The organism is Chryseobacterium sp. AC405b (genome assembly GCF_979258685.1).
Genome location: NZ_OZ409877.1, coordinates 2,132,968 through 2,363,653 on the forward strand (window position 1 = coordinate 2,132,968; position 230,686 = coordinate 2,363,653).

Below are 230,686 nucleotides of genomic sequence, written 5' to 3' on the forward strand. Positions count from 1 at the left end.
GCAAAATTAGTAAAAGGTACAGGAACAGCATTGCCTGAATTTAAAACTATTGTTACTCAGGTCGGAGTAAGTCAAAATACTTTATTCAATACGCCGGGTGTATCTTGGGCGAGTGATGAGTTTTTTGTAAATACAAGCCAGTCTCAGCTTAATTTGGACGCAAATGCTTTACTTCCAAATCCTGATTCAAAATTGATCGTTACGCTTTACATTGACGGTGAGGTTGCAAAATCTGATACCGCTACAGGAGCAGGAACCCAAGATGCATCTATTGATTACAGCTTCTTAGAGCTTTAATTAATTAAAAAATATCATAAAAAAAACCGCTAAATCAGCGGTTTTTTTGTTGTTATATATAAATATTAAATTGCTTTCACAATAAAATAATTCTTCTTTCCTTTTTGAAGCAGTAAGAATTTCCCGTCAATCAAATCATTTTCGTTGGCAGTATAAATTTCATTTATTTTTTCTTTGTTTACTGAGATTGCATTTCCTTTCAACTCTCTCGTTGCTTCACTTTTAGACTTTAGAAATCCTGATTTTTCAGAAAGCAAATCAATGATATTGATTCCTAAGACATCGCTTTTTGCAATTTCTTTTTGTGGAACACCTTCGAAAATTTCTAAAAATATTTCCTCATCAAGACTTACCAAATCTTCTGCTGTAGATTTGCCGAAAAGAATTTCAGATGCCTTTAAAGCTCTTTCATATTCTTCTCTTCCATGCACCCAAACGGTAACTTCTTCAGCCAGTTTCTTTTGAAGTTTTCTTTCATGTGGAGCGGTTTGATGCTCTTCAATCAACGAATCAATTTCTTCTTTTTCTAAGAACGTATAGAATTTGATAAATCTTTCGGCATCAGAATCTGTAGCATTCAGCCAAAATTGATAAAATTTATAAGGTGAAGTTTTCTTTTTATCAAGCCAGTAATTTTCTCCACTTTCAGATTTTCCAAACTTGGATCCGTCAGCTTTTGTAATCAAAGGAACCGTCAGCGCAAATGCTTCTCCCTGTGCTTTTCTACGAATCAATTCTGTTCCTGTAGTGATATTTCCCCACTGGTCAGAACCTCCCATCTGAAGTTTTACGCCATTATTTTGGTACAAATGTAAAAAATCATATCCCTGAATTAATTGGTAAGTAAACTCTGTAAAGCTCATTCCGTCAACACCAGCTTCTCCGGAAAGTCTTTTCTTCACAGAATCTTTCGCCATCATGTAGTTGACTGTGATATTTTTTCCAACATTTTTAGCAAAATCAAGGAACGAAATTTTCTTCATCCAGTCGTAATTGTTCACCAATTCTGCTTTGTTGGTTTCCTGTCCTTCAAAATTTAAAAATCTTGAAAGCTGGTTTTTCAGGCAATCTACATAATGTAAAAGTGTTTCTTCATCAAGAAGATTTCTCTCGGCAGACTTTCCCGAAGGATCACCAATCATTCCCGTTGCACCTCCCACCAAAGCAATTGGCTTATGACCATGTTGCTGAAAGTGAGCCAAAATTTTTATCTGAATAAGACTTCCGATATGCAAAGAATCTGCAGTAGGATCGAACCCGATATAGGCAGTTGTCATCTCCTTATTCAGTTGTTCGTCGGTTCCGGGCATCATGTCAGAAAAAAGACCTCGCCATTTCAGTTCTTCAATAAAAGAATTCATTATTTTTTGTTTAAAATTTAATGTGCAAAGATAAGTAAAAGGTGAAATAAACAGACTGTTCTGCAACTAAGTTTAAATCTCTAAAATTCAATTTCTTTTAATTTTTTAATTTTTTAATTCTTTAATCTTTAATTTTAATAAATTTGTTAGTAATGAAAGACGAACAATTATTTTCACTGATTCAAAAAGCAAAAGAGAAAGATCAAAAAGCACAGACCAAACTCATCAATGTTTTTTGGGTGGATGTTTTTTCTTTTGTGATGAAAAAAGTTCGGGATGAAAACGATGCAGATGAAATAACGGTCAATGTTTTTTCAAAAGTTTTGTCGAAATTGGATATGTATGATCCTCATTTTCAGTTTAAAACCTGGGTTCTGACGATTGCGCAAAATACAATGATTGATTTCTGGAGAAGAAAGTCCAGAGAAACGCAAGATCCAACCGAAAATCTGGATGAAGTAAAAAATCATTACGCCAAATCTCCTGAAGAACTGATGATCTCTGATGAAGAACAAAAGAAAATCATCAAAACAATCGAGTCCTTAGATGTTAATTATCAGGATATTATTAAGCTAAGATTTTTCGAGGAAAAAAGTATTAAAGAAATTGCGGAAGAGCTTGGAATCTCCGTCGCCAACACGAAAGTTCGTGTAATGCGTGCTAAAAAAGTCTTGGCAGAATTGCTGAAAAATAATGAGTTTGAAGATAATTAAGCTTCACTCACTGAAAAGTAAAGCTCAATTAATTCTTGAGATTTAATAAGCAATCTCCATTTTTACTTTCTTCCCTTTTAATTTTTCAGTGCTTAGTTTTTTAAGCAGATCTTTTACTTTGCTTCTTGAAACTGCAACGTAAGAAGTGGTATCTTTAACTTCAATCAGACCTAAATCTTCTTTTTCTAATTCACCTTTTTTTATTAAATATCCTACGATATCCACTTTATTTACTTTATCTTTTTTTCCGGCACTGATGTAAACGGTCTGAAATGGTGAATTGGCGGGAACTTTAGAGAATTCTTTTACAGATTCTTCAGGAGTATCTTTTTTGATGAACGGAAACTTTTCATCAGCGGTCATCACCAAATACGCAAAGCCTTTGGCATTCATTCTTGCTGTACGACCATTTCTGTGAATAAAAGCGTCTTCAGTGCTTGGTAGTTGATAATGAACTATAGATTCCACCTCTGGGATGTCTAAACCACGCGCAGCCAAATCAGTCGTAATTAATACTCTCGCCGTATCATTTCTGAATTTCAGAAGAGCGCGTTCTCTTTCGTCCTGCTCCATACCACCGTGGAATGTTTCTCTGGCAATTCCTTTATCCAGAAGCAAATCTGCAATACGGTCAACGGTTTCTCTGTGATTACAGAAAATCAACGTTCTTTTGTTTCCGATTTTACAAATTAAGTGAAATAATGTGTCGAGTTTTTCTTCAGAAATCGTCATTACTTTTCTTAGCTGAATATCAGGTTTATTTTCTCCCAGCTTTAAGAAATCGACTGTTTTTTCATCTTTCAGACCAGTAAATTTCGGAATTTCATCCATAGAAGTTGCTGAAGTCAGGATTCTCTGAAAAAGGTTGTACATATTTTCGATAATATATTCCATATCATCATGAAAACCTAATTCTAAAGCCTTATCAAATTCATCCAGCACAAGATTTTTAATCGTTTTTACATCGAGATTTTTATTTCTCATGTGATAGGCGATTCTTCCCGGAGTTCCGATCAATACAGCAGGAGCTTCCTTGAGATTGTTCAATTCAATCTTTTTATCGTGACCGCCGTAGCAAACTGTTACCTTAAAATCTGTTCCCATCGATTTGAAAACCTGCTCGATCTGCAAAGCTAATTCTCTCGCCGGAACCAAGATTAAAGCCTGAATTCCCGTAGATTCTTTTTTCAAATTTCTTAGAACGGGAAAAAGAAAAGCAAGCGTTTTTCCTGATCCTGTAGGCGAAAGCAAAACAACATCTGTATTGTTTTCCGTAGTTTTGTATGTAGATTTCTGCATCTGATTCATATCCTGAATCTGCAGTTTTTTATAAATAGATTCTAATTCCATTTTGCAAAGGTAAGGGAAAAGAATTTTTGCAGAAATTTTTAAATTAATTTAAAGAACTTTACATCAAAATTTTTTAAAGATTTAATCTAAAAATAATAATTAAAACTTTCCAACCCAAAATGACTCCAGAAAAAAGAAAACTCATGACCGACAGTTTCAACCGTTCAGAAACTTTAAAATTCTACAACGCCGAACTTTTGGAAGTTGAAACCGATTTTGTATCCATCAAAATTCCAAAAATGGAAATGATGACCCGAACCGCAGGAATGTTCAACGGAGCCATGATCGCTTCACTTGTCGATGTTTCATCAGGTTATGCTGCTGTGAGTCATTATGAGGAAGATTGTTATGTTGTTACCGTTGAGCTAAAGGTGAATTACCTTCGTCCGGCAATCGGTGATGCTTTGGTTTCAAAAGCTTATGTTATTAAAGGCGGTAGTAAAATCAGTGTTATCAGAACAGAAATATATACCGTGAAAGAAGATTCTTCTTCGGAAAGTCATGTAGCAACGTCTCTTGTTACGATGATGAAAATTAAATAAATTTTTATTCATTACTATTTCTTTTGCATTGGAATAAGTTTTGTTTCTTTAGCAACATAAAAATCAAATACTATGAACTTAATATTTCGTTTGCTGATCACTGCGATTGTAGCATTTTTACTTACCAAACTTTTACCGGGAGTACATTTTGACGGATTTTCCACAGCGATCATTTTCGCTATCGTTTTAGGACTTTTAAATTTAATCGTTAAACCAGTTTTAAGTCTTTTCGGTCTTCCTTTAACCATAATTACTTTGGGCTTCTTTGCTTTAGTAATCAATGCCCTGATTATTCTCATTGCTGATTATTTTATCGACAGTATGGTGGTTGACGGTTTTTGGTGGGCATTTTTATTCAGTATTTTGCTCTCAGTAATCACTTCATTGGCTAATTCGATGATCTCAGACGGAGATTAAATATAAAACAAATAATATATTACAATCGCCAGTTTTAAGCTGGCGATTTTTTATTTGTGGTGTCTGCAAAAAAAATATTGATAGAATTTATAGTTTCAACTCAAAACTAAACTGTTATTTTTTTAGTTCAATTTTATTTAAAATATTAACTTTGGCAACCTTGGATTAATATAAATATATGAAATGAATTTATTCAATTTATATATTTAAAATAAAAAAAATATGAAACTAAAATACAGTCTGCTCGCTTTGGCAGCTCCGTTTATAATGAATGCACAACAATTGATGACGCCTGAAATTCTTTGGACTTTAAAAAAAGTAGGAGTACAGGCAGTTTCTCCCGACCAGTCTTCGTTAATTTATAAAGTTGGACAAGTTGATTTAAAAACTGAAAAAACAAAAAACGATAATTATTTCCTGAATGTTATCAATAAGCAATCTTCAAAAATTGATTTAGGCAAAAAAGCATTGATTCAGTGGGATAAAAACGGATTGTATGCTCAGGAAGGCGATAAAATTTTTGTTTCAAAAGACAGCGGTAAAATCTGGACAGAATTTTACACCATTGGCGAAGTTGATAACATTGTGATTTCTCCTGACGGTAAAAAAATTGCTTTCAGCAAGCAGGTGTTGGTAGAAAAACTAATGGCCAAAGATAAATATGCGGATACTCCGAAAACTACAGCTCAGGTTTACACAGATTTGAATCACAGACATTGGGATTATTTCAACGATGGAAAATATAACCATGTTTTTGTAGTCAATACTTCGGATAGTGTAGATGCTGCAAAAGATCTTTTGGAAGGTAAAACTTGGGATTCTCCGCAACGACCTTTCGGTGGAGCTGAAGATTTCATCTGGAGTCCAGATTCTTCTCAGCTTTTATATGTTACAAAACCTAAAAGCGGCGCAGCATATGCAACAAGTACCAACACAGATATTTTTGCCTATGATGTAGTTTCAGGGTCGGTTAAAAATTTAACTGAAACCAATAAAGGATACGATGTTAACCCAAAATTCAGTCCGGACGGAAAATCTTTGCTTTGGCAAAGTATGGAAAGAGATGGTTTCGAGGCTGATAAAAACGACATCAAATTGATGGATTGGAAATCCGGGAAAACTTCAAATCTTACAAAAGCTTGGGACGAAAGTGTTTCCGGTGATGTTTTCTGGAGTGGAGATTCAAAAGCAATTTATTTCACAGCAGCTTTCAGAGGAACAAAACAGTTGTTTTCTTTAGATACAAAATCTTCAAAAGTTCAGCAAATTACAAAAGGTGATTTTGATATTAATGAAATTTTTGCAGACCAAAAAAGTTCTCTTTTGGTTTCACAAACTGATATCAATCACGCATCAGAAATATTCTCTGTAAATCTTAAAAATGGTGAATTAATGCCGGTTACAGAAGCTAATAAAGACATGTACTCTAAATTAGCTCAGGGAAAATCTGAACTGAAAATGGTAAAAACCACAGACGGAAAAGAAATGGGAGTGTGGTTTCATTATCCACCCAACTTTGATCCGAATAAAAAATATCCAACTCTTGTTTATTGCCAAGGGGGTCCACAATCTGCATTAACTCAATTTTTCAGCACAAGATGGAATTTTGCTTTAATGGCTGCCAACGGGTACATCGTAGTGGCACCAAACCGCCGTGGAATGCCTGGTTGGGGAACAAAATGGAACGAGGAAATTTCAAAAGATTGGGGCGGACAACCTATAAGAGATTATTTGGCAGCTACAGATTTCGCCAAAACTTTACCTTATGTTGATGGCGGTAGAGTAGCGGCTGTCGGAGCAAGTTACGGTGGTTACAGCGTTTTCATGTTAGCAGGAATTCACAACAACAGATTCAAAACCTTTATCGCTCATGACGGATTGTTTGATATGAAATCTTGGTATCTGACTACGGAAGAACTTTGGTTTGCCAACTGGGATTTGGGTTCTCCCTGGGAAAAACCTCTACCCAAAGCCTATACAGAATTCAACCCTAGTAATTTTGTTGACAAATGGAATAAACCCATCATGATTTTCCAAGGTGGAATAGATTATAGAGTAGGTTACGAGCAAGGGCAGGAAGCTTTCCAGGCTGCAAAATTGAAAGGTTTGAAATCTAAATTCGTTTATTTCCCGAATGAAAATCACTGGGTTCTTCATCCACAAAACGGACTGGTTTGGCAAAGAGAATTTTTCGATTGGCTGAAAGAGACTTTGTAATTAAAGCCGCGCAAAAATTCCCCTCCAAAGGAGGGGTGGATAAATTTTCAAAGAAAATTTAGACGGGTGGTTTTAAGATAAATAATTAAACTGTATTTTAATCTTCAAAAAAATATAGTAGGAGCGGGCTTTAGCCCGCTTTTTGTTTTCAAAGAAAAAGGCTTTAGCCAAAATTTATATCTTTGAATCATGCAAAACCGCATCTCTTCTTTTTCGCCAATTATTGATACCCATTCTAAAATATTAATTTTAGGATCAATTCCTGGAGTAAAATCTTTGGAAAAACAACAATATTACGGCCATCCGCAGAATAAGTTTTGGAGAATTATTTTTGAATTATTCCACGAAGAATTTACAGAGGATTATCTTAAACGAATTGAGGTGTTAAAAAAAAATCATATTGCACTTTGGGATGTCATCGATTCCTGCGAAAGAAAAGGAAGTTTAGATTCTGAGATTAAAAACGAAGAAGCCAATCTAATTCCAGAACTTTTGGAAGAATACCCAAATATTCAGGCAATATTCTGCAACGGTGGAAAAGCATTTAAAAATCTGCAGAAAATTTTAGGGAAAAATTTTAGAATTCCAATTTATTTGTTGCCATCAACAAGTCCGCTTCACACAATTTCTTTTGAAAAAAAATTAGAAGATTGGAAAAAAGTTTTAGAATGTATTTAAAATTTAGTATTTCATTGGAAAAAGATATATTTGTGGTTCACAAATAATTTATAATGAAGAAAAATTTATTACTGCTATTTTGTTTTATTTCAATGATTACTTTTTCTCAGGAGTATCATTTTGATTACTTTATAAGAAAAAATTCTACACGTATTAAACCCGATAAACAACAGTGGATTAGCGAATCATTTTATAACTCTGTTAATCAGGAGAGTTTATTTCTCAGAACTCAAAATGATAAAATTATAGCATCAATTTATGATGAGAAAAATAACATAAGACATGTATTTAAAGTAAATAAATTGAAAGAGAAAATCACCTTTGTTTACAAGCATTCTAATCAATATTCTAAACAACAAAATAATAAGGATTATGATAAAGAAAATGTTATCAAAGTAGAAAAAATAGATTCGTTAAAATATAACTTTACAGTTTTCAGAAATTCAAAATTAAAAAAGAAGAAAATATCAGGAATTGTAATTTTAGAAAAATCTGAATTTAATTATGTGAATTTTAGTGCTGATTACAGCAGACAAGATGAAATTAATAAAAAAATAAAATCATTTCTAAATCCTAAAATCAATTACATCATAAGTAATCAACAAACAAAATATCATTCATCTGGCTACACTTTTGAGGAATATATTCAAAAAATTCAAAAAACAGATTTAACAATTATAGTACCTGAAAAGATTGTTCTAAAAGAATTTGATTATTGGTCTGAATTTGATGATTAAATTAAATAGTAAAAGCAAGGAAAATTTTCCTTGCTTTTTGATTTATAATAAATTAATCTATTTCGTAACCACGTAAATCTCCTCATATGGCTGTATTAACACCCATCCGTTCCCGGAAAACTTCATCTGAAATTCTTCTCCACTTCCTCTTCCCATCAGACTTTTAAAAGAAACATTGGTTTTCAGTTCCGGACTTAGATTTCCAGACCATGCAACCGTTGCGTTCGGATCTGTAAACACGGGTGCATCAGGAGTAACCATTAAAGTCAAAGGTTCACCGTGAGTGGTGATGGCAATATGACCTGTTCCGGAAAGTTTAACCTGAAATAATCCTCCAGACATCATTCCGGCAATGCTTTTCAGCATAGTGATATCACTTTTTACACTTTGTTCGTGAGCTAAGACATCATTTCCGTTAACGAAAAGGGTTTCGTTGTTTAAATATAGAATTCTCACCTTTTTCCCAGAGTCGGCAACATATAATTTGCCTGTACCTTCAGCTTTCATAAGCTTTGACCCTTCTCCGCTGAGAGCTTTTTTCAATAAATTTCCGAGTCCGCCGGAAAGCATTCCCTGTCTTTCAAAATTGACATTTCCTACATAACCCACCATGCTTCCTGTTTTCGTCCAGACTGCCTGATTGTTGAGGTTGATTTCTAAAAGTGCAGGTTTTTCCAGCTCAAAATAATCTCTTTCAAGTGGATTTTCTTTGGTTTCTTTTACGAATTCTTCTAAAGAATATTTGCTCATTGGTTTTAAATTTAATCTTACTAAAATACTGTTTTTTATCCTAATAATTTCATTAAATAAAAAAATGTCATGCTTTAAAATCCCTGTCAGTACCGATTGTGAAATAAAGACTTGACAAAGGGGTGTCGAATGTCGTATATTTGCATTCCGAAAATTACTTCCGTAATTTTCGTGTAATTTTTAAACCGTAATTTAAAAAATGAAGACATCCGATTTTAATTTTGATCTCCCTGAAGAATTATTGGCTGAGCACCCGTCTGAACACAGAGACGAGTCTAGGTTGATGGTTCTTGACAGAAAAACTCAAACAATAGAACATAAAACATTTAAAGACGTTGTAGATTATTTTGATGAGAAAGATTTATTCATCTTCAACAATACTAAAGTTTTCCCGGCACGTCTTTACGGAAATAAAGAAAAAACAGGAGCTAAAATTGAAGTTTTCTTGTTGAGAGAGCTTGATAAAGAAACCAGAGTTTGGGATGTGTTGGTAGATCCGGCTAGAAAAATCAGAATTGGGAATAAATTATTCTTCACCGAAGACGAATCTTTGGTTGCTGAAGTTATTGATAATACAACTTCAAGAGGTAGAACTTTAAGATTTTTATTTGACGGTTCTTATGAAGAATTTCGTAAAAAATTGAATGAATTGGGCGAAACCCCTCTTCCAAAGTATATTAAAAGAGAGGTTGAGCCGGAAGATGCCGAAAGATATCAGACGATTTATGCTAAAGTAGAAGGAGCTGTAGCAGCACCAACTGCGGGTCTGCATTTCTCAAGACATTTGATGAAGAGGTTGGAAATCAAAGGAATTGATTTCGCTGAGGTTACGCTTCACGTTGGTTTGGGAACTTTTAACCCGATCGAAGTAGAAGATCTTTCTAAGCACAAAATGGAGTCTGAAGAAATCATCATCGATGAAAAAAATGCCGAAATCATTAACAAAGCTGTTCAGGAAAACAGAAGAGTTTGTGCTGTAGGAACAACTACCATGAGAGCGATTGAAACTTCAGTTTCTTCAAACAGAAAAATTTCAGCGTTTAATGGCTGGACAAATAAATTTATTTATCCACCTCACGATTTCGGGGTTGCCAACACAATGATTACCAATTTCCATACACCAAAATCTACGCTCATGATGATGATTGCAGCGTTTGCCGGAAAAGATTTTTTAATGCAGGCGTATGAAGAAGCTGTAAGAGAAAAGTATAAATTCTATTCTTACGGTGACGCAATGCTGATCCTTTAATAAGTTTAAAGTTGTTGGTTGTTAGTGGATAGTTTTTGGATTATTTACTGACAACTATCAACAATAAACTATCAACTCACTACATGAAAGACATCCGTACATTATCACTCGATCAGCTTAAAGACTATTTTGGGACTTTGGGGAAAAACCGTTTCGTGCGAAACAGGTTTACGATTGGCTGTGGAGCAAAAATCTGCATTCGATTGAGGAAATGACGAATCTTTCAAAACAGCTCAGAGACAAAATTTCTGAAGAATATATCATTAATTCTGTTTCTGTAGACCAGCTTCAAAAAAGCACCGACGGAACCATTAAAAATGGTGTGAAACTTCACGATGGTTTAATGGTAGAATCTGTTTTAATTCCGACAGAAACCAGAACCACGGCTTGTGTTTCTTCACAGGTTGGATGCTCATTAAACTGCGAATTCTGCGCAACTGCAAGGCTGAAAAGAATGAGAAATCTTGAAGTTGCTGAAATTGTAGATCAGGTTGCTTTAATTGACAGTCAAAGCAGAACGTATTTCAACAGGCCGCTTACCAATATTGTTTTTATGGGAATGGGTGAGCCGATGATGAATTACAAAAATGTGGTGGAAGCCATCAGAAAAATTACCCAGCCGGAAGGTTTGGGAATGTCTCCAAGAAGAATTACCGTTTCAACATCAGGGATTCCAAAGATGATTAAAATGTTGGCAGATGATGAATTACGTGTGAAACTGGCTTTATCATTACATTCAGCGATTGAGTCTAAGCGTAATGAAATTATGCCGTTTTCAGATAAATTTCCATTAACGGATATTATGGAATCTCTACAATACTGGTATAAAAAAACAGGTTCTGTAGTCACTTTTGAATATTGCGTGTGGAAAGGCATCAATGATGGCGATGAAGATATTAAAGCTTTAATTAAATTCTGTAGACAAATCCCTTCTAAAGTTAATTTGATTCAATACAATCCGATTGGTGACGGAAAATATGACCAATGCAATAAAAAAGCGGAAGAAAATTATGTTCGTCAGCTTGAAAACGCAGGAATTACCGTTATGATCAGAAAGAGCCGTGGTGGCGATATTGATGCTGCTTGCGGGCAATTGGCAAATAAAAATGCCGAATAATGATTCTTTTCTTTACGATTATTTATTTCTCAAGTATATTTTTTCTAGTAATTTCTCTTTTTTATCTTGTATACAATAAATTCAATAAAAAAGGTTCGTTTAAAGGCTTAGTTTTCTTTATATTTTCCATATTATCAATGTTTATATCAACACATCAACTATCCAAATTAATAATAGAAGAAATCAAATCAGATGTTATTGCTAATAAAATTGTACTTGAAAAAAATAGCTTTTTAAAAAATAAGGACTTACTTGCGTCAGAAATTTCTTCTCAAAAACATCATTTTCTGACAATGATATAGATGTGAAATAACATCGTCAAAAGATTATTTTATCTTAAAACAAAATCGAAGAAACAGAAAATTGTATATCTTCTATACAAAGTATTATTTCAGTAGGATTAATGCGATAGGTTATATAAATGATTAATTGTTGTAACAAATCAATTCATACCAAAATCCGTAGTTTTGCTGTATGAAAAAGGCTTTTATATTATTTGTTATTCTTGCATTCCAGACTGCTTTTTCTCAAAATGCAGAAATTTTCAAGCTTAAAAAGTATAGCATTGCAATTCTCAACGATTCCATTCAGGAAAATTCTGGACTGAATTATTTTGATAGAAAACTATACACCTTCAACGACAGCGGTAATCCTGCAGAATTATATGAGATTGATAAAATTTCAGGAAAAATTCTTAAAGTTTTAAAAACAAATGCTGAAAATAAAGATTGGGAAGCTTTAACCAATGATGGTGAGAATTTCTACATTGGAGATTTTGGTAACAATACAGGAACAAGAAAAGATTTAAAAATCTATAAAATTCCTTTTCAGAATGGTAAATTGGATAATGATTTAATGAAAACTATTTCATTTTACTATCCTGAACAAAATGATTTCACTCCAAAAAATAGTAATACTGATTTCGATCTAGAATCGATGGTTTATTTAAACGGAAAAATCCACATTTTCACCAAAGAATGGGCTTCGAAATCGACCACTCATTATACATTAGATCCTGAAAATTTTGAAAATCAGGCAGCACAAAAAATAGAATCGTATAAAACTGGTTTTATGATCAGTGATGCTTATTACTTTGAAAAAAAGCTTTACGTTGTAGGATATACGAAGAAAACAGAAGTCTTTTTAGATGTATTTAACGAAACTGAATCAGGAATATTTTTCAAAGAAAAATCAAAACATCTTTATTTAGGAAGCGCTTTGTCACTGGGGCAAATCGAAGGAATTGCTGTTGACGAAAAAGGAATTTATACTTCTGGAGAAAAATTTCATTCTCCAATTAACAAAACAAGCCCATTTTTATATTTCATTCCTAAAGAAAAACTCAAACTTTAAATTCTGCTGAAACACTTATGATGCAGCTTTTTGATGTATCTGGATGCAATTACGCACTGTTTCATCTGACCTCTAAAAAAAATTAGAAATAAACAGATGAAAAAAATTATCTTTGTGAGAATTAATAAATACTCATCCATCATTCTCAGATAGTGACTAATATTGTAGAAGAAATCAAGCAACCGATCAATGAGGAAATGAAACTTTTCGAGCAAAAGTTTTACGAATCTATGCAAAGTAAAGTCGCTTTACTCGATAAAGTTACCCGTTTTATTGTTACCACAAAAGGAAAACAAATGCGTCCGATGTTTGTATTTCTGTGTGCAAAATTAGTTGGTGAAGTCAATGAAAAAACTTATCGTGGTGCATCAATGATTGAGCTCATTCACACAGCAACACTTGTACATGATGATGTGGTTGATGAGAGCTTTAAAAGACGTAATTTTTTCTCTATTAATGCTTTATGGAAAAATAAAATCGCTGTTTTAGTTGGAGATTTCCTGTTGTCAAAAGCTGTTTTACTTTCTACAGACCATAAAGACTACGATTTACTTTCCGTGATTTCAAGAACCATCAGAGAAATGTCTGAAGGGGAACTTCTCCAATTGGAAAAAGCCAGAAAACTCGATATTACCGAAGATGTTTATTACGAAATTATCCGTCAGAAAACAGCAACTTTAATTGCTGCCTGTTGTGAAATTGGTGCTTTGTCAAACAATGCCGATGAAACATTAGCAAAAAAAATGATGCAGTTTGGGACATATACAGGAATGGCTTTTCAAATTAAAGACGACTTATTTGACTATTTAAGTTCAAACTTTATCGGAAAACCTGTCGGAATCGATATTAAAGAGCAGAAAATGACTTTGCCTTTAATCCATACTTTGAAAATTGCGAACGAAACCAATAGAAAATATTATTTCAACACGATAAAGCGTTATAACAATGACCAAAAGCGTGTAAAAGAATTGATTGCTTTTGTAAAAAGTTCCGGAGGTTTAGATTATGCAATTACAAAAATGAAAGACTTTCAACAAAAAGCAAAAGATATTCTAAACGAATTTCCTGATTCTGAAGTTCGAAGATCTTTACACAGCATGTTGGATTACGTTATCGAAAGAAAATTTTAAAAAAATGGAGGACATTTATTGCCCTCCGTTTTTAATTTTTATATTTTTTGTATCGTTACATTGGTCACATTTCCATTTCCTGTTGTGCCGGTTTCCGTTGATAAAATAATACAAGGATCATCCGCGGTGGCAGTAAAGCGAATCTGATAACCTGCTGTAGGGATTACCAGTAAGGTGGTATAGCTCATCAGCTCACCAATTCTTGAAGATGCTGTTAATACAGGAGGTGTGGCTCCTGCATAATGGCTGCCCCTTCCTAAATAGTTACCGTCTGGTACAGGTCTTATTCCCAGAAGTAACTGAGATCCGGAAGAAATATTACCAAAACTCGATTGCAGGGTAATCAGATAGTTTCCAGGCTGATTGAATGTTAAAACACCTGAAGAAGTGTTATAGGAATAAAATGGGGAGGTGGCTAATGGTGAAGCAAACAAAAGGGTGACAATCGAACCTGCAGTTGAAATACTTTGTTCAGCAGCTAAACGTGCATGGAATAATGAATAAGCCGTAAAGTCAATAGTTTTTAATACTCCGGTGGCATCTGCAACAACCACCTTGTCAGTGCCTCCAATTCCGACATTTGAATTGATGTCTCGGAGACGTACGTTTCCTGAACTGATATCTAATTTTTCTGTCGGAGTTATTGTTCCTATACCAAGATTTCCGGCTGAAGTTACGACTGCATCATTGAGCTGTTGAGCAGCAGTTGGCACGCCTGTTTCTGCATTGTCTTTAGCTCCGTCTACATGTAAAATTGTACGTGGATTGCTTGTATTAATACCAACTTGTGCTGGATGGGTGCTTCCAATTAATAGGAATACGATTAAAATAATTTGCTTTTTCATTTGTGTGTGTAAAATTTTTCACAAAAATAGCTATTTTTTCGAAAAAAAATATTATTAATAATGTTTTTTTATCCTACAGCTGGCTATTTAAATAATATCATTTAAAATTGATATACTATATAGAATAGCGGTAATATAAATTGTGGAATTAAATGAAATTCACAACTATGTAATAAAACTAATGTTGGAACCGTATTGCTTTTGATAGATTTGGGAAAACCATTATTTAATTTATTGAAATTTCAAATTAAGTAATTCTTACAGTTACAATTATAACAGCTAGAACAATACAAAATAAAGCGGTTAAAAATAAATAATCCGCAATAACCTCATATTTGTTTCCTAAACTTTCTTTCTTTGATCTTATCGACATAAAAGAAAATAAACTGCTGCACGCAAAAAATACGCATGTAATCCCTGCAAACTCGTCTAAAAATGTATGATGACTCGTTTTAGTGATTTTTAATGAGGTGATGATGATCATAGAAAATCCCAAAAGATTAGATGCTGCATTAAGGATATGAGTTGATTTTTTTTCCATTTATAGAGTTTTGTTCAAAGTAAATACATTTTTTTTCATTATCAAATTTTTAAAAAACATTCTTGAAAATTAAAATTAATATAAAAATTGTATATTAGCAAAATACTCATTAATAATAAATATTTAATATTTGGCTATGCAGACAACCTATATTGAAACTCAACAAATTTCCTTTCAAGACTTTAAAAACCAGATACTTGAAGATTATAAATTAGGAAGAATCTCCCGTGAAATGTCATATTTAGGCAGAAGAGAAGTACTTACCGGAAAGGCTAAATTTGGAATTTTTGGGGACGGAAAAGAGCTGCCGCAATTGGCAATGGCAAAAGTTTTCAAAAATGGAGATTTCCGTTCGGGATATTACAGAGATCAAACGTTTGCCTTGGCTGCAGACGCATTGACCATTGAGAGTTTCTTTGCTCAATTGTATGCAGATACGAGTGTTGAAAGAGAGCCTGCATCAGCGGGAAGACAGATGAACGGTCACTTTGCGACAAGAAGTTTGAATGAAGACGGAAGCTGGAAAGATTTAACTTCTCAAAAGAATATTTCTTCCGATATTTCTCCTACTGCAGGACAAATGCCAAGATTGTTGGGATTAGCGCAAGCATCAAAAATATATAAATCAGTACAATTTGAAGGTTCTGAAAAATTCTCAAAAGAGGGTAACGAAATCGCGTTCGGAACAATCGGAGACGCATCTACAGCAGAAGGTCATTTTTGGGAAACTTTGAATGCAGCTTGTGCTCTTCAGGTTCCGATGATTGTATCAATTTGGGATGACGGTTATGGGATTTCTGTTCCTACGATGAAACAGAGAGCAAAAGCCGATATTGCTGAAATGTTAAGTGGTTTCCAAAGAAAAAGAAGGCGAAAATCAAGGCTGCGAGATTATTCAGGTGAAAGCTTGGGATTATCCAGCTTTGTTGGATGCTTATGCTAAAGCAGAGCATTTTGCAAGAACGGAATCTGTTCCTGTTGTGGTTCACGTCATTGAAGTGACTCAACCTCAAGGTCACTCAACTTCGGGATCTCACGAAAGATACAAAAATGAAGACCGTCTGTCTTGGGAAGCAGATTTTGACGGATTGGTAAAATTCAGAGAATGGATTTTAAATTATTCAATCGAAATTGAAGGAAATGAAGAAATCATTGCAACCGTTGAAGAACTAGATGCCATCGATGAAGAAGCAAAGAAAAATGTAAAAAACGGACAGAAAGCTGCCTGGGAAAATTACCAAAAAACAATTACCGAATTAGCATTCTCAGTTTTACCTTTGGTAGAAAACCTGAAAGAAAAACATTCCGAAATTGAAGTGTATGTTAATCAATATAATAAATTGGTTTCGAAAGCAAAGAAAGATGTCTTTCATTTGATCAGAAAATCTTTGTTGGCAACAAGAGGAACCAATTCTACGGAAAGAACTCAGCTGATGGATAAATACAACGAAGTTTTTGAAGTTGAAAAAGACAATTATTCTTCTCATTTGTATTCTCAGTCTCAGTGGAAAGCTGAAAACGTAAAAGAAATTAAGCCGGTTTATACTGAAACTTCTGAAGATGTGGACGGAAGAGTAGTGGTAAGGAATAATTTTGATAAAATATTTGAAAAATATCCTCAAACTTTAGTCTTTGGTGAAGATGCCGGAAATATCGGTGATGTCAACCAAGGTCTTGAAGGAATGCAGGAAAAGTACGGTGAACTTCGTGTTGCCGACACCGGGATTCGTGAGGCTACTATTTTAGGTCAGGGAATCGGTATGGCAATGAGAGGTTTGAGACCGATTGCTGAAATTCAGTATTTAGATTATATCTTGTATTGTTTACAGGGAATGAGCGATGATTTGGCAACAGTTCAGTATAGAACAAAAGGCGGTCAGAAAGCTCCTGTAATCATCAGAACGAGAGGTCACAGACTGGAAGGAGTTTGGCATTCTGGTTCACCAATGGCGGGAATTCTCAATCTTTCTAAAGGAATTATGGTTTTAGTTCCGAGAAACTTAACGAAAGCTGCCGGATTCTACAATACCATGCTTCAAAGTGATGATCCTTCAATCATTGTTGAATGTTTGAACGGATACAGATTAAAAGAAAAACAACCGGATAATTTGGGCGAATTCACTGTTCCTGTAGGGAAAATTGAAGTCACAAAAGAAGGTAAAGATGTTACTTTGGTCACTTACGGTTCGACTTGGAGAATTGTGATGGAAGCAGCAGAAGAACTAGAAAAATTAGGAATTTCTGCAGAAGTTATTGATGTTCAGTCATTGATTCCTTTTGATTTAACGCATGAAATTGCTGAATCTGTGAAAAGAACCAACAGATTGGTCGTAATCGATGAAGATGTAGAAGGCGGAACGTCAGCATTTATTCTTCAGCAGATTTTAGAAAAGCAAAAAGCTTTCAGATTCTTAGATTCTGATCCTTTAACGATTGCTGCAAATGATCACCGCCCTGCGTATGCAAGTGATGGAGATTATTTCAGTAAGCCATCTTCAGATGATATGGTTGAGAGAATTTATGCTTTGTTTAATGAAGCAAATCCTCAGCAATATCCTGCGATATTTTAATTGGGAATTTAGATTTTATAACCGCTTTCTTTTTGGAAGCGGTTTTTTTTTTGACTAATATTTACATCTAACAAGAATAATAAATCCCTCTCATCTCAATTTTTTAAACTAAATTCAAATAAAGTTTACAATGTTTACAACCTTTCTCAAGTTTCCTGCATCTATAAGAGTATAAAGCCTGACTATGGAAAAAGAATTACTGTTAGAATGCCAACGGAACGACCGCAACGCCCAACGGAAGGTTTACGAAAAAATGGCGGGCAAGCTGTACACAGTCTGCAAACGCTATCTTAAAAATGATGAAGACATTGAAGAAGTATTGGCTGATACTTTCTACAAAATTTTCACAAAGCTGAACCAGCTGCAAAATCACGATATTTTCGAAGCCTGGGCAAGAAAAATTGCAGTCAATGAGTGTTTGCAGAAACTGAGAAGTATGAAAGCGCTCGATGTGTCTTTAGATGAAGAGTTTGTGGAATCTACAGGCTCTCCAACGGATAGTATTTCTTTTGAGAAAGATATTCTAAAGCTGCTCAATTTTCTTCCGGAAGGCTGCCGAGCGATTTTCAATCTGTTTGCCATTGAAGGTTATCCGCACAAAGAGATTGCTACAATGCTTTCGATCAGCGAAGGCACTTCAAAATCACAGCTCAATTTCGCTCGGAAAAAACTTCAGGAACTCTTGGTCAATCACAACATTTAAACTTTTACAAAATGGAAAACAATCACGATATAGATAAAAAATTCAATGAAGCTTCTCAATCTTTGGAAGAACCTGCGACTTTTCCTGGTTTCGACAAAGTTTGGACAAAAGTGGAGGAAAAATTAGATAAAAAAGAAGATAAGAAAAAAGTTGTTCCAATCTGGTTTCCCTATGGAATTGCTGCCAGTTTGATTATTGGTTTGGGTGCGTTTTACTTTATCAATAAAAAAGAAGTTGCAGATATTTCAAAACCTCAGATTGTTCAAAATACGGTTTCGCCAAAAGTGAATAATATTCAGAAGATTGACAGTACTGTGAAATCTAATATTGAGAAAGAAATTGATGAGATAAAAGAGTATCAAAACCAAAAAAAGTTAGCTTACGAACATGCTGAAGTTTTCAACAATATCGACATTAAAACAAATTTTTTTCTAAAAGAAAAATCAATACTCAGCAGAAATGAAAATAATACTGTAAGTCCGATTGATATAAGTAAAACATTTCCACAAGTACATATAGATAGTAGTTTTAAAGAAAAAAATATTGAGGAAGTAGTTGTCTTAGGATATAGTAAAACTCAATTAAGACATAAGGGAAGTTCAACAATAGTGAATGCTCAACAATTAGAAAATCGTCCGAGTCAAGGTTTTTTAAATTCATTACAAGGCGAGGTTGCTGGTTTAGCAGTAAATACTATTTCTGGAACTCCAAGATCAGCGAAGATTGATTATAATAATATTAGAAATGAGCATAAACAAAATAACAATATATCAAGGACTTTAATTGGTACAACTTTAGGTTTCAATATGGAGACTGGCGAAGGAGCTCCCGGTTCCTCAACGCCCATTATTATCAGAGGAAATAGTAGTTTAAATGGAAGTGATCAGCCATTATATATTGTAAATGGTATGATTCAAAGTGTAGATGTGATCCAGAAAATAGATCCTAATTCTATTGAGAGTGTTAACGTTTTAAAAGAATCATCATTAACTGCCATATACGGAAACCGTGCTTTAAATGGAGTAATTATCATTAAAACCAAAAAACTTTCACGTAAAGAAAGAAAAGCTCTTGAGAAAATTCAAAAAGTTCAGGACAGTATTAATAACTCTAAGCAAATTCAGCAAAATAACACAGAAGAATATGATGCTTTTGTAGAAAATCGTTTTGAATTAACTAAAAATCAGTCGGTTTCTACTTTTTCGATTGATGTTGATAATGCGGCATATTCCAACATCCGGAGAATGATTAGTAACGGAGAAAGAGTGAATAAAAACGCAGTAAGAATTGAAGAAATGATCAATTATTTCAAATATAATTACCCACAACCTACAAACGGACAACCATTCTCTATTAATACAGAATACAACGACGCACCATGGAATACGAAACATAAATTATTAAAAATAGGTTTGCAGGGAAAAAATATTCCGATGGATAAGTTGCCGAGTTCAAACTTTGTTTTTTTGATTGATGTGTCCGGTTCTATGAATGAACCGAATAAATTACCATTATTAAAATCTTCTTTTAAAGTTCTTTTAGATCAGCTAAGACCGCAAGATAAAGTTGGTATTGTAGTCTATGCAGGAAGTGCAGGAATGATTTTGCCACCCACATCAGCGAGAGAAAAAGATAAAATTCTTAATGCTTTGGAAAACCTTCAGGCGGGTGGAAGCACAGCGGGCGGAGCAGGAATTGAGCTGGCTTACAAATTGGCTCAGGAAAACTTCATCAAAGGAGGAAACAATCGTGTGATTATCGCAACAGACGGAGATTTTAATGTAGGAACATCTTCTACAGGAGATTTGGGAACTCTAATTGAAGAGAAAAGAAAATCTGGAGTTTTTCTTACTTGTTTAGGATTCGGAATGGGAAATTTTAAAGATAATCGAATGGAAACTTTGGCAGATAAAGGCAACGGAAATTACGCTTACATAGACAATATGCAGGAAGCTAATAAATTTCTCGGAAAAGAGTTTGCAGGAAGTATGTATGCGATTGCGAAGGATGTGAAAATTCAGATTGAGTTTAACCCGGAATTTGTAAAATCATACAGATTAATAGGCTATGAAAATAGAAAACTGAAAAATGAAGATTTTACCAACGATAAAATAGATGCCGGCGAATTGGGAAGTGGTCATACAGTTACCGCTCTGTACGAAGTCATTCCGAATGATGTGAAGTCTGAGTTTTTACCAAAAGAAAATAATTTGAAATATACTAAAAACACAAGTGATGAAAATTTTAATGATGAACTGGCAACCGTGAAATTCAGATATAAAAAACCTGACGGTGATACGAGTTCGGAGATTATTCAGATTGTTAAAAATTCTAATGAAAGCATCTCTTCAGCGAGTGAAGATTTTAATTTTGCCTCTTCTGTTGCATGGTTTGGTTTGGTTTTAAGAAATTCAGATTTAATTAAAAATAAAAATCTTACTGAGATTGAAAAGCTTTCTAAAAAAGGAAAAGGAAATGATAATGAAGGTTACAGGTCTGAATTTGTAAGACTGGTTGAAAGCTACAAAGCAATTCAAAAATAGAGTTCAACAGACATTCTAAAGAATGTCTGTTTTTATTTAAAAATAAACTTTCAAATATTATTGAAAATTCAAAAACTATTATTATATTTGTAATAGAAATTTAAATCAAATATAATGAAACTCTCAGAAGCTAAAGAAAAATACATTCAGACCTGGGGAACATTTGCGACGAGTTGGGGAATTAATCGTACCATGGCGCAAGTTCATGCTTTGCTTCTGGCAAACGGAAAACCACTCTCCACAGATGAGGTTATGGAACTGCTTGAGATCTCAAGAGGGAATGCCAATATGAATCTTCGAGCATTGATGGACTGGGGAATTGTAAAAAAAGAGTTTATCAAAGGTGACCGAAAAGAATATTTCACTGCAGAAAAAGATGTCTGGTTTTTGTTTAAGCAAATTACAAAAGAGCGAAGAAAAAGAGAAATTGAACCTGTTGTTTCTTTTCTGGAAGAATTAAAAAACATAGAAGACAATGATTCTGCAGAAGCTAAAGAATTTATAAAATTGATGGATGATTTTAGCAACGTCACGAGCAAAATTAATAATATTATGGATCTCGCCATAAAAAGTGACGATCACTGGCTGGTTGGAAAAATAACCAACTTATTAAAGTAGAAAGGTGTAAAAACCTTTTTTATTTAAAATCAACTTTCAATAATTACTGAAAATATAGTAATAAAAATATTTAATCAACAAATAAAAATATAATCATGAAACTGAAAATTTTAATTACAGAATTGGCTTTTCAAATTTTATTGACCATCGGAAGCATTATTTATCTTATTAATGATTACTTCCAAAAAGACCAAATAAATGAAATTTTCCTTGCTTTATTTTTTGTAGGAATTGCAAATTTATTAGGTTTCATTATCAGAGTATCTCTTACTGCTAGCAAGTTCCATAAATATTATTTTTTTGGGGTTATTTCATTTTTTCTTTTACTTTATTTCTTGACCCAGTTTAAAGCTGGAATGTTCTTTACGTTATATTTTATGCAGATCGGAGGTATACTTTTCAATTTGTATTATTTAATCTACGGATTTTTTACAATCAGAAATTATCAGATGAGATAAATATAGGGTTTAAAACCTTTTTTATTTCAAATTAACTTTCAATAATTACTGAAAATATTATAATTATGAAAAACTTAATCATTCATTTAATCCTCATTTTTTATTTCGGAGGAAAAACGAAAAGAGTAAACTTTTAAAATTAATTGCCATGAAAAAAATTATCGTTATAGACTTCAATATCCAAACTGTAATTGTAGCCTTATTCTTTATTGCTCTTTTACTTGATTTATTGTTTCAAAAAGGAATTTGCCTCATATTCTACTTTCTATTGGCTTTAAATCATGTAATAAGTTCAAACATAAGATTTTTTTCGAAAAGCTATTCAAAACGGCTGTTGTTTAAAATTTACTATATAATTAGTATGATTTATCTGTTAAGTTTTGCTTCGCTATTATTGGCCAGAAATTCTAAATTCTCAAATGAGTTTCTTAGTGAAGTATGGTCACTAATATTATATTTTGGTTTGTTAGGAACACCTTTCCTTGCAATATGCTATTATTTAATTTGTAGCAGTGACTATGAAAAATTTAGAGAATTAGAATCAAAAAATCATGAAAAAGCTTAAAAACCACACCCTCATCTACGACAACCAATGTCCTATGTGCAACATTTACTCAAAAGGTTTCATACAATCCGGAATGCTGGATGAAAACGGAAGAGAAGCCTTTACTGATTTGAGTTTTAGAAATAAAAATCTGATTGATTTCAACCGATCCAAAAACGAAATCGCCTTAGTTGATCACAATCAAAACAGAGTTGTTTATGGCATCGACAGTTTGCTTTTAATCATAGGGAATTCATTTCCGATTTTAGATAAAATTGCCCGGATAAAGCCGCTCTATTGGTTTTTCAAAAAGCTGTATTCCTTCGTATCTTACAACCGAAAACAGATTATTCCGTCAGAAAATGATGATGCAAAACAATCTTGCGTTCCAGATCTTAATCTAAAATACAGATTGGTTTATATGGGTTTCGTAGTGATTTTTTCAGGATATGTTTTAAGTTTATTTTCAACGAAATTAGATTTAGGTCTGAACCAAAATTTTACCAGAGAATTGATGATTTGTTTAGGTCAGATTCTATGGCAGACGATTTTTTTAAGAACATATTTAAAAGATAAAATCTGGGATTATCTTGGCAATATGATGACGGTATCATTGCTCGGAACTATACTTTTGATACCTGCCTTATTTTTAAATCTAAATTCAATTTCGTCAGTAATGTATTTTGGAATTGTTGTTTTCATCATGTTTTTAGAGCATTTACGAAGATGCAGAATTTTAAAATTAAATCTCCTTCCTACAATTTCCTGGATGATTTTCAGAACAGTGGTACTTATCACATTAATATTTTTGTATGTCTAGAATTTATTTAGAAACTTTCATTAAAGCCGATATTGACAACGTTTTCGACTTAGCAAGAGACATTGATCTTCACCAGAAATCAACTTTTAAAACCGGAGAAAAAGCAATTGCAGGAAGAATTTCTGGGTTGATTGAAAAGGATGAAACGGTAACATGGCGAGCCAAACATTTGGGATTTTATCAGACACATACTTCAAAAATCATCAGCATGGAAAAACCATTTCAATTCACTGATATAATGATAAAAGGTACTTTTAAATCCTTAAAACATCAACATATTTTTAAGCAGGAAGGCGAAGATACAATCATGACAGATATTTTTGAATTTGAATCACCATTCGGAATGATCGGAAAACTTTTCAATACAATATTTCTTGAAAACTACATGAAAAATTTCTTGTTAGAAAGAAATGCAATTATTAAAGAATTCGCTGAACGAGATGATCTAATCCATTAGAAATAAAAATTAGAAATAACATCTGGATATTTTAAAATATTAAACTTAATTTAACCCAAAAATCATGAAAATAATCATCGCAGCCGGAACAGGTTTTCTTGGTGAAAATCTCAAAAATTACTTTACAGAAAAAGGAAACGAAGTTTATATTCTCACAAGAAATCCGAAACGTAAAAACGAAATTCTCTGGGATGCAAAAACATTAGGCGACTGGAGAAATCTCCTGGAAAAATCTGATGTTTTAATTAATCTCACAGGAAAATCTGTAGATTGTCGATATACCGAAAAAAACAAACATGAAATTTATACTTCAAGAATTGAAAGTACAAAAGTTCTTCAGCAAGCCATTGATCAATGTGATAATAAACCCAAAATCTGGTTGAATGCAAGTTCTGCAACCATTTATACTCATTCAGAAACCTATTTGAATACAGAAGAAAACGGAATGACAGGCGACGATTTTTCTATGAATATTTGCAAAAGCTGGGAACAGGAATTTTTTAAAACTGATAATGAAAATGTGAGAAAAGTTGCGTTAAGAACTTCTATTGTTTTAGGAAATAATGGCGGAGCTTTTACGAAACTAAAAATGATTACCAAATTAGGTTTGGGCGGAAAACAGGGAAGAGGAGAACAAAAGGTAAGCTGGATTCATATTGACGATTTTTGCAGAGCGGTAGAGTTTATTATCGAAAATGAAAATATCTCAGGCGAAATTAATGTAACTGCTCCAAACCCTTTATCAAACGAAGAATTCATGAGAAAATTAAGAAAAGAAATGAAAGTTCCTTTTGGATTAAATGCTCCGGTTTGGCAACTAGAAGTGGCATCAATTTTCTTAAAAACAGAAACTGAACTGTTGTTGAAAAGCAGAAACGTATATCCTGAAAAATTGATAAAAAACGGGTTTCATTTTTCTTATCCTACAATTGAAGTTACTTTTACGAATTTAATTTAAAGGATAAAGTCACAGTTATTAGAAAAATAAGTTATCAATAGATTTTAAAGATTTTTTTTGTAATGATCTTACAATGTGGTACGAAATATGTAATATTAGTAATAAATAGGAATGAATGGGTTTCATTCTCAAAATTTAAATATTATGAAAAAGTTATTTATATCAACAGTTTTATTAGTCGGATTGTCATTCAGTGCTTACGGTCAAAAACGTCCGCCCGCTCCGCCACATCCTTCAAAAACCCAATTAGCAAACAGTAAAGCAAGTGAATTGGATAAACGATACAGATCAGAAAAGAGATTGATTATGAACCATCCCGTTGCAACCAAAAAGATGAAGAATGAGCAGTTAAAAGCTTTAAATCTAAGGTATCAGAATGAAAAAAGACTTTTGAGAAGTACAAGATAATGAGATCAATTATTATTTAAATACTCAAAAATGTAAAGAGAATGCAAATGCGTTCTCTTTTTTAGGTTTAAGAATAAATCAAAAACTTTTAAAGCGTTGCCACATCCATTGTTTGAAACGCAAAACATCCAATATTTTTCCGTAAATTCGCATAAAAATTTTAAGCTAATGAATTACGATATTATTGTCATCGGAAGTGGTCCTGGTGGATATGTTACAGCAATCAGAGCAGCACAGTTGGGTTTTAAAACTGCAATTATCGAGAAAGAAAATTTGGGGGGGATCTGCCTGAATTGGGGATGTATTCCAACGAAAGCTTTGTTGAAGTCTGCTCAGGTTTTTCATTATATCAATCATGCTGAAGATTATGGTTTAAACAAAGTGGAGGCTAGTTTTGAGTTTCCAAACGTAATCCAGAGAAGCCGCGGAGTAGCGTCTAAAATGAGCAAAGGAATTGAGTTTTTGATGAAAAAGAACAAGATCGATGTTATTTTAGGAACTGCAAAAGTGCAAAAAGATAAAAAAGTTTCTGTAACAGATAAAGATGGGAAAATAACTGAATATTCAGGAGCAAACATCATCATTGCTACAGGAGCCCGTTCAAGAGAATTGCCCAACCTTCCACAAGACGGTAAAAAAGTAATAGGATACAGACAGGCATTGTCTCTTCCTGAGCAGCCAAAATCTATGATTGTTGTAGGTTCTGGTGCGATAGGAGTTGAGTTTGCCGATTTTTATAACACAATGGGTACGAAAGTTACCGTTGTAGAATTTATGCCAAACATCGTTCCTGTAGAAGATGAAGAAATCTCAAAACACTTAGAGAAATCTTTGAAAAAAACAGGAATTGAGATCATGACCAATGCTTCTGTAGAAAGTGTTGATACAAGCGGAGAAGGTGTGAAAGCTAAAGTAAAAACTGCAAAAGGAGAAATTACTCTTGAAGCTGATATTTTATTGTCTGCAGTTGGTATTGCTGCAAACATCGAAAACATTGGTCTTGAAGAAGTGGGAATCCAGACAGATAAAGGCAGAGTTTTAGTGAACGAATGGTACGAAACTTCGGTTCCCGGTTATTACGCAATCGGTGATATCATCCCGACTCAGGCTTTGGCACACGTTGCTTCAGCAGAAGGGATTACTTGTGTAGAAAAAATCAAAGGACTGCATGTTGAAAAGATTGATTATGGCAATATTCCGGGATGTACTTATTGTCACCCTGAAGTTGCTTCTGTTGGTCTTACAGAAAAGCAGGCAAAAGAAAAAGGTTACGAAATCAAAGTAGGTAAATTCCCTCTTTCTGCAAGTGGTAAAGCGACTGCAAACGGAAACACAGACGGTTTTGTAAAAGTAATTTTTGATGCTAAATATGGCGAATGGCTAGGTTGTCACATGATTGGTGAAGGTGTTACAGATATGGTTGCTGAAGCTGTTGTTGCAAGAAAACTTGAAACTACAGGTCACGAAATCATCAAATCTATTCACCCGCATCCAACGGTTTCTGAAGCAATTATGGAAGCCGCTGCTGCTGCTTACGGCGAAGTAATTCATATTTAATTTGATAGATCCAATTTTAAATAATAAAAAACCACAGATTTTTTTCTGTGGTTTTTTTGTGAAGATATTCATTTTAAATTTGATAATTATTTAGGAATATATAAGATTTACCACCTATTTTTTAGTTCACAAAAACGTCTGTAAACTCAAAACTTTTACCGTTAAATAATCCTTTGTCGCTCAATTTTAATTCCGGAATAACCAATAACGCCATAAAAGATAAGCTCATGTAAGGCGCTCTCAGTTTACTACCGAGTTCTTTTGCCCGTCTGTCTAGTTTAATGTAGGATGCGGCAACTTCTTCAGCAGGAAGATGGGTCATAATTCCGGCAATGGGCAATTCTAAAACCAGTTCTTCAGTTTCTGTGGCTAAAGAAATCCCACCTTTTGCTTTGATGATTGCATTGACGGCTTTACAAATATCATCATCGTTTGTTCCAACAACAACGATATTGTGGCAATCATGGGTAACACAAGATGCGATGGCTCCATTTTTTAAACCAAAGTTTTTAATAAAAGCAATGGAAACAGGAGCGTCATGATACCGGTTGATGACTGCGATTTTCAGGATATCTTCTTCGATATCAGATTCTGCAAACCCATTGATCTTTACTGTATCTGTCTGAATTTCATGAGTGATGAGTTGACCGTCCAGAGTTTCTATTACCCGAATTTTTTCGCCTTCACTCTTCATTTTAAAATCAGAAGGCTTTTTAAAATGGCAATGGAAATTATTAACAATCGGAGCATCAACAGATTGAATGAATGATTCTCCGTTTTCTGCTACCAATTCGCCATTAATGTATGTTTTTAAAATATTGAAATCTTCAGTGTTATCAATTTCAATCAAATCTGCATTATCACCAATCTGCAACAAACCAATGGGTAAATTATAATGCTTGATAACGTTGAAAGATGCTGCACGAAGTACGTTATATAAATCATGACCTGCTTTCAATGCACGTTTTACATGGTCATTAATATGTGATTCAATCAAGTTGTCGGGATGTTTGTCGTCACAGCAAAACATGATCTGATCAGGAAAATCTTTTAATAATGGAATGAGCGTATCAAAATTTTTAGCAGCGCTTCCTTCCCTGATCATTATTTTGATGCCATGTTGTAGTTTTTCAAGAGCTTCATCATAACCAAAACATTCATGGTCTGTAGTTATTCCCGCATCGAAATAAGTTTTCATATTTTCACCCATCAATCCCGGAGCATGGCCGTCAATGGGTTTGTTGTGCTTTTTAGCATGATCTAGTTTTTTTAAAACTTCCTCATCATTATAAATAACACCCGGAAAATTCATCATTTCTGCTAAGTAAACAATTTCTTTTCTGCCTAATAATTCATCAATATCATCAGAATCAATTACAGCTCCTGCAGTTTCGAATTGAGTTGCAGGAACACATGACGGAGCACCAAAATAGAAATGAAAAGGTACTTTCTGTGCATTGTTGATCATATAATCTACACCGGAGATGCCTAAAACATTAGCGATCTCGTGAGGATCAGAAATTGTTCCTACAGTTCCGTGTTTTACAGCGATGCGTGCAAATTCTGAAGGAACAAGCATACTGCTTTCTATGTGTACATGAGCATCGATAAACCCAGGTAAAATGTATGTATGTAATTTCTCTTCAATTCTTTTTATCAGAGTGATTTTCCTGTTTACAATAGATATTTCTGCGGGATAAATTTCTCTTGAAATAATATCTATTAAATTTGCTTTTACTGTAAATTGCATGTGCTATCTATTTAAAATAAAAAATCCTAATCAGAAAATTAGGAATTATAATTGAATTTCATTAAAAATTATTAATTTTTGACAACCTGCGCATCCTGTCTTACCAAGGTTTCACCATTTTCGCCGATTACGACTAATGTATAAGGTGCTTTTTTTGAGGAATTGGTTAAATAGTTTCTCCACACCTGATAAAGAGTTCCGTTGTTATTAAATTCAAAATAGTAGTTTCCTCCGGTTCCATCTGGGATCAATTCACCATCCGCAACAATCATACTTGGTTTTGCAGTGATTTTTGTATTGGCTCCCCAAGATTGATACAGGTAATTTCCGTTAGGTTGTTTGTCAATTCTTATTTTAAACTTTTTGGTTTTAATAATAACCGTCTTTGGTACTTTTTCCTGAGGTTGCTTGTCTTTATTAATGGTGATTTTTTCTGCAGAATAAAAACTATTTTCATTCACATGGGCAAAAGATAAAATAGGTAGTAAATAGGCACCAAGTATAATTTTTTTAATCATTTTTTTTCAGTTTAAATTAATTATCTTAAGAGGATCAAATTTAGAGCCAATTAAGAAATAGTTTCAGACTGGGTATAACTCGCAAAAGCCTCTTCCAAACTATCAAATTTTCCTTTGAATTCTTCAATTGCACAATCCTGTAAAATATTTCCTTTATGTATTAATATCACTCTTGAACACAATGCTTCAACCTCTTGCATGATGTGTGTGGAAAGTAAAACCGTCTTTTCTTTACCGATCTCTTTTACTACGTTTCTGATCTCAATAATCTGATTGGGATCCAAACCATTGGTTGGTTCGTCTAAAATCAATAAATCCGGTTGGTGAATAATTGCCTGAGCTAAACCCACTCTCTGTTTGTAACCTTTAGAAAGCTGACCGATTTTCTTAGATTTTTCCGGGGTTATTCCTACCAATTCTATTACTTCATCTACTCTGGTTTCAGAAATTTTGTGAATATTTGCCACAAACTGAAGATATTCTTTTACATACATTTCTAAGTACAAAGGATTGTTTTCAGGTAAAAAACCTATATTTTTTTTAGCCTCAATCTCATGTTCGGAAATGTTTTTTCCATTAAAAATAATTTCACCTTCATCTATTTTCAAAGCACCGACAATAGATTTCATCAAGGTAGATTTTCCGGCTCCGTTGGGTCCGAGAAGACCGATGATTTCGTTTTTTTCGATCGAAATATTAATATTGTTGAGCGCAGTTTGATCGGCAAACTTTTTAGTTAAATTGATTACTTGAAGAGACATAATTTTAGAATAATCTTTGTACAAAAATAAAAATAAAAAAACTCATTCACAGAGAATGAGTTGGATATTATTAAAAAATAAATGTTATTTTCTGGATTTCTTTTTCTTTGCTGGAGTAGATGCAGGTGTTGCAACAGCAGGTTTTTCTTCTACATAAGTCTGGGTATTTGATACATTAGAAGCAGTATTCACCTTATTGGGTAAGGGTTTTTTGTATAAAGCAGCTTTTGTAGTGCCAATTCCGAAAATTTTATCAATCTGTTTTTTGTTTAAAAACTGAGATTTACCAGTGTATTTTTTATTTTTATTGATAAACTGAATAAACTGTACTGTCGGCTGACCATAGTTTTTTTCGTAATGAAGTTCTATAATGTCATTAGGAAGCTCCAGAGTGACGTTTCCCGTCGGTTCATCGATAAAACCGTCAGTAACCAATTTGTAAAGTTCATAAACATCTCCGTTCATATCCAAAAATGAAAATGATCTGAATGTATTCAGGTTACTTGTATTGATGTCCTGATAATTGATGGTGAATTTGTTTTCTTTTTTGTATAAGCCTACAGAATTTTCTTTACCGATTTCCACTAAGGTCTGATTTTTAAGCACCTTAATTTGCGAAAAAGCAGTAACGCCAAATATGCAGGCAAATAATAGAATAAATTTTCTCATATGATGTCCTTTTAAATTGTTGTGATATGGTTATGCTAAATTATAGATTCTCCCATAAACAACAATTTTTTTCGTGTACAAAAATAATCTTTTTTTTTAACTTCGATTTTTAAAGTATAAGATTTAAGTAAATTTAATTTTCAATGACAAAAGAAAAAACCACCTGTAAAAAAGCGGTTTTATTGAAGTTTTACCTCGATAGTTCTATACTCAAATCATTTATTGGAAGATATACATCATATTTTGAAGGTGTTAAGTGCTATTTAATATGAATATCGATGGTGGTGCTGATAATTTTCAAATGCATTATAACCTTCCGCCAATTATACAAAGTACTCAGATTTTGGATAAGCTGTCAAAGGATTATATAAGGAATGATTATTGTAAAAATGTTTTTAAATATTCGATACTTGTAGTCCAGACGATACTTTTATAACGATCATTTGCAAGATCAGTGTGCTGTGTTGTAAACATTGAATACATATACTGTCCCTGCTGGAATTTTGCGTACAATTCATTTTCACCTGCCGGATTATCTTCTCTTTGTTTTTTGATATATTGTGCGAAATTTTCTAATGTTCCCATCTGATGTAATTGAAATTCTTGTCCGGTTATGTTTTTTACATCATCAGAAATCATATTCGGGCTTATCTGAAAACTGGCAATCTGCATATTTCTAGGTGTGGTATCATCCAACGCAGCTTCTGCCGTGAAAGATGCTGTATTATCCATTGTTGTAAAATCTAATTTCCAATCTGCCTTATCTCCCCAATACCCAATACTTTTATCCTTCAGGTTAAGCATGGGTGTGTTATATTTTAAAATATCTGCGAAACATCCATTAAAAATAGATGTAGCCTGGATAGGGGATTGGTCTATATATTTTTTAAAAGTTCTTCTTAGATCAAAATTTCTGTTTTCGCCTTCCGGTAAGTCATTGTAATCAGTACAAAAATCAGACGGGATAAATCTGGGTACACCAGCTTTGATGGCTCCGTCTAGTATTTTTTTTTGCAGATCAATAATGACGTCTCCCAATCCCGCAACTGCTGAAACAACGCATTCGACATTTTTACATTCTGCAGAGATGGCATCAATGTCATTTAGATCAATGATCTTAACTTCAACACCCAGTTCTTCAAGAACTTCTATTTTATCTGTATCCGTTGATTCTCGAACAATTGCTTTGACGGATGCGCCTCGCTGAAGTAATTCTCTACAAATTCTGTTTCCTAAATTGCCTGTTGCACCTGCAACTAAAATTTTCTTTTTCATAAGTATATATTTTACGATGCTAAAAAAGGTAATACTATGTCGAGCACTTCCTGTGGTTTTTCTTCAAATAAATAATGTCCGCTGTCCATAATCCCAACGACTTTTAGATCAGAAGCAACAAAAGGAAGTCCATAATTCATATAATTGTAGCTGATGTAACTTCCGATTCCTAAAACAGGCATAGCCAGTTTCTGATATTGCTTGGCGTGCTCTATATCCTGATGAAAAGTCTGGTACCACGCATTGGATGCTCTGATGCTATCTTTATCGTTGTAAGCTGCTGCGTAGACAGCTCTTTCGAGGCTGGTCATTTTATCTGCATCAATCATCACATATTCAAAAAGCCAATCCTGCAGGAGGTGGAATCGACCTTCCAGCAATTGTTCCGGCAAACCCTTAACCTGATTGAATCCCATCCACCATGCGTAAGGCATATCCGCATTCATTTTTTCATTAAAAGTGCCTTGTGCCGGTATGAGTGGCATTTGATACAGTCCTTCACTTGGATGCGAACCATCGAGAACGATCAGTTTTTCTGTAGCTTCGGGGAAGTTAAATGCAAAACTCATTGCGACCATTCCACCGATGTCGTGTCCCATTAAACTCACTTTCTCAAAACCTAAGTGCTTCACCAACTGACGAATATCGGTAGCCATTGTCTTTTTATCATATCCTGATTCGGGTTTTCCTGATGTTCCCATGCCTCTGAGATCAACAATAATAACCCGGTATTCTTTAGCCAACTCCATTGCTACGGGTTGTAATGAATACCAGGTTTGTGGCCAACCAGGGAGACAGATTAAGGGTTTTCCTTTGCCGCCTTCTGCATAGTGTAGTTGGATACCATTTACGGTAATGTATTTGTTTTCGAAGCCCGGAAGATTCTTAATCAATTCATCATCCGAATAGTGGTCTGCTGTAAGATTTGAAATTACGTTCATGTCGGTTTTATTTGTTGACACAAAGATAGATGGTCTTTTTGCGGGCAAAACTACCATCTGGTAGTAAATGCTTTATCGGATATTTTTTCTTATTCTGCTCAGAGCATTAGGTGTGATGCCTAATACACTGGCTAATTGCTTTACAGGAATTTTTTGTAGGATCTCCGGTGTATTGATAAATTCCAGATACCTTTCTTCAGCAGTAAGTGTCTGAAAATTTAAGATCTGATCAATCATCCGTACCGTGGTTTCTTCCCATATTTTCCTGCCGAACTCATGCCATACAGGGATGTGGCCGTACAGAAAATCCATATCTTTTTTAGCGATGACGATAAGGTCTGTGTCTTCTATTGCAATAATATTGAACCTTGTTGGTTTCTGCGGATTGAGGCTTGAAATTTCTGTAAAAAATTCATTTTTAAAAACGACCCAGGTTGTATTTTCACTGGTTACTCCCTCATAAAAAAATCGTAAACCACCGGAAACAATAAAAAAATACTGACTGGCAATCTGTCCTTTTTTAAGGACGAGTGTTCCTTTTGGAACTGATTTTTTTCTGCATCTTGAAAGCACAATATTCAACTCACTTTCATCAATGCTGATGGTTTGTCTGATAAATTTGACGAAGTTTTCCATTCTGTTGGCAGTGTTGTTTTTTTATTTTAAAAGATGTTTATAATATAACAGCTTAAAAATCTTTACCTATTTAAGGCGCATAAAAGTACGAAGTAAAATCATGCAACTCATCTTTAACCCTTTAATTGTTCTGTCAAAACAATTTAATAACAATCTGTTCTTCTTAAAGATGATTTTCACGGGTTTTTAAAATCTGTTGATTATTCATCACTTATCTCTATCAGTAATGTTTTAATTGTCAATATGTATCCCTATTTTACCGTAAAAGTCTTTATCGCCAACTCTTGTTTCCAGTAAGCTGTGGGCTTTACCAATTTCCTCTAAAGGGAATACTTTATTTACAACAGGCTTTAGTTTTTTGTTTTCCACCAATTTGGTCAATTCGTCCATTTTATTTCTATTCTGTCGTGTAAAAACAAAATGATAGGTTGCATTTTTACCCCATGCTTCAATGAGATTCTGAGGTTTTTCAATATCCACCAATGTAACGACCTGTCCCATCTGACTGAGTATTTTACCGCTGTCAGAAAGTGTATTGCCTCCCAAAGTATCAATGATAACATCCACACCTTTGTTATCTGTTAACTGCATGATAGTATCCAGATAATTTTCATTTTCATAGTCAATTACGTAATCGGCACCCAATTCAGTTAGAAATTGATGATGTACCTTTCGGGCAGTAGTAAATACCGTTGCACCCATCGCTTTAGCAATTTGTATGGTAGGAATTCCTACACCTCCGGCGCCACCGTGAATCAAGATAGTCTGGTTAATTTTTAGTTGTGCTCTTGTAACCAGCATTTCCCAGGCTGTACCTGCTGCCAAAGGGAGTGTCGCTGCTTCAAGATGGCTGATGTTTTTAGGTTTAAGCCCCATAATTGATTCATTGGCGACATGATACTGCGCATAACTTCCTTGTCCCTTAAAAATCTCGGGAGTATAATAAACCTCGTCACCGACTTTAAAATTTTCGACTCCGGAACCTATTTCCACGATCACTCCGGAAACATCATGACCTGTAATAACCGGTAATGTCAGTTCATTTTTATAATCTCCTCGACGCACCTGAAAATCCAGCGGATTCACAGAACTTGCCATAACTCTGACTAACACTTCCTTAGAGCCTGGTTGTGGCATTGGAATTTCCACAATTTCGAATTTCTCTACAGAACCGAATTCTTTTAACATTGCTGCTTTCATAATAAGTTTAGTTAATTAGGTAAATACCTAAATATTAATATAAATTTTTTTATAATTGATCTTTTATCAGAATTGCGAAATCCTGAATTGTTTTTTCATTTCTTTTATAATAGGTCCATTGTCCTTTTCTTGTGGCAATCACAATATTAGCACCTGACATAGTTTTTAAATGTTCAGATACGGTCGGTATTGCCATACCTGCCTTTTTGGCGATATCAGAGACGCAAACTCCTAATTCAGCTGTTTCCTCACCCAATTCTTCTGCCGGAAAATGTGCATAAGGATCATTGAGCCATTTAAGAATATTTAAACGGGTCTCATTGGATAATGATTTTATAACTTCTAATAATTCCATGAAACAAATTTAGGAAATTTCCTAAATACCTACAAGTTTTTCTGATAATTTTTTTTCATATTTTTTTGGAGCTTATTGCCTTTGATGATTACTCCTTGGTTTGAAGTATATACATTGTATTGTAAAGATGTGCATCGGGTGGAGGTATTTCCTAGTGTATGACACAAAAAAGGAAATATTGGAATCAGATTTACAGAATTATAATTCGATTTTTAGCCTTATGTAAGAGCACATAGATGATGGTTGATCATTATTTTGAATAGATTAAAAACAAAATCAAAAAACGATTGTTGAACAGCGATAAAAAGACTTTTGCTATCTTTGTTTAATATATGATTACCCAAGAAACTATGTCTTATAAAAGCTTTGATCCAGATTTGATCCTCCGAGCATTAACGTCATCTCCGTCACCGACTGCCATTTATTCTGGTGAAGATATGATTATACAGTTTGCAAATCAGGGCATGTTGGCTCTATGGGGCAAAAACTCATCTGTCATAGGTAAACCATTAATGGAGGCAATTCCGGAACTTGAAGGGCAACCATTTTTAGAGTTATTACAAGAGGTTTGGCGTACCGGTAAAACTTATTCGGTACAGGAGGCTCCTGCAAAACTAATAAAAAACGGTGAGGAAGTGCTGGATTATTTTGACTACGAATATAAAGCACTTACAGACCATAATAATGAAACTTGGTGTATCGTCAATACTGCACTTGAGGTAACTTCTCGTCGTGAATTTTTACAACAAATACATCAGAAAGAAGAAAGAGAGCATGCACTCAATGAGGAGATGGCTGCCACACTTGAAGAGCTGACCTCAACTAACGAAGAGCTTAACAATTATATAAAACAGCTTGCCCAAAGCAGGGAATATATACGGACGATCATTGAGCAGGCCCCGGTTGGAATAGCCATGCTGAAAGGACCTGAACATATCATTGAAATTGCAAACCCGGCCATTCTTACCATATGGGGACGCACAGAATCGGAAGTAATTGGCTACCCGCATGCTGACGCCCGCCCGGAATTACAGGGTCAGCCTGTCAATAGTTGGCTTAAAGAAGTTTACCGAAGCGGAAAACCTCAAATCAACAGCGAGTTTGTGGTTAAATTGCGACATAAAGATGGATTGAGAGAAGCGATAGTAAACTCTATATATCAACCGATTTTTTCCGAAAGCGGCGATATTGAGGGAGTTCTTATCATTCTTGAAGAAATTACACAACAGGTTTTGGAGCGACGCAAGAATGAAGATGATCAGCAAATGTTGGCACTTGCCATAGATGCTGGCGAACTTGCTACATTTTATTATCAACCTGAAACGAACCTCTTTTCAGGAAATAATCTGCTTAAAACCTGGTTTGGCCTCTCTTCAGAACAAAATTTGGACCTTTCTCTTGCATTAGAGATCATCTTGCCTGAAGACCGTGACCGCGTTATTACAGCTATCACTAAAGCACTTGACAAAGATTCTGATGGCCATTATTTTATAGAATATACGATCCAAAATAAAGTAGATAAAAAATTAAGGCTGATACAGGCCAATGGCAGGGCTTTTCACGATAATGAAGGCAATCCGATAAGCCTCAACGGTACCCTCAGAGATATTACAGAACAAAAAAAAGAGGAAGAAAGAAAAGATGATTTCATGGGAATGGTTAGTCATGAGCTTAAGACTCCACTCACATCCATTAAAGGATATATTCAGATTTTACAGCGAATGGAAGTCAATAGAGAAAACGCAATGCAGCAAAGTATACTTGAAAAATCATTGAAGCAGACTGATTATATGAATAATATGATCAATGGTTTTCTTAACGTATCAAGACTTGATTCCGGGCAATTGCACATTGAAAAAACGAGCTTTGATTTACAATTATTGTTCTCCGATATTGAGGACGAAATACTTACCACAAACCATACCCACAAATTTATTTTTAAATCATCTGAGCCAACTATAATATATGCTGACCGTGAAAAGATATCGCAAGTACTACACAACCTGATAGGAAATGCGATCAAGTATTCACCTTTCGAAACGGTTATCACAGTTGAATATTTAACAATAAATGATAACAGTTTAAAAATGAATGTTCTGGATCAAGGAATAGGAATATCTGTAGATGATCAGCAGCGAATATTTGAGCGCTATTATCGAGTAAAAGATATTAACAGTAAATCGATAGCGGGATTTGGGATCGGACTTTATCTTTGTAAAGAAATTATTGAACTTCATAACGGTAGTATTCAGGTACAAAGCTCAAAAAATGAAGGGACTATGTTCTCCGTTATTTTACCCATTGACGGCAAAAAGATTCACTGGTCTGAATGATAAAATTTGTCTAAAGATTTGTTATTTTAAATCTCATATCATCTTTGCCTTCCAAAATCAAGACTATATTTTTGGTAAGGTCTTCTGCCTTTTTCAACAAATTGTTTCAGGAATTTCTGAATCATAAAACTAGAAAATTGTATATCTGCAGTTTTCCATAATTCTGTGGGATCTAGATTCATCGGTCAAAATTCATTCTGTAATCAATCAATGTAAATTCCTGAATATCATATCTCTGACTTATTTAAAGCAAAAAATTGAAATCAAATCATACTCGGACTGAAAAATAATTCAATACATCAGGAAACGAGAAGTAACTTTTTATAAAATAATAAGAAATATGTAAAAAGATACCACATCATCTCATTTTATTGATAATGAATCAAAAATCGACTCGGAGTGGTTTATTATTTGAAGCTTTACAGCAACTTTAATTGTTGAATTGTAAAAATGTAAGATTATGCTGATAAGTGAAGAGCCTTTACCTGGTTGTGGTGGATTACTATTTAATATCTTGATTTTAAAAAAATAACAAATGACTGAAAAGCAATTAAAAATCAGGCAACAGGCATTTGCACTAACACTCTGCACGATTGTATTCGTTATGGTGTACAAACTATCCACTTGGTATGCCTCTTCATTAGATCATGTGCCCTCATACACTTTTGACTTCGAGAGGTCGATCCCATTCGTTCCGTTGTCGATCATTCCGTATATGGTAAGCGGGCTTTTTTTCTGCATGGTATTTTTTTCCTGTAAAGACAAACATCAATTAAAAATATTGACATGGAGAATGCTTTTTGTCATCATTACAGCAGGAATATTTTTCGTGGCAGTTCCTTTACGATTTTCATTAACAAAGCCTGAAGTGTTCAACAGTATTTTAAAGCTGCCTTTCTCGTTTTTAAAAGCATTCGATTCTCCTTTTAATCAATCTCCATCTTTGCATATTGCTTTTGCATTTGTATTCTGGTCGGTGTTTAAAGATCTTTCAAAGTGGCGGTTTTTCTTAATGATCATGCTGATTCTTGTGGGAATTTCAACATTAACCACTTATCAACACCATTTTATTGATATTTTAGCCGGAGCCATTCTCGCGCATCTAAGCTTTATAATCATTCCGTATCATAAAAAAGATGTTAAATACCGAAATTTCCGATTGGCAAATTATTATTTTTTATCATCATGGGTTTTCATTTCAGCTGCCTTATTTTTGAACCAATACATTGGTGCTGAGGGATTGATAATGTTCTTACCTGCAATAATAACAATGATTATCGGCTATGATCACCAAAAATATAATAGAATTTTACCTCTGTTTATTTTAACAGTAAAACAAGACATTCGTGAATCCAGGAAAAATTAATGTAAGATATATTCTGATCGAAGTGATTCACCAAAATTACAAAACAGGTATGTCATAGTATGATTGATCTGGGTAAGACAAAAGCGTATAAATAACAGATCCGAAAAGACCTTTATGTTATCAGTATTATTAATTTGACATTATTTTCTTTTTGAACTCCTCAAATTCTACAGATGGTAAACCAATAGCTTTCCTGTTTGCATTGATCTTCTTTTTATCATTTTTTTCTTCTATTGGAATAATTACATGATATTCTATGGGTTTGTTATTGATCTCATTTCTCCGATCTTCCAACATCGCATAATTAAAAGGATCGCACGTTCCGTTTCTGATTAATTCGGGAAGCTTCTTTTTAAAATAATCATAATCTCCATTGTATGCCATGTGGTTAAAAATCAGGGGTAAGAATATTTCCGAATGTGGTTTTCCTTGCAGACTATATCCGCCAACTACCTTTTCATTGGGAAAGCCGACTGTTTCGATGATTTCTCTTAATCTTTTGCTGTGCTGCCAATCAGTTTTTCTTATACTGTCATAGTCTGTTGTATTTCTTACCTCCTGGTCTCTCAGTGTCATCTTTCCCAGTTCATTTCTCAATGGAATGTTGATTTTGCTGACATTTTTCTCAACGATCTTTTCAACTTCTGCTTTGTCAATATGAAACTCTTCTAAAAGTTTGGCAACACTTTTATCTCCTAAAACAGCTTCTACGCTGTATGCTTGTTCGTTCAGATAATCTTCAACATCAGTTCTTTCCACTTTTACCACTTTACTCTTAGAGATCAAATAATCTCTCGATACATTTACAAACCAACCTTTTACATGTTTATATCTCTTAAGCAAAGGGTCTAAAATTCTGTAAGTTTCATCATAGTTTTTTGTAATAAATAAACTGTCAGCTTTGTAAATCTCGGAGTAATACGATATATAATTTAACTCATCCTGGTTACTGCTTTTTTGAGAAAAGCCTGTATCTCTTGATGGCTGAGAATCTGTTGACCTGCTTCCACAATTGATAATTACCAGTAAAGTAAGAAAAGTAGCAGCAAAAGATGTTTTGAAAAAATTCATAATTGTTAAATTTGGTAACTTAAATTATTAATATCGTTTTTGAAATTTAGCTTTATTTTGGCTAACATGCCGAGATTATAACAAAATATTGAATAGAATAGTGTTGTTGAACTTATTCAAATGCACTTCAGCCAAGTTTATTTACATCGGGTATTATTATTATTCAATTGGCTTAACAATACAGTTGGTGCATATCCGAAATGTTTTTTAAAAGCATGCGAAAAGTGAGAGAGATTTTCAAAGCCTGATTCGTAACAAACATCGATGGGTTTCTTTTTCTTTTCTACAAGCTGATAATGTGCCAATTCCAAACGTTTTTGAGTAAGCCACCTTTGCGGCGTTGTATTAAAAGCTTTCTTAAAATCACGTTTAAATGTAGTAAGACTTCTTCCTGTAAGGTAGCTGAATTTTTCTAAAGCCATATTAAACATAAAATTTTTTTCCATAAAATCAGCCAGGTCAATTTTGTTTGGTTCTTCGAAGTTTGCCAGAACATGGTCTATTTCTTTATCAATACTACGAAGTATAGTGACAGCTTCAGTAATTTTCAAAGAGGCTAATTTTTCCGGTAATTCATTCATTTCAAAATATGGCACCAATGATGCTAAACAGCTTTCCAGTAATGGGTGACTATTAAATGAATAAATTTTCTGCGATCTTGATGGTGTTGGTTTTATATTTAAAGTTGCGTAAAAATTTCTTAACCTATCCATGGAAAGGTGCATTACAACAGTCTTGTGGGGTTGCCCGTCTTTTGGATAATTAATAATCGTGGCAAGTTGGTTTCTTGGTATCAGAAATATATCTCCTTTGCTGAAAAAATAAGTTGCATCTGCCTGCACTATTTTTGTTTCTCCTGAAATGAACCAAATGAGCATATGATGGTCGAACATAATATCCGACTTGAAGAATTTATCTTCGTAACAGCTGAGTTTGATGTCTTCTGTGATGTATTTTGCCTGATATTCCATTACTTTGATTTTTAGGGAATTTAATGGTTATTTTATCTTTACATTGCTATCATGAAAATAGCACATATTTAATTACTAATTTAATATTTTATATTGACTGCCCGCCAGTAATGACGGCAACTCTATTTTTTAAATTTTTCACATTGTTTATGTTGATCAGATTATATTAAATCTTATCCCTGTCATTTCTTCACTCAGATTCCATAAACGTTTGGCATTGGTTTCATCTACCGAATATCGTTTTACACCTGCTGACATTTCATTATCGAAAGCCAGTCCGGCAACTTCTGCATCTTCGCAATATATCCCTCCGATATTGTTGAGTAAAGGGCTTGTGGCACACCAAACTGTTGTAGCAGCACCTTGAGGAATAGTTTTTAAAGAATCCGCAATTTCCGGCAAAAGATTGCCTTCAGCATCGCAGAAACCCATTTTCTGAAATAATTCTAAAGAAGCCTCTCTGCCTAATTCTGTCCCTGCGATGGAACCTGGATGCAGAGAATAGGCACGAATATTATAACTTTTGGCACGGTTATCCAGCTCCAATGCAAATAAATTGCTGGCAGTTTTAGATTGCCCATAAGCATACAAAGTTTCGTATTCCCAATGCACGAAATTTGGATCTTCGAAATTGAAAGGAGCAAATTGATGTCCCTGAGACGAAACGTTAATCACTCTCGATCCATTAGCTTGTTTAAGTGCAGGCCAAAGCTTTGCGGTTAACTGAAAATGAGCCAGATAATTAGTAGCCAGTTGAGATTCTATACCTCTGCTATCTTTACGAAGAGGAACCCACATAATCCCTGCATTGTTGATGAGCATATGAAGAGGCCGGCCAGATTCTAAAAACCTTTTACTAAATTGATCTATAGAATCATGATCCATCAAATCCATTGTTTCAATTTCTACATTGGCAATGCCGTTAAGATTTCGTTTAGCTTTTTCTACATCTCTTGCAGGTACAATGACCGTAGCTCCGGCAGCTGCCAATGTTTTGGTGGTCTCAAGACCAATGCCGGAATTTCCTCCTGTAACAATTGCAATTTTTCCGGTAAGATCAATTCCTTTAATTACATCTGTAGTTGTTGATTTTGCGTTAAAGCCAGAACCGACTGGTTTTTGTAATGCCCCTTGATCATTGTTTTGTTCCATTTTCTGTAAAATTTTATTTGTTTGTTTAATAGAACAAAAATAGTATGGATATTTTGAGTTGATTTTGTTTAAACGTCCGAATATACTTTGTTTAAAAGGCTGTCCTGACATAATCGTTAAAATCAATGTCTTGTAATGAAATGAAATTTGATTCAAGATATGGTAATCATCATTTATTAATGTGCACCTAGGCTGTTAATTTAATTTTATATCGCTAATCACTTTTTATTTTGTCTGGCTTTCTACAAAAGATAATTCAACCGAATTCCAATTCGGTGGATGTTCTATGTGATTTTTTTAATTATTTGTTTTGTTCATCCGACATATCTATCATTACATTTTTCTTATTTACGTGAATCACTTATACACCAGTTCAAAGTTTAATATTTCCTCAAAGGCAACGGATTTTCTATAGCAAATCTATTCCGTTGTCTGGTGAAAAAAATCTTTTTAGGTATCCGTAATCGGAGATTACAAACCCTCCGAAAAATATCTCAGAATTACATCAATGTTCTTTCTTATTCTCATAGTATAAATCATCCCATCTAATAATAGATAAGTTTATTATATGACGATTAGGTAAAAGAATTGAAAAGTCCAAAATTTCTCTCAATCTGCAATTGACAGAATAAGGTTTTTTAAATGTAAGTGCGGGAAAACAGGTCTCCGCCGTACTCGTAGAAAGAAAAATGAAAATTCAGAGTGTTGTCAATATTAAGATTCTGTAACTTAAGGTCAAAAAAATTATGTATGATTTAAAAAAAATCAGTTATACCCATAGATTTCATGTTACCTTCATATTAATTATTTAAAAAAAATTAACATTTTTTATAATTCTTTAAGTTTTTGTTATGATATCTTGTTTTTTTTTATATTTTTGACAGACCAAACAACAAAACTAAAACCTAATATGAAACCACAGATTTTCTTTCTCACTTAATAGTGATTCACTCGGCACTTTTCATACACTTGAAAATTGCGTATTCGAATTTTTTATTCATTCTCTCACATAATTCAACTCATTATGTTAAAATATTTATGCCTTAAGACGGCAGCACTGCTGGTATTCTTATATTCAGCCAGCATATATTCTCAACTGATTGGATCAGACGTACAGATCTGGGAAAAATCAACACCAACGCCTCGTGAAATTGCCAATTCCAAAGATGAAAATCTGCTTAATTTCCATCCTGGAATTAAAAACAGATTGGTGAAAAAATACATCAAGCACAGTAAAACTAAAAGCCATACTCTGAGTATTGTGCATACCTTCAAAGACGATGAAAAAATATGGGAGAATGAGGATAAAAAGATTTCATTGAGCAATAATCTTTATGAAAAAAAAGAGACCGATAAGAGCGTGAAAATCCGCAGAAGGCCCAGTATTTTTTCTTTCATCGGGAATGCTGAAAAACCTGATGGGAAATCTGACAGTATCAAAATTAAATTCGAAGATCGCAATCTCTATGAGATGATTTTTATTCCAAGGAAAGCGAAGAAAATGGATCTTAATAAAATCCATTCTTATCTCTCAATCAAGTATGGTATTTCTCTGGAGAAAGGGAAATACTACGGCAGTGACGAAAAAGTTATCTGGGATCCTGAAAAGCATAAAGACTTTAAGCACAGACCTACAGGATTGGGAAGAGATGACGGTAATGAGCTGTATCAAAAGCAGTCCTGCAATGTTGAAGATCAGTTTTTAACGATTGGTAAAACTGATATTAAAAAAATGAATGCAGAAAATACGAGTATTTTTGATCATAATAATTTTGTGATCTGGTCTGATGACAACAAATCAATGACAATGAAGGCGGATGGAAATTTTAATGTTCTCCAAAGAAATTGGAAAATTAATTTTATAGGTCCGACCATTCCAAAATCAGATTATAAGGTAAGAATAGACAAAAAAACGATAAATCCAGATTTGCAACCGGTTGTTTATTGGATGTTTATCAAAAATTCAGCAGGCGAAATTACTAAAATACAGGGAGTTGACAACGACAATTATGTTGACTTCAGCAAGGTAGATTTTTATAAAGAAAAAGAAGGTGAAATCCTCAGTTATTTTACATTTGCAACTAGTCCATTACGAGATGTAAAGGATAATAATCAAAATGATTCCGGCACATCTTCAATTAACGAAAATCAAGTTTCTTTAGATTTAAATCAAATCGTTTTATATCCTAATCCCGTTAAAAAAGAGCAAAACTTTACCATAAAATTTCCTGAAATGGAAAACCTGTCGATTGGCATTTATGATGGTGGAGGCAGATTGGTTAGATTGGAAAAAATAGACCATCGTTCCAGATCATACAGCAGTTCTTTAAACATTCAAAGTTCATATCTGATCACGATAACGCAGAACGGAAAAGTAATCAAGACCTTCAAATTAATAGTTGACTAAAAACCAAATCATGAAAATAAAATCACTTAAACTTCCTTTTAGAAAGAAGTCGGCTCTGCTGGTATACTTTTTTACAACGATGTTTATCTTCGCAAGTTTTACGAAAGAAGACAGATATAAAGTCAGAGAATGGAAAAAAGATCTGATGGGCAAGTTATCTGATAAAAAAGATCTTACCCCTACTGAGTCAAATTTGAATTTAGATGAAATTCTATCTGATCAGTATCATAAAAAGACCTTAAATACTATTTTAAGGAAATCTGAAATTGATACCCCCTCTGAAGGTTTAAATTTAAATCAGTTTTCTGATCAGGAGTATAATTTTGAAGAAAAAACTTCTGAGATACTGAATTCCTATTCAGCTAAAGAGAAAGAAGGAACAGTCGGCGTGTTTTCAGACGAGGAGGAGGACAGGGCTTCAGATAACTTTTTTACCATTGATATTCCTGTTTTGAATAAAGAAGATTCTAAAGCTTATTTAGAATATGATTTGTTTGGTTTATCCTCACATCAGTCCGTGCCGAGATCCATTAATCACAACCTGGTTATGGGCGGTGAGATTATTGTACCTCAGGCTGTATGGAGTCATCAGAGAGAAGAACTAAGTTCTGAAACCGTAAAAAGCGGTATCAATACAATTTTGTTTACGTCACCCTCTGCCGGAGTTAAATACAAGGTGAAAAACATGAAGATTGTTTTTGAAAAGAGTAGAAATTCATCTAAAAACTTAATTGTTAATTCTGCTCTTTCAGGAGATCAATTATATGTAAAAGGTTTCAGTAAATTATCGACAGTTATTCATGTTAACGGTAGTAATGTTGACATTAAAAACGGTGAGTTTGAGAAAATTATTCAATTGTCTGAAAAAGATAAACTAACCGGAAATTTTTCGGTTACAGCTAATGGAATCGCTCAGTCATACAAAATTCCTGCAGACACAAAATCCTTTAAAGTTTCAAATAATAATTATTTCAGTTCAAGGGGCGTCATAATATCCAATGACAAAGAATTTGATATTCAATACGAAGATTTAAATTTGAAAATAGAAAAAGAGACCTCTGAGTCTGCATATGTTGAGGTTTTAAAACTAAGAGAAAAAGATATCCCTTGTACTTCGAGCGGTCTTAAAAATGTTACACTGAATAAATCAGGATATCGTTTTTCTGTAGTATCTGGAAAACTGAATAAAAAAGTTAAAATCACCATTCCTTACGATGAAAAAAGACTGGGATTAATTTCACCAAAAGAAATTAAGGTTTTTTCGTTTGATTATAACAAAAAGCAATGGATCGTTGCGGGGGCTTCGGTTGTTGATCAGAAAAATAAAACATTGACATTTGAAGGTAACGGTGATGGTGATTATATTAATGGGATTATTTCAGTGCCCGAATCACCGCAGCTGAATGCTGCACAATCAACAGGAATAAGTGGTTTGAAAGCGGGTAATCCTGTTGCTGGCGTATCAATGATTGCTGCTCCGTCCGCTAATCAGAAAGGGGATGCAAAGGTTTCGCATCCATTGGTAATACCTGCAGGAAGAAAAGGGATGCAGCCAAACTTAGCAATTGGATACAGCAGCAACGGCGGAAATGGCTGGTTGGGTGAAGGATGGGATGTTAGTGGGTTATCAGCCATCACTATAGACACGAGATGGGGGAGTCCTAAATTTGATCAACAGGATGAAACTGAATTATATTCTTTAGACGGGGAAATGTTGGTGTATGATGGCAACTATTTGCCCCACCGACATAATGACATCAGTGAAACAAGCACAGTTTTTACCACTAACAAGCAGAAAAGAAACGAGCTTATTCAGAATAATAAAAAAACCTTTTTTATACGAAGAAACCACGATTTCACAAAGATTGAGCGTTACGGGGTCAATACAAAAGAATATAGATGGATTGTTACATCAACCAATGGCACCAAAACCTATTACGGTGGTGATGAAAATTCTGTAAATACTGATTTTGTGATAAAAGACGCTTCACAAAATATTTTACAGTGGGGAATTTTAAAGGTGGTAGATGTCCATGGGAATAATATCAAATATGAATACGATAATGTCATAATTAATAATCAAACCGGTGACAATGAGAACCTGAATAATGGAGTCTACTTTCATGTAAAGAAGATTTTGTACACAGGAAAAGATGGAAGTGATGGTAATTATTCTGTAAATTTTGAACGAGATAACACAATAGCAAGACCTGATATTAGCATCAACGCAAAATTGGGAAGAAAAATAATAGAACCTTATCGACTGAATAATATTGTAATAAAATTTGATGACGAAATTATTAGAAGATATAATCTTATATATGGTGTAGGGGAGTTTTATAAAACTGTATTGCAGGATATTATTGAGTATGACGGTCAGGATGAATTTACCAATCAGCACAGATTTGAATACTATAATGATCTGAAAGAAAATTCTGATTCACCAACCGTAAATTTTGGTAATGATGTAGCAATTGACGGAGGTGGTGGAAGCGATGCATTTCCTATTCTGCCTAATTTTCTTAAACCATCAAAAATTTCGGCAAATAATAATTTTGAATGGGGGGTTAGCGGAAGGGTTCCCGGAGTGGGACTTGACTTTCTGATACCGAACCCTACGAACGGTTATGGTCATATAATGGCATCTTTCAATATCGGTCATTCTGAAGCTGAAGCTAAGAAAGCCCAGGAATTGATGGATTTTGACGGTGACGGAATACCTGATTTAATATTCAGAAGACCAAGCAGCGGGCTTTATGTGCGTCCTGGTAGCTTTAGCAGTGGTGATATTACATTTGGCTCAGAACGAAAAATTCAGCATCTAAACAGTAATTTTTCCTTTACAAAAACTAAAACCAATAATATAGGTTATGATGCCGGAATTAAAGTTTTCAACATAGGTTTTAATTTTGCCCAGATATGGTCTACCAGCAAAAGCGATACATCTGCATTTATCCTAGATTCCAATTCGGATGGGATCATGGATGTTGTTAAAGATGGTCAGGTTTTATTCGGAAGAATGAATCATATTACAGGAAACGTTGAGATGACCCAATATAGCGATTCCACTGAAAATATGGTTATTGTAGCTGATGCTCTTACGCAGCATACATCGCCCTTGGAAGGTTCATGGCAGGATGTTGTAAAAAATGATGTTATTAAAGTCTGGATTGCTCCTCGCGATGGTTTCATAGAATTTGATGATACTTTGAGCATTGAGAATATGACTAATGCAAAAGCTGTTTACTCCGTCGAGATATTAAACCCTTCTGATCCTTTAACAAATGTTAGAATTTATTTGAAAACGCTTACAGAAGGAATGGTCTCCCAGATCATTAACATTAAGAAATACAATGATCATTTTGCGGCTATTTCAGCGTTAATGCCTATTAATTTAAATAATCACTTAGCTGTCAATGATGCTTCATTATTGAAAGTAAAAGCTGGGGATAAAGTATTTGTACGCCTGCATAAAGATGAAAATAACAGTTACAGGGTTTTTTCTAATCCTAAGATTACTTATGTCAATACTGATATACCTGCAGCGATTATACCTTATTATAATCAGGAAGGATTTAATATGAATAACGGTCACTATTCAGAAAATTTTCTACTGAATAACAGATATAAACCTTTTCAAATCTCGGCTCCAGGAACCTTAAAAATCACAGTACCAAGTGTGGATTTTCCAAAATCTACGGATAATATTACTTTTAAAATCGTTAAGGTAAATGTCACTACCGATACTGAAACAGAACTTTATAGTCAAACATATCCACCAAGCAACAGTGCGTTTCAGACAATCGCTTTACCCTCAAATATTTCAGGAGTAACAGATCTGACATTCACGGCAAATGATGTACCGTCAGCTATTCGATTTGTAGTTGAAAGTGATTCACATATTTCTTTCAGAGACAGCAACTGGAACAGAATATATGTAGATCATTTTCCTTCAGCCGGTGCTTCTCAGTCAAGCTTCGTAGCAGCAGAATATCCGTCTTTTTATATCACGGAACTTAATAAACAGGTACAGATTAATGAACATTTAACAGGTACTCCTCCGGCGGGAACTCAACACTATAACGTTGAACTTAATAAAAGTCTGTTTGCTAATGCCGGACTAACTAAAGGTAGCTTCTATTATATCATAAAGAAGGATGGACAGGTTCTTGGTAAGAGGAGAATTATAAACCCTATCAATTCGGGAAATCTAGTTGAACTTAATATGGAAACCAATCAGCTTGTGTACGGGGTAAATCCTATCAATTTCTACACAGGTGATCTTTCCACGGCTACGTCAAATGACGGAAGAATTAATATACAGGTTTACTGTAAGTCAGAATCGGATTATAATTTTTATAAAGAGTACAGCAATTTATATCAAAATAAGCCTTTTAATATCTATCAGGGATCTTCAAATAGTGTATTGGTTGCCGTTAACCATACTTCCATAAATTCTTCATCACTTGAAAATGTAAGCCAGTTTTACCGTAATTGGGGGCAGTTTCTTTATAATGAGTTTGCAGATGTAAAACCGGCCAGCAATTCTGATGGTTTTATATTGAATCCGGATACTCCAGCTGATGAATATGGAAGGCTTATCAATGTAGGTTCACTTGCAGGAATCAATAATCAGACAAACTTAAGTTTTCCTGTTTGTGATAATTTATCTACACCTCAGGCAACAGCGGAATGTATAGCACAACAGCTTAATAATTCAGGGTTTTACCAAAATCCTACCAATTTCACCCCTAAACCAATTCAGCCGCTGAACACAGAAATTACAAGCAGAAGGATTACTTTGCCGTCTGGTGGACAGGGCCGACGATTTGTGGAAAAATGGATAGGTATCGGACCAGAGCAGTTTGCCATGAATGATTCTTTTAAAGATGATGAGTCAGTTACAGGATTTTTTAATCCACAAACCGCTAACCCGGAACCTCCGGATAGTTTTATTGTACAAGGAAATGTTGATACCAAGATGTTTGGTATCAGTAAAAAATATTATAGTAAATCAAGAACCAACACTTTAAGTGGCAGCCTTTTCGGTTTTGGTCTGCAGAACGCAAACTCGGTATTGGCAGGTGATGGCAGCCTCACTTTGCAGGATTTTATGGATATGAACGGAGACGGTTATCCTGATGCGGTTTACAAAGACGCTATGCAATTGTCAAATTCTACAGGTGGGCATGGTTCTATCAGAAGCCCCTTTGTGAATGCTTATATTTCAAGTACCAACAGCTATTCAAACACCCTTTCACCTACCTATTCGCCTGAAAAATCCATACAGACAGGGGCTGTTGCCAGAAACGGTGAAGTTCGCAGCACACCTTCAACAAGCTGGTATACTCCAAGCGTGGGTATGGGGAGCGGAATTGATACTTCATCTCCATGGTCAGGACAGGTATCTGCAAATTATGATTCAAGAGATACAGGTGAGTCGTATTGGCTGGATATTAATGGCGATGGTATGGCAGACCGAATCACAGGCGGCGGTACTTCTTCAATGAAATATTATATAAATCTTGGGAACGGATTAGACGGAGGTTATGCTTATAAAAACTCAGAAACGTATTCATCCGGACCTGTCGGTTCAGTCGGATTGGGTTATGCTTTCGACTTAGGTGGGATTTCTTCTCTTCCTGTAAGTGTTAGTGCGTCTGCATCTTATGCATTAGGCTCTTCTAAAACAACATTTGAAGACATTAACGGAGATGGCATGATTGACATACTAATTGTAGGAAATAATCAGACTCAGGTGAAATACAATTTAGGGAATAAATTTTCTGACCCCGTGACATTAGCCAAAACAGGTTCTGGTGTAGATTACAATAATGAAGCAAAAACATACAGAGGTGGAATATCTGTAGGTGGAGGATATTATTATACAGTGCCAATTGTTTGGTGGCCATTCTTTCCAATACCTTTAATATATCTTAAAGTGGGTGGACAAGCTTCAGCCCATGTTGGATTATCAATTGCCGAAGTTGATAAAACTTTCAAGGATATGAATGGAGACGGATACGCAGATTTGGTTATTTCAAACAATGATGGGTTTACGGTTAACTACTCAAAGATCGGACGAACGAACAAGCTGAAGAGTGTTACCCGAAATGCAGGTGTAAATCAAGATCTCCACCCTCTCAATATCGTCTTTCTTGACTATACCTTTAATAAACCTACTTATAATGATCCTCATGGAAGGCTGGTATTAAGTGAGGTTAAAATGATAAATCCTGATGCTCTATCAGGAAATCATTTGGTTTCAACACCGGGTAAAGACATGGTTACAAGATTTAAATATGAAAATTCTCGATATGATCGTAGAGAAAGGGATTATTTTGGTTTTCAAATAGTTACTTCAGAGGAGATGAACGGAAATTCTGTTTTCAGATCAACTGTAGAGACGTTTTACAATAATAATTATTTTCTTCACGGCCTTCTTATTAGAAGTACTCTGTTAGCTGGTGGAACAAATGTTTTATCCCAGACAACAAACGCCTATACACTGCATAAATTTAGTAATAACAATACTCTGATCAATTTATCGGCAGTTCCCGAAACTTTTGACACTGGTGGAACAGAGGGAAGGAAAATGGCAATAGTTTTATTAAAAAATACCATAAATGATAGATATGAGAGTGGCGGAAGTGTAACTATTAATACGACGAACACCTACAATACTAAGGGGCAGATTGAAAAATTTGAGTACAATAGTCCATCAACTTCTTACAATTCGCGGATCACTTATCATGACTTGAACAATAATATATTAAATATTCCTAAAGAAATAAAAGTTCATAATGGCACTTCCACCGCCAATACCTTAAGAAGTAGAGCAACTGATGTAGATAGCAATACCGGAAATATAACCTCTATTTATGTGGATCTCAATCCTTCAGAGATTGCAGTGACGACATTCAAGTACGATTCATTTGGTAATATTGTACAGGTTACTTATCCTCCTAATGAGAACTTTCAAAATTATCGTCTTTCTTATGATTATGATGGTTTAAATAAGTATGTTGTTAGGACTAAAGACAGCTTTGATGTGGAGTCTTCTGCAGAGTATGATCCTAGGTTCGACGCTGTAACTGAAGCTACAGATACGTCAGGCAATAAGATCAAGTATACATACGATCCTAAAGGTAGAATTATTTCAATCTTAGCACCATATGAAGACGGAGTTAATCCGTATACCGTCCGTTATGAATACTTTTTCCTGAATCCACCATCTTCAACCGGTTTCGGAGCTGCATATGGAGCCCTGACACAGAACTATGATCCGCAAGACCCTAATAATCCAATCGAAACGATTTCATTTTCGGATGGTCTTGGAAGAAGTGTCCAGTCGAAAAAAGATATTGATGTTGGCGGTGTTGAAAAAATGTCAGTTTCTGGAATGGTAGTATATGATAGTCAGGGTAGGGCAATTAAAAATTATCACCCGACACAGGAGATTAAAGATTATTCTGTGCCGAATTACGGTAACCGTCAGATTAACCTAAATTTGTCACCTTATTTTACAACTTCCGCTTACGATGTTTTAGACAGAGCTACGCAACAGACTGATGAAGATAGTCATGTGACAAATCTATCCTACACTATTGATAATGGTAATTTTAAAATTACTGCAATTCAAATGCAAAACATGAGTACTCAACTTAAATCTGAGACATTTAAGAATGCTGAAGGCAAAGTAGCCAAAACCATTAACTTTTTAGGTGGCCAACCATTACAAACGTCCTTTGATTATAGTTTCCTAGGTCAACTTGAAACGGTAACAGATCCTCAGGGAATAAAAACCTATTACGACTATGATTTAGCAGGCAGAAGGGTTTTTGTAAATCATCCGGACCATGGAATTTCTACCTACAAGTATGATCCTTCAAGCAATCTGATTCAGCATCATACTGAAAACCTACAGAATAATCCGAATCAGCCTTTTATAAAATATAATTATGATTACAATAGAATTCTTGAAGTAATATTACCGGACTTACCAAACGGTACAAATCCTTCCAATGTTCAGTATGAGTACGCTGTAAATGGATCTGGTAATAATACAGGGAGAGTAATTTACAAAAGGGACAATTCAGGTATAACAAGATATGAATATGGAAAAATCGGAGAAATTGTACAGGAAGACAGAACTGTTTTTGGCTACAATATTCCAACAATGAACTTTATTACTAGATATAGTTACGATAGTTGGAACCGTATACGACGTCTTATCTATCCTGATGGGGAGACTTTGGATTACGAATACAATCTAGCTGGAAATTTAAGAAGAATTGTCAATGGCCAAAGTTATGAATATGTAAAAAATATTGTATACGATGATTATGAGCAACGCACGCTTATAGAATATGGAAATAATGCAAAGTCTGAGTATACCTATTTGCCGAGCAGTCGCAATTTAGCCAATCATATTTTGAAAGATGATTCCAATAATCAATTGTTAAATAACAACTATGCTTATGATTATGTAAAAAATATTATAAACCAGACAAACACTGCTGGGTATTCTCCCAACGATATGGGTGGTAATTATTTTCAGGAGTATGAGTATGATCAGCTTAATCGATTGACAAATACAAACGGGAATTTTAGTGGAAATAATAATTCTTCATATGCTACAAAAAGTGCCAGTAATGGGTTGTCTGTAAGCTATAATGAGGCTGGAGGAATTCTTATAAAGCAACAGGATCATGTGCAAAACGGTACTCTAAATATGCAAAATACGTACAATAACGAATACCACTATTTACCGGGTACTCATAAAGTGGAGTATATTGAGGATACAGTATATGGTAACGGAAATGAATATTTTGGATATGACAGTAACGGCAATCTGATATATCATAATGCACCTATTGGTAATATTCAGTTGTTTTGGGATGAGATGGATAGATTAAAAGCGTATAATTCAGATATGGGTGCTTATCAGTATTACACCTATGATGATAAAGGGGAAAGAATTATTAAATATAATCTTCAAAATTCAGCTCAGTTGTATCAGAATGGAAGTCTGGTAGATTTTAATCTTGCATTTAATGATTTTAAAGTTTATCCTAATCCTTACGTAGTTATCAACTCCAGCAATATCTATACTAAGCATTATTATGCAGGATCGCAAAGAGTAGCCAGCAGATTTTTAGAAGGTGCAGAAAAATTTAGGGTAGAATCGCGTACTTCTAAAAAAGAGGATAAAAATGAAAAAGTAGATACGGAAAGTGATTTTATGACTTATCTGAAAAAAGCAGGTTTGGATGCAGAAAAAGTGGAAACTGAATTTGCTAAAGGTCCGGGAGCTCAACCTGATATTTACTATTACCACGGTGACCATTTAGGTTCTGCCACATATGTCACCAATTCACATGCAGAAACAACTCAATTTTACCTAAATTTACCTTTCGGGGAAACTATGGCAGAACAGATGACAGGTGTTTATGACAATCCATATAAATTCAATGCCAAGGAACTTGATAGTGAAACGGGACTGTACTATTATGGAGCGAGATATTATAACCCTAAGTTGAGCATATGGTATGGTGTTGATCCGATGGGAGAAAATATGCCGAGTTGGTCGCCGTACACTTATACACTAAATAATCCAGTACGTTTTACCGATCCAACAGGTAAATGTGTTCCTGGAACACCAGGTTGCCCGGGTAAAGATAAGCCCGAAAAAAAGGGAACAAAAGAAAAAGGAGATTGTGAAAGCTGTAAAGTTATCAATTTTTATACGAGTGGAGATGTTTTAAGTTTTGTAGAAGATCAGGTTTATGAGGCAAAATATAAAGGCGTAACTAAAAAACAATATGATGAATTAAGAAGGCGGTTTACTACAGATCCGGGATTAATTAATGATAATGGTTTAGCAGATTATGAGTTAATAGATCGTGATGGTAGCGGTGGCGTTTCAATAAATGATCATGTTGACATTGAAATAACTGGTGATAATGGTTCAGTCGTTGTTCAAGATGTAGGTGCTAATGATTCTGGATTTTATGCGAAATTTGCTACATTAGAGGGACACCCCGATGCAGGTTATATAAATTTCGGAGCTTTTTATGACGAAAAATCTCAAACGCTGACATATCGCATTAATAATACCACAAGAGCTAACTCAGGTTTAATTGTAGGTTCATTGGCGTCAAGATATTTTCAAAAAAGACAATGGAGACAGGTTTTATCTAATGTTTCAGATATAATAAATCATTCTCCCTCCAGTGCAACCCAGACCTTTAATAGATCTGACCCTGGACAAACACAAGATATAACAAAGGAGGTTATTAAAAATAGAGATAATAATAAAACCGGAGGAGGAGGATGGTAAACTATTTTAATTGTATTTTTTTAATTATTTTTATAATACTCAATGTATGTTTGCCCTTTTTTATCTCGTTTCTAATACTCGGTAAAAAAGGAGCATGGTATAAATATTTTATTTCTGTTTCGATTTTGTATTATTTAACAGGAATAATATTTATCTCGGTCATTGATTATTTTGAAAATATAGGAAATGAATTTAACTCAATATTTGTCTGTGAATACTGTGATAAAAAGTATGATTTAGGAACTTGGGTCGCTGTATATCAATTTAGTCTACTTTACTATTTTTTAATTCCCCTGATGATAGGAATTATATTTTGGATAATTAAGTATTTTATTGAAAAAAGTAAAAAGTAAGGCTCTTCCTAATACTAAAATTAATAGGGTTATGTATCAACTTAGTAATATGCAATTTTAAAAATCACCACAGATTGATTATCAAAATTCATTAAAATAAAATATAAAACTAAGAGCAGGATAATCCTATTGATTAATGTCGGAGAAATTTATATCGTAAATGACTAAGGGATCATTAAGAATAATAAACCAATAACGTTACCTTTTAAGAGGATTGCTGATCTGTCTAAGATGCAATAGAACTCTCACTAGTGGTACTAAGGGTAGAAGCAAGCATTACTGCTATTACCATTGCACAACTTCATGTTGTTTTACATAATTCTGAAATTTATAATCTTTTATCTAAGAATTATCAAAAATTAGTATTGGTGCTGAGGATAATGAAGATTATTTTAAAGCAAAATTTCTCAATAGTTCAAATGGTCTGAATGATGAACGAAAGATTCTTCAAAATAAACTTGATGCTATTGAAGCTAGAATCGACAAAGCTAGAGATTTATATTTAGAAGATAGATTAGATGAAGACGATTTTCAGAGAAGTTAATAGGAAAAACAAGGTTGAACTTGACGAGCTTATATTCAAACTCAATGCACTTAAAGAAACCAAGAAAGATAATAACGTTGAACATAAGCAGGGAGAGGCTTTACGAGCTGTTACCAATATTTCAGAAAGATACAAAACTGCAGATTCATTAGACAAAAGAGCTATAATTGGTTTGATATATCCTGAAAAGTTAACCTTCAACGGAGAATATTTTCAAACCACTAAAATCAACAGTTTTGCAGAGAATATCTTCCTGATTAAGAAGGAAATAGGAAAACAAAAAAACCGACAAAGAAGTGAAAAAACTTCAAATGTCGGTCTTGTGACCTCGACAGGATTCAAACCTGTAACCTTCTGAGCCGTAATCAGATGCGCTATTCAGTTGCGCCACGAGGCCTTATTTAAAGGTTTGCAAATATAAGACTTTTTTGCTTTCTTTGAAAGATGAAATTGAAATTTTTAATTTTTATAACCTTGTTACTGCTAAACTCCTGTAAACAAGAGCAAAAAATATCGCAATCTGGTCTCATTTCTTTATCTTCCAATTTAAGATATCAGGTACATGACGGAAATGTGCATATAAAATCAGGAAAGTTCGAGTATGATTTTAAAGAGAGTCAGTTACCTTTCAAAAGAGTTATTTTATTAAATGCGAGCTTATTAGGATATATTTCAGAAATTGAAGCAGAAAATAGGATCATTGGAGTTTCTAGTCCTGAATATATTTATTCTCAAAAAATTAATGATTTGATAACACAAGGACGGATACATAATGCTGGAAACGATCAGAAATATGATGTCGAAAAAATTATTTCTCTGAAACCTGATGCAATTTTCACCAATTACATTGCAAGTTTTGATAACACCTACCAGCTTTTAAAAAATAACGGAATTCAGGTGATTTTTTTAGATGAATATATGGAACAGAAGCCATTAGAAAAATCTGCATATCTCAAACTTTTCGGAAAACTTTTCGGAAAAGAAAAACTTGCAGAACAAAAATATGCTGAGATTGAAAAAAATTATATTGGGTTAAAAAAATTAGCTTTACAATCCAGGTCAAAACCAAAAGTTTTAGCCAATGAAATGTATGGTGATGTATGGTATTTGCCTGGTGGAAAAACCTTTACTGCCCATTATATTGCAGACGCCAATGCTGATTACATTTTAAAAGATAATAACGAAGAAAAGGCAGTAACCATGAGCTTCGAAGAAGTTTTTGCAAAATCTAAACAAACTCAATACTGGGTAAATGCCGGAAACCATCTTTCAAAACAGGAGTTATTGAATATCAATCCGTTTTACAGCAAAATTGAGGTTTTTAATAAAGGTAAAATTTACGGAGTTAGTGGCAAAGAAAAGCAACAGTCTAATGATATTTTTGAAAGTGGAGTTGTACGTGCCGATCTTATTCTTAAAGATTACATAAAAATCTTTCATCCGGAGCTTTTGCCCGAATATCAGTTGACTTACATGAAAGAATTGCAATAGCTCGCAGGAATTTTTTATTTTTGCAGCAGTATTTAAGCTTATGTGGAAAAAAATAAAGCAGTTCATTTTTATCGTTCTTGTCTTGAACGTTGTATTTATCATTTGGGGTCGATTTTTTAATCCGCCTGTTACCATTACTCAAATTGGTGGACTTTTCAAATATGGAAAGCTTAATCGTGATTATATTTCCTATGATGAAATGGGGAATAATGTAAAAAAAGCAGTAATTGCCTCTGAAGATCAAAAATTTTTTAATCATAACGGTTTCGATTACACTGCGATTGAAAAAGCAATGAAAAATAATGAAAAAGGTAAAAAACTGAGAGGAGGAAGTACAATTTCTCAACAGACCGCTAAAAATATTTTCCTTTGGCAGGGCAGAAGCTGGATAAGAAAAGGTCTGGAAGCAATTTATACTTTCATTATTGAAAAAGTCTGGAGCAAAGACATTATTCTCGAAAGATATCTGAATTCTATTGAGATGGGACAGGGTGTTTTTGGCGTTGAAGCTGCTTCCCAATATTATTTTGGGAAATCTTCAAAAGACCTTTCTGCATCAGATGCAGCTTGGATTGCCGCAGTTTTACCTAATCCGAAAAAATATGATCCTAAAAATCCTTCAGCCTATTTGCGAAAGAAACACAATTGGATCATGAGACAGATGAGAAATGTAAGTTTGAAATAGTATCTTTGTACTAATGAAATTTCTCAGTTCTAGTACAAAAAATTTTGAATCTGTTCTTAAAAAATATTTTTCTTTTAAGAACGAAACCCTTTCGCTGGAACCTCTTGCTGAGTTTCTGGAAAGCATAAAGAAAGCTGATTTTACAGACGTTCTGAATTGTTTAAAGGCAAATCCTAATTTAGCTGAGAATTTCAAACATTATATTCACAACATTTTTGCGGGCAGACCATTCAATTTATCGTTAACTGAAGCGAATATTTTGTCGGAGAATGCCTTTTTTCCCGAGCTGAAGAAACGGATTCTTAATAAAGTTTTACCTCCCGTAGAAAACGAGAAAACGGTTTGGTACATGGTAGACAATATCAGTTTCAGACCAAAAAAAGACCTCGAATATCTGCACAATCTTCCTGAAAATGAAATGAATGAGTTTTTTCATTTGTTGGGAATTTCAGATTTTATTCAAAAACGAAAAGTTAAAAGGGAACTTATTTTCTCGATGAATATTCTCTCGTGGCGCGTTACCGGAATGGCATTAGATGTTGAAGTTGTGAGGATGGCTCCCGAATACAGAAACTTTGACAATCCATTTTTAGCTTTACAAAAGGAGCTAGAAACTTTAGCGGAAGAGTTTAAAATCAATCCTGATATTCAGTTAAATTCAAAAGACAGCAGGTACAAACAAATAAAAATTTATACCGAGCAATGCCATGATTTTGTAAATATTGCTTTTAAAAATTCATCAAAATACGGTATTTCAGGAAAAATCAATCAGGCACTTTTGAAAATCCGCCAGCAGACGCAGAGGATTTTTGAGATCGTACAATTATTGGTCATTGATACTGATGATGATGTAATTGTAAAGTCTAAACAATTGATGTTGAATGTTTTGAGCTACAAATCTCACAAAAACAATATTTCAGAACTCTTCAACGACAGTACGAGGATGATTTCTCATTTAATCACCAATCACACTGCCGAAACAGGAAGCCATTACATCACATCGAGCCGGAAACAGTACATGAAAATGTTCTACAAAGCGAGCGGTGGCGGTATCATAGTTGGTGCTTTATGTATTCTGAAAATGTTGTACGGTTTTATGCCCGGAAGCGACTTTTACCATGCGTTTTTGTACTCGCTAAATTACGCAATGGGATTTGTGATGATTTATCTGATGGGTTTTACTTTAGCTACAAAACAGCCTGCAATGACGGCCGCAACAATGACTAAGGTGCTGTATGAACAGGAAAATACCCAAAGAAACAATACTGAATTTGCAGATTTAGTTTCCAAATTATTCAGAAGTCAGTTTATTGCGTTTGTTGGGAATGTGTTGCTTGCTTTTCCGGTTGCTTTGGCGATTATTTATGGTTTAGATGTATTTTTCTCACAGAATCTGGCGGTCGAAAAATCTGAAAAATTACTGAGAGATTTAGATCCTTTTAATTCTAAAGCGATTCTCCATGCGAGTATTGCAGGTTTTTATCTTTTTATTTCGGGGATTATTTCAGGGAATATCGGTAACAATTCCGTATTCTTTCAGATTCCGGATCGGATTGCCAAAAACCAGTCGATCAAAAGGTTCTTAGGAGCAAAATTCGCAAAAAGCCTTTCAGAATATTATGCTAAAAACTGGGCCGGAATAATTTCAAATTTTTGGTTTGGTGTTTTTCTTGGCGCTACAGCTCCGATCGGCTTATTTTTCGGTTTAGATCTGGATATTCGTCACATTACGTTCGCTGCAGGAAATTTTGCTCTTGGATTGTACGGAAAAGATTTTAGTGTAGATTCTTACACGTTCTGGATTTCGCTGCTCACTGTTTTCATTATCGGATTTTTCAACTTTGCGGTGAGCTTTAGCTTGTCGATGTTTTTGGCATTCAGATCTAGAAAATTAAATTTTGGTGAAGTAAGTGAGATTTACAGAGAGATTTTCAGATACTTTTTAAAAAATCCGCTCAAATTTTTTATTCCGTTGCGATCTAGTTTTGATTTTAAAGCGAATGATTTAGTGAAAAAAACATCGATTACAAAATCTGAACATCCGTAAATTTTTCTTCCCCGAATTTATCCTGAAACTTTTTGAGGTAAAAACTTTTTCTCATTTTAAAATCATTTTTCAAAAGCGGAGAATCTATTTTTATAATAATTGTTTTATCTTCAATATTTACACTTTCAATTTCATTAAATAAACTTTCATCCAGATATTCTTCAAGAAAATCTTTAATTTCAAAAGCCAATAATTTATCTTCAAAACCATAAATTCTGGCAAATGATTTTACCAGTTCAGAGGATTGAAATTCGCGTTTTTTATTTCTTTTCATTACTTACTTCTGTATACTGAGTTTTTATGCCCAATTTATTAAAAAAACCTTCCAACGTACCATAAATACTTTGGCAGTAAATGTCTTCTTGAAATAATTTTTTAGGTTTTGACTCAAATCCTTCACATTGAAAACAAATTTCAAAGTAAGAAAAAATTTGATCATTTTCATCATAGAAAAGAATAGCATTTCTGGGAAAGTAACATCCACGTGAACTTATTATTCCAGTTGAATACTTGTCGCATTCATTGAAAATAATATTCGAAAGCTCTTTAATTTCTACTAAGTTTAAACTTTTTTGTTGCTGAATCCCATTTAAATTTTCTACAGATAAAATGTCAGATAATTTAGTTATGGTTTTTCTGTTCTTATGATTTTTCATTGCAATTGTGTCATCAATTGCGATAGGTGAATAAATTGGTTCTTTCTCAAAGTCTAAATTATAGGAGATGACCTTAACTTTTGAAGTTTTATTAAATGGAAAATTTTTTATCCGATTGTTAAAAGTTTCGGGCTTAAAATCTCTATTGATAAAACTATTGGAGATTCCTGGCGGAGGTGGTGCTTTCTTCTTTTGCCCAAAAGAAACTAATGAACAAATAATTAAAAAAAGTGTAAATATTTTTTTCATAATTCTGTGAAAATATGTGATATCTGTGAGAGATTAAATCTCAAAGATTATACTTTCTTCATTGATCTTCTTCACCACACTTTCTGTACGTTCTCTGTGCGTATCAGTAATGAAAATCTGTCCGAAATTTTCCTGATTAACGAGTTTGATCAATTGTGCAACACGAGTGTCATCCAGCTTGTCAAAAATATCATCTAAAAGAAGAATCGGAGTTTTTCCGGTAAGTTCCTTTATCAAACTCATTTGAGCGAGCTTTAACGAAATTAAAAAGGATTTCTGCTGTCCCTGCGAACCTATTTTTTTGATAAGCACAGAATCCATTTCAAAAAGCAAATCATCTTTGTGAATACCTTTTGAAGTATAAGTGAGCATCCTGTCTTTATCTATATTTTGATCTAAAAGTTCCTGAAAGATTTTATCAGGCTGAGTAATGTCAAAACCTTCCAGTAAATGTGATTCGTAAATCACCGAAACCGTTTCTTTTCCGCCCGAAATAATCTGATAAAAATTCTGAACAATGGGATTGAGTTTGGCTACAAATTCTTTTCTTTTCTCAAAAATTTTAGTTCCGGATTTCGTGATCGGGTCATCATAAATTTCTAAAGAATCTCTGTCCCAAACCCTGTTTTTTGCAAAATATTTCAATAAAGCATTTCGTTGCTGAATGGTTTTCTGATACTGGATTAAATCAAAAAGATATCCAGAATCGGTCTGTGAAATCATTGAATCTAAAAACTTTCTTCGACTTTCCCCAGAGTCTGAAATCAAATTAGAATCATACGGAGAAATCATCACGCTTGGCAAATAACCGATATGATCTGCCATTCTATCGTAGCTTTTATCATTTTTTTTAATGATCTTTTTTGCGTCTTTCGGTTGAGAGATTTTGATGCTGTCTTCACTGTCATCATTCTGAATTTCAGCATCAATCGTGAAGAAATCCTCATCTTTTTTGATGTTGTTGGTATCTGTATTTCCTAAGAAACTTTTACCAACAGAAAGATAATGCAAAGCATCAAGAATATTGGTTTTCCCGGCACCGTTATTTCCCACAAAACAGTTGATTTGTGGCGAAAACTCAAACTTTTTTTCAGAATGGTTTTTAAAATTGTATAGGGTAAGTTTGTTGATGATCATAATCCTAAAATAGTCTTTAATTTTTCAGGATTTTGGCTATTATCCCATAATGCAGCAATATAAATAATGTTTGATTTTCTTTTATACACTAAACTATAATTACCTAAAAATATGTTTCTAAAATCGGTGTTTTTTATTTTTTTGTCAATTTCGGGTTGTTGTTTAAGAAGGTTGGTGTATTCTTTAATTTCAAATTTTAATTTTTTACTATAATTAAAACTCTTGTTTCTGGCATTATAATGTTCAAAAATTAACTTCCTCTGTTTTTGTGCGATTTCTGTCCAGGCAATTTTTATTTCATCCATTCTTCATCTAGTTTATCTAATTCTTCTTCAGAAATAACACGCCCATATTGTATGTCTTCTTCAGCAACTTGAAGCATTTTTATCTGGGCATCGGAAAATTCAATTTCTTTTTCTTCAATCTGAGTTGAAGAAAAAATTTTATCAATGGCTTCTAAGAAAACTTCATTTTTAGATGAAAGAATTTTTTCTATCAAACGATTTCTAAGCAATTGTAAATTTTCCATAAGAAGATATTTTCAGTAAAGATAAAAATTTCATTTCGAAAAATAATTGAGAAGCCACAAAAACAATAAGGGTAATCCAGAACAAGATTCTACCCAAAAAGAATAATATGAATCGCTGTTGGAATCTTTAGAAAAATAAATCAGAACAAAAGTAAAGACGGAGGTGATGAAAAAGCTAAGTGAAAACTGAATATTTAAATAAAAAATAGATAAAATTGTTGAAATAAAAACCAAAGTATAGGCAAGATATTTCGTTTTTTGAATTCCAATCAATTTTGGAAATGTTTGAACAGCATCACTTTTCATATCCCGGATGTCGAACGGTAAAACTAAAGCCGTAATGAAAAAAAGCTGATTAAAAATATAGGAATATCAAATTCAGGTAAAGTCAGCCAGCAATTGACTAATGCCCAAACCAAACCCACATAAAAGACTTTCAATAAAGGGATTTTCCGGATGTAGTTTTCCAGGAAAAAACTGTTATATAATAATCCTAAAATCACAATCACAAACCATTTTATCAACCGTATTTCATTATGGTTAAAAATTATCAAAGCAGCCGAAACAATTCCTGTTATGATATTAAAAATGAAAATTTTATAAAAATATTGGGTATTCTGATATTTTGTGTACAGATATCCGCTGAAATAGGTGATGAATATCAAAAGTGCAGACGGATAACGGAATGTATTTTGCTCAAGCATGAAAAATACAGCGAAAAAAGTTCCCATCAAAGAGACAAAAATTTGGCTGTCTATGATAGATTTTTTCAGTACTTTTAAGCAATTCATTTAGTAAAAATAACATTTATGCAAAGATATTCCAAGATTTTGTTTCTTATCCTTATGCTGCTGAATTTTTCAATGGTTTTTTCGCAAAACTATTACGATCAGCAATGGAAAAAAGTACAGGAAAATGCAAATACGGGAACTTTTAAATCTAATCTGCCCATCATTTTAGACATACAAAACCAGGCGATGAAAGAAAATAATGCTCTCCAACTTATCCGTTCTCTTAAGGCGGAATTCAGTATTGTTAATCGGACCTCAGATGATGATAAAAACAATTCTGCTTCAAAGTTTTTTGTTAAGCTTCAAAATGCTGAAAAAAAATTGAAAGGCGAAGATCTTTTGGTGTATAAGGTTTTGTTATCAGGCTTTATGTTCGATTATTACAATGATCATTATTGGGAGGTTAACAGAAGAACCAATATGAATTCTCAGGATATTTCGCAAATTGAAACATGGAGTAAGCTTGATTTTAAAAATTATTTAATCAAAAATTATATCGAACTTGATAAACTGAATCAGGCGATGAAAAAAGTTTCTTTGACACAATATAAAGATGTTTTTTCTAATACGAATGATATTGCGTATTTCCCGACTTTGCTGGATTGGTATTCTATTGAGAAAATCAGTTTCTTATCTAATGCTCAATTGTTTACCAAAAATGAATTAACTGAAAACAGAAATACAATCAATGCTGTTTTTGATAATTTGATTGCTCAAAATTCAGGAAACTCTAAGTTGTATTTTATGCATCAGAAATTGTCTGAAAATTGTGAATTGAGTCAGTGTAAAGACAAACTGGAGCAACTTCAAAATTTAGTTCAGTCGAATATTGATGGTGATTACAAAGTTCTAATAATAGAGGAAATCATGACTGAACTGATAGCCAAAAACAAACAAAAAGAAGCATTAGCAGTAGGAAATCAGGCAAAGAATCAATATCCGAAATCTTCTTTTTTAGAAAATATCAAGAATAAAGAAAATCAGGTCATTAACCCCTATTTAAGTTTGAAATATGAAGAACAAACGCAACCTGATCTGTCGATTCATTTGGTTGCTGAATTCAAGAATGTTTCAGAATTTTCACTGAATATTTATGAAGTAAAAGATGATTTTTTATCATTCATACAATATGCTAAAAACCCTTATAACAATGCTTTTGCAAAAGTTAAAAAGACTTTGTTAAAGAAAGAAACATACAGTTTGTCTGACCCAAAAGATTATCAGCTTCACAAAACTTCATTGGAAATCAAACCTCTTCCATCAGGAATTTATGTTGCAGAGTATATTGTAGCAGGTTCCGATGAAAAAGAATCGATACAAAATTTTTATTTTTTTGTTTCAAAAAACAGGATAATTTACCGATCTAAAGATGACAGAAATCAATTTTCTAATGAATTGAAATTAGTAGTTGCAGAAAACGGAAAACCCGTCAACAACGAAAATATAAGTTTCTATGAATTTGTACAGAATAAAACTTTAAATAAAGTCGCAGGGAAAACTGATGAAAAAGGTGTTTTTAAATTTCCGACAACGGCAAATACTGATTATTACAGAACTTTTCTGATTCATCAGCTAAAAACCAATGATTTCCAAATGATGGAATTTTATGGTGACAGCGAAAATGTAGAGGATGATAATCCCAATAAAGAAACTCGTACGAAAGCTCAGATTTTTACAGACAGAGCGATTTACAGACCGGGGCAAACGGTTTATTTTAAAGTGATCAATACAAGAATTGAAAAAGAAATAGAATCAGTCGTATCTGGTTTAAAGCAGAAAATAACTCTAATAGATGCAAATAATGATATAATTATCACTCAAGAATATATATCTAATGAGTTTGGTTCTTACCACGGAAGCTTTGTTTTGCCAAAAAGAAAACTGAACGGCAACTTCTCAATTGTAACAGATGGAAATTCAAATGGATATAAATATTTTCAGGTTGAAGAATACAAACGTCCGAAATTTGAAGTCACTTTCGAGCCAGTAAAAGATGAATACAAATACGGACAAACCATCGAACTGAAAGGAAAAGCAGTGATGTTTTCGGGTGTTGCGTTGAGTAATACGAATATTGGTTACGAAATCAGTAAACAAAACATCCGTTGGAGATATTTTCCCTGGTATCCAAACGATAATGAAAATGAAAACTCAATTCTTGGTGAAGCAAAAACCAATGAAAAAGGAGAATTTATAATAAAATTAGACCTTAAAAAAGATGAAAATGTAGAAGGAATTCAGATTGATAATTACCAGATCAGTGCTTTCGCAACTGACATCAATGGTGAAACACAGACTGCGAATACCAATTTAAAAGTGGCTTCTGTCTCTCATTATATTAAAGCGGATGAGATTAACAATACTTTTGCTGATGAAAATGTGAAAGTAAAAGTTGAAACTAAAAATTACAACGAGCAAAATCTTACAAAATCTTATCAGGTAAAATTATCAAAGTTAGATGCTCCAGACAGGATTTTCAGAAGCAATTTTAAACTGGAAGTTCAGAACTTACCGAAGTTTTCAAAAGAAGAATTTATCAATAAATTTCCGCATGATTTGTATGATAAAAACGATGAAGTTGAAAACTGGAAATCAACAATCGTTTTTGAAAAAACTCAACAGCCTAACACTGATAATCAACAATCCTCAACTCATCTCGATTTAGGAAAACTTGAAGCCGGAGATTATCAGCTGGAACTCTACAATATCGAAGGAAAAGACACTATAAAATCTACTCAGAAATTCAGTGTTTGGAACAAAAAATCTTTAAAACCAAACCAAAAAACTTTTCTGACGGTTTTAGAACCTAAAAATGAATTTTCAAGAGGCGAGAAAGCTAAAATTTATGTATATTCTGCAATTCCTGATGCTTTGGTCAATGTATTTATTCAAAACGGTTCAGGAAAAACGGTATCTGAAGTTCACAAATTTAAAAACGGAATTTTAGAATATTCGGTTGATATCCCAAAGGAAAAAAGTATTGTTAATTTGAATCTCCAATTTCAGGTGGTTGCATTTAATGATGTACAGACCGAAGCGGTTAATTTAAAAATTAAAGAGACAGAACAGCCTTTAAAAATAGAAACGGTAACATTCAGAGATAAAATAGAACCCAATTCTAAAGAAAAATGGTCGGTGAAAATTTCCGGAAATGATAAAGAAAAGATCAATGCTGAAGTTTTAGCCAATATGTATGATATGTCTTTGGATCAGTTTGCGGTGAATGCTTTTAACTGGGAAAAGCTGTATATGACTTATTCATTTGTTACTTCCTATCATATCAGAGAATATTTAGCTCAGAAGTATTATCAGAAGCAAATGAAATATTACAAAGGAAAATTTGTATCAGTTCCCAATTTTAATTGGTTTGACGGAAACTTGGGATTAGGTTCAGATACCGATGTTGATGGAATATTGGATAAAGATGATGCTTGTCCCACGGTTCCTGGTTTACCGGAATATAATGGCTGCCCGAAACCCAAAAAGGTAACGGCAATGGAGATAGAATCTAGTATTTCTCCAGCACCTATTTTAAGTGATAGGTCTGAAAATAGAAAAAATGTTTCATTTTTACAATCTCTTCAAGGCGAGGTAGCGGGTCTAAGCATAACTTCTGCTTCAGGTACTCCTGGATCTTCCAAGGGAGAATTAGAAAATATCCCAGTCCGTCAAAATCTCAACGAAACTGCATTCTTTTACCCAGACTTAAAAACAGATGCCGAAGGAAACGTCAGCTTCGAATTCACTTCGCCGGAAGCATTGACCAAGTGGAAATTAATGTTCCTGGCTCACACAAAAGATGCAAGATCGGCAACTTTAGAAAAAGAAGTGATTACGCAGAAAGAATTTTCAGTAACCCCAAATTATCCGAGATTTTTGAGAGAAGGTGATGAGTTGAATTTGCAATCCAAACTTTCGAACTTGACCAGTAAAAAATTAAACGGTTCTGCTCAGTTACAAATTTTAGACGCTTTTACCAATGAAGATATTTCGTCTGAATTTGGTTTAAATGCTGGCACTCAGAATTTTAATTTAAATGAAAACGGAAACTCAGCATTAACATGGAAAGTGAAAGTTCCTAATAATGTTTCTTCTATTATTTTAAAAGTTGTAGCAAAAGCAGGAGCTTATTCTGATGGCGAACAAAAAGCAATTCCAATTTTGCCAAACAGAATGTTGGTGACCGAAGCAATTCCGGTTTTTGTAAAAGAAGGAGAAACGAAGACGTTTGAACTAGAAAATCTTAAAAATTCCAATTCTACGACCATTTCAAATGTTTCAAATACTTTGGAACTGACCACAAATCCGATCTGGGAAATCATGTTTGCACTTCCAAGTCTGAAAAATGATCAGAATAATTCTGCGGATGTGATTTTCAATAAATGGTTTGCCGATGTTTTGGCTTCGGAAATTTTTAAGGCCAATCCGAAACTGAAAACGGTTTTTGAAGAATATCAAAGCAAAGAATTATTAAATTCAAATCTTGAAAAAAATCAGGAACTGAAACAACTGTTGCTGGATGAAACTCCATGGGTTTTGGAAAGCAAAAATGAGGAAGAGCAGATGCAGAAACTGGCATTGCTTTTCGATGCAAATACGATGAAAAATTCTATCAACCAGGATTGGGATGATTTCAAAAAGCTACAGAATCCGGATGGTGGTTTTTCTTGGTATCAAGGGTATCCGAGCTCTTACGGAACATCGCTTTATATTCTTAAAAATTTAGGTAAAATAAATGTTTGGTTAAAAGATAACATGAAAGATTATCAAAGTTCAGATCAGAAAGAATTGGTTGAAAAACTGGTTCGGTATGTTGATAATGAAATTAATAAATATACGGACGTTAAAACTGAAAATGTTATTAATAACTGGACTTTAGATTATCTCGACACCAGAAATTACTGGGAAAAACAGTTTCCTTTAAAAGACAAAGGAGCAACGTTAAAATCTTTGGTAAAACAAAAAGCAAAAACGACAAAAATAACCGATTTCACATTCTTCGGATTGCATCGTACAGCTTTACTGATGAGCGATTATGGTTTGAAAGATATTTCAGATAAATTATTAAATTATTTAAAAGAAACTTCTGTAGACTCAAAAAATCAAGGTGTTTATTGGAAACAGAATCTGGATGATTGGGGCTGGTTCAGTTCAAAAGTTGTGAATCATGCAGGAGCTTTGGAAACTTTCAATAAACTTAAACCGAACGATCAGAAATTCATTGAAGACCTAAAAATCTGGCTGATTACGCAAAAAGAAGTCAATTCCTGGGGAAGTTCAAGAGGAACTGCAGAAGTGATTTTTACGATTTTAAATTCAGGTAAATCATGGACCTCAACTGACAGCGATAAAGCAACCATTATTTGGGGCGGCAAAGAACTGAAACCCGAAACTCAGGCGACAGGTTATGTGAAATCTACTTTGAAAACAGATGTTTTAGATAAAAATCTAGCGACAGTTACTGTAACAAAACCCGGCGCTGGAATTGTTCAGGGTGGGTTGTTCTGGCAGTATTATGAAGATTTAAATAAAATAAAATCTTCTGAAAATTACATTTCCATCACGAAAGAGCTATACAAAAAAATAAAAACGATAAACGGTGAAGAATTGCAGAAAATCTCTGCAGAAACACCGTTGAAAGTTGGCGATAAAGTAACCGTAAGAATGATTTTGAATACAGACCGCGCCATGGAATTTATTCATATTAAAGATATGCGGGCTGCAGGATTTGAGCCTTTGGATGTGATTTCAGGTTATCAGTGGAAAAATAATTTGGGTTATTATCAATCAACAAAAGATGCTTCCACCAATTTCTATATTCAATACATGCCAAAAGGAAAATATGTGTTTGAGTATGATTTTGTAGCCAATGCATCCGGAAAATTCTCTAACGGAATTACAACCATGCAGAACTTCTATGCTCCGCAAATGAATGCGCACACGAAAGGAAGCAATGTAGAAATTTCAGAATAATGTAAATAATAATTATAGCCAGTTCCCCTCAGAAATGTGGGGAATTTTTTTATTTAATATTTAGAGAAAATGTTTCACAGCTTGTTGTAAAAATTTTTAAAATCACTTGAATAATATTATATTTGTTACTAAACAAATAAAACTATGGAAAATGTGTTTGATGCGAAAGACGCTCAGAATTATATCAATAGAATAAATAATCTGGTAGAAGATACACACGGTTTGTGGGGCAGAATGACGGTTGATCAGATGTTGGCGCACTGCTGTATTACTTACGAGATGATTTATGAACCGGAGAAGCATAAAAAACCGGGAACAATTGCCAAATTTATTTTAAAAACATTTGTAAAGCCTAAAGTTGTGGGCGAAAAAGCATACCCGAGAGATTCTCCTACAGCACCGCAATTTGTGATTACAGGTCGCAGAAACTTTGATGATGAAAAGAAGAGATTAATTGGTTTTATTCAAAAAACTCAACAGTTGGGAGCTCAGGCTTTTGATGATAAAGAATCTTTTTCTTTTGGTAAACTAAAATCTCACGAGTGGAATAATATGTTTGCAAAACATCTGAATCACCATTTATCTCAGTTTGGGGTTTAAAAAAAACAAAAAATGAAAAAACTTTTATTTCTTCTCATCCTGATTTCCCATTTTGCTTTTGCACAAATGCCCAATATTTCAAATACCTGGCTGAATCAATCAAAACCCTACATCGGAACGATTGGCAATGATCAAGAAACAATTAACCTTACAATAGAAATTTCTGAACAGAATAAAAAAAATGATCAGGAATACTTTGTCTCCGGTTATTCTGTTGTTGAAAACAATACCTCCAGGTTCGAAGGGAAATTAACCCTTACAAAATACAAAGACGGTAAGAAAAAAAGCATAGTTTACGGAGATTACAAGCTGGTAGAGGAAAATAAAGGGAAACATTCGGGAATTTTTACCGGGAAATTTATTTACACCTTTGAATGGAATAGAAAGACTGAGAAAATAGAGAACCCAAACATCGAACTCATAGGGAACTGGAAAAGCTATGACGGAAGTTTAGACTTTAAAACCAATTTAAAAAACAAATAATTATGTTAAGACAAATATTAGGAATCATTGCAGGAATGGTTGTAGGATCTTTGTGCGTTTGGGCTATAGAAACGCTCAATCACAATTTGTATCCTTTTCCGGCGGGTATGAAAGCTAATGATATGGATGCTTTTAAATCGTATATTGAGAGTTTACCGTTTTTAGGAAAGTTCATGGTAATCGTAGGATACGCTTTAGGAGCAATAGCTGCAGGATTTGTTTCGACTAAAATTTCAAAAAACGGAAAACCTACCGCTGCAATTATCTGCGGATGTATTTTTCTGTCTTTTACAATTTACAATATGATGGTTTTGCCTACGCCAGTCTGGTTTTGGGTTTTAGGAGTTTTGGTTTGGGGATTGGTTTTAATAGGGTATAAATTGGCTTTAAATAAAAAATAAGACTATTTTGTAAAGCAAATGCTTTTATTTTTTACAGTAATGATAAAATACTAAAACCTTTGTATTCTTCGATAAGTGAAACGCCTTTGCGAGCTTAAAAACGGTTAGTAGTTAATTAAAAACTTTGTGAGCTTTGCGTTTAATAAATTTAGGATTAAAAACATTAAAATATGAAATTAGGTGCATTTTCCATCAGTTTAAGTGTAAAAGATTTAGAAAAGTCTAAAGATTTTTACGAAAAGTTAGGTTTCTCTACAATGGGCGGAAACATGGAAAGCAATTATCTTATCATGAAAAACGGCAGCACATTGATCGGACTTTTCCAGGCAATGTTTGACGGGAATATGCTCACATTCAATCCAGGTTGGGACGAAAATGCTCAGAATCTGGAGAGTTTTGACGATGTAAGAGAAATTCAGAAACATTTAAAAGAAAATCAGGTTACATTGGAAAAAGAAGCTGACGAAACAACTTCCGGTCCCGAACATATTTTCCTCAAAGACCCCGACGGAAATATGATTTTAATAGACCAACATAGATAATTAAAAATAAGTAATTGGTAATGAGTAATGGAATAATATATTGTCACTATCAACTAAAAACAATAAACACAAAAAATTTTAAATAAAAATTATGGCAACAGTAAACGTTTATCTTACCTTCAACGGAAATTGCAGACAAGCATTTGAATTTTACAAATCAGTTTTCGGAGGAGAATTTCCATACATCGGAACTTTCGGCGAAATGCCGCCACAAGATGGAAATGAAATGTCTGCAGAAGACAAAGACAAAATCATGCATGTTTCTCTTCCGGTCTCAAAAGAAACAATGCTGATGGGAAGCGACACAGGTGGTGAGTGGTCTTCACATTTTAAAGAAGGAAATAATTTTTCCGTCTCCATTAATGCAGATTCAAAAGAAGAAGCAAATCAATTATTCAACGGCTTATCTCAGGATGGGCAAGTCACAATGCCTTTGGCAGATACTTTTTGGGGTGCTTATTTTGGGATGTTCACCGATCAGTTTGGTATTAATTGGATGGTTAATTATGATGATCCTTCAAAAACTCAACAGCATCCTTAATATCTTATTGGATTAATCATTTAAACAAACCGACACTTACTTTGTCGGTTTTGATTTTATTATTCCTTTGCTCTCCAAAAATTATTAAACCTAAAAATACAATCCAATGAAATTCACAATTGACGAAATAAAAGCAGAACATCAAAAAGTAAAAAGCGGTGCAGACTTCCCAAAATACATTCAGGCAATTAAAAATCTCGGAATTTCGCATTACAAGGCTTATGTCGCAGACGGAAATACAGAATATTTTGATACAGAAAATCGTTCAGCAAAGACGGGAAGTAAATATGAGAATTTACAAATTTCAGAAACCTTGAATCTGGAAAATTTCAAAACCCAATTAAAACTTCATCGGCAAGGTGGTACAGACTACATGACTTTCTGTAAAGATTGTGCGGAAAATGGAGTAGATGGCTGGAAAATGGATTTGAGTGAAATGACCTGTTCGTATTTTGATAAGCAAGGAAATTATGTATTGGTAGAAAATGTTCCTTCATAGTTGAATCGAGATACTGCCAGCAATTTCCAGATTAATTTATTATTTGCAATTATTGATTAAAATTATTAATTTTGTAATTCTGATAGATAATAGTAATTAATAAGTAAAATATGAATTTTTTCAGGCAGTTAGCTTGTATTGTTTTTATTAGCATTTCGGCATTCTCTTTAGCTCAAAAAAATGATCTTGGGGCATGGTATATGTATTTCGGAAATAATAAAATCAGTAAAAAATTGAATTTTCATAATGAAATTCAGTATCGTAATTTTGACGGAATCGGAGACTTAGAGCAGCTTCTCATCCGCACAGGAATTGGATATGATTTGACCGAAAATAATAATAATATTTTGTTGGGCTACGGATTTATTTTGAGCCAGCCTTATATCAATAATGAAAAAAGTGAGAATATTGAACACCGCATTTTCCAGCAATATATTACAAAACAGAAATTCGGTCGTTTCAATCTTCAGCACCGTTACCGTTTAGAAGAGAGATTTTTACAGGATGATTTCAGGATGAGGTTTCGCTATCTGTTAGGGTTTAATATTCCGATCAGTAATAAAGAAATGTTACCAAAAACTTTATATCTCTCGGCTTACAACGAGATTTTTCTACATCTTGACAGTCCTGTTTTTGACCGGAACAGAGTATACGGAGCATTAGGATTTGTTATTAATAAAAATATGAGAATTGAAGCGGGCTACATGAATCAGATTCAGGAAAACAAAAACCGCGGACAGATTCAGATTGGGTTTTACAATAATATTCCGTTTACAAAAAATTAAACTCAATAACTTCAAAATATAAACTAAAAATGCATTCAGGAAAAAGATTTGGACCGGTAGAATTTATAATGTGGACGAGAAGAAGTTTGTATATTCTCTTCATATTGGCGGCAGTACCCACTGTTTTATATTATTTAGGAATTACTTTTATATCCTTTCCATGGCAACCGATTGCTATCATGGGAACTGCAGTAGCGTTTATTGTAGGTTTTAAAAACAATGCAAGTTACAGCAGATTGTGGGAAGCAAGACAGATTTACGGTGCTATTATCAATGACAGCCGTAGTTTTGGGTATATTTTGAGAGATTCTTTGAGAGAAAAAAATTCTGATAAAGTAAATCAGATGTTCAGACGTCATTATGCATGGTTAACAGCGCTTCGTTTTCAGCTTCGGGAACCCAGAAACTGGGAAAATATGAGTACGGAGCAGTTTAAAGAGTATGCTCAAAAGTATCAAATTCCGGAAAGACTTTCTACAATTGATACCGACCTGAAAAACTATCTTTCGGAGGATGAACTGCGATATATTTTAAGTAAAAAAAACCGAGCAACTCAATTGATGGCTGTGCAAAGTAAAGATTTATCTGAAGCTTATTCACAAGGCGAGATCAATGATTTCCAATGGTCGCAAATCAATCAGCAACTTGTAAAATTTACTGATAATCAGGGTAAAGCTGAAAGAATAAAAAACTTCCCATATCCCAGGAATTTTTCTTCCATTACCACGTATCTGCTCATTATGTTTATTGTTTTTGTGCCGTTTGGTTTGATTAAGGAGTTTGACAAAATGGGCGACGGAACTTTATTAGAAGGGTATACTTTATGGTTCAATATTCCGTTTTCTCTTCTGGTAACCTGGTGTTTTCATACATTGGATAGTGTGGGAGAAGCTTCAGTAAATCCATTTGAAGGCAGCCCGAATGACGTTCCGATCACTCAGATCAGCAGAACGATAGAAATTGATATGAGAGATATGTTGGATGAAGATGATCTTCCGCCAGCAATTACTCCGAAAAATGATATTGTCCTTTAAAATAAAAATATGATCTGTGTTTATTTTAATAACAATAAGAATACCTACTCAATGTAATACACTTTAAAAAACAAATTCCATGATTCACACCTACGTCATCATTTCAATTGCAGTTTTGTTATCTGTAATGATACTTGTTATGATCGGGCAAAAGCTGAAAGTTGCTTACCCGATATTCCTCGTGATTGCAGGATTAATCATCAGCTTAGTTCCAGGGATGCCTCATATTGAGATTGAGCCAGACTTGGTTTTTTTGATTTTTCTTCCGCCTATTTTATTTGAAGCCGCATGGTTTACTTCATGGCAGGATTTTCATAAGTGGCGGAAACAGATTTTCTCAATGGCATTCGGATTGGTTTTTCTGACTTCTGTTGTTGTAGCATATCTTTCATCATCTATTATTCCGGGGCTTACGGTGGCAATGGGATTCTTGTTGGGTGGGGTTAATTCTCCGCCGGATGCTGTAGCAGCAACTTCCGTTTTAAAGCACATGAAAATCCCAAAAAAAATCACAAGCATTCTGGAAGGTGAAAGTTTGATCAATGATGCTTCGAGTTTAATTGTATTTAAATTTGCTTTGGCGGCAGTCATTTCAGGTCAGTTTATCTGGAGAGAAGCGATCGGAGATTTCTTCAGTATGGCAGTTGGCGGAATTGCAATTGGTATTGCCTTAGGATTGCTTTTCGGGTTTTTTCTGCGATTAATCCCTTCCAACTCAAATATTGATACCATTATCACACTCATTGTTCCTTACATTTTATACGTCGGTGCAGAGCATTTCCATTTTTCAGGAGTTCTCGCAGTTGTTGCAGGTGGATTGCTGATGTCTTACAACTCGCATTGCTATCTCAGTCATACGACAAGAATTCAGTCCGGAAACGTTTGGAGTGTTTTGATCTTTCTGATGAATACAATTATTTTCATTTTAATCGGCTTAGAATTACCTATTGTAGTCGCAGCAATGAAAGATTATACCATTTCAGAGGGAATTTTTTACAGTATCGTGATTGGCGGAGCAATTATTTTAACAAGATTGGTTTATAGTTACAGCATTATGTACTTTCCTTGGTTTTTATCTAAAAAATTAAGGTCGGAAAATCCTAAACCAGACTGGCGAGAGCCGTTTATCATCAGTTTTGCGGCAATGCGGGGAGTGGTTTCACTGGCGGCAGCATTATCTATTCCTGCGTTTTTGCCAAACGGAGAAGCATTTCCTCACCGAAATATTATTTTATTTGTAACCTTCGTGATCATTTTAATAACTTTAGTGGGACAAGGATTGATGCTTTCACCTGTCTTAAAATGGCTGAAAGTAAGCGATGCAGGAAGCGAATTGCCGGAAGAGAAACAGGAAGTAATCCTGATGAGAAAACTGAAAGAAATCGCTTTGCAAAAACTGGAATCTGATTTTTCTGAACTGACGGAAACCAACAGTATGGTTCGCCATCAAAAACACAGATTGGAAAATGAAATGCTGATGATGGCAGACAAATCACAGTGTATGGCTTCTGCCGGAGATTACGTCACGGCAATGAATGAAAATAAAGATGTTGTTCGGCAGTTGATTCAGGCACAGCGGAACGAACTTCACCGAATGAAACGTGAAAAAATATTTGATGACCATGTGATGAGAACCATAGAAATGCAGCTCGATTTTGATGAAGCAAAAATTACAGGTTTTAGTCATTCTTAATTGATAAGATTTTACTAAACAATAAATGAAATTTAATTCTCTTTTTCCGGTGATCTGGACAGAAAATTTTGAAGAAACTATAGGTTTTTACATCCATATTTTGGGTTTTCAGCTGATCAGTGCAAACAGCGATTCACAATGGGCTTTTCTTGAAAAAAATACTGTTCAGATCATGATTACAAAACCTAATGAGCATATAAAATATGAGAAAATAGGTTTTTCCGGTTCTTTTTATTTTAATGTAAATGATGTTGACGTTCTCTGGAAAGATCTGAATACGATTACAAAAATTTGTTATAAAATAGAAAGTTTTGATTGGGGAATGCGGGAGTTTGCAATCTATGACAACAATGGTTATATATTACAATTCGGTCAACCTGTCGCCGAAATTAGTAAAGAGGAATAAATTTTGCTATTTTTGGTGAAATATTTTAAAAACAAATATGAGAAATAAAATAATTACAGGCTTCTCAGCACTTTTACTGTTCGTGTCTTTCGCAACACTTTTATTGTTAGTATCTTGTAAAGATGACGAGAAAATACTGAATTCTTTAGCTGATTACAACACGTCGATGGAAACCAAAGGATATCATTTTGGCGATAAACTGGATCTTCCGAAAGATGTCTTAGATAATGCCGAAAGCATCACAATCAGTTTTGGAGAAAAAGAAACCTCAAGCTTAGTAGTTGATTCAAAATATTATACGCTGGGAGACAATGCCGTTACTTTTAATATTAAAACAAAAGGTGGCGAAACTCTGTATCAGGATGCAACCATTAATGTTTTCACCAAAATTCCTGTAAAAAATATCAGCTATGATGTAATAGCAGAATATCCTCATGATCCTGCAAATTTTGTACAAGGTTTTCAGATCGAGGGAAATACCATCTATGAAAGTGACGGTCAGCAAGGTTCTTCTCAGATTTTAAAATATAACTTGGGAGATACTCAACCCATTGTTGCAACAAAGCAGCCTGAAGATGTTTTCTCTGAAGGAAGTGCGATAGTCGGAAATAAGATTTATCAATTGACATGGCAAAATAAGAAAGGTTTTATTTATGACAAAAATTCTTTGAGCTTGCTTTCAGAATTTCCTTATCCGGATGTGATGGGAGAAGGTTGGGGTTTAACATTTGATGGTAAGAGTCTAATCGCTTCAGATGGAACAAAAAACTTGTATTTCCTAAGCACAAGTGATCCTTCCAAGGTTGTAAAGTATATTTCAGTTGCAGGAAATTCTGAAGTTTATGATCAATTAAATGAATTGGAATTTTACAAAGGTTTTATCTATGCAAATGTTTGGCATAAGCCTGTTATTCTTAAAATAAATCCTGCTAACGGAGAAGTTGTCGGTAAGTTTGATTTCACTAAAATTGCAGCGCCGTTTACTGATTCAAACAGTGAATCTGTTTTAAACGGCATCGCTTTTAAAGGTGATAATATGCTGGTTACAGGTAAAAACTGGTCAAAAATTTATGAAGTTGCGATTAAATAATTTTAAGTTAATCTCACGTTCTCTAAAATAAAGTATGTAAATTGGTAGCGTTCCTCCGGAGCGCTATCTTTGGTAAAAAAGTTTTTTGAAAATATTAAGTCTATTTTTCGTTTTCATTATCTGTTCGGTTTCTGCGCAGAGAATTTTGCCTTTTGATACTTTGAGGATCAAAGAAGCAAGAGATATGTTTGCTGATGATTACGGCAGTATTTATATTTATAAAAACAAAGACTTTAGCTTTACCAAATACGATTCGCTCGGTAAACAACTGGGTAAAATGATGTTTACGGTACCTTTCAAGATTCAAGGCGTTCAGAATCCTTTGAGTATTGCTCTTTTTTCTGAAAATGCACAGGAAATGAAGTTTGTGGATCAGAATTTAAATGAAATTCAAAAGATAGATTTCAGACAAAAGTTCACGTATATCAAACACGCTTATGCAGAAGATTTACAGCAAATCTGGCTGCTTGATGAAAGTACAAAAAGGCTTCTTCAGTACAATTTCAGAAATGATACAACAATCAATTCTTATCCTTTTGATGCAAGTTTTGATGAATTGATTGATCTTTTGGTTTTTGAAAATAAGGTATATATTTTAACGAAGAATCAGTTCAGAATTTACAATCTGAAATTTGAGAAACTTTTTGAAGCACCTGTTGAAAACGGAAAACGACTGAGAAAGAGAAAACGAATTTATTCTGGTTGTCGGCAAAAATTCTATTTTTAAATATATTCCGGAAAAAAATCTGATCAAAATATTTGATGATCCCGATGTACAAATTGTGGAAAAAAACTCATTGGCATATTTTGAAATCAAAGACAACAAACTTTATCTTTACAACCTCGAAAATCTCAAAGCTTTGAAAATGCAGACGGCGACAGACAGTCCGAAAAACGACACGGAAAAAACGGTGGAAGAATTGATGAAAGAAAAAACTGAAACCCCCGATATGCAGAAACTTTTAGAAGAAATTCAGGAGCTTGGTTTTTAGAAAAATAATTTACATAATATACAAGACAGGAATATGCACATTGCAGTTACAGGTAATATTGGAGCAGGAAAAACTACGCTGACAACGATGTTGGCAAAGCATTATGGCTGGGATGCGCAGTTTGAGGATGTAGACCACAATCCTTATCTGGAAGATTTTTATGCAGACATGAGCAAGTGGAGTTTTGCACTGCAGATTTATTTTTTGGGAAGCAGATTCCGTCAGGTAAAAGAAATTCGGGAGAGTGGTAAAAATATCATCCAGGATCGTACGATCTATGAAGATGCTCATATTTTTGCTGAAAACCTTAATGATATGAAACTTTTGTCAGACAGGGATTATACAAACTATGCTTCTCTATTTGATTTGATGAAGACATTCGTTTCGGCTCCGGATTTACTGATTTATCTTAAATCTGATGTTCCGAATCTGGTGAAGAAGATTTACAAAAGAGGAAGGGAATACGAGGCTTCAATCAGCATAGAATACCTTTCTAAGCTCAATCAGAAATATGAAAAATGGATTACCAACTACACAGAAGGAAAACTTCTCATTATTGAAGTAGACGATCTTGATTTTGTTGAAAAGCCTGAAGATTTCGGATTGATTTTAGAGAAAATAGAAACAGAACTGAATGGATTGTTTTAGTTTTATTTCACATTAAATTAAAACGTTTTTGCTTATTGGTGTTAAATTTGTTTTACACCAACAAATATAAATTAATATAAAAAATGCTTGTAAAAGTTCTCCATAACGGAAATTGCTCAAAATCAAACGCAGTACTTGAATATCTTGATGAAAACGGTATTCCGTTTGAAATTATTAATATTGTGGAAGATCCGCTGAGCGTTTTGGAACTTAAAACAGTATTGAAAAAACTGAATGAAGATGTTTCACACATTATCCGAAAAGAAGAGAAACTTTACTTAGAAAAGTATGCCGGAAAAGACTTTACAGAAGACGAATGGCTGAAAATTTTATCTGAAAATCCGTCACTTATTCAGAGACCAATTTTGATCAAAGGTTCTGTAGCAATGCTTGGAAGGCCTGTGGAAAATGTGAAATTCTTTATCGAACACTAGAATAATTTTTTGAATAAACATAATAAAGTCAGCAATTGCTGACTTTATTTTTTTACAATAAGATGACATTTTCAATCCTGCCAACTTCTTTATAGATTCTCACGACCTGATCTGCATCCAATACAAATGCATTGATATTGCAGGCTGTATATTTACCATTTTTACTTTCTCTGTTACCCAGTGTGAATTTGATACCGTCAAAAACTTTATATATTTCTGTAAGCTTTGCCTGATCTGTCGGAATAATAAACTTAAAAAGATAATCTTCCGGAAAGTCATGTTGATCTTCCAGTTTTTCTTTTAATGAAGTGTAAAATTCTTCAGGATTTGCATGCTGATTTCCTTGTAATATGTCCATTATTGTTACTTAATTTATATAAATATAATGAAAATTTAACTATTTTCCAAGAGGTGCTAAAAGTGATGCTGAATTTTGTTTTTCGTGATCTTCGATGATATTAAATAATCCGTTTACAATTTGTTCAGAAGCCAGCATACTCAAACCTCCGGCGTTTACATTGCTGTTATTTCCACTGCCAAGAAGACTTCCTAAAAGATTGCTGCCTGATAATGCGGTGTTGATGGTCTTTACGATTCCGTATTTATTCAATTCCTGTTCAACTCTTGGCGCAATTGCAGCAACGAGTTGTTGAGAAGTTTTTTCTTTTAAAATAAGAGTAGCCGTTCCTTTTTCACCCTGAATAATTCTTGTAACATCCTGAGCATTTAAACTATTGACTGCATTTTCTAAAATAGGTCTTGAAATATTCACGGTAAAAACAGCTGCATCTGCAATATATTCTCTTTCTTTAGCAACCAATGAGGGTGCTATTTTTTCTAAAGTGGCATTTATATCACGCAGTTGCTTAGGGAGTGCTTTGTCTACCAGATTATTCTGAAGAAAAGCTTCTTTATTACCGTAGATATTCATTCCTTTATTGATGCCTCCTAATAATACTCTTTTAATTACAGCCAATCCAAGATCAGATGTCGCAAGAGTAGAGCAAGATTGCAGGGTTGTATTAATCATTACACCCGTTCCAAAAATCATTGCAATAGCAATTATATATTTTTTCATTTTTAATTTTTTTAATCTTGTCAAATACTGCACCAAAGGTAAAGACTATTATGTATTTAACAAAAAATTACGAGATTATAGCTGAATTTTAAAAATCGATGTTTTTGTAAATAAAATCCCGATTATTTATACGAAATCAACAATCACATGAAAATAGGAAGTTGGAAGTCGATTTTGGTGGTTTTTTCTCATAAAATTGTCTTTGCTTCAATGTGAAATAATCATATTTATTGATATTTTTTGTTGTGTAATATATTAAAATTTTGTTTTTTTTAAGAGATATCATAATTTAATCGAACATTAATAATTTATTTAACTAAAATTAACATCATTTGATATTTTTTATATTTTTGAAACAAAGTCTTATTTTGAGAAAATGATATTTTCAACTTTATAAGATGCATTTAATTTGTACAAGATAAAATTAAACTATATGAAACAAACTAATTTAAAGTATTCTTGTCTGATTGCTGTTCTCTACTTCGGTATGAACGTCAACGGACAGGTGACTCCTCAGGATACGCTTCCCAAAGAGCAGAGAATAGAGGAAGTTGTCATGATTGGATATGGTAGCCAAAAGAAAGAGAACGTTACGGGAAGTATCGGTCTTGTTTCAGCAAAAGATTTAGCAGACAGACCCAACTCAAACCCTCTTAGCTCTGTACAAGGTAAGCTTGCCGGTGTAAACATTACGAATGTTGGTACTCCTGGAGGATCTCCAAGAGTTGACATCAGAGGGGTAGGTTCGTTAACAGGGAATACTGTTTTTATTGTTGATGGAATGATTACTACAGACATTTCATATCTTAATCCTCAGGATATAGAATCGATGAGTGTTTTAAAAGATCCTTCAAGTTTAGCTATTTTTGGAGCTCAGGCTGCTAACGGAGCTGTATTGATCAAAACTAAAACCGGAAAAGGAAAACCTGTATTCAGCTTAAATTCTTACATAGGATTCAAAAAGGTAACTAACATTCCTAAAATGGTTAATGCAGATCAGTATATAGAGTTATATAATGAAAAGCTGATCAATGATAATGGATCTAGTGCCGGTTCTATCAGCAGAGCAAATTTTCCTGCAGATACAAATTGGTATGATGAGATTTTTCGTACAAGCATAATCAACGCTAATGACTTTTCTGCCATGGGCAGTATAGGAAAACTTAATTACTATGGTAGTGTAGGCTATCTTAAAGATGAAGGTAATCTTGCAGCAGGTTCTGGTATTAATTCTGGAAGCGGTTTTGGGAGGTTCAACAGTAAATTAAACCTTAGTTACAAAGTAACAGATAATTTTACGATCGGAAATAACTTCAGTTTTTCCAAAATGCGTACTGATATTGCACAAAATCCTTTGTTGACAGCTTTTATTGCTCCGCCGATATTTTCAGTAATGAATTCTGCCACTGGAGATTATCAATACTTTAACGGATATAATATTGCCAATCCCAGAGCACAATTAGATCAGTTCCGTTCTCAAAAAAATGAAGAGAGATTGCTTAATAATGTTTGGGGAGAATTGAAATTTTTAAAAGATTTTACTCTCAGAGCTAGTTATTCTATTGATAATTATAATCCTTCACAATACGAATTTACTCCGACACTTACTTATGTTCCTACTGCTAATCAGGTTCCTTCTACTTTGATTACTAGGGATTACAGAAATAGTAACTACGTTTGGGATAATACAATTAACTGGAAGAAAAGCTTTGGTAATCATAATTTTGATGTATTGGCAGGTTTTTCCAGAACCAGAACGACGTTGTCACAAAATTATTGGTCTGCAAGAAATGTAATTTATGACGGTACAAATGAATCTTTAAATATTGCAAACGGAACAGATCTTTTCAATGTAAATGTAGATAGAGATGATTTAGGTGTATTCCAAGATCAACAAAGAATTGAATCTTTCTTTGGTAGATTGAATTATGATTATAAGGGCAAATATTTAGTAAATGCATCTATTCGTAGAGATGCAAGTTCACAAATTATTGCAGATAGATACAGAACTTTCCCTGCAATCAGTGCTGGTTGGGTAATATCTAAAGAAGATTTTATGAGTGAGCAAAATATTTTTAGCTTACTAAAACTTAGAGCGAGTTATGGTGAATTAGGAAATCCTACTGTTACCAGAAAATACACAGCCAATATTTCTCCAATAGGATCTGGCGCTTATTTTGGAAATGTGGGTGTCCCTGCGGCAACTGTTGACGAATTTATTGATCCAAACATCGGGTGGGAAACTACAACCGGAAAAGATGTAGGTTTGGAGATGGCATTATTCAATAATAAACTTAAAATTGATGCTGCTTATTTTGATAAGGACTCAAAGAATGTTGTTTATGGTGTTAATCAAGGTACTGTTTCCGGTGCAAGTAACTGGAATAATTTTGTAACAAATGCTTATTCTTTTAATAACAGAGGTTTTGAAGTGTCTGTTAATTACAATACCAAATTTAGTGAAAATGTTAGCTTTGGAGTTTATGGTAATTTTACTTCACTCAAAAACGAAATCACATCAGTTTATGGTGGCTCATATTTAGAAACGGGAGCTAGTTTATTCGGAAACTCAATTGTTAGATTACAGGCAGGTCAGGCTGTAGGTTCATACTACGGATATGATGTTGCGGGTGTCTTCCAGACAGATGCAGAAGCTGCGGCATCTGCACAGGGCGCTTCAGGTGCAAAAGCCGGTTGGTTTAAATTTACAGATCAGGATGGTAACGGAGTTATTGACTCAAGAGATAAAACATTTTTGGGAAGTCCTATTCCTAAAGGAACTTATGGTTTTGGAGTTAATTTTAATATTTATGCAATTGATCTTGCGATTGATTTCCAGGGCGTATTTGGTAATAAAATATACAATTATAACCGTGAACAACGTTATGGAAATGAGACTTGGGATTTAGATATGTATAATAACAGATGGCGTGGAGAAGGTACTTCTAATACCAACTCTATGATTACATCTAACCAATCTATTATCTTACCAAATAGTTTCTATGTAGAAGATGGAAGTTATATCAGAATCAGAAATATTCAGGTGGGCTATAATTTACCGAAAGCATTTGCAAAATCTCTTTCTGTAACAAAATTAAGATTGTATTTAAGTGCTCAGAATCCTTGGACAAGTTTTAAATACAATGGCTTCTCTCCTGAAATCAATAATACGGATAGAGTACAAATGGGAATTGATAATAATATTTATCCAATTTCTGCGATTTATACAATGGGTATGAACTTAACATTTTAATTAAAAATCATGAAAAAAATATTTTTAACACTTTCTCTGTTTTCGTTAATGGTCAGCTGTAGTGATGATTTTGTAGACATCAAAGATGAAGGAGAAACCAATGTGGCAGATTTTTTCACAACTGAAAATGATGCAATGCTTGCAACTAATGCAATTTATAGCTTCCTAAGAAGTTGGGAAAATACAGGTTTTCCTGCACAATATGTGTTTGGGGTTACGGGTGATGATGTAGAAAAAGGATCTAATCCGGGAGATGCATCATTTATCAATGCTTACGATAATTTCACTTTCACCGTTAGTGATGAAGGAGTAAGAGGATATTGGATAGGGCAGTGGCAAGCGGTAAACAGGGCAAATCAGGTGATTACCAATGTTCCTAAAATTGATATGGATGCTACCTTAAAAAATAGATTAATAGCTGAATCGAAAATGTTGAGAGCATATTTCTATTTCAATTTAGTAAGAATTTATGGTGGAGTTCCTATATATGATGGTTTACCGGCGGATGGTAATTATCTGAAAGCGAGAAACTCTACCGCAGAAGTTTATGCTTTTATAGTTAAAGATTTGACGGAGGCTGCTGCGGTTTTACCTCAAACCTATTCTGCTGCAGATCGTGGAAGAGTTACCAAAGGAGGTGCTTTAGGATTGCTTTCAAAAGTATATCTTTATATGAAAGATTATCAGAAAGCGTATGACACTTCTAATTTGGTTATCGGGATGGGGTATTCTTTAGATCCAGACTTTAATCACTTATTCAGACCAGCGGGAGAATTCGGAACAGAATCTGTCTTTGAGGTGAATTGCGATTGCGCTCCAGGATTTAGCGGAAGTCAGTATGCAGAAGTTCAGGGAGTTAGAAATCAATTTGGATGGGGATTCTTCACCCCTACAACAGCTTTAGAAAATGCATTTGAACCAGGAGATATCAGAAAAGAATTAACTATCCTGAGAGAAGGAGAAACCACTATTGAAGGAGATTTAATCAAAAAAGGAGATCCTAATGCAGGTAACATGTGGAACCAAAAAGTATATGTACCATCATCTCTTAACAACAGTGCATGTGGTTATGGCTCTATCCAAAATCTAAGAATTTTGAGATTTGCTGATATTCTTTTAATCAATGCAGAAGCTGCTAACGAATTGGGAAATACCGGTGCTGCAACGACCAGTATCAATAAAGTAAGATTGAGAGCAAACCTACTTCCTACTACGGGAACTACACAAAGTACGTTAAGAACTGCTATTTGGCAGGAAAGAAGAGTAGAGCTAGCGATGGAAAATGATAGATTTCCGGACTTAGTAAGAACAGGTCAGGCTGCTACAGTTCTGGGACCTAAAGGATTCAAGGCAGGGAAAAATGAGCTTTTCCCAATTCCTTTAGATGCAATGAATCAAAGTAATGGATTATTTGTCCAAAACCCTGGTTACTAAAATTAAATTATAAAAACTTAGAGGAGAATGAAAGTTCTCCTCTTTCTTTTATTATTTCGTTTAAAATTAATATATGAAGAGGATAATACGATCAATCACAGCAATATCATTATTTGCAGTCTCCTGCAAAAATTCTCAAATTGTTAATCAGACAGTTTCGAAATCCGAAACGGTAAAAAGTAATGTTACCGATGCACAATTGCTGGATAAAGTTCAGAAAGATGCTTTAAAATATTTCTGGGATTACGCAGAACCCAATTCTATGTTGGGAAGAGAGCGGTATCATGAAGACAATATTTATCCTGATAACGACAAGCATGTGATCACAACTGGTGGTTCAGGATTTGGACTGGCAACGATTTTAGTCGGAGTTGAAAGAGGTTTCATTCCCAGAAAAGATGCGGTAAAAAGACTCAATACAATGATGGATTTTCTTGCCAAAGCAGACCGCTACAAAGGAGTCTGGTCGCATTGGATTAACGGAGAAACAGGAAAAACAGTTCCTTTCGGAAAGAAAGATAATGGAGGAGATTTGGTAGAAACAGCATTTTTAACCTCCGGAATTTTAATGGTTCGCGAATATTTCAAGAACGGAAATACCGAAGAAAAAATATTAGCCAAAAAATGTGATGAGCTTTGGAAAGGAATTCAGTGGAATTGGTATACCAAAGGCGGTGAAAAAGTATTGTATTGGCATTGGTCACCTGATTATCAATGGGAAATGAATTTTCCGCTTCAGGGCTACAACGAATGCCTGATCACATACATTTTGGCAGCCTCTTCACCTACTCATTCAATTGATGCCGAAACATATTATAAAGGTTGGACGAGAAACGGAACCTATCTGTCAGACAAAACAAAATACGGACTTCCAATGTACGTAAAGCACAACGGAGCAGAAGAATATGGCGAACCATTATTTTGGGCGCATTATTCTTACATCGGTCTAGATCCTAACAATTTATCGGATAAACTGGTCAAAAATTACTTTGATTTAAATAAAAATCAGGTTTTAATAGACTATAAATATTGTGTAGAAAACCCAAAACAATGGAAAGGTTACGGTGAAAATTATTGGGGATTAACAGCAAGTTACTCAAGAAATAAAGAAGGTGGAGTAGGTTATGATGCACATTTTCCACAAAATGATCATGGAGTTATTACGCCCACAGCAGCTTTGAGTAGTTTTCCTTACACCCCAAAAGAATCTATGGATTTTTTGAAGTTTATTTACACTCAAAAACCAGAATTCATAGGCTCTGCAGGTCCTTACGATGCAACTTCAATTCATTATAATAATTGGACAACGCCTCGATATTTAGCCATTGATCAGGGGACAATTGCTCCAATGATTGAAAACTACAGAACAGGATTTTTATGGAAATTATTCATGAACGCACCGGAAATCCAACAGGGATTAAAGAAATTAAGTTTTACATCTGAAAAATACAATATTCGGTAGTTTTTTAGGAGCTTCATCCCGCTTTCCGCTCATACTCCTCGCTCGACGGCTCCGCTTCGCTCCGCCGCCTCACTGCGGGGTAACCGCTGCAATCGGGGCTATTAATTCGGAACAATAAACTACGTGCACTCTGAGTGAAGTCGAAGAGTCGCCAAAATCTAAAAGAAATATGAGTTTAAAATTAAAACATTTACCACTTTTACTTCTCCCGTTTTCTCTAAGCTTCAATGCTCAGGAAATAAAAACTACCTTTAATAAAGAAGTACGCCGTACAGAAAAAATATCTTACGTTCTTGATTATCCTCAAAATGCAAAAGGAAAAATTCCGTTGATCGTTTTTCTACACGGTTCCGGCGAAAGAGGAAACGACCTTGAAAAAGTAAAAGCGCACAGTCCGTTTACTTATAAAAATATAATCAAAGAGCCTGTCGCTATTTTAGCACCGCAATGTCCTGAGAATACTTGGTGGGATACGGTTACTGTTTATCATTTAATCAAAGAAATCCAGGCAAAATATAAAATAGATGAGTCTAGAATTTATCTTACCGGACTATCAATGGGTGGTTGGGGAACTTTAAAATTAGCAATGGAACATCCTGAAATGTTTGCGGCGGTTGTTTCAGTTTGCGCACCGACCGAAAGAGTGATGTATGCCAACATTCATCAATACAAAAATCTGAATATGAAGATCTTTCATGGCGGAATGGACGATGTTGTTTTACCCGAAAATGCATTCAATTTTTATCAGGCAGTTCATCCGGTAAATCCATCCGCAGAACTCACGATTTTCCCGAATGATAATCATAATTCCTGGGATTCCACCTATTCTAATCCCAAATTGTATGAATGGATGTTGAGTAAAAAGAAATAGTAGAAAGTTCAGGAATTTTAAATCAAAAAATAAAGGCTTCAACAAGCTTAGCCTGATAATGTGCATTTAAAGCATTGAAAATTATGCGATTCGAACTAATCCAGTCGGAGGGTTTGTTGAATAAACTTAGCGCCACACCGTTAACCAAAATTAAAAAATCAAAAAGAAAATATAATTAAAGAAGAAGACGTATGAAAAAGTTAATTGTAATAGCAACTTTAGTCCTTGCGCCAATGTTTTCGGCGCAGGAAATGATCACGAAGCCCGTGCAGTCTTATCAGACAACACAATATCAGGCTAAGAAAAAAGCTTTTGTTGATGCTCTTTTGGCAAAAATGACTTTGGATGAAAAAATCGGACAGTTAAATTTGCCAAGTTCAGGTGATTTTACAACTGGTCTGGCTAAAAGTTCAGACATCGGAAAAAAAGTAGAGCAGGGATTAGTCGGTGGACTTTTCAATATTAAAGGTGCTGAAAAAATTAAGGCCGTTCAGAAAGTGGCAGTAGAAAACAGCCGTCTGAAAATTCCTTTGATTTTTGGGATGGATGTTATTCACGGTTATGAAACAACATTCCCGATTCCGTTAGGTTTAGCAGCTTCCTGGGATATGAATTTAGTTCAGCAATCTGCCAGAGTTGCCGCTAGAGAAGCTGCCGCAGACGGAATCAACTGGACGTTCTCGCCAATGGTGGATATTTCCCGCGAACCAAGATGGGGAAGAGTTTCTGAAGGTTCTGGCGAAGATCCGTATTTAGGAAGCGAAGTTGCTAAAAATATGGTTTACGGTTATCAGGGAAAAGATTTGGCAAACGGAACCAATATTTTAGCATGTGTAAAACACTTTGCTTTGTATGGAGCAGGTGAAGCCGGTAGAGATTACAACACGGTTGATATGAGCCACGTAAGAATGTTTAACGAATATTTTCCACCTTACAAAGCTGCTGTTGATGCAGGTGTAGCTTCTGTCATGGCATCTTTTAACGAGGTTGATGGCGTTCCTGCAACAGGAAACAGATGGCTGCAAACTGAAGTATTAAGAAATCAGTGGAAATTCAAAGGTTTTGTAGTGACTGATTACACGGGAATCAACGAAATGGTAGACCACGGAATGGGAGATCTTCAACAGGTTTCTGCTTTAGCTTTAAAAGCCGGAGTTGACATGGATATGGTGGGAGAAGGCTTTTTAACCACACTGAAAAAATCTTTGGCAGAAGGAAAAGTAACACAGGCAGAAATTGATTTGGCTGCAAAAAGAATTCTTGAGGCAAAATACGATTTAGGCTTATTCGATAATCCGTACAAACATGGTGACGTAAAGTTGGCTGCAAAAGAGGTTTACAATATGGAAAACCGAAATATTGCAAGAAGTGCTGCTGCTCAGTCTATGGTTTTAATGAAAAATGACAATCAGGTTTTACCTTTGAAAAAATCAGGAACGGTTGCTGTGATTGGTCCATTGGTAAACAACTCGATGAATATGCCCGGAACTTGGAGTGTGGCTTCAAAACATGCCAATGCGGTCAACCTGATGCAAGGTTTACAAGCTAATTTTGGGAAAGATGTAAAATTTTTGTCAGCAAAAGGGGCAAACATTGATTATGATGCTAAATTAGAAGATATTTATGCTGCTCACGGTAAGAAAACCGACAGAGACAGTCGTTCAAAAGAAGCTTTGTTAAAAGAAGCTGTTGACGTTGCCAGTAAAGCTGACGTTATCGTTTTGGCAATCGGAGAATCTGCGGAAATGAGCGGTGAATCTTCTTCAAGAACAGAGATTACGATTCCTCAATCTCAGGTAGATTTATTAAATGAGTTGAAAAAAACAGGAAAACCGATTGCAATGGTGCTTTTCACAGGTCGTCCTTTAGCTTTGACGAATGTGAAAGATGCTCCGGATGCGATTCTTAATGTGTGGTTCGCAGGTTCAGAAGCTGGAAATGCCATTTCTGATGTCCTTTTCGGAAAGGTAAATCCTTCAGGGAAACTTCCGATGACGTTCCCAAGAAGTTTAGGACAGGTTCCGATTTATTACAATGCTAAAAACACAGGACGCCCTTTGGACCAGAAATTGGTTGATAAATGCGAATACCAGAGATTCCGTTCCAATTATATGGATGAATGCAACACGCCGTTGTATCCGTTTGGTTACGGTTTGAGTTATACTAAATTCAATTATTCTGAGGTAACGGTTTCAAATGCAAATCCAAAAGGAAATCAAAGTGTTCAGGCTTCGGTTACGATTACCAATTCCGGAAATTATGACGGAGCTGAGGTGGTGCAACTGTACATCAGAGATTGGGTGGGAACCATTACACGACCGGTAAAAGAATTGAAAGGATTCCAAAAAGTAATGCTGAAAAAAGGAGAATCTAAAAAAGTAACCTTCGATATTACTCCGGAACAGCTGAAATTCTATAATGGAGATTTGAAATACGACTGGGAACCGGGTGAGTTTGATATCATGATCGGAACCAATTCCGAAGATGTAAAACATTCAAAAATAAACTGGACTAAATAAATTCCACAAAAAGCCATTCGAAAGAGTGGCTTTTTACTTTCAGTTAAAATTTGGTCACGAGTTTCAATTCTGCTATTTTTACTTCCGAGTCATCAGTAATAAAATATGCTTCGATTAATACTTAAATTCATACCAACGGTAAGTTTTAACAATGAATAAAATTTTAATTTTAACTATATTTTTCATTCAGATATTTGTGAATGCACAATTTTCAGACCGAAATTTATCCTCAGAAAAATGGCAGTTCAAAAATGCAAAAGAAAATTCCTGGCTGGTCGCCACGGTTCCCGGAACGGTTCATTTAGATTTGATGAATCATCACCTTATTCCTGATCCTTACAAAGATGAGAACGAGAAAAAAGTGCAGTGGGTTGAAAATGAAGACTGGGATTATCAAACAAACTTTGAAGTCTCATCAAAAGAACTGGAAAACCGTAATGCTGAATTGGTTTTTCACGGATTGGATACGTTTTCCGAAATTTATCTGAACGGAAAACTACTGAAGAAAACCGATAATATGTTCAGAACATGGAAAATTCCCGTAAAAAATGATTTAAAAATCGGAAGAAATATTTTACAGATTAAATTTAAATCTTCGGTAAATATCGGAAAAGATTTAGCCAAAAAAGTTCCGTTCACAATGCCGGAATCTCCGCGAAGTTTTGTGAGAAAAGCGCAATATCAGTTCGGTTGGGATTGGGAACCGAGATTGGTTACCGCAGGGATATGGAAAGAAGTAAAGCTGAATTTTTGGAATCATGCTAACATTGAGAATATAAAAATTGAGCAGAAAAATGTAACCAGACAAAAAGCAGAACTTACTATTCATGCAGATATTTTTGCTGAGCAAAGCGGGAAATACAGTTTTTTGATCAATCATGAAAATCGTGAAATTTCTTTACAAAATGGTCTAAATAAAGTCTCAATTCCTTACAAGATTAACAACCCAAAACTTTGGCAGCCCAACGGATGGGGTGAACCGAATGTATATGATTTAAAAATTTCGCTTAAAAAAAATTCAAAAATTTTATCCGATAAAACAGAAAGAATAGGTTTAAGAACCATAGAATTAATTCAGGAGAAAGACGAAAAAGGAAAATCTTTTTACTTTAAAGTTAACGGAAACCCGATGTATGCAAAAGGCACCAACTGGATTCCGTCTGACAGTTTTACACCGAGAATTACCAAAGAAAAATACCAGAAACTCATTAGAGACTGCAAAGATGCCAACATGAATATGATTCGTGTCTGGGGCGGAGGAATTTATGAAGATGATGAATTTTACAAAGCCTGTGATGAAAACGGTATTCTGGTATGGCAGGATTTTATGTTTGCCGGAAGTTTTTATCCGTCAGATGAAGATTTTTTAAACAATGTAAAAGAAGAAGTAAAAGATCAGATTAACCGGCTCCAAAATCATCCGTCAATTGCTTTGTGGTGCGGAAATAATGAAATAGATGAAGCCATCGTCAATTGGGGTTATCAGAAGCAGTTCAAATATTCAAAAGAAGATTCTCTTCAGGTCTGGAAAGATTACAAAATAGTTTTCCATGAGGTCATTCCGAATGCTTTGAAAGAAAATGTAACCTCAGAAAAAAACATCTATTGGGCAAGCTCACCATCGATCGGTTGGGGACATAAAGAAAGTTTAACCGAAGGTGATTCTCATTACTGGGGAGTTTGGTGGGGCGAATTTCCTTTTGAAATATATAACGAAAAAGTTCCAAGATTTGCTTCAGAGTACGGTTTTCAGGGAATACCGGGTTTAGAAACTGTGAAATCAATGTTTGCAGGAAAGCCTGATTTAAGCTTAGAAAATCCGACCATCAAAGCACACGAAAAAAATGCGAGAGGCTTTCATATCATCAATGAATATATGAAACGGGATTATGTAGTTCCGAAAGATTTTGTAAAATATAATTACGTTTCTCAACTGCTGCAGGCTCGTGGAATGCAGATCGCGATTGAAGCGCACCGACGTGCAAAACCGTACAATATGGGAACTTTGTATTGGCAGCTGAATGATTGCTGGCCGGTAATTTCTTGGTCATCAATCGATTATTTTGGAAACTGGAAAGCATTGCATTATCAGGTGAAAAGAAGTTTTGAACAACAGGTGATTGTAACTGAAGAAAAAGATGGTGTTTTAAATTTCTATGGAATTAATGATGATTTGAAAAAGTTTGAAGATGTTTTTGTAGAAATTGAAGTTGTGAAATTTGACGGAAAGATTGAGAATGAAATTGTAACCGTCTCGAATGGAAAAACTTTAGACGGAATTGTAAAATTTGACCCGATTGAAATTGAAAATTTAGTTTCGAATTTAGATAAAAATAAACTCTTTTTAAAATTAACTTTGAAAGATAAAGATGAAAAAATCATTGCTGACAGCAACTATTTCTTCGTAAAACCAAAAGATTTAAAGCTTTCAAAACCCCACATCACCATCCAAAAAATATCATCAACAGAAATTGAAATTTCAACAGATGTTTTGGCAAAAGACGTTTATTTGATGGGCGACACGCATTTTAGTGATAATTTCTTTGACCTTTTACCAAATACCTCCAAAAAAATTAAGTTGTCAAAACCTTTAAAAAATATTGAAGTGATGAGTCTTTGGGATACGATGAATTAGTATCTTAAATCTTCAAAGTTTTGAAAATCTTAAAGATTTGACTATTCACTAAAAAAGATTTGTATTTCTTAGCTGAGTGGAACGCCTTTGCGAACGAAAAATCTTCTCAATACAATAAATAAAAACTTTGCGATCCTTGCTATAAAAATTTAGCTTCACTAAAATATTGCAGTTCTCTTCAGAAAAATTTAATTTTACATTTTAATTTTCCCTTTGCAATACGCCCAGATTATTTTACCGTTAAATCTTAAAGGAACTTTCACATACAAAGTTCCCGAAGAACTTGCTTCCAAAATTGAAAACGGAATGCGTGTACTCGTGCCATTTGGAGGGAAGAAAATATACACCGGAATTGTTTTTGAACTTCATGATGTGGCTCCGGAAAATTTTGTGGCTAAAGAAGTGATCAGTATTTTAGATGATTATCCGATTGTACCTTCCGAGCAAATCAATTTCTGGAATTGGCTTTCAAACTATTATCTCTGCAACCTGGGTGAAATTTATCGCTTTGCATTTCCGTCTTCTCTGAAATTGGAAAGTGAAACGTATCTTAAACTAAAACCCAATGCCACGATTGAATTTGAAAATCTCGATGTCAACGAAATGTATCTTATTCAGGCTCTGGAAGTTCGTCAGTTGATTAATTTAACTGATATTGAAGCATTTATCCCTAAAAAAGAAATTATCAAAACCATCAACTCCTTGATTGATCTCCAATACATTGAAATTGATGAAAAAGTAGCCGAAAAATACAAAGCCAAGGAAGTTGCTTATGTAAAAGTGAAAGATGAAGTTTTGAAAAATCGAAATCTCACCGAAATTCTTTTACAACTCAACAGGGCCAAAAAGCAGAAAGAACTTTTCCTGAATATTATTGAAAAGCAAACCGAAAATCCTGATTTGCACATCAGGAAATCAGCATTGTTTGAGGATGGATATTTTGGGAGTTCGCATTTTAAAGCTTTGGCAGATAAAAATCTGGTAGAAGAGTATTATCTTCAAAAAGACAGAATTGAAAGCTATGAAGGCGAGATTGAAGACATAGAAGAGCTTTCAGAAGCTCAGAAAGAAGCAAAAACAGAAATTGATGAAGCATTTGAGGAAAAGAAAAATGTTCTTCTTCATGGGGTAACTTCTTCAGGGAAAACCCATATTTATTTAGAGAAAATTGAAGAATGTATCAATGAAGGAAGAAATGTTTTGTTTTTGCTTCCGGAAATTTCTTTAACAAAACAGATAACGCAAAGATTAGAAAAAAAATACGGTCGGCAACTTGGTTTTTATCACCAGAAACTCACTGATTTTGAAAAAGTTGAGGTTTGGAGAAAAATTAAAAACAACGATATTAAAATTCTGATTGCGACAAGAAATGCCTTATTTCTTCCTTATCAGAATTTAGGATTAATCATTGTTGATGAAGAGCACGATTCGGCTTACAGACCTCGTGAAGTTTCGCCTTTTTTCAATGCAAGAGATTCGGCAATGATGTTGGCGGGTTTTTATGACGCGAGAGTTATTTTAGGTTCGGCAACGCCTTCTGTTGAGAGTTATTATTTAGCCAGAAAAGAAAAGCTGCATTATATTTTCTTAGATGAGAGATTCGGGAAGGTGAAATTACCGGAATTTGAACTGATTAATTTTAAAGAAGCTCAGGATTCTAAAAAGGTTTCAGGGAATTTTTCTCTTCAGTTGTTAGATGAAATCAAGAAAACTCTAGATGAGAAAAATCAGGCAATAATTCTCCATAACCGCCGAGGTTACGCCAATGTAATCGAATGTGAAACGTGTGGCTATGTAAATTATTGTTCGAATTGTGATGTGGTAATGACCTATCATAAAGCCGCCAACGAAATGAAATGCCATTATTGCGGTCAAAGAGCTTCAAAACCAAGAGCCTGCCCGAAATGTCATTCTGAAAATCTGAATGAAAGGGGAGTTGGAGTAGAGCAGATTCACGAGGAAATCTCAAAAGTATTTCCAGAAAATGAAGTCGACAGAATGGATGTCGATTCTATGCGGAAAAAATTTGCCTACGAAAAATTATATGAGAAAATAGAAGATAGGGAAACCGATATTGTGGTGGGAACTCAGATGATTTCCAAAGGTTTAGATTTTGATCACATCGAGTTGGTAGCAATTCCGAAAGCAGATTCTATGCTGTATGTACAAGATTTCAGAGCGGAAGAACGTGCCTATCAATTGATCACGCAGGTTTCAGGTAGGGCGGGAAGAGCTTCAGGAAACGGAAAAATCTTAATTCAGACTTACAATCCGGATCATTCTGTTTTTCAGTTGATTAAAATAAACAATATCACTAAAATTTATAAATATTTTCTCACTGAAAGACAGAAATTTCATTATCCGCCTTTTACAAAATTAATTATGATCGAACTGAAGCATATTAAAGACGATAAAGTCAATCGTGCTTCCCAGTTTTTAGGTTCGGTTTTAAGAAAATATCTTCCTGAAGATTGTATTCTCGGTCCGGAAAGATCTCAGATTGCGAGGCTTAACAATTTATATCAGTTTCAGATCTTACTGAAGCTTCCGCGAGGGAAAAACTATGAGAAATTTAAAAGTCTTGTATTATTAAGTTTAAAAGAATTTGACGAAATCACTGCGTATCAAAGCATTAAAAAAGAGGTTTTTGTGGATTTTTAACAATTTTTAACAAACTTTATGTGGTTTTTGTATACTTTTCTGCACCGCATTCTAACAATAATATCTACATTTGAACGTTTATTAGGTGTTTGGATAAAAATAAGCGGTTTAACTTATCATATTTTATGCCATCCAAACTATAACAAAAAGAAAAATTGATGATAAATTACAGAAAGTATATTTCGGGTATTACGGTTTTAGCGACAGGGTTTTTACTTGCTCAATCTACCGTAGCTACAGTTCTTTATTCTCCGAATTTTGACACTCAGAAAAGTAAATTAAACTTACCTTCTCCCGCAGCGGCGATTGAAAAAGTTTTTTTGTCTCCAAAGGAACTTGTAGATGTAAGCCTAAACACGATGATGACAGACCCTGTGCTGAAAAATGCAACATGGGGATTTGTAATCTTTGATCCTAAAACGAAGAAAGTAATCTCTTCTTACAATGAAAATACTCCTCTTGTTCCTGCTTCAACTACGAAATTATTAACTACAGAAACAGCTTTGCATCTGTTGGGAGAAAATTATCGATGGATGACTCAGCTTGAATATTCCGGGGAAATTGACGAAAATGGAGTTTTAAATGGAAATCTTTATATTGTAGGAAGCGGCGACCCGTCTTTGGGAACCAACAAAGCTGGAGCCTGGTCTTACAAAGAAATTGTTTCAGACTTCGTAAGCGGAATGTCTCGTGAGGGAATCAAAAAGGTAAATGGTGATATTATCATTCAGACAGCGCTTTTCAAAGGTAACATTTCGAGACTTCCGGAAAATGTTGTGTGGTTAGAAAACAATAATTATTATCTTCCGGTGGGTACAACTCGTGAGATCAATCCGGCAAACGAAAAACTGATCGTTAAAAAAGGAAACAATGTAGCTTCAGATAAAAAATATTTTTACGTTTCGCCCTATGCTAATCAAATGGTATATGCTGAAAAGTATGATGGAGACGGAATTTTAACAACCAAACTTCCCGATGCTCCTGCATTTTTGGCAAATAGCTTCAGAGCAACTTTAGTAAAAAGCGGAGTAGGTGTAACCGGAAAAGTAACTCCGAAAACGACAGATGCAGCTCCTGAAGTGAGAAAAATGATTTCTGCATACAAATCTCCAACGCTTTCAGATATTATTTATTATACCAATCAACGAAGTGATAATGCCTTAGCAGAAGCTTTGTTAAAGACAGTTGGTTTCCAGAAAATGGGTGACCAGACTTCAGAATCGGGAAAAATTGTAGTAAACGAACATTTGAAAGAAGTTGCTTTTGATGTAGAAGGTTTAAATTATATGGATGGTAGCGGATTGTCCAGAAGCAATAAAGTAACTCCAATTTCTCAGGTGAAATATCTAACGTCTTTGATGAACCAGAAATATTATAAAACCTATTTTGATTCTTTACCGATTGCAGGACAAACAGGAACTTTAAAGAAAATGTTCATCGGAGAAGGAAACGGACAGATTTTTGCAAAAACCGGAACATTAAACAAAGTAAAAGCGTTAACAGGTTATATGAAAACCAATACAGGGCGAACTTTAGTATTTTCTATACTTGTAAACAACTATTCGGGATCTGTAGATATGGTGAAAAGCAGAATTGAAAAAATTCTTCAGCCGGCTTTAGATTTATAAAATTAACAATACAATTGATATATAAACCTTTTAGTCTCAGATTGAAAGGTTTTTTTTATCTTTATTACCTAATTTATTGAGAATGAAAAAAAATTATTTTTTATGTTTAATCCTTTTGGCAATACAATCTGCATTTGCTCAGGAAAACCTTGAAATGAAAGGCTTAATGGCAAAGGAGATGAAATCTTTTACTGCTAAAATGAATGCCGGAAATACCAATCCCAATACTCTAAACTACGATCTTCAGTATCAGAGAATGGATGTTTCTTTAAATCCTGCAGTGGCTCAAATTTCTGGTTCTGTGACTTCCCACTTCAAACCGAACCAGGCAATGAGCAGCATTTATTTTGATTTAACCAATCAATTGACTGTTTCTCAGGTAACTTTTCATGGTCAGCCTTTGGTTTTTCAGCAATTGGCTACTAAAGAATTGAAAATAGATTTCACTTCTTCGCTCCCTGCTAACGTTTTAGACTCATTGACCATACAATACAACGGAAATCCACCCACCAATAACAATGCATTTTTTATCAATACGCAAGGCGGAAATTCTGTTCTTTCAACACTAAACGAACCTTACGGCGCACAAGATTGGTTTCCGACAAAGCAAAGTTTAAATGATAAAATCGAAAGATTTGATATTAAAATAACCACTCCGTCACAATATAGTGTAGCATCCAACGGAAAATTAATGAGTGAAACCATCTTAGGAAACGGTCAGAAATTAACATTTTGGAGAACAAATTATCCTACAACGGCCTATTTAGTAGCACTTTCAATCACCAATTTTGTTAAACTAAATGACACCATAGGAAATCCGCCCTTTCCTTTTGTAAATTATATTTATCCTTCCACTTCTACCAATACAACAAGTATGGCAAATATAGAATGGACGAAAACAGTGATGGGTACTTTTGAAACATTCTTCGGACCTTATCCTTTCAGAAACGAAAAGTATGGACATATGGAATTTACTGCTGGTGGAGGAATGGAACATCAAACGATGTCATCGATGGGAGCATGGAGCAAACAATTAATCGCTCACGAGCTTGCCCATCAATGGTTTGGTGATAAGGTAACCTGTGGAGCATGGAATGATATTTGGCTCAATGAAGGTTTTGCAACTTTCGGGGAACATGTTGCTTATGAGAAATTATTGATGACAAATGCCGCTTTTTTAAATTATCTATTAGGTGAAAAAAATTATATAACGAGTGCTGCAGGTGGAAGTGTTTATGTTGCAGATGCCAATTTAGGAAGTGTAGGTACTATTTTCAGCGGCAGACTTTCATATTCTAAAGGTGGTTATGTGGTAAGAATGATCAAATGGATTTTAGGAGAAACCGTTTTTTACCAGGCTTTAAAAGATTACCATGCAAGACCAAATTTAGCTTACAATTATGTAAGCACTGCAGACCTGAATGCATCTTTACTTCTATCAACCGGAAAAGATTTTACAGGCTTTTTCAATGATTGGATTTACGGTCAGGGTTACCCGACTTACGATATCCGATGGAAACAAAGTGGAAATCAAATTATTTTCAGAGCAGGGCAAACGCAAAGTCATGCTTCAGTAGGATTTTTTGATATGCCTTTGCCGATTAAAGTTAATGGTACGGGAGGTCAGGTTGCATATTTTGCTTTAAATAATACCACAAACAACCAATACTTCACAGAGAATGTTGGGTTCCCTGTTGCCAGTGTAGAATTCAATTATGAGTATCAGATTTTAGAGAAAAACTCAACGGTCGCACAAGATAATACTTTAAGCACTTCGGATATTGAGCTGGATCAGTTTACAATTTATCCAAACCCTGCAAAAGATGAATTATTTATATCAGGTTTAAAAAAGCAGACAGAATATACAATTTACACCGCAGACGGAAGATTGGCAAAAAAAGGAACTACCGACAAGAAAATTGATATTTCTTCAATAGATAAAGGGATTTACTTTATAAAAATTCTGGAAGCTAGATTAAAATTTATTAAAGAGTAGGTTTTTATGATCTAGTGTTGATCTCTAATCTTCGAATTAATTTCAATAAAAATGCATTCTTTAAAGCCTTTTTATTAAATTAGCGAACCTAAAAAATTATTATAATGATCTCTGAAAAATATCTGGAAAATCTACAGAACGAACTAAAAAATATTGAGAACGACGGTCTTTTTAAAAAAGAAAGAATCATCACCTCACAACAAAGTGCAGAAATTGAAGCCAACGGAAAAAAACTTTTAAACTTCTGTGCCAACAATTATCTGGGACTTTCAAACCATCCCGAAGTGATGAAAGCTTCACAGGATATGATAGAATCTCATGGTTATGGGATGTCTTCGGTTCGTTTTATCTGTGGAACTCAGGATATTCACAAGCAGTTGGAAGAAAAAATTGCTCAGTTTTTAGGTCTTGAAGATACCATTTTATATGCAGCTTGTTTTGATGCGAATGGCGGTGTTTTCGAGCCATTATTTACCGAAGAAGATGCGATTATTTCAGATGAGCTGAATCATGCTTCGATCATCGACGGTGTACGTCTTTGTAAAGCAGCGAGATACCGTTATAAGAATAATAATATGGCAGATCTTGAAGCGCAGCTGATTGCAGCTTCAGAAAAAAATCACCGTTTCAAAATCATCGTTACAGACGGAGTTTTCTCAATGGACGGAATTGTTGCAGACTTGAAAGGAGTTTGCGATTTAGCCGACAAGTACAATGCTTTGGTAATGGTTGATGATTCTCACGCCACTGGTTTTATCGGTAAAACAGGTCGTGGAACTCACGAAGCCAATGAAGTGATGGGTAGAGTAGATATTATTACTTCAACGTTAGGAAAAGCTTTAGGTGGTGCTTTAGGCGGATTTACTTCTGGTAAAAAAGAAATCATTGATATGCTGAGACAACGTTCTCGTCCTTATTTATTTTCAAATTCATTGGCTCCGGGAATTGTGGGTGCTGCTTTGAAAGTTTTGGAGATGATTTCTGACGATACTTCGCTTCGTGACCAGGTCATGGAAAATGCAGAATATTTCAGGAAAGAAATGAAAGCTAAAGGTTTTGATATTCCTGAAGGCGATGCTGCAATTGTTCCTGTGATGTTGTACGACGCAAAACTGGCGCAGAAAATGGCTGAAAATCTGATGGACGAAGGAATATATGTCATCGGGTTCTTCTATCCTGTTGTGCCAAAAGAAAAAGCGAGAATAAGAGTGCAGCTTTCTGCAGCTCATACCAGAGAACATTTGGATAAAGCCATTGCAGCTTTTGAAAAAGTAGGAAAAGAATTAGGAGTGATTTCGTAGAGTATCATCAAAAAAATAAAAAGTTCTACTATGGTAGATCAAACAGAATTTCTATATATATGGAAATTCTGTTTTTTTTAAAATCCTTACTTTATGCTTTTAAGAAATATAAAATGCTGATGTAAGAATCAATAAAATTTCTTTTCACAATTAAATACTCCAAATTTTACCGTTGGTTTCCAAAAAATATTCAATTAATTTTTGATTTCGCATTTCTAACGGGTTTTTAATAAAAAATTCACTGGCAAAATCGTTATCTTTGCACACAAATTTTTAAGATGCTGTATACCATCATCAAGGCGTTGCATATTATTTTTATGGTCAGTTATTTTGCGGGAATTTTTTATCTCGTAAGAATTTTTGTGTACTATAAAGATACAGATGCTTTTGCCGAGGAGAAAAAGAAAATACTCAGAGAACAATACATTTTCATGGCAAGAAGATTATGGAATATCATCACCGTTCCGGCAGGAGTTATTATGACAGTCTGCGGTTTAATCATGATTTTTCTTAATTCAGCATTAATGAAAATGCCCTGGTTTCATTTAAAATTAACTTTTTTAGTAGGTTTGGCATTCTTTCATTATTGGGCCTGGAAAAAATTAAATTTAATTAAAAAGCTGGACGGCGAAACTTTGCAGACTTCAAATGTGAAGCTGAGACAAATCAACGAAATAGCGACTTTCATTTTATTTTTAGTTGTATTTACCGTGATTTTAAAATCTTCCGTTATTGAATATTGGTGGCAATTAATCACCGGATTTTTCCTTTTGGTATTTTTGATTATGATGACTGTGAAACTGGTGAATAAGAATAAGAAAAATAAATAAAGTTATAAGTTATGAATGATGAGTTATTAGTTGATAAGTTGACGAATAACTTGAACTCATAACCTAAAACTCATAATTAATAACTAAAAAACATGATTGCAATTTTTAAAAAAGAGCTTTGGAGTTATTTCGGGAACTGGAGTGCGTGGGTAATCATTGCTGCTTTCAGTCTGATAACGACTTTGTTCCTGTTTTTTTTCGAGAACGAGTCTAATATTTTCGACATCGGTTTGGCTTCTTTACAAAGCTATTTCGTTTTGGTGCCTTGGTTATTGATGTTCATCATTCCCGCTTTGTCGATGAAAACTTTTGCGGAAGAGCAGCAGACCGGAACCTTAAACTGGTTGTTTTCTCAGCCGCTGAAAGTTTCAGAATTGGTTTTCGGGAAGTTCTTATCTGTTTGGGTAGTCGGAATTTTATGTCTGATTCCTTCACTGATTTATCTGTACACCGTTTATGTTTTAGGCGTTCCGGAAGGAAATATTGATTTGGGAATGACGTTCGGAAGTTATTTCGGATTAATAGTGTTGATTGCAGCATTTTCCGGAGTGGGAATTTTAGCATCATCACTTTCTCAAAACCAAATCATGGCTTATCTGCTAGGAGTTTTTATGGGCTTCATCATGTATTTCGGAATTGAACAGTTGGCGAGTTATAAATTATTGGGCGGAGCAGATTTTATCCTTCAGAATATCGGTTTTTACCATCACTTTATGGGCTTCACAAGAGGCTTGATTGATTTTAAAGATGTTGCCTATTTTGTATTCGTCATCGGTCTTACCTTAGCGTTGTCCAATCATTTTATTAATAAAAAGAAGTAAAAACATGAAGAAGATATCCCTTACATCTCCATTCGGAATTTTACTGTTTGTAGTTTTACCTTTAAGCATCATTTTGATGTTTTCAGGAATTCGGTTGGATTTAACCAAAGAGAAAAGATACACCCTCTCAGAAAGTACGATCAAAGTTTTAGAATCGATCAAAAAACCAGTGACGGTAGATGTTTATCTGGAAGGAGATTTTCCGGCAAGCTTTAAGCAGCTGCAGAGCGAAACAAAATTTATGCTCGAAGAATTCAGAAAGATCAATCCTAAAATCGATTTTAAATTCATCGATCCCATCAAAACCAAAATGTCTCAGGACACTTTGATGGCGATGGGAATGCAACCTTCCATTCTTCCGGACATAAAGGATGGGAAAGTTTCGCAAATCACTTTGTTTCCTTACGCAGTAGTAAAGCAAGGTCAGAACGGAGCTTCGATTCCTTTGGTAGTACAGCAGGCAAATATTAATGCAGATGAACAATTAAGAAAATCGATTGAAAATTTAGAATACAATCTGGTTTCCAATATCAAAGCCGTTGCGACCAAACAAAGAAAAAAAGTCGGAATTTTGGTCAATCAGGACGAGTTGAGACCTGAAGAATTTCAGGGTTTTATGAATCTGGCTTTAGAAAGTTATGATGCAGGACCAATTATTCCGAAAAATAATGTGGAACTGACTTTAGCAGATTTACCTTTATTAAAGCAAATGAGTGCTTTGGTTATTGCAAAACCGAGAAAAGCATTTACAGACGGTGAAAAAGTTATACTAGATCAGTACATCATGAACGGTGGAAAAACGCTTTGGATGATTGATGCCGTGAATGCCGAAATGGATACTTTGACGAGATCTAAAAAAGTAATGCCTTTCCCTGTTGATATCAACATGACCGATTTCTTTTTTAATTATGGTTTAAGAATCAATCCTGCTTTGGTGAAAGATGTAAAGAAATTTGCTCTTCTTAAATTGGTGACCGGTGAAGTAGGAGGGAATCCTCAATATACGAGTCTTCCATGGCCTTATTTCCCATTGGGAATTGCTGAAAACAACAATCCGATTACTAAAAATATCAATCCGGTAAAATTTGAATTTCCTACTTCCATCGATACTTTAGGCGGAAAGAAATTTAAAACCCATGTTCTGTTTGAGTCAAGCGAAAAAACTTTATTGAAACAGGTTCCGAATTATGTGGAACTGAGCGAAATTGCCAGTGTCGACAGCCTCGGACAAATGGAAAAACCAAGCACACCAAAGATTTTTGCAGTTGCTCTGGAAGGTAAATTTTCGTCTGCTTATGCTTCAAGAATTCAAAGACAGTCTTATCCGGGTTTTAAGGCAATAAGTCCTGAAAACAAAATGATCGTAATTGCAGACGGTGATATCGGGAGAAATAAAGTGATGAAAGGTGAACCGCTTCCTTTAGGTGTTGATATGCTAACTGATGAACAGTTCGGTAACGAACAGTTTCTTAGAAATGCCTTAGATTATCTTCTCGATGACAGCAACCTGATGGAACTCAGAAATCGAAACATAGAAGAACGTCTTCTCGACCGACATAGAATCAGTGAAGAAAAAACAAACTGGCAATGGTTTAATTTGTTGCTTCCTTTAGCGATTATCGGACTTTTAGGAGGTCTATTCTTCTGGCTAAGAAAGAAGAAATTTGGATAAAATATGAAAAGAGAAACTGCGAGGTTTCTCTTTTTTTGTTTGATTACTTTAAAATAAATTTTAAAAATATTTATGTGTTTTTTGATTTTAGATCAATGTTATTTTTTGATCTGCATTAATTTGATTTCTTAATATGTAAAATATGATTGTTGAATGGGCGATGGTGATGACAAGATAGCTAATGCTACAATGATGAATAAAAATAAAATTCAAAATCGTAAAATTGCATTCTTGTTCTATGTTAGTTTTTTTGTATGCGTAAGCTATTGAGCATGATATTTTATTTCCAGACATAGTTATCAGACCAAGTGTAAAAATCTTTAATCTTTTGGCTGTTATCTTCGTGATATTTGGTAACATCTTCTGTTTTTTTGGGCAGAAATATTATATAGGCAAACGTTTCTGTCAATTTTTTCTTTTCCATTTCTATAAAGTAAGGAGCAACAAATTCCCAATAAAATCCTTTTTGTCCTTTTTTTATTTCATTCATCGATCTGCATATTGGGTCAAATTTGTCAATAAATTTCTGTACTTCCGTTTTATCTTTGTTTTTATCATCGAAATCCAGTGCTGCCGACATCGATAGCAACATATCTGTCGAAGAAAAGTTATTGGCAATTTTTTTCTCACCTGCTGCCAAATCTACGGTTGAAGGATCAATGTTTAAGTTGATTGATTTGTCATCATTCTGAGTTATTCCCTCCATCATCAGATCAAGGATAGAGTTTAAATTACCTTGGGCACGTTGAGATTTGTTGTCTAAAACTAAATATCTGGACGATGCCAAAATAGAAGGAATTCTCTTTTCTCTGTTCAGTGCAGCCAAAGCATTCCAAGAACCCGGATGGTTTGGTTTAAGTTTTACAGAATTTTGAAATGATTCTAAAGCTTTTTCGATCTGTTTTGCATTAACTAAAGAAATCGCTTTATTAAAGTGAAGCTGGTAATAATCCGGATATTTTTTTAAACCCTGATCATAGATTTTTAGCGCTATTTCCGATTTTTTTTGATGATCTAAAGAGTTGGCGTAGGTAACGTATGTGTTTTTGATATCTTCATTAGGATAAAGGCTGATGATGTATTTGCTCACTTCAATCGCCTCATCATATTTTTTTGAAGATTCCAGCGTCATTGCTTTTTCTGAAAGTGCAATGAGATTGTCTTTGTCCAGAGTGAGTGCTTCGTCATATCTTATGAGAGCTTCATCGTATTTGCCTTCGTCATGAAGTGCGACTCCTTCGTGCACTTTAATTGTTGCCGCATTTTTGTTTTGCGAAATTCCTAAAATCGGAAAAAAGATCAGTAACCAGAGATTTTTCATTTTTATTAGTTTTTTAGATTGATGCAAAGGTAATTCTTTAATTAAAAAGATAAAGCATAATAGCCGTGTCGCTGATGTATAAAATTAATACAGTTATCATTAGAAGGCAGAAGTCTTTTCATTTTTTCTGAATCAACTGTATTCTGATGCAACTTATATAATTTCCAAATATAAAAAAAAGCGTACTTTAAAATCAATTACATAAGATAAAGACTTTAATGAATTTATTGTTCTGTCCTAAGTTGGGAAGGTCAATCTATTTCGAAAAACAAATATTCCTTTTAAAAATATTTTTTCATTTTCTTATCCTATGATAATGATTGAAATCATAAATTTTTCCGAGGTTTGCATAGTCAAATAATAAAACGGTATTTTTGCTTTTTAGTAAAGTAATACTTAATCAATAACAATATTAAATTTTAAAAAATGAAAAAAATCAGTGTAATCGCTTTAGCAGGAATGGGTTTGCTTTTGGCATCTTGTGGAGATAAAAAGGCAGAAACTGTAGCAGCAGGACAAGAACAGACTGTAGCTCAAAAACAGGGATCTGTATTTGCAGTAGATGCAGCAGCTTCTAAAGTAAACTGGAAAGCTTTCCATAAAGGAGGTATGGCTCCACGTTGGGGAACTCTTGCAATCACTTCAGGTGAATTATCTGTTGATAACAGCCAATTGACTTCAGGTGAATTTGTGATCGATATGAAATCGATCAAAGTAGATCCTGCTTCTGTAACTGAAAAGGATAAAAAATATACAGATCTTGAAGGTCACTTGAAGAATGAAGATTTCTTTAACGTTGAAAAATTTCCTACAGCTGATTTTAAAATCACTAAAGTTGAAGATCTTGCTGCTGCAGGAACAGACGCTGTACCGGGTGCCAACAAAACGGTAAGCGGAAACCTTACTTTATTAGGAAAAACAATGAATGTTTCTTTCCCTGCAAAAGTAGATGTTGTTGATAAATCTGCAAATGTTGCGGCTAAATTTACAGTAAACCGTGCTGACTGGGGAATTAAATTCGGAACTTCTGAAGCTGACCCTGCAGAATGGATGATTAGTAAAGATATCGAAATCGCTATCGACGTGAAAGCTGCTCAGAAATAATCAGCTTATAAAAATACATAAGAAAAACATCTGCCTCGGCGGATGTTTTTTTGTTTTGAATCTGAAACTTATATTGTTCTTAAAAAGATCTTCAGAAAATGATAATAAAAGAGAAACCAGAGTCTCTCTTATTTTTATTAAAATATTTTTCTACCACGGACTGATTCCTATTTCATCTTCGATATCATTGCTGAAAAACTGTCCTGTTGGTGCGTTTTCATCCGTTAAAGTATGTTTGACGATAAAATCAGCAGCGCTTTCCACAGAACCAGGACCGCTGTGATGATTGAAATCTGTAGCGGTGTAACCGGGATCAATAACATTTACTTTGAAAGGTAAATCTTTTAATTCGTAGGCTAAAACGATGGTATAAGCGTTTAAAGCAGATTTTGAAGGACCGTAAGCCGCAGTTTTCACCTGATAATATTTCCAGTTGGGATCGCTGTGTAAGGTTTGTGAGCCTAATCCTGAAGTAATATTGCTGATTCTCGGACTTTCAGATTTTTTAAGCAAATCTAAAAATGCCTGGGTAACGCTGATCACTCCAAAAAAATTGGTTTCAAAAACATTCTTAATGTCATCCACAGAAGCTTCTGCTGCCGTTTGAGGATTTACTCCAAGAATTCCTGCATTGTTGATCAGGATATCCAGTTTTCCCTGTTCGCTTTCCACAATATTTTTTGCTGACGAAATTGATTCCGGATTGGTAACATCAATCTCAATCGCTTTGATGTTTTGAAATCCCTGTCCGGAAAGATCTTCTACGATGGCTTCACCTTTTGCGAGATCACGGCTTCCTAAATAAACGAATAATCCTTTTTGTGAAAGTTGTTTTGCGGTTTCAAGCCCAATACTTCTGTTGGCTCCTGTAATTAATACTGTATTCATTTTTTTGTTTTTTTAATTTGAACAGTACAAAGTTGCCTTGTTTCAGAATAATATCATTTGCCATTTGGCAAAAAGCATTTTTTATGATTAAAAGATTTAAATTAAACAGCGAATCTATAAACTTCCAGCCTCGAGCATCAAATTTCAGCCTCTACAAACTGATATTCTTCCTGATTCGGCTTAAAGAAGATTGGGTAATTCCCAAATAAGATGCAATAAAGGACAGCGGAATACGGTTGACCACATTCGGATAAATTTCCAGAAACTTCAGATAGCGTGTTTTGGCATCTTCAGAAACCAGAGGACTTCTTCTCTCCACTTTCTGCATCAGAGCTCTGGAGATGATTTTGTGAACAATAGCATCCCAACCCACAATGGTTTGTAGGAGTTCGAGCCAGTCTTTTCTTTGAAAAACAATAAGCTTACAGTCTGTAACGGCTTGCACATAGGCTATTGAGGGAAGTTCATTGTCGAAACTTTCGAGGTCTACAACAAGATTATTCTCTTCAATAAAATATTTGGTGATTTCTTCTCCTTTATTATCGTAATAGCAAACCCGCAGAATTCCGTCTGTAATGAAGCCAACTTGTTTTGCAATTTTTCCTGCCTCAGAAAAATACCCATCTTTTGAAATGGTAATTTCTGTCGCTTTACTTTTGATAAAATCTATTTGTTGCTGGTTGAGATTTCCAAATCTTAGAATATAATCAAATAATTCTTTCATGGGTACAATTTAGGTAAAGCAATTTTTGTGGAATTTGCCATTTGGTAAAAAATAACAGTTATGATTGTTTTGAAATTATTTAGTTTTAATTTTATTTTTCTTAGTGAAAAGTAGTTTTGCTTTCCTGTAAATAAAAACAGGAAGTTTAAAAAAAAATAATTCCAATAAGATTTCTGCAATAATTTCAAGAATCATAATCATCAAACATCTTTTATAAAATCCTCATACTCATAATAAAACCTCTCAAAGCCATCCATCTTGTCTACAAAAAATTCAAAAATTTGTCGCCATGAGTTTTTATTGAATACAGAAACTCCCTCTTTTTCAACCCAGATTCTGCTGATGATTTTTCCGTTTTCCAAAGGATAAAATTCTTCTTTTTGAAATTCTCCAATATAATCTTTCAGAATATCTTCAAGTGACCAGATCTTATTATAATAGGCATCTCTGTAGACTTCATCTTTCATTTCTATATCTAAAGAAACTTCTGCTTTTTTGTTGTCAGCATTAAATTTAAATGAAAAATCCTTCACTTTTGTATCATACAAAATCCATTTTCTCGGGAACGACTTACCAAATGCCGTCCAAAATTCTTGCTTAAGTTGTTGTGCTTCCTGTTTACTGAACATAAAAGCAAATTTAGGGAATTTGGCTATAAGTCAGATGCAGTTTTAGTATCCTGTTATGAGTCAATTTCAATTTTCTAACTTTCTGCTTAATCATTATACAATTCAAACTATTTTCTTACTTTTGTTGCAATGCTGTCAAAAAAATCTCAATATGCTTTTAAGGCACTTTCATATCTTGTAGAAAAGAGAAATGAAGGGCCGGTTTTAATCTCCGAAATCGCCGAGTACAAGAAAATTCCGTTGAAGTTTCTTGAAAATATTTTATTAGAATTAAAAAAGGCAGATATTCTCGACAGTAAAAAAGGTAAAGGCGGAGGTTATTTTCTCAAAGAACTTCCGGAAAAAGTAAATTTAGCAAGAATCATCCGTCTTGTAAATGGTCCTATTGCCATGCTTCCATGTGTAAGTCTTAATTTTTACGAAAAATGTGAAAACTGCAACGAAGACCATTGCAGCCTGCATGATGTTTTAATAGAAGTTAGGGATGCTTCACTTAAGATTTTATACCAAAAAACTTTATTGGATTTGATTGATTAATCTGATCCTTTTTTTTAATTTATAAGTCTACTTATTTGGTAGGATAATAATTTTATTAGATATTTGCACAACTTCAAATGAATAAACCATGATTTTAAAAGAAGATGCAGATAGACTAGAACAGCTTTCACCAGAGGACGGATTACAATTTATTTCAGAAAAGTTCTCGGATGGAGTGGTCTTTTCAACATCGCTTGGTCAGGAAGATCAGGTGATTACAGATCTTATTTTTCGCAATCAGCTTCCTTTCAAAGTCTTTACTTTAGATACCGGAAGACTGTTTTATGAGCATTACGATTTACTTTCGCAAAACAATTCGAGATATAAAATAAAAACAGAAGTCTACTTTCCGGAAGCATCAGATGTGGAAAATTATATCAATACCAAAGGCATCAATGCTTTTTACCATTCTGTGGAAAACAGGAAAGAATGTTGCTTTATCCGAAAGGTGAAACCTCTGAACAGAGCACTGGAAAATGCAAAAGTCTGGATCACTGGTCTTCGTACGGAGCAATCTGAAAATCGTGAAAATATGCCGATCATAGAGTGGGATGAAGGCAGACAGCTTTGGAAATACAACCCTTTGATTAATTGGACGTACAGAGAAGTTTTAGATTACCTGGAACGAAATAATGTACAGGAATTATCTCTGCACAAAAAAGGATTCATCAGCGTTGGCTGTCAGCCTTGTACAAGAGCCATCGAAGAAAATGAAAACCCACGCGCCGGGAGATGGTGGTGGGAAAGTTCACAAAAAGAATGCGGTCTGCATACACACTAACAAAAAATTCTCAATGAGCACATATACATTAAACTATCTGGAACAGTTGGAAGCGGAAAGCATCTACATTATGCGTGAGATCGCAGCACAGTTTGAAAAACCTGCATTGCTTTTCAGTGGCGGAAAAGATTCTATAACGCTGGTTCATTTAGCCATAAAGGCATTTGCACCCATGAAGATTCCTTTTCCTTTGGTGCATATTGATACTGGACACAACTTTCCGGAGGCTTTGCAATTTAGAGATTATTTAGCAGAAAATATAGGAGTAGAGTTGATCGTGAGAAAGGTGGAAGATACCATTAAAGCTAAAAATTTGACCGAACCTAAAGGTAAATTTGCCTCAAGAAACTGGTTGCAAACCCACACTTTATTAGATACAATTGAAGAATTTCAGTTTGATGCCTGTATTGGAGGGGCAAGAAGAGATGAAGAAAAAGCCAGAGCTAAGGAACGTTTTTTTTCCGTCCGTGATGAGTTCGGGCAATGGGATCCGAAACTTCAGCGTCCCGAATTGTGGAATATCTACAACGGGAGAATCAATAAAGGTGAAAATGTAAGAGTTTTCCCAATATCAAACTGGACGGAGCTTGATGTCTGGAATTATATTAAAAAAGAAAATATTCAGCTTCCATCCATTTATTTTGCACATCAAAGAGATATAATTGAATTTGACGGAAATCTGATAGCTGTTTCAGATTTTATTCAGATTGATGAAAATGATACCATTCAGAATAAAAAAGTCCGATACAGAACCGTTGGTGATATGACGTGTACTGCCGCCGTAGAAAGCTCTGCCGAAACTTTGGATGATGTGGTAAGAGAAATTACAGCTTCTAAAATCTCTGAACGTGGCGAAACGAGAATTGATGATAAAGTGACTGAAGCCGCAATGGAAGACCGTAAAAAAAGTGGATATTTTTAAGCAATAAGCTTTTAAATAATTCATCATTCATCACTCATCACTTATAACTAAATTAATTGTGGACATATTAAGATTTATAACAGCAGGAAGCGTAGACGACGGAAAAAGTACATTAATTGGAAGACTGCTCTACGACAGCAAAAATATATTGATTGATCAGCTTGAAGCTTTGGAAAAACAGTCAAAAAATAAAAATGAAAACGGAATCGATCTCGCCATCCTTACGGACGGTTTGAGGGCAGAACGAGAGCAGGGAATTACGATTGATGTGGCTTACCGGTATTTTTCTACTCCGAAAAGAAAATTTATCATTGCTGATGCTCCCGGACATATTCAGTATACAAGAAATATGATCACCGGAGCTTCAAATTCTCAGCTGATTGTGATTCTGATTGATGCAAGACAAGGCGTCATAGAACAGACCAGAAGACATTCTATCATCGCTTCATTGTTGAAAATGAAAAATGTGGTGGTTGCCATTAATAAAATGGATTTGGTAAATTATTCTGAAGAGATTTACGATAATATAAAAGTGCAGTACGATTTGGTAGCAGAAAAATTAGGATTGGAAAATGTTGAATATTTTCCTATTTCGGCTTTTTATGGTGACAATATCGTAGAACAGTCTGAGAGAATGAGCTGGTATAAAGGCTTACCGTTATTAGATTATCTGGAGAACGTGGAAATTAATGAAAGCAAAAATTCGGAAAATCCCAGATTTCAGGTGCAGTATGTTATCCGTCCTCAAACTGAAAAATTGCATGATTATCGCGGATATGCCGGAGAAGTGATCTCGGGAGTTTACAAAAAAGGCGATGAGGTTACTGTTCTTCCACAAAATATTCTGACGAGAATTTCAAAAATAGAAACCGGAGGAAAGGAAGTCGATCTTGTGTTTACCAATCAACCTGCAGTTTTACACATTGAAGATGATATTGACATCAGTAGAGGTGATTTTATTGTGAAAACTGACCATCACCCAAAAGTAGAAAATGAGTTTGAAGCAATCGTCTGTTGGCTGGATAAAAAAGAACTGAATGAAGGAAATAAATATTTTATTCAGCATAAAAGCAAAACATTGAAGGCAATCATCAAAGAAATTGAATATACAATTGATGTGAATACTTTAGAAAAAAATCAGGTTACAGAAAGCATAAAATTAAATGAAGTCGTAAAACTAAGATTGAAAACTTCTTCACCTTTGGTTTTTGATAGCTTTGAAGATAGCCAATCTACCGGAAATGCAATTTTGATTGACGAAACAAGTAATTCTACCGTTGCAGCGGTGATGATTTTGTAGCATGATCATCTCGCGCAAAATTCAGATCAGGCTAAATGTGCTTATTATAACGGTCATTATTTTGGCTGTTATGATGTTTTTATTCTATCAACTGGGCTATTTGGATGAGCTTCAGATCATCTTAGCAAAAGATCATCATATTTTTTATTGGATGCTTTTGGTGGGGATTTTTGCAGAGGTTGTCGCAGGTTCTATGGGAATGGGATATGGTGTGATCTGTACCACAACACTTTTGTTTTTGAATATTCCGCCACCTATTGTAAGTGCAAGTATACATTCTGCAGAGAGTTTCACAACAGCTGCAGGAAGCATCAGTCACATAAAACTGAAAAATGTAAGCAAAAGTCTGGTGATAAAATTAGCAATTCCTGCAGTTTTTGGAGCTGTAATCGGAGCTTTATGCCTTACTTTTTTGGGTGAATATTATTCGAAAATCACCAAAACTATTATAGCTTTTTATACTTTATATCTTGGTTTTAAGATTTTATCAAATGCTTTTAATCCTAAAAAAGACAAAACTTTAAAAAAGAAAACCAACCTTACCCGTTTGGGTGCAATTGGCGGTTTTATAGATTCTTTTGCGGGTGGCGGTTGGGGACCTTTGGTTACAGGAACGCTCATTAAAAATTCATTTACACCAAGATTTGCAGTGGGAAGTTCTACCGTTGCAAAATTCATTTTAACGGTTACAGCAGCAGTTACTTTTTTCTTTACTCTGGGAATTCAACATTGGAACATCATTCTCGGTCTTCTGATTGGCGGAATTATTACTGCACCTTTTTCAGCTATGCTTACATCAAAATTACCCGTGAAAAAAATGTTTATCGTCATAGGCACTTTGGTAATTGTGATGAGCTCGATTACGATTTATAAATCTATTTTTTAGTTTAAAAAAGTTTTATAAATATTTTAAGATTTCGACAATAGTTCAGCTTCAAAAATTTTACATTTATAGCCTAAAAATTTAAGCATGAATTTACATATTGTGGCACTTTTCAAATTTAACGAAAGTTACCTGATGGAAGCAGTTGATCTTTTTCAGAAATTGGTAAGAGAAACCAGAAAAGAAGAAGGATGTCTGCAATACGAATTGATTGAAGACAATGAGCAGAAAGGAACTTTTTTCTTAATTGAATTATGGGAAAGCATAGAACACCACAACCGTCACAACGGTACAGATCATCTTTTTGAGTTCAGAAATAATGCTTCAAAAATTCTTACAGAAACTATTCAGGTTTACAAAGGTTTCAGGATTTATTAATTTAGCTGGAAGCTAGAAGCTAGAAGTTAGAAGCTAGAAGCTAGAAGCTAGAAGCTAAAAAATGCAAAAGGCAGTTTCACCGTGATGAGACTGCCTTTTTAGAAAAAATAGAAAGTATTTATTTTTTAATGAATTTCGATTTTACAACCGTTCCTGCATTGGTTTCAATTAAAATATAGTATACACCCGTTTGAAGTGTAGTGATATCAAATTGCTTATTTTTCGGTTTTCCTTCTGTGATTTTTGCTCCGGTTGCAGCATAAATCTGTACGTTTTTTGGTTCAGATTTCCCCGTAAACTGTAAAGCCGTATTTTCATTATTAAGGGCAAATTTAATTTCTTCAGTAGATTTCAGATGATCCGAAACACCTAAAGATCCTGTAGGTAAATATTGGAAATCATCAAATTCCAGCGCTGTATGCGGAGCGACGTGACCTGTAAATTTTATGGCTAAATAAGTAGAAGCAGAATTGGGTACAACCACATTAATGTTTTGGAATGTATCTCCTGTCAACATCGTTGGTGCGCCTAATGCTACAAATGTCGACATATCTGAAGGATTAGAAACCAGACCAGCCTGAATCATTCCAGGAGCTGAAGTAGCGTTTTTTCTTGCTTTAAATGTAAGCGTTTTGTCACCGGTAGGTGCTACAATTTGAGGACTCACTACGTATGATGGTGAATTCATATTTCCTCCTGAGTAAGATTGTAAAAATCGGTTGGCTCCGTCTACAACAACCAGCATCATTGGTCCAGGATTTCCTGTTGCTGCAGGTAAAACGGTTGTCCATCCGTTACTTGGGAATGCTGCCGGCCCCGGTGTAAAAGCATTGAATGTTTCGTTTAATGTAGCTACCTGTGCATTTGCTGATAAGGCAGAAAAAACTAAAGCTCCTAAAAGTAGTTTTATTTTCATGACGTTATTTTTATTTAGAATTATTCTACAAAACTAATAAAATTATTTTTAACTATTCTAAATAAAGCATATATTTGTCAAAAATATTTGAGTTTATGAAGAAGAAAGTGCTTTCTGTGGTATCATTATCAGCTCTTTTTTGGATCAATGCGCAGGAAAGAGATTCTCTTAGTCTGAAAAAGATCGATGAAGTGGTGATCACCGGACAGTATATGCAACAGTCTGTTAACAAATCTATTTACAAAGTAGAGGTAATAGATGCGGCACAAATTAAAAATATGGCTGTAACCAATGCAGCTGAAGTTCTTAATCAAAATCTGAATATTTTAGTTGAACCCAATTCCGGAAGTGGCGATTCTAATGCCAATATTTTAGGACTAAACGGACAATACACAAAAGTTCTCATCGATAATATACCTGTCGTAAGCGATCAGGGAATGGGAAATCTGGTAGATCTTACCAAAATAAATGTCAATAATATTGAAAGAATTGAGATCGTAAAAGGCTCAATGGGTGTAGAATATGGGAATAATGCAGTAGCCGGAGTGATCAATATCATTACCAAAAAAAGCTATGCAAAAAAGTTCAGTGCTCAGATCAGTTTACAGGAAGAGACTGTAAACAAAGATTATGACTGGTTTAAAAAAGGCGAAGGCAGACATGTTCAGACTTTAAACTTAGGATACAAAGTTTCAGATCATTGGTCTGTAACAGCAGATATTAATCATAATGATTTTCAGGGATATAAGGGCAATCTGAGAGGTTATCAATATTTAAACAAAGGTGATGAGAAGCTGAGAGGAAATGAATGGCTGCCAAAAGATCAGTTAACTACCAATGCGGCAGTACGCTATTCTAAAGGAAATACTTCATTTTTTTATAAAATAAATTTTCTTACAGAGACTATTAATTTCTATGATAACAGCTTAACAGATTTACCATTAGGAAACGGCAACAGAACTTACACGGCAAACGATGTTGATTATTTTACCAAAAGATGGATTCATCAGTTGAATCTTCAGACAAAAATTGGTGCAAGGATTAACTATAACGGTGATTTTTCTTATCAGACTCAGGAAAGAATATCTCAAAAGTATCAATACGATGTTCCCAACAGACAGATCCTTTCAAAAGAAGATAAATCTACCTTTTACAATTCTAAAATATTTTATTCCCGTGGAATGTTCAGCAATTTCCTTGATAACGATAAAATTAATTTTCAGCTAGGCTACGAACTCGATCATACAAGCGGATATGCCGCCGCATCAACTTTTGAATCTAATAATAACGGAATCAATATTGAAAGAACCATTTTCAATTACGCTAATTTCTTATCTGCAGAATGGAGAATGACTGATCAGTTTTCAATTCGCCCCGGTGTGAGATTAGCTTTAAGTGATCAGTTTGATTCTCAATATAATTATTCCTTAACTGCAAAATACAATACTTCAGAAAAATCTGATTTGCGCGCTGTTTTCGGTTCTGCCAACAGATTTCCAACATACGATGAGCTCTATACTTATGTGGTTGATAATAACCACGACATACGGGGAAATGAAAATTTAAATCCGGAAACAGGCTATTCTGCAGGCTTATTCTGGGATTACAATACAACAACATCTTCTGCCTGGAAATTCAGTTTAAATCTTTCAGGAATGTATCTCGATGTAAAAGATCGTATTGAAAATGTGATTGTCAACAATCAGCCTCTGAGATTTACTTACCTCAATGTAGATCATTACAGATCAACAGTTTTCGGGGGTGGGATCAGTCTCAGAAAAAATAATTTCTCGCTTAACACAGGAGTTTCGGTTTTGGGAATTTCACAAAGTATAAGTACAGGAAATGCAGTTTCTCCGGATGATTACAACTATTATGCAGAAGCCAATCTTGGAGCCAACTATACCTTAGAAAAAACCAAAACACTTTTTGCGCTGTACTACAAATATACTGGCAAACGTAAACAATACACTCACAAAGCTTCTGTAAACCCTGCAGTGGATCCTGGAGAATATGTTTTAGGAGAAATTGATGGGTTCAATATGATGAATTTTACAGTGAGCCAGCCATTTTTTAATAATCATTTAGAAGTAAGTACAGGTGTTAAAAATATATTTGATGTCTCTACTATCAAAAATACCGTGCTTTCAGGTGATGGTCATTCCGCTGCCAACGACAATCAGAATCTTTTTTACGGCAGAAGCTATTTCGTAAGATTAAACTATAATTTTTAAATAAAATGAAAAAAATACTATTCTGTCTTCTGTTGGGGACTTCTTTCATTTCGCAATCCTGTATCAACGGCCATGAAGATCCTATAGCGGTTCCATCCATTGAAGGTAAAACTGTAGAGCCTTCTGTGGGAGGTGGCGCACAACCCAATCAGGTTTGGATTGATCTGAGTGAAGTTGATGCTGATGGAAATCCTAAACAGACCTTCAACAAAAGAACAGATTGGGATCTTGGATTGTATTCAGGAAACGAATTTAAAGTTGTTCTTAATTCTTCCATTGCTATGGGAGCAGGAAAAGTTCCTAATGCAACCGACTTGTCTCAGGTAAATGAGATCAGTACATCTGCTTTGATGGCTCAGGTGCAGGTAGCAAACTACAATCCTTCGAATGTTATTTATGTGGATGCCGTGACAGGCAATTTTCCTGCTGCGACAACGGCAATTGATGAAGTGAAAGCAAATGATGCTGAAAACGGAATTTACATCGTCAATATGGGAAAAGATATTTATACAGGAACAGTTCCTACAGGTTCTGCGCTTACGGGTAGTGACAACAGAGGATGGATGAAAATTCAGGTGACAAGATATGGTGATGGTTACAGAATCAGGTATGCTGAGCTTAATTCTACAACAATTAAAGAAGCAATTATTACTAAAAATGACTCTTACAACTTTAAATTTTTCAGTCTTAAAAACAACAAAGAAGTTAGCATTCAGCCCGAAAAGAAAAAATGGGATATCTCATTCACGGTCTTTACAAATCTGATTGACGGAGCCGGAAGTTATGTTTACGCAGATTTTGTTACTCACAACATTATGGGAGGTGCTGCTGCGTATGAAGTAAAAGTAACTGCACCAACTACAGGTGTTGAAGCTTATAATCAGTTTAAAACTTCAGATATAGATCAGTCGAAATTTGTTTACAATGATCAAAGAACGATTGGCGGAAATTGGCGTGTTGCAGGACCGGGAGGATCTTCTGTCAACAACAGTGTTTTCTACATCATAAAAGACGCCAACGGATATTATTTTAAATTAAAATTCATGCGGCTTACCAGTCCGGAAGGAGAACGTGGGAAACCTCAATTTGAATTCAAACCTTTATAGAAATAATCAAATAATAATTAAACATGAAAAAATTCATTCTTGCAGCTTCTGTTCTTATGGCAGTACATTCTTGCACAAAAGAAACTGCAAAACCTACAGAAAACGGTACTGAAGTTTCCTCTGAAACTCCAAAAACCAACCATAAAATCGTTTCGCTAAGCGGTGGAATTACAGAAATTGTAAGTGCATTGGGTCACGACAGCGAAATCGTAGCAACAGATGTTACAAGTACTTATCCTGAAACTTTAAAAGCTACCGCTAAAGATTTAGGTCACGTAAGATCAATGACGATCGAGCCGATTATGGCAGTTTCTCCAACATTGATTTTGGCTTCTGAAAAAGATATCAATCCGGAGTTATTAGGAAAAATTAAAGCTTCAGGAATTAAATCTGAATTATTTAAACAGGAATTTTCTGTAGCAGGAACCAACAAACTGATCGCTGATGTTGCAAAAGCTGTCGGAAATACTGATTATCAGAAATTAAATGATAAGATTGATGCAGATTTAAAGCAAATTCAGCCCATTGCAAAAAAACCAAAGGTATTATTCATCTACGCCAGAGGAAATATGATGATGGTTTCTGGTAAAAATACACCGATGGCTGCGTTAATTGGTCTTGCAGGAGGAGAAAATGCGATCAATGATTTTGAAGATTTTAAACCATTGACTCCGGAAGCAGTAGTGAAAGCAAATCCGGATGTTTTATTCTTCTTCTCAACAGGTCTTCAGGGTTCTGGCGGAAACGAAGGAGCTTTAAAAATGCCAGGAGTTTCTCAGACAAATGCGGGTAAAAACAACAAGATTATCGCAATGGACGGAGGTTTGGTTTCCGGTTTTGGTCCATAGATTAGGTGAGGCTGCAGTTGCATTAAACAAACTTTTAATTGAAAGCACAAAATAAATTATATTTTTATTTCACAATAAGTGTCATTTTGCTCGTGATACTGGCAATTGTGGCACTTTATATTGGGGTTTATGACTTTAATGGGATTTCCCCTTTTACAGTTTTAAACCAAATGATCATGGGTGATCCAAATTTAGCTTTAAGCGACAAATATGTGATTTGGGATGTACGTGCAGCCAGAATTATCATGGCAATTTTGATAGGAAGTATGCTTGCAGTTTCCGGAACAAGTTTGCAGGGTTTATTTAAAAATCCTCTGGCAACGGGTGAATCGATAGGTTTAACTTCTGGTGCAACCTTATTGGCAGCCATTGCAATTGTTCTCGGCGGACATTTTAAGCAATATCTTCCTGAGGCGGTTCAATTTTCACTTACAGGTATTTCAGCTTTTTTAGGAGCCTTGTTGGCAATGATGCTGGTGTACAGAATTTCCACGAGCAGTGGTAAAACTAATGTGGTCATGATGTTACTGAGTGGTGTAGCGATTACATCAATCGGTTTTTCAGTCACAGGATTTTTGATTTATATTTCAAAAGACGAACAGTTGAGAGATTTAACGTTTTGGAATATGGGAAGTCTTGCCGCCGCAACCTGGACGAAGAATATTGTCTTAGCAGTGGTAATGATCATTTCATACCTCATTTTACTGCCAAAAGGAAAGGCTCTAAATGCAATGATGTTGGGCGAAAGAGATGCACAGCATTTAGGAATTAATGTAGAAAAATTAAAAAAACAGATCATCATCATCACCTCTTTAATGGTAGGAACTTGTGTGGCATTTTCCGGAACAATTGGTTTTGTCGGTCTTATTGTCCCGTATATTTTAAGGCTTTTATTTAAGTCAAACTACACGTTTATTCTGCCTTTGTCAGCGGTTTTGGGAAGTATTTTACTTCTCATTGCAGACACCGTCAGCAGAAGTATTGTGGCACCCTCAGAATTGCCGATTGGTATTTTAACTTCACTTATTGGCGGACCCATTTTCATCGCAATTTTAATTAAATTTAAAAAATCACTCTGATGGTAAAGGCGAATAAAATCAATTACAAGCATAAAGATTTTTTTATTCTTAATGAAGTTGATATCACTTTAGGATATGGCGAATTTTTAGTGATTGTAGGACCCAACGGAGCCGGAAAGTCAAGTTTATTGAGTGTCTTGGCTCATGAAGTGCAGCAAGGCAAACAGAAAATTTTATTTAAAGATAAAGATATTTCTGATTGGGAAGTTCGGGAATTATCAATGCACAAAGCCAAATTTTCTCAACACAATTCCAATGAAATTCCTTTGCAGGTAAAAGATGTTGTGATGATGGGGCGCTATCCGTACTTCGATTCTCAGCCAAGAAAAGAAGATTTCGAAGCGATGAATAAGCACTTGTACGAAACCGATGTGTATCACTTAAAAGAAAGAGATTACAATACTCTGTCCGGTGGTGAAAAACAACGTGTACATCTTTCAAGAGTAATGGCTCAGGTGGAAAACAAAATTGAAAAAAAGTTGATTTTTCTGGATGAGCCTTTAAATAATCTGGATGTCAAACATCAGTACAGAGCTTTAGAAATCATTAAAAAATTTACACAAAAGGAAAACTCTGCAATAGTTGTATTGCATGATTTGAATTTGGCAGCACAGTTTGCAGACAAAATTGTATTAATGAAATCGGGAAAAGTTTCTGCTTACGGAACGCCGGAAGAGGTGTTTACTTCAGAAAATATTACGCAGGCTTACAATTTTCCATGTACGATTTGCCCGCATCCTATTAACGCAAACCCCATGATTATTTTTGGATAATCTTGGAAAATAATGATGAATTAAAAATATCCCTCAATTAATTTTAAACCATAAAAGATAAAATAATGAATACAGTAATCAATGAACTAAAAGAAAAATGGGAATCTTTGAAAATAGAAAATCCTCATTTGAGAATTAGAAATGCAGCACAGCAATTGGGTGTGAGCGAAGCGGAATTGTTACTCACTAACGTTGGAGAAGAGGTGACCGTTCTTAAGCCTGAATTTGCAAATATCTTAACAGAAGTTGAAAAAATGGGTAAGGTGATGGCTCTTACCAGAAACGAAGAATGCGTACACGAAAGAAAAGGAACTTACCTGAACGGTGATTTCAGCAGTCCTCACGCACAGCTTTTTGTGGGAGAAGATATTGATCTGAGAATATTTATGAATCACTGGAAATTCGCTTTTGCAGTAGTAGAAGATGATAAAAAAAGTATTCAGTTCTTCGGGAAAGACGGTTTGGCACTTCATAAAATATATGTAACAAAAGAGAGCAACGTTGAAGCTTTTGAAGAAATTATTGCTCATTTTAAAGCTGAAGACCAGAATGAAAAATTTGAATTTGAAAAAGTTGTTCCAAAAGCTGCTGAAAAAGCAGATTCTGAAATCGATGCAGAAGGGTTCAGAAAAGCCTGGACTGAACTAAAAGATACCCATGATTTCTTCATGATGACCAGAAAATTCGGAGTTTCAAGAACTCAGGCTTTACGACTGGCTCCTGAAGGTTATGCTAAAAAAATCGAAACTTCAAAAGTGGTCAATGTGCTTGAAGATGCTTCTGAAAAAAATCTTCCCATCATGATTTTCGTTGGGAACAGAGGGATTATTCAGATTCATACCGGTGAGGTTAAAAAAACGATGTGGCACCAACAGTGGTTCAATGTGATGGATCCTGATTTTAATCTGCATTTAGATGTAACGAAAATCGCTGAAGCCTGGATCGTGAAAAAACCGACAGATGATGGTGAGGTAACAGCTATCGAAGTATTCAACAAAGAAGGTGATTTTATCGTACAGTTTTTCGGGAAAAGAAAACCGGGAATCCCTGAATTACAGGAATGGAAAGATCTTGTGGCAGATTTGGAAAAGTAGAAAAAGTAACAATTAGATAATTTGATGAAGACCGTTTTGTTCTTGTGGCAAAACGGTTTTTTTTGGAAGGAAACTTTAGTTTTTTATAAAATAAAAAGAGACCGCTAAAATTAGCAGTCTCTTTTCGTATGTGTTGTTGTCTGAATTATTTTTTCTTGTAAGCAGCGTCTTTAATTCTCGCTTTTTTACCTCTAAGATCTCTGAAGTAGTAAATTCTAGATCTTCTAACTTTACCTCTTCTGTCAACTTCAATTTTTTGAAGAGCCGGCATGTTGATAGGGAAAACTCTCTCTACACCTACATCACCACTCATTTTTCTGATTGTAAAAGTCTTTGTAGAACCTGTTCCTCTCAATTGGATTACAGTTCCTTTGAAGAACTGAGTTCTTGTTTTTTGACCTTCCTTAATCTCGTAATACACAGTGATTGTATCACCAGCTTTGAATTCTGGGAATTCTTTTTTTGTAATGTACTTGTCTTGTACGTACTTTAATAAATCCATTATTAATAAAATAAAATATGTTACGCTAAGCAACTTACACGGACTTCGTCAGAGGTTGAATAACAGGTTGCAAATATATGAAATACTTTTTGAATATGCCAAACAATTTTATGATACTAAAGCATGTTTTTAGTGCTTTTTTTCAGAGAAAAATTAATGGTTGTTTATTATTAACGTCATTCTGAGTTTATACATGAAATTTATATTTGCCGCATTATAAAAGTGAAATCATTCTTTAGTTATTCAACTCAACAAAATTATCATGAGGCATTATCTATTATTCTTTTTTTTAGTCGTCCAACTTACTTATGCTCAGGTTTTGTACCCTTATTTGCAAAATCCGGCTCCTAATTCTATGATTGTCAACTGGAAGACAAGCTCAAACAACGAAACTACGGTTCTTTACGGAAACTCTCCTACGAACCTCAATGTAACTGTAACAGGAACAACCAACATTTTTTCTGATACAGGATATAATAACAATTATTATTATCACACAGCAAAGATTACCAACTTACAGCCCAATACGAAATATTATTATAAAATTAAAACCGGAACCAGCGAGTCGGCAGTCTATAATTTCAGAACGCTTCCTCTTGCGGGGCAACCTGTAACCTCAGATGGTAAAATACGTTTTTTGATCATGGGAGACAACCAGATCAAAGCAGAACCTCGTTATGATTCATTAAATTATAAAGCGTATAAAAAAATAAAAGAAAAGTTTGGAATCAATTCAGATCCTTCAGACAATATTGCTTTAACTTTTATGGTGGGAGATCAGGTTGATGTAGGAACTCTGGATCATTATGAAAATGTACATTTCAAGAAAAATAGAAAACTGTCACCTTACCTTCCGATTCTTACAACAGTAGGAAACCACGAAACCTATGGTACGATGGGAATGAATTCTTACTATGCGCATTTTAATATTGATGAAATAAGTTATAAAAATATCACATCGGGTAACGAAAACTATTACGCACATCAAGCCGGAAACGTTTTGTTTGTAAGTTTAAGTTCAGAACATACAGGATCTGCACAGCAAACATGGCTTCAGCAGGTTTTAAATGCTGCCAATACCGATACTACAGTCGACTGGATCATTTCTTTAAGTCACAGACCGTATCAGGCAGAGCAATATGTGGGTGATATTTCTACTTGGGTAAGAAACAATGCGGTGCCACTTTTGGCAGGTTCAGAAAAATATTTGATGCATGTAGGAGCTCACCATCACCTTTACCACAGAGGTCAGTTAAAAAACACACCAAATTATCAGATTATATCAGGCGGAACGGCTTGGGATCAATATTGGGGAATGTCAACAGAACAGGATTTTGATGACGTACAAAAAACACTGACAGATTGGACGTATCAAATCATCGAAGTAGATGTTACCAATGGAAAAGTAGATATCGAAAGTTATTCTATCGGAGGTATTTATACTCAGAAAGATAATGTATTGATCGATTCATTCCACCGTTATAAAAATAAGCCTAAACCGGTAAAACCGATGATCACCAATACATTTTCGGCACCGATCACTTTACCTTTAACTTTGAATGGAAGCGCATTCTCTTCGCCGGCAAATGAACTATTAAACAGTACTCAGTTTTTAGTAAGTAAAGTGGCTGACTTTTCTGTAATCGAAAAAGATTTTTACAGAGATTACGAAAACTGGTTCGGAAAAGAAGGAAACGGAAATCCGGATCTTACTAAAAACATCAATGCAGGTGTAGATATTACGAAAATGACATTCGCTGCCAATTCTATAACCAACGGAACGTATTATGTGAAAACCCGCTATAGAGACAGAAATATGGAATGGAGCGAATGGAGCGATGTAAAACAGTTTCAGGTAACAGGAAGTGTAGTTTCTAACCCGAGTTTTACTTTAGATAAAACAGAATATCTGCAGAATGAAGCCATCACAGTAACTTATAATGATGGGCCGGGAAATCAGCAGGATTGGGTAGGACTTTACAAAAAAGGTCAAAACCCGGCGACTACAACTTCCCAAGGCTTTGTTTACACCAACGGGCAAACTTCAGGGATAGCCAGCTTTCCCAATGGTTTGGCAACTAAAGGTCAGTATTTTGCAGGATTTTTTGCCAATAATGGTTATACAGACATTGCTCCGAAGAAAAACTTTTATGTAGGACCAAAAGTTGTGCTTCAGACAACTGCCAACAATTATCCAGTTGGCGGTACAGTGGTAGTGAACTACAGTAATGCACCCAATTTAGTAAAAGACTGGATCGGGATTTACAAAATGGGGCAGGTTCCCGGCCCGACTCCCGCATCAAAATGGAGTTATGTAAATGCTGCTGCAGGAACTCTGAATTTTACAGGACTTCCGAAAGGTTATTATTATGCTCAGTATTTTCTTGAAGACGGTTATAATACCGTAGGAGAGAAGGTTTTCTTCAAAGTAGGTGATATCGTTACAGAACTTTGGATCAATAAGCCAGTGTATACTTTAGGTGAAAATATTACCGCTTCGTGGACAGATTCTCCGGGAATCATCAAAGACTGGTTGGGAATTTATCCTCAGAGTGTCTCTATTCCGGATGATAATTTTATTTCTTACACTTATTTCGATGGCGTTACCCAAGGTACAAAAACCATCACAGGAAATGTAAATGGAGTACCAACTACAGCAGGTAATTATTACATGGTGATGTTCACCAACGATTCGTATACCGAAGTTTCAAACAGAGTACAGTTTCAGGTAACCTCACCAACTTTAGGAACTGCAGAAACGAATAATAAAACCGAGAAAAATGTAGTTTTATACCCTAATCCTACAAAACCGGGCCAGCCAAGTTTCATAAAAAGTGATTATCCGATTGATAAGATTGAGTTGTTATCTGCAACAGGTCAACTTTTATATAGATCGGAAAACGTTCAGAATCAACGTTTTTCTTTGGTCAATGAGAATCTTCCAAAAGGTGTTTATTTTGTAAAAGTATATACCAGGAAATTATTTACTTTAAAATTGATTATCGAATAACCATTCATAATTTACTGATATAGAGCGGAACTTGTTTCCGCTTTTTTCGTTTTAAAACCTTTTGTAAATTATTTTTAGAGTAAATCTGCTTTAATCTTTCTCAAGATTGGTGATAAAATATTTAAGAGTATATTGTTTTTTTAAATATATTTACTTATAAAATTCCATAATTTGGAATGTTTACAATAATTTATTAACTATATTTTTACTATGAATAAAATATTTACATTATTAGCTTTTATATTTTTTCTTAATATTTCAGGGCAAACAGATCAGGTATTGTTTGTAGGAAATAGCATGACTTATTATAATAATATGCCGGAATTGTTTAAAAATATAGCGATTGATAAAGGAAAAACAGTGGAAGTTACTTCGTATACAGTAGGAGGTACAGGTTTTGTGAATCATGTTAATGATGCGGCATTGTACCAGGCAATAAGATCAAAAATATATAAGTATGCCGTTTTACAGCCCGGAACCTCTGAATCTGCTGGGGTTTCTTATCCGGTTAGCGTAACAGCAAACAGAGGAAAAACAATAAGAGATTCTATAAGAAAATACAGTCCGTGTTCAAAAATTTTTCTTTATGAAATACCTTATGGAGTGCCCTCCCAAAATGATTACGCCACTTATTTTAATATACAAGGAATGATAAAAGATTCCGTTACAAAAATGTCTAATCTTATGCAGGTAGAGATGATTCCTGCAGGAGAATCTGCAAGAGTACATTATACTGCATCCCAGGATTTAGCATTACACGGTAGCTATAATGATATACATCCAAACCTTAACGGAAGTTATCTTGTTGCAGCATCAGTATATGCTACATTATATAAACAGACTTCTCATCTTTCAGGTTATTTTGGTGGACTTACGCAAAATACAGCACAATACTATCAGCAGATTTCAGGAAATACAGTATTGACCAATCCTGCACAATGGCTGATGAATCTTTACCATATAAATGCCGATTTTTCTGTTTCCGGAAATAATCAGCAGGTTACTTTCAATAATATTTCATCAAATTATGATTCTGTTTTGTGGGATTTCGGAGATGGAGTGACATCTACAACAATAAACTCCATTCACCAATATGCAGCATCTGGAACCTACACTGTTTCTTTGACGGTCTATAGAAACTCGTGTTCTTCCAATATTACAAAAACGGTTAATGTGAATCAACTCTTAGTAGCCGAAAGCAAAACTACGAAGTTAAAATTCTACCCAAATCCTGCTTCTGACTTTATATTCTATGAAGGAGAAAAATTATTAGATAGAATAGAGATGTATGATTCTACAGGTAGAAAAGTAACCGGCTGGGAAAAAATAAACCAGAAAACAGGAAAAATTGATATTCATTTATATCCTAAAGGGTTTTATATAATTAGATTTTACTATTCAGATAAAAGTATTCAAAACATAAAAATTCAGAAACAATAAATCTTTATTATAAAGAAAATTCCCCTATCTCTTAACAATAATCATCCTCCATATTATAGACAAATTTTTTGATTATTTGAAATTTATAAAAATGTAAATTCAAATCTTATGACCAATTACAAACCTTTATTTTTTTATAAAATATTCAAATGAATCTTATAAATGAAGTTATAAAGAAAAGTATTAAATTTAGCCGACAGAAAATCTAATATTTCATGATAGATAAAAGAGTAAAAAATGCACAAGAAGCTATCGAAGGCATTCACGACGGAATGACTTTGATGCTTGGAGGTTTCGGACTTTGCGGGATTCCGGAAAATTCAATCAACGCATTGGTAGACAGTGATGTAAAAGAACTTACGTGTATCTCAAACAATGCCGGAGTCGACGACTTCGGATTGGGATTGTTGTTGCAGAAAAAGCAGATCAAAAAAATGATTTCTTCTTACGTTGGAGAAAACGCAGAATTTGAAAGACAGATGCTTTCTGGCGAACTGGATGTTGAATTGACACCACAGGGAACTTTAGCCGAAAAATGCAGAGCTGCACAAGCAGGAATTCCTGCATTCTACACACCAGCAGGTTTTGGAACTGAAGTCGCAGAAGGGAAAGAAGTAAAAGATTTCAACGGAAAACCACATATTCTTGAACATGCTTACGAAGCAGATTATTCCATCGTAAAAGCCTGGAAAGGAGATCATGCAGGAAATCTAATTTTTAAAGGTTCCGCAAGAAATTTTAATCATCCAATGGCTGGAGCAGGAAAAATCACCATTGCTGAAGTAGAAGAATTGGTGGCTCCGGGAGAATTAGATCCAAACCAGATTCACATCCCGGGAATTATGATTCAAAGAATCTTCCAAGGCGAAAAATTTGAAAAAAGAATCGAACAAAGAACTGTAAGAAAGAATAATAATTAAATATATTCATTCAGACACTTCAGTAATTAAAATTTGTGTGACTTTGCTAAGTGGAGCACCTTTGCGAACTTAAAAGCAGCGTCAATCTTTAAAAAAACTTTGCGCTCTTGCGTTAAAAAAATCAAATTAAAAATGTTAAGTAAAGAAGATATAGCAAAACGTATTTCCAAAGAAGTAAAAGACGGATATTACGTCAACTTAGGAATCGGAATCCCAACATTGGTTGCCAATTACGTTCCGGACAATCTTTCGGTAGAATTTCAAAGTGAAAACGGAGTTTTGGGAATGGGACCATTTCCTTTTGAGGGCGAAGAAGATGCAGATGTCATCAATGCCGGAAAACAGACGATTACCATTCTGGATGGCGGATCGTTTTTCGATTCTGCATTCAGTTTCGGGATGATCAGAAGTCAGAAAGTTGATCTTACCATTCTTGGAGCGATGGAAGTTTCAGAAAATGGTGACATTGCCAACTGGAAAATCCCCGGAAAAATGGTGAAAGGAATGGGCGGTGCGATGGATTTGGTAGCTTCTGCTGAAAATATTATTGTTGCCATGATGCACGTCAACAAAGCCGGTGAAAGCAAAATACTGAAAAAATGCACACTTCCGTTAACCGGAATCAATTGCGTAAAGAAAGTTGTAACCGAATTGGCAGTTTTGGATGTAACTCCAGCCGGATTTAAATTGGTTGAAAGAGCTCCCGGTGTTTCAGTAGAACACATCATCAAATCAACAGAAGCTGATTTAATCATCGAAGGAGAAATTCCTGAAATGCAATTCTAAATAAAGCAAAACCTTGTCACATCGACAAGGTTTTTTTTATTTGAAAATAATTTTGTCATTAAATCGACATAGGAAATCGTAGCGTTAAGAAAATAAATTCTGTGAACGTTAAGAAAATTCTATTGTTTGAAGCGCGACAAAAATTCTGATTTTAAGAACAAATACCGAACTCGCGCAAGTTTTAGAATTTTTAGTTAACAGATTTTATTTTTAGCGAAGAGATTCAAGTCTTGAATTTTTGTTTCTTTTGTTTCAAGACAAAAGAAAAATTAATTAATCTTGAATTAATTTTTATTCATTGTATAAAAAGAAATTTATTTTCCATCCTGCGCCCCAAAAACCTTCTGCAAAATACTCGTCGTTCTCATTACAGAATTATTCCTGATCCCGCTTTCTTTTTCGGCAACCATTTTAAAAACACCATTGATGGTTTCGTTGGTTACATATTCATTGAGGTCGGTGGAAACAGCATTTCCTGTTAAAGTATTGTATTTTGAAATCAGATTATTCCAAACTTTATCAGCACCTACTTTTCCCAAAGAGGCTTTCACTTTAGGCTGAAAAGCAGTGAAAAGCTGAGATTTTGTTTTTGTTTGTAAATAATTGGTTGCAGAATTATCTCCACCCAGCAAAATATTTTTAGCATCCGTAATGGTCATCGAGGTAATGGCTTTTGTAAAGATCGGGGCAGATTCTGTCACTGCATCTTCTGCGGCTCTGTTGAGTAATTTTACACCCTGATCAGCTAAACTTCCCAATCCGAAAGCACGGAGTTTTGTATCTATAACTCGTAATTTTTCGGGCATTAAAATCTTCACAGCCTCATTTTTCAAAAAACCATCTGTCACGGCCAATTTTTTTACCCCTTCAGTTACCCCAAGAGTCAGAGCTTCTTTTAAACCTGATGAAATTTGGGTCGAAGTAAGACTGTTGATGTTGGTCGTTGGAAATTGTGTATTCGTAGAAGTTTTAGTTGAAGAATTGGTCGTAGTTTTCGTTTTAACCGGCTGGTTAAGGTCAACTCCGGTCTGATTTTTCACGGTAGATTTAATAATATCTAAAATCTGTGCCTGTGCAGAAACTGAAAATAATAATCCAGCCGCCAATAGAAATGTTTTTTTCATCGTTTATTTTATACAAATTTAGATGTTTTGTAGGAGAATAAGTTAAATGATAGAATGAATTTTTGAGAAAATAATTATATTCGCTTTAATCTAAACTCAACAAGATGCTGCGTATTTTTCTGGTCTTTTCTTTATTGATTTCTACTTTTTCTTTCTCTCAATCAAAACTGAATTTAATTCCTTATCCGCATAAAGTGGAATTTCAAAAAGGAGAATTTATTATTACTGAAACATTGAATTTAGGGGATAACCTTCCAAAACAGGAAACAGAATATCTTAAACAACATCTAAAATTAAAATTTAAAAATGCACAGAAAAAAAATGTTCAATTGTTATATTCAAAATTAGCAAATGAGGGTAAACAGAATTCTGAATTTTATTTTATTGAAGTTTCATCAAAACAAATTCATGTAAAATCTTACACTGATCAGGGTTACTTTTTAGCGATTCAAACGTTGATTCAATTATTTGAAGACAGCAATAACAGAAGAATTCCCGCATTAGTAATTGAAGATGAGCCCAAATTTGCATGGCGAGGAATGCATCTCGATGTCTGCCGTCATTTTTTCACCGTTGCAGAAGTAAAGCAGTACATCGATTATTTAGCAATGTACAAACTGAATACTTTCCATTGGCATCTGACAGACGATCAAGGTTGGAGAATTGAAATTAAAAAATATCCAAAATTGACGCAAATCGGGTCAAAACGTAAAGAATCTATGATTGGAGCTTATGTGGACAATACCTTTGACGGAAAACCTTATGGACCTTATTTTTACACGCAGGATGAAATAAGAGACGTCGTAAAATACGCTCATAACAGGCATATCACCGTAGTTCCGGAAATCGAAATGCCGGGTCACGCTTTGGCGGCGCTCGCTGCTTATCCTGAATTGGCTTGTACAAAAGCGACCTTTTGAACCGGCAACAAAATGGGGTGTATTTGATGATGTTTTTTGTCCGAAAGATGAAACTTTTACTTTTTTAGAAAATGTTTTGGATGAAGTGATTCAGCTGTTTCCTTCGCATTATATTCACATCGGTGGTGATGAATGCCCGAAAACACGATGGAAAGAATGTACACATTGTCAGGATTTGATCAGGAAAAATAATCTGAAGGATGAGCATGGCTTACAAAGTTATTTTATTCAAAGAATTGAAAAATATGTGAATTCTAAAGGACGGAAAATTATCGGCTGGGACGAGATTCTTGAAGGCGGATTAGCCCCAAATGCCGCCGTAATGAGCTGGACAGGCATTAAAGGAGGAATTGAAGCTGCAAAAACAGATCATTTTGCCGTCATGACTCCCGGAGCATATTGTTATTTTGATCACTATCAGGGCGATCCACAAACCGAACCAAACGCTTTTGGAGGTTTTACGCCTTTGGATAAAGTGTATTCTTACCATCCGATTCCTTCTGAATTAAATGAGGAACAGTCGAAATATATTCTGGGAGTTCAGGCAAATTTATGGACGGAATATATACTTGATTTTAAGCAGGTTCAGTACATGATTTTTCCTAGATTATTTGCGCTTTCCGAAGTAGGTTGGGGAACTTCAGATCCAAAAAAATATAAAGAATTTGAAAACAGAGTGCTGGAGCATTTTAAAATTTTAGATAAAATGAACATCAATTATGCTAAAAGCATTTACAATATTGCAGGAAAGGTTATTCCTAATAAGATGGGTGTTTCTTATGAACTTTCGACCTCACAAAATTCAAACGGAATTAGGTATACCATTGATGGCAGTGAGCCCAGATCAGGTTCTGCAACTTATGAAAATCCGATTTCTGTTTCTAAAGCAATGACTGTAAAATCTGCTTATTTTGAAAATGGAGAATTGAAAAGTGCGGTATCTTCTCAGAATTTTACCCCATCAAAAACTACGGGAAAGACAATTACTTTAGAACATCAGCCAAGTGAAAATTATTCTTTCGGCGGAGCATTTACATTAGTTGACGGAATTGTGGGAAACGTAAAGCAGCTGGGAAAAACTTGGCTGGGTTTTCAGGGAAAAGATGTGGTAGCAACCATTGATTTAGGTGAAAAGGCACATTTCTCAGAAGTTTATTTTAATACATTGGATAATAAAGGAAGCTGGATTCATTTAGCTAAATCGGCCTCAGTTTCAATTTCGGATGACGGGAAGAATTTTAAAACAATCAAAGAAATCGGGAAAGATGAAATTCTTTCAGCAAAAGGGAAAATAATTCTGAAAGCAGGAAATCAGAATGCGAAATTTATTAGAATTAAAATAGAAAACGCAGGAATCATTCCCGCAGGAAATCCCGGAGCAGACTCTAAAGCATGGCTTTTTGTAGACGAGATCGGAGCGCAATAAGATAATTTCCGATAACTTTAAATTTTACATCCCTGAAAAACCAAATTAAAATATGAATTCACGTAGAAAATTTTTAAAAACCACAGGAATATTATCATCTGCTTTATTGCTGAATCCTTTAGATTTAATCGCTAAAGAATCGCCTGAAAATAACAATAGAGTAATGAATAAACCTATCGTTCTTTCAACCTGGAATTTCGGGATAAAAGCCAATGTAGAAGCCTGGAAGATTTTAGGAAAAGGTGGAAGAGCTTTAGATGCAGTTGAAAAAGGTGTTCATTTGATAGAAAATGATCCCAACGAAAGAAGTGTTGGATATGGGGGCAGACCAGACAGAGACGGAAGAGTAACTCTGGATGCCTGCATTATGGATGAAAATTACAATATCGGTTCGGTTGCGTGCATAGAAAATATTAAAAACCCAATTTCTGTTGCAAGAGCAGTGATGGAAAAAACACCTCACGTCATGTTGGTTGGTGACGGTGCTTTTGAATTTGCAATTTCGCAAGGGTTTAAAAAAGAAAATCTTCTCACTCCCGAATCTGAAAAAGAATGGAAAGAATGGCTTAAAACCAGTAAATACCAACCCATTGTGAACATAGAAAACCATGATACGATCGGAATGATTGCTTTGGATGCACAAGGAAATCTTTCAGGAGCATGCACTACAAGCGGAATGGCTTACAAAATGCACGGAAGAGTAGGAGATTCTCCTATTATTGGCGCAGGTCTGTTTGTTGATAATGAAGTGGGTGCAGCTACAGCAACAGGTCATGGCGAAGAGATGATAAGAACTGTTGGTAGTCATCTCGTTGTTGAGTTGATGCGACAGGGAAGAAACCCTCAACAGGCTTGTAAAGAAGCAGTAGAAAGAATTGTAAAGATTACGCAAAAAAGAAATAAAAATCTGAAAGACATTCAGGTTGGCTTTATTGCTTTGAATAAAAATGGTGAATACGGATCGTATTGCATCCAGGATGGTTTTGATTTTGCAGTATATGATCAAAAAGGTAACCGTTTAGAAAAACCTGACTTTGCTTTGAAGTAATAAGTGAAATTTTATTCAATAAAAAAAGCTCCTTTTTTAAAAGGAGCTTTTAAATATCATCTGAGAAATTAAATTCCGTCTACAATTTCATTTAAAACCGTACTTGGTCTCATTGCTTCATATGTTTTGTAGCTATCCGTTTTGTAGTAACCGTCAATATTCTGAGGTTTACCTTGCGCACCAATTAATTCAGAATTGATTACTTCTTCGCTTTCCTGCAATGCTTCTGCTACCGGAGCAAATTGTTGAGCCAATTCAGCATCAGCAGTTTGTTTTGCTAAAGCTTCCGCCCAGTACATTGCCAAATAAAAATGAGAACCTCTGTTATCGATTTGTCCGACCTTTCTTGCAGGAGACTTATCTGTAGCTAAGAATTTAGCATTTGCTTCATCTAATGCATCTGCTAAAACCTGAGCTTTTGTATTTCCCTGAGTTTGTGCCAAATGTTCCAAAGAAGCCTGCAATGCCAAGAATTCACCTAAAGAATCCCATCTTAAATAGCCTTCTTCAATAAATTGCTCTACGTGTTTCGGAGCAGAACCTCCGGCTCCTGTTTCGAATAAACCACCACCGTTCATTAATGGAACGATAGAAAGCATCTTCGCCGAAGTTCCAAGCTCAAGGATTGGGAAAAGATCCGTTAAATAATCTCTTAATACGTTTCCTGAAACAGAAATCGTATCTTTTCCTTCTCTGGCTCTTTTTAAGGTTTCTGTCATTGCCTCTTTAACGTCAAGAATCTTGATGTCAAGTCCGTTTGTATCATGGTCAGCTAAGTATTTTTCAACTTTTTTGATCATTTCTCTGTCATGAGCTCTGCCTTTATCTAACCAGAAAATTGCCGGAGTATCTGAAAGTCTTGCTCTGTTTACCGCTAATTTTACCCAGTCCTGAATGGGAGCATCTTTTGTCTGACACATTCTGAAAATATCCCCGTTTTCAACTTTTTGAGAAAGAAGAAGATTTCCTGTCTCGTCCTGAACTTCAATTGTTCCTTCAGCTGTAGCCTGGAAAGTTTTGTCGTGAGATCCGTATTCTTCAGCTTTTTGAGCCATCAAACCAACGTTTGGTACAGAACCCATTGTAGTAGGATCTAACTTTCCGTGAGCTTTCATATCATCAATTACAGACTGATAAAAACCTGCATAAGAACGGTCTGGAATAATACAGATTGTATCTTCTTCTTTACCTTCTTTGTTCCACATTTTTCCTCCGCCTCTTACCAAAGCAGCCATAGAAGCATCAACGATAACGTCAGAAGGAACGTGGAAGTTGGTAATTCCTTTATCAGAATTGACCATTGCCACTCTTGGTTCCGTTTGCCAAAGCAGTTTCAATATCAGCTTTAATATCCGCTTCCTGAGCATTTCCTTTTATTTTATCAAAAAGATCCGCAAGACCATTGTTTGGATTCACGTCTAAAGAATCAAAAGTCTCAGCATATTTAGCAAAAACATCTTTGAAAAAAGTTTCAACAATAGCTCCGAATACGATTGGATCAGAGATTTTCATCATCGTCGCTTTCAGGTGAGCCGAAAGAAGTACATTTTTATTTTTAGCTTCTTCAATTGCTTCCTGTACGAAAGATTTTAAAGAATTTAAATTCATGACAGAAGAATCGATTACTTCTCCAGCCTGAAGACCTGCGAAATCTTTCAGTAAAGTTTCTGCACCGTCATTTCCTTTAAAAACGATTTTATATTTTGTAGCATTCTCAAGCGTTGTCGAAGTTTCAGTTCCGTAGAAATCTCCGGTATTCATGTGAGCAACATCAGTTTTGCTGTCTGAAGCCCAGTCGCCCATTCTGTGAGGATTTGCTTTTGCGTAGTTTTTAACGGCTTTTGGAGCACGTCTGTCAGAATTTCCTTCTCTTAACACAGGGTTTACAGCACTTCCCAAAACTTTTGCATACTTAGCTTTTATTGCTTTTTCCTCATCATTCTTTGGTTCCGCAGGATAATCAGGAACTGCAAAACCTTTAGACTGCAATTCAGCAATGGCAGTATCTAATTGTGGTGCAGAAGCAGAAATGTTGGGTAACTTTATAATGTTTGCGTCAGGTTGGGTTGCCAATTCGCCCAATTGAGCTAAAGCATCATCAATTTTCTGATCATCTTTTAAAAACTCTGGGAAGTTTGCTAAAATTCTTCCTGCCAAAGAAATATCCGGAACTGCAATCTCAATGTTTGCAGCTTTTGTAAACGCTTTTACGATCGGTAAAAACGAGTGCGTAGCCAACATTGGAGCCTCATCTGTAAGTGTGTAATAGATTTTTGATTTTTCTGACATTATACTTTTATTTATTATTTAAAGTTTTAGTTTCACAAATTTAGTTAATTTTTAATTTTTTACACTTTAATAGTCAGTAAGATTTTCTACTTTAAGAATTATTTAACCTTTATTTAAAACTAAATCGTATGAAATTTGGCTAAATTTGATAAAACTTATAAAAAATAAATTATGTCAAATATTACATTAAAAGGAAACGAAGTACATACACTGGGAACACTTCCTACGGTAGGATTTACAATTAAGGATTTTGCTTTGGTAGATTCGGGTTTAAACGTGAAAACTTTAGAAAGCTTTGAAGGGAAGAAAAAAGTGTTTAATATTTTTCCAAGTATTGACACACCCACTTGTGCGTCTTCGGCAAGAAAATTTAATGAAGAAGCAAATAATTTAGAAAATACTGTTGTAATCAACGTTTCAAAAGATTTACCATTTGCTCTTACAAGGTTTTGTGCTGCGGAAGGTTTAAATAATGTAGAAACACTTTCAGACTTCAGAGGAAATTTTGGTGACGATTATGAAGTTACCATCACAGATTCTCCGATGAAAGGTCTTTTGAGCCGTGCCGTAATCGTGACCGACGAAAACAATAAAGTAGTTTACACAGAGCAGGTTTCTGAGATTGCCAACGAACCAAATTATGAAGCAGCGTTAGCAGCTTTGAAATAAAAAATAATATTTCTAACTAAATTGAGTCATTCTGTTATTTAATAGAATGATTTTTTTATTTTTGTGAATCAACGACATAACCATCCCATTGAAAAATAAAACTACATCTTTTATTATAATCTGTTTTCTTTTTTATGGGAATACAGTTTTTAAAGCGCAGGAATCCGTCGAGATTCTGGAACTGAAAAAGAAATTATCTTCAGCTAAAACTGATGATGAAAAAATTGACGCTAATAAAAAAATTTTCAGTACCTATTATCCTAAAAATATTGATAGCTCTATCGTTTATGTAAAAAAAATCATGCCTCTTCTGGAAAAAAAGAAGGATCCGGATAAACAGGGCGAAATGCATTTGGTTCTCGCAGAGTTGTATTTAGTAAAAGCTGATTTTAATTTATTAGACTTTCATTTGAAAAAAGGTGAGCGGTTTTTAGAAAATTCTACCAATTACAACAGCAAGGCAATGCTGAATCATATGTTTGCGCTTTCAAATGTTTACAAAAAGAATAACGATGAAGCTGCGAAATATTTTCAAAAAAATATACAATATTATAAAGATGGAAAAAATATAAGTAAACATTTTGTAATGTTTGCTTATCAGGGTTTGTTTTCTAATAGTTACACACAAAGTAAATTTGGTGACACTTATGAAGCGGCAAATACATATGTTAATTTTGTAAAAAAGAATTATCCGGATAAACTTAATCAGGCATATGTAGTGTTAGGAAGTTTTTATATAGGAACCAAAAATCATGATAAAGCGATTGATTCTTTTAAAAAAAGTATAGAATTTACCGATAAAAAAGACAAAGAGCAGATTAATGGTACGTACAGTTTATTAGCATTATGTTATGAAGATAAAAAAGAATTAGACTCTGCTAAATATTATTTAGATAAGTCTTATGATTATTTTAAAGACAGTAATTCACCCAGTCTGGCAACAATATATTATGGTTATGCATTGTTGAATAAACATGCGAAAAACTATACACTTGCAGAAAATTATATACATAAAGCATTAAATTTAATTCCTGCACAGGATATTGCATCAACTAAATTTACTTATCAATCGGTTTTGCACGATATTCAGGTTACAAAATTGCTTTCCGAGAACAATAAATCTTCAAAGGAAGAGATTGAAACTTTGTTAAAAGATTTAAATTCAGAATCTGATTATATAAAAAATACAAACACTCTTATTGTTCCTCAGCTTGTCATTCAAAACAACCAGAATTTATCTAAAGTACATGAAAAGTTGGGCAACTACGAACAAGCCCTATTTTATCATAAAAAGTACATCGAAGAAAATGAGAAAATATATGGTTTAGAGAAAATGAAACAGCTCTCAAACCTTCAATCAGAAACCGAGCTCAAGAGCCAAAGAATACGCATAAAATTAGAAGAAGAAACCAAACGCATCCAGCTTCAAAAAGAAATAGAACTAAAAGCGCTTCGTTTTGAATTTGAAAAAAAGCAGGCAGCAGCAAAAACCGATGAAGAACGTAAAAGATTATTGCTGGAAGAAGATTTGAGAAGAAAAGAAATTCAGATAAAATTTGAGCAGGAACAGCAGGCGGCTTTGTTAAGATACAATCAGGAAAAAAGTATAGCCAAAATCAACCAGGATAAAAAAGATGCTGTTGCAAAAGCAGATTTAGAGAGCTCCAAAACCCAAAAAAATATGTGGGCAGTCGGTGCCGGTTTATCACTTTTATTATTAGGCTTTGCAGCATTTTCATACAATCAAAAACGTAAAGACAACAAGAAGATCGCCGAAGAAAAACAAAAGTCTGATGATTTGTTACTTAATATTCTTCCTTATGAGATCGCTGAAGAGCTTAAGGAAAAGGGAAAAACGAGTGCAAAACATTTTGATGAGGTTTCGGTATTGTTTACAGATTTTGTCAACTTTACATCAAATTCTGAAAGAATTGGTGTACAGGAAGTTCTCAATGAACTGAATGTCTGCTTCACAGAGTTTGACCGGATTATGGAGAAATACAATTTGGAAAAAATAAAAACCATCGGTGATGCGTATCTGGCGGTGAGTGGATTGCCGGTTTCTAACGATCAGCACGCAAAAAATGCGGTGAATGCAAGTTTAGAAATTCTTTCTTATATTCAACATCGCAAACAGGAGAACCCAAATGCTTTGGATATCAGAATCGGAATTCACTCCGGACCTGTGATTGCAGGAATTGTGGGTGTAAAAAAGTTCGCTTACGATATTTGGGGAGATACGGTAAATACCGCCGCAAGAATGGAGCAGAACAGTACACCCGGAAAAGTAAATATTTCAGAATTTACATACCATCTTGTGAAAGATCAATTTACTTTTGAGCATCGTGGAAAAATAGAAACCAAAGGTAAAGGCGCGATGGAGATGTATTTCGTTAATCAATCATAAACTAATTACTGTGAGAAAAAATCTATTCAATAAATTCCTGCTTTTTGCAATTATTGTCTTGCAAAATTTTTGCTTTGCACAAAATTCCTTTCAAAAGCCCAGAGTTTTTACCGAAGAAGATATTAAAAACGGCGCATCCATCAATGACGACAGCAGATTTATTGAAGGTGATAATCCGGCTTTTGCTTTGCCTGAATTTGATGATTCTGCATGGAAGCATGTTAATTTTAATAATTCTATATGGAAGAATATCAAGTTAAATTCTGAAAAATTAGACGACAAAGAAAAAATCTATTGGATTCGGTACTATTTTAAAATAGATTCTGCTTCTACTGGTGAATCTTTGTGTTTTGATATCAACCAGCTTGGTGCCTCTGAAATTTATCTCAATGGAAAAAAGATTGAAAGTATCGGAAAAATCGGGAAGGGAGATGCGAAAAAATTTAAGATGAAAAACAGATATCCAGAGTTATTTACTTTAGATAATACCCGGGTAAATGTTTTAGCCATAAGATTTTTACCGGCCGTTGGAAGCAAAAAAAAGACCATCAATCTGAGTCCTGTTGCCATAAGCATAGATTTAGTTTCGGCTTCTGAGTTTGTAAGAGACAAAGCGGAAACTGCTCAGTATTTTAATTTTTACACGATGCTTTTTTGTGGCATATTCGGTGCATTAGGATTTATCCATTTATTGTTATTTATCTTTTACAGAAAAGCAATCTACAATCTGTATTTTTCCATATACAATTTTTCAATTTCGTTGATGAGTTACATGGTATTGCTCTTTTCTGAAATGAGTGATCCTTTAACTCTTGATTCTTATACCTTTTACTCATTTATAGCATTACTGGCGTTTGGTACATCACTTACGGGTTTTATAAATACTTTGTTCGGAAGAACTAAAATAAGGCTTAAAGTATTGTTGATTATTTCGGCTGTAATTTTTATTCTCTTTTATTTTAATGCTCCTGCTGCGGGTAGCTTAGCACTTTTCTATCTGTTTTTTGTTGCTTTTGAATCATTTTATTTAATAATCAGAGCAATGATCAGGAGAGAAAAATCAGCTTTCATTGTTGGTGGTGGGGTTTTGGTGTTTTTTCTTTTTATTGTGATGCTCATCATTTACATGTTTTTAAATAAACTGGGTTCACTTGATCTTGAAGAAATGTTCGGAGATGATTTTCTGGGATATGTTTTCATATTTATTTTCATCAGTTTTCCTATCTCAATCTCTGCATATTTGGGTTGGCAATTTGCTTCAACCAATTTAAGTTTGGTAAAACAGCTGGATGAAGTCAGCAGACTTTCGGATATCAATTTAAAGCAAGAACAGGAAAAACAACAGATTCTTCAGAATCAAAATGAATTGCTGGAACAACAGGTTGACGAAAGAACCTTCGAATTGCAAAAAGAAAAACAGAAAACAGAAAATTTATTGCTCAATATTCTTCCATTTGAAGTTGCTGAAGAATTGAAAGAAAACGGAAGTTCTGAAGCCAAATATTACGATGAAGTTACCGTTTTATTTACCGATTTTGTTAATTTTACGCAGAACTCTGAGAAAATGGGAGCCGAAAAAATGCTTGGCGAACTGAACGAATGTTTTACTGCTTTCGATATGATCATGGAAAAACATGGTTTAGAAAAGATAAAAACCATTGGTGATGCCTATTTGGCGGTTTGTGGTCTGCCAGTGAAAAATGAATGTCATGCATATCAGACGGTTTTAGTAGCTTTAGATATTATTGATTTTATTGAGGAAAGAAAAAAGACACATCCTGATGTTCTGGATATCAGAATCGGGATTAACTCCGGTTCTTTGATTGCTGGAATTGTCGGAGTTAAAAAATTCGCCTATGACATTTGGGGGGACACGGTAAATACGGCTGCAAGAATGGAGCAGAACAGCCAAAAAGGAAAGATAAATATTTCTGAAACCACTTATCAACTGGTAAAAGATAAAATAAATTGCGAATACAGAGGAAAAATTCATACCAAAGGAAAAGGCGATATGGATATGTATTTTGCGCTCGAAACTAAAAAAGATGGCGAAACATCTTAACTTAAAATAATTAAAAACCATTCTCTATCTTCAATATGGAATATGAAAAAATAAAAAAAGTCATCTTGAATCTGCTTAAGGAAAAACTTCCGGAGCATCTTTCTTATCATAGTGTTAAGCACATCAAAGATGTAATTGTCTCTGTAGAGCAGATTGCAACATCAGAAAATGTAAATGATGAAGATTTGGTGTTGCTAAAAACGGCGGCATTATTTCACGATACAGGATTTTTGTACGGTTCTAAAAATCATGAAGAGAAATCCTGCGAAATCGCACAGGAATATCTTCCGGAATATGGTTATTCTCAATCACAGATTGATAAAATAAATGGGATGATTATGGCAACAAAAATTCCGCAGACGCCCTATAATCATTTAGAAGAAATCGTTGCTGATGCAGATCTGGATTATCTTGGCAGAGATGATTTCTTCATCATCGGCGATAAATTATTCGAAGAACTTTCCATGTTTGGAATTGTACACTCTGAACAGGATTGGAATCTTTTACAGGAGAAATTTCTCGAAAGCCATCATTATTTTACTCAGACTTCTATCCGTAACAGAAAGCAGAAGAAACAGGAAAATCTTGATGTGATCAAATTAAAACTAAAAAACTACTGATCATCTTATGAGCTCAGCAACCAAACACGGCCCGCTATTTACCCTATCAGATATTATTTATCTGGTTTTAGGTGTAATTTTTGCGAGTTTTGCTTTAAAATCTTTTCTTGTTCCCAACCACTTTTTAGATGGTGGCGTTACAGGAATTTCACTTTTATTACACGAAGTTTATCATTGGAATCTTGGTGTCATTTTATTGGTTTTAAATATTCCTTTTATCGTTTTGGCATATTTCCAGATTGGGAAACATTTTGCCATTCGAAGTTTTTTGACAATTTTATTAATCATCATAACCATTTATTTCGTTCCTTTTCCGGAAATGACACATGACAAGTTATTGGTCGCCATGTTTGGCGGATTTTTCATGGGAATCGGTATCGGATTGTCAATGAGAGGTGGCGGAACATTCGATGGTATGGAAGTTTTGGCATTATTGACTTTCAAAAAAAGCAGTTTCAGTATTACTGAGATTATTTTAGGAATGAATGTCATTATCTTCATTATCGCCGCAAAATTCTTAAAAGTAGAAACCGCTCTCTATGCAATTATGACCTATCTGGTGGCAAGTCAGATCACAAAATATGTGATTGAAGGAATAGAAGCTTACACAGGCGTTACCATCGTGTCAGGAAACAGCGAAGAGATCAAAAAAGCTTTGGTTTTAACCATGAACAGGGGAATCACGGTTTACAAAGGCGAAAGAGGTTTTATGAAAGAATCTTTTGAACATAGCTCTGAAGCAGATATAATTTTCACGATCGTTACCAGATTGGAAGTTAGAAAATTACAGAATATCGTTCGTGCAATCGATCCGAAAGCATTTATTTTCACCCAAACCGTCAGAGAACCTCAAGGCGGAATTGTAAAAGAAATTATAAAGCATTAAATTTTTAATAAAATATGTTTACAGCCTTATGAATTTCGTTCGTAAGGCTGTAATTTTGTACAACCAACAACCAACAACCAACAACCACAACCAATAAATGAAACGCTCCGGAACTGCAACATTACCCCTTCACTACGGAAAAGTACCGCCTTGGTTGTATGAGCGTATGTCTGTTCTAGGACTTTCGATTGTTGAAGTCATGTTAGCAGATTATGGTAAAGATGAGGTTATAAGAAGGTTGGCAGATCCGTTTTGGTTTCAGAGTTTCGGGGCGGTAATGGGGATGGATTGGCATTCTTCAGGAATTACAACTTCCGTAATGGGTGCTTTGAAACGGAGTATCAATCCCAATTCTAAAGAACTTGGGATTTACATCTGTGGCGGAAAAGGCAGATTTTCCAAAGAAACACCCAACGAACTTTTAGTCATTGCCGATAAAACAGGATTAGATGGCGATAAACTGGTTCGTGCAAGTAAGTTATCTGCCAAGGTTGATAACACCGCAATTCAGGACGGTTACCAGTTATATCTTCATAATTTTATTTTGTCAGACAATGGAAATTGAGCCGTTGTACAACAGGGGATGAACGATTCAGACGGAACAGCACGCCGTTATCATTGGCATTCTGAAAACCTGGAATCTTTCGTAGATGAGCCTCACAAAGGAATTCAGGGAATTAATCAGGGCGAAATTTTAAATTTAACAGCAAATGAAGCTCATGAAAGCAGAAAAGGAATTTTAGAAATTTCTCATACCAATTCGGAAAAGATCATGCAGGATTTTGCTAATTTAATTTTGCCTGCACATCACGATGTTCGTGCTTCCGATGTCGATCTGAAAAAATTGGGAACACTTTTGTACATGACCAGAGAAAACCAACCAGAAAATTTTGAAGAATTACTTTTGCTGAAAGGAGTAGGGCCGAGAACTTTACAAAGTCTTGCATTGGTAAGTGAAGTTATTCATGGTGCCCCTTCAAGATTCAAAGATCCGGCTAGATTTTCTTTTGCACATGGCGGAAAAGACGGTCATCCGTTTCCTGTTCCCATCAACGTTTATGACGAAACCATAGGAATTTTACGAAAAGGAATCGAAAAATCAAAGCTTGGAAATTCTGATAAATTAAAATCTGTCCATAAACTTCACACCATTATTTCGGAAGCAGAAAAAAACTTCACTCCGGATTTCAACATCAATGAAGTCATTGAAGAAGAACGACAAAGCTCGTGGCGATTCGGCGGAAAGACGGTTTTTGGCGATGCGAAAAAGCCTTCAGATTGTAAAGGTATTCAACTGTCTTTGTTTTAAATTAAGTTTTTCAATTTCATAAAAAAACAAATGCCGTTAATTTCTCAACGGCATTCATTCACAATATCAATTAATTAAACTTTTTCGGTTTGCAGAATGCCTGTTCTCATCATACATTGTTTCATTTTTTGGTAAGTTCTTTTGATATCATGATCCAGACCGATAGAAAATCGTATCAATCCGTCAGAAATTCCCATAGTTTCACGTTCTTCTTCCGGTATTTCAGAGGAAGTTGAGCTTCCGGAACATGAAAATAAAGTTTTATAAAATCCTAAACTTACGGCTAAATAACCCAGGTTTTCCAGCTGCATCATTTCCATTAATTCATTCGCTTTATCGGTTGTTCCGGCATCGAGAGTTAAAAGTCCTCCGAAACCATATTCTTCATTCATCATGCTCTTCATCAGATCATGATTTTTGTGAGATTTTAACCCGGGATAAGAAACTTTTAAACCATCATTTTCAAATCTTTCAGCAAGATACATCGCGTTGTAGCTGTGCTGTTTCATTCTTATGTGAAGGGTTCTCAGGTTTTTCAAAATGCTTGCGGATCTGAAGCTGTCCATTGTTGGCCCGAGAAGCATACAGGCTCCGTTATTTACATTTTTGGTATCGTTGATAAATTCCTGAGTACCGCAATAAACTCCGCCTACCGTATCACTGCTGCCATTAATAAATTTAGTTAAACTGTGAATGACAATATCAGCACCTAAAAGGGTGGGTGATATGGAAAGCGGAGAAAAAGTATTGTCTACAATAAGTGTTAAGTTATGTTTTTTACACATTGCGGAAAGTTTTCTAAGGTCAGCAACTTCCAAAAGCGGATTGCTCACACTTTCGCAGTAGATCATTTTTGTGTTGGGCTGAATGGCATTTTCAATCGATTCAAAATTATTGATATCCACGAAAGTCGTGTCAATATTGAAAGGAGGAAGAAAATTTTTCAGAAAAGCATACGTTCCGCCATAGATCGTTCTGCTTGATATGATGTGATCATTGCTTTTGCAAATCTGCATCAGAACTGAAGTTATCGCTCCCATCCCGGATGCGGTAACGTTGGCAGTTTCTGTATTTTCCATTTTTGCCAGTGCCTGAGAAAGATAAAGATTCATTGGTGATGAATGTCTTGAATACAGATAACATCCGTCTGCATTTCCCTCAAAAGTATCAAACATGGTTTTTGCAGACAGAAAAGTATAAGTAGAGCTGTCTGAAATCGATGGGTTTACTCCGCCAAATTCTCCAAAATATTGCAAATCCTGTATTTCGTTTGCTGCATTAAAATGATCCATATTTTTTTGTTTTAAAAATGAATCTTTAAAAGTATTATTACAACATAATTAGTAAAATTCAGATATAAAATCTATAGAAATTAATTTTTGATGATAAAAAGTTTATTAATTTTAAATTTAATAAATTTAGGCAAAAATTTTTCTATGCAATTTGATGAAACTGATAAAAAACTGCTGCTTTTCTTACAACAAGACTGTAAACAAACCACCAAAGAACTGTCTTACAAACTCGGTTTGTCGATAACCGCCGTTTATGAGCGCATAAGAAAGCTTGAAAACAACGGAGTTATTTCAAAATATGTAGCACTTTTGGATAAAACAAAAATTAATAAAAATTTTATCATTCTCTGCCATGTAAAACTCACTCAGCATAAAAAAGAATATGTACTTCGGTTTGAAAAAGAGGTAATGACTTTAGATGAAGTTACAGAATGTTTTCATGTAAGTGGCGACTATGATTATATTCTCAAAATCTGTGTAAAAGACATGGAAGATTACCGAAATTTTATGCTCACTAAACTCACAACAATTCAGCATATTGCGAGCACACAAAGCTCATTCACCATTTCTGAAGTGAAAAATACTACTGAACTGGTCTTATAAATTTTTTTTAAACTAAGACACCATTTTTGGAAGCAATCGGCTCAGGAAGATCATCATTTTCCCCAATAATCTGCAAAAGGTCAATCTCAATGGTTCTACAGATAGAAAGCATGGGAATATCAAACATTAATCCACCAAAAGGGTTTTCAGAATAATCGCCGACAAGCTCCATAATAATGTAAATCCAGCCTACAATCACGCAGAATGGGATGCAGGTCCAGATTCCCCAATCGCCTAATTTGCTGAATTCACTTACCAGACCTAAAGGTAGAAGGATGATAAAAATAACAATAAAAATAAACCCGGAATTGGCAAATTGTCTTGGTGACGGAAATTTTTTAATTCTTTCTGCCTGTCCCTGATAATCATAGAAATCATTCAGACAGTTCTGAAGCTGCATCTGATCAAAATCTGTGATGACTTTTTTATTTTTCAGATAATTCAGATCTTTTGCCTGTTTTGAATTGAGATACGTGGCGAAATTTTTGTAATCTTCCTGTACTTGCAATTCATCTTCCGAAAGATATTTTTGCTGAAAAAGATGCGTTCTTACATAGTCAGGAAAACCAGCCTTTATCTGTCTGTGTCTTTTAAAATTGATGCTTCCGAAATGTCTTTCAAGGCTTATATGTTCCCATTCTGTAGGGATCAATAGTTGTTCTCTCAAAGTGTAAAGCCAGGCAATGTGACGGTAGACTAGTTGTTTCTTAAAATCTTTAATATAGTGCATTTCGCCTTTTTCGGTATCAAATGCATACAGCATTGATGTAAATGATCTACTTGAATTCACAATGGCTCCCCAGATTTTTCTGGCTTCCCAAAGTCGGTCGTACGCCTGATTACTTTTAAAACCGACGAAAAATGCAACTGCTGTACCTACCAAAGTAAGTGGTACGAGAGGAATCGTCATCCACTGCCATTCAAAAAAGTAATAGATTGCTGCAACAAATGTACTCCAAGCTGTAAGCCAGATAAGATGCAGCCCTGCAAGATTAGCGATTTGTTTATAATTGAAATATTTTGTTGTAATCATTTAAAGTAATTAATGAAACCAAGTTAACAAAAACTGTACAAAAAAACCTCTAAATAATTTTTAGAGGTTTTAATTTTTAGTATTTCAACATTTCGTTGATTTTCTTCGAAAGCTTCTCAGCATTTGGGAGCATTTCTTTTTCCAAAATTAAATTGATCGGAACAGCAGGAGTGTCAAGCGATCCCATGGTTTCTACCGGAGCATCAAGATATTTAAAACAATTCTTAGATATTCTGTGTGCAAAAGCTTCAGCAAAAGAATTATTCAGTTGTTCTTCTGTTAGAACGATACATTTTCCGTGCGCTTTTACTCTTTCAAAAACCAGTTCTTCATCCAGAGGAATGATGGTTCTCAAATCAATCACTTCTACTTTACCATTGAAGTTTTTCACAGCTTCTTTTGCCCAGTAAACGCCCATTCCATAAGTGATTACAACAACAGTATTTCCTTTTTTAATTTCATTTTCGTCGGCTTCAATAACTACTTTTCCTTTTCCGAAAGGTAAAATATAATCTTCTGCCGGTTCGATGGTTTTTGCATCTTCCGTTCCCGGAACTTTACTCCAGTACAGACCTTTATGTTCCAGCATTATGACTGGGTTCGGGTCGTAATAAGCTGCTTTCAGCAAACCTTTAAAATCGGCTGCGTTGCTTGGATAGGCAATTTTTATTCCTTTTATATTCGCTAAAATACTTTCAACACTTCCACTGTGGTACGGTCATCCGCCGCCGTAAGCTCCGATCGGAACTCTGATGATATTGCTTACCGGAAATTTTCCGTTGCTTAAATAATTTGATTTTGAAATCTCCGTAATCAACTGGTTGATTCCCGGATAAATATAATCGGCAAACTGAACTTCAACAATTGGCTTTAAACCTACTGCACTCATTCCTGTGGTAGAACCGATAATGTAAGCCTCTTGAATAGCGGTATTGAAAACTCTTTTGCTGCCGAATTTTTTACCTAAAGTTACCGTCTCACGGAAAACTCCGCCAATTCTTTCTCCAACATCTTGTCCGTACAATAAAGCTTCCGGATGTTTCCACATAATCTCCTGAATGGCGTGAATGGCTGCGTCTACCATTACGATTTTCTCGCCACTTTCAGGTTCACGGGTTCCCACTTCTTCTGTAATCGGGGTTGGTGCAAAAATATGATGCATCACGGTTTCAGGCTTAGGATCTTCAGCTTTTTGAGCTCTTTCGAAAGCTTCTTCAGCTTCCAGTCTTGCCTTTTTAGTGATTTGCTTTAATAATTCTTCGTCTGTTCCAGCTTCCAGCAATTGATTTCTCAGGATTTCTCCCGGATCTTTTGCTCTGTGTTTTGTTAAATCTTCCTCATCTCTGTAGAATTCACGTCTCACTCCGGAAGTGTGGTGACCGATTAACACTGTTTTTGCACAAACAACCAAAGGTTTTCTTTCTGCTCTTACAAAATCAACAGCTTTTTTCATCACATCAAAGCTTTCTGCGAAATTGGTTCCGTCTACCCGCATTCTTCCCAAACCTTCAAATCCGGCTACGAAATCGTAGGCATCAACCGTTCTTGCTTCTTCCTTTGTAACAGAAATTCCCCATTCGTTATCCTGAACCAGGAAAATAATCGGTAATTGGTGCAAAGCGGCAAATTGAAGTGCTTCACTTACTTCACCTTCCGTTACAGAATTGTCTCCTAAACTGCAAACGACAACAGGGTTGTTTTCAAATTGTTCCAATTCAAAATCTTCAATATATTTGATTCCCTGTGCAACTCCGGTTGTAGGGATCGTCTGCATTCCCGTTGCCGAACTTTGGTGAATCATCTTCGGCATATTTTCGTTTCTGCTCGAAGGATGAGAATAATATGATCTTCCACCCGAAAAAGGATCGTCAGCTTTTGCCAGCAATTGAAGCATCAATTGATAAGGCTCAAAGCCAATTCCCAACAAAATACTTTCGTCTCTGTAATATGGAGAAACCCAGTCTTCTTTTTTTAACTGATAAGCCGTTGCCAACTGAATCGCTTCGTGCCCTCTTGAAGTACTGTGTACGTATTTGCAAACATTTCTGTTCTCCTCATAGATGTCTGCCATTGCTTTGGCAAGCATCATATGATTATAAGCCTTAAGTAAAATATCCTGAGAAACTTTTTCGTGAAGTGTATTTTCCATAGAAAGCAAAGATAAACATATTTTGGATTTTTGAAAATAATTGCCTAACAATTGATAGGGAAGTTGGAATGTTTTTTTAATCAATAAAGTTATCTTTTATAAAATATTGATTTTATTCTGATAGGTTTAAGTTAGGTGAATTCAAAAAAACAAGGTGTTCTAAATTTGTTAATAATTATCGCTTTACAGATCATTTTCAAATGATTTTTAAGTGTGAAATTGCTATAAAAAGCAAAATTTACACTAACTTTACATTCTTTTTTTAATTAAAAGTCAGACAATATTTATGTATTTAGTTTTTGACACAGAAACCACCGGTTTACCAAAGAATTTCAACGCACCACTTTCAGATTCAGACAATTGGCCAAGAATGGTTCAGATTGCCTGGCAACTGCACGATGATGAAGGTAATTTGCTTGAAAATCAAGATTATATTATAAAACCCGAAGGATACGATATACCATTTAATGCCGCAAGAATTCACGGAATTACCACAAAAATCGCCAATGATGAAGGACGGGATCTTCAGGAAGTTTTAGAAGAATTTTCTAAAGTTCTGGAAAGAGTGAGAGTAGTTTCCGGGCATAATGTTGAGTTCGATTACAATATCGTCGGCGCAGAATTTTTCAGAAAAAATATACAAGATAATCTTCAGGAAAAGCCTAAAGCAGACACCATGATTTTGGGCACAGAATATTGTCAGCTTGGTGGTGGAAGAGGAGGGAAATACAAATCACCGAAATTGGAAGAGCTGTATGAAAAATTATACGGTCACAAGTTTGATGAAGCCCATAATGCAGCGGCCGATGTAAATGCCACGGCTCAGGTTTTCTTTGAAATGATGCGAATCGGAATTATTCCGGCTGAGGTTTTGAAAACTTCTGAAGATCAGCTAGCATATTTTAAAACGTTACATCCAAATCCGATTAAGCCTTTTGGAATTATTATCAGAAGGCAGGTTGCAGATTTTAATAATAAGAAAAAGCAATCTGATGTCGGAAGTATCGACGATATTGATTTAGGAAGATATTTCAACTTCGATAATAAGAGTGTTTTTTCAACATTAACGGCGACTTCCAGCATTAATGATTTAATTAATAAGGCTACAGAAGATCAGTTTCCGGCAGTCGGAATGGTGGATTTAGGAAATATGATGGGAGCTTTCAAATTTGTTTCTGCCGTTGAATCTGCCAACTCAGACCGTTCAAAAAAGCATAAAGAATATGTGGCAAAAAAACAGGAAGCCGAAGAAAACGGAACGGAATTTAATGAAGCTGAGCCGATTTCTGAGCCTTTGATTCCGGTTGTTGGATGCGAATTTTATATTTCAGACCGTTACGAACAAAAACAATTTACGAAGGATGATCCCGACAGAAGAACGCAGGTTGTCTTGCTGGCAAAAGATTTTAACGGATATAAAAATTTAGCCAAACTTTCAAGTATAGGTTTTCTCAAAGGGTTTTATTTTGGAGTTCCGAGAATCAGCCGTGAATTAATTGCTGAATATAAAGAAGGATTAATTGCTTTAACTTCCGGTATCAACGGAGATATTCCAGATGCGATTTTAAATACCGGTGAACAAAAAGGGGAGGAGCTTTTCAAATGGTGGAAAGAAACTTTCGAAGATGATTTTTATGTTCAGATTCAAAACCATAAACTGCCGGAAGAAGAGCATTTGAATGATGTTCTCTTACATTTTGCCGACAAATATGACGTTAAAATTTTAGCACAGAACCAAACCTATTATACCAATAAAGATGATTCTAATATTCAGGATATTGTAAGTTGCATCAAGGATGGTGAGAAACTGACAACGCCTGTCGGAAAAGGCTTTGGAAAGAGAAGAGGATTGGCTACAGGAGAATATTACATCAAAAATGCTCACGAGATAAAGGAAACTTTTTTAAATTATCCTGATGCGTTTGATGCGTATGAAGAATTCACTGCAAAATTCAGTCCTTATACTTTAAAGAGAGATGTTCTCTTGCCTAAATTTGATATTCCTGAAGAGTTTATACATGCTGAAGATGAAGTTGACGGAGGAAAACGTGGTGAAATGGCATATTTAACGCATTTAACCTATGAAGGTGCGAAAAAAAGATATGCTGAGACAGGAATTACAGATGAAATTAAAGAACGTCTGGATTTTGAGCTTGAAGTTGTTGCCAATACGGGATATCCCGGTTACTTTTTGATTGTACAGGATTTTTGTAACGAAGCCCGGAAAATGGGCGTTTGGGTAGGACCTGGTCGTGGTTCTGCGGCAGGTTCTGCAGTTGCTTATTGCACAGGAATTACCAATGTAGACCCGATAAAATACGATTTGCTATTTGAGAGATTCTTAAATCCTGAAAGAGTTTCAATGCCCGATATTGATATCGATTTTGATGATGAAGGTCGGGATAAAATCATCAAATGGGTAGTTGAAAAATATGGTAAAAATCAGGTAGCACAGATTATCACTTATTCAGTTTTAGGAGGAAAATCAGCAATTAAAGATGCCGGACGAGTTCTTGATCTTCCGATTTCTGATACCAATAACATTGCAAAATTGATTCCTCCGAGTCCTGGGATGAATATTGCAAAAGCATTAGCAAAATATGATAAACTGAAGCCGGAAGACCAAATGCTGGTTGACGAAATGAAGTTTGTTTTAGGAAACCCGGATGATCCGCGTCATGATGTTTTGGGAAGCGCCAAAAAGATGGAAGGTTGTATCAGAAACACAGGAATTCACGCTTGTGGAGTGATTATTACGCCGGAGGATGTAAGTAATCTGGTTCCGGTAACCATTGCAGCAAAAGATGCTGATATTTTGGTATCACAATTTGATAACTCAGTTGCAGAAAGCGCCGGACTTCTGAAGATGGATTTTTTGGGTCTTCGAACATTGACCATTATTAAAGATGCTTTAAAACTAATCAAGCAAAGACATAATGTAGACATTGATCCGGATACGATTCCTTTGGATGATACCAAAACCTATCAATTGTTTAAAGAAGGAAGAACGGTTGGGATTTTTCAGTATGAAAGTCCGGGAATGCAGAAATATATGCGTGAACTGAAACCCACGGTTTTTGCAGATTTAATTGCCATGAATGCTTTGTACAGACCGGGTCCTATTAAATATATTCCGAACTTTATCAACAGAAAACACGGTATTGAAGAAATTGTTTACGATCTACCGGAAACTGAAGAATATTTAAAAGAAACCTACGGAATTACTGTTTATCAGGAGCAGGTAATGCTTTTATCTCAAAAATTAGCCAATTTTACAAAAGGTGAAGCCGATACTTTGAGAAAAGCGATGGGTAAAAAACAGATTGACGTTCTGAATAAAATGTACCCGAAATTCATTGAAGGCGGTAAAAAAAATAACCTTGCCGAAGATCCTTTAAATAAAATCTGGAATGACTGGAAAGCCTTTGCAGAATATGCTTTCAACAAATCTCACTCCACTTGTTATGCCCTCATTGCTTATCATACAGCGTATTTAAAGGCAAATTATCCCGCAGAATATATGGCAAGTGTGATGAGTAATAACATCAACAATACAGATTCGATTACGATGTTCATGGAAGATTGCAAAAGTATAGGAGTAGATGTTTTGGGACCGGATGTGAATGAATCTCAATACAAATTTTCGGTAAACGAAAAAGGTCAGATTCGTTTTGGTTTGGGTGCAATAAAAGGAATTGGGGAAGTGACCTAGTGAAGGTATTACTAAGGAAAGAACCAATGGAAGATTCAAAAGTATTTATGATTTTTTTGAAAGAATTTCACCTTCTCAAATGAACAAAAGGGTAGCGGAAAGTTTGGTTTTAGCAGGAGCATTTGATGAATTCAGCATCTATCACAGAGGTCAGTACTTTGATATCGATATGGCGGGAAGAACCAATCTGGAACGCCTTATAAGATACGGACAAAGCTTCCAGGAGAGTAAAAATGAGATGGAAAATTCCCTTTTTGCAGATTTCGCAGATGAAGTTCAGATTGAGCAACCCAAATTAGCACCGTGTCCGGAATGGCCTAATATGCATAAATTAAATAAAGAAAAAGAAATTATCGGATTCTATCTTTCTGCACATCCGTTAGATGAATTTAAATACCATTATCAGTTTATGCAAGGCAAGCTTTCTAAAAAAGCAGTTCTCGAAAAAGAAGATGAGATCAAAGTAGCGATTGATGATGTTCCTATTCTGGAAGTTGATGATAAAGATGAAGTGGTAGATATTGCTGAAATTATTTCTGATGATGTAATTGCAGGCGAAGAAGAAATTATAGAAGAAACTACAAAGAAGGCAGAGCCAAAAGGAAATTTCGGATTTTTGAATCTTGATGAGGTGGATGCTTACAAAGAACAGGCATTTGCCAATAAACCACCGGAATTATTTGAGGAAAAAAAGAAAGACTGGAAAACCCTTCAGAAAGAAAGAGAAAATGGTGGTGGCGGAAAAGAATTCACCGTAGCAGGTTTGATTACTGAATACGTTGTGAAAGATGGTTTTAAAAGTGGTGAAAAAGTGGCATTTTTAACTTTGGAAGATTACTCAGGATCTTATTCTTTCAGATTGGGTGACCGTGATTATATGCGTTTAAAAGAAAAACTTGAGGTGCAGCGTTTTGTTATTTTAAAAATAAAGTTTGCCCAGGTAAAAGACGGACGGGTTTTCGTTAATGTTTTAGATGTTATTGAGCTTCAGGAAGCTTTTGAAAAATATGCAAAAAGTATCTCTTTGGTGATGGATATTATGGATTTCAGAAAAGAAAGACTTAGAATTTTTCAGAAATGTTCTAGATCAGAATAAAGGTGATCAGAAGTTTAAATTTTTCATTAAAAATCCTGAAGAAGACTCTCATATTGAGTTGCAGTCTATGAAATATTCTGTTGATCTCAATGGAGATTTGATAAAAGAAATCCAATTGTTAAATAAATATGAATTTTATCTGAATTAATTTAGATTCATTATAAATTTAAATCTCAAAGCAGCTTGTAAAAGCTGCTTTTTTAATTCTTAATGTGTTTGAATTATTATATCCATGTAATTAATTAATTGAAAAACAGTATATTATGTTCTTTAAGAGTTATTTTGTAACAAAAAATAATTAAATGTTTGTTTGGTAAATACATAATAAATCAGTCAAATTTATAAATTGTGTTTAAAAAATTAAGTAAAATTTTGAAACATATAGTAATAATTGTGTAATTTCACCCCCTAATTTTAATTTAACTAAGTATGAAAAAACAAAATTTACTGTTTTTACTTTTGATGAGTGTTTTTGCTTGTCAATTGTATACGGGACAGAATTTTACGGTTCCTGTATGTTCAGGAAGTCCAAGTCTTGGTAGTAATGTCTATGGTCCCATGAATAGCGTGGCAACCGCTAATAGTAAAAACAGAACTGCTTTTATTCTCCCAGCATCCCAGTTGCTGGCTATGGCAGGTGGAACAATTACTTCAACTTATTTTAAAAGATTGACGGCTACGGGATCACTGCCAGCAGGAACAACTTTTAAAATTTATTTGAAGAACACTACAGCAGTAGACTATCCTACTGCGCCAGATTGGGCAACAGAAATTGGTACAGCAACATTAGTTTATGATTCAGACCCTGCATCTGTTGTAGGAACTACTGCTGGCTCTAAACAATTTTTAGGGCTTGCAAGTTTTGTATATACTTCGGGCAGTAATCTTGCCGTATTTATGGAGTATACCCAGACTACCGCACCTGCTGCTGCTATTACTTGGGAGTATGAGTACACTGGTTCTTGTATTAGTACTACTAATAGTAATACAACAAGATATTTAAACACTACTTCAGCTTTTACAGCTACCCTTACATCAGCTAATTATAGAAGACCTTACATAGCTTTTGATGTTACAATGCCTCCAGCTACCACTGTACCTGCTTGTACTACGGTAAGCGCGCCTGCAAATGCAGCTACCGCTGTTTCTCTTACTCCTACCATTACTTGGGCGGGGGTTTACGGAGCAAATGGAGCTTCCAGTTATTTAATTAATTTAGGAACTACTCCTGGTGGAACTGATATTTTAAATGGATTTAATGCTGGTAATTCTACTTCTTATGTAATTCCTGCGGGTGCATTATCATATGGCACGCAGTATTATTTAAAAGTGATACCAACGAATAACATTGGTTCTGCGACAGGTTGTAATGAAACTTCTTTTACAACATTGACGGTACCATGTCCTTCAGTAGGGTCTCCTGCAAATCCTACTCTTGGAACTTCTTTAAACCCAACAATTACTTGGACGGCTGTAAATGGAGTAACTGGATATAGATTGACAGTAGGAACTTCAGCAGGTGCTAGTAATATTTTGTCAAATGTAGATTTGGGTAACGTTACAGCATATACATTTGCTACTCCTCTTAATCCAAATACTCAATATTTCTATACAGTTAATTCTTATCAAGGAACAAATGTTTCTTCAGGATGTACAGAAAGAAACTTTACGACTGGATCAACGGTACCGCCAGTAAATGACAACTGTTCGGGTGCTATTGCATTAACGGTAAACCCAAATCTGTCTTGTGGTACTGTGACAGCGGGGAATACTCTTGGTGCGACTCTGTCTATGGCAGCGACTCCTTGTTTCGGAAATCCTGATGATGATGTTTGGTTTTCATTTGTTGCAACATCTACATCACACAATATTAGTTTGACTAATGTAGTGGCAACTGGAACGAGTACTTCTTTAGATATGTATTTTAATGTATTGAGCGGAGCTTGTGGTACAATGACTAGTGTACTTTGTAGCGATGCAGATTCTAATCTTTTGACTGGTTTAACTCCAGGTCAGACGTATTATGTAAGAGTATATAATTATGCGGGTGCTGGATCGAATAATAGCTTTAATATTTGCGTTGGAACACCACCACCGCCACCAGCGAATGATGATTGTACAAATGCAACAGTCCTAACGGTAAATCCTAACTACTCATGCGGAGTAATCACTTCTGGGACAACAGTAAGTGCAACGCAAAGTACAGAGACTGCACCAACTTGTGCGGCAACTGGAGTAAATGATGATGTTTGGTTTAAATTTACAGCTACTAATGCATCACACAGAATTTCACTTACAAATGTGTCGGGAACTACAGATATGGCAATGTCTGCTTACAGTGGTGCTTGTGGAAGTTTGGTGCATATAGTATGTAGCGATCCAAATACAATGGAGTTAACAGGTTTAACTGTTGGTCAAGAGTATACGATAAGAGTATGGACTTACACTGCGACAACGTCAACGAGCGCAACATTTGATATCTGTGTTGGAACACCACCACCACCGCCAGCAAATGACAATTGTGCTACTGCTGTGGTATTGACTGCAAGTGCTACAGGAACTTGTGGGACAACTGTGTCTGGAACTACACTTAGTGCAACTGCTTCTGTTGATGCAATTGCGCCATGTACGGGAGTTGCAGATGATGATGTTTGGTATTCTTTTGTTGCAACAAGTACAGCACATACAGTTACATTATCTAATGTTGTTTCAGTAGGATCTACATCAAGTACAGCATTGAACCTTCAAGTCCTTTCAGGTACTTGTGGTGCTTTAACAAGTGTACTTTGTGATACAACTTCAGCTTCTCCTGCAACATTGACAGGATTGACAGTAGGAAATACTTATTTTGTAAGAGTATATAATAATGCTACAGGATCACTTGCAAATGCAAATACATTTAATATTTGTGTTACTACAACGCCTCCTCCTCCAGTAAATAACGATTGTGCGGGTGCTACTATAGTTGTACCAGATAGTACACCAATTGCAGGAACGACTGTAAGCGCAACACAAAGTACAGGGACAGCTCCTACTTGTGCTGCAACAGCAATTGATGATGATGTTTGGTATAGCTTTACCGCTACATCTACAACTCATTTAGTAAGTGTGCTTTATTCTGATAATGCCACAGCAACCCAAGTCTATTCAGGTTCATGTGGAAGTTTAGTAGCTGTAGCTTGTTTTTCAGGTGCTTATGGTAATTCAAATATATTGCTTCCAGCTCTTACAGTAGGTAGCACATATTATGTGAGAGTTTATTCTACGAGTACAACTGTAGGTGTAAATTCTAATTTCACATTTGCTGTAACAACACCTACTGCACCTACTAATGATACATGTGCAACTGCAACTGCAATTGCTTGTGGTGGTACTGTAACAGGAAACAATGCTTTAGCTGCCGATGAAACTTTACCAACTTCTACTTGTGGTGGTACAACTACAACAGCAAGTTACAAAGGAGTTTGGTATACAGTTACAGCAGTTGCTAATGGGCCAATAACTATTGATGCTTGTGGTGCTAAGTTTGATTCTTATTTAAGAGTTTATACAGGAAGTTGTGGTACTCTTACTTGTTTTGCAAATACTGATGGTGTTGGTTATGCAGATACAGGATGTACAGTAACATTATATAATGCGCCAAAACTTACTTTTAACGGAGTAGCTGGTACTACTTATTATGTTTTATTCAGTAGTTATGCTGCAGCACAAATGGGTGACTACTCACTTGCTGTTACCCAAAACTGTACAGTATTAGGAACTTCTGAAGTCGTTAAAAATGAAAATCTAAAAGCTTACCCTAATCCATTTGCTGATGTGTTAAACATCTCAGATGTGAAGAACGTAAAATCTGTATCAGTTGTTGATATTGCTGGAAGATTAGTGAAAACTATAACAAAACCAAGTTCAGCGCTTCAGTTAGGAGAATTGAAATCTGGAATGTATATGGTGATCCTAAACATGAATGATGGTTCTAAACAAACAATCAAAGCGATTAAAAAATAATTTTTTAATTTTAAATAATGATAGCGACCATTTTGGTCGCTATTTTTTTTGTGAACAATTCAGAAATGTTAGTATAGTTAATTTGTCGACTTTTCAATCATTTTTCTTTTTTAACATAATAAATTAAAATTAGTTTATTTCCATTTAACGCAAATATGTTAATTTTTGATAATTTATTAATATTTAATTGTTGGTGTTGTTATTAATTATTAATTTCGATTTTTTAATCATAAAATTACTATAATGAAAAAAGTTTTATTCATGGGTTTTGCGGCATTAGGATTAATGTTGTCGGCACAGACCTATTGCACACCTAATTATTCGAGCGGTTGCAGTGGTGGGGATCAGATCAATGATTTCACGATTTCAACGGCAGGCTTCAGTCACTTAGGTACTGGTTGCTCATCAAACACATATGGTGATTATTTTGCGAGTCAGACCGTCACACTCTCTCCCACGATTCCTTATTCTTTTTCTGCAACACATGATTATCAGGGTCAATTTGTAAAAATTTGGGCTGATTTTAATAATGACGGCACTTTTGATGCAACAACAGAATTGATTGGTTCGGGGTCAAGCGGTACTACTACAACGACAAATGGGACAATTACCTTGCCTTCAACTGTAACAGCAGGGAATTATAGAATGAGAGTTGCAGACAGATGGAACAATGATCCAACACCTTGCGATATTACTGGATATGGTGAAGTTCATGATTACAAGCTTACAGTAACTCCGCCACCAACTTGTCTTGCACCATCAGCTCTTGCCACTTCTAATATAACTCCTACAACAGTAGATGTTACATGGACGCCATCATCTACAATACCTGGTCAAGGATATGATGTTTTTTATAGCAGTACAGGAGTTGTACCAACTGCTGCTACAGTTCCACTTTTAAATTCTGCTACACCAGCTGTTACTTTAACGGGATTAACACCTGGAACCAATTACTGTATTTGGGTGAGATCTAAATGTACTGCAACAGAAGCCAGCAACTGGATAAACACTTGTATGGTTACGGTATGCGTAGCTGCAAATGTTCCTTACACACTGGATTTTGAAAATGCTACAGTTCCGGGAATGCCTATATGTACTCAAGCTACAAACCCAGGATCTGGAAATAGCTGGGTGATAAGTAATGACCCTGGGAATGGTTTTACAAATAAAACACTGACTTATTACTACAATTTCCAAAATTCTGCTAATGCATGGTTTTTCACTCAAGGAGTAAATTTAGTTTCAGGAACTACTTACAGAATTAAGTATAAATATGGAAACAACAGTGCTTTTTATACTGAAAAAATGAAAGTTACTTATGGTACAGCACCTAATCAGGCATCTCAGACAAATGTGCTGCATGATTACACAAGTATCGTAGATGTTCTGACTCCGGTTACAGATTTTTACTCATTTACACCTACAGCAAGTGGTGTCTATTATTTTGGGTTTAATGTGTATTCTGATGCAAATATGTTTAATCTGTATGTGGATGATATCATTGTGGAAGTTAACCCTTCATGTGTAGAGCCTACTGCTTTATCTACCAGTGCAATTACAGCATTTACTGCAACGGTATCGTGGTCTGCACCAGCAACAGCGCCTGCAAATGGTTATGAATATTATTTGTCGACAACAAATACTGCTCCTACATCTGCTACTGTAGCAACAGGAACTGCAACTACAGCGACAACTGATCTTTCATCATTATCATCGTCTACAGCATATTATGTTTGGGTACGTTCTGTATGTTCGGCAACAGATAAAAGCTCTTGGTCTTCTGCTGCAAACTTTACAACTGAAACTTTCTGTCCGTCTGTTACAAGTCCTGCAAATGGAGTAACAGGTGTACCACTTTCACCAACGATTGAATGGACTGCAATGACAGGAGCTACAGGATATAGAATTACCGTAGGAACTACTTCAGGAGGTACAGATGTATTGAATAATTACGATGTAGGAAACGTTACTTCGTATACATTTACTTCTCCGCTAGCTAATAGTATTGAATATTTCTACACAGTCAATGCTTATGATGTCGGAGGTCTTACATCAAATTCTTGTACTGTAAGAAATTTTACAACAGAATGTGCGGCAATTACCCCAAATTACACCAATACTTTTGCTAGTATCAACACTGCGTGCTGGAACCAGTCTTCTGGTGGAACTGTAGGAACTGGTCCTACAGGTACGGCTTCAAATTGGCTTGAAGATGGTTTCCTTAATAACGGAACAACCGGAGCAGCTAAAATCAACCTCTATTCAACTAATACTACAGGATGGTTAGTTTCTCCTACTTTCAATTTATCTAGTGGATCTTATGATTTGACATTTGATTATGGAATGACAGAATGGAATGGAACAGCTGCGGCAACATTGGGTTCTGATGATAAAATCGAAGTTCTGATGTCAAATAATAATGGAGTTACATGGACGTCTATTCAGTCATGGAACGCATCTACAAATATTTCAAATACTTCAACTGCGTTTTCTTACACGATTACAGGTGGAACAACTCAAATGAAGTTTGCTATTTATGGAACAGATGGTACCGTAGATGATACTCCTGATAATGATTTCTTTATTGATAATTTTGCGATCAATCAATCTGCTTTATCAACAGTAGAAAGTTCGCTTAATAAAAACAATATCAAAGTATATCCTAACCCATTTGCTGATGTGCTAAACATCTCAGATGTGAAGAATGTAAAATCTGTATCGATTGTTGATATTGCCGGAAGATTAATAAAAACTATTGACAAACCAAGTTCTGCTCTTCAGTTAAGAGAGTTGAATTCAGGTATGTATATGGTGATTTTAAATATGAATGATGGTTCTAAACAAACAATCAAAGTAATTAAAAAATAATTTTTTAAACTTTAAATAATAATAGCGACCTTTTTGGTCGCTATTATTTTATTATGCTATTCTGAATATTATAATTAAATTTCACTTCATGGATCATTATTGAAAAGAAACATTCATATTCTTTTTGGAAATTAATTTTTTTTACAAACGTAATGTAATATTAATAGCGTAATAAAATATATGTTATAACTTTACCTATAATTGTGCTATTAATACTTTATGAAAAAAACTATACTTTTTATCGTCTTATCCTTTAATATTTTTTTAAATGGTCAAATAAATTTAGGTTCAGGAAGTACATCGGTCTCACCTGCTCCTGTAAGTACATATTACGGGTATTCTTATGTACAGCAAATTTTCACAAAAAATGAAATCAATGCAAATTCTTCAGGAAATATTACAGGTCTTAAGTTTTATCTGAATCCCAATTCAACGATTACCAACTCTTCGAGTTGGATTATATATCTTGGTAGCACTACAAAAAATAATTTCACCTCAATTTCAGACTGGATTCCTGTTTCGCAACTTAACCAGGCTTTTTCAGGAACAGTAACCAACGTTAACGGAGTAGTGACAGTAGTACTTCCTGCACCTTTTGTATATAATAACACAGAAAATTTGGTTTTGGCTGTGAAAGAAAATTCTGCAGGCTATGATGCAAATGGTTTTAATGACGCATTTTACGGTTATAATTCAGGTCTGAACTCGGTATTGTATTACCGAAGTGATGTTAATAATCCCAATCTTTCTTTCCCTCCAAATGGATTTTTAAGTGATCGGAAATCTGTAATTACCTTTAACGGAATAAATCCAAATTCAACAATTGCTTGTCCCGATCTCATCTATCCAATCAATAACTCATCTTTTATTCCTTTATCACCAACCATTGAATGGGTAACGGTTCCCGGAGCTACAAGTTACAAAGTGTCTATAGGTACTATTTTGGGTGGCTCGGATGTAGTTAACCAGCAATCTGTAAGTACAAACAGTTTCACAGTTTCTCAGACTTTATCTGCAAATACAATATATTATCTAAAAGTAACGGCTGTGAATACAAGCGGAGAATCTCAGGGATGTTCAGTCATTATGTTTAGAACAGCACCCGGACAACCCTCAAATGATGAATGCGCAAACGCAATTACTTTAACAGTTAATCCAAATGCCGTTTGCACCGCATCAACTCAGGGATATACTCTGGGAGCAACCAATTCAGGATTAAGCCCCACTCCGTGTTATGGAAATCCTGATGACGATGTTTGGTTTAAATTCACAGCTACAGCAACATCACACAAAATTTCACTCAATAATATTGCTTCTGTTGGCACCACTAACAGCAATGATATTTATTTTCAGGTTTTTAGCGGATCTTGCGGCAGTTTGACGAATATGTTATGTTCAGATCCTGCATCTTCATGGGTTACTGGTTTGACGGTTGGGTCCACATATTATGTGAGAGTGTATAGTTATGGTGGTGCAGGAAGCAATCAGAGTTTTGATATCTGTGTGGGAACAATTCCGCCAACACCTGTGAATGATACCTGTTCAGGAGCTTTATCTGCGAATACTTTTCCATATTCTTACACACAATCTGATGCGGCAGGAGCAACTAACAATACAGGATTTTTATCTACTTGCTCTGATGGAATGAATGACGGAACCTGGTTTAGTTTTACAGGAAATGGCGGTACTGTTGATGTCGTGGTGAATATGCCAACCGGAAGTTCTTTTGACCCTCAAGTCGGAGTTTTTACCGGAAGCTGCAGTGTTTTAACCTGTGTAGATACAGAAGATAGCGGAGGTGACGGCGAAACAGAGATTATGTCTGTACCAACAGTTGCAGGGACAATATATTATGTAAATGTAGGTCATTACAGCAGTTCTGATAATGAAATTGAAGACATTTTCACCATCAATTTATCAAGCAGTTTTCTTGCAACTTCTGAGGTTTCTGAGGTCAAGTCTAAAGTGAAAATTTATCCTAACCCATTTACAGAGAGTATTAATATTTCAGATTTCACCACTGTAAAATCGGTTTCTGTGATGGATGTATCGGGAAGAGTTTTGAAAATAATTGAAAATCCTAATTCGGTAGTTCGTTTGGAACAGTTGAATTCAGGAGTGTATATTTTGAAACTAATGATGAAAGATGGCTCATCACAGTCTTTGAAAATAATTAAAAAGTAAAAACAAATTTAGTGATAAATGAAAATTGGCTGCTCATAATTGAACAGCCAATTTTTTTATATTATAAATTGCTTTATTCGCTTGGTGGTACAGGTTTTATTTCTCCTGTGCTCATCAAATCAAATATTGTAGGGAAAAACATTACAAGAATGAAATAGATGATGATCATTAAAATAATTAAAGCAAATAGAATAATTACTAAACTGTTGGGTCTGTTTTTCTTTTGTGGTTCCATGATTTCTGTTGTATTAGATAAATAGATTGTTTCGATGAAAGTACTATGCTAATTTCTTGCCACACTGTTTGCAATATCTCGCATCATCATCAATATCTTCATTTCCGCATCTCTCGCAGATCAATTCCAGATTTTGTCTTTTATTTCTCATTTCGGCAGTTACTATTCCTGTAGGAACTGCAATAATAGAATAACCTGCAAGCATCAGAATGACGGCAAAAAATTTCCCCATCGGCGTAATGGGTGATACATCGCCATAACCAACCGTTGTTACGGTAACCACTGCCCAGTAGATTGATTGAGGAATCGTCTCAAAACCAGGTCTTCCTCCTTCCACCATGAACATCAGTGAACCGACAATTACCGAAAAAATAATTAAAAATAACAGGAAAATATAAATTTTTCTTGAACTGTTTTTTAAAGCTCTTACTATGACATATCCGTCATTCATAAAATCCAGTAAATTGAATACCCTGAAAACTCTCAGCATTCTCAACATTCTGAAAATCAAAAAGTATTTTGTAATCGGAAAAAAGAAACTCAGATAAAAAGGAACCAGTGAAAGAAAATCAATAATGCCAAAAAAACTGAATATGTAATTTTTTTTATTTTTTAAAACAGCAATTCTCAGAAAATATTCTGCAGAAAAAATAACAGAGATAATCCATTCTGAAATGATAAAATAAATATGAAATTTCTTATCAATCTTAGGAACACTCTCCATTAAAATAATAAAAGTGCTCACCAAAATCAAACACAAAAGTATGACGTCAAATAATTTCCCCAGACGGGTATCTGATCTGTAAATGACGCGGTACAAAAATCTTTTCCAAAGTTTGTCACCTGGGACGAGATTGTGTTCTTTTTCCATAATTGGTGTTTTTTTGTACAATAAATTACGCTATTTTCGTAACAAACTTACATAATAAAATGACAATACGCGAAGTAATTTCAGAAATAGAAAAGCTTATTGATATGCCACAAGCTGAAGACTTTGATAACGTAGGGCTTTTGTGCGGTCTGCCGGAAAGAAATGTCTCAGGAATATTGGTCTGTCATGATGCTTTGGAAAATGTGGTGGATGAGGCCATACAAAGAAACTGTAATTTTATTGTCTGCTTTCACCCGATTATTTTTTCTGGTTTAAAATCTCTCACAGGTAAGAACTATGTGGAAAGAGCAGTATTAAAAGCCATCGAAAATAAAGTTGCCATCTACGCCGTTCATACCGCTTTTGATAATGATTTTCATGGAGTCAATGCCGGAATCTGCAATCTTTTAGGTTTAAAAAACTTAAAAATCCTTCAGCCGAAAAAAAATAATTTGAAACAGCTTAATGTCTATGTTCCAAATGAATATTCCGAAAAGGTAAAAGAGGCCCTTTTCTCTGCCGGAGCCGGAAATATTGGGTTTTATGACGAATGCAGTTTTAAAATAGAAGGGAAAGGAACTTTCAGACCCATTGAAGGTTCAAATCCGTTTTCCGGGCAACACAATATTCGTGAAAATGCCGATGAAGATATGATTTCTGTGATTTTTGAATCTTTTAAACAAAATCAAATTCTTGCCGCAATGAAATCGGCTCATCCTTATGAAGAAGTTGCGCATCAGATGTATCAGCTAGAAAATGAAAATCAATATTCGGGATTGGGAATGTACGGTGAATTTGAAACAGAGATGAATGAAAAGGAATTTTTAAGTTTGGTGAAAGAAAAATTTAATTTAAATATTATCAGGCATTCGGATTTTAATCAAAAGAAAATCAAAAGAGTAGGGGTTTTGGGAGGTTCAGGAGCAAGCGGTATAAAATCGGCACTTTCAAAAAAATGTGATGCGTATCTCACAGGAGATCTCAAATACCACGATTATTTCCTGGCAGAATCTAAAATGCTGATTTGTGATATAGGACATTATGAATCAGAGCAATTGGTAAGTCAACAATTATTTGAAATTTTATCGCAAAAATTTAGTACATTTGCAATCTTAAAATCTAGTGAAAAAACAAACCCAGTAAATTATTTCCTATAGATATGGCAAAAATCACCGAAATTTCAGTCGAAGAAAAATTAAGAGCTTTATACGATTTGCAAATCATCGATTCAAGATTGGACGAGATCCGAAATACAAGAGGAGAATTGCCAATCGAGGTTGAAGATCTTGAAATCGAGATTGAAGGCCTAGAAAAAAGAGCGGAAAAATTTCATGCAGAGATTAAAGAGCAGAATGATCAGATCAATAATAAAAATGAAGTGATCAATCATGCAAAAACTTTAATCGATAAATACAAATCTCAACAGGATAACGTAAGAAATAATAAAGAATTTGAAGCTTTAGGAAAAGAAATCGAATATCAGGAACTTGAAATTCAGCTTTCTGACAAGAGAATCAAAGAATTCGGAGCTAAAATCGGTCACAAGGAAGAAACTCTTAACGAGTTGAATACTAAAATCGAAAATCTTAAAAATCACCTGAAATTCAAAAAAGAAGAATTGGAAGGGCTAATTTCTGAGACTCAAAAAGAAGAAGATTATCTGATCAAAAAATCTGAAGAATTTGCTTCTAAAATTGACGAAAGATTACTAGCTTCTTACCACAGAATCCGAACAAACTCTTCTACAGGTCTTGCAGTTGTAGGTCTTGAAAGAGGAGCTCCTAAAGGATCTTTCTTCACAATTCCACCACAAAAACAGATGGAAATTGCGCAGAGAAAGAAAATCATCATTGATGAACATTCAGGAAAAATTCTTGTTGACGACGAATTGGTGAACGAAGAAAATGAAAAAATGAATTCTATTATTAAATTTTAATACAGAATTTATATAAAAATACAAACGGCTTCAAATTTTTGAAGCCGTTTTTTTGTTCTGAACTTTTCGATGACAAAATTATAATTTCTCTTTTTTGGAATGGCGAAAATTTAGAATTAATTTTTGACGGGATGGTTTTATTTTACCTGTTGAAAATCTTTATGCTTTTTAAGTTTTCATAAATTTAATTTCGGATAAAATAATCCGTACAATTAGTTTTTAAACCAAAAAAAACCGCTTCAAAACTTAAACGGTTCGTTTATTTTAATCGTGATGATCATACATCTTGTCGTAAAGGTTTTTAAACTTCTCTTTTACCGCCTTTCTTTTCAGTTTGAGGGTAGGAGTCAGAAGTCCTGCTTCGATGCTCCACACTTCGGGTGTAAGCTCGATTTTCTTGATCTGTTCCCAATTTCCAAGATGTTCATTAATATCATCTATCTCTTTTTCTATTCTGGATTTCAGTTCCTGACTTTTTGCAATTTCCTGTGGCGTAGAACCTAAGGTAAGGTTATTTCTCATCGCCCAGTTTTTGGCAAATTCAAAATCTGGCTGTACAAATGCACAAGGCATTTTTTCGCCATCACCAACCACCATTATTTGCTCAATAAATTTGGAAGCTTTAGCTAAATTTTCAATCATTTGCGGTGCTATGTATTTTCCGCCTGAAGTTTTAAACATTTCCTTTTTGCGGTCGGTAATCTGCAGATATCCTTCACTGTCGATGTGCCCGATGTCTCCGGTTTTGAAAAATCCGTCTTCTGTAAAGGTTTCTTTAGTTTGTTCCTCATTTTTAAAATAACTTTTAAATACAGAAGGTCCTTTTACGGTTATTTCTCCATCCTCCTGAATTTTTACAGTTACATTATCCAAAGGATGTCCTACGGTTCCTACTTTCACTTTTCCGAAAGAGTTTACTGAGATTACCGGTGAAGTTTCCGTTAATCCATAACCTTCCAAAATAGGTATTCCTGCATTTTGGAACATTAAATTTAATCTTGTGGACAAAGCTGCCGAACCGGAAACTAAAGTAATGATTTCTCCTCCCAAACCCTCTCTCCATTTTTTGAAGACCAATTTGTCTGCTATAATTTCAGATAATCCTGAAGGTTTTGTAATTTCTTTTTTCTTTTGAATTAAATGTAACGCCCAGAAGAATATTTTTTGTTTAAATCCACCAGCTGAAGAACCTGTGTTGTAAATTTTATCGTACACTTTTTCTACCAAACGGGGAACCACGCTCATGTAGTGAGGTTTCACTTCTTTCACATTTTCACCCATTTTTTCAATACTTTCAGCAAAATAGATTGAAAAACCATTGTATTGGAAAAGATAGAACAGCATCCTTTCAAAAATATGGCAGATCGGTAAAAAGCTTAACACTCTGGTATCTTTATAATCTAAACTCTTTTTTCTAGGAATTCTTGGAAGTGAGCCCAATACATTAGAAACGATATTTTCATGCGTAAGCATCACCCCTTTTGGTTTACCGGTAGTTCCGGAAGTATAGATTAAAGTTGCTAAATCCTGCGGATTAATTGCCTTTGAAAGATCTTCAACCTCAATTTGAGTAGAATCATCTTCTCCCAAATCTAAAATTTCTTTCCAGTTGGCTGCTCCGGTAATATGATCAAACGTAAAAACACCTTGCAGAGAGGCTACGTTGTGTTTAATTTTCATCACTTTTGCCAGCAATTCCTTATCAGAAACGAAGCAGTATTTTATTTCGGCATTGTTGAAGATAAATTCATAATCTTCCGGTGAAATACTTGGATAAACAGGTACAGAAACGACTCCGATCTGTGAAAGTCCGAGATCCATTATTGCCCATTCTGTGCGAGAATTGGTAGTGATGAGTGCAATTTTGTCTCCGGGTTTTATTCCTAATTTCAAAAGTCCTCTCGAAATTTTGTTTCCTTGGTTTACAAACTCTTGTGTAGACGTCTTTTTCCACTCTCCCTGATGTTTTGTTGCAAACATTACATCATTAGGAAGTTTTTCTAAAGCGTGGTGAGGAATATCGAATAATCTTTTGATTGTCATAATTTGTTAAATATTTAATAAAGAATTTTAAATATAAGCATTTTTGTAAAAATAACATAATTCTGTTTACAATTTTCAAATGTCAAATATTTTTTCAGATTCGACTAAAAAGTGTTAATTTACGGCCATCTAATTATTATTTTTATGGACTTTAATTTATCCGAAGAACAGCTGATGATTCAGCAGGCAGCAAGAGATTTTGCACAAAACGAACTATTACCCGGAGTAATCGAAAGAGACCGCGATCAGAAATTTCCTACCGAGCAAGTAAAGAAAATGGGAGAAATGGGACTTTTGGGAATGATGGTTGATCCTCAATACGGCGGTGCCGGTATGGATAGTATTTCTTATGTTTTGGCAATGGAAGAAATTGCAAAAATTGATGCTTCTGCAGCGGTTGTAATGTCTGTAAACAATTCATTAGTTTGTGCAGGATTAGAAAAATATGCTTCGGAAGAGCAAAAAGTAAAATATCTTACTCCATTAGCAAGCGGACAGGTAATCGGTGCATTTGCTTTATCTGAGCCGGAAGCTGGTTCTGATGCAACTTCTCAAAAAACTACAGCAGAAGATAAAGGAGATTACTATCTTCTGAATGGTGTAAAAAACTGGATCACCAATGGTGGAACAGCTTCTTATTATATTGTAATCGCTCAGACTGATCCTGAAAAAAAACATAAAGGGATTAATGCTTTCATCGTAGAAAGAGGTTGGGAAGGTTTCGAAATAGGACCTAAAGAAGACAAACTGGGGATCAGAGGAAGTGATACGCATTCTTTGCTTTTCAACAATGTAAAAGTTCCTAAAGAAAACAGAATCGGTGAAGACGGTTTCGGGTTCAATTTTGCCATGGCAGTATTGAATGGCGGTAGAATTGGTATCGCATCTCAGGCTTTAGGTATTGCTTCAGGAGCTTACGAAATGGCTCTGAAATATGCTAAAACAAGAAAAGCTTTTAAAACTGAAATTATCAATCATCAGGCAATTGCTTTCAAGTTGGCAGATATGGCAACTCAGATTATGGCTGCAAGAATGCTTTGCTTTAAAGCTGCTGTTGAAAAAGATGCCGGAAAAGATATTTCTGAGATCGGAGCTATGGCAAAATTGTATTCTTCTCAAGTTGCGATGGATACTACGATTGAAGCAGTACAAATTCACGGTGGATACGGATATGTGAAGGAATATCATGTAGAAAGACTGATGAGAGATGCCAAAATCACTCAGATCTATGAAGGAACTTCTGAAATCCAGAGAATTGTGATTTCGAGAAGTATTGCAAAATAATCGATTTAAAATCACTAAATATCTATCATGAAAAAATCTTGGTTAATCACTTTGGGAGTCATTTTACTGCTTTTAGGTGTTTTTATCTGGTATAAATTTTTCTTCGTTTTCGGAGAAGGAGTGAAATCAGGTAATTTAAATTATGCCATCAAAAAAGGCTATGTTTTTAAAACCTACGAAGGTAAACTGATACAGGAAGGTTTTGGAAAAGGTACAGGTGGAACCATTACCAGCTACGAGTTTGAATTTTCTGTAGATAATCCGGAAGTTTTCAAACAATTGGAGCTCAACAGTGGCAAAAACTTTGATCTTCATTATAAAGAATACAAAGGGACATTGCCTTGGAGAGGAAATACAAGATATGTTGTAGATAAAATAGTGAACATGAAATAATCATAATCATAAAAGGCTCTCGCATTGAGAGCCTTTTACTTTACACCAAATCACAAATATAATATATGAAAATTCTTATTCGTTTATGGTTTGATGATGTTTTTCGAAAGAGGTTAAATCATTAAGAAAAGTTTTTTTTAAAGCAGATTTATTCTTAACATTCAGTCAATCTAACTTCCCGGCAGATTTTTATTTTTCTTCTCTATAAAAGTAATATCCAATTCCTGTAATCAAAAACAGAGGCCAAAGCGGAAGTATAAAAAGGAAAATCGAAGTGATGACATTCCAGCCGGAGGAAACTGCTGCCAAAGATTTTGCTCCGAAACCTTCAGGTTTTTTTTCATTTGCGAGAAGGTTGTCGTTTCCGTACAAAGTAATTTCGACATCGCAAAAAGTATTGTTGACAAAATCCTGACCCGAAACATCAATTCCTTTATTTTCAACTTCTCCAATATTGTAGCTCAAATCATCCATCAGATAATCAAACTTCTGAATAGGAACTTTTACTTTCAGATAAGCGATTTTTCTGTTATTGTTGTTTAAAGAAATATTTTCGCTTTTTATAATCCCATCGTATTTTTTAACTTGTTCTTTTACGATTTCTTTTGCCGTATCCGCATCGCTTACATTGATCTCCAGTACTCCGGTTTTGATCATTTTGTTTTTTGAAACAATATGCTCATAATGGTCATTTTTTGGTTTCTCTTTGTAGATGACTTTGGTTTCTTTAATGATTTTGGGTGCCGGAACATTCACGACTATCTTTTCAGAATGTCTGTCTGACGAATCTTTTTTCTCAATTTTAGATTCCAGTTTCATATTGGTGATTTTGTCCGAAAGAGAATCAATGCTTTTAGAAGTAGATTCTATTTTTTCTGTGACGTCACTTTTCGTTTTTTCAAAATCTTTAATTTTGATACTTGCAGAATCGAAAACAGCTTCTGCTTCATCACTCACATTTTTTGCTTTGTTGCTCATGTCTGTTGCCAAGCTGTCTACAGAATTGACTGAGTTTTCTAATTGAGATGTTGTAGATTCTCCTTTTTTACACATAATGAAAGTGCTTAATGTCGCAACTAGTAAGATGTACTTTTTCATAAGATTATTTTTTTGTTGAAGTAAAATTATGCGGTTATAATCATCATGATTTGTAAAAGGAAAGTAATAATTTAGTAAAATTTTATTTGTTTGATAATCAGTGTTTTGTAAAATATTTGTAATTATTTTACAAAAAAAAATGTTAAATGTTAAAAATGTTAAATAAAAATTTTCTTTGGAGATATAATAATATTTACCTTTGCTTTTTGAGACTTTAATAATGAAACGTACTTTCTTGTTTGTATTGTCATTTTTAGCATTAGCTACAGAATTCAGTTGTAGAAGTATTTCTGTTCAGAAAAATGAATTTAAAAATGAAACTGTCGTGAATGTACCACAAGATAATGTTGAATTTTCAGAAGTTCGGAGATTAAATCGTGACGTTCAACTGAGCGAATATATGATTTTGACAAACTTTGATGAGACTCTGAAATTGTATGCTCAATTAGAAGATAAAAGATTTTCCCGATCAGAACCAATACCTGCACTTGAGGAAAATGAGTTTTTTCTGATGATGAAACCAAAAATGAAAAACGAGCCTTTTGGAGATATTGAAGTGACGAAAATTGAGATGAAAAATTCTGTTTTGAATGTATATTTTAAAGAAATAAGTAACCAGGAATATTTATCAAACAAACAAAAGAACCCAATTTTGATCCTGAGAGTTAAAGGTAAAGCACCATCCGGCATCAAAATGATAACTGTAAACAAATAATAATTAAAATTATTTAAAATATGAAGAAAAAAATACTCATTCTGGGCAGCTTGCTGGTTTTTTCTGCAGCGAGCTTTGCACAGCAAAATAATTGGAAAAAAGTTACTTCGAAGGTCGATAGTGAAGTTCGTGAGAATAATAATGTCAGAATTTCTGATTATACGCTTTTCACATTAAATGTTTCTGATATCCAGAATCAGCTGAAAAATGCATCTGACACAAATGCATATCCTTCAAAACAAGGTATTCTTCTTAGTTTCCCAAATATTCAGGGAGGTTTTGATACATATGAAGTGTATGAATCATCAACGATGCATCCGGATCTGCAGAATAGATATTCTGAAATTAAATCTTATTCAGGGTTCAAAAAAGGAGATCAGTCTGCAAGTTTGAGATTCACAATTGATCCTTATTTCGGTTTTAACGGAATGATGAGAAATGAAAGCGGAATTTATTATATAGATTCTCATACGAAAGACAACAATGTCTATAAAATGTATGACAGAAAAAAAGCGTCATCTTCAAATCAATTTGAATGCCTTTTCAACGGAGAATCTCAGTTGAGTAATGCTGTTGCGCAAAAGACAGTTATAGACGGTTTAAAAAGAACGTACAGACTTGCAATTACGACCACTACAGAATATACAGCTTACATTGCCGGTCAGGCTGGTGTAGGTACAGGTACTGATGCCCAGAAAAAAGCAGCAGTTCTTGCAGCTGTAAATTTAGCGGTTACTCGTCTTAATGAAGTTTTTGAAAAAGATGTTTCTGTAAGATTGCAGTTGATTGCCAATACAGATGCGTTATTTTTCATCAGCACAGATACTTTCAATACACTGAATGCAAGTCAGATGCTTTCAGAAAATATTACAGTTACCAACAATATAATAGGAGTTGCCAATTATGATTTGGGACATTTGTTTTTCCAGGCTAATGCAGGGAACGATAATGGTCTTGCGCAGACACCTTCTGTATGTAGTAACAATAAAGCCGGAGGTGTTACCGGTTCTGCAGTTCCTGTAGGAGATCCTTTTGTGATTGATTATGTTGCTCATGAGATGGGGCATCAGTTTGGGGCAATGCATACACAAAACAATAACTGTAACAGAAATACACCAACTTCTGTAGAACCGGGAAGTGCAAGTACTATTATGGGTTATGCAGGTATTTGTCCTCCAAACGTGCAGAACAATAGTGATGCGTATTTCCATGCAATAAGTGTTGCTGAAATGTACTTAAGATTAACAACAGGTGCAACATCCGTCTGCGGTACTAAAACTAATATCGCAAACGCAGAGCCTATTGCAAATGCCGGTTTAGATAAAAGTATTCCTTACAGTACCCCGTTTTTGTTAACTGCTACGGCAACTGATGCTAATAATGATGCACTAACTTACACTTGGGAACAGTTAGACTTTGGTGTGGCTACAATGCCTCCTGTATCAACCAATGCAGTGGGGCCTCTTTTTAGATCTATAATGCCTACAGCATCGCCTTCAAGATATTTTCCAAAATTGGCAAACATTGTTAATCCTGCTCTAGCAAGCACATGGGAGGTGCTTCCTTCTATTGCTAGAACCTTAAATTTCTCAGTTCTTGTTAGGGATAATAATCCTTTAGGCGGACAGACAGGAAGAGATGATGTAAAACTTACAGTAGTAAGTACTGCAGGACCTTTTACAGTAACTTCACAAAATACAGCAGGAATTGTTTGGACGGAAGGACAGACACAAGTAATCACCTGGAACGTTGCCAATACAACAGCTGCACCAGTAAGCACCCCTAATGTAACAATCTTATTGTCGAAAGATGGTGGTCTTACTTTCCCAACTGTTATCGTAGCAAGTACACCAAATAATGGTACTTACACTTATACGGTACCTGGAGGATTAGGAAATGTGAGTAACGCAAGAATTATGGTTAAGGCTATAGATAATGTGTTCTTGAATGTAAATTCACAAGGAATACAAATTGTTTCTTCAGGTGTCATAGTTCCTCCGGGTACTCCTGGAACACCGGGCACTCCTGGGACGCCAGGAACACCGGGTACTCCTGGAACACCGGGCGCTCCTGGAACACCTGGAGCTCCAGCTTCACCAATTTTCCAGGGAATGATGATTTATCCGGTTCCTTCGTATGATGGTTATGTTTATATAAAAACTGATTTCCCACCGAAATTTGATGAAGGCAGAAAACCTGCACCATACAAAGTTACCTATGAGATCTATGCAATGGATGGAAAATTGGTAATTCCGAAAAAAACAAGATATATTTTCTCCAGAACTGTTGATAACAGAGCAGATGAAAAAATCGATTTAACAGATCTTCCTACTGAAACGTACATGATTCATGTTACCGTTGATGACGAGAAAATTGTTAAGAAATTGTTGATGTTTACGAAAGCTAAGAAGAAATAAATATCAATTCAGCTACATAAAAAAACCGTTCTTATGAACGGTTTTTTTATGTTTAAAAAATCAATTTAAAGTTTCATGCTGCTTAAATTCACTGATAAAATGCAGTTTCACATTAGGGAATTTCTCTTGTGTCATATGAATTGTAAATGATGAATCAGCTAAAAACACCAATTGATTGTACTTATCTCTGGCCAAAAATCGTTGTTTTAATCTTGCAAATTCTTTATACTCTTCAGACTTCTCATCAGCTTCTACCCAACAAGCTTTGTGCATAGAAAGGGGTTCATAAGTACATTTTGCTCCATATTCATGCTCCAGACGGTACTGTATAACTTCATATTGAAGAGCACCTACTGTTCCTATAATTTTTCTGTTGTTCATTTCAAGAGTAAACAACTGTGCTACACCTTCATCCATCAATTGATCGATACCTTTAGCTAATTGTTTAGCTTTAAGAGGATCATTATTATTGATATATCTGAAATGCTCCGGAGAGAAACTCGGAATTCCTTTGAAACTGATTTTTTCACCCCCCGTCAAAGTATCACCTATTCTGAAACTTCCTGTATCATGAAGTCCGACAATATCTCCCGGGAAACTTTCGTCTACAACTTCTTTTTTATCGGCAAAAAAGGCATTTGGAGATGAAAACTTCATCTTTTTACCCTCTCTTACCAACAGATAATTTTCATTTCTTTTAAATGTTCCTGAAACAATTTTCACAAAAGCCAAGCGGTCTCTGTGTTTAGGATCCATATTTGCGTGAATTTTGAAAACAAACCCAGTGAATGCAGATTCTTCAGGTTTTACTATTCGGGTTTCACTTTCTTTTGGCTGTGGCATAGGAGCAATTTCTATAAATGCATCCAGTAATTCACGTACACCAAAATTATTTAACGCTGAACCGAAAAATACAGGTTGCAGATCGCCATTCATGTATTCTTCACGGCTGAACTCCGGATAAACAGATTGGATTAACTCTAATTCTTCTCTTAAGTTCTGAGCTGCTTTTGTCCCGATAATTTCGTCAATTGTAGGATCGTTAATGTCGTCAAATTTGATAGCTTCACCTACTTTCTGTTTCTTTTCTTCTAAAAATAGCTGAATATTGTTTTCCCAGATATTATAAATTCCCTGAAAATCAGCACCCATCCCGATGGGAAGAGAAAGCGGAACAACGCGTAAGCCTAATTTCTGCTCAACTTCATCCAACAAATCGAAAGCATCTTTACCTTCACGATCCAGTTTATTAATGAAAACCAGCATCGGGATATTTCTCATTCTGCAAACTTTCACCAGCTTTTCTGTCTGTTCCTCAACACCTTTTGCTACGTCAATGACAACGATTACAGAGTCTACGGCAGTCAAAGTTCTATACGTATCTTCAGCAAAATCTTTGTGACCGGGTGTATCTAAAATATTAATTTTATAGCCTTTATATTCAAATGCCAATACAGAAGTCGCTACCGAGATTCCTCTCTGTCTTTCGATTTCCATAAAGTCGGAGGTTGCCCCTTTTTTAATTTTGTTCGATTTTACAGCCCCTGCTTCCTGAATGGCACCTCCAAAGAGCAGTAATTTTTCTGTAAGTGTGGTTTTTCCGGCATCGGGGTGAGAAATAATTCCGAATGTTTTTCTTTTCTCTATTTCTTTGATTAAGTCTGACATAGTGTATTTTGAATTTGCAAAAATCGTGATTTTTATCGGATTCTGAAAATCGTATTTATGACTTGTTGAAACTTGATTTTCTTTTAAGCAAATAAGCAACTCCAAAACCTATTAAAACCATTCCTGCGCTGAAAGGGAAAATATATTTCATTCCGAAAATATCAGCAACACCTCCAATTAACGGACCGGCAATACCTAAAGAAAGATCGATGAAAAGTCCGTAACCTGCCAAAGCAGAACCCTGACTTGATGGAGAAACACTTTTAATAGCAACCACTCCGAGTGCAGGAAAAATTAAAGAAAATCCTAAACCTGTAACTCCGGCTCCTAAAAGTGCCATTTCTGAATTATTTGCAAGAGAAATAATAATTAATCCGATTGTTTCTACAAAAAGGCAGGCAATTGCGACTTTAATTCCACCATACTTATTGATAACATTGCTGAAAATCAATCTCCCTGTAACAAATAATCCGCCAAAAATACTCAAACACAAAGCTCCATTATTCCAGTGGAAATAATTGTAATACAGGGTAATGAACGTGGAAATACTTGCAAAACCAATCCCTCCCAAAGCAAGACAAATTCCGAAAGGGGAAACTTTGCCTAAAACCTTCCAGAAAGATTGAGATTCTTGGGTGTTGGTATTGGTGTAATTCATCTTAGTTTTAGCAAAAAGAAAACCTACAATTCCTACCAAAATTGAAAGAATTCCAATCCCGTTAAGACCAAATTTATGTTCGATAACAATTCCCAGAGAGGCTCCGATCGCCAAAGCTCCGTAACAGGCAATGCCGTTGTAAGAAATAATTTTTGCGGTATGCTTTTCACCGACTGCCATGATTGCCCAATTGATCGGGCTTGCTCCAATCATTCCTTCACCGCAACCAGTAAGAAGGCGTGTAATTATTAAAAATCCGAGACTAACGAAAGGTGATAATTTAAAATAATAAGCCAAAATAAGAAAGACTCCGGTTAAGGAAAAACTCAGCATACTGAATATAACTGCAGGTTTTGGCCCGCTTCCATCAATAATTTTTCCGGAATAAGCTCTTAGAAAAAAAGTTGCCACATACTGTAAACTAATCACAACTCCTGCAATCACCAAACTAAAGCCTAAATTTTTACTGATGAAAATCGGAAGAACCGAAAGTGATAAACCGATAATGAAATATCCTAAAAAAGTGAAACCAACGTATGTTAATAAGGGTAAATTTACGTTTTCGGGACGTTTGACTGCATGATCCATATTCATAAAAAATTAAGTTGCAAAGATACTTCATAGAAACCGTTTAAGCTGAATGTTTCTAAATGAATGATTGGAATAGTAGTCCGGATAATATAAAATGTCGGTTTCTTTTATTCTCGTAAAATCGATTATCTTTGTTTTCGGAAATTTTAAAATAGTATGGAAAAAAGCAAATACCCGAAATTTATTTTTAACTGGATTGGCGGTTTGGTGCTTTTTTCGGGATATATTACCGGAAGTATTATTGTTGCGCTGTTAAGTGCTGTTTACACCATTGTTTTCCGTGTTGACATCATGCAGAAGTCATGGTTTTTGATGCTTGCCAACACGTTGGTTTTTGTTTTGGTAATTGCTTTTTTTGATTTTTTTGTGGTAAGACCTGCAACTAAAATGAAACTCAATTTTAATTTTTCGCCCACTAATTTTTACACGTATCTCCTTATTTTTCCAATGATGCTTGGGATGATGTTTGTAGGAGAATTTTTCACTTCCCAGATTCCTGTTTCGGGGCCGTTTTTCGGGAAATATTACGAATTTTTTACAGATTTAATGAGCCAGCTTACAAATGATCCTGTGGTAATGGTAATCACTGCGGTAATGATGGCACCGATTTTTGAAGAGATTATTTTCAGAGGGATTATTCAGAAAGGATTGATTAATAATGGAATGCAACCCTGGAAAGCCATTTTATTCGCATCTGTTGTGTTCGGATTGGTGCATGCAAATCCTTGGCAGTTTGTTGGTGCGGTTTTGTTGGGCTGTGTTTTGGGGCTGGTTTACTACAAAACAAAATCATTATTGTTGCCCATGCTGTTACACGGTTTTAATAATTTGTGTTCGTCAATATTGATTTTTTACACCAAAAACGAAAGTTTTTCTGAAGCATTCAAAGTTTCGGAATGGATGATATTAGGAATAGGAATGGTGCTTTTTTCTCTGTTTTATTATTTGTTTATGAAACAATATAAAGTGCATTACTCTGAAATTTAATTTAAATGAAATTGAATATGGAATTATTAGTTGCGACACACAACATACATAAAAAAGAAGAAATTCAGCAGATTTTAGGCGATCAGTTTGTCGTTAAAAGCTTAACTGATTATAATATTCACGAAGAAATCGTGGAAGATGGAGATTCATTCAACGCTAATGCTCTGATTAAGGCTAAATATTGTTTCGAAAAAACAGGAATCCCAAGTTTGGGAGACGACAGCGGTTTGGTTGTGGAATCTCTTGATGGCAGACCCGGAATTTTCTCGGCACGGTATGCCGGTGATCACGATTTTGCTAAAAATATTGCTAAAGTTTTAAGCGAAATGGAATCTCTTGAAAATAGAAAAGCCTACTTCATTACCGTTTTATGTTATTATGATGAAAATGGCGCTCAATATTTTGATGGCAGAGTTCATGGAAATTTACTGACTGAAAATAAAGGACATCAAGGTTTCGGTTACGACCCGATTTTTGTTCCTCAAGGATATGAAAAAACTTTTGCAGAAATGGATCCTGAATATAAAAACCAGATCAGCCACAGAAAGCAGGCATTAGATTTATTTTTGGTTTTTTTAAAAGTGAAGGAATAATTCAGGTAATATAAAAGCGAATAAAACAGACGAAAATTGAAAATTATAATGCTGGATGATAAAATTAAATCAATCTCAACCTCAACCTTACCGTCAAACTTTTATCGTACATTTACCCCAATAAACTATTGATTTGAGTACTTATTTAACTATTTTAGGATTTAATTCAGCAATTCCTACCGTCAATACCTCTCCTACGTCTCAACTTCTTGAGATGGAAGAACGATGTTTTTTGATTGATTGTGGTGAAGGAACACAGGTACAGCTGAGAAAAGCAAAAGCAAGATTTTCAAAGATCAATCATATATTTATTTCGCATCTTCATGGTGATCATTGTTTTGGATTGCCGGGTCTTATTGCGTCATTCCGTTTACTGGGAAGGGATGTTCCGTTGCACGTTTACGGTCCGAAAGGAATAAAAAAGATGCTGGAAACCATTTTTACCATTACAGAAACACATCGCGGTTTTGAGATTGTTTATCATGAGCTTGATGCAAACGAGTCAGAAAAAATCTATGAGGACAATAGGGTAGAAGTCTATACAATTCCATTAGATCACAGAATTTACTGTAACGGCTATCTTTTTAAAGAAAAAAAGAAAGACAGGCATCTTAACATGCAGGAAATTTCAAAATACAAAGAAATTGAAACCTGTGATTATCACCATTTAAAGGCAGGAAAAGATTTTGAATTAAGCGACGGATATGTTCTTAAAAATGAAATTCTCACCACAGATCCTGCACTTCCGGTATCTTATGCTTTTTGCAGTGATACAAGATATTTAGAATCTGTGATTCCCATAGTAAAGAATGTGACGGTCTTGTATCACGAGTCTACTTTCTTACACGATCTGAAAGAAATGGCAGATTACACCGGTCATACCACAGCTCTGGAAGCGGCAAGGATTGCAAGACAAGCCGAGGTCGGAAAATTAATTTTAGGTCATTTCTCAAACAGATACGGTGATCTTACTGTTTTTACAGATGAAGCACGAACGGTTTTCCCAAACACATTTTTACCTAAAGCATTAGAAGTTGTAAAAATTTAAATGATGATGTTGAATTTTGAAGAATTAAAAGAATTTCTGAATGAAAAGGCTGATGTGTATAATAATTCTGAATTCATTCAAGATGATCCTATACAGATTCCGCATCGTTTTTCTCTGAAGCAGGATGTTGAAATTGCAGGTTTTCTGGCAGCAACCATTTCGTGGGGAAACAGAAAATCAATCATAAAATCGGCAGATAAAATGCTCGAAATAATGGGAAATTCACCGTATGATTTTGTCATGAATCATTCTGAAAATGATTTGAAATCGATTGAAGATAAAAGCATTCACAGAACTTTTAACGGTGAAGATTTTGCATACTTCATAAGACAGTTTAAGAGGATTTACATCGAAAATAAGAGTTTTGAAAATTTATTTACAATAAAAGAAACTGAAACCAATTTTTACCATGCCATAGAAAGGTTTCGTCAGAATTTTCTGCAAACTGAAAAACACAGAAGCCATAAGCATGTAAGTTCGCCCTACAAAAATTCATCATCAAAAAGAATCATCATGTTTTTGCGTTGGATGGTGCGAAATGACAATCGTGGCGTAGATTTTGGGATCTGGGAAAACATTGATTCCAGATATTTATCAATACCTTTAGACGTTCACACCGGGAACATTTCAAGAAAACTGGGTTTAATTTCCAGAACGCAGAATGATTGGAAAACGGTTTTGGAATTAGACGAAATCATCAGAAAATTTGATGAAAATGATCCTGCTAAATATGATTTTGCATTATTCGGATTAGGAGTTACAAAAGAATTATTTTAAACAAAAAATAATGAAAACATCACACGAGAAAATAGAATTTCTTGAAAAAATGGCAGACGGAATCACCTCATGGATTGGTTCTATACCGTCTCTCATCATTCATACGTTACTATTTACCACTTCATTTTTGCTGCCTGCTTTTGGTGTCGTTGATTTTGATAAAATGCTTTTGGTATTGACGACGGTGCTTTCTTTGGAAGCAATTTATCTTTCCATTCTCATTCAGATGTCAGTGAATAAAAGTCGTGAAAAAATTGAGGACATTCAGGAAGATATTGAAGAAATAAGTGAAGACATTGAAGATATTCAGGAAGACCTTGAAGAGATCAGTGAAGATATTGAAGAGATCACAGAAGATATTGAAGATATTCAGGAAGATATTGAGGAAATCAATGAAGATGAGGATGACGAAGAGCATATAGAAAGAGCTAAAAATGCTATTTTGAAAAACAATGTAAGTACCAATAGAAACGAAATCAAATTACTGAAAGATAAAATAAACGAGCTTCAGAATATGATTGATCAGATGAAGAAAGACTAGTTTCTAAAATTGATGTGATAATTTTAATGATCATAAATCATATTAACAATTTGTTATTAATTTAAAAATCTGTAGGTTAAACTTTAATCAATTAAGATTATTTTTATTATTTTTGAGCAAACAATAATAAAATGTTAAATTATCGATTAAAAAATTACTTTAAGATTAGTTTTGTTCTGCTATTCTTTTTAAGCATATTTTCTTATGCACAGAAAGGAAGAAGGCCCAACGCAAAGAAAAACATTCCTATGAATGCCAAAGCTGGTGATTATATAGATGTGAATGTCGCTCCTTATCCACAAAGTAATTTCACTCCCACACAGCTTGTTACCGACGTACTTGTAGGAAGTTCTGCAGGATGCGGAACACCCAATATTTCTAATGTTTCTATTAGTCCTAGTCAACCCATTACAGATAATGATCGTTTTTGGGGTTACTTTAATAAATCAACATCAGCTTTTCCTTTTAATGAGGGAATCGTTTTAACTACAGGCTATGCAAGAGAGGCAGGAAACACAGCAGTTACAAATGTTCTTGGCGGAAGCACAGGAACGGCTTCTGATCCTGATTTAGTTGCGGCTATAGGAACCACACAAAACCTTTTTGATGCAGTAATTTTAGAATTTGATTTCGTTCCGTCCAGTTCTCTAATGAAGTTTAATTATATTTTTGCTTCAGAAGAATATACAGGTGGATTCCCTTGTTCAAATTATGATGATGCATTTGCTTTATTGTTAAAACCTAATACGGCAGGTTCTACGTATACAAATTTAGCAGTTTTACCGGGAGGAGCCGGGCCTGTTTCGGCTACAAATATTGTTCCTCAAAACCCACTTTTTTCTTGTGGTCCGTATTAATGGGCAATATTTCGGTTCTTTACCACCCAATCAAATTAATTATTACGGAAGAACAATACCATTAACAGCAGAAGCAACTGTTGTTCCTGGGCAATCGTATCACATCAAAATGGTATTAGCTGATGCAAGAGACGGAAGTTATGATTCTGCTGTCTTTTTAGAGGCGGGTTCTTTTGATATTGGTATCAGTATTGTTGATGGTGCAGGAAATCCTGTTCCTGAAACTCTGAATGTATGTGACAATACACCACAGGTTTTACAAGCGCAAGTGGCTGCAAGTCCGGGTATGACATTCCAGTGGTTTAAAGATGGAGTAGCCATTCCGGGAGCAACCAATATTCAATATACGGCTACAACACCGGGAATTTACACAGTAAAAGTTACAGTTCCGGGTGGCAACTGTCCTGGAGAGGCAAAAGTAACCATCATAGGTGGTACAACTCCTGTTGCACAAAATGCTACGCTCAAACTTTGTACAACACCAAGTGTCTCAACATTTGATCTTAATTTAGCAAAACCATCTATCAGTACGACTCCAGGTGCGGTGTTTAAATTTTATGTGAATCAGGCAGATGCAGTTGCTCAAAATAACAACTTCATTACATCTCCGGAAATTTATAATGGTGCTGATGGTCAGGTTTTACACGTTTTAGTTTCCAATGGAATTTTTTGTAGTAAAGTGGTTACTTTAACATTACGTAAAGAAGCTACACCAATTGCGGCTCTCACAGCATCAAAATTAAAAATATGTTCTGGCGAATCTGTAACTCTTACAGCTTCTGGTGGAGTTACTTATCAATGGGAAGGTTTTGCAGGTACTGGTGCAGTACGTACAGTCTCACCTACACAAAATACTACTTACACAGTGTATGCAATTGGTGCACAAGGATGTAAATCTTTGCAGCCGATATCAGTTGTCGTAGAAGTAGTTCCGGCAATTACCTCTAATCTTACAGGTGGATTTATATGTGTCGGAGACAGAATCACCCTTGATGCAGGAGCAGGACCGAATTATACATATTCTTGGAGCACTGGTGAAACAACACAGACAATATCTGTAGGTACACCGGGACCATATACGGTAACAATAAGTAATGGAGTTTGTATTAAAATTTTTACGACTCAAGTTCTTTTGGCAATCATTCCGGAAATCATCAATGTTGACTACAGTGAAAGCGGAACGATGGTGATTACAGCAAGTAATCCTAGTAACGGACAGTTAGAATATTCTATTGATAATGGAGTAACTTGGCAGTCATCCAATGTATTTACAAACGTTGGTAAAAATGTAATTGTGCCTATTAGAGTTAGGGTAAAAAATACAAGTTGTGTCGGTACATTAGAGTATTTTACATTTATAATGAAAAATGTGATCACTCCGAATGGTGATAATGTAAACGATATGATCGATTTTAGAGGAATTAGTGATTTAAAAGATTTCCAGGCTGTAATATCTGATCGTTACGGTAAAGCAGTTTTCAAAGCTGAAAAAATAAGACCTTTCTGGGATGGTTATTTCCAAGGAAAAAAATTACCTACATCCTCTTATTGGTATCAGGTAACTTTTGAAGATCCTGCGAGTAAAAAACTTACTGTAAAAACAGGATGGATTTTGTTGAAAAATTTTGAATAACAACTTAAAACATAACAAAAAAAGACCGACTGATGTTCGGTCTTTTTTTTATTTGAATAGAATTATCTTTAATATATTATGTTTCATAAGATTATGTTAATAATAAGATAAATATTTCTGAATTAAATTTTAATCAAAAAAAATAGTATTTTTGTTAAAAATAATGCAAAATGTTAAATAAAAGTACAGGAAGTATATTTTTGTCTTTATTCTTAGTTCTTGTTGGAAATTTTACATTTTCTCAGACTAGAGAAAAAGGTAAAACTATTCATAAAGCATCAGCACAATCTATGAAAGCAGGAGCTTTTATAGATGTGAATACTGCAACCTATCCTGAATCTTCATACAGCATTACCCAGTTGGTAACAGATGTTCTCATTGCTGGCGGTTCTACTTGTTCCACAGCAAATGTGAGCAATGTAGTTGTATCACCCAATTTGGCAGTAAGTAATCAGGCAAGAACCTGGGGCTTTTTTAACAGAGGTACTACAAGTTTTCCTTTTGCAAAAGGTATTTTACTAACAACAGGGCATGCCAGAAAAGCAGGGAATACTTATCAGGCAACCGAGCTGAGTGATGGTGTCCCTACACAAGGCGATATTGATTTGGCGACAGCTTTAGGAATATCAAATACTAATTTAAAAGACGCTACATATATAGAATTTGATTTTATTCCTAGTTCTACAGAAGTGAAATTCAGATATCTTTTTGCGTCTGAAGAATATGAAAATAATTATCCATGTACCATCGGTGATGGTTTTGCGTTGTTGCTTAAAAAAGTAGGTGATCCTACCTACACCAATTTGGCAGTATTGCCTGGTGGGGCACTAGCCTGTAAGTGTTACCAATATTCATCCTGCTAATGAATTTGATGGTTCTCCGCTTGTTTGCGGACCTTCTAATGCAAGTTACTTTGCAGGTTATAATAATGCAGCTATCGAAACAAATTTTAGCGGACGTACAATTCCTCTTACCGCAACTGCAACAGTAATTCCTGGTCAAACATACCATTTCAAGATGGTTTTGGCAGATTATCAGGATGCAGCATTTGATTCTGGTGTCTTTCTTGAGGCAGGATCATTTGATATAGGTGTTCAGATTTTAGGACCAGCTGGGGTTCAGCTTCCAGCTTCTATTAATGTATGCGATAATGCACCGCAGACTTTCACAGCATCAGTTCAGATTCCCAATGCTACATATCAATGGTTTTTAGGAACAACCGCAATACCGGGAGCGACAGGTACATCATATACTGCAACACAGCCAGGTGTTTATTCTGTTGAAGTACTGATTCCTGGAAATTCTTGTCCCGGAAAAGCTACCATTACAATTGTTGGAGGAACCTCACCTACAGTACAAAACGCTACCTTGACAAGTTGCTATACAGCTGGAAATGCTACTTTCAATCTTACAACTGCTCAGGCTTCTATAAGTACAACTCCTGGTGCTACATTTTCATTTTATTTAAATCAGGCAGATGCTAATGCAGGAAATACAAATACAATTCCGGCTCCTACCACTTTTTCAAGTGCAGGAAATCAAACTATTTATGTTTTAGTGAAAAATGGTTTCTGTTCTAAAGTTGCACAACTTCAATTGGTAAAGGCGGCTGAAATTACAGCTGTAATTGCAACACCGACAGCATTGACCTGCACTAATACTCAAGTAACATTAAATGCTTCTGCATCTGTATATCCTGCAGGTTCTACATTTGCATGGACGACAACAGGTGGGAATATCGTTTCAGGAGGTACAACCTTAAACCCTGTTGTAAGCGCAGCAGGAACTTATACTTTGACTATTTCAAATACATTTGCCGGGAACGTAACTTGTACTGGCGTAGGAAATGTAACTGTTGTAGGGGACAGCGCACCACCTGCAACCGGACTTACAGCGAGCAAAATATTAATTTGTTCAGGTGAATCAGTGATCCTTACCGCTTCTGGTGGAGCCACTTATAATTGGGGTGGAGGTCTTCCTGGTAATGGCGCAACTCAGACAGTATCACCTACTGCAACCACCACATATACAGTGACCGCTGTAGGAGCGAATGGTTGTATTTCAACAACTGCTGCCTCTATTACGATTGAAGTTTCACAACCTTTTACAGCTCAAAATGCAAGTCTTATAAAGTGCTTTCAACAAGGAAATATAACATACGATCTTACTTCTGCGCAACCTCAGATAAGTACATCTTCAGGATTAACATTTACCTATTATGTAAATCAAGCTGATGCTAATGCAGGTAACACCAGCAATATTACTACTCCAACTGCATTTCCAAGTGCTGGAAATCAGACGATTTATGTTTTAGTAAGCAACGGAGGATGTAAGTATGTGGTAACACTACAATTATTAACAACAGCAGTTACTACTTTAACCATTGCTGCCCCTCAAACCATCACGTGTACAAATGCTCAGGTTACTCTGAATGCTTCTGCTTCAGTAATTCCGGTAGGATCAACAATCGCATGGACAACAACAGGTGGTGGTAATATTGTGTCTGGTGGAAATACTCTTAATCCTGTAGTAAATGCAGCAGGAACATATACTTTGACCGTCACCAATATCACACAACCCCAAAATTTAACATGTACATTTACTGCAAGCGCTACAGTTATTCAGGATAAAGTTTTACCGGTAGCTAACCTTACTTCAACTTTTCAGCAGATCTGTCCAGGTGAGTCTGTTACATTAACAGCTTCTGGGGGAGTTACGTACAACTGGGGTAATGGTCTTACTGGAAATGGGCCTACTCAAACTGTCTTTCCAACGAATAATACAATTTACACAGTCTTTGCTGTAGGAGCAAATGGCTGTATCTCTGCTAATCCTGCTTCAATTACAATTGTTGTTGGTCCTCCAACTGCAATTATTGCTGCTTCTAAAAGTAAAATATGTGCAGGTGAATCTGTAACTCTTACAGCCAGTGGAGGTTTCACATATAATTGGGTGGGTCTTCCCGGAAATGGTAACACTCAAGTTGTATCACCTACTGTCACTACAACCTATTCAGTATTTGCATTGGGTGGAAACGGATGTGTATCAAACACTCCCGCAACCATAACTATTGAGGTGGTGCCGGCAATTGTTTCGACATTACAAGATGTTTATGCATGTGCAGGTGATAATGGAACTTTAGATGCAGGTGCAGGACCCAATTATACATATCTGTGGAGTAATGGTGCGACCACACAAACAATTACAACAAATATCCCTGGTTCTTACTCAGTAACAATCAGTAACGGAACATGTTCAAAATTATTTACGGCACAGCTTATTAATCCTGATCTTCCTCAATTTACGAACGTGGTTTTTGAGAATAATGTATTGACGATCTCTGCTACAAATCCTTCAAACGGATCGTTAGAATATTCTATTGATGGAGGTAATACGTGGCAGGCTTCTAATATTTTTTACAACGTTTTAAATAACACCAATTATAATCTGATGGTGAGAATTAAAGATGCAAAATGTGGTAATATGCTGCAATACTTTACCTTTGTAATGAGTAACGCAATCACTCCAAACAGTGACGGGATTAATGATTATATTGATTTTTCTGGAGTTAGCAATTATAAAAACTTTGCAGCTTCGATCTTTGACAGATATGGTGCAGAATTATTTAAAGCAGACAAATCAAATGTAATTTGGAATGGATCTTTAAAAACAATCAATCTCCCAACTGCCACTTATTGGTATAGAGTTCAATGGGAAAACCCTGCAAGTAAGAAACTAGAGTTAAAATCTGGATGGATTTTACTTAAAAATAGAAACTAAATATAAAAGTCTCCAATTTGTGAGACTTTTTTTATGTTAAAAATTCGACATATTTATGAAATTTATTTAAAAAAAAGCTAAATTTGTTAAAACAAAATTATTATGAAGAGATATCTACTGTTGTTTTCATTATTTTTAACCTATGCAAGTGTTTATTCACAAACATTAAAACCCAGGATACCGCAGAAAGAAAAAATTTCGGCTGAATCAAAAAAAGCAGGTGTTTACATTGACGTCAATACGGCCGCATATCCTGAATCTGCATTTTCACCTTTACAATTAGTTAAAGATGTTTTGATTTCATCAGGAACAAATACATGTATAACTCCTAATGTTTCTAATGTTACCGTAAATCCTAATTTACCAGTGACCAATACCAACCGATCTTGGGGATATTTTCACAGAGGTACTACCAATTTTCCTTTTAAAGATGGTATTGTCTTGTCAACAGGATATGTTAATAAAGCAGGTAACACTGCATTTGGAAATTTAAGTGATCAATTGACAACCGGGAGCGATCCGGATCTTGTCGCTGCAACCAATCCACAAGGAATATTGAATGATGTTGTATTACTAGAATTCGATTTTGTACCTACCACAAGCCAGATAAAATTTAATTATCTTTTTGCTTCAGAAGAGTATACAGGAGGTTTCCCTTGTAGTTTTTCTGATGCTTTTGCATTATTGCTGAGACCGGTGGGAAGTACTGCTCCTTACGTTAATATGGCTGTATTACCAGCAGGTGCAGGTCCTGTAAGTGTAACAAATATACATCCTGCTCTTCAGGATAATGGAGCTGCACTTAGTTGTGGGGCTGCAAATCCTACTTTTTTTGCAGGGTATAATAATGCCAATATTGAAACCAACTTTGGCGGACGAACAATTCCTCTTACTGCAACAGCAACAGTTATTCCCGGCCAGGCTTATCATTTTAAGATGGCTATCGCTGATGCAAGTGATAGAAGTTATGATTCTGCTGTTTTTCTTGAAGGAGGTTCTTTCAATATTGGTGTTGAGCTATTGGATCCTTCGGGAGCACAATTACCAGCAGAGATTAATGTATGTGATAATGTACCACAAGTCATTACTGCTTCTGTGAATGATCCTAATTTATTGTATCAGTGGTTTTTCAATGGGAACCCGATTCCCGGAGCAACATCGAATGTAGTTACCGCAATACAACCTGGAAATTATACGATCGAAGTAACCGTTCCCGGTAATCCTTGTCCCGGAACTGCAACGATAAAAATCAACGGTGGAACGACTCCGTTAGCACAAGATGCAAGCTTCTTGTTGTGCAGTACACCAGATATTACAACTTTTGACTTAAATAACGCAAAACCGCTGATTAGTCCAACACCCAATGCAACTTTCAGATTTTATGCAAATCAAGCTGATGCAACTGCTCAAAACAACAATTTTATTACCAATATTGCCAATTATAACGGTACAGACGGTCAAATTTTATATGTTGTAGTTTCTGACGGCGGTTTTTGTAGTAAAACCATCAAGCTTACTTTAGCAAGAGAAGTTACACCAATTGCTCAGGTTTCTACAACAAGAGTACGTGTTTGTCCGGGTGAAGTGGTAACACTTACTGCGACAGGTGGTGTTACTTATTTATGGGATAATTTTACCGGAAACGGGAATACTCAGACAATTCCAGTTTACCAAACAACAACATTTACCGTTTATGCCATTGGGGCGAAAGGATGTAAATCTCTAATTCCTGCAAAAGTAGTGGTTGAGGTTGTGCCGGAAATCACGTCACCTTTGCTGGATGTAGAAATGTGTATAGGAGATACCATCCTTCTAGATGCGGGTGCAGGAACCAATTATACTTATTTGTGGAATACGGGTGCAACTACTCAAACTATTACAGCTACACAATTAGGAATTTATACAGTGAAAATCAGTAATGGTATCTGTGATAAATTGTTTACCGTAAAAGTATTCGGTGCATCTTCACCGTTCTTCACTAATCTAAGCTATGAAAATGGTACTTTGACAGCGATTGCGACAAATCCTTCAATCAATAATATTTTCGGAACATTAGAATATTCTTTGAACGGGATTGATTGGCAAGACTCAAATATTTTTACCAATCTTGTAGACAATACGACATACAATGTTCAGGTAAGAATAAAGGGAACAACTTGCGTTGGTGCGATAGAATTCTTTACACTTGAAATCAACAATGTGATTACTCCAAATCAGGATGGTGTAAATGATGTTTTAGACCTTACTAACTTAAGAGACTTCAATAATTTTACAGGGTCAATCTATGACAGATATGGAGTGGAAATTTTCAGATTCTCAAAAGAAAGACCTATCTGGGATGGTACAATCAGCGGAAAAAGATTACCAACTGCTACATATTGGTATAAATTCAACTTTGAATATAAAAAATCAAAAGTGCAGATGGGCAGATCTGGTTGGATCATGTTGAAAAACAGAGAATAATATTCAATTACATATTAAATAAAACAGCCTTTCAAGATTTGAAAGGCTGTTTTTATCTTGAAAAAAGAAAATTACATATTTTCTTTCCAGAGTTGTGTGATATGTATAAAATCCGCAACACTTAATTCTTCTGCTCTTTTATCTAAAAATTCGTGATTAGTTAATGCTTCCGGAATATTGAGAACTTTCCAGGAGTTTGAAAGCTTTTTTCTTCTCTGGCCAAAACCAGCTTTAACAATTTGTTTGAAGAGCACTTCATTTCCTGCCAAACCTTCCTTCGGATTTCTTGTTAGTCTAATAACCCCTGATTTTACTTTTGGTGGCGGATTAAAAACATTCTCATGAACGGTAAACAAATAGGTGACATCATAATAAGCCTGCACAAGAACAGATAAAATTCCGTAATCTTTCGTTCTCGGAACTGCAGCAGTTCTCTCTGCAACTTCTTTCTGAAACATACCTACCATCTCAGGAACGAGTTGATAATAATCGATAATTTTAAAGAGAATTTGAGAAGAAATATTATATGGAAAATTACCTATTATGGCAATTTGGTCATTATTAATAAAATTAAAATCCTGTTTCAGAAAATCTCCTACAAAAATTTCTTCGGTAGCTTTTGAGTAATTTTTTTTGAGATAATCGATTGATTCAGTATCAATTTCTGCCAGATAAATAGTTTGTTCTTTTTCTAAAAGATATTTGGTGAGCACGCCCATTCCTGGTCCTACTTCCATAACGTTGCTGTAGTTTTCGTAGCTTAAGCCTTCTACAATATTTTTTGCGATGTTCTCATCGGTCAAAAAGTGTTGACCCAGATGTTTTTTTGCTCTTACACTCAAAGTTTATTTATGATTTCGTTAACAATGATTTTCTCTTATTCGTTCCAAATTTCGGTAGAATTTTTCTATTTTAGCCAAAAATTTTAATATTAATGGCGAAATCTGTAGAAGAGTTTAATAAGAAAAGGCTTCGGTCTAGCAATATTACTGTAGTAATAAGTATTGCCTTAGTGTTATTTTTATTGGGATTAATGGGTTTGATTCTAATCAATGCACAGAAATATTCTGATTATCTTAAAGAGCAACTGGTTGTAAATGCGTACTTTGATGAAAATTATGACGATAAAGATTCTGCAAAAATAGCAAAACAGGAAGCAGTTGCAGTAGAAGTTATCAAAGCGATGGAGTCTGTAAAGCGCACGAAATATATTTCTAAAAAAATGGCTACAGCTGAAGCCAAAAAAAGTTTAGGGATCGATACAGAAGCACTTTTTGATGAAGATATTTATCCGGCTTCTGTGGAAGTAGCCTTAAAACCGGAGTATACAGATTCAACTAAAATTGGAGCAGTCTTAACTCAAATCAAATCAGTTCCCGGAATTATCGACGTGAAAAACGATTCAGATTCTCAAAAGATATACGATAAATTAAATAAAATTCTAAAATGGATTTTGGCATTTTGCGTCTTGTTTTTAGTGCTTGCAATTGTTTTAATTAATAATTCGATCAGACTAAAAGTATTCTCAAAAAGATTTATCATCAAAACCATGCAGTTGGTAGGAGCGAAAAGAAGATTTATCTTAACGCCGTTTATCAAAGAAGCATTAATTCTTGGTTTATTGGGTGCGGTATTAGCTCTTATAGCTTTGTCTGGACTTTGGTATTACTTTACAACGACTATAAAAACTCCTTTCGTACAAGATACCAACCAATATTTCTGGTTAGTTCTTTTGGTATTCGGAGTTGGTATTTTCATCACAGTATTAAGCACAATCATTGCAACATGGAGATTCTTAAGATCAAATGTTGACGATTTATATTATTCTTAAAAAATGGGCAAAAAGACACATAAATTTTCCGCATCAGATTTTGGTACGGATACAGAAGTTGCAAAAGAGCAAACATTCTACTTCGGTCAGCAAAATTATAAATGGATGCTGATTGGTTTAGCCTGCATTGTTATTGGTTTTCTTTTAATGATGGGACCAGATGCAAACACCGTTGACGGAAAACTAGATCCGAATGTATGGAATGATGACATTTTTTCGATCAGAAGAATCAGAATTGCACCTTTATTGATCGTGATCGGCTTTGTAATAGAAATTTATGCAATTCTAAAAAGAAAGAAATAAAAATCAGGTAAAAAGATTTAATCACAAAAGTCGGTTGCTGTGCAATTGACTTTTTGTGTAAATTAAAAACGCTGAAAGCAATATTAATCATTATCAATTACCCATTACTCATAAATTATGGATTTAATCAAAGCAATCATCATTGCGATTGTAGAAGGACTTACAGAATATTTACCTATCTCGTCAACAGCTCACATGGGTTTTGCTGCAAATCTGATGGGCTTAGAAGAAACCGAATTTTTAAAAATGTTTCAGGTTTCCATTCAGTTTGGGGCTATTTTATCGGTAGTCGTTGCCTATTGGAAAAAGTTTTTCGATCTGAAAAATCTTCAGTTTTACTTTAAATTAGGTTTCGCAGTAATTCCTGCGTTGGTTTTAGGGTATATTTTTGATGATAAAATTGAAGCGGTTTTGGGAAATCAAATCGCAATTTCTTCAGTGTTAGTTTTGGGTGGTGTCGTTCTTTTATTTGCAGATAAATGGTTTAAAAATCCTGTCATTCATGATGAGAAAGAATTATCAATAAAAAAAGCAGTAATCATAGGTTTTTGGCAATGTCTCGCCATGATGCCGGGAACCAGCAGAAGTGCAGCCTCAATTATTGGAGGGATGACACAAGGATTGACCAGAAAAGCTGCAGCAGAGTTTTCATTTTTCCTGGCAGTTCCTACCATGTTAGCAGTTACCGTATATTCAGTTTTTGTAAAAACATGGGGAAAGGAAACCGGGAATCCAATGAAAGGTTACGAAATGATTCTTGAATCTCAAGATCACATCATGATATTCATCGTTGGGAATATTGTAGCATTTATCACAGCACTTATCGCAATCAAAGCGTTCATCGGAGTTCTGAACAAGTATGGTTTCAAACCTTGGGGTTGGTATAGAATTATTGTGGGAATCGCTTTACTGATTTATTTTTATTGGTTTAAATAATTAGTTCTTTGCATGAGCAAATTCGATCCTGATCATAAAATAGTTGAGAAAATAATTACAGATACAAGATACTTTGTAATTTATGTTCTAATAGGAGCTGTTATGTTCGGATTTGTATTGCAAAAGTGTAACAGAGATTCTGATGAAAGCCAATTACAACTAGCAGCCTTGCATAGAATTCTTGATTTTGAAAAAGAATCTTTTATTATTAAAAAAGGTATTGACTCTACCAATAGAAATATACCTTATATGATATTTTCTGATGGTGAAAAAGTAAATATTGACGAGAGATTTTACAGATTAATTAAATTAGATGATTCTTTATCAAAGAAAAAAAGTTCAACAATCTATTACATCTATAGAAATACAAGGGTTTTAACCTATGATTATTTATCTGAAAATTAATTACATCTGCTAGTCTATACTTTTGCTAAATTATTCATTACTCATTACCAATTACCCATAAAAAAAAATGACAGCAGAACAACTTCTCGAAGGTCAGATTCTTCTTTTAGACAAACCTCTGGACTGGACTTCTTTCCAGGCGGTGAATAAAATGAAATACAAACTCAAAAACGAGTTTGGTCTTCCGAAAAAATTTAAAATCGGTCATGCAGGAACTTTAGATCCGAGAGCAACAGGTTTATTAATTGTCTGCACAGGAAAATTCACAAAAAAAATTCCTGAAATACAAGATGCGCCAAAAGAATACTGGACAGAAATCAAAATTGGCGTTCAGACAGAATCTTACGACACCGAAAAACCTGAAATTCTTCAACAGGATATTTCGCACATCACAGAAAACGATGTGAAAAAAGCTTTAGATAAATTTTTAGGTGAAATAGAACAGAAACCGCCTATTTTTTCAGCCATTAAAATTGACGGAAAAAGAGCTTACGATATGGCAAGAGCAGGGCAGGAGGTTGAAATGAAATCAAGAAAAACGACCATCACGTATATTGAAAATATAGAAATCAATTTTCCTCTGATAAGTTTTACCGTTGGTTGTTCAAAAGGAACTTATATTCGCAGTCTGGCTCACGATATTGGTCAGGAGTTAGGAGTTGGTGCTTATTTAACTCAATTAAGGCGCACTAAAATCGGTGATTATAAAATTGAAGATGCAACAGCAGATTTTTTAGAAAACGAATACAGATTTGAAAATTTATGATTAGAAATTTATTTTTAACATTATTTTTACTGATTTCATTTAAAGTTTTTTCGCAAGTTAATTCTTCTGAAAAACCTAAAATGAATTTTTATTTTAATCCAAATTTGAACATAGGATATAATTTAGGAAACAAGATTAAAGACAATCAAAATAAAGATTCCTTCGATTATCAGCAAAACGTGGCGCCGTATCTTCCCAACGATTTTACTTACGGAATTTCTGCAGTTGGCGGTTACCAATTTCTTCCTAACTTTGCAATAGGTACAGGTGTAAAGTATAGTTATATCGATCCGAATTTTCATTTGATGTATTGGCTCGTTCAGCCTAAATTTATTTTTAATCCCGGTGATGAAGCATTTTTTATAGACGTAACTTACGGTGCACAAATAAATAAGTCAGTTATTTCAAATTCTATATTTTGGAGTCTGAAAGCTGGTCTTCAGGTTGCCTACTCAAAAAGACTGAGCCAGGAAGGCGGTTTGGTTTTAGAAGGCTTCCGATTGGGCAATTCGAGTACCGTTTTTGTAGGCTTAAGCTATGGAATTACCATTTTCAGCAATAAAAATTATACAATAGAAGGAATAGAATAATGGAAAAGACACGTATTAATAAATATCTTTCAGAAGTAGGCTTTTGCTCAAGACGGGCAGCAGATAAGCTTTTGGAAGAAGGAAGAATAAAAATAAACGGCATAGTTCCGGAAATGGGAACCAAAGTTTCTGACGAAGACGTTGTGGAAGTAGACGGAAAACCTATTCGTGAAAGCGAAGAAGCTCCAATTTATATAGCTTTTAATAAACCTGTCGGGATCGTTTGTACCACAGATACCAAACGTGAGATTGATAATATTATTGAATACATCAACCATCCTAAGAGAATTTTCCCGATCGGCAGACTTGATAAACCGAGTGAAGGTCTTATTCTGCTCACCAATGACGGCGATATCGTTAATAAAATTCTAAGAGGAAAGAACAACCACGAAAAGGAATATCTGGTAAGAGTCGACAAACCTCTGAACTCAAAATTTTTAGAAAAAATGCGGAATGGCGTACCGATTTTAGATACAGTCACCAAAAAATGTGAAGTAGAAAGAATTGATGACATGACTTTCCGTATTGTTCTGACTCAGGGTCTGAATAGACAGATCAGACGGATGTGTGAATTTTTAGGCTATGAGGTGAAAAAACTGAAGCGTATAAGAATCATGAACATCAAATTAGATGTTCCTCTAGGCAAATGGAGAGATTTAACTGCTGATGAGTTATCTGAACTCAATGCTATGCTGGATGGCTCATCTAAAACGTATGAGTAATTACTAAAAAAACATTTTCAAAATAATTATTTTTAGCGTTTTGACTTTTTTTAATTAAATATTTTATATATTTGTTTCATATTAGTGATTTTTATAAACACTAATGTAATGATGAGAAAGAATAATCATTAATAGCAGCTTTTTAATGTCTGCTATTTTCTTTGTTAAAATTAGGTTAGGTAGGGATAGAATTAGTTAGTTTTTAATAGTCTTTTTTTTAAAAGTGACTTTTAATATTTAAAATTAGAGTTAATTTTTTTATCATGTTTGTGTTTTTTTAACGGATGTGCATTTTGCCATCCGTTTTTTATTGTAACGCTTTGAAATACTGTTCAGTAATTATATTTAATATTGATGTTAAAACTATTGCTGTAATTAAAAAAAGTCGTACTTTTGCACTCACTTTTGTGAACGTACTTTAGGCGAAGTAAAATATTAACAATTAACATCTTCCATATTTTTCAGGATTCACAGCAAAGCCAAAGTCTGTAAGAATTGGAATACAAATTTTATTAGAAAATGTCAAAAGAGACAAATTCAGCAGAGGTTATTCTTAACCAAAACGTAGCACCGGAACAATTTGACTGGGATTCTTTCGAATCTGGTCTTGATGCAGATGCTAGAAAAGAAAAAAGCGATCTTGAAGAAATCTACAACGGATCTCTTAGCAGTTTAAATGATAACGACGTTATCACTGGTAAAGTTGTAAGATTGACAGACAAAGAAGCTATTGTAGACATCGATTTCAAATCTGAAGGTGTTATTTCTCTTAACGAATTCCGTTACAACCCGGGCCTTAAAGTAGGTGATGATGTTGAAGTAATGGTAGACAGAAGAGAAGACAAAACTGGTCAATTACAGTTATCTCACAGAAAAGCTAGAACGCTTAAAGCTTGGGATAGAGTAAACGAGCTTCACGAAACTGGAGAAATCGTTAACGGTTTTGTAAAATCTAGAACTAAAGGAGGTATGATCGTTGACGTACATGGTATTGAAGCATTCTTACCAGGTTCTCAAATCGACGTTAAGCCAATTAAAGATTACGATCAGTTCGTAGGTAAAACTATGGAATTCAAAGTTGTGAAAATCAACCCTGAGTTTAAAAACGTAGTAGTATCTCACAAAGCATTGATTGAAGCAGATATCGAAGGTCAGAAAAAAGAAATCATCGCACAGCTTGAAAAAGGTCAGGTTCTTGAAGGTACTGTTAAGAATATTACTTCTTACGGTGTATTCGTAGATCTTGGTGGTGTAGACGGATTGATCCACATTACAGACCTTTCTTGGTCTAGAGTGAACCATCCATCAGAAATCTTAGAAGACGGACAAACTGTGAAAGTGGTTATCCTTGACTTTGATGATGAGAAAACAAGAATCCAATTGGGTATGAAGCAATTAGAAGCTCATCCTTGGGATGCTCTTTCTGCTGACATGAAAGTGGGTGATAAAGTAAAAGGAAAAGTAGTAGTTCTTGCTGATTATGGTGCATTCGTAGAGATCGCTCCAGGTGTAGAAGGACTAATTCACGTTTCTGAAATGTCTTGGTCTACTCATTTGAGAAGCGCAGGAGATTTCGTAAAAGTAGGTGACGAAGTGGAAGCTGAAGTACTTACTCTTGATAGAGAAGACAGAAAAATCTCTTTAGGTATGAAACAATTATCTAAAGATCCTTGGGAAAATATCGAAGCTAAATATCCGGTAAGCTCTGAGCACGTTGGAACTGTAAGAAACTTTACAAACTTCGGTGTATTCGTAGAATTGGAAGAAGGTATCGACGGATTAATCTATATCTCAGACCTTTCTTGGACTAAGAAAATCAAGCATCCATCAGAATTCTGTGCAGTAGGTGATAAATTGAATGTTGTAGTTCTTGAACTAGACATCCAGGCTAGAAGATTATCTCTAGGTCACAAACAATTGACAGAAAACCCATGGGATAAATTTGAAACTAAATATGCTGAAGGAACTGTACACGCTGGTAAAGCTGTAGAAGTACACGATAAAGGTGCTTCTGTACAATTCGAAGATGCTGAAGTAGAAGCTTTCTGCCCTTCAAGATTATTAGAGAAAGAAGATGGATCTAAAATCAAAAAAGGTGAAGATGCTCAGTTCAAAGTAATTGAATTTAACAAAGAATTCAAGAGAGTAGTAGTTTCTCATACAGGTATCTTCAGAGACGAAGAGAAAAAGAATGCAAGAGAAGCTTCTAACAATAACAACAGATCTAATAATAACAACAGTAACACTTCATCTTCTTCTAACAACGAAGAAAGATCAACTCTAGGTGATATTGATGTATTAGCAGAATTGAAAAGAAAAATGGAAGGAGGTAAATAATCTCAAATCATTTTTATACATATGAAGCCACTCGTAAGAGTGGCTTTTTTTATGGTATGACATATCATAAGTAAAATTTAGTCACCTACAATTAAATTTTAAATATAAATTAATATTAATTCACTATTTAATAAATGATAATTATTGATATTAGTTAAAATTTTAGTTAAATTTATCATATTTATATTAAAAATATTTTTTGATTGAATATTTTTTGTAGATTTATACTTAAATAACAAAAATGAAAAAAATAACTTTACCCCTCTTATTTGCAGTTTATACAATTTTTCCATCTTCCAATCTGTTTTCACAAGATAAACAGAATCTTATTAAAGATTATATTTCAATGCATCATATCAGAGAATATAAAAAATCTGATTTGACTAATTTTGTAATTGATAATGTGGATACATCACAATCACTTAATGGCAATATTGTAAAATTTCAACAAATATATAATGGTTTGCCAATTCATAATTCTGTAGGCACTGCTTTAATTAAAAATGGTAAAATCGTATACTTTAATGATAATTTTTTAAAGAATTATAATAATGCAAATTCGAGCCTTGCAGTTATTAATAAAAATGCCGCTTTTGAAAATATTATTGCTGATTTAGGAAATACTGAGCTTAGAAACTATCCTATTTTGAATATCTTGGATCCTGAACCTGTACATGAAAATGTCGCTAAGCAGAGACTGATATATGTTGAGGATCAGAATGATTTAAAACTTGCTTATCAATTTACTTTTCAGGAACCTAAATCATCAAATTATTGGGAAGTTTTGGTAGATGCTCATTCAGGGCAGATTATTACTAAAACAAATTTAAACTTATCTTGTAATTTTCATCATGATGCCTATTCTCATGATCATTCACATATTGCTGAAAAAGAGTTTGTTGGTCCATTAAATGAATCATCTAATGAGTCAGTCTCACTTTTAGCTCCTGATAATGCTTCTTATAATGTCTTTCCATTACCCATAGAAGCTCCGACATTCGGATCAAGATCAGTAGTTACAAATCCTTGGATTTTAGCTTCTTCACCAGAAGGATGGCATTATGACGGAGTGACAAGATATACTTATACAAGAGGTAATAATGTATATGCCTATGAAGATTCTAGTGCCGCCAATACTGTAGGTGCAGTTGCCCAAGGAGGTGTAGCAAGAAATTTTAATTTTCCTTTTAATATATATGCCGATCCTTTTACTAACCAAGAGGCAGCAATTACTAACTTATTTTATTTAAATAATAAGATACATGATATTTTTTACAAATTTGGATTTACAGAAACTTCAAGAAATTTTCAACAGACTAATTTCGGATTGGGTGGTGTCGGAAATGATTATGTAAATGCCGAATCTCAAGATGGAGGAGGAGTAAATAATGCCAATTTTGCAACTCCTGCGGACGGAAGTAAACCAAGAATGCAAATGTTTTTATGGTCAGCTGTTAACAGAACATTTTTTTATAATGCACCATCACAGGCTGTTCTGCGAGAACCAGCTGTAGGAGTTGCGCAGTTTGGTAATCCTTTAGACGCAACAGGTATAACAGGGAATGTTCAGTTATCCACCGTGCTGGACGGATGTACTGCAATGCCAGCAGGCTCACTTACAGGGAAAATTGGTCTCATTGAAAGAGGCACCTGTGATTTTGTAATTAAAGTAAAAAATGCACAAAATGCAGGGGCGATTGCTGCTATAATTTATAATTTACCAACATCCGCAGCGGTTGGGGGAATGTCAGGCACTGATGCGACCCTCACGATACCTTCAGTTTTGATTAGCAATACTGAAGGAGAGTTTATTAAAAACCAACTTTCTGCAAATACTACAGTAAATGTAACTCTTAAAAATGACCCTGCTCTTGCAATTACTCCGGATGGAAGTTTTGACAATGGTATCATTGTTCATGAATACGGTCATGGTATTTCCAATAGATTAACCGGAAACGGATCAACCTGTCTTGTCTCTTCTCAAAGTAAAGAACAGATGGGTGAAGGTTGGTCAGACTTCTTTGCCATAATGTTAACAAACAAACCGGGAGATGATGCTTCCGTGCCTAGAGGTATGGGAACCTATGCAGCAGGACAGTCGTCTACAAGTACAGGAATCAGGCCTGCAAAATATTCACCGGATTTTGCAATCAATAATTATACTTATGGCGACACCAACGGTATGGAATATAACAACGGAACAGCAATTGTCCCGAATGTACATTCAATAGGGTTTATTTGGGCATCTACATTATGGGATCTGCATTGGCAGTATGTTGCTCAATACGGATATGCTTCTGATGTAACTGCAAATGCAGCCAGCGGAAGCGCAAGAGTTTTACAGTTGGTGACTAATGCGCTGAAACTTCAATCTTGTAATCCTACATTTATTGATGGAAGACAAGCAATTTTGGCGGCTGAACTAGCAAGTACGGGAGGTGCAGACAGATGTATGATCTGGAGAACTTTTGCAAAAAGAGGTTTAGGTGTAAATGCTTCAGCAGGACTTAAAGCCAATATTAATGATCAAATAGAAGATTTTACAGTGCCGGGTGACTGTGTATTGTCTACGGATGAAGTAAAATCAGTGAAGGACAATGGAATTTCAATTTATCCGAATCCTGCTAAAAACGAATTTTTCATTAATTTCCCTAAAAACACTTTAGGAAAAGTAAATGTTGAGATTTATGATATGTCGGGAAAACTGATTTCTACGGAAAACAAAATTTCGCCAGACTCTAAAAAGGCAATTTCAACCGATCAATTGATCAATGGAACTTACCTTGTAAAAGTGAAGGGTCTTGGAATTGATACCACCTCAAAATTGCTGATTAAAAAATAATGGTCTTTTAAAATTTATTTAAAAAGCTGTCTCACTTTGATACAGCTTTTTTTTCTTATTTCTGCTTTTATTTGATTATTTATTGATAATTTACCAAAATGTTCCTATTTTTATAAAGTATTAATAAATGAAATCATGAATTGTAATTTTATTGATAAAATAAAAACTCAGAGTATTCAAATACTGATGTTGCTATTTGTATTGTTTTCTCATTCTATGTTTTCTCAGCAACAGAAAAGATTGATTGCAAACTATATTCTCACAAAACAAATTCAGGATTTTAAAAAAGACGGTCTTACAGATTTTGAAATTGATAATATAGATCAATCAGCATCTTTGAAAAGTGAGATTGTGAAAATTCAGCAAAAATTCAAAGGATATCCTATTTACAATGCAGTAGGAACAGCGGTAATAAAGAATGGAGAAATTTCATATTTTTCAGATACATTTATAAAAAACTATCAAGTTTCTACTTCAAACACGGCATTTTTCAGCCAAAAATACGCCCTGGAAAAAATTGCTTTAGCTTTAGGAAAAAAAGAAATTTCAACATTTCAGATTATTGACAGGGATGCTTTAGAGCCTGATCATAAAAAATTTGTAAAACAAAACCTGACGTTTGTGGAAGTTGATTCTAATTTAAGACTTGCCCATCATTTTTCTCTTCGGGAACCAAAATCACAAAACTCATGGAATATTTTAATCGACGCTAACACAGGAGAAATTCTAAACAAAGAAAATCTCACTTTATCATGCAATTTTCACGCAGGAGCTTATGGCCACGATCATTCAAATGAATATTTTACAAAATCTCAAAATGTAAAACATAAATCATCAAATGTTTTTGCGCCAGATAATGCCTCTTACAATGTATTTCCTCTCCCGATAGAAGCACCTACTTTCGGTAACCGGTCAGTTCTTACAAACCCTTGGATATTGAGTTCTTCTCCGGAAGGATGGCATTCGACAGGAAATACAAAATATACCATAACAAGAGGGAACAATGTTTACGCTTATGAAGATACTAAAGATAAAGACGAACCGGGATATTCTCCCGATGGTGGCGCAAATAGGAATTTTAATTTTCCTTTTTCAATCAACGGAACTCCTTCATTTAATCAAAATTCAGCAATTACCAATCTTTTTTATATCAATAATAAAGTTCACGACATTTTTTATCGTTTTGGATTTACAGAATCTGCAAGAAATTTTCAACAGAACAATTTCGGAAAAGGTGGTGCAGGAAATGATTATGTAATCGCCGAATCACAAGATGGCGGAGGTTTGAATAATGCCAACTTTACAACACCGTCAGATGGTAGTAAACCGCTGATGCAGATGTTTCTTTGGTCTACAGCCAACAGATATTTTTTTTATAACGCTCCTTTATCGGCAATTCCGCGTATTCCTCAGGCAAATGCTGCCCAGTTTGGACCTGCGCTCAATGGAACGGGCGTCACGGGAGATGTTGTTTTAGCAAATGTAATTGATGCCTGTTCTCCATTAACAGCAAATTCTTTAACCGGAAAAATCGGACTCATAGAAAGAGGTGGCGGTACGAACTGCACTTTCACAGTTAAAGTAAAAAATGCTCAGAATGCAGGTGCAATTGCTGCAATCATTTATAACAATTCCGGCGCAGTTAATTTTCCGTCTTCAATGGGAGGAACAGATGCGACGATAACGATACCTTCAGTTTTAATTACAAATGACGAAGGAGAATATATTAAAACTCAATTAAATAATTCGGTAGCTGTAAATGTAACTTTAAAAAGTGATCCTGCAACTGCAATAACTCCAGACGGAAGTTTTGATAACGGTATTATTACTCATGAGTATGGTCATGGTATCTCTAACCGATTGACAGGGAACGGATTTTCATGCCTTTCCAAAAATCAAAGTAAAGAACAGATGGGGGAAGGCTGGTCAGATTTTTTTGCACTGATGCTTACCAACAGTCCTAATGATAATGCATCTGTGCCGAGAAGTATAGGAACGTATGCAAGCGGGCAGTCAACAAGCGGTGCAGGATTAAGATCCGCAAAATATTCACCAGATTTTTCTGTTAATGATTACACGTACGGAGATACAAACGGGATGGAAATTGAAGAAGATTCTGAAATCGTTCCCGATGTACACAGAATAGGATTTGTGTGGGCAACGATGTTATGGGATTTGCATTGGCAGTATGCTGCTAAGTACGGATATGCTTCTGATGTTACATCTGATATGAATAACGGAAGCTCACGCATTTTACAGTTGGTTACAGATGCCTTAAAATTACAGGTATGTAATCCTACATTTATAGATGGGCGAAATGCCGTATTATCTGCCGAAATGCTTACCACTAAAGGAGAAAACAGATGTATGATCTGGAAAACTTTTGCCAGAAGAGGGTTAGGGCTGAATGCTCTGGCCGGAAATAAAATGAATATTAATGATCAAAAAGAAGACTTTTCAATCCCGAAAGATTGTATGGATGGTAACTCAAATATCACAATTGATAAAAGTCTCATAGCCATCTATCCCAATCCAGCGAAGGATGAATTTTTTATTTATTTAAAAGATAATACAATAGGAAAAGTTCATGTTCAGATTTATGATATGTCGGGAAAATTGGTGTTATCAGAAAACAGATCTTCGCCCGACTCAAGAATTCCGGTTTCTACAAAAGATTTTGAAAATGGAGTGTATGTTGTAAAATTACGAGGTATAGGAATAGATATTTCTTCGAAAATAATAGTTAAAAAATAATAATTGAAAAAATATTACAGTCACTTCAGAAATTCTGGAGTGATTTTTATTTAATATTGAAACTCAATGAAACAAATTTTTAAATTGTAACTTTGCCGGCCGAAAAAATGGTTATGGAGAAGAAAAATATTTTAAAAGGAGTTTTGTTTGTTGGGGTAGGAGCGAGTATTTACGGGATGTTGGCAACTTTTGTAAAAATGTCTTACAAAGATGGGTTTACTACATCAGAGGTTACTACTGCACAGTTTGTTATGGGATTTGTAGGTCTTTTGATCTTAAATTTTATACAGACCATCACTTCAAAAACAACGTTGTCATCACCCACTTCGAAAGAGTTTAAGATGTTGCTTTTGGCAGGAACTTCTTTAGGCTGCACAAGCCTGTTTTATTATATTTCGGTTCAGTATATCAATGTGTCGATTGCTATTGTTCTGCTGATGCAATCTGTGTGGTTCAGTGTGGTTGTGGAAAGTTTTTTAGCTAAAAAATTACCTAATCTCAGAAAAGTAGTTTCAGTTTGCATCGTTTTACTGGGTACTGTTTTAGCAACCAATCTTATCAATTTAGAAGTGAAAATCGATTGGCACGGCATCTTTTGGGGATTGCTTGCAGCGGCTTCTTTCACGATGACGATGTTTACCTCCAACAAATTAGCGACTGGATTACCGGTTCTCAGAAAAAGTATTATTATGCTTTCCGGAGGTTCGGTTATTGTTCTGTTATTTTTATTTTTTGCACAGATTGGTCCCATGTATTTTGAGGGTTTGAAATCATTTTATTTAAATTTTACCGAAAATACGCAGCACATCCGATCATTCGATTACTCTATATTCTGGACATACGGATTTATTTTGGCCCTTTTCGGAACCGTTATTCCACCAATTTTATTTAATCTCGGATTTCCGAATACCGGTTTAGGTTTGGGAAGCATCATTTCATCATTAGAACTTCCGGTTTCAGTTACCATGGCTTATGTTCTGCTAGGTGAAGAGGTTGTGCTCATTCAATGGTTGGGAATTATTTTAATACTGTTTGCTATTGTTTTGATGAATCTGCCATCAAAAAATCAAAATATGGTGTCAGAATTTTCTTAGAACTTATAATTAAATTATAAATAACCTCAAAAACTGTTTCTTTTGAAGCGGTTTTTTTAAATTTAAGTTCTAAAATAAATTTTCATGAAATATTTTAAAAATGCAGTGGTTATAATGATGTTTTCAATGGCACCAGTATCTTTTTTTTCTCAGATAAAACCTCTGGATGCAATGCTTACCAATTACCAATATCCTTTTGAGGTTCATTTTAAAGATTTTAATTCGCAAAAACAGAACCTGAAAATGGCTTACATGGATGTAAAACCAAAAAAAGCAAATGGAAATACCATCATGCTTCTTCATGGGAAGAATTTTAACGGTGCATATTGGAAAAAAACAGCAGAAGATCTTTCAGATAAAGGTTTCAGAGTTATTATTCCGGATCAGATTGGTTTTGGGAAATCTTCTAAACCTCAAAATTATCAGTTCTCATTTGCACAATTGGCAAGCAATACGAAAGCGGTTTTAGATGATTTAAAAATCGAAAAAGTGATCGTTTTAGGACATTCAATGGGCGGAATGGTTGCTGCAAGATTTACCTTAATGTATCCTGAAACTGTTGGAAAATTGATTCTTGAAAATCCTATCGGCCTTGAAGACTACAAAACTTTGGCAAAATATCAAACCGTAGATGAAGCGTATCAGTCTGAACTTAAAAATACAGCAGAATCCTACAAAAAGTACCAGCTAACATTTTATTACGACAACAATTGGAAAGAAGAATATCAACCTTGGCTGGATATGATTGCGGGTTGGACGCTGCATAAAGATTACCCACAAGTCGCCTGGAATGCTGCCTTGACGAGCGATATCATCTTTAATCAGCCTGTCGTTTACGAATTTAAAAATATAAAAACTCCCACGTTACTTATTATTGGGACAAGAGATCGCACTGCAATCGGAAAAGACCGCGCTCCAAAAGAAATTCAGCCAACAATGGGACAATATCAGCAATTGGGAAAGAAAACGCAGCAGCAAATTACAGGATCAAAATTGGTAGAGTTAGAAAATGTTGGTCATCTTCCGCACATCGAAGTGTATGACAAATTTTGGACTGCATTGTATGATTTTATAAAGTAAAAATATCAGATTTTGTGAATGTGAGGAAGTCCTCCTGGCATAAGACAATCTCTTCCCAAAAGAAAGATTTAAATACTTCAAATGAACAAACTATCTTTGTAAATGATAAAAAATTTAAAAATGAAAAACGTCATTTCAGCTTTATTACTGATCTGCTTTTGTTCAATAAATGCTCAGAATTTAAAATCTTTTCGGTTTTATAATCAAAAAGGAAATAAAATAAAAACCGATAAATTAGTCAAAGAATTAGCAGAATATGATGTCGTTTTCTTTGGCGAAAATCATAACAGCTCAATCAATCACTGGCTTCAATTAAAGATCACCGAAGCATTATTTGAAAAGAAAAGCGGACAGATTATTTTAGGTGCCGAAATGTTTGAAAGGGATAATCAATCTCAATTAAACAATTATTTAAGTGGAAAATTTGATGCTAAAACCCTGAAAGATTCTGCTCGTTTATGGAATAATTTTACCACAGATTATAAGCCATTGTTAGATTTTGCTAAAGACAAAAAACTGAAATTTCTCGCAACCAATGTTCCGAGAAAATATGCTTCTCAAACGGCAAAAGAAGGTCTTGAATCCTTGAATAACTTAAGCCAAAAAGAAAAAACTTACATTGCCCAGCTTCCTGTTAAAGTTACGTTGGACACTCCCGGTTATCCTGAAATGAAAAAGATGATGGGTGAACATGCTGAAGGAACAAAAGTAATGAACTTCATCTCTGCACAGGCAATAAAAGATGCAACAATGGCAGAATCTATCTTGAAAAACAGGGAAGTAGGAAAAACATTCATCCATTACAACGGAAATTTTCACAGCAAAGAATTTGGCGGAATTTACTGGTATATCAAACAGAAAGCTCCGAATCTTAAAATGGCAGTTATCTCTGTATTTGAATCAGAAAATCCGAAGTTGAAACTTCCTGAAAAGGATTATATTCCAACCAATTTTAATCTGATCATTCCAGCGGATATGACGAAGACTTATTAAAAGTATATAAATAGGAGCGGGCTTTAGCCCGTTTTTAAAAGAAATACATCAATAGGCTTTAGTCGAAATATAAAAACATCTTTATATTTGTTTAAGATTCCAAAATAAATGAAAAAACTATCCTTTCTGTTCATGCTTTTTGTCGGGTTTGTAAATGCTCAGAAATTGACCCCCACTGAAATATCTCTGATCAATCAAGGCAATATTAAAACCTTATTACCCATCTTTCAAACGACAGATGCTCATCAGCATTCCACTTTATTAGGTCAATCAACAGAAATAGATCCTTTAGATCCAAACACATCAATTTTGGTTGCCAGAATGAAAGAATCTCTTCTTTCAACAGATGGCGGAGTAGGAATTGCCGCACCACAAGTTGGGATCAACAGAAAAGTAATCTGGGTGCAGCGTTTTGATAAAGAAGGCGAACCATTAGAGTATTTTATCAATCCGGTGATTACCTGGAAATCTGAATTACAGAATCTCGGCTCTGAGGGTGATCTTTCAATTCCTGAATTCAGAGGTGAATTTTATAGAAGCAAAGTCATTCAGTTGGAATACGTTGATTTGAAAGGGCAAAAATACTCAGAAATCGTAGAAGGTTTCACCGCAGTTATTTTCCAGCATGAGATTGACCATCTTTTCGGGATTTTAATTTCAGATAAAAAAGAGAAGGAAATGAATGTTGAGTATATAAAAGTGGATGCTTATAAGAGAAGTGATTCTGTAAAGAGATAATGAAAATTTTACGATTTTTCGAGAATATAAAACTAAATCCAATTGTAGAAAATACTATTGATTATTTCTGTAATTCTCAAGTAAATTATTTTGAATTATTGTATCATTTCTAAATATATATTCTATAGAATCACCTTTGTTTTTGGAAATGGAATCTCCTATTTGATAAGAAAATTCTAAAATTTCACTGCTTCCATTTGAGTATTTAGCATAACGGGAATTGTGTTGTTCTTTATTATTGTAAATATCAATTACGGAGGTGTTTCTTTCTATATTTAATAAAATCCTTTTAGTAATATCATCACCATAAAAATATTCTCGAATAACTAAAAAACCAATAGTCACCACAAAAAAAAAGCAACGATTGATAATTTGATTTTTCTTTCAATACCAGGTTCAAATTGTATATGACCGTAACTCAAAACTGTATGTAATTATTTATTCACCAATTCCGCTTCAAAAACATCCGCAAAATGCTTTTTGATCTTTAGTTTAATATCTTCAACTTCTTCAGAAGTCAATTCTCTCTCCAGTTCTCTTTTCAAAGAAGTCACCTGCTTATCTTTAATTCCGCAAGGAATAATATATTCAAAATAACGCATATCGGTATTAACATTGAATGCAAAACCATGCAAAGTGACCCAACGAGAAGCTTTTACACCCATTGCACAGATTTTTCTGGCATACGGTTTTCCCACATCAAGCCACACTCCGGTTTCTCCAGGTGAACGTTCACCATTTAAACCAAATTCTGCCATCGTTCTGATAATAACTTCTTCAAGATTTCGCATATATAAATGAATATCGGTGAAGAAATTTTCAAGATCTAAAATCGGATACCCCACGATTTGTCCGAAGCCATGATACGTTATATCTCCGCCACGGTTTACTTTTACAAAAGTTGCATCAATTTCCTTGAGTTTATCAATTCCGGCAAGCATATTTTCTTCATGACCACTTTTTCCCAAAGTGTAAACGTGAGGATGCTCTACCAAAAGAAAATGGTTTGAAGTTGTCAGATGATTTTCCGGGGATAAATCCCGGTTTTTGATTTTAGTATCAATAATGCCTTTCATCAGTTTTTCCTGATAATCCCAGGAAGACTGATAATCTTTGATGCCTAAATCTTCAAATGCAACGACTTTATTTTGATGTGTGTTCATGCCTTTAATTAACAGACAAATTTAGTGAATTTTAATTTTTTATAGAATGAATAAAATCTATGGCATTTATCTGCCAATCTTTATCATTTAGTAAAATATTGACAAAGGCTGTTCCGATGATTCCGCCATCTGCTTTTTCAGTAACATTTTCAAAATCTTCTTTAGATTTAATTCCGAAACCGATCATCACAGGATTTTTTAATGGAAGTGATGCAATTCTTGATAGATATTCTTCGTTTTTTAAAACAGTATTCTCACTCCCGGTTGTAGAAGACGAACTGACTGCATACAAAAATCCTGAACTTAAAGAATCTAAATACATAATTCTCTCATCCGAAGTTTCAGGAGTGATCAGAAAAGTAAAATTGAGATTGTATTTCTCTAAAATTTTCTGATAATTTTTTTCAAACTCAATGGGTGGGAGATCAGGAATAATTAATCCTGAAACTCCGCTTTCAGAACATTCTCTGCAGAAATTTTCAAACCCGAAACTTAAAACAGGATTGATATAGCCCATCAGAATCACAGGAATTCTGATTTCATTTTTAATGGATTTTAATTGCGAAAAAAGTTTTTCAATAGTCATTCCGTTTTTCAAAGCCAGTTCATGAGCTTTTTGAATAACCGGACCGTCGGCAACAGGATCAGAATACGGCATCCCGATTTCCATCATATCTGCCCCGGCATTTTGGATAAGTTTTATAATTTCAGCTGTATCATCCAATTGTGGAATTCCTGCTGTGAAATAGATATTGAGAAGTTTTTTAATTTGGAAGCTGGATGCTGGAAGTTTGATGTTTTGTGAATACATAATTAATTAAATTAAGGTTGAAAAATTCTAATTTTTAATGGAATTAAACTTCCGCCTTCTGACTTCCATCTTCCAGCATCTTTAAATACGTTTCCATATCCTTATCGCCACGCCCGCTCAGACAGATGACAACAATATCATTTTCATGAAAGTTCTTTTTAGTTAAAACCGCTAAAGCATGAGCACTTTCTAAAGCAGGAATAATTCCTTCGAGTTTTGTGAGCTCAAAAGCCGATTGCAACGCTTCATCATCATCAATACTGAAAAATTCTGCACGATTTTCCTGAAATAAATGAGCATGAAAAGGTCACTATTCCCGGATAATCAAGACCTGCGGAGATAGAGTGTGGCTCAATAACCTGTCCGTCATTAGTCTGCATCACCAGACTTTTGCTTCCGTGCAAAACACCTAAAGTTCCCAGAAAAGTAGTTGCAGCAGATTTCCCGGAATTAATTCCGAAACCGCCCGCTTCTGCGGCAATAATTTTTACATTTTCTTCCTCAACAAAATGATAAAAAGCACCTGCAGCATTGCTTCCACCGCCAACGCATGCAATGACATAATCCGGATTTTCTCTTCCAATTTGTTCGTGAAGCTGCTCTTTAATTTCTTTTGAAATCACACTCTGAAATCTCGCTACCAAATCAGGAAAAGGATGTGGTCCCACCACGCTTCCGATGACGTAATGTGTTGTCGTTGAATTATTAATCCAATCTCTTAATGCTTCATTTACAGCATCTTTCAAAGTTTTTGAACCAGAAGTTGCGGGGATAACAGTTGCACCCAGCATTTTCATTCTTCCGACATTGGGAGCCTGTCTTGCGATATCAACTTCTCCCATATAAACGATGCATTCCAGACCCAGCAAAGCACATGCAGTTGCGGTTGCAACACCATGTTGTCCTGCTCCGGTTTCAGCAATAATTCTATGCTTTCCGAGACGTTTTGCCAATAAAACCTGTCCCAGTGCATTATTGATTTTATGCGCTCCGGTATGATTCAGGTCTTCTCTTTTTAAATAGATTTTAGTTTTATATTTTTCGCTCAAATTTTTCGAAAAATAGAGTGGAGTCGCTCGGCCGACATAGTTTTTCAGTAAATCCTGATATTCATTTTGAAATTCTTCGGATTCTATGATTTTAAGATAGTTTTTCTGCAATTCTTCCACATTCGGATAGAGCATTTCCGGGATAAAAGCACCGCCGAATTCTCCGTAATATCCGTTTTGGTCTGGATTTTTATAATTTTTCATATAATTTTTTTATTTTTTCTACATCTTTGATTCCGGGTTCGACTTCAAATTTTGAGTTGACATCAATAGCAAATGGCTTTTGATTTAAATCATTCATATGATCAAAGTTTTCTAAAGAAATTCCGCCGCTTAGAAAATACGGAAATGGAATTTCCAGTTTATTTAATAAATTCCAGTCGAAAGTTTTTCCGGTTCCGCCAAAAGCTTTTGAATCGGTGTCGAAAAGGAGGTAGTCAATGGTTGATGGTTTTTGGTTGATGGTTTTTTGTAATTCATTCGAGTTCTGATTTCCAACTCTGATTACTTTAATCATTTTAATTTGTGCTTTTAGCTTTTTTCTTAAATCATAAATAAAATCTTCATTTTCGTCACCGTGAAGCTGGATGATATTTAAATCTGCTTTTTCTGAAATGTCAACTATTTTTTCAATACTTTCATTTACAAAAACCCCAACTTTTCCCTGATGATTGATTTCAGAAATTTCCTTTAAATTCAAATGATTTATAACAAATCTCGGCGATTTTTCATAGAAAATAAAGCCTAAAAAATCAATGTTCATAGCAATCAATTCCTGAATCTGATCCAGTTTTGTTAATCCGCAGACTTTGATTTTAAGCTGTTGGTTATCTGTGGGTTGTTGTTGGTTTTCTGTCATGACTCAATTGATACATTAGAAACAAATTCAGAGAATGTATTTCCGGGGTTTGTGTTTTTCATGAAATATTCTCCCATTAAAAATCCGTCAAAGCCTTTCTCTTTCAGAAATTTAAAATCTTTTTCATTGTAAATTCCGCTTTCTGCAATAGATAAAATATTCTCAGGAAGCTGATTTTTAAGGTTAACAGAATGTTGTAAATCAACTTTGAAATCTTTCAGATTTCTGTTGTTGATGCCTACAAAGTCAATATTTTTATTGATGTGTTGAAGTTCTTCCTCGGTATGAATTTCCAGTAAAACTTCTAAACCCAAATGGTGTGCAAGTTCTGTAAACTCAGAAACCTGATCGGGTGAAAGACAGGCCGCAATCAATAGAATAAGATCTGCTCCGATTGATTTTGCTTCATACAACTGATATTCATCCATCATAAAATCTTTTCGCAGAATAGGAATATTGATTTTATTTCTCACATTTAAAATATCATCAAAACTTCCTCCGAAAAAATGGGTATCGGTTAAAATAGAAACTGCACTCGCTCCGAAATTCTCATACGCTGAAACAACTTCTAAGGGAGGAACTTTGTCATTAATAATTCCTTTGCTTGGAGACTGTCTCTTAAATTCGGCAATAATTCCGGATTTTGAATTCAGTGTTTCTTTCAATGATAAAGTTGTTCTGTTAAAAAATTCTGAATCTTTCAACTGCTCAACAGAAATTTTAGATTTTGAATTTTCAATTTCCAGTTTTTTTCTTTCCGTGATTGTATCTAAAATGTTCATTTTGCTTTTGATATTTTTGAAAATGTTTTTAATGATTTTTGTAAATCCTGGTCTATAATTTTTGAAAACTAAATTTTCTATTGATGACTAAATTGCGACCCGACCTGAGTGGAGCTCTTTTTTCTGGCATTGCGATTGGATAATATCGATGAGAGATTGCTTCATTTTGTTCGCAATGACATAAAAAAAGCGAGAACGGAGGGCGGAAATTGTCGCCATAAACTGCCAATTAAAATTATCAACCATTAACTAATAACTTTAAACTATTCAAAGCTTTTCCACTCTCCAGACTTTCCTTTGAAAGTGAAATACAATCCTGATAAGAACCCCAATTGTTTGTGTGGAATAAAGCAGTTGCTGCATTCGCCAAAACAACAGCATTTTGATCTGCAGAGCCTTTTCCTTCTAATATAGTTCTGAAAATCTGAGCAGATTCTTCAATAGTAGAGCCTCCCAGAATGTTTTGTGGATCAACCGGGTCGAAACCTAAATCTTCTGAAGTATATATTTCTTCGCCGCTTTTAGTGATGATTTTGGTGTCGCCGGTAAGACTGATTTCGTCGTATCCGTCTAATCCATGCACCAGTATGAAGTCACGACTGTCTTTCTGAAGTACATACTGATAAATTCTTGCAATCTCTAAATTGTAAACTCCGATTACGGAGAATTGAGGTTTTGCTGGATTTACCAGGGGACCCAAAAGATTGAAAAAGGTTCTTAAGCCAAGAGATTTTCTCAAAGCTCCGACAGATTGCAGTGCAGGATGAAAATAAGGAGCGTGGAGAAAACAAATATTTGCTTTTTCTAAATCCTGATTGAGTTCTTCAGAAGTTTTTTTGAACTGATAACCTAAAGCTTCCAAAACATTGGATGATCCTGTAATCGCTGAAGCGCCGTAATTTCCGTGCTTGGTAACTTTTTGTCCGGTTCCGGCAACGATAAAGCTCGCTAAAGTCGAAATATTGATGGTGTTTTTTCCGTCACCGCCCGTTCCGACAATATCGATGGTATTTTTTTCTTCTACATCTACAGGTACAGCCATGCTTAATAATGCCTGTCTGAAACCTTCGAGTTCTTCTAAAGTAATATTTCGCATCAGGAAAATACTGATAAAAGCTGTCACTTCAGTCGCATTGAATTTATTTTGAGCGATTTCAATCATAATCGCTTTTGCTTCCGATTTCGACAAAGTATGATGATTGAAGAGGTATTCTAGGATTTCTTTCATAGAGTGGGTATTTAGTTGTTGGTTTTTAGCTAGATTGGTATAAAATAAATTTCTGTCAACAATCAGCCAAATGAATCAACTATTTAAAAAATTCTTAATAATCTGGTTTCCATCAGGTGTTAAAATACTTTCAGGATGAAACTGAACTCCGTGAACGTCATAACTTCTATGCTGCAAAGCCATGATCATTCCATCGTGATCTGTTGCTGTAATTTCCAATTCGACAGGAAAGTTTTCCGGGTTTACGGCCCAGCTGTGGTATCTTCCAACTTCAATTTCTTTGGGTAAATCTTTGAATAATTGTACGTTTTCTCTTGTGGTTGTTGAAGAGGTTGCCACTCCGTGAAATATTTCTGTCAGATTAATTAAGCTTCCTCCAAAAGCTTCTGCAATTGCCTGTTGACCAAGACAAACTCCCAAAATACTTTTAGTTGGAGCATATTTTTTTATTACCTCTAATAAAATTCCGGCTTCTTCAGGAATTCCGGGGCCTGGAGAAAGGATGATTTTGTCATATTTTTCGATTTCTTCTAATGAAATTTCGTCGTTGCGATAAACATCTACTTTTTGATTCGTCAATCGCTCAATCATTTGAACGAGGTTGTAGGTGAAGCTATCGTAATTATCGAACACCAATATTTTGGTTGTTGGTTGTTGGTTTTTGGTTGATGGTATATTTGTCATTTTATTTTTTTCTGTAATAATTAATAATCTGTTCAATAACTTTTGCAAAGTATTATTTGGTTTAAAATAATAGCTAATTTGTCATTATTGATAAATTCTAAATCGGGTGATAGGCAAATTTGTGTTTCCAATTCATAGAGAAAGCGTCTTGCAATAAATAAAAAGTGTATCGTAAACAAGTTTTGTAAGTTTTTTTTCTGCTATCCATACTTCTAAGTCTTTGTATTCCATATTTATGTTTTTAAAAAATCTATCAACTAAAAACGATCAACCAACAACCAGTCTTTCTGCCTTTTCCACCGCTTTTTTCAGTGCATTAAGCTTATTATTTACTTCTTGCAACTCGTTTTCAGGAATAGATTTTGCAACCAATCCTGCTCCTGCCTGATAAAATAAAGTATTGTTTTTACTTAAGAATGTTCGGATCATAATTGCCTGATTACAGTCGCCATTTAAACCAATCATCCCGATGCAGCCACCATAATATCCACGGGAATCTTTTTCGTATTCGTTAATTAATTGAAGAGCTTTATACTTTGGTGCTCCGCTTAATGTTCCTTGTGGAAAAGTAGCAGAAACTATATCAAAAGGATTGGTGTTTTCTTCCAATTCGGCAGTTACTTCGCTGACCATGTGAATAACGTGGGAGAAAAGCTGAATTTCTTTCAGCTTGGTTACCGTGACATTTTTTCCTATTTTTCCTAAATCATTCCGGGCCAAATCTACCAACATCGTATGTTCTGCATTTTCTTTCGGGTCTTTTTTTAAAGCTTCAGCAGATTGTAAGTCGATATCAAAATCTCCGCTTCTTCTGAAAGTTCCTGCAATCGGGTGAATGGTAGCTGTATTGTTTTTAATAATTAATTGACTTTCAGGACTTGAACCAAATAATTTGTAATTTCCGTAATCAAAAAAGAAGAGATAAGGTGATGGATTGATATTTCTTAAGGCACGATACACATTGAATTCGTCTCCTTTAAATTTCTGTTCAAATCTTCTGCTGAGAACCAATTGAAAAACATCACCTCTTTTGCAGTGTTTTTGTGCTTTGTTTACCAATTCCAAATATTCTTCATCCGTAAGATTGGATGTTTCTGAACCTTCTTTTTCGAATGGATAAACGAGTGTGTTTTTATTCTTAATTAAATCTTCCAGCAATCTCAATTCAGATTTTATGCCTTCAATCTGATTTTCTATCAAATGCATTTCATCGTTAAAATGATTAATTGCAATAACATATTGATACAATCTGTAACGCAGAATCGGAATTTCCACCTCTTTGCTCTGAGGTTTAAACTGAATATTTTCAAAAAGCGGGACGGCTTCAAAACTTGTATACCCGAAAAGACTTTGTGCAATCTCTTCTATTGCATCATGTGTTTTTTCGCAAACAAAAACTTTTGAAAAGTCATTCAATAAATTGGTCACTTGTATGTTTTCTAAAGATTTTTTCTCAGGATTTTTATTTGGGAATTTCACTTCAAATTCATGAAGATTCTTAATCTCAATTCCTGCAATGGCATTGATGGCAATAAAAGAGAAGTTATTGTCAAGATTCTTCGTGTCTGAGCTTTCTAGAAGAATAGTATCACGAAATTTATCCCTGATCTGCAGGTAAATATTCATCGGAGTCTGCAGATCGCCCAATGATTTTCTTGATGTGGTTTTAATATGGATTTTGTTATGAAACATTTTGATAATTTTTTTTAAATAATCGACAAAAAAAAGACTTCAACGCAATCGTCAAAGTCTCTGTATGTTTTTCTATAAGATTCTGGCTGTAATTAACAACAAGACAATAGCATCAGACTCGACGAAGAGTTTGAGTGCCACCACCAAAATTTGTTAACTGAATTATTCATGTGACAAATGTAAAACTTTTTTTCAGATCAGAAACAAAAAACCGAAAAAATAATTACGATTTAAAAAAGAATAAGAACGCTCTTATTTGAAACTTTATTTTTATATTTTTGTGACCAAATAAAAAATGAAATCTTTAGGCGATTTCAAGAAACAATTAATCTAAAAATCTATATATGAAAAAAGTATTAGCAATCGCATTTATCGGAAGTCTGTTTGCAGTAAGCTGTTCAAAAAAAACTGACAAATCTTTACAGGATAGCAACATTATGCTGGAAGAACCTGCAGCTCCAACTGTAGTAAGTGATTCTACAGCTAAAACCGATACAGCTCCGGCTACTGCAGTTCCTGCTCCATCACCATCTACAGATTCTACGGCTACTAAATAATGAAAAAACTATTTTTGACCGGATTTGTAAGCCTGCTTATTATTTCTTGTTCTAAAAAAGAAAATTCAGATATACAGTCTTCGTCAGATATTTCCACTCCTGTTGTGACTAATGTTTCAGGGCAAAGCCTTATAGAAGCGTCTGACTGTATGTCATGTCATAGCGCCGATGAGAGAATGATTGGTCCTTCGTACAAAGAAATTGCAGGAAAATATTCTGAAAAGGATATCGAAATGCTTGCTTCAAAAATTATCGACGGAGGAAGCGGAGTTTGGGAAGACGTTGCCATGCAGCCTCATCCGCAGATTTCAAAAGATGATGCGAAAAAAATGGTGGAATATATTTTAAGTCTCAAAAAATAATTGATGACCACCGAAAAATCAGTGCTGCACACAAGAAATCTTCACCGAAATCCTTATGATTTTGAACAATTGATTTCCTGTGTGCCGGAACTGAAACACTATGTTTTTAATAACACTTACGGAAATTTAACCATCAATTTCAGCATCCCAAAAGCGGTAAAATTACTTAACAAAGCTTTGCTGGAGCATTTTTATCAAGTTAGAAACTGGGATATTCCGGATGAAAATCTTTGTCCGCCAATTCCCGGACGTGCAGATTATATTCATTACATTGCAGATTTACTGGCAGAAAATTTTAAAGATATTCCGGAAGGTTTATCGGTAAAAGGTTTGGATATCGGAACAGGAGCCAATTTGGTATATCCATTAATTGCTCATCAGTCTTACGGTTGGAAAATGTTGGGAACAGATATCAATCAAAAATCTCTGGAGAATGCTCAAAATATTTTAGATAAAAATTCGGATTTTTCCTCAAATATTCAGCTAAAATTTCAGCCTGATTCCAATTTTATCTTCAAAAATATTCTTGGTTCTGACGACAGATTCACCTTCTCGATGTGCAATCCGCCTTTCCACGATTCTGAAGAATCTGCCATGAAAGGAAATATCAGGAAAACAAAAAATCTTAAAAAGTCAAAAACTCAAAAACCTATTCTAAATTTTGGTGGGCAACAATCTGAACTTTGGTGCGAAGGCGGTGAGCTTACGTTTATTTCAAAAATGATTGAAGAAAGTGTTTTATATTCATCTCAGATTCTGTGGTTTACATGTTTAGTTTCAAAAAAAGAAAATCTATTTAAACTGATTTCACTTTTAAAGAAATCAAAAGCAATTGAAATAAGAACCATTGAAATGACTCAAGGTCAAAAAGTAAGCAGGATTTTGATTTGGACTTTTGTTTCTCAAAAAGATCGAAAAAATGGGTTCTTGTAAATTTAAATATTTAAGATGATTTAAAAATATAAAAGGCCTTACAAAAATTGTAAGACCTTTTTGCTATCAATTAATTATAATCAACTTTGATAAAGAGATTATCATTATTAGCACCGTATGTTGCCCTTACAGTTTGAGAGCCTGAACAGCCAACTAGTCCCATAAGATCGATGCGGTATGTTCCTGCAGGAAGATTTGCATAAGAACTTGATGAATTATAATATGGACTATTCAAGTTTGGACTAGACGAAGTAGCGTTTGTATGTGAAACTGATGAATATCCTAGGTTGTCTTGTATCGTTGTGACACCTGTAGCATCTGATATTTTAGCCCAAGTGACTGAAAGCCTAGGAGTTCCATCGGAAATTACTCCCCCTGTATTTGTGGTAATGGCTAAGGAAATAGAATAAGATATGGAGACCAATGCAGGACGGGTAAGTGTAAAAGTAGTGTTATAAAGTGAACCGGTAGTTGATCCTACCGCTAAAATGGTACCGGCTGCATTTAATTGTACTGGCGTTGCATTAGGAATAACATTTGTGCTTGAGATTAATAATTCTGAAGATTTTCCTCTGTAAATATCACCGGTAGCGGTATCCATTACTAAAGGCACAGTACTGGTAGAAGGGCTTCCTACAGCAACTGGCTGCAGGTTGGTTACTCGTATAGGCGCCGGAGAAGCAGCTATAGCGGCATTTACATCTAATCTTCTTGCCGGAGCAGGCTGGTTAATACCTATATTTCCTGCGGGGGTAGCGAGGGAACCATTCATTCCTGTACCAAAAATAATGTTTCCAATATTCATTTGATTGCTTGCTGTAGCAGTCTGAAGCGATATATTATTTCCTAAAGCAATATTATTACTTCCGGTAGTAAGGGTAGTAGCTGAACCGTTTCCTAGAATTGTATTATTTCCTCCGGAGGATATAGCTGCTCCAGAATTTGTTCCTATAACTACATTGTTATTACCGGTAGTGCTACTCAAAGCACCATCTCCAATAGCTATATTTCTTTGTACCGTAGCAGATAAAGCACTGGCTAATGAGTTACTACCAATGGCAATATTATTGGATCCGCCACTAATGCCTTTTCCTGCATTAAAGCCTATACCGACATTTTGTACACCAGTAACCATATTGCTTAAAGAGTTGTTTCCCAATGCTACATTTCCGGAACCTGATGCTGTTGTAGGTAATGATCCAACACCAAACGCAGTATTATTGGTGCTTAGCCAGCCAGCTTCGATATTATTTCTTTTAAAAACAAGATCCTGATCGTCCAGAGTCCCGAGGAAATTAGTTCCCGCTGTTGTTCCTGAATTGCCCGTAAGATTCCAATCTTCACCTAATTGAAACGGTACCCATTTGTTTAAAGAATAATTATAGCTGTAATATCCTACAGATTTTACGTCTATGGTTTGCCCATCTGGAGCAGTATCTGCTGCTGTTACATAGATAATTGCACCATTTTGCTGGTCAGTGTAAGTTTTAGCTCTTAACTGATTTCCAGTTAATCTTGGAACTAATAATCCGTCTAATACGGCTGCTTCATCAGGCTTACCTGTAATATCAACAGTTGCTTGAGGAATTGATGTATTGATCCCTACCTGTGCGTTAATGTGTATGCCTAAACCGATCAAGGAAGACAAAATAATAATTCTTTTTTTCATAGTATTTTTCATTTGTATTGTAACAAAGATAGATTAATAATTTTATAAAATTTGATTTTTACATTAAATATTTAATTTTAATGTTAAATATTAAATGTAAAATTACTTTTTTTGAATAATTTGGTTGATTTTATTCATAATGTAGGCAAATGAAATATTCTGATTGTCTGTAAAAAAGTCACAATACATGCAAAAAAAGTTTTTGTAACTATACATTGTGGCTGAATGAAGAATTTTTTTACAGCTAAAATATTTTGTTTGACTCGAACCTACAAAAACAGTTATCTTTGCACGTTATTGAAATATAGAAAAATGCAATTATCAGAACAGGAAATCATTAGAAGAGAAAAGCTGAATAAGCTTGTTGAAATGGGAATCAATGCATTCCCAGCGGAAGAATATGTTATTACAGATACTACAGAATCTATAAAACAGGACTTTTCTGAAAGTAAACAGGTGAAGATAGCGGGAAGATTGATGTCCCGCAGAATTCAGGGGAAAGCTTCTTTTTGCTGAATTGCAGGATTCTACGGGCAAAATTCAGGTGTACTTTAACAGAGACGAAATCTGTACAGGAGATGATAAAACATTATACAATGATGTCTACAAACACCTTTTAGATATCGGTGATATTATCGGGATTGAAGGCAGTCTTTTCACAACTCAAGTTGGCGAAATGACCGTTTTAGTGAAAAACTTTACCTTGCTTACCAAAGCATTACGACCGCTTCCTCAGGCAAAAACTGATGAAAACGGAATCGTGCATGACGCTTTCAACGATCCTGAAATGCGATATAGACAACGTTATGTTGATTTAACAGTAAATCCGCAGGTGAAAGAAATTTTCGTAAAAAGAACAAAACTGTTCAATGCCATGAGAACTTTCTTTAATGACGCAGGTTATTTTGAAGTTGAAACTCCAATTTTACAATCGATCCCCGGTGGAGCTGCTGCAAGACCGTTTATTACCCATCACAACGCTTTGGATATTCCATTATATCTAAGAATTGCAAACGAATTGTATCTGAAAAGATTGATCGTAGGTGGTTTTGACGGTGTTTACGAATTCTCGAAAAACTTCAGAAATGAAGGGATGGACAGAACTCACAACCCGGAATTTACCGCAATGGAAATTTATGTAGCCTACAAAGACTACAACTGGATGATGGATTTTACAGAAAAATTACTGGAATTCTGTGCAACTTCTGTGAACGGAAATTCAGAATCAACTTTTGGCGAACATACCATTAGCTGGAAAGCTCCATATCCAAGAGTTTCGATGACTGATGCCATTATCAAATATACAGGTTTCGACATTACAGGAAAATCTGAGCAGGAATTGTTCGATTTTGCAAAATCTGTCGGAATTGACGTGAACGCAACGATGGGTAAAGGAAAGTTAATCGACGAAATTTTTGGTGAAAAGTGTGAAGGAAACTTCATTCAGCCTACTTTTATTACCGATTATCCGATCGAAATGTCTCCTTTGACTAAGAAACACAGAAGCAAAGAAGGTTTAACGGAGCGTTTTGAATTAATGGTTTGCGGAAAAGAAATTGCAAATGCTTATTCAGAATTAAATGACCCGATCGACCAGAGAGAGCGTTTCGAAGAGCAATTAAAATTAGCTGAAAAAGGCGATGATGAAGCAACAGGATTTATTGATGAAGACTTCTTAAGAGCCTTAGAATATGGAATGCCGCCAACTTCTGGGTTAGGAATCGGTATGGACAGACTGATTATGTTTTTAACGAATAATCCGTCTATTCAGGAAGTTTTATTCTTCCCTCAAATGAGACCGGAAAAAACTGCTGCTCAAATCGAATTGGGAGAAGACGAGAAATTGATTTTAGAAATTTTAAAATCCGGTGAACAGATGCCATTAAATGATGTGAAAAATTTAAGCAAATTTTCAGGTAAAAAATGGGATAAAGCTTCTAAGATTTTGACGAAACATAATTTGGTTAAGGTGGATAAAGTTGAAGATGTTGTTTTGATGAAGTTGGTTTAAACTTAACTGAAAGTAAATAATAAAATCCTGAAAAAGCTTCAGGATTTTTCTTTGATATAAACTATAATTAAGTATTTCTCGTTGTTAAGAAAAAGCTGATGAAAACCTTCATACTCTTTTTTATGTTTCTCATTGCCGTAACATTTGATGCACAAATGCTTACTTCCGTTTATTTTAAAACCAACAGTTACGATCTCAATCAGGAATCTAAATTAAGACTTGATAGCTTGTCTCAATTACAATCAAAGTTCACCTTCAGAATTTTTGGAAATTGTGATCCTACAGGAAATGTAGAACTCAATAAAAAATTATCAGAAAACCGTGCAAAATCAGTCAGTGAATATTTAAAAAAGAAAATCGGAAGCAATATCAAATTAGGAAGTTCAGTAGGATTGGGAATAGAAAAACAAATCAATGATAACAGTACGGAAGAACTGCGGAAAAAAAACAGAAGGGTAGATGTGTTTATTGAAAAAGCATTTGCTCCCGGAGAGAAAATCTCAAGGAAAATGTATCCTAGTTTTCTAAGTGCAAAGATCGCAATGATGAAAGTGAAAGATACTTTTTCACTTCCTGATGTCAGTTTTGTTGGTGGACGTCATATTTGGCTTCCGATAGGTAACGCCAATTTGTCGAAACTTTCTAAAATTTTAAAAGAAAATCCTAATCTGGAGGTTGAACTGCAGGGCCATATTTGTTGCGATTACGATAATTTTGATGGTGAAGATACCGATTTAAAAACTTTCAATCTTTCATGGACGAGAGCCAATGCCATAAAAGAATTCTTAATAAAGCAGGGAATTCATCTCAATCGAATTACAGTAAAAGGACTCGGTCATCTCAATCCCGTTGTTTATCCCGAAATTACAGAAGCCGACCGAATAAAAAATAGGAGAGTTGAATTAGTTTTAATTAAAAAATAACATTTAAGATCTATTTTTAGCTTTTGTGAATGAAAACATCAGATAAAATAAAAACGGCAAAATAAATACAGAACCCAGCATCAGCGCCCAACCTAAAGCTGTAATTGTCTTGGGAGCTGCAACATGTTCCAGAAGAGAAAGATGCTCGCCGTTTCCTAATAAGATGATATTTGGATTGTGCTGATACGTTGCCGCAACCAAAATCATGATGATTTGAAATCCAGCTAAAGCTCTTACCGGTAGGAATTTTCTATCATGCATTGCTTTTAAAATTAAACCTAAAGCAAACGTTGCAAAAGTAATTGCCATAACTCCCAATGGTTTTGAAAACACCCATTTTACCAATGGAATGCCCGAAAGGTATGCAGCTAAGAAAACTAATAATCCTGTAATAACAACAAAAATCATTGTTTGGTGAGATTTTTCAATCATCAAATTGAGCTCCAATCGGTCACTTATTTCTCTTAAAGAAAATATGGATGCTAAATAAGCGCAAAGTGCTACCACAAACAATCCTACAGCAACGCCGAACCAATTGAGCCAACTGAAGATGTATAAGTCTGAAAATGTCGTAGCATCAGGATTGATAGATTGTGAAACCGTTGCAGCTGCTATTAATCCCAAGAAAAAAGGGGTAAGAAGACTCGCATAATAGAAGATTTGGGTGTATAAAAACTGCCACTCATCTTTTACAGCATCATAATTTCTGAACGTAAATGCTGTTCCTCTTGCGATAATTCCTAAAAGCATCAATACCAATGGGATATGAAGATAAGTAGACATTGTGGTATATATTTCAGGAAATGCCACAAAGAGAATTACAATGGCAATAATCAGCCACATATGATTGGCTTCCCAAACGGGTGCAATCGAATCGTACATGATTTTTTCGGTATATTTTCTTGCTTTCTTTTTAGAAATTAATTCTACGATTCCTGCTCCGAAATCGGCACCGCCTAAAATTACATAAAGACATACGGAAAGCCATAGAAATCCAATAACAACGTAAATCATAACTTCTTGTTTTTAGGGTTAAACTGTGCATCGGTAGGATCGTAGAGTTTAGGAACCATTTGAATTTGTCTTCTCAGGAGGAATATAATAATTAATGATAATGAAATGAAAATTGCTGTAAAAAAATAAAATGAGTATTGAATTCCTGGCATTGGAGTAACGGCATCGACAGTCTTCATAATTCCGTAAATAATCCAGGGCTGTCGCCCAACTTCTGTAACGGTTCAGCCCGCTTCCAAAGCAATATACCCAAAAGGCGTAGCAAAAAGGAAAGTTTTTAAAAGCCAGTTTCTGCTCAGCCAGTCTTTTTTAAAAAAGAAAGCGTAAAGGTACAGACTTCCAATGCAAATCATTACCACTCCAAAGAAAATCATCAACTGAAAGGCATAATGTACAACTGCTACAGGGGGCCACAAATCTTTCGAAAAATCATTCAGGCCTTTTACTTCAGCATTAAAATCATTTGTTGCCAAAAAACTTAAAAGTTTCGGAATTTTTAAAGCATATTTAATTTCCCCTTTTTTTTCATCCGGAATTCCGCCAATGACGAAATCAGCACCTTTTTCAGTTTCAAAATGAGCTTCCATTGCGGCTAATTTTATCGGCTGTCTTTCAGCAACAGATTTTGCTGCGACATCACCACTTAGAGGAGCGCCAAAAGCACCAATCATTGCAAAGGCTGCCGCAATTCTAAACGCCTTGGTATGAAATTCTACATTCTTTTTTTTCATAATTAAAAATGCATGAACGCCCGCAACGGCAAATCCCGTTGCACAAAAAGCGGCAACCGTCATGTGTAAAGCCTGCGGAAACCAAGCTTCATTAAACATCGCTTTGATGGGATCAATATTCACGTATTCTCCATTAATATAATCAAAACCTGTGGGTGAATTCATCCACGCATTGGCTGCAACGACCAATATTCCGGAAGCTAAGCCGCTTAAACCCACTAAAAATCCGCAAAACCAGTGAAACCATTTGTTGAATTTGTCCCAACCATACAGGAAAAATCCAATAGCAATGGCTTCAATAAAAAATGCTGTACCTTCAAGAGAAAACGGCATTCCGAATATGGGTCCTGCGTGCTTCATAAATCCCGGCCAAAGTAGTCCTAATTCAAATGAAAGCATCGTTCCCGAAACAGCTCCTGTTGCGAATAGAATGGCTACGCCTTTGCTCCATGCTTTGGTAAGACCTTTGTAAATTTCATTTCCTGTTTTGAGATATTTCCAATGAGCAAAAGCCATCAGAAAAGGCATCACCATTCCGACACAGGCAAAAATGATATGAAAACCCAAAGAAAGCGCCATTTGTGCACGTGCAGCCAAAAAATCGTCCATAGTTTTAATTTTTCCAGCTTAAAGTTACGGATAAAATGATGGTAACATTATATGATTTAAAACATTACAATTAATTCAAATCTGCATTGTAACTTTATTGTTTTTTGTTGAACGAATCATTCAAATTTTAGGATAAATTCGGATATTTTAAGAGGTAAATTACTTTCATAAGTCGAAAAAAATCACGATATTTGTAAGAATTTTTATATAAATAAGGTGTTTAAAAAATCCTATATTGAATTGTTAAACAGGAAGGTTGCTTCAGCCCTTTTTCTTTTTTTTGCTGCATTTTCTTATGCTCAGTTTATGAATGGGCTAAATCGTATTTATATGCAGGAGAAGAAATAATTAATCTTCCTTCTGATTATAGTTTTTTTATTAATGAACAAAAAAAAAATTCCAAAGAAATTTTTTTTAAAAATCTTCAGCATTCAGATGGCAATGGAGGAAGTTTCAATTCTTTAGATTTAGTTTTCTTTGAAAATAAAATATATGATTTTCTTGGTACCGGATTTGTGATTGTGCCACAAATGAATAGTAAAATGATGGGAAAGTCTATTTCTACGGTATCAGTAAGGGCTAATAGTACTTGGAAGGCACCTAAAGGAACTGTAGATTTTCAGACTTATAATCCACGTAATAATACGACTAACTTCTTTTATATGAAGTTTTTTGGTAATATCACTGATGAGCAGCTTTTAGCTCATTTTTTCAATATGAAAGTAGCTAATTTTAACAGTAAAATTGATAATTCTGTACAGTTTATCAGAGATGTTAATAAGGCTAATAATATTCATATTGATGAAAATTTTGATAGTGAATCTCCAGGATTGATGAGAAGATTATGCAAGGAAATTAATAGCAAAATGCCAAATTCCGATTGTAATTTTGCACCTTATAAAGCATATTTAGCAACTTCTGATGAAGATAAAACCAGAAAGAATCTAAATGATTTTTTTAGTGGCATTTGGAATAATAGTGTGGAAAATGTGACTAATGAATACATTCTTCCGAGAGGAAGTATTGATATTCCTCAAAAAGATTTGAAACTGGAACTCCCAAATCAATTCTTTTATGAAAAAAATAAAAATGATAAATCAGATATCTCTTTTTATATCAATAAGATTGAACATAATTTGACTTATGATTTTAAATTGAAAACGTATGTTTTTATATTTAAAATCACTCCATTTATAGACAGTATGTCTTCAGACTTTAAATTTATAAGCAACTATCAGAACACTCTTACAGGTAAACAAGAAGTAGGAGAGATAGGAGTGAAAAAAAATGAGATTAAAGATATTGAACTTTTTCTTTATCCAGACAGAATGGAAGTGCAAATACATTTTAAAAAAGAGAATACATTCAATTATAATTATAAATTAAAAAATATATTTAAATTTAGAAAGAGCAATCAATAATATGAGTCAAAAACAATATACAGCTAGTAGTATCCAGGCATTAGAAGGCATGGAACACGTTCGATTAAGACCATCAATGTACATTGGAGATGTAGGAGTAAGAGGTCTTCATCATTTGGTTTATGAAGTAGTAGATAACTCTATTGATGAAGCTTTAGCAGGATACTGTGATACTATTTTAGTAACAATACATAAGGGAGAAAGTATCTCTGTAAAAGATAATGGTAGAGGAATTCCTGTTGATCTTCACGAAAAAGAACAAAAATCGGCTTTAGAGGTTGTAATGACAAAAATCGGAGCCGGAGGAAAATTTGATAAAGATTCTTATAAAGTATCGGGAGGTCTTCATGGAGTGGGTGTTTCTTGTGTGAATGCACTTTCAACTTTACTGGTCGCAACGGTAAGTCGTGACGGTAAATTATACCAGCAAAAATATTCTGAAGGAAAAGCATTGGCAGATGTTGCCGAGATAGGAACTACTGATGAAAGAGGAACTGAAGTTTTCTTTCAGCCGGACGGAACTATTTTTCAGGAATTAGTTTACAACTATGATACGCTTGCAGCAAGAATGCGTGAACTTTCTTTTTTGAACAAAGGAATTACGATCACACTTGTAGATGAAAGAGAACCTAATGATGACGGATCTTTTGCTTTTGAAGTGTTCCATTCTGAAGGTGGATTAAAAGAATTTGTAGAATATATCGACGGAAACAGAGAATCTATCATGGAAAACGTAATTTTCATGGAAGGTGAAAGGGATGACATTCCTGTGGAAGTTGCGATGCGATACAATACTTCGTTTAACGAAAATCTTCACTCTTACGTTAATAATATCAATACCCATGAAGGGGGAACTCACTTAGCAGGTTTCAGACGTGCTTTGACGAGAACCCTGAAAAAATATGCTGACGATTTAGGAATTCCTGCTAAAGAAAAAGTAGAGATTACAGGAGATGATTTCCGCGAAGGTTTAACTGCGGTGATTTCTGTAAAAGTGATGGAGCCTCAGTTTGAAGGTCAGACTAAAACGAAATTAGGAAACTCTGAAGTTTCAGGTGCGGTTGATAAGATCGTTGGTGAAATGTTGACCAACTTCTTAGAAGAAAATCCAAACGAAGCTAAAATTATCGTTCAGAAAGTTGTTTTAGCTGCAAAAGCTAGACAGGCTGCGAAAAAAGCTCGTGAAATGGTTCAGAGAAAATCTCCAATGGGAGGTTCCGGTTTACCAGGAAAACTTTCTGACTGTTCATCAAAAGATCCTGCAGAATCTGAATTGTTCTTAGTAGAGGGAGATTCGGCAGGTGGAACTGCAAAGCAGGGTAGAGACAGACATTTTCAGGCAATTCTTCCGTTAAGAGGTAAGATTCTGAATGTTGAGAAATCAATGCTTCACAAAGTGTACGATAACGAAGAAATTAAAAATATTTATACCGCTTTAGGTGTTTCCGTAGGAACTGAAGAAGACAGCAAAGCCTTGAATATGGCTAAGCTAAGATACCATAAAGTAGTGATTATGACCGATGCGGATATCGACGGTTCTCACATTTCTACTTTGATTCTTACTTTCTTCTTTAGATTTATGAAAGAATTGATTGAGAACGGATACATTTACATCGCTCAACCACCGTTATATTTACTAAAGAAAGGAAATAAAAAAGTATATGCTTATAACGAAAAAGAGCGTGAAGAATTTACTTTAGAAATGGCTCCAGATGGGAAAGGTGTTGAAGTTCAGCGTTATAAGGGTCTTGGGGAAATGAATCCTGAACAGCTTTGGGAAACAACACTCAACCCTGATCACAGAATTCTGAAACAGGTAACCATTGATAATGCTGTTGAAGCAGATTCTGTTTTCTCAATGTTGATGGGAGATGAGGTTCCGCCAAGAAGAGAATTTATCGAAAAGAATGCAAAATATGCGAAGATCGACGTTTAATCGGTTTTTTATAAAAAACATTTTAAAGACTTCATAAAAATGAAGTCTTTTTTTTATCTATAAAATAATATTTCTCATATTATAGATAATATTTTAACATTTTATTAAGATTTTTTATATTTTTGTAAAAAATTAATATTCATGGTGAAAATCCTTTGTTTAGGTGCTTTCTCTTAGGCATCTGTTTATTTTGCACAAAGTTATCCTGTCTCAGAAATTGGCGCAAATTTGAAGAAAAATGCCAGTGCTGTTATCAGAAATGAAAGTACTATTGTAGAAATAAATAAAATTGATGAAATCGTCTACAAAAATTTATCTGTAATTACGATTTTAAACAAAGATGCAATCAGTTTTTCTATTCCTAAGATTTTTTATGAGAAAGGAGATGTTGTTTCAAATGTGAAAGTAACAGTCTTTGATGAAAAAGGTGCTAAGCTGAAAAGTTATTCCAAAAGTGACTTTACAGATATGGCAGCGAATTCTCAAGGTACATTTTACTCAGACAGCAGAGTGATGGTTCTGCCTTTTACACCGACATCTTTTCCTTATACTGTAGAGTTTAGCTATGACCAGAAAGATCAGAACACTGTTTTTCTTCCTGATTTTGCGCCTTTTAATTCGTACAACATTTCTTTAGAAAAAAGCAGTTTTAAGATTATCAATAAATCAGGAATTAATTTACGTACTAAAACTTACGAATCGCCTTACAAATATACGGTAGCAACGGTTAATGATAGCGGAAACGAGAAAACGTATTCCTACCAGAATGTTCCCGCAATTGATCAAGTAGAATTAGTTCCTAATCCGCAGAAGATTTTGCCCAAAGTAAGTTTCTCTTTGGATCAGTTCAATTTAGTGGGTAAAAAAGGTAACATAACTTCATGGAAAGATTTCGGACTTTGGTATTATCAAAATCTTTTAACACCTGTTTCTGTTTCCACACCGCAGATCAAATCTGAAATTGCTGCACTCAATCTTTCAGGAAGTACGGAAGATAAAGTGAAAAAAATCTTTCAGTACATGCAGAGTAAAACCCGGTACATTTTTGTAGCATTAGGAATTGGCGGTTGGCAACCCATGATGCCGGATGAAGTTCAAAAAAAAGGCTATGGAGATTGCAAAGGTTTGAGTAATTATATGAAAACTCTTTTGGATGAAGCTGGGATTCCTTCTTACTATGCCATTATCAACTCAAATACTTCACCGATAAGTTTTGATGTCGACTTTCCTAAAATGGCTGGTAATCATGTGATTTTGGTAATTCCTACCGAGAAAGGAAATATTTGGTTAGAGAATACTTCTCAGGATATTGCTTTCAATCATTTAAGTTACAGTACCACAGACAGAAATGTTTTGGCTGTAAAATCTACAGGGATTGATATTATGGAAACTCCATCATACACGTCACAGCAAAGTAAAGAAAGACAGGTTCTGAATATTCAGATCAATCCGGATAAAACGATCTCTGGAAAAGGGAAATTTACGTACACTGGTAATCAATATGATTTTAATTTATCTTATGTTTCACTTTCACAGAAAGATAAAAACGAAGCAATGAAATCTAAATTTTCAAGTCTGAATTTTGAAAATGTTGAAGTAAATAACTTTGTTAATAATAAAGATTTGGCTTCAATAGATTTCGATTTAAATTTTAAAGCTTCCAATTATTCTAAAATGATGGGTGACAGTTATATCTTCAGAGCTGTACCTATTTATACCACAGGTTTTTTTCATGAGGATGAAAACCGTCTGTTGCCTTTTGAAAACAGGTTTTCTTACGAAGACGATTATGAGATTATATATCAAATTCCGGCAAATTATGTAGTAGAAGAAATGCCCCAAAACGGACTTCTGACATCCGATTTCGGTACATATATTATCTCATTTGAAAAAAAAGAAAGATAAAATTATTGTCAAAAGAAATATAAGTATAAAAAAAGGAATTTACTCAAAAGAAAAATATAATGAATATGTCAGTTTCAGAAAAAAAATAATGGGTGCTGACAATTCAAAAATACTAATATCCAAAAAATCGTAAGATGAAGAAGTGTCTTTTACTATTTTGTGCAGTCATGATAAACACAGTGATTTTTGCACAAAAACATGAATTCTTAAAAATGCCTAAGTTCAGCATTGAAGATTTGAATAAAACAAAATCTGCAATTGATGAAAAAGCCCCTGCAGAAATTCTTTATAGATCCGTACACTATCGGGTAGATCCTTATAACGGACTACTTATAAAAAAATACGCCTATCGGGTAAAAATTTACGACAAAGATAAATCTGAAGAATGGCTGAATCTTGATATTCCCTTACGAGAAAATAATTCTAATAGCCGCGAAACATTAAATTCTGTGAAAGCTTATGTTTACAATCTTGAAGACGGTAAAATTGCAGAAACTAAAGTCGATAAAAGTTCTAAATTCAAATCGAAGGAAAATAAGTATGTTACCATTACGAAGTTTGCTTTTCCTAATATAAAAAACGGATCGGTGATTGAATATCAGTATGAAGTGGCATCACCTTTTATGTATGAGCTTCCCATGATCTATATTGAAGTAGACACACCTTCGATGTACACAGAATATATACTCGATTCTCCCACAAATATGTCGTACCATATTGATTTCACTGGTAGTTTAAAGCCTAAGAATCAGAAAGTCGGTGAAGAGTTTTTATATGGAGCAGATTCTAAAACATACAGGTTCGCATATGAAAATGTAAAGGCATTTAAAACTGAAAAATTTGTTAAGAATAATGATAACTACAGAACCAAGATAAGAGCAGAGCTGCATTCTACATTCTTCAATAATGGTTTGAAGACATATACTTCGACTTGGGAAGACATCAGAAAAAAGCTTTGGGAAGATGAAGAATTTGGCTTGCAGTACAAGAAAGATAAACTTGTAAAAGATTTGCTTCCAAAAAATATTTCTGAGGAAAAAGACGAACTGAAAAAAGCAAATTCAATTTTTGATTTCGTAAAAAATACTTTCACATGGAACCACACGACAGGTTTTTATACAGAAAGCGGTCTCAAAGAACTGGCGAAAACCAAAACAGGAAATACAGGTGATCTTAATCTGATGCTGATCAATATGATGAGAAGTCAGGGCATAAAATCTTATCCTATTTTAATTTCTACTGTAGGAAACGGTCATGTAAATCTTACTTTTCCAAACGTAGGTAACTTTAATTACGTAATTGCAGCTGTAGAAATTGATAAGAATATTTACCTTTTTGATGCCACTTCAAAACAGTCGAAAGAAGGAATACTTCCCGGCAGAGTATGGAATAACAACGGAGTTTTGTTAAGAGATGATAAAGCTGAAGTGATCTCTTTAAATAATATTAAACCAAGCTATTCTTTTCATACTACAAAAGCAAAAATTGATGCTGATGGTACAGTTACAGGAGAATATCAAGATCAGGATGAAGGTTTGTTAGCCTTAAATGCTCAAGAAAGCTATGACGAAAATCCTGAAAAATACTCAAAACAGTACAAAGAAAATTTTTCAGTAGATTTTTCTAATATCAGTTCAAGGGTTTTGGATAATGGCGAATTCAGATCAACAATGAAGTTTACATCCAACAATATGATTGATAATTTAGGTAAGAGAAAAATCATTAATCCGCTGTTGTTTTTACATCAGACTAGCAATGATTTTGATCAGCAGGAGGAAAGAAAATACATGATCGATTTTATTTCGCCAATTTATAAGACGAAAGTTGTGGAAATAGAAATTCCCGAAGGTTATGATATTGCAGAATTACCTAAAAGCAAAAAAATTGTTACAGAAGACAAAGAAATCAGCTATTCTTATGTTGTGGAAAGAAAAGGAAATAAAATTTTGACGGTTTCGGAATTTAAAATTGAAAGCTCAGATTACCCGAAAGAATATTATCCTGCTTTTAAACAAATCTGGAAAGTAATTTCAGACAGTGAAAATCAGGTGATGAGTTTAATTAAAAAATAATGCTTCACATTTTTTTCAAAATATTTAAAAACCATTCATCTTTTTGAATGGTTTTTGCATTGTAAACAGAAATAAAATTTATGAAAAAAAATATCGCAGCTGCATTACTTTCAATCCTTTTTGTCTTTACATCGTGTAAGAAAACAGATTCGAAAAATTTTGAAGCAGAAACAAAAGAAAAATCTTCTCAGAAGTTTGTAATTGATTCTGTAAAAATTAATGATTCTGTAAAAGTGAATGATAAACTTTCAGTAAAATACGACGCCAAAATGCTTGTTTTTCCAAATATTGAAGACAAATCGCTTTTAGACAGTATCTATTATGACAAAAAAGGAATTGCAGACTTTTCAAAAAACGGATTGCAGACTTTTTTAAATAATGACAAAAATGATTATTTTGAGTCGGTGAAAAGTAAAAGTACTGAATGGATTAATGATATCCAATATCCGCAGACTTGGAATACAACTGCTTCTATGAAACTGAAATCTAATGCTAATGATTTTCTTCAGATTGAATATTTATTTTCATCATACGAAGGTGGAGCACATGAAAACTATGGTTTTGTTGAACGGGTTTTTGATTTAAAAACCAATAAAAAAGTTCAGCTGAAAGACATTACGACAATGCCGAAAGCCAGATTAGAAGCACTTTTGATGAAGAATATTAACAATATCCCAAGTGGAACGACTAAATCTGAAGGTGCGGTAAAAAATTCAGATATGCTTTTGTTGGAGTCAATTCCGGCAAATGATAATTTTTATTTTGACGAAAAAAACCTGTATTTCCATTACAGTCCTTACGAAATTGCGGCTTTTGCTGCCGGAGATATAATAATCCCTGTCTCGTGGGAGGAGTTAAAAGATACTTTGGCTCCCCAATTTAAAGAAAGAATGAAAATTAACTAATATTAATGCTTCCAAATCAGGAAGCATTTTTTACTTTTGTCACAATGGAAAAAGTAGCCTTTATCATCAA

175 protein-coding genes, 1 tRNA gene and 10 pseudogenes (2 of these 186 running past the window's edge) are annotated in these 230,686 nt (G+C 34.7%); 130 read left to right on the forward strand and 56 right to left on the reverse strand.

The window, feature by feature from the left end:
- Positions 1-297, forward strand: the 3' portion of a protein-coding gene (locus ACZZZA_RS10380; RefSeq protein WP_463431501.1) for a hypothetical protein. Its footprint begins 138 nt before the window's first position; only the last 297 of its 435 coding nucleotides appear in the window; the start codon falls outside the window, past its left edge; the stop codon is at positions 295-297.
- A 65-nt stretch (positions 298-362) separates the two neighbouring features.
- On the opposite strand, the gene tyrS is transcribed toward ACZZZA_RS10380, so the two are convergent.
- Positions 363-1,658, reverse strand: a complete 1,296-nt coding sequence (tyrS, locus tag ACZZZA_RS10385) for a tyrosine--tRNA ligase (RefSeq protein WP_463431503.1) — start codon at positions 1,656-1,658, stop codon at positions 363-365.
- A gap of 152 nt (positions 1,659-1,810) precedes the next feature.
- On the opposite strand from tyrS, the gene ACZZZA_RS10390 reads away from it, so the two are divergent.
- Entirely contained in the window at positions 1,811-2,371 is a 561-nt protein-coding gene (locus ACZZZA_RS10390) for an RNA polymerase sigma factor (RefSeq protein WP_463431504.1), read from the forward strand.
- A 42-nt stretch (positions 2,372-2,413) separates the two neighbouring features.
- Here the strand turns inward: ACZZZA_RS10390 and ACZZZA_RS10395 are convergent, their stop codons facing one another.
- On the reverse strand, positions 2,414-3,721 hold the full coding sequence (locus tag ACZZZA_RS10395; protein ID WP_463431505.1) for a DEAD/DEAH box helicase: 1,308 nt from the start codon (positions 3,719-3,721) through the stop codon (positions 2,414-2,416).
- Positions 3,722-3,840: 119 nt separating this feature from the next.
- Here ACZZZA_RS10395 and ACZZZA_RS10400 point away from each other — a divergent pair, with 119 nt between their 5' ends.
- The 5 genes from ACZZZA_RS10400 (at position 3,841) to ACZZZA_RS10420 (ending at position 8,312) form a co-directional block, all read left to right on the forward strand.
- Positions 3,841-4,263, forward strand: coding sequence for a PaaI family thioesterase (locus ACZZZA_RS10400; RefSeq protein ID WP_463431507.1), 423 nt, complete (start codon positions 3,841-3,843; stop codon positions 4,261-4,263).
- A gap of 72 nt (positions 4,264-4,335) precedes the next feature.
- Complete coding sequence (locus ACZZZA_RS10405) at positions 4,336-4,680, forward strand: phage holin family protein (protein WP_463431509.1); 345 nt, start codon at positions 4,336-4,338, stop codon at positions 4,678-4,680.
- Positions 4,681-4,902: 222 nt separating this feature from the next.
- On the forward strand, positions 4,903-6,897 hold the full coding sequence (locus tag ACZZZA_RS10410) for a S9 family peptidase (protein ID WP_463431511.1): 1,995 nt from the start codon (positions 4,903-4,905) through the stop codon (positions 6,895-6,897).
- A gap of 189 nt (positions 6,898-7,086) precedes the next feature.
- The gene (locus ACZZZA_RS10415; RefSeq protein WP_463431513.1) at positions 7,087-7,575 is read left to right on the forward strand and encodes a DNA-deoxyinosine glycosylase; all 489 of its coding nucleotides are present in this window, start codon (positions 7,087-7,089) and stop codon (positions 7,573-7,575) included.
- Positions 7,576-7,628: 53 nt separating this feature from the next.
- Positions 7,629-8,312, forward strand: coding sequence for a hypothetical protein (locus ACZZZA_RS10420; RefSeq protein ID WP_463431515.1), 684 nt, complete (start codon positions 7,629-7,631; stop codon positions 8,310-8,312).
- Positions 8,313-8,369: 57 nt separating this feature from the next.
- Here the strand turns inward: ACZZZA_RS10420 and ACZZZA_RS10425 are convergent, their stop codons facing one another.
- The gene (locus ACZZZA_RS10425) at positions 8,370-9,062 is read right to left on the reverse strand and encodes an AIM24 family protein (RefSeq protein WP_463431517.1); all 693 of its coding nucleotides are present in this window, start codon (positions 9,060-9,062) and stop codon (positions 8,370-8,372) included.
- Between the two features lie 199 nt (positions 9,063-9,261).
- Here ACZZZA_RS10425 and queA point away from each other — a divergent pair, with 199 nt between their 5' ends.
- From queA to ACZZZA_RS10445, 4 genes and pseudogenes are all read left to right on the forward strand, one after another.
- Entirely contained in the window at positions 9,262-10,311 is a 1,050-nt protein-coding gene (gene queA / locus ACZZZA_RS10430) for a tRNA preQ1(34) S-adenosylmethionine ribosyltransferase-isomerase QueA (protein WP_463431519.1), read from the forward strand.
- 83 nt (positions 10,312-10,394) lie between these two features.
- Positions 10,395-11,428: pseudogene (gene rlmN / locus ACZZZA_RS10435) on the forward strand (dual-specificity RNA methyltransferase RlmN).
- Between the two features lie 474 nt (positions 11,429-11,902).
- On the forward strand, positions 11,903-12,781 hold the full coding sequence (locus tag ACZZZA_RS10440) for a hypothetical protein (protein WP_463431521.1): 879 nt from the start codon (positions 11,903-11,905) through the stop codon (positions 12,779-12,781).
- 152 nt (positions 12,782-12,933) lie between these two features.
- Positions 12,934-13,911, forward strand: a complete 978-nt coding sequence (locus tag ACZZZA_RS10445; RefSeq protein WP_463431523.1) for a polyprenyl synthetase family protein — start codon at positions 12,934-12,936, stop codon at positions 13,909-13,911.
- 38 nt (positions 13,912-13,949) lie between these two features.
- Here the strand turns inward: ACZZZA_RS10445 and ACZZZA_RS10450 are convergent, their stop codons facing one another.
- Positions 13,950-14,756, reverse strand: a complete 807-nt coding sequence (locus ACZZZA_RS10450) for a hypothetical protein (protein ID WP_463431525.1) — start codon at positions 14,754-14,756, stop codon at positions 13,950-13,952.
- 247 nt (positions 14,757-15,003) lie between these two features.
- Entirely contained in the window at positions 15,004-15,297 is a 294-nt protein-coding gene (locus tag ACZZZA_RS10455; RefSeq protein WP_463431527.1) for a hypothetical protein, read from the reverse strand.
- A gap of 136 nt (positions 15,298-15,433) precedes the next feature.
- On the opposite strand from ACZZZA_RS10455, the pseudogene ACZZZA_RS10460 reads away from it, so the two are divergent.
- The 10 genes and pseudogenes from ACZZZA_RS10460 (at position 15,434) to lpdA (ending at position 26,933) form a co-directional block, all read left to right on the forward strand.
- Positions 15,434-17,867, forward strand: a pseudogene (locus ACZZZA_RS10460) (alpha-ketoacid dehydrogenase subunit alpha/beta).
- 184 nt (positions 17,868-18,051) lie between these two features.
- Positions 18,052-18,570 carry an RNA polymerase sigma factor gene (locus ACZZZA_RS10465; RefSeq protein ID WP_463431529.1) on the forward strand — a complete coding sequence of 173 codons (519 nt, stop codon included), beginning with the start codon at positions 18,052-18,054 and terminating at the stop codon, positions 18,568-18,570.
- Positions 18,571-18,581: 11 nt separating this feature from the next.
- Complete coding sequence (locus ACZZZA_RS10470) at positions 18,582-21,113, forward strand: vWA domain-containing protein (protein WP_463431531.1); 2,532 nt, start codon at positions 18,582-18,584, stop codon at positions 21,111-21,113.
- Between the two features lie 114 nt (positions 21,114-21,227).
- Positions 21,228-21,731, forward strand: a complete 504-nt coding sequence (locus ACZZZA_RS10475) for a GbsR/MarR family transcriptional regulator (protein ID WP_463431533.1) — start codon at positions 21,228-21,230, stop codon at positions 21,729-21,731.
- Between the two features lie 95 nt (positions 21,732-21,826).
- Positions 21,827-22,189, forward strand: coding sequence for a hypothetical protein (locus ACZZZA_RS10480; protein ID WP_463431535.1), 363 nt, complete (start codon positions 21,827-21,829; stop codon positions 22,187-22,189).
- A 551-nt stretch (positions 22,190-22,740) separates the two neighbouring features.
- Positions 22,741-23,553, forward strand: a complete 813-nt coding sequence (locus tag ACZZZA_RS10485) for a DCC1-like thiol-disulfide oxidoreductase family protein (RefSeq protein WP_463431537.1) — start codon at positions 22,741-22,743, stop codon at positions 23,551-23,553.
- Positions 23,546-24,010, forward strand: a complete 465-nt coding sequence (locus ACZZZA_RS10490) for an SRPBCC family protein (protein ID WP_463431539.1) — start codon at positions 23,546-23,548, stop codon at positions 24,008-24,010. The genes ACZZZA_RS10485 and ACZZZA_RS10490 overlap by 8 nt, the downstream gene beginning before the upstream one ends.
- A gap of 64 nt (positions 24,011-24,074) precedes the next feature.
- A complete protein-coding gene (locus ACZZZA_RS10495; RefSeq protein WP_463431541.1) occupies positions 24,075-24,968 on the forward strand; it encodes a TIGR01777 family oxidoreductase in 894 nt (297 codons plus the stop codon).
- A gap of 144 nt (positions 24,969-25,112) precedes the next feature.
- Positions 25,113-25,376: a hypothetical protein gene (locus ACZZZA_RS10500; RefSeq protein WP_463431543.1), complete on the forward strand. Its 264-nt coding sequence runs from the start codon at positions 25,113-25,115 to the stop codon at positions 25,374-25,376.
- A 168-nt stretch (positions 25,377-25,544) separates the two neighbouring features.
- A complete protein-coding gene (gene lpdA, locus ACZZZA_RS10505; RefSeq protein WP_463431545.1) occupies positions 25,545-26,933 on the forward strand; it encodes a dihydrolipoyl dehydrogenase in 1,389 nt (462 codons plus the stop codon).
- A gap of 121 nt (positions 26,934-27,054) precedes the next feature.
- Here the strand turns inward: lpdA and ade are convergent, their stop codons facing one another.
- The 9 genes from ade to ACZZZA_RS10550 all read right to left on the reverse strand — a co-directional run bounded on the left by ade (position 27,055) and on the right by ACZZZA_RS10550 (position 35,038).
- Positions 27,055-28,683: an adenine deaminase gene (ade, locus tag ACZZZA_RS10510; protein ID WP_463431547.1), complete on the reverse strand. Its 1,629-nt coding sequence runs from the start codon at positions 28,681-28,683 to the stop codon at positions 27,055-27,057.
- 71 nt (positions 28,684-28,754) lie between these two features.
- On the reverse strand, positions 28,755-29,201 hold the full coding sequence (locus ACZZZA_RS10515) for a hypothetical protein (protein WP_463431549.1): 447 nt from the start codon (positions 29,199-29,201) through the stop codon (positions 28,755-28,757).
- A 50-nt stretch (positions 29,202-29,251) separates the two neighbouring features.
- Positions 29,252-29,962, reverse strand: coding sequence for an ABC transporter ATP-binding protein (locus ACZZZA_RS10520; protein ID WP_463431551.1), 711 nt, complete (start codon positions 29,960-29,962; stop codon positions 29,252-29,254).
- A gap of 84 nt (positions 29,963-30,046) precedes the next feature.
- The gene (locus ACZZZA_RS10525) at positions 30,047-30,631 is read right to left on the reverse strand and encodes a hypothetical protein (protein WP_463431553.1); all 585 of its coding nucleotides are present in this window, start codon (positions 30,629-30,631) and stop codon (positions 30,047-30,049) included.
- Positions 30,632-31,009: 378 nt separating this feature from the next.
- On the reverse strand, positions 31,010-31,906 hold the full coding sequence (locus tag ACZZZA_RS10530) for an NmrA family NAD(P)-binding protein (RefSeq protein ID WP_463431555.1): 897 nt from the start codon (positions 31,904-31,906) through the stop codon (positions 31,010-31,012).
- 11 nt (positions 31,907-31,917) lie between these two features.
- The gene (locus ACZZZA_RS10535; protein WP_463431557.1) at positions 31,918-32,847 is read right to left on the reverse strand and encodes an alpha/beta fold hydrolase; all 930 of its coding nucleotides are present in this window, start codon (positions 32,845-32,847) and stop codon (positions 31,918-31,920) included.
- Between the two features lie 72 nt (positions 32,848-32,919).
- A complete protein-coding gene (locus ACZZZA_RS10540; protein WP_463431559.1) occupies positions 32,920-33,483 on the reverse strand; it encodes a Crp/Fnr family transcriptional regulator in 564 nt (187 codons plus the stop codon).
- 231 nt (positions 33,484-33,714) lie between these two features.
- Positions 33,715-34,683 carry a zinc-dependent alcohol dehydrogenase family protein gene (locus ACZZZA_RS10545; protein ID WP_463431561.1) on the reverse strand — a complete coding sequence of 323 codons (969 nt, stop codon included), beginning with the start codon at positions 34,681-34,683 and terminating at the stop codon, positions 33,715-33,717.
- Between the two features lie 49 nt (positions 34,684-34,732).
- Positions 34,733-35,038 carry an ArsR/SmtB family transcription factor gene (locus tag ACZZZA_RS10550; protein ID WP_463431563.1) on the reverse strand — a complete coding sequence of 102 codons (306 nt, stop codon included), beginning with the start codon at positions 35,036-35,038 and terminating at the stop codon, positions 34,733-34,735.
- 332 nt (positions 35,039-35,370) lie between these two features.
- On the opposite strand from ACZZZA_RS10550, the gene ACZZZA_RS10555 reads away from it, so the two are divergent.
- Positions 35,371-37,371 (forward strand): PAS domain-containing sensor histidine kinase, encoded by a 2,001-nt coding sequence (locus ACZZZA_RS10555; RefSeq protein ID WP_463431565.1) that lies wholly within the window; start codon positions 35,371-35,373, stop codon positions 37,369-37,371.
- A 38-nt stretch (positions 37,372-37,409) separates the two neighbouring features.
- On the opposite strand, the gene ACZZZA_RS10560 is transcribed toward ACZZZA_RS10555, so the two are convergent.
- Complete coding sequence (locus tag ACZZZA_RS10560) at positions 37,410-37,553, reverse strand: hypothetical protein (RefSeq protein ID WP_463431567.1); 144 nt, start codon at positions 37,551-37,553, stop codon at positions 37,410-37,412.
- 353 nt (positions 37,554-37,906) lie between these two features.
- On the opposite strand from ACZZZA_RS10560, the gene ACZZZA_RS10565 reads away from it, so the two are divergent.
- Positions 37,907-38,737 (forward strand): phosphatase PAP2 family protein, encoded by an 831-nt coding sequence (locus ACZZZA_RS10565; RefSeq protein WP_463431569.1) that lies wholly within the window; start codon positions 37,907-37,909, stop codon positions 38,735-38,737.
- 129 nt (positions 38,738-38,866) lie between these two features.
- On the opposite strand, the gene ACZZZA_RS10570 is transcribed toward ACZZZA_RS10565, so the two are convergent.
- From ACZZZA_RS10570 to ACZZZA_RS10580, 3 genes are all read right to left on the reverse strand, one after another.
- On the reverse strand, positions 38,867-39,808 hold the full coding sequence (locus ACZZZA_RS10570; protein WP_463431571.1) for a hypothetical protein: 942 nt from the start codon (positions 39,806-39,808) through the stop codon (positions 38,867-38,869).
- Positions 39,809-39,945: 137 nt separating this feature from the next.
- Complete coding sequence (locus ACZZZA_RS10575) at positions 39,946-40,779, reverse strand: AraC family transcriptional regulator (protein WP_463431573.1); 834 nt, start codon at positions 40,777-40,779, stop codon at positions 39,946-39,948.
- Positions 40,780-40,935: 156 nt separating this feature from the next.
- Positions 40,936-41,931: an SDR family NAD(P)-dependent oxidoreductase gene (locus tag ACZZZA_RS10580; RefSeq protein WP_463431575.1), complete on the reverse strand. Its 996-nt coding sequence runs from the start codon at positions 41,929-41,931 to the stop codon at positions 40,936-40,938.
- 1,024 nt (positions 41,932-42,955) lie between these two features.
- On the opposite strand from ACZZZA_RS10580, the gene ACZZZA_RS10585 reads away from it, so the two are divergent.
- The 3 genes from ACZZZA_RS10585 to ACZZZA_RS10595 all read left to right on the forward strand — a co-directional run bounded on the left by ACZZZA_RS10585 (position 42,956) and on the right by ACZZZA_RS10595 (position 55,935).
- Positions 42,956-44,338 (forward strand): T9SS type A sorting domain-containing protein, encoded by a 1,383-nt coding sequence (locus ACZZZA_RS10585; protein WP_463431577.1) that lies wholly within the window; start codon positions 42,956-42,958, stop codon positions 44,336-44,338.
- Positions 44,339-44,348: 10 nt separating this feature from the next.
- Positions 44,349-54,680 carry a SpvB/TcaC N-terminal domain-containing protein gene (locus tag ACZZZA_RS10590; protein ID WP_463431579.1) on the forward strand — a complete coding sequence of 3,444 codons (10,332 nt, stop codon included), beginning with the start codon at positions 44,349-44,351 and terminating at the stop codon, positions 54,678-54,680.
- 871 nt (positions 54,681-55,551) lie between these two features.
- Positions 55,552-55,935: a hypothetical protein gene (locus ACZZZA_RS10595; protein WP_463431581.1), complete on the forward strand. Its 384-nt coding sequence runs from the start codon at positions 55,552-55,554 to the stop codon at positions 55,933-55,935.
- Here ACZZZA_RS10595 and ACZZZA_RS10600 read toward each other — a convergent pair.
- Positions 55,901-55,974 (reverse strand) — tRNA-Arg (locus ACZZZA_RS10600). The two genes, ACZZZA_RS10595 and ACZZZA_RS10600, sit on opposite strands and share 35 nt — an antisense overlap.
- 77 nt (positions 55,975-56,051) lie before the next feature.
- Between ACZZZA_RS10600 and ACZZZA_RS10605 the strand changes: the two genes are divergently transcribed.
- From ACZZZA_RS10605 to ACZZZA_RS10615, 3 genes are read left to right on the forward strand one after another with little or no spacing between them, the layout of a single operon-like run.
- The gene (locus ACZZZA_RS10605) at positions 56,052-57,068 is read left to right on the forward strand and encodes an ABC transporter substrate-binding protein (protein ID WP_463431583.1); all 1,017 of its coding nucleotides are present in this window, start codon (positions 56,052-56,054) and stop codon (positions 57,066-57,068) included.
- Between the two features lie 40 nt (positions 57,069-57,108).
- Positions 57,109-57,753, forward strand: a complete 645-nt coding sequence (mtgA, locus tag ACZZZA_RS10610) for a monofunctional biosynthetic peptidoglycan transglycosylase (RefSeq protein ID WP_463431585.1) — start codon at positions 57,109-57,111, stop codon at positions 57,751-57,753.
- A gap of 13 nt (positions 57,754-57,766) precedes the next feature.
- The gene (locus ACZZZA_RS10615) at positions 57,767-59,800 is read left to right on the forward strand and encodes a recombinase (protein WP_463431587.1); all 2,034 of its coding nucleotides are present in this window, start codon (positions 57,767-57,769) and stop codon (positions 59,798-59,800) included.
- Here the strand turns inward: ACZZZA_RS10615 and ACZZZA_RS10620 are convergent.
- The 6 genes from ACZZZA_RS10620 to ACZZZA_RS10645 all read right to left on the reverse strand — a co-directional run bounded on the left by ACZZZA_RS10620 (position 59,778) and on the right by ACZZZA_RS10645 (position 63,162).
- The gene (locus ACZZZA_RS10620) at positions 59,778-60,074 is read right to left on the reverse strand and encodes a hypothetical protein (RefSeq protein ID WP_463431589.1); all 297 of its coding nucleotides are present in this window, start codon (positions 60,072-60,074) and stop codon (positions 59,778-59,780) included. The genes ACZZZA_RS10615 and ACZZZA_RS10620 overlap by 23 nt on opposite strands.
- Positions 60,061-60,705 carry a hypothetical protein gene (locus ACZZZA_RS10625; protein ID WP_463431590.1) on the reverse strand — a complete coding sequence of 215 codons (645 nt, stop codon included), beginning with the start codon at positions 60,703-60,705 and terminating at the stop codon, positions 60,061-60,063. The genes ACZZZA_RS10620 and ACZZZA_RS10625 overlap by 14 nt, the downstream gene beginning before the upstream one ends.
- Positions 60,706-60,738: 33 nt before the next feature.
- The gene (gene recF / locus ACZZZA_RS10630; protein ID WP_463431591.1) at positions 60,739-61,842 is read right to left on the reverse strand and encodes a DNA replication/repair protein RecF; all 1,104 of its coding nucleotides are present in this window, start codon (positions 61,840-61,842) and stop codon (positions 60,739-60,741) included.
- On the reverse strand, positions 61,839-62,147 hold the full coding sequence (locus ACZZZA_RS10635) for a type II toxin-antitoxin system RelE/ParE family toxin (protein ID WP_463431593.1): 309 nt from the start codon (positions 62,145-62,147) through the stop codon (positions 61,839-61,841). The genes recF and ACZZZA_RS10635 overlap by 4 nt, the downstream gene beginning before the upstream one ends.
- Positions 62,135-62,371, reverse strand: coding sequence for a hypothetical protein (locus ACZZZA_RS10640; protein WP_463431595.1), 237 nt, complete (start codon positions 62,369-62,371; stop codon positions 62,135-62,137). The genes ACZZZA_RS10635 and ACZZZA_RS10640 overlap by 13 nt, the downstream gene beginning before the upstream one ends.
- A gap of 329 nt (positions 62,372-62,700) precedes the next feature.
- Positions 62,701-63,162 carry a hypothetical protein gene (locus ACZZZA_RS10645; protein ID WP_463431596.1) on the reverse strand — a complete coding sequence of 154 codons (462 nt, stop codon included), beginning with the start codon at positions 63,160-63,162 and terminating at the stop codon, positions 62,701-62,703.
- An 18-nt stretch (positions 63,163-63,180) separates the two neighbouring features.
- Between ACZZZA_RS10645 and ACZZZA_RS10650 the strand changes: the two genes are divergently transcribed.
- From ACZZZA_RS10650 to ACZZZA_RS10725, 16 genes are all read left to right on the forward strand, one after another.
- The gene (locus tag ACZZZA_RS10650) at positions 63,181-69,135 is read left to right on the forward strand and encodes an alpha-2-macroglobulin family protein (protein WP_463431598.1); all 5,955 of its coding nucleotides are present in this window, start codon (positions 63,181-63,183) and stop codon (positions 69,133-69,135) included.
- Positions 69,136-69,279: 144 nt separating this feature from the next.
- Entirely contained in the window at positions 69,280-69,735 is a 456-nt protein-coding gene (locus tag ACZZZA_RS10655) for a DUF1569 domain-containing protein (RefSeq protein WP_463431600.1), read from the forward strand.
- Positions 69,736-69,747: 12 nt separating this feature from the next.
- The gene (locus tag ACZZZA_RS10660; protein WP_463431601.1) at positions 69,748-70,218 is read left to right on the forward strand and encodes a hypothetical protein; all 471 of its coding nucleotides are present in this window, start codon (positions 69,748-69,750) and stop codon (positions 70,216-70,218) included.
- 2 nt (positions 70,219-70,220) lie between these two features.
- Entirely contained in the window at positions 70,221-70,619 is a 399-nt protein-coding gene (locus ACZZZA_RS10665; protein WP_463431602.1) for a hypothetical protein, read from the forward strand.
- A 170-nt stretch (positions 70,620-70,789) separates the two neighbouring features.
- Positions 70,790-71,161 carry a VOC family protein gene (locus ACZZZA_RS10670; RefSeq protein ID WP_463431603.1) on the forward strand — a complete coding sequence of 124 codons (372 nt, stop codon included), beginning with the start codon at positions 70,790-70,792 and terminating at the stop codon, positions 71,159-71,161.
- Between the two features lie 91 nt (positions 71,162-71,252).
- Complete coding sequence (locus ACZZZA_RS10675) at positions 71,253-71,702, forward strand: VOC family protein (protein WP_463431605.1); 450 nt, start codon at positions 71,253-71,255, stop codon at positions 71,700-71,702.
- A 106-nt stretch (positions 71,703-71,808) separates the two neighbouring features.
- Positions 71,809-72,201: a DUF1398 domain-containing protein gene (locus ACZZZA_RS10680; protein ID WP_463431606.1), complete on the forward strand. Its 393-nt coding sequence runs from the start codon at positions 71,809-71,811 to the stop codon at positions 72,199-72,201.
- Between the two features lie 110 nt (positions 72,202-72,311).
- The gene (locus ACZZZA_RS10685) at positions 72,312-72,986 is read left to right on the forward strand and encodes a DUF2490 domain-containing protein (RefSeq protein WP_463431607.1); all 675 of its coding nucleotides are present in this window, start codon (positions 72,312-72,314) and stop codon (positions 72,984-72,986) included.
- A gap of 29 nt (positions 72,987-73,015) precedes the next feature.
- Positions 73,016-74,020, forward strand: coding sequence for a bestrophin family protein (locus ACZZZA_RS10690; RefSeq protein WP_463431609.1), 1,005 nt, complete (start codon positions 73,016-73,018; stop codon positions 74,018-74,020).
- A 79-nt stretch (positions 74,021-74,099) separates the two neighbouring features.
- Positions 74,100-75,713: a Na+/H+ antiporter gene (locus ACZZZA_RS10695; protein ID WP_463431611.1), complete on the forward strand. Its 1,614-nt coding sequence runs from the start codon at positions 74,100-74,102 to the stop codon at positions 75,711-75,713.
- Positions 75,714-75,738: 25 nt separating this feature from the next.
- Positions 75,739-76,119: a VOC family protein gene (locus ACZZZA_RS10700; RefSeq protein ID WP_463431613.1), complete on the forward strand. Its 381-nt coding sequence runs from the start codon at positions 75,739-75,741 to the stop codon at positions 76,117-76,119.
- Between the two features lie 37 nt (positions 76,120-76,156).
- Positions 76,157-77,209: a glutaminyl-peptide cyclotransferase gene (locus tag ACZZZA_RS10705; RefSeq protein WP_463431614.1), complete on the forward strand. Its 1,053-nt coding sequence runs from the start codon at positions 76,157-76,159 to the stop codon at positions 77,207-77,209.
- Between the two features lie 85 nt (positions 77,210-77,294).
- The gene (locus tag ACZZZA_RS10710; protein ID WP_463431616.1) at positions 77,295-77,936 is read left to right on the forward strand and encodes a hypothetical protein; all 642 of its coding nucleotides are present in this window, start codon (positions 77,295-77,297) and stop codon (positions 77,934-77,936) included.
- A 55-nt stretch (positions 77,937-77,991) separates the two neighbouring features.
- Positions 77,992-78,201: a hypothetical protein gene (locus ACZZZA_RS10715; protein WP_463431617.1), complete on the forward strand. Its 210-nt coding sequence runs from the start codon at positions 77,992-77,994 to the stop codon at positions 78,199-78,201.
- Positions 78,202-78,234: 33 nt separating this feature from the next.
- Positions 78,235-78,849: a deoxynucleoside kinase gene (locus tag ACZZZA_RS10720; protein ID WP_463431619.1), complete on the forward strand. Its 615-nt coding sequence runs from the start codon at positions 78,235-78,237 to the stop codon at positions 78,847-78,849.
- Positions 78,850-78,932: 83 nt separating this feature from the next.
- Positions 78,933-79,283 carry an ArsC/Spx/MgsR family protein gene (locus tag ACZZZA_RS10725; RefSeq protein ID WP_463431621.1) on the forward strand — a complete coding sequence of 117 codons (351 nt, stop codon included), beginning with the start codon at positions 78,933-78,935 and terminating at the stop codon, positions 79,281-79,283.
- Positions 79,284-79,335: 52 nt separating this feature from the next.
- On the opposite strand, the gene ACZZZA_RS10730 is transcribed toward ACZZZA_RS10725, so the two are convergent.
- Positions 79,336-79,641, reverse strand: coding sequence for a DUF493 family protein (locus tag ACZZZA_RS10730; RefSeq protein ID WP_463431623.1), 306 nt, complete (start codon positions 79,639-79,641; stop codon positions 79,336-79,338).
- A 39-nt stretch (positions 79,642-79,680) separates the two neighbouring features.
- On the reverse strand, positions 79,681-80,361 hold the full coding sequence (locus ACZZZA_RS10735) for a DUF4197 family protein (RefSeq protein WP_463431625.1): 681 nt from the start codon (positions 80,359-80,361) through the stop codon (positions 79,681-79,683).
- A gap of 433 nt (positions 80,362-80,794) precedes the next feature.
- Here ACZZZA_RS10735 and ACZZZA_RS10740 point away from each other — a divergent pair, with 433 nt between their 5' ends.
- The 13 genes from ACZZZA_RS10740 (at position 80,795) to gldG (ending at position 103,444) form a co-directional block, all read left to right on the forward strand.
- The gene (locus tag ACZZZA_RS10740) at positions 80,795-83,614 is read left to right on the forward strand and encodes a SusC/RagA family TonB-linked outer membrane protein (protein ID WP_463431627.1); all 2,820 of its coding nucleotides are present in this window, start codon (positions 80,795-80,797) and stop codon (positions 83,612-83,614) included.
- A 9-nt stretch (positions 83,615-83,623) separates the two neighbouring features.
- On the forward strand, positions 83,624-85,048 hold the full coding sequence (locus ACZZZA_RS10745) for a RagB/SusD family nutrient uptake outer membrane protein (RefSeq protein WP_463431629.1): 1,425 nt from the start codon (positions 83,624-83,626) through the stop codon (positions 85,046-85,048).
- Positions 85,049-85,121: 73 nt separating this feature from the next.
- Positions 85,122-86,510, forward strand: a complete 1,389-nt coding sequence (locus ACZZZA_RS10750) for a glucoamylase family protein (RefSeq protein ID WP_463431631.1) — start codon at positions 85,122-85,124, stop codon at positions 86,508-86,510.
- Between the two features lie 169 nt (positions 86,511-86,679).
- Positions 86,680-87,381: a carboxylesterase family protein gene (locus ACZZZA_RS10755; protein ID WP_463431633.1), complete on the forward strand. Its 702-nt coding sequence runs from the start codon at positions 86,680-86,682 to the stop codon at positions 87,379-87,381.
- A gap of 191 nt (positions 87,382-87,572) precedes the next feature.
- Complete coding sequence (gene bglX / locus ACZZZA_RS10760; protein WP_463431635.1) at positions 87,573-89,900, forward strand: beta-glucosidase BglX; 2,328 nt, start codon at positions 87,573-87,575, stop codon at positions 89,898-89,900.
- 151 nt (positions 89,901-90,051) lie between these two features.
- Positions 90,052-92,535 carry a beta-mannosidase gene (locus ACZZZA_RS10765; RefSeq protein ID WP_463431637.1) on the forward strand — a complete coding sequence of 828 codons (2,484 nt, stop codon included), beginning with the start codon at positions 90,052-90,054 and terminating at the stop codon, positions 92,533-92,535.
- Positions 92,536-92,748: 213 nt separating this feature from the next.
- Positions 92,749-95,196 (forward strand): replication restart helicase PriA, encoded by a 2,448-nt coding sequence (gene priA, locus ACZZZA_RS10770; protein WP_463431639.1) that lies wholly within the window; start codon positions 92,749-92,751, stop codon positions 95,194-95,196.
- Between the two features lie 158 nt (positions 95,197-95,354).
- Complete coding sequence (gene dacB, locus ACZZZA_RS10775) at positions 95,355-96,824, forward strand: D-alanyl-D-alanine carboxypeptidase/D-alanyl-D-alanine endopeptidase (protein WP_463431641.1); 1,470 nt, start codon at positions 95,355-95,357, stop codon at positions 96,822-96,824.
- A gap of 82 nt (positions 96,825-96,906) precedes the next feature.
- On the forward strand, positions 96,907-98,820 hold the full coding sequence (locus tag ACZZZA_RS10780; protein WP_463431643.1) for a M1 family aminopeptidase: 1,914 nt from the start codon (positions 96,907-96,909) through the stop codon (positions 98,818-98,820).
- A 104-nt stretch (positions 98,821-98,924) separates the two neighbouring features.
- Positions 98,925-100,121, forward strand: a complete 1,197-nt coding sequence (gene kbl / locus ACZZZA_RS10785; RefSeq protein WP_463431645.1) for a glycine C-acetyltransferase — start codon at positions 98,925-98,927, stop codon at positions 100,119-100,121.
- Positions 100,122-100,399: 278 nt separating this feature from the next.
- Positions 100,400-100,951: a CopD family protein gene (locus tag ACZZZA_RS10790; protein ID WP_463431647.1), complete on the forward strand. Its 552-nt coding sequence runs from the start codon at positions 100,400-100,402 to the stop codon at positions 100,949-100,951.
- Between the two features lie 92 nt (positions 100,952-101,043).
- The gene (locus ACZZZA_RS10795) at positions 101,044-101,772 is read left to right on the forward strand and encodes an ABC transporter permease (RefSeq protein WP_463431649.1); all 729 of its coding nucleotides are present in this window, start codon (positions 101,044-101,046) and stop codon (positions 101,770-101,772) included.
- Positions 101,773-101,776: 4 nt separating this feature from the next.
- Positions 101,777-103,444, forward strand: coding sequence for a gliding motility-associated ABC transporter substrate-binding protein GldG (gldG, locus tag ACZZZA_RS10800; protein WP_463431651.1), 1,668 nt, complete (start codon positions 101,777-101,779; stop codon positions 103,442-103,444).
- Between the two features lie 280 nt (positions 103,445-103,724).
- Here the strand turns inward: gldG and ACZZZA_RS10805 are convergent, their stop codons facing one another.
- On the reverse strand, positions 103,725-104,765 hold the full coding sequence (locus tag ACZZZA_RS10805) for a tetratricopeptide repeat protein (RefSeq protein WP_463431653.1): 1,041 nt from the start codon (positions 104,763-104,765) through the stop codon (positions 103,725-103,727).
- A gap of 426 nt (positions 104,766-105,191) precedes the next feature.
- On the opposite strand from ACZZZA_RS10805, the gene ACZZZA_RS10810 reads away from it, so the two are divergent.
- Entirely contained in the window at positions 105,192-105,869 is a 678-nt protein-coding gene (locus tag ACZZZA_RS10810) for a YceI family protein (RefSeq protein ID WP_463431655.1), read from the forward strand.
- 150 nt (positions 105,870-106,019) lie between these two features.
- Here ACZZZA_RS10810 and ACZZZA_RS10815 read toward each other — a convergent pair whose 3' ends face one another.
- The 3 genes from ACZZZA_RS10815 to ACZZZA_RS10825 all read right to left on the reverse strand — a co-directional run bounded on the left by ACZZZA_RS10815 (position 106,020) and on the right by ACZZZA_RS10825 (position 108,110).
- Positions 106,020-106,757 (reverse strand): SDR family NAD(P)-dependent oxidoreductase, encoded by a 738-nt coding sequence (locus ACZZZA_RS10815; protein WP_463431657.1) that lies wholly within the window; start codon positions 106,755-106,757, stop codon positions 106,020-106,022.
- A gap of 151 nt (positions 106,758-106,908) precedes the next feature.
- Positions 106,909-107,481, reverse strand: a complete 573-nt coding sequence (locus ACZZZA_RS10820; protein ID WP_463431658.1) for a Crp/Fnr family transcriptional regulator — start codon at positions 107,479-107,481, stop codon at positions 106,909-106,911.
- Positions 107,482-107,681: 200 nt separating this feature from the next.
- Positions 107,682-108,110 carry a DUF4268 domain-containing protein gene (locus ACZZZA_RS10825; protein ID WP_463431659.1) on the reverse strand — a complete coding sequence of 143 codons (429 nt, stop codon included), beginning with the start codon at positions 108,108-108,110 and terminating at the stop codon, positions 107,682-107,684.
- A gap of 129 nt (positions 108,111-108,239) precedes the next feature.
- On the opposite strand from ACZZZA_RS10825, the gene ACZZZA_RS10830 reads away from it, so the two are divergent.
- From ACZZZA_RS10830 to ACZZZA_RS10855, 6 genes are all read left to right on the forward strand, one after another.
- Positions 108,240-108,647, forward strand: a complete 408-nt coding sequence (locus ACZZZA_RS10830) for an RrF2 family transcriptional regulator (protein WP_463431661.1) — start codon at positions 108,240-108,242, stop codon at positions 108,645-108,647.
- 88 nt (positions 108,648-108,735) lie between these two features.
- Positions 108,736-109,428 (forward strand): phosphoadenylyl-sulfate reductase, encoded by a 693-nt coding sequence (locus tag ACZZZA_RS10835; RefSeq protein WP_463431663.1) that lies wholly within the window; start codon positions 108,736-108,738, stop codon positions 109,426-109,428.
- A 13-nt stretch (positions 109,429-109,441) separates the two neighbouring features.
- Positions 109,442-110,350: a sulfate adenylyltransferase subunit CysD gene (gene cysD, locus ACZZZA_RS10840; RefSeq protein WP_463431664.1), complete on the forward strand. Its 909-nt coding sequence runs from the start codon at positions 109,442-109,444 to the stop codon at positions 110,348-110,350.
- Positions 110,351-110,408: 58 nt separating this feature from the next.
- The gene (locus ACZZZA_RS10845; RefSeq protein WP_463431666.1) at positions 110,409-111,650 is read left to right on the forward strand and encodes a sulfate adenylyltransferase subunit 1; all 1,242 of its coding nucleotides are present in this window, start codon (positions 110,409-110,411) and stop codon (positions 111,648-111,650) included.
- A 70-nt stretch (positions 111,651-111,720) separates the two neighbouring features.
- Complete coding sequence (locus ACZZZA_RS10850; protein ID WP_463431668.1) at positions 111,721-112,536, forward strand: sulfite exporter TauE/SafE family protein; 816 nt, start codon at positions 111,721-111,723, stop codon at positions 112,534-112,536.
- Positions 112,537-112,620: 84 nt separating this feature from the next.
- Positions 112,621-112,911 (forward strand): putative quinol monooxygenase, encoded by a 291-nt coding sequence (locus ACZZZA_RS10855; protein WP_463431670.1) that lies wholly within the window; start codon positions 112,621-112,623, stop codon positions 112,909-112,911.
- Between the two features lie 118 nt (positions 112,912-113,029).
- On the opposite strand, the gene ACZZZA_RS10860 is transcribed toward ACZZZA_RS10855, so the two are convergent.
- Entirely contained in the window at positions 113,030-113,827 is a 798-nt protein-coding gene (locus ACZZZA_RS10860; RefSeq protein WP_463431672.1) for a choice-of-anchor J domain-containing protein, read from the reverse strand.
- A gap of 95 nt (positions 113,828-113,922) precedes the next feature.
- On the opposite strand from ACZZZA_RS10860, the gene ACZZZA_RS10865 reads away from it, so the two are divergent.
- The 6 genes and pseudogenes from ACZZZA_RS10865 (at position 113,923) to ACZZZA_RS10890 (ending at position 120,961) form a co-directional block, all read left to right on the forward strand.
- Positions 113,923-116,061, forward strand: coding sequence for a TonB-dependent receptor plug domain-containing protein (locus ACZZZA_RS10865; protein ID WP_463431674.1), 2,139 nt, complete (start codon positions 113,923-113,925; stop codon positions 116,059-116,061).
- A gap of 5 nt (positions 116,062-116,066) precedes the next feature.
- Entirely contained in the window at positions 116,067-117,167 is a 1,101-nt protein-coding gene (locus ACZZZA_RS10870) for an HmuY family protein (protein ID WP_463431676.1), read from the forward strand.
- A gap of 23 nt (positions 117,168-117,190) precedes the next feature.
- A pseudogene (locus tag ACZZZA_RS10875) lies at positions 117,191-118,070 on the forward strand (heme/hemin ABC transporter substrate-binding protein).
- Positions 118,054-119,094, forward strand: a complete 1,041-nt coding sequence (locus ACZZZA_RS10880; RefSeq protein WP_463431678.1) for a FecCD family ABC transporter permease — start codon at positions 118,054-118,056, stop codon at positions 119,092-119,094. Before ACZZZA_RS10875 ends, ACZZZA_RS10880 begins: the two are co-directional and overlap by 17 nt.
- On the forward strand, positions 119,094-119,867 hold the full coding sequence (locus tag ACZZZA_RS10885) for a heme ABC transporter ATP-binding protein (RefSeq protein ID WP_463431680.1): 774 nt from the start codon (positions 119,094-119,096) through the stop codon (positions 119,865-119,867). The genes ACZZZA_RS10880 and ACZZZA_RS10885 overlap by 1 nt, the downstream gene beginning before the upstream one ends.
- A 65-nt stretch (positions 119,868-119,932) precedes the next feature.
- Entirely contained in the window at positions 119,933-120,961 is a 1,029-nt protein-coding gene (locus tag ACZZZA_RS10890; protein ID WP_463431682.1) for a hemin-degrading factor, read from the forward strand.
- Between the two features lie 145 nt (positions 120,962-121,106).
- On the opposite strand, the gene rplS is transcribed toward ACZZZA_RS10890, so the two are convergent.
- On the reverse strand, positions 121,107-121,463 hold the full coding sequence (rplS, locus tag ACZZZA_RS10895; protein ID WP_007846341.1) for a 50S ribosomal protein L19: 357 nt from the start codon (positions 121,461-121,463) through the stop codon (positions 121,107-121,109).
- A gap of 262 nt (positions 121,464-121,725) precedes the next feature.
- Here rplS and ACZZZA_RS10900 point away from each other — a divergent pair, with 262 nt between their 5' ends.
- The 4 genes from ACZZZA_RS10900 to ACZZZA_RS10915 all read left to right on the forward strand — a co-directional run bounded on the left by ACZZZA_RS10900 (position 121,726) and on the right by ACZZZA_RS10915 (position 127,619).
- Positions 121,726-124,473 (forward strand): fibronectin type III domain-containing protein, encoded by a 2,748-nt coding sequence (locus ACZZZA_RS10900; protein ID WP_463431694.1) that lies wholly within the window; start codon positions 121,726-121,728, stop codon positions 124,471-124,473.
- 210 nt (positions 124,474-124,683) lie between these two features.
- Complete coding sequence (locus tag ACZZZA_RS10905) at positions 124,684-125,913, forward strand: PKD domain-containing protein (RefSeq protein WP_463431696.1); 1,230 nt, start codon at positions 124,684-124,686, stop codon at positions 125,911-125,913.
- 215 nt (positions 125,914-126,128) lie between these two features.
- Complete coding sequence (locus ACZZZA_RS10910) at positions 126,129-126,833, forward strand: CoA transferase subunit A (RefSeq protein WP_463431698.1); 705 nt, start codon at positions 126,129-126,131, stop codon at positions 126,831-126,833.
- A 132-nt stretch (positions 126,834-126,965) separates the two neighbouring features.
- Entirely contained in the window at positions 126,966-127,619 is a 654-nt protein-coding gene (locus tag ACZZZA_RS10915) for a CoA transferase subunit B (RefSeq protein WP_463431701.1), read from the forward strand.
- A gap of 314 nt (positions 127,620-127,933) precedes the next feature.
- Here ACZZZA_RS10915 and ACZZZA_RS10920 read toward each other — a convergent pair whose 3' ends face one another.
- Positions 127,934-128,743, reverse strand: a complete 810-nt coding sequence (locus ACZZZA_RS10920) for a DUF4197 domain-containing protein (RefSeq protein WP_463431702.1) — start codon at positions 128,741-128,743, stop codon at positions 127,934-127,936.
- Between the two features lie 104 nt (positions 128,744-128,847).
- Between ACZZZA_RS10920 and ACZZZA_RS10925 the strand changes: the two genes are divergently transcribed.
- From ACZZZA_RS10925 to ACZZZA_RS10935, 3 genes are read left to right on the forward strand one after another with little or no spacing between them, the layout of a single operon-like run.
- The gene (locus tag ACZZZA_RS10925) at positions 128,848-129,663 is read left to right on the forward strand and encodes a beta-N-acetylhexosaminidase (RefSeq protein ID WP_463431704.1); all 816 of its coding nucleotides are present in this window, start codon (positions 128,848-128,850) and stop codon (positions 129,661-129,663) included.
- Complete coding sequence (locus ACZZZA_RS10930; RefSeq protein WP_463433756.1) at positions 129,632-131,089, forward strand: glycoside hydrolase family 20 protein; 1,458 nt, start codon at positions 129,632-129,634, stop codon at positions 131,087-131,089. Before ACZZZA_RS10925 ends, ACZZZA_RS10930 begins: the two co-directional genes overlap by 32 nt.
- Positions 131,090-131,141: 52 nt before the next feature.
- Positions 131,142-132,137: an isoaspartyl peptidase/L-asparaginase family protein gene (locus tag ACZZZA_RS10935; RefSeq protein ID WP_463431706.1), complete on the forward strand. Its 996-nt coding sequence runs from the start codon at positions 131,142-131,144 to the stop codon at positions 132,135-132,137.
- A gap of 68 nt (positions 132,138-132,205) precedes the next feature.
- Here the strand turns inward: ACZZZA_RS10935 and ACZZZA_RS10940 are convergent.
- A pseudogene (locus ACZZZA_RS10940) lies at positions 132,206-134,426 on the reverse strand (NADP-dependent isocitrate dehydrogenase).
- A gap of 171 nt (positions 134,427-134,597) precedes the next feature.
- Here ACZZZA_RS10940 and tpx point away from each other — a divergent pair.
- The 6 genes and pseudogenes from tpx to ACZZZA_RS10970 all read left to right on the forward strand — a co-directional run bounded on the left by tpx (position 134,598) and on the right by ACZZZA_RS10970 (position 142,379).
- Complete coding sequence (gene tpx, locus ACZZZA_RS10945; RefSeq protein WP_463431707.1) at positions 134,598-135,095, forward strand: thiol peroxidase; 498 nt, start codon at positions 134,598-134,600, stop codon at positions 135,093-135,095.
- A gap of 88 nt (positions 135,096-135,183) precedes the next feature.
- Positions 135,184-137,502 carry an adenylate/guanylate cyclase domain-containing protein gene (locus tag ACZZZA_RS10950; protein ID WP_463431709.1) on the forward strand — a complete coding sequence of 773 codons (2,319 nt, stop codon included), beginning with the start codon at positions 135,184-135,186 and terminating at the stop codon, positions 137,500-137,502.
- Positions 137,503-137,512: 10 nt separating this feature from the next.
- On the forward strand, positions 137,513-139,564 hold the full coding sequence (locus tag ACZZZA_RS10955; RefSeq protein WP_463431711.1) for an adenylate/guanylate cyclase domain-containing protein: 2,052 nt from the start codon (positions 137,513-137,515) through the stop codon (positions 139,562-139,564).
- Between the two features lie 65 nt (positions 139,565-139,629).
- Positions 139,630-140,184 carry an HD domain-containing protein gene (locus ACZZZA_RS10960; RefSeq protein WP_463431713.1) on the forward strand — a complete coding sequence of 185 codons (555 nt, stop codon included), beginning with the start codon at positions 139,630-139,632 and terminating at the stop codon, positions 140,182-140,184.
- A gap of 7 nt (positions 140,185-140,191) precedes the next feature.
- Positions 140,192-141,070: a YitT family protein gene (locus ACZZZA_RS10965; protein WP_463431715.1), complete on the forward strand. Its 879-nt coding sequence runs from the start codon at positions 140,192-140,194 to the stop codon at positions 141,068-141,070.
- 97 nt (positions 141,071-141,167) lie between these two features.
- Positions 141,168-142,379, forward strand: a pseudogene (locus tag ACZZZA_RS10970) (DUF763 domain-containing protein).
- A gap of 74 nt (positions 142,380-142,453) precedes the next feature.
- On the opposite strand, the gene ACZZZA_RS10975 reads toward ACZZZA_RS10970, so the two are convergent.
- Entirely contained in the window at positions 142,454-143,671 is a 1,218-nt protein-coding gene (locus tag ACZZZA_RS10975) for an aminotransferase class I/II-fold pyridoxal phosphate-dependent enzyme (RefSeq protein WP_463431717.1), read from the reverse strand.
- 144 nt (positions 143,672-143,815) lie between these two features.
- On the opposite strand from ACZZZA_RS10975, the gene ACZZZA_RS10980 reads away from it, so the two are divergent.
- On the forward strand, positions 143,816-144,274 hold the full coding sequence (locus ACZZZA_RS10980; protein WP_463431719.1) for an Lrp/AsnC family transcriptional regulator: 459 nt from the start codon (positions 143,816-143,818) through the stop codon (positions 144,272-144,274).
- A gap of 7 nt (positions 144,275-144,281) precedes the next feature.
- Here the strand turns inward: ACZZZA_RS10980 and ACZZZA_RS10985 are convergent, their stop codons facing one another.
- Positions 144,282-145,307, reverse strand: coding sequence for a bestrophin family protein (locus ACZZZA_RS10985; protein ID WP_463431721.1), 1,026 nt, complete (start codon positions 145,305-145,307; stop codon positions 144,282-144,284).
- Between the two features lie 76 nt (positions 145,308-145,383).
- Positions 145,384-147,456: pseudogene (locus tag ACZZZA_RS10990) on the reverse strand (alpha-ketoacid dehydrogenase subunit alpha/beta).
- 286 nt (positions 147,457-147,742) lie between these two features.
- Here ACZZZA_RS10990 and dnaE point away from each other — a divergent pair.
- The 4 genes and pseudogenes from dnaE to ACZZZA_RS11010 all read left to right on the forward strand — a co-directional run bounded on the left by dnaE (position 147,743) and on the right by ACZZZA_RS11010 (position 161,321).
- Positions 147,743-152,412, forward strand: a pseudogene (gene dnaE, locus ACZZZA_RS10995) (DNA polymerase III subunit alpha).
- A gap of 281 nt (positions 152,413-152,693) precedes the next feature.
- Positions 152,694-156,269: a T9SS type A sorting domain-containing protein gene (locus ACZZZA_RS11000; protein WP_463431723.1), complete on the forward strand. Its 3,576-nt coding sequence runs from the start codon at positions 152,694-152,696 to the stop codon at positions 156,267-156,269.
- A 243-nt stretch (positions 156,270-156,512) separates the two neighbouring features.
- Positions 156,513-159,137 (forward strand): GEVED domain-containing protein, encoded by a 2,625-nt coding sequence (locus tag ACZZZA_RS11005; RefSeq protein WP_463431725.1) that lies wholly within the window; start codon positions 156,513-156,515, stop codon positions 159,135-159,137.
- Between the two features lie 219 nt (positions 159,138-159,356).
- Positions 159,357-161,321, forward strand: a complete 1,965-nt coding sequence (locus ACZZZA_RS11010) for a T9SS type A sorting domain-containing protein (RefSeq protein WP_463431727.1) — start codon at positions 159,357-159,359, stop codon at positions 161,319-161,321.
- 73 nt (positions 161,322-161,394) lie between these two features.
- On the opposite strand, the gene ACZZZA_RS11015 is transcribed toward ACZZZA_RS11010, so the two are convergent.
- Both ACZZZA_RS11015 and ACZZZA_RS11020 read right to left on the reverse strand, forming a co-directional pair.
- On the reverse strand, positions 161,395-161,556 hold the full coding sequence (locus tag ACZZZA_RS11015; protein ID WP_463431729.1) for a hypothetical protein: 162 nt from the start codon (positions 161,554-161,556) through the stop codon (positions 161,395-161,397).
- Positions 161,557-161,599: 43 nt separating this feature from the next.
- On the reverse strand, positions 161,600-162,427 hold the full coding sequence (locus tag ACZZZA_RS11020) for an ion transporter (RefSeq protein WP_463431731.1): 828 nt from the start codon (positions 162,425-162,427) through the stop codon (positions 161,600-161,602).
- A gap of 59 nt (positions 162,428-162,486) precedes the next feature.
- On the opposite strand from ACZZZA_RS11020, the gene ACZZZA_RS11025 reads away from it, so the two are divergent.
- Positions 162,487-163,584 carry a Nif3-like dinuclear metal center hexameric protein gene (locus ACZZZA_RS11025; protein ID WP_463431733.1) on the forward strand — a complete coding sequence of 366 codons (1,098 nt, stop codon included), beginning with the start codon at positions 162,487-162,489 and terminating at the stop codon, positions 163,582-163,584.
- 2 nt (positions 163,585-163,586) lie between these two features.
- Positions 163,587-164,363, forward strand: coding sequence for a zinc ribbon domain-containing protein (locus ACZZZA_RS11030; protein WP_463431735.1), 777 nt, complete (start codon positions 163,587-163,589; stop codon positions 164,361-164,363).
- Between the two features lie 264 nt (positions 164,364-164,627).
- On the opposite strand, the gene ACZZZA_RS11035 is transcribed toward ACZZZA_RS11030, so the two are convergent.
- Positions 164,628-166,406: an AMP-dependent synthetase/ligase gene (locus ACZZZA_RS11035; protein ID WP_463431737.1), complete on the reverse strand. Its 1,779-nt coding sequence runs from the start codon at positions 166,404-166,406 to the stop codon at positions 164,628-164,630.
- 144 nt (positions 166,407-166,550) lie between these two features.
- Between ACZZZA_RS11035 and ACZZZA_RS11040 the strand changes: the two genes are divergently transcribed.
- Both ACZZZA_RS11040 and ACZZZA_RS11045 read left to right on the forward strand, forming a co-directional pair.
- On the forward strand, positions 166,551-167,690 hold the full coding sequence (locus tag ACZZZA_RS11040; RefSeq protein WP_463431739.1) for an acyl-CoA dehydrogenase: 1,140 nt from the start codon (positions 166,551-166,553) through the stop codon (positions 167,688-167,690).
- A 27-nt stretch (positions 167,691-167,717) separates the two neighbouring features.
- Positions 167,718-168,083, forward strand: a complete 366-nt coding sequence (locus ACZZZA_RS11045) for a hypothetical protein (RefSeq protein WP_463431741.1) — start codon at positions 167,718-167,720, stop codon at positions 168,081-168,083.
- Positions 168,084-168,272: 189 nt separating this feature from the next.
- Here the strand turns inward: ACZZZA_RS11045 and ACZZZA_RS11050 are convergent, their stop codons facing one another.
- Positions 168,273-169,181 (reverse strand): DUF4349 domain-containing protein, encoded by a 909-nt coding sequence (locus ACZZZA_RS11050; RefSeq protein WP_463431743.1) that lies wholly within the window; start codon positions 169,179-169,181, stop codon positions 168,273-168,275.
- A 220-nt stretch (positions 169,182-169,401) separates the two neighbouring features.
- Here ACZZZA_RS11050 and ACZZZA_RS11055 point away from each other — a divergent pair, with 220 nt between their 5' ends.
- Both ACZZZA_RS11055 and ACZZZA_RS11060 read left to right on the forward strand, forming a co-directional pair.
- The gene (locus ACZZZA_RS11055; protein ID WP_463431745.1) at positions 169,402-169,896 is read left to right on the forward strand and encodes a hypothetical protein; all 495 of its coding nucleotides are present in this window, start codon (positions 169,402-169,404) and stop codon (positions 169,894-169,896) included.
- Positions 169,897-169,916: 20 nt separating this feature from the next.
- Positions 169,917-172,313, forward strand: coding sequence for a reprolysin-like metallopeptidase (locus tag ACZZZA_RS11060; protein ID WP_463431747.1), 2,397 nt, complete (start codon positions 169,917-169,919; stop codon positions 172,311-172,313).
- A 60-nt stretch (positions 172,314-172,373) separates the two neighbouring features.
- Here ACZZZA_RS11060 and ACZZZA_RS11065 read toward each other — a convergent pair whose 3' ends face one another.
- Together ACZZZA_RS11065 and ACZZZA_RS11070 are read right to left on the reverse strand one after the other, a co-directional pair.
- Positions 172,374-173,981: a peptide chain release factor 3 gene (locus ACZZZA_RS11065; RefSeq protein WP_463431749.1), complete on the reverse strand. Its 1,608-nt coding sequence runs from the start codon at positions 173,979-173,981 to the stop codon at positions 172,374-172,376.
- Positions 173,982-174,036: 55 nt separating this feature from the next.
- Positions 174,037-175,227: an MFS transporter gene (locus tag ACZZZA_RS11070; protein ID WP_463431751.1), complete on the reverse strand. Its 1,191-nt coding sequence runs from the start codon at positions 175,225-175,227 to the stop codon at positions 174,037-174,039.
- 159 nt (positions 175,228-175,386) lie between these two features.
- Here ACZZZA_RS11070 and ACZZZA_RS11075 point away from each other — a divergent pair, with 159 nt between their 5' ends.
- The 10 genes from ACZZZA_RS11075 to ACZZZA_RS11120 all read left to right on the forward strand — a co-directional run bounded on the left by ACZZZA_RS11075 (position 175,387) and on the right by ACZZZA_RS11120 (position 187,909).
- Positions 175,387-176,217 (forward strand): lysostaphin resistance A-like protein, encoded by an 831-nt coding sequence (locus tag ACZZZA_RS11075; protein ID WP_463431752.1) that lies wholly within the window; start codon positions 175,387-175,389, stop codon positions 176,215-176,217.
- Positions 176,218-176,228: 11 nt separating this feature from the next.
- Positions 176,229-176,810 carry an RdgB/HAM1 family non-canonical purine NTP pyrophosphatase gene (rdgB, locus tag ACZZZA_RS11080; RefSeq protein WP_463433758.1) on the forward strand — a complete coding sequence of 194 codons (582 nt, stop codon included), beginning with the start codon at positions 176,229-176,231 and terminating at the stop codon, positions 176,808-176,810.
- 133 nt (positions 176,811-176,943) lie between these two features.
- On the forward strand, positions 176,944-177,858 hold the full coding sequence (locus ACZZZA_RS11085; RefSeq protein WP_463431753.1) for a ribonuclease Z: 915 nt from the start codon (positions 176,944-176,946) through the stop codon (positions 177,856-177,858).
- 6 nt (positions 177,859-177,864) lie between these two features.
- Positions 177,865-178,635, forward strand: a complete 771-nt coding sequence (locus tag ACZZZA_RS11090) for a TIGR02757 family protein (RefSeq protein WP_463433760.1) — start codon at positions 177,865-177,867, stop codon at positions 178,633-178,635.
- Between the two features lie 10 nt (positions 178,636-178,645).
- Positions 178,646-179,176, forward strand: a complete 531-nt coding sequence (locus ACZZZA_RS11095; protein ID WP_463431754.1) for a DUF1003 domain-containing protein — start codon at positions 178,646-178,648, stop codon at positions 179,174-179,176.
- Between the two features lie 131 nt (positions 179,177-179,307).
- Positions 179,308-180,033 carry a choice-of-anchor L domain-containing protein gene (locus ACZZZA_RS11100; protein ID WP_463431755.1) on the forward strand — a complete coding sequence of 242 codons (726 nt, stop codon included), beginning with the start codon at positions 179,308-179,310 and terminating at the stop codon, positions 180,031-180,033.
- Positions 180,020-181,666, forward strand: a complete 1,647-nt coding sequence (locus tag ACZZZA_RS11105; RefSeq protein WP_463431756.1) for a T9SS type B sorting domain-containing protein — start codon at positions 180,020-180,022, stop codon at positions 181,664-181,666. The genes ACZZZA_RS11100 and ACZZZA_RS11105 overlap by 14 nt, the downstream gene beginning before the upstream one ends.
- A 170-nt stretch (positions 181,667-181,836) precedes the next feature.
- A complete protein-coding gene (locus tag ACZZZA_RS11110) occupies positions 181,837-182,529 on the forward strand; it encodes a choice-of-anchor L domain-containing protein (protein WP_463431757.1) in 693 nt (230 codons plus the stop codon).
- Positions 182,516-185,446, forward strand: coding sequence for an Ig-like domain-containing protein (locus ACZZZA_RS11115; protein WP_463433762.1), 2,931 nt, complete (start codon positions 182,516-182,518; stop codon positions 185,444-185,446). Before ACZZZA_RS11110 ends, ACZZZA_RS11115 begins: the two co-directional genes overlap by 14 nt.
- A 102-nt stretch (positions 185,447-185,548) precedes the next feature.
- Positions 185,549-187,909 carry a choice-of-anchor L domain-containing protein gene (locus tag ACZZZA_RS11120; protein WP_463431758.1) on the forward strand — a complete coding sequence of 787 codons (2,361 nt, stop codon included), beginning with the start codon at positions 185,549-185,551 and terminating at the stop codon, positions 187,907-187,909.
- A gap of 71 nt (positions 187,910-187,980) precedes the next feature.
- Here ACZZZA_RS11120 and rsmA read toward each other — a convergent pair whose 3' ends face one another.
- On the reverse strand, positions 187,981-188,751 hold the full coding sequence (gene rsmA / locus ACZZZA_RS11125) for a 16S rRNA (adenine(1518)-N(6)/adenine(1519)-N(6))-dimethyltransferase RsmA (protein WP_463431759.1): 771 nt from the start codon (positions 188,749-188,751) through the stop codon (positions 187,981-187,983).
- A 92-nt stretch (positions 188,752-188,843) separates the two neighbouring features.
- Between rsmA and ACZZZA_RS11130 the strand changes: the two genes are divergently transcribed.
- The 14 genes from ACZZZA_RS11130 to ACZZZA_RS11195 all read left to right on the forward strand — a co-directional run bounded on the left by ACZZZA_RS11130 (position 188,844) and on the right by ACZZZA_RS11195 (position 205,300).
- On the forward strand, positions 188,844-189,740 hold the full coding sequence (locus ACZZZA_RS11130) for a cell division protein FtsX (protein WP_463431760.1): 897 nt from the start codon (positions 188,844-188,846) through the stop codon (positions 189,738-189,740).
- A 3-nt stretch (positions 189,741-189,743) separates the two neighbouring features.
- The gene (locus tag ACZZZA_RS11135) at positions 189,744-190,043 is read left to right on the forward strand and encodes a DUF3098 domain-containing protein (protein WP_463431761.1); all 300 of its coding nucleotides are present in this window, start codon (positions 189,744-189,746) and stop codon (positions 190,041-190,043) included.
- A 117-nt stretch (positions 190,044-190,160) separates the two neighbouring features.
- Positions 190,161-190,979, forward strand: coding sequence for an undecaprenyl-diphosphate phosphatase (locus ACZZZA_RS11140; RefSeq protein ID WP_463431762.1), 819 nt, complete (start codon positions 190,161-190,163; stop codon positions 190,977-190,979).
- A gap of 12 nt (positions 190,980-190,991) precedes the next feature.
- Positions 190,992-191,384: a hypothetical protein gene (locus ACZZZA_RS11145; RefSeq protein ID WP_463431763.1), complete on the forward strand. Its 393-nt coding sequence runs from the start codon at positions 190,992-190,994 to the stop codon at positions 191,382-191,384.
- 67 nt (positions 191,385-191,451) lie between these two features.
- A complete protein-coding gene (truB, locus tag ACZZZA_RS11150) occupies positions 191,452-192,150 on the forward strand; it encodes a tRNA pseudouridine(55) synthase TruB (RefSeq protein WP_463431764.1) in 699 nt (232 codons plus the stop codon).
- 80 nt (positions 192,151-192,230) lie between these two features.
- Positions 192,231-192,740 (forward strand): hypothetical protein, encoded by a 510-nt coding sequence (locus ACZZZA_RS11155; protein ID WP_463431765.1) that lies wholly within the window; start codon positions 192,231-192,233, stop codon positions 192,738-192,740.
- A complete protein-coding gene (gene rluF, locus ACZZZA_RS11160; RefSeq protein ID WP_463431766.1) occupies positions 192,740-193,462 on the forward strand; it encodes a 23S rRNA pseudouridine(2604) synthase RluF in 723 nt (240 codons plus the stop codon). Before ACZZZA_RS11155 ends, rluF begins: the two co-directional genes overlap by 1 nt.
- A 519-nt stretch (positions 193,463-193,981) precedes the next feature.
- On the forward strand, positions 193,982-195,799 hold the full coding sequence (gene rpsA, locus ACZZZA_RS11165; protein ID WP_463431767.1) for a 30S ribosomal protein S1: 1,818 nt from the start codon (positions 193,982-193,984) through the stop codon (positions 195,797-195,799).
- A gap of 241 nt (positions 195,800-196,040) precedes the next feature.
- Positions 196,041-198,641, forward strand: a complete 2,601-nt coding sequence (locus tag ACZZZA_RS11170; protein WP_463431768.1) for a T9SS-dependent M36 family metallopeptidase — start codon at positions 196,041-196,043, stop codon at positions 198,639-198,641.
- A 135-nt stretch (positions 198,642-198,776) separates the two neighbouring features.
- The gene (locus ACZZZA_RS11175; protein WP_463431769.1) at positions 198,777-201,395 is read left to right on the forward strand and encodes a T9SS-dependent M36 family metallopeptidase; all 2,619 of its coding nucleotides are present in this window, start codon (positions 198,777-198,779) and stop codon (positions 201,393-201,395) included.
- A gap of 113 nt (positions 201,396-201,508) precedes the next feature.
- Entirely contained in the window at positions 201,509-202,489 is a 981-nt protein-coding gene (locus ACZZZA_RS11180; protein ID WP_463431770.1) for an EamA family transporter, read from the forward strand.
- An 84-nt stretch (positions 202,490-202,573) separates the two neighbouring features.
- Positions 202,574-203,569 (forward strand): alpha/beta fold hydrolase, encoded by a 996-nt coding sequence (locus ACZZZA_RS11185; RefSeq protein ID WP_463431771.1) that lies wholly within the window; start codon positions 202,574-202,576, stop codon positions 203,567-203,569.
- 120 nt (positions 203,570-203,689) lie between these two features.
- Positions 203,690-204,562, forward strand: a complete 873-nt coding sequence (locus ACZZZA_RS11190; protein ID WP_463431772.1) for a ChaN family lipoprotein — start codon at positions 203,690-203,692, stop codon at positions 204,560-204,562.
- 108 nt (positions 204,563-204,670) lie between these two features.
- Positions 204,671-205,300 carry a peptide deformylase gene (locus ACZZZA_RS11195; protein WP_463431773.1) on the forward strand — a complete coding sequence of 210 codons (630 nt, stop codon included), beginning with the start codon at positions 204,671-204,673 and terminating at the stop codon, positions 205,298-205,300.
- A 434-nt stretch (positions 205,301-205,734) separates the two neighbouring features.
- Here the strand turns inward: ACZZZA_RS11195 and lipB are convergent, their stop codons facing one another.
- The 8 genes and pseudogenes from lipB to ACZZZA_RS11235 form a co-directional block, all read right to left on the reverse strand.
- Entirely contained in the window at positions 205,735-206,463 is a 729-nt protein-coding gene (lipB, locus tag ACZZZA_RS11200) for a lipoyl(octanoyl) transferase LipB (RefSeq protein ID WP_463431774.1), read from the reverse strand.
- Positions 206,464-206,494: 31 nt separating this feature from the next.
- Positions 206,495-207,274: a tryptophan synthase subunit alpha gene (gene trpA, locus ACZZZA_RS11205; protein ID WP_463431775.1), complete on the reverse strand. Its 780-nt coding sequence runs from the start codon at positions 207,272-207,274 to the stop codon at positions 206,495-206,497.
- A gap of 43 nt (positions 207,275-207,317) precedes the next feature.
- Positions 207,318-208,527, reverse strand: a pseudogene (gene trpB, locus ACZZZA_RS11210) (tryptophan synthase subunit beta).
- The gene (locus tag ACZZZA_RS11215; protein WP_463431776.1) at positions 208,514-209,182 is read right to left on the reverse strand and encodes a phosphoribosylanthranilate isomerase; all 669 of its coding nucleotides are present in this window, start codon (positions 209,180-209,182) and stop codon (positions 208,514-208,516) included. Before ACZZZA_RS11215 ends, trpB begins: the two are co-directional and overlap by 14 nt.
- Positions 209,179-209,964 carry an indole-3-glycerol phosphate synthase TrpC gene (trpC, locus tag ACZZZA_RS11220; RefSeq protein ID WP_463431778.1) on the reverse strand — a complete coding sequence of 262 codons (786 nt, stop codon included), beginning with the start codon at positions 209,962-209,964 and terminating at the stop codon, positions 209,179-209,181. The genes ACZZZA_RS11215 and trpC overlap by 4 nt, the downstream gene beginning before the upstream one ends.
- Positions 209,965-210,202: 238 nt before the next feature.
- Complete coding sequence (gene trpD, locus ACZZZA_RS11225) at positions 210,203-211,192, reverse strand: anthranilate phosphoribosyltransferase (RefSeq protein ID WP_463431780.1); 990 nt, start codon at positions 211,190-211,192, stop codon at positions 210,203-210,205.
- Positions 211,193-211,267: 75 nt separating this feature from the next.
- On the reverse strand, positions 211,268-211,876 hold the full coding sequence (locus ACZZZA_RS11230; protein WP_463431782.1) for an anthranilate synthase component II: 609 nt from the start codon (positions 211,874-211,876) through the stop codon (positions 211,268-211,270).
- Between the two features lie 267 nt (positions 211,877-212,143).
- Complete coding sequence (locus ACZZZA_RS11235) at positions 212,144-213,568, reverse strand: anthranilate synthase component I family protein (protein WP_463431783.1); 1,425 nt, start codon at positions 213,566-213,568, stop codon at positions 212,144-212,146.
- Between the two features lie 344 nt (positions 213,569-213,912).
- On the opposite strand from ACZZZA_RS11235, the gene ACZZZA_RS11240 reads away from it, so the two are divergent.
- The 3 genes from ACZZZA_RS11240 to rlmF are packed head-to-tail and all read left to right on the forward strand — an operon-like array spanning position 213,913 to position 215,420.
- Positions 213,913-214,125, forward strand: coding sequence for a hypothetical protein (locus tag ACZZZA_RS11240; protein ID WP_463431785.1), 213 nt, complete (start codon positions 213,913-213,915; stop codon positions 214,123-214,125).
- Positions 214,125-214,487 carry a c-type cytochrome gene (locus ACZZZA_RS11245; RefSeq protein WP_463431786.1) on the forward strand — a complete coding sequence of 121 codons (363 nt, stop codon included), beginning with the start codon at positions 214,125-214,127 and terminating at the stop codon, positions 214,485-214,487. Before ACZZZA_RS11240 ends, ACZZZA_RS11245 begins: the two co-directional genes overlap by 1 nt.
- Before the next feature lie 3 nt (positions 214,488-214,490).
- Complete coding sequence (rlmF, locus tag ACZZZA_RS11250; RefSeq protein WP_463431788.1) at positions 214,491-215,420, forward strand: 23S rRNA (adenine(1618)-N(6))-methyltransferase RlmF; 930 nt, start codon at positions 214,491-214,493, stop codon at positions 215,418-215,420.
- Positions 215,421-215,490: 70 nt separating this feature from the next.
- On the opposite strand, the gene ACZZZA_RS11255 is transcribed toward rlmF, so the two are convergent.
- A complete protein-coding gene (locus ACZZZA_RS11255; RefSeq protein WP_463431790.1) occupies positions 215,491-217,089 on the reverse strand; it encodes a hypothetical protein in 1,599 nt (532 codons plus the stop codon).
- A gap of 312 nt (positions 217,090-217,401) precedes the next feature.
- Here ACZZZA_RS11255 and lysS point away from each other — a divergent pair.
- Positions 217,402-219,100 (forward strand): annotated as a pseudogene (gene lysS, locus ACZZZA_RS11260) (lysine--tRNA ligase).
- A gap of 98 nt (positions 219,101-219,198) precedes the next feature.
- Positions 219,199-220,023: an OmpA family protein gene (locus ACZZZA_RS11265; protein ID WP_463431792.1), complete on the forward strand. Its 825-nt coding sequence runs from the start codon at positions 219,199-219,201 to the stop codon at positions 220,021-220,023.
- Positions 220,024-220,026: 3 nt separating this feature from the next.
- On the opposite strand, the gene ACZZZA_RS11270 is transcribed toward ACZZZA_RS11265, so the two are convergent.
- On the reverse strand, positions 220,027-221,037 hold the full coding sequence (locus tag ACZZZA_RS11270) for a cytochrome d ubiquinol oxidase subunit II (protein WP_463431794.1): 1,011 nt from the start codon (positions 221,035-221,037) through the stop codon (positions 220,027-220,029).
- A pseudogene (locus tag ACZZZA_RS11275) lies at positions 221,034-222,377 on the reverse strand (cytochrome ubiquinol oxidase subunit I). Before ACZZZA_RS11275 ends, ACZZZA_RS11270 begins: the two are co-directional and overlap by 4 nt.
- Before the next feature lie 545 nt (positions 222,378-222,922).
- On the opposite strand from ACZZZA_RS11275, the gene ACZZZA_RS11280 reads away from it, so the two are divergent.
- From ACZZZA_RS11280 to ACZZZA_RS11305, 6 genes are all read left to right on the forward strand, one after another.
- Complete coding sequence (locus ACZZZA_RS11280) at positions 222,923-223,798, forward strand: hypothetical protein (RefSeq protein WP_463431796.1); 876 nt, start codon at positions 222,923-222,925, stop codon at positions 223,796-223,798.
- A 1-nt stretch (position 223,799) separates the two neighbouring features.
- A complete protein-coding gene (gene gyrB / locus ACZZZA_RS11285) occupies positions 223,800-225,734 on the forward strand; it encodes a DNA topoisomerase (ATP-hydrolyzing) subunit B (RefSeq protein WP_463431798.1) in 1,935 nt (644 codons plus the stop codon).
- Between the two features lie 228 nt (positions 225,735-225,962).
- The gene (locus tag ACZZZA_RS11290) at positions 225,963-227,639 is read left to right on the forward strand and encodes a DUF3857 domain-containing protein (RefSeq protein WP_463431800.1); all 1,677 of its coding nucleotides are present in this window, start codon (positions 225,963-225,965) and stop codon (positions 227,637-227,639) included.
- A 134-nt stretch (positions 227,640-227,773) separates the two neighbouring features.
- Complete coding sequence (locus ACZZZA_RS11295; protein WP_463431802.1) at positions 227,774-229,711, forward strand: DUF3857 domain-containing protein; 1,938 nt, start codon at positions 227,774-227,776, stop codon at positions 229,709-229,711.
- A gap of 80 nt (positions 229,712-229,791) precedes the next feature.
- On the forward strand, positions 229,792-230,616 hold the full coding sequence (locus ACZZZA_RS11300) for an RsiV family protein (RefSeq protein ID WP_463431804.1): 825 nt from the start codon (positions 229,792-229,794) through the stop codon (positions 230,614-230,616).
- A 5-nt stretch (positions 230,617-230,621) separates the two neighbouring features.
- Positions 230,622-230,686, forward strand: the start of a protein-coding gene (locus ACZZZA_RS11305) for a diacylglycerol/lipid kinase family protein (RefSeq protein ID WP_463431806.1). Its footprint extends 826 nt past the window's final position; the window shows 65 of its 891 coding nt (coding positions 1-65); its start codon is at positions 230,622-230,624; the stop codon falls past the right edge of the window.

Excerpts from the sequence above, each read along its gene's own strand:
- ACZZZA_RS11050 (WP_463431743.1), bottom strand. The coding sequence starts at position 169,181 with ATGAAAAAGTACATCTTACTAGTTGCGACATTAAGCACTTTCATTATG.
- ACZZZA_RS11075 (WP_463431752.1), top strand. The coding sequence starts at position 175,387 with ATGGAAAAAAGCAAATACCCGAAATTTATTTTTAACTGGATTGGCGGT.
- ACZZZA_RS11070 (WP_463431751.1), bottom strand. The coding sequence starts at position 175,227 with ATGGATCATGCAGTCAAACGTCCCGAAAACGTAAATTTACCCTTATTA.
- ACZZZA_RS10660 (WP_463431601.1), top strand. The coding sequence starts at position 69,748 with ATGAAAAAACTTTTATTTCTTCTCATCCTGATTTCCCATTTTGCTTTT.
- tpx (WP_463431707.1), top strand. The coding sequence starts at position 134,598 with ATGTCAAATATTACATTAAAAGGAAACGAAGTACATACACTGGGAACA.
- ACZZZA_RS11280 (WP_463431796.1), top strand. The coding sequence starts at position 222,923 with ATGGGAAAGTCTATTTCTACGGTATCAGTAAGGGCTAATAGTACTTGG.
- ACZZZA_RS10525 (WP_463431553.1), bottom strand. The coding sequence starts at position 30,631 with ATGAGAAAATTTATTCTATTATTTGCCTGCATATTTGGCGTTACTGCT.
- ACZZZA_RS10595 (WP_463431581.1), top strand. The coding sequence starts at position 55,552 with ATGAAGACGATTTTCAGAGAAGTTAATAGGAAAAACAAGGTTGAACTT.
- ACZZZA_RS11265 (WP_463431792.1), top strand. The coding sequence starts at position 219,199 with ATGAAAACCTTCATACTCTTTTTTATGTTTCTCATTGCCGTAACATTT.
- ACZZZA_RS10835 (WP_463431663.1), top strand. The coding sequence starts at position 108,736 with ATGATTTTAAAAGAAGATGCAGATAGACTAGAACAGCTTTCACCAGAG.
- ACZZZA_RS10865 (WP_463431674.1), top strand. The coding sequence starts at position 113,923 with ATGAAGAAGAAAGTGCTTTCTGTGGTATCATTATCAGCTCTTTTTTGG.
- ACZZZA_RS10615 (WP_463431587.1), top strand. The coding sequence starts at position 57,767 with ATGAAATTTCTCAGTTCTAGTACAAAAAATTTTGAATCTGTTCTTAAA.
- ACZZZA_RS10625 (WP_463431590.1), bottom strand. The coding sequence starts at position 60,705 with ATGAAAAAAATATTTACACTTTTTTTAATTATTTGTTCATTAGTTTCT.
- ACZZZA_RS10575 (WP_463431573.1), bottom strand. The coding sequence starts at position 40,779 with ATGGAATATCAGGCAAAATACATCACAGAAGACATCAAACTCAGCTGT.
- ACZZZA_RS11215 (WP_463431776.1), bottom strand. The coding sequence starts at position 209,182 with ATGACAGAAAACCAACAACAACCCACAGATAACCAACAGCTTAAAATC.
- ACZZZA_RS10905 (WP_463431696.1), top strand. The coding sequence starts at position 124,684 with ATGAATAAAATATTTACATTATTAGCTTTTATATTTTTTCTTAATATT.
- ACZZZA_RS10580 (WP_463431575.1), bottom strand. The coding sequence starts at position 41,931 with ATGGAACAAAACAATGATCAAGGGGCATTACAAAAACCAGTCGGTTCT.
- ACZZZA_RS11010 (WP_463431727.1), top strand. The coding sequence starts at position 159,357 with ATGAAAAAAACTATACTTTTTATCGTCTTATCCTTTAATATTTTTTTA.
- ACZZZA_RS11190 (WP_463431772.1), top strand. The coding sequence starts at position 203,690 with ATGAAAAACGTCATTTCAGCTTTATTACTGATCTGCTTTTGTTCAATA.
- ACZZZA_RS11110 (WP_463431757.1), top strand. The coding sequence starts at position 181,837 with ATGTTAAATAAAAGTACAGGAAGTATATTTTTGTCTTTATTCTTAGTT.
- ACZZZA_RS11015 (WP_463431729.1), bottom strand. The coding sequence starts at position 161,556 with ATGGAACCACAAAAGAAAAACAGACCCAACAGTTTAGTAATTATTCTA.
- ACZZZA_RS10485 (WP_463431537.1), top strand. The coding sequence starts at position 22,741 with ATGAAAAAGCTTAAAAACCACACCCTCATCTACGACAACCAATGTCCT.
- ACZZZA_RS11300 (WP_463431804.1), top strand. The coding sequence starts at position 229,792 with ATGAAAAAAAATATCGCAGCTGCATTACTTTCAATCCTTTTTGTCTTT.
- ACZZZA_RS10590 (WP_463431579.1), top strand. The coding sequence starts at position 44,349 with ATGAAAATAAAATCACTTAAACTTCCTTTTAGAAAGAAGTCGGCTCTG.
- ACZZZA_RS10890 (WP_463431682.1), top strand. The coding sequence starts at position 119,933 with ATGAATACAGTAATCAATGAACTAAAAGAAAAATGGGAATCTTTGAAA.
- ACZZZA_RS11095 (WP_463431754.1), top strand. The coding sequence starts at position 178,646 with ATGAAAACATCACACGAGAAAATAGAATTTCTTGAAAAAATGGCAGAC.
- ACZZZA_RS10450 (WP_463431525.1), bottom strand. The coding sequence starts at position 14,756 with ATGAAAAAGCAAATTATTTTAATCGTATTCCTATTAATTGGAAGCACC.
- ACZZZA_RS10565 (WP_463431569.1), top strand. The coding sequence starts at position 37,907 with ATGACTGAAAAGCAATTAAAAATCAGGCAACAGGCATTTGCACTAACA.
- ACZZZA_RS10730 (WP_463431623.1), bottom strand. The coding sequence starts at position 79,641 with ATGGACATATTACAAGGAAATCAGCATGCAAATCCTGAAGAATTTTAC.
- rluF (WP_463431766.1), top strand. The coding sequence starts at position 192,740 with ATGGAAAAGACACGTATTAATAAATATCTTTCAGAAGTAGGCTTTTGC.
- lipB (WP_463431774.1), bottom strand. The coding sequence starts at position 206,463 with ATGAACACACATCAAAATAAAGTCGTTGCATTTGAAGATTTAGGCATC.
- ACZZZA_RS11040 (WP_463431739.1), top strand. The coding sequence starts at position 166,551 with ATGGACTTTAATTTATCCGAAGAACAGCTGATGATTCAGCAGGCAGCA.
- ACZZZA_RS11145 (WP_463431763.1), top strand. The coding sequence starts at position 190,992 with ATGAGCAAATTCGATCCTGATCATAAAATAGTTGAGAAAATAATTACA.
- ACZZZA_RS10805 (WP_463431653.1), bottom strand. The coding sequence starts at position 104,765 with ATGAAAAATCTCTGGTTACTGATCTTTTTTCCGATTTTAGGAATTTCG.
- ACZZZA_RS11005 (WP_463431725.1), top strand. The coding sequence starts at position 156,513 with ATGAAAAAAGTTTTATTCATGGGTTTTGCGGCATTAGGATTAATGTTG.
- ACZZZA_RS10915 (WP_463431701.1), top strand. The coding sequence starts at position 126,966 with ATGTTAAGTAAAGAAGATATAGCAAAACGTATTTCCAAAGAAGTAAAA.
- rplS (WP_007846341.1), bottom strand. The coding sequence starts at position 121,463 with ATGGATTTATTAAAGTACGTACAAGACAAGTACATTACAAAAAAAGAA.
- ACZZZA_RS11230 (WP_463431782.1), bottom strand. The coding sequence starts at position 211,876 with ATGACAAATATACCATCAACCAAAAACCAACAACCAACAACCAAAATA.
- ACZZZA_RS10670 (WP_463431603.1), top strand. The coding sequence starts at position 70,790 with ATGAAATTAGGTGCATTTTCCATCAGTTTAAGTGTAAAAGATTTAGAA.
- ACZZZA_RS10735 (WP_463431625.1), bottom strand. The coding sequence starts at position 80,361 with ATGAAAAAATATATAATTGCTATTGCAATGATTTTTGGAACGGGTGTA.
- ACZZZA_RS11060 (WP_463431747.1), top strand. The coding sequence starts at position 169,917 with ATGAAGAAAAAAATACTCATTCTGGGCAGCTTGCTGGTTTTTTCTGCA.
- ACZZZA_RS10550 (WP_463431563.1), bottom strand. The coding sequence starts at position 35,038 with ATGGAATTATTAGAAGTTATAAAATCATTATCCAATGAGACCCGTTTA.
- ACZZZA_RS10850 (WP_463431668.1), top strand. The coding sequence starts at position 111,721 with ATGATGTTTTTATTCTATCAACTGGGCTATTTGGATGAGCTTCAGATC.
- ACZZZA_RS11065 (WP_463431749.1), bottom strand. The coding sequence starts at position 173,981 with ATGTCAGACTTAATCAAAGAAATAGAGAAAAGAAAAACATTCGGAATT.
- ACZZZA_RS10695 (WP_463431611.1), top strand. The coding sequence starts at position 74,100 with ATGATTCACACCTACGTCATCATTTCAATTGCAGTTTTGTTATCTGTA.
- ACZZZA_RS10665 (WP_463431602.1), top strand. The coding sequence starts at position 70,221 with ATGTTAAGACAAATATTAGGAATCATTGCAGGAATGGTTGTAGGATCT.
- ACZZZA_RS10820 (WP_463431658.1), bottom strand. The coding sequence starts at position 107,481 with ATGAAAGAATTATTTGATTATATTCTAAGATTTGGAAATCTCAACCAG.
- ACZZZA_RS10935 (WP_463431706.1), top strand. The coding sequence starts at position 131,142 with ATGAATTCACGTAGAAAATTTTTAAAAACCACAGGAATATTATCATCT.
- ACZZZA_RS10810 (WP_463431655.1), top strand. The coding sequence starts at position 105,192 with ATGAAAAAAATCAGTGTAATCGCTTTAGCAGGAATGGGTTTGCTTTTG.
- ACZZZA_RS10685 (WP_463431607.1), top strand. The coding sequence starts at position 72,312 with ATGAATTTTTTCAGGCAGTTAGCTTGTATTGTTTTTATTAGCATTTCG.
- ACZZZA_RS10980 (WP_463431719.1), top strand. The coding sequence starts at position 143,816 with ATGCAATTTGATGAAACTGATAAAAAACTGCTGCTTTTCTTACAACAA.
- ACZZZA_RS10655 (WP_463431600.1), top strand. The coding sequence starts at position 69,280 with ATGGAAAATGTGTTTGATGCGAAAGACGCTCAGAATTATATCAATAGA.
- ACZZZA_RS10620 (WP_463431589.1), bottom strand. The coding sequence starts at position 60,074 with ATGAAAAGAAATAAAAAACGCGAATTTCAATCCTCTGAACTGGTAAAA.
- trpA (WP_463431775.1), bottom strand. The coding sequence starts at position 207,274 with ATGTATTCACAAAACATCAAACTTCCAGCATCCAGCTTCCAAATTAAA.
- ACZZZA_RS11245 (WP_463431786.1), top strand. The coding sequence starts at position 214,125 with ATGAAAAAACTATTTTTGACCGGATTTGTAAGCCTGCTTATTATTTCT.
- ACZZZA_RS10985 (WP_463431721.1), bottom strand. The coding sequence starts at position 145,307 with ATGATTACAACAAAATATTTCAATTATAAACAAATCGCTAATCTTGCA.
- ACZZZA_RS11055 (WP_463431745.1), top strand. The coding sequence starts at position 169,402 with ATGAAACGTACTTTCTTGTTTGTATTGTCATTTTTAGCATTAGCTACA.
- ACZZZA_RS11255 (WP_463431790.1), bottom strand. The coding sequence starts at position 217,089 with ATGAAAAAAAGAATTATTATTTTGTCTTCCTTGATCGGTTTAGGCATA.
- ACZZZA_RS10860 (WP_463431672.1), bottom strand. The coding sequence starts at position 113,827 with ATGAAAATAAAACTACTTTTAGGAGCTTTAGTTTTTTCTGCCTTATCA.
- ACZZZA_RS10570 (WP_463431571.1), bottom strand. The coding sequence starts at position 39,808 with ATGAATTTTTTCAAAACATCTTTTGCTGCTACTTTTCTTACTTTACTG.
- ACZZZA_RS10920 (WP_463431702.1), bottom strand. The coding sequence starts at position 128,743 with ATGAAAAAAACATTTCTATTGGCGGCTGGATTATTATTTTCAGTTTCT.
- ACZZZA_RS11175 (WP_463431769.1), top strand. The coding sequence starts at position 198,777 with ATGAATTGTAATTTTATTGATAAAATAAAAACTCAGAGTATTCAAATA.
- ACZZZA_RS11295 (WP_463431802.1), top strand. The coding sequence starts at position 227,774 with ATGAAGAAGTGTCTTTTACTATTTTGTGCAGTCATGATAAACACAGTG.
- ACZZZA_RS10585 (WP_463431577.1), top strand. The coding sequence starts at position 42,956 with ATGTTAAAATATTTATGCCTTAAGACGGCAGCACTGCTGGTATTCTTA.
- ACZZZA_RS11025 (WP_463431733.1), top strand. The coding sequence starts at position 162,487 with ATGACAATACGCGAAGTAATTTCAGAAATAGAAAAGCTTATTGATATG.
- ACZZZA_RS11000 (WP_463431723.1), top strand. The coding sequence starts at position 152,694 with ATGAAAAAACAAAATTTACTGTTTTTACTTTTGATGAGTGTTTTTGCT.
- rlmF (WP_463431788.1), top strand. The coding sequence starts at position 214,491 with ATGACCACCGAAAAATCAGTGCTGCACACAAGAAATCTTCACCGAAAT.
- ACZZZA_RS11045 (WP_463431741.1), top strand. The coding sequence starts at position 167,718 with ATGAAAAAATCTTGGTTAATCACTTTGGGAGTCATTTTACTGCTTTTA.
- ACZZZA_RS10885 (WP_463431680.1), top strand. The coding sequence starts at position 119,094 with ATGGTAAAGGCGAATAAAATCAATTACAAGCATAAAGATTTTTTTATT.
- ACZZZA_RS10720 (WP_463431619.1), top strand. The coding sequence starts at position 78,235 with ATGCACATTGCAGTTACAGGTAATATTGGAGCAGGAAAAACTACGCTG.
- mtgA (WP_463431585.1), top strand. The coding sequence starts at position 57,109 with ATGTGGAAAAAAATAAAGCAGTTCATTTTTATCGTTCTTGTCTTGAAC.
- ACZZZA_RS11195 (WP_463431773.1), top strand. The coding sequence starts at position 204,671 with ATGAAAAAACTATCCTTTCTGTTCATGCTTTTTGTCGGGTTTGTAAAT.
- ACZZZA_RS10520 (WP_463431551.1), bottom strand. The coding sequence starts at position 29,962 with ATGTCTCTTCAAGTAATCAATTTAACTAAAAAGTTTGCCGATCAAACT.
- ACZZZA_RS10545 (WP_463431561.1), bottom strand. The coding sequence starts at position 34,683 with ATGAAAGCAGCAATGTTAAAAGAATTCGGTTCTGTAGAGAAATTCGAA.
- dacB (WP_463431641.1), top strand. The coding sequence starts at position 95,355 with ATGATAAATTACAGAAAGTATATTTCGGGTATTACGGTTTTAGCGACA.
- ACZZZA_RS10830 (WP_463431661.1), top strand. The coding sequence starts at position 108,240 with ATGCTGTCAAAAAAATCTCAATATGCTTTTAAGGCACTTTCATATCTT.
- ACZZZA_RS10425 (WP_463431517.1), bottom strand. The coding sequence starts at position 9,062 with ATGAGCAAATATTCTTTAGAAGAATTCGTAAAAGAAACCAAAGAAAAT.
- ACZZZA_RS10535 (WP_463431557.1), bottom strand. The coding sequence starts at position 32,847 with ATGAACGTAATTTCAAATCTTACAGCAGACCACTATTCGGATGATGAA.
- ACZZZA_RS10675 (WP_463431605.1), top strand. The coding sequence starts at position 71,253 with ATGGCAACAGTAAACGTTTATCTTACCTTCAACGGAAATTGCAGACAA.
- ACZZZA_RS10745 (WP_463431629.1), top strand. The coding sequence starts at position 83,624 with ATGAAAAAAATATTTTTAACACTTTCTCTGTTTTCGTTAATGGTCAGC.
- ade (WP_463431547.1), bottom strand. The coding sequence starts at position 28,683 with ATGCAATTTACAGTAAAAGCAAATTTAATAGATATTATTTCAAGAGAA.
- rpsA (WP_463431767.1), top strand. The coding sequence starts at position 193,982 with ATGTCAAAAGAGACAAATTCAGCAGAGGTTATTCTTAACCAAAACGTA.
- recF (WP_463431591.1), bottom strand. The coding sequence starts at position 61,842 with ATGATCATCAACAAACTTACCCTATACAATTTTAAAAACCATTCTGAA.
- ACZZZA_RS10725 (WP_463431621.1), top strand. The coding sequence starts at position 78,933 with ATGCTTGTAAAAGTTCTCCATAACGGAAATTGCTCAAAATCAAACGCA.
- ACZZZA_RS10910 (WP_463431698.1), top strand. The coding sequence starts at position 126,129 with ATGATAGATAAAAGAGTAAAAAATGCACAAGAAGCTATCGAAGGCATT.
- ACZZZA_RS10975 (WP_463431717.1), bottom strand. The coding sequence starts at position 143,671 with ATGGATCATTTTAATGCAGCAAACGAAATACAGGATTTGCAATATTTT.
- ACZZZA_RS10440 (WP_463431521.1), top strand. The coding sequence starts at position 11,903 with ATGAAAAAGGCTTTTATATTATTTGTTATTCTTGCATTCCAGACTGCT.
- ACZZZA_RS11240 (WP_463431785.1), top strand. The coding sequence starts at position 213,913 with ATGAAAAAAGTATTAGCAATCGCATTTATCGGAAGTCTGTTTGCAGTA.
- ACZZZA_RS10965 (WP_463431715.1), top strand. The coding sequence starts at position 140,192 with ATGAGCTCAGCAACCAAACACGGCCCGCTATTTACCCTATCAGATATT.
- ACZZZA_RS10495 (WP_463431541.1), top strand. The coding sequence starts at position 24,075 with ATGAAAATAATCATCGCAGCCGGAACAGGTTTTCTTGGTGAAAATCTC.
- cysD (WP_463431664.1), top strand. The coding sequence starts at position 109,442 with ATGAGCACATATACATTAAACTATCTGGAACAGTTGGAAGCGGAAAGC.
- ACZZZA_RS10400 (WP_463431507.1), top strand. The coding sequence starts at position 3,841 with ATGACTCCAGAAAAAAGAAAACTCATGACCGACAGTTTCAACCGTTCA.
- ACZZZA_RS11155 (WP_463431765.1), top strand. The coding sequence starts at position 192,231 with ATGAATTTTTATTTTAATCCAAATTTGAACATAGGATATAATTTAGGA.
- lpdA (WP_463431545.1), top strand. The coding sequence starts at position 25,545 with ATGAATTACGATATTATTGTCATCGGAAGTGGTCCTGGTGGATATGTT.
- ACZZZA_RS10855 (WP_463431670.1), top strand. The coding sequence starts at position 112,621 with ATGAATTTACATATTGTGGCACTTTTCAAATTTAACGAAAGTTACCTG.
- ACZZZA_RS11035 (WP_463431737.1), bottom strand. The coding sequence starts at position 166,406 with ATGACAATCAAAAGATTATTCGATATTCCTCACCACGCTTTAGAAAAA.
- ACZZZA_RS10395 (WP_463431505.1), bottom strand. The coding sequence starts at position 3,721 with ATGGAATTAGAATCTATTTATAAAAAACTGCAGATTCAGGATATGAAT.
- ACZZZA_RS10420 (WP_463431515.1), top strand. The coding sequence starts at position 7,629 with ATGAAGAAAAATTTATTACTGCTATTTTGTTTTATTTCAATGATTACT.
- ACZZZA_RS10765 (WP_463431637.1), top strand. The coding sequence starts at position 90,052 with ATGAATAAAATTTTAATTTTAACTATATTTTTCATTCAGATATTTGTG.
- ACZZZA_RS11270 (WP_463431794.1), bottom strand. The coding sequence starts at position 221,037 with ATGATTTACGTTGTTATTGGATTTCTATGGCTTTCCGTATGTCTTTAT.
- tyrS (WP_463431503.1), bottom strand. The coding sequence starts at position 1,658 with ATGAATTCTTTTATTGAAGAACTGAAATGGCGAGGTCTTTTTTCTGAC.
- ACZZZA_RS10500 (WP_463431543.1), top strand. The coding sequence starts at position 25,113 with ATGAAAAAGTTATTTATATCAACAGTTTTATTAGTCGGATTGTCATTC.
- ACZZZA_RS10635 (WP_463431593.1), bottom strand. The coding sequence starts at position 62,147 with ATGGATGAAATAAAAATTGCCTGGACAGAAATCGCACAAAAACAGAGG.
- ACZZZA_RS10465 (WP_463431529.1), top strand. The coding sequence starts at position 18,052 with ATGGAAAAAGAATTACTGTTAGAATGCCAACGGAACGACCGCAACGCC.
- ACZZZA_RS10455 (WP_463431527.1), bottom strand. The coding sequence starts at position 15,297 with ATGGAAAAAAAATCAACTCATATCCTTAATGCAGCATCTAATCTTTTG.
- gyrB (WP_463431798.1), top strand. The coding sequence starts at position 223,800 with ATGAGTCAAAAACAATATACAGCTAGTAGTATCCAGGCATTAGAAGGC.
- ACZZZA_RS10540 (WP_463431559.1), bottom strand. The coding sequence starts at position 33,483 with ATGGAAAACTTCGTCAAATTTATCAGACAAACCATCAGCATTGATGAA.
- ACZZZA_RS11235 (WP_463431783.1), bottom strand. The coding sequence starts at position 213,568 with ATGTTTCATAACAAAATCCATATTAAAACCACATCAAGAAAATCATTG.
- ACZZZA_RS10825 (WP_463431659.1), bottom strand. The coding sequence starts at position 108,110 with ATGTTCAGTAAACAGGAAGCACAACAACTTAAGCAAGAATTTTGGACG.
- ACZZZA_RS11120 (WP_463431758.1), top strand. The coding sequence starts at position 185,549 with ATGAAGAGATATCTACTGTTGTTTTCATTATTTTTAACCTATGCAAGT.
- queA (WP_463431519.1), top strand. The coding sequence starts at position 9,262 with ATGAAGACATCCGATTTTAATTTTGATCTCCCTGAAGAATTATTGGCT.
- ACZZZA_RS10650 (WP_463431598.1), top strand. The coding sequence starts at position 63,181 with ATGCAAAGATATTCCAAGATTTTGTTTCTTATCCTTATGCTGCTGAAT.
- ACZZZA_RS11090 (WP_463433760.1), top strand. The coding sequence starts at position 177,865 with ATGTTGAATTTTGAAGAATTAAAAGAATTTCTGAATGAAAAGGCTGAT.
- ACZZZA_RS10390 (WP_463431504.1), top strand. The coding sequence starts at position 1,811 with ATGAAAGACGAACAATTATTTTCACTGATTCAAAAAGCAAAAGAGAAA.
- ACZZZA_RS10470 (WP_463431531.1), top strand. The coding sequence starts at position 18,582 with ATGGAAAACAATCACGATATAGATAAAAAATTCAATGAAGCTTCTCAA.
- bglX (WP_463431635.1), top strand. The coding sequence starts at position 87,573 with ATGAAAAAGTTAATTGTAATAGCAACTTTAGTCCTTGCGCCAATGTTT.
- ACZZZA_RS11030 (WP_463431735.1), top strand. The coding sequence starts at position 163,587 with ATGGCAAAAATCACCGAAATTTCAGTCGAAGAAAAATTAAGAGCTTTA.
- ACZZZA_RS10790 (WP_463431647.1), top strand. The coding sequence starts at position 100,400 with ATGCTGTATACCATCATCAAGGCGTTGCATATTATTTTTATGGTCAGT.
- trpC (WP_463431778.1), bottom strand. The coding sequence starts at position 209,964 with ATGAACATTTTAGATACAATCACGGAAAGAAAAAAACTGGAAATTGAA.
- ACZZZA_RS11170 (WP_463431768.1), top strand. The coding sequence starts at position 196,041 with ATGAAAAAAATAACTTTACCCCTCTTATTTGCAGTTTATACAATTTTT.
- ACZZZA_RS11130 (WP_463431760.1), top strand. The coding sequence starts at position 188,844 with ATGGCGAAATCTGTAGAAGAGTTTAATAAGAAAAGGCTTCGGTCTAGC.
- ACZZZA_RS11100 (WP_463431755.1), top strand. The coding sequence starts at position 179,308 with ATGTTAAATTATCGATTAAAAAATTACTTTAAGATTAGTTTTGTTCTG.
- ACZZZA_RS11020 (WP_463431731.1), bottom strand. The coding sequence starts at position 162,427 with ATGGAAAAAGAACACAATCTCGTCCCAGGTGACAAACTTTGGAAAAGA.
- ACZZZA_RS10645 (WP_463431596.1), bottom strand. The coding sequence starts at position 63,162 with ATGAATTGCTTAAAAGTACTGAAAAAATCTATCATAGACAGCCAAATT.
- ACZZZA_RS10555 (WP_463431565.1), top strand. The coding sequence starts at position 35,371 with ATGATTACCCAAGAAACTATGTCTTATAAAAGCTTTGATCCAGATTTG.
- ACZZZA_RS10690 (WP_463431609.1), top strand. The coding sequence starts at position 73,016 with ATGCATTCAGGAAAAAGATTTGGACCGGTAGAATTTATAATGTGGACG.
- ACZZZA_RS10925 (WP_463431704.1), top strand. The coding sequence starts at position 128,848 with ATGCTGCGTATTTTTCTGGTCTTTTCTTTATTGATTTCTACTTTTTCT.
- ACZZZA_RS10680 (WP_463431606.1), top strand. The coding sequence starts at position 71,809 with ATGAAATTCACAATTGACGAAATAAAAGCAGAACATCAAAAAGTAAAA.
- ACZZZA_RS10640 (WP_463431595.1), bottom strand. The coding sequence starts at position 62,371 with ATGGAAAATTTACAATTGCTTAGAAATCGTTTGATAGAAAAAATTCTT.
- ACZZZA_RS10530 (WP_463431555.1), bottom strand. The coding sequence starts at position 31,906 with ATGAAAAAGAAAATTTTAGTTGCAGGTGCAACAGGCAATTTAGGAAAC.
- ACZZZA_RS10415 (WP_463431513.1), top strand. The coding sequence starts at position 7,087 with ATGCAAAACCGCATCTCTTCTTTTTCGCCAATTATTGATACCCATTCT.
- ACZZZA_RS10405 (WP_463431509.1), top strand. The coding sequence starts at position 4,336 with ATGAACTTAATATTTCGTTTGCTGATCACTGCGATTGTAGCATTTTTA.
- ACZZZA_RS10755 (WP_463431633.1), top strand. The coding sequence starts at position 86,680 with ATGAGTTTAAAATTAAAACATTTACCACTTTTACTTCTCCCGTTTTCT.
- ACZZZA_RS10815 (WP_463431657.1), bottom strand. The coding sequence starts at position 106,757 with ATGAATACAGTATTAATTACAGGAGCCAACAGAAGTATTGGGCTTGAA.
- trpD (WP_463431780.1), bottom strand. The coding sequence starts at position 211,192 with ATGAAAGAAATCCTAGAATACCTCTTCAATCATCATACTTTGTCGAAA.
- ACZZZA_RS10780 (WP_463431643.1), top strand. The coding sequence starts at position 96,907 with ATGAAAAAAAATTATTTTTTATGTTTAATCCTTTTGGCAATACAATCT.
- ACZZZA_RS11185 (WP_463431771.1), top strand. The coding sequence starts at position 202,574 with ATGAAATATTTTAAAAATGCAGTGGTTATAATGATGTTTTCAATGGCA.
- ACZZZA_RS10795 (WP_463431649.1), top strand. The coding sequence starts at position 101,044 with ATGATTGCAATTTTTAAAAAAGAGCTTTGGAGTTATTTCGGGAACTGG.
- ACZZZA_RS11180 (WP_463431770.1), top strand. The coding sequence starts at position 201,509 with ATGGAGAAGAAAAATATTTTAAAAGGAGTTTTGTTTGTTGGGGTAGGA.
- ACZZZA_RS10740 (WP_463431627.1), top strand. The coding sequence starts at position 80,795 with ATGAAACAAACTAATTTAAAGTATTCTTGTCTGATTGCTGTTCTCTAC.
- ACZZZA_RS11140 (WP_463431762.1), top strand. The coding sequence starts at position 190,161 with ATGGATTTAATCAAAGCAATCATCATTGCGATTGTAGAAGGACTTACA.
- ACZZZA_RS10490 (WP_463431539.1), top strand. The coding sequence starts at position 23,546 with ATGTCTAGAATTTATTTAGAAACTTTCATTAAAGCCGATATTGACAAC.
- ACZZZA_RS10475 (WP_463431533.1), top strand. The coding sequence starts at position 21,228 with ATGAAACTCTCAGAAGCTAAAGAAAAATACATTCAGACCTGGGGAACA.
- ACZZZA_RS10410 (WP_463431511.1), top strand. The coding sequence starts at position 4,903 with ATGAAACTAAAATACAGTCTGCTCGCTTTGGCAGCTCCGTTTATAATG.
- gldG (WP_463431651.1), top strand. The coding sequence starts at position 101,777 with ATGAAGAAGATATCCCTTACATCTCCATTCGGAATTTTACTGTTTGTA.
- truB (WP_463431764.1), top strand. The coding sequence starts at position 191,452 with ATGACAGCAGAACAACTTCTCGAAGGTCAGATTCTTCTTTTAGACAAA.
- ACZZZA_RS10700 (WP_463431613.1), top strand. The coding sequence starts at position 75,739 with ATGAAATTTAATTCTCTTTTTCCGGTGATCTGGACAGAAAATTTTGAA.
- ACZZZA_RS10560 (WP_463431567.1), bottom strand. The coding sequence starts at position 37,553 with ATGAATCTAGATCCCACAGAATTATGGAAAACTGCAGATATACAATTT.
- ACZZZA_RS10515 (WP_463431549.1), bottom strand. The coding sequence starts at position 29,201 with ATGATTAAAAAAATTATACTTGGTGCCTATTTACTACCTATTTTATCT.
- ACZZZA_RS10750 (WP_463431631.1), top strand. The coding sequence starts at position 85,122 with ATGAAGAGGATAATACGATCAATCACAGCAATATCATTATTTGCAGTC.
- ACZZZA_RS10900 (WP_463431694.1), top strand. The coding sequence starts at position 121,726 with ATGAGGCATTATCTATTATTCTTTTTTTTAGTCGTCCAACTTACTTAT.
- ACZZZA_RS10870 (WP_463431676.1), top strand. The coding sequence starts at position 116,067 with ATGAAAAAAATACTATTCTGTCTTCTGTTGGGGACTTCTTTCATTTCG.
- ACZZZA_RS10705 (WP_463431614.1), top strand. The coding sequence starts at position 76,157 with ATGAGAAATAAAATAATTACAGGCTTCTCAGCACTTTTACTGTTCGTG.
- ACZZZA_RS11135 (WP_463431761.1), top strand. The coding sequence starts at position 189,744 with ATGGGCAAAAAGACACATAAATTTTCCGCATCAGATTTTGGTACGGAT.
- kbl (WP_463431645.1), top strand. The coding sequence starts at position 98,925 with ATGATCTCTGAAAAATATCTGGAAAATCTACAGAACGAACTAAAAAAT.
- ACZZZA_RS10480 (WP_463431535.1), top strand. The coding sequence starts at position 21,827 with ATGAAACTGAAAATTTTAATTACAGAATTGGCTTTTCAAATTTTATTG.